This window comes from Shewanella halotolerans (genome assembly GCF_019457535.1).
GTDB classification, from domain to species: Bacteria; Pseudomonadota; Gammaproteobacteria; order Enterobacterales; family Shewanellaceae; genus Shewanella; species Shewanella halotolerans.
On sequence record NZ_CP080417.1, the window covers coordinates 2,708,146 to 2,938,831 of the forward strand.

Below are 230,686 nucleotides of genomic sequence, written 5' to 3' on the forward strand. Positions count from 1 at the left end.
GTGCGCTTCGGTGGCCAGAACGAAGAGATGGAACACTCCTTCCAGTCACTTCAGATCGCCCTGGTATTGGCCGTCTTCCTGGTATATCTGGTGATGGCCAGCCAGTTCGAGTCGCTGGTACATCCGCTGCTCATCCTGATCGCCGTGCCCATGGCAGTTGGCGGTAGCATCTTCGGTCTCTTCATCACCCAGACTCACCTGAGCGTGGTGGTGTTCATCGGCCTTATCATGCTGGCGGGTATCGTAGTGAACAACGCCATCGTCCTGGTGGATCGCATCAACCAGTTGCGTGAGCAGGGTATGGCTAAACTGACGGCCATCGAAGAAGCCGCCAAGTCTCGCCTGCGCCCCATCGTCATGACCACCATGACGACAGCACTGGGTCTGGCGCCTATGGCACTGGGTTTAGGCGATGGCAGCGAGGTACGTGCCCCCATGGCGATCACAGTGATCTTCGGCTTGTCACTTGCCACGCTACTGACGCTTGTAGTGATCCCAGCGCTCTACGCCCTGTTCGATCGCAAGGCCTTTGACACGCCAGCCGAAGTCGTCCAAGAGGGAGAATCAGTATGAATATCACTCGATTAGCCCTAACGAGACCCGTTACTACCAGCATGTTCTTCGTGGCCATACTCCTCTTTGGTCTGGCCTCGAGCCGCCTGCTGCCACTGGAGATGTTTCCCGGCATAGAGATGCCGCAAGTGATGATTGAAGTCCCCTACAAGGGCTCAACCCCTGCCGAGGTGGAGCGTGAGATCACCAATGTATTGGAAGAGTCTCTCGCCACCATGGGCGGGATTGAGGAGCTGAGATCGCGCTCATCGCAAAATGGCGCCGAAATTGAACTCAGGATGAAGTGGGGCGAGAACGTCTCCACCAAGAGCCTGGAAGCCAGGGAAAAGGTGGATGCGGTGCGCCATCTCTTGCCTAAGGATGTGGAGCGGGTCTTCATCCGCCAGTTCTCCACCGCCGACATGCCTGTGCTGACCATACGTATCTCGAGCGAGCGTGAGTTATCTGGCGCCTTCGACCTGCTGGACAAGCAGCTGAAGAAGCCGCTAGAGCGTGTCGAAGGGGTTTCTCAAGTGAGTCTCTATGGCGTCGAGCAGAAACAGATAGAGATCCGAATCGATGCCGACAAGCTCAGCGCCACCGGCATCAACAGCACCATGTTGCAACAGCGTCTTGGGCAGGAGAACTTTATCGTCAGCGCCGGAACCCTCAGGGCGAACACCCGTGTGTATCAAGTGTCGCCAAAGGGTGAGTTTCGCGATCTCGACGATATCGCCGCCCTGGTATTGATCCCAGGCGTCACCTTGGGCGATGTGGCCAGCATTCGCTACGCCCTGCCCGAGCGCCTCGATGGTCGTCATCTGGATCAGAAATATGCAGTCGGTCTGGATGTGTTCAAAGAATCCGGCGCCAACCTGGTGGACGTGTCTGAGCGCGTACTCAAGGTGATCGAGGCGGCTAAACAGGACCAGCAGTTCAACGGTATCAAGCTGTTTATCATGGAAGATCAGGCCTACGGGGTGAAATCCTCCCTGTCTGATCTACTCGCTGCCGGTCTGATAGGCGCCCTGCTCTCGTTTGCCGTGCTCTATCTCTTCCTGCGCAACCTAAAGATGACACTGGTGGTGGTCTCCTCTGTGCCCATTTCTCTGTGTATGACGCTGGCAGGCATGTATTTCTTAGGCTACAGCCTGAATATCCTCTCTATGATGGGACTATTGCTGGCAGTCGGCATGCTGATCGACAACGCCGTGGTGGTCAGTGAGAGCGTGCTGCAAGAGAAGCAGCATCAAGGCACGGCAACCACCTCCCAGGCGGTGCTTACGGGCGTCAACAAGGTTGCCCTGGCGGTACTGGCCGGCACCCTGACCACAGCCATTGTATTCTTGCCAAACATCTTCGGCGTCAAGGTAGAGCTGACTATCTTCCTGGAGCATGTGGCCATCGCCATCTGTATCTCGCTGGCGGCCTCGCTCTTGGTTGCTAAGACTTTGATCCCATTGATGTTAACTAAGCTGCATTTCGAGATTGAGACCAATCCCAAGCAGAGCAAGCTCGAGTCTTTCTACGAGCGTAGCCTGGCGTGGATCTTACACAGACCCAAGCGTTCAGGACTGATTGCCGTGATCATCCTAGCCTCAACGGCGCTGCCGCTGAGCATGGTGCAACAGGATCAAAACGACGGTGAAGGTAATAACCGCCTCTACATCAACTACCAGGTAGAGGGACGACACAGCCTGGATGTTACAGAGGCGATGATCAACCGCATGGAAGATTACCTCTACGCCAATAAAGAGGCGTTCTATATCGACTCTGTCTACAGCTACTTCTCGGCCGACAGAGGTCAGTCGACCCTGCTGCTACAGGAAGATGCCGACATAGATATCAAGGCGCTGAAGCGCAAGATCCGTGAAGGCTTCCCTAAGTTCTCCATCGCCAAGCCACAATTTGGCTGGGGTAACGACAACAATGGCATTCGCGTCACCCTTACCGGACGATCCACCAGCGAACTGATCACTATCAGTGAACAGGTGGTGCCTATGCTGGCCAAGATAGACGGGCTCATCGATGTGCGCTCAGAGCTTAACAGCACACAGCAAGAGGTGATCATCGAGCTGGACCGCACCATGGCAGCGAGACTGGACTTGAGCCTGAGCGAACTTGCCCGCAGCGTGTCTATGGCCCTTCGTGGTTCGCCGCTGCGCTCTTTCAGGCACGACCCAAGCGGTGAGCTGCGCATCGAGCTGGCTTACGACAAACAGTGGCGCGAGTCGCTCGAAAGGCTAAAAGAGCTACCTATCGTGCGTCAGGGAAATCGCGTATACACCTTGCAGAGTCTGGCCGAGATCTCAATTCGTCCACGATTCGATACTATCCGCCATTATGATCGTCAAACAGCACTCTCAATCGGCGCCAATCTAGATGAGATGACCACGGAAGAGGCACAAAAGGCAATCAAACAGGTGATGGATGCGGTGCAGTTTCCTGCGGGCTATGGCTATTCGCTGCGAGGCGGTTTCCAGCGTCAGGATGAAGATCAAGCCATCATGGCAACCAATATGATCTTGGCCATCGCCATGATCTATATCGTCATGGCCGCCCTGTTCGAATCGCTACTGCTGCCAACGGCTATCATCACCTCGATCCTCTTCTCCATCACAGGGGTGTTCTGGGCGCTACTGCTGACCGGCACCAGCATGTCCATCATGGCCATGATAGGGATATTGATCTTGATGGGGATTGTGGTGAATAACGGCATAGTACTTGTGGATCAGATCAACCAGAAGACGCCTGAACTGGATCGTCTATCTGCCACCATTGAATCTGTGTGTATCACCCGACTGCGCCCGGTGCTCATGACAGTCGGCACCACGGTACTAGGCCTGATACCACTGGCTATGGGCGACACCCAGATTGGTGGCGGCGGCCCCCCATATGCACCCATGGCGATCGCCATCATAGGCGGCTTGAGCTTCTCGACGCTGACCAGCCTCTATCTGGTACCGCTCTGCTATCAAGCCCTGTATCGCATGCGCCATCAGGCAGCCATCAAGCTGGGTAACGCCGACAGGTTTACGCGCCGCATCATGCCCTGGGCTCACTAAGGCCGACAGGAAAGGCGCACAATTCAGACAAACTAAAAAAGGCTGCTTCTTGCAGCCTTTTTATTATGCAACTATATAAATTGATTCGATAAGAGAGAAAAAGGTCTTCCAATGAACAACATCTTACGCTTTGCACTGACAAGCCTGCTCATCGGCAGTTATGGCATCAGCATCAATAGCTTGGCCGACGAAGATAAGTTTGCCAAAGTCGAAATAACGGCCACCAAACTTTCAGAACATGTCTATATGCTGACAGGCGCCGGCGGCAACATAGGAGTATCGGCTGGAGAAGATGGTCTGCTGATCATCGACGATCAGTTTGCCCCACTGGCAGACAAGATTAGCGCAGCGCTGGCCGACATCCAGGCGGGCAAGCCTAAATATATCGTCAACACCCACTACCATGGCGATCATACCGGCGGCAACGACATCTTTGGCCAAACCGGCACCATCTTCGCCCACGACAATGTACTCAAACGCTTGGCCAGTAACCAAGACTTCACTAAGCAGGCCTTGCCCAGCATCACCTATGACCAGGGGATCAATATCCACTTCAATGGCGACACGCTCTCACTCGTGCACCTGGGCGCTGGCCATACAGATGGTGATAGTGTGATCTTCTGGCGTGATGCGCCTGTGGTGCACATGGGCGATCTATTCTTTAAAGACAGATTTCCCTATATCGATCTTAAAGGGGGTGGCTCGGTACTCGGTTACCGCGACAGCGTCGCCACCATCTTGGCCAAGGTCAATGACAACACCAAAATCATTCCGGGACACGGCGAACTGGCCAACAAACAAGATCTGATCAAGTTCAAGCAGATGTTAGACACCTCTATCGACTGGATGAACACCCAGCTCAAATCGGGCAAGTCGCTCGAGGCCATCAAGCAGCACGGCTTACCGAACGATTTACAGGGCTGGGGATGGAAGTTTATCTCTCAGGAGACCTGGATAGAGACCCTCTATAACGGCCTTAAGAGTCAATAATCAACCCAAATATAGATGCGATTAACAGAGAACGAGTAGCAGCGATAAGGCTATCTACAAATATATTGACCTATAAATGAATAAGGCGCGGTTTAAGGACTGTGCCTTTTCCTTCCTAAGCCGTCTTCACCTACTGACCATTTTCAATCCTAATTTCACTTATCGCTATGGCTAGTGCCCAGCATAATCCTTCGACAAAACGGCGATAAGCCGAGACGAGCTGTCCCTAATTTTGTCAAAAAAGCACCTTAAAACAGCCACACATGAGAGCGATGACTAAACAGGCCAAAACACAGCTTGGCAACATAGATAAAACCTAGAATAGATGGGCAATTACAGTGATAATGACCGTACATAAAAAGAATCACAATTAGATACACTATCAGCTTGCGTTAATACCAAGCTTTCCTAAAATTTAAGCATCCTATCTAGCAATTGCATTGGCTGTCTTGGGGCCCCGGCTAAGGATCAAGTGTGAGTAACCGTAAGAGGAACTTAACACACAAGGAACGTAACATATTGGTATTAAACCTCACGGATGAAGTGTGCCTTACCGATAAACAAACCGATACTTTACAATGGCATTTTAATCATGCCGGCACCCTTAGTGCGGCCTATAAAGCGTTAGAAAATGCCCCCTGCCAAATCGCCATCGCCATCATAGATATCCCCCATCAGCAGGTCGTACAGCGCGCTATCGAACTACTGTCTGCGCGGCAACCTGGCCTACTCTGGTTAGCGATCTCCTTAGACAGCCCACAGAATATGGGGAACCTTTGTTTCTGTTTTACAGATTATTTTCTTGATTTTCATCACCTTCCATTAGATTGGCAGCGACTCGAACACACCTTAGGGCACCTCTGTGGCATGGCTCAATTAAATGAGCAATGGAGTAAGGAACAAACCACACATCAACCACAATGTTTCTTCTTTGGTGAATCGAAAGTGATGCAGACATTGCGGGATAATCTCTACAAGATCGCCAAGTCAGATGAAACGGTATTGATAGGCGGCGAAACCGGCACGGGTAAGGGTCTTTGCGCCAATTTAATCCACTCACTCTCAACTCGTAAAAATGGCCCCTTTATCACAGTTAATTGCGGCGCCCTGCCCCCAACCCTCATTCATTCTGAGTTGTTTGGCCATGAGAAAGGTGCCTTCACCGGAGCCGACAGACAATACATAGGTCGCATCGAGCGCGCTAACAAGGGCACCCTGTTTCTAGATGAGATAGGCGATCTGTCACTCGAGTTACAGATCAATCTGCTGCAGTTTCTTGAAGAGCATTATATCGAACGTATCGGCGGTCAAAAATCGACTGAGGTGGATTGTCGCATCATCTTCGCCACCCATGTCAATTTGGAAAACGCCGTCGAAGAGGGAAAATTCAGAGAAGATCTGTTCTATCGAATCAATATCATACAAATAGAGCTACCCAGCTTAAGAGAACATAAGCAAGACATAGCGCTCTTGGCTCAAGACTACTTAAGCAAACTTGCTCCAGCCAATCGTCAATTTCAGTTTCACAAGGACGCACTACTTGCCATGACCAACTACCAATGGCCAGGCAATGTACGCGAACTTAAAAACCGTATTCAACGTGCCATCATCATGAGCGAAAGTGACACCATTACCGAAGCCGACCTCGGCATTAAATTCGCTTGTTCGGCAAACGATGATCCCGATGTGGTCGATCTGGCGCAGCACAGAACCGAAATTGATACCGAACTACTATTGGCCGCCATTAAGCGCAATAACCACAACATCTCGGCGGCGGCCCGTGAACTCAACATCTCACGAACGACTTTCTATCGCCTCATCAAGAAGTGCAAGATAACGCTATAGACAAGGTCAGTGGCACCAAACGAGGATCGACTTATGCCATCTATTCATTCGACAGTGATAGTCTGCCTATCTTTGCTGTTTTTTACTGCTGCCTGTCAGCAAAAAAATGACGACAAGTTAGAAAAGGAACTCGCCTACCTGAAACAGGAGATGGGCCAATTAAAACAGCAAGTGGCCATCATGGGCAGCCAGGTGAAAGAGATACACACCATTGCCATGAAGAGTCAGGAGCCGCAACACAGAAGCCTACCAACGCAAATAAATCCGGGCGAAGATGGTAAGCTACCCGCCTTAGGCGAGGCGACGGCGCAGGTCGCCATCATAGAGTTTTCCGATTATCAATGTCCCTACTGCAAACGATACATGGACAACACCTTCATCAAGATCAAGAGCGACTATATCGACACCGGCAAGGTGAGATATATCGCCAGAGACTTCCCCTTAGGTTTTCACCCTAAGGCTAAAGGCGCTGCCATAGCCGCCAACTGTAGCCTGCAACAGGACGCTTATTGGCCCATGCGTGATGCCCTGTTTAAAAACATGAGACAGCTTGGGGACAAACTCTACCAAGATACCGCCACCCAACTCTCGCTAGACATGACAAAATTCACCGCCTGCCTGGAAGATCAAACCATCATGAGTAAGATAGAGCAGGATATTGGCTATGGCTCATCGATAGGTGTTCGTGGCACGCCAAGTTTCCTCATAGGTAAACTGGAAAACAATCGACTCATCGAGCCCAAGCTAGTGGTTGGTGCACAAAGCTATGACACTTTCAAAGCGGTGATTGACGCCTTAGAAAAACCGACCCAAACCAATTAACGGAACTAACTCGACTAACTTAACCCTTCATTATGCTAACTAACTCAAATCTGGCGCCGCAAAGCACTTTATAAAGGCACTTATCTAGTATCACTTGGCGGCGCTTTACCTTCCTCACCCCACACCATTTTTCACCGCCACCATAAGTTTGACCAATCATTAAAATCTCATCTTTAGCAAGCGTCATGTCCACTTCTCGTTTGGACAACGCATAGTGTTACACATATGTAACACCCCACCTTGTTCGACCGCCAGAAAATCAGAATAACCAACTACTTATCAACACCTTAACTTTCTGGCCCAATGCTTGCTCTTATTAGGCCATCGATTTGGACGCTGCACAATGAGGCACCGTTTTATTCGCCATCAATGCAGCCACTAAAAGCGGCATACGCCGAAATAGTAGTAATAACCGAGCAACAACGAATAGGCACTTTGTCGAAATTGAGCCCAATTTCACCGACATAAAGTGATGAACTAACAAGACGTTTTATCCATATTAACTTGATTATAAAGGTCAATATTATGAAACGATTTAAATGCAACCGGCTTGTCAGGGCGTTGGGCATCGTCCTCATAAGCGGCGCCAGCCTCTATGGCGCTACCATCACGACCGCAAACGCCTCCTTCTTCCCACAAAAGATGGATCAGGCCTGTATGGCTGAACAAGCGGGCTTTAACCTAAACTGTACCGCTAATGACGTTCGCGTCAGTAAAGTGGACAACATTCGAGATCCAAATGACCCTAATGCCAAAGTCGAATGTAATCTGGGCGACGAAGTCACCTTCATCGCCGATGTAACCATTACCACCACGGCAAACGAACGTTACGACTACTCTGTCTACCTGCCCGAAGGTAACTGGAGCGCTCAAGATGCTAACCCCAACAATGAATGTTCAATCTTACTCGGTCGAACAGATGGTCCAGGGGTGGATCTGGAAGAAGGCCTAGACGCCTGTGCCGATATCAGTAAGGCAGCAGGTTACAATCCAACCCACGTATATGCCGATGAAGAGATCACTCTCTTCTGTCGTGACGATGATAATTCCGGCAAGGCAGAGTTTAACTACTGTATGGCCTGGCATAACAAGACAGGCGAAGACTGTAGCGAAGATGATCCTGCAGCGCCCAGTACCCCATCTAAGTGTCGTTGTGACTCATTCGACATAGATGTATTTATTAAACCTAATGCACCAACCATTACTAAAGAGCTTATAGGAACCGACACCCACACCGAACCGGGTGGCGCCTATACCTTTAAACTCAGCTTCGATAACCCTAACGCCTATACTTCACTCTTTATTACCGATCTATACGATAAAGTCGACGAAGGCGCCGATGGTAGTTATGAAACCATGCTGGATCTTTGGAATGGTGTCGGTGCAGCTGGCGCAACAGATGGTGTATACCTCACCGCCAGCAACTGTAGTCAACCTGCCAACGGCGGCGAGATAGTACCTAGCGGCTCCTACAGCTGTCAGTTCACTGTCACTATCGTCGACAGAGATCTGCCTGACGACCAGAGTCCTGAACTGTATAACGACATCATCAAGCTAGCGTTGATAGATAAGAACGACGATCCCGTTGTGGATGGTGGCAGCTGCGCAGCCATAGGCGGCGTCGATGGCGATCACTGTTCTAACGTGCTTCAGGTGAACGTGACTAACCTACCACCTAGCATCACAGTCGATAAATCTGCAGTTCCTGATCAAGTCCCTGAATCAGGCGCTTGGGTAACCTACACAGTTAGAGTCGACAATACTGCTGCAGACTATGACTCACCGCTAACCCTGACCTATCTGAACGACGACAAGTTTGGCGATCTTAATGGTCAAGGTACTTGTGCGACCGGTGGAACCATTGCCTTCGGTGGCTACTATGAATGTAGTTTCGATAAATTCATCAGTGGCACAGGCGCAGGTTCTCATACCAACACCGCAACCGCCAAAGCGGTCGACGATGAAAATACTGAAGCCATGAATGCCGATTCGGCCACCGTGATCATCAATGATATTCCATCTATGATCACTCTGGAAAAAACTGCTAATCCAACCTCTGTGCTGGAAACCGGTGATAATCCAGATATCTACCGCGACGTCGACTTTACCTTCTGGTTCAGCGTTGACGATAAGGTAGGCGGTCAAAATACCGTTGACTCAGTGACCTTTGCCACACTAACAGATGACATATTTGGTGTTCTGACAGGTGACTGTATGGTCGATATGAAGAACGGAGCCCCAATTGCAGATACACCACTAGCTGGATTCATGCTTCTACCTGGTGAAAACGCCAGCTGTACTATCACGCTGCAAATTCAAGGCTACCGCACCGATGTCCACACCAACGTAGCCACCATAGATGGTACCGACGAAGATGGCCAAGCTGTGTCTGATTCCGATGATGCCACAGTGACCTTTACACCAGCCGCTCCTGCTGTGGATATGGACTTTGCTGCAACCATGTTAGTCGTCCTAGGCATGCATAATGCTGACGTGAACAACGCCAATCTGACTAAGCTTACTATAGGCATATTAGATGTCTTCGCCGAACCAGATACGGCAGGCTTCAAGATCATCAACGGAGGTGGTATGTACAATGGTACCTCATACGGTGCTTGTGGCTTTAATCACCTCTTCGGCTACACAGGTTCAGGCACTGAGGACTATGAATGTGCCTTTACAATAGAACTCAAACCAGGACTTGAAAATACAGATCCTATCGCCTTCTTAGAAGACGTAGTGGTTGAACTGACAAATAGCCAGAATGACAAGTCTACCGCCGATGTCAGCATCCAGGTAGGTGCAATTGAGTAATAGCGTGAGAGATACTTAACAGGTATTACCTCCGCACAACTAAAAAAGCCAAGGGCGATGCCCTTGGCTTTCTATTATTGGTATAGCTTACTTCTTACCATTACCTTTGCCGCCAGTACCGCCACCGGTATTGCCACCAGTGCTGTCGCTGCTCTGACCTATGGTCACTGTCGCCGTCGCCGTTAGCTCACCGTCGCTAATGGTATAGCTAAAGCTATCGCTACCCTTGAAACGCTTACCCGGTGTATATTTCACGCTACCATCGGCCAGCAAGGTTACGCTACCTTTGCTACCTTGAGTCACGCTAACCACAGTTAAGGTATCACCTTCAGGGTCACTGTCATTGCTCAGCACAGCGATGATGACTGATGAACCGCTAGATACCGATGCACTGTCGTTTACCGCAACCGGTGCTGTATTCGCTTGCTGAGCCACCTTGTACTGTGCCTGTGCGCTTGCTTGATATCGATTGTCGCTCTTGTCTGCCGCGCTAAAGCCCAGACCATAGGCACCTGCTGTCGCAGACTGCGCAGAGCTAACACTCACCACTACACTCGTACTTTGACCACTTGCTAGGCTAACGGTCGCCCCGTTGGCGTTCCAGCCCTGAGGTACGGTTGCGCTGATCGCAAACACGGCATCGGCACAGCTGTCAGCATTCTGGTTTGTCACTGTCACTGTATAGGGTACCAGGCTACCCGCATCATATTCACCTGCGCCACCACTCACGCTAACACCTGGTTGAGCCAGAGTGCATTGCTTGGCAGGATCAAGAACCGTATAGCTGGCATTCGCACTGCTTTGTAGTCCCGCATTCTGACCATTGCTAGCAATCAGATTGAAATCAAATTGTCCGTCGGCTGCGCTTAGGCTAGAAGTCACTGTTAGGCTGACGTTCTGGCTTTGACCAGGAGCAAGATTCACCTTAGTTGCAGTTGCCGACCAACCCGCAGGCACATTGGCTGCCAGATTAAAGTCGCTCGCATCGCAACTATCGCTGTCTAGGTTAGTCACTGTGCCTTGGTAAACCACGCCTGTACCAGGTGCAACCTCACCGCTGCTGTTGTTGGTCAGTACGAACTGAGGCGCTGCTAACACACACTGTGCAACTGGAGCCTGAACAACATAGCTAACCAGTCCGGTAGCTACTAAATTGCTATCTTGTGCATTTTGCGCAGTGACATCTAGGTCATAGAAACCGTCGTTGGCATCGACGCTCGAAACGACACTAAAGCTCACATTAGCTGTGGCGCCGGGAGCCAGGCTTAGACTTGCACTGCTAGCACTCCAATTAGCGGGTACCTGAACGTTAACACTAAACTGAGAATCACCGCACTCTAAGCTATCCTTGTTGGTTACAGTTGCGCTGTAAGTAACGGCTGTACCAGGTGCAACCCAATCACTGTTTTGAGAAAGCGCAAGTGTAGGATTAGCCTGTACACATGTGCCACCTGAATAGGCCACGGTAACGTCAACACCAGCATTATCTACCGACTCTGTGGTAATAGTTACACCAGCAGTGTCATCGCTATAGCTATAACCTGCCTGAAGCGCCGCATCATCCAGGTCATAGAGTGAACTCTTTGGTGTCATATCCAGTAGCTGGCTGCTTTCGATATCTTGTGCACTGCTATTTAGGTGTACCAATACGCCTTCAGTAACCGCTTTACCAGCCATAAAGCTGTCAAAACCTTGTGCTTGACGATACTCTAGGTAATACCATAATGGCTCACCAGTCAGGCTATCGGTACCACGACGTACCTTTAATCCCTTAGCACCACCTTGTGAATCACCCACTAACGGCTCAAGACGATAAGTACCATCGGCATCGGCTGTTGCGATTTCACCACGAGACTCACTCAGCCAACCTAAACGCGCCTTATTGAAGAGGTTAAAGTGCCCCTCAGACTTACCCATGATATCCAGAGTGTCGCCATAAGTGATCTCGACACAAGTATCGCTGAGATAACCGCTACCACAGTTAAGCTCTTTAGCGTGCTTGAGTCCCAGGTTATGACCCAGTTCGTGACCGATAGTCATCAAATTTAGCTCGCCGTTAATCCAGGCACGCGAAGGTGAACCACCCACTGTACCCTGGCCACGCCAGCCACAGCTGCTGTTTTGAGGCATCATATAGACTAGACGCTGATACTGGCTGACGTCGATACCGCTGTCGCGGGCCGCCTGCTGCGCGTAGCTGTCCATGCCGAAATAGTCGCAAGTGCTGTTGATTGGCAGCGTTACATAACCTTTTACATCGCCACTTAACCAAGTTTGACCGTATGAAGCCTCGCGATAGAAATCATTGACTTTGCCAAATACCATCTGCTGTACTTCGGCCAGTGTCCAAGGCTGTTGGGGATTGTCTTGGAAATTAACCAGCAGTACTAAGGTGCGTTGTTCACCTGTGGTATCGGTAAGAGAAAGCGCAGCGCCGGTGCCCGAAGAAGAAACTGTGTTGCCATCGGTTAGGGCAAGCACTTCCAGATCGCCAATTAAGGCATCGCCTGCCTCATCGCCGCCAAATAGCCAGCCTTCTGCACGAACCTTTGCACCGGGTTGTAATTGATTAGCCTGTGCCTTTGAACTGCCCGAAGCCAAGAAAAATTTAACCAGACCAGTTTCGGTACGCACCATGTACTGCAGACGATTTTCACCTGCGTCATCAAAATCTTCATAGACCATTTCCAGCTCACCGCTGATCGCCTTTTTTTGGGCTAGTTTGGCTTGAATCTCGGCGGGCAAGCCACGACGCTTTGCCATAGGCAATACAGAAGAAACGACGCTGAAAGGATCGAGTGCGATGAGCGATTGCTGTTTTACTTGTCTAGCCGCCACCAGCGCTTCAAGTTGCTGATAAAGCGCCGTGTTAGAGGCATGAGATGCACCATTAGACTTGGTGGCATCCAGGTATTGCGCGGTAACTGCTGAAAGTTGCAGCGTCTGAGTTTCAAGTTCAGCCTTGTGAGTGAGACGAGCCTGTTGCTTGGCATCACGTTTAGCCTGTGCCGCCGCAGAGGTTTGTTCACCATGAGTGCCGGCATCTGCAGGCATGATAGCCGACACCGACAACAGGCCTGCGCCCAATAGGCCCAAACCAAAGGTTTTCAGGAAAGTAGAATCGGTACGCGCAGCTGCGCAATGAACTGAACTCATAACTTGGACCTCTCAAAGTCAACATCACTTCGAAAGCTCCAAGTACAAGTACTAGGCTCTATCAACGCTCATTCGGTAACCCAGCCACCCTTTTGCTATGCAATTAGGGCCTGTGGCTTTGCGTACATTAATTACTTAATGCTTGCCGTTTCGAGAGTGCTTTCGAACTAAACCTCTAAGCTGCTACAGCCCAGAGAACACGGGCATTCTAGCAATTAATTTAAGCGAAGCCCAACCAAAAATTGATCATTTTTTAACCAATATTTAAAACCCTATGGAAATCAATACACAATGAGTGGATAAAATTTACCAAAACAGCGGTTGCTGGCGTAAAACTCGATGTCAGATCCGTAAAACAGTCAAATAAACTACCATCAAGGAAACCAATAGATAGAAATGCCGCGATGTAACATATGCAGCCATCAAGTGAAAGCGATAGCGTCGAAATGGCACAGAAATGACTGTATGAGATATGGCAAATAGGAGATAAATGGAAGATTAGAGGGTTTGTTTAAAGTGGCGCAGTAGCCAATAGACGGGGCGCAGATCTTTACCGCCGATAGATCTAAGCGGTGCGATTAGATAGTTTAGCCATTGCCATTTAGCCATCTCTTGCTTGGACGCCTGCCAGAGTGATTCTCCCCCCGCGGCGCGATAGGCTGCAATGACGGGCTCGGCGATCTCAGGATGGGGCCCTATGTAACGATACAGGCTGTGGATATAGACGAGGAGATCTCTGATCTGCTGCCTATGCATGTCACTGTCTTGCTGATTCGCCTCAAAATCGATAAAGGCAACATCTCCCTCTTCCCAGCAGATATCCCTAAGCGCAGGTCTGCCATGAGCCAAGCCTTTAAGATGCAGATGCGCTAACCCAGTGGCACTATCTTGCAATATCTTAAGCTTCTCGGCCTCTGAGATATCGGCATTTAACCAGCCATTGACGGGCATGCCCACGTCGGCCACCACCAGAAAACCATCGCCACTGGCAACCAGCTCGGGCACAGGTGCACCTCGCTTGGCGAGTTGAGTGAGGGTTGAGATCTCGAGTTGCAACGCCGCTTGGGGCTGCGACTTTAGCCAACGCATGGCGCCGGTAAGGCGTTCTGACTGTTTAAGCCAATACTTGCGGCCTTGATGCTCGAAACTGACTATTCGTTCGCCCTGATTTTCGACAAGCAGTTTATCAATCACATGTTGAAGGCTAGAAACAGTCACACAAGGTACTCCGGTAAAAGTGAAAAGGGATTATGTGTGCAAGCTAAGACAAATGCAATCTTCGAGGACCTGAGCGGGGAAACTATGAGCGACAGCAACTTGGCTTGAAGATAAAAAAGTGAAGATAAACCAGAAGACGTGCCGATCGGCACGTCTCTAGCTTGCCGCGCGATAAGCTACGACTAAAGCGAAGCGCGACAATTAATAGAAAAAAAACGAGCTACGCTTCTTCGTTCCAAGGGGTCGCCTTGTTTTCAAGCAGTACAGGGATCCCTTCGTTAATGGCATAGGCCAAACGGTCGGCCTTACAGATAAGCTGCTGATTAGCTTTGTCATATTCAAGCTTACCCTTACACACAGGGCAGGCAACTATCTCTAAAAGTTTCTTATCAAACGCCATGTTAATTTCCTTGTTGTACGTTTTCGCGCCGCTTTAGCAGCGTTAACAATTGCTGTTCAAATTCTGGTGCTATCTTGGCATCTACCGGCAAATACCACCAGTTAGACTTTGCAAATTCGCGACATTTAACCGCATCTTTCTCTGTCATTAGCACGCCCCGACCCGCCGCAACCGTCTCTATGGCTTCGAGGCTATAGGCTTGATGATCGTCAAAAGCATGTTGACCAATTGGATGAACCCCAATCTCGCTAAGGGTATCGAAGAATCGCTGCGGATTACCTATCCCGGCGATAGCCACACTCTCATGACTCTTGTCCACATTAGCTGTAACGACCTCGCCATCAGCCACGCTGCGCCAGTTGCCAGGCGCCAACGCCATCTCATACTCTTCAGGACCGCCACACTCGCCATTGACTAAGGTAAAGTCGACGCAGCCTTGACGCCAGCGCCCTTCTCTCAACGGTCCGGCAGGTAACAGCAGACCATTGCCGAAACGACGTTTGCCGTCGAGCACTAAGATCTCGATGTCCCGTTCGAGTCGATAATGTTGCAAGCCATCGTCGCTGATGATCACATCCACCGCCTGCCAATCCAGCAAGGCATTAGCCGCCGCCACGCGATCGCTACCTATCACCATAGGCACCTGGGTGCGGGCCACTATCATTGCCGGTTCATCGCCTACTTCATTGGCTGGCATGCCAGCGATAACCCGCTTACAGCCGGAAAACTCGACGCCATAGCCGCGGCTGATCACCCCAGGGCGATAGCCATTACGGCGAAGCAGTTCGATGAGATAGATAACCGTGGGGGTCTTGCCGCTGCCACCGACCGTGATGTTACCCACCACAATCACAGGCACATTGAGCCGCGCGCTTGACTTAAGCCCCAAACGAAACAGCTGTCGCCTGAGACTTGTCAGCAGATAAAACAAGCCACTTAGAGGCAGAAGCAACAGTACAAGCAGCCAGTGAACACCGGCCTGCCTGTCATACCAAAGACGATTAACCAACGCCTGCATTGTGCTTAGCTACCAAACTGCATCTGGTACAGGTTGTAATAGATCCCCTGCTTGGCAAGTAGCTCGCTATGGGTGCCGCGCTCGACCACCTTACCCTGATCCACCACCAAGATCTGATTGGCATTTTCGACGGTCGACAGACGGTGAGCGATCACGATCGAAGTGCGATTCTGTCTCAGGTTATCCAGACCCGTCTGAATAGCCTTCTCCGACTCGGTATCCAGCGCCGAGGTTGCCTCATCGAGGATCAAGATAGGCGCATCGCGCAGTATCGCCCTGGCAATGGCGATACGCTGGCGTTGACCACCCGAGAGCATGACGCCGTTTTCGCCGACCTGGGTATAGATCCCCTCGGGCATCTTGCTGATAAACTCCCAGGCATTAGCGAGCTTAGCCGCATCGATGATCTGCTCCTCGGTGACCTCGCCCGGATAGGCATAGGCGATGTTCGCTGCTATGGTATCGTTGATCAGCGTGACCTGCTGTGACACCAATGCCACCTGACGGCGTAGCGCCGCCAGCTTATAATCTCTCAGGCTGACATCATCCAAGCGAATATCACCGCTGTCGAGATCCGAATAGAAGCGGGTGATCAGGCTGGCAATGGTCGACTTACCCGAGCCACTGCGTCCCACCAGGGCCAGGGTTTCACCCGGATTAACCTGAAAATCCACCTCTTTTAACGCCAAGCCTTCCTGATTGTTGTAGCGGAAGTTGACCTTATCGAAGCTTAGGCGGCCCTCGACTCTTTTGGTCTCGAAGGTGCCGTCATCCACCTCGGCCGGGGTATCTAACACGGCAAAAATGGTGCTACAGGCGGCGATACCACGCTGAAACTCGGCGTTGACGCGGGTCAGACTCTTGATAGGCTGCAACATGGCGAGCATGGCCGCCAAGATAGTGGCGAAGGTACCTGCGGTAAGGTCGGCGCGCATACTCTCAAGGCTCGACGCATAAAGCACAAAGGCCAGCGCCAGTGAGCCGATGACCATCACCAAGGGCTGACTGATCGCCTGAGCCAGAGCCAGTTTCATGGTGCGCGAGCGGTTATCGTCGTTCACCTTAGCGAAACGTTGTGACTCAGCCTGTTGACCACCGAAGACCAACACGTTTTTATGGCCCTTGATCATCTGCTCGGTAACTGAGGTCACGCCGCCCATGGCGGTCTGGATCTGTTTAGAGACCTTGCGGAATTTACGGCTAACCACGGCAATTACCAAGCCGATAAGGGGCCCGACAATCAGAATACAGAGCGAGAGTTTCCAGGAGTTATAGAACATCACCCCCAGCATGCCGATCACTGTGATACCGTCACGCACTATGGTGATCAGCGCACTGCCAGATGCCCTGGCGATCTGCTCGGTATCAAAGGTAACCCGGGAGATCAAGTTGCCACTGCTTTCGGCGTCGATATAGCTCACCGGCAGTCTCAGGTAATGCTCAAACACCTGCTGACGCATATCCATGATCATGCGCGCGCTGATGTATGAGATCCCATAGGTGGAGAGAAAGTTAGCCAGGCCCCTCAGGGTAAACAGGCCAATCACCACGAAAGGCGCGGTCTTGAGCACGTCGCTGTCGGAGTTAAAGCCGCCGCCCATGCCAAGGTCGACCCCTTCAACCAAGCCAGGCGTGGTCGGCACATTGCTGGCAAAACCTTGATCAATAAAAGGTTTAATTGAATAAATAAAGGTTGCGTCCACCAAGCCGTAAAGCACTAGGCCGAACACAGACAAAAATAACACCCCTTTGAGCGGGACAAGATAAGTGAGCAGTCTGAGAAAAACGCTGCCAACTTCACTTTTCGAAGAATTTGTCATTCAGGATTCTATCGTAGGTGCAAAAAAGCGTATTCTACTCTGGATTGCCAAACTCACCAAATTCAAAGCGTTGATTGTACCAAAATGGCGCCAGATCCCGGCGATAGCCCAGTACGGTAATGCCCTGCTCATCCAGTTTTAAACTCAGCTGACCGTTATCCCCCGTGCTGTATTGAAGCACCTTTTGATCGCGTTGGTCGCGAAAACGTCTCACCACCTCAGCCTTGGGAAAGCCATAGCGATTATTGAATCCGGCGGCATAGAGCACGATATCGGGCGCGCTTGCCCGAATAAAGGCCCCGCTCGATGAGGTATTACTGCCGTGATGGGCCGCGATTAGCACTGTGCTGTCAACCTCGGCGCTCTGGGTCAGGAGTGACTGCTCACCCTCACTCTCGATATCTCCGGGGATGAGTACACTTCGCCCACCGTCACTTATCCGCACAACACAGGAACCGTTATTACCTTGCTGCGGCTCACGCGGGCCCAAGAGTTCAAGGCTTAACCCCTGCCAGTTGAGGCTTTTAGGACGGCAGTCGATAGCGCCAGGATAGCTGAGATCTGTCACCAGCTTCACCCTTGGGTAGTGCCTTAACAGATAATCGGCGCCGCCGGCATGATCGTTGTCCCCATGGCTGAGCACCAGATAGTCCAGCTCACCTATGCCGCGGTAGTACAAGAAGGGCACTATTGCCCTCTGTGCATAACTAAAATGCTCACCGAAGGCCGCGCCTGTGTCGTAGATCAATGCCCGCCCCTGTTTCTCAACCACCAGGCTGAGTCCCTGCCCGACATCAAGCAGGTGCACCTGCCAGCTTTTAGGGTCCGTCAATCTCTGTGGTAAAAACCAGAGACACAGGGGCATGAACAACACAGGGATCATCCAGCGCCAGGTGCCTGAGGCGAGTCGCCAAAGGATAAGCCCAAGCAGGCCAAACATTAAGGCTGAGACCAGCTGCATCGAGGCTGGCAGCCAGTGAAGCGGTAGCTCCCCCAGCCAATCGAACGAAAGAGTCATGGGTGAAATGGCAAGATCCAACAGATAAAGCGGCAGGCTAACGGGCACGCCGAGATAAGTGCCGATTATCCAGGTTATCAGCGCCATGAAACTTAGGGGGATCACCACCAGACTAAACCAAGGCACGAAGATAAGGTTAAATATCAACGCGTAGGGCGCAAAGCCGCCAAACAATAGCCCTTGCAGCAAGCCAAGCGATAGACTCAGGCGCCACTGGATCTGCCACATCTGCTTAAGACGCCATTTCAGCCGTTGCCAGCTTGATAAGCGCTCGTCAGGCGCAGGCCATGATTGCGTAAACCAGAGAATGATGGCGAGCGCACCAAAAGAGAGCCAAAGCCCGGCGCCGAGGATACTTAAAGGGTCCAACAGCAGTACGATGAAAAGTGCCCATAACAGCCGCTCGAAGGGCGATGCGTAACGGCGGATTAGACCAAGCAGGATCACCATCACCAACATGATCAGCGCCCGCTGGGTCGGCAGTCCTAGTCCGGCGAGAAAGGCATAAAAACCACAGCAAACCAGCGCCACCAGAGCGATGGCCTGACGATTACCGAGTCCCAGACGAGGAGTGAGCCGCCCTAACAGATAGCCACCCAGCCCCATCACCCAGAACGCTAGCACAGACAGATGCAGCCCTGAGATGGTTACCAGGTGTCCTGTGCCACTTTGCCTCAGCCCCTGCCAATGTGCATCGCTTATCTGCTGTTTATCGCCCAGCATGAGCGCCAGCATCAAATCGCCATTAGCCAGTGAGGCCAGATCCCGGCGCAACTTTGTCAGTAGTTTCGCCCGCATGCCCTGTGGTGGTGACAGGCGCTTGGCCGCAATGACTCTGCCCTTGCCTATGATGTGCTTCGAGAGCAGATAGGCCTGCTGATTAAATCCTCCTTGGTTAAGCACACTGGTGATGGGCTTTGGGGCAAGCGTGAATTGCCACACTTCACCTATGGCGACTTTTTGTTCGCTTTGCCAACGTAAGCGTAAATATTTGTCAGGAAAATGAAAAGGATGGTCCGTTAATATACGAATATCGGCATTTATCCAGTCGCCGTTTCGATAAACTAGTGATATGATTTCGCCCCTTACTGATGGCAGCTCGCTCGATTTATCAGGCGTAAAAACCAAAAGTTGGTGGCAAAATAGACTCATCCAAGCTATAGCCAGAAGGCTACCGGCCAATAATTTCGACCATTTCAGCATGACGACGGCAATAACCAAGACGGCCCATGCAAGGGGAAAGGTTGGCAAGGTAGGCCAAAGCAGCGCGGAGATGAGCGTGGCACAAAAGCCAAACATGAATCGATTCATAATGAATAATTTAAGACTGCAACACTAAGCTATGCCAAAAAAATTCATTCAACGATATATGCCCAAGCCTGAGACGCTGCAGAATCATAAGCACCTGCAGATGTTCGGTAAGCTGCTCCACAAGCCTAACCTTTGGGCCCTGAATCGACGCTCCGCTCCCCTCGCCTTTGCGGTCGGCCTGTTTGTCGCCTGGATCCCCATGCCATTTCAAATGGTATTAGCTGCAGCGCTGGCAATCCTGTTCAACTGTAACTTGCCTGTCGCCGTCGCCTTGGTATGGGTCACCAACCCTGTCACCATGCCCTTTATGTTCTATGCCGCCTACCTCTTTGGCGCCAAACTACTCAACCACCCTCCCCAAGAATTTGCCTTCGAAGCCAGCTGGCAATGGATCGAGGCCTCACTCTTCACTATAGGCCCGCCGTTTTTGCTCGGCTGTCTGGTGTTTGGGATCATCTTTTCCGCCGTGGGTTACTTTGTCGTCCACAACCTGTGGAAATACTCTATCCTGTTCAAGTGGAAGAATCGCACTAAGTAGCGAACTACTCTGCCCATCGCCTGCAGCCTGCCGCCTTTGATCTGATCATAAGCCCCCACAGGCTCTTACTATCGAGTATTGAGCTAAGTCTGGCATTGAAACTTAGCCAGGCTGTCACGGCGATAAGCTTTTGTTAACCAAATCATCGCGCTATTTTCGCCGATCACACCACGCATTGCGCCTACTGCAGCATGAGCTGCTGCAATTGCCACTTCGCATCTAAGAGAAACTTAAGATAGAATAAACAAGTTGATCACAAAGTTGACGCTTTGTATCTACAGAAAAGACATGCCTTGGATGAAGTCGCTCGTTAGAATAATCACAAAAAATGCAGGAAGGCCATGCACTTAAATTCAAATAGAAAACATGTTGCGATCTTCGCACTGCTCTCCTGCTTGTTTCTGCTCGCCTCAGTGATCACCATCAGTGCGCTAACAAAATACTTTGTCGACAATGAGATCCAGCAAGAAGAGGAAAACCTGCGCAAAAATCTGGCGCTGATCCGCTTTAACTTCGAGGCCACCATCTACAAAGACACCTATCTGGCCGATAGCCTGGCCACAGTGGTGACCATAGATCCCGAATTTGCCATGAAAAACTGGCATGTGATCGCCGCTAAATTACTCGACAAGGCGCAATACGTGCGCAATGTCGCCATCGCGCCGAACAACATTATCTCGCTAGTCTATCCCCTAGAGGGCAACGAAGCGGCCGTTGGCTTCGATTTTCGCACCCAGCCAAACCAGCTAAAGACAGTGTTACTGGCCAAGGAGCAGCAGTCGGTGTATATCGCCGGCCCGGTAAATCTAGTGCAAGGCGGATTGGGACTCATCGCACGCTACCCTATCTTCGCCGACTACCCCAAAAACACCCAATACTGGGGCGGGGTGAGCGTAGTGATGAACTATAACCTGTTACTCCATGACACAGGGATCACCCAGTTTCAGGGCGGCGATATCGCCATCAAGAAACAGATCACCGCCAACGAACCCGAACAGGTTTTCTACGGTGATGCCAGCATCTTCGACAATGCTGATGTGATCTACCCCATCAAGTTACCCAGCGCCACCTGGAATATGGCAGCAAGGTTTCATATCGAGAATCTCGAACGCATCGGCCAGCTGCGCCTGGGCATAGGCGGTATAGGTACGATTGCGGCCTTTACCTTATATATGCTGATGCTACTCCTGTTTCGCAACTATCAGCACACCCACAGGGCGGCGCTGCACGATGAATTGACCCACCTACCTAATCGGCGCTTCATCATCAACGAACTCGACCGTCTGATGAACAAACCAAATCAGCCCCCTTTTACCCTGCTCAACATAGATCTCAACGACTTTAAAGGGGTTAACGACGAGCTGGGGCATGAGGCGGGCGATGAGTTGCTAAAATATATCGCCAATCGTCTTGTGACAGTGGTTGGTATTAAGGGCTCCGTCGCCCGATTTGGCGGCGATGAGTTTCTGATCTTGCTCTATGAGCTTACCGACATGCAGGAAATCGAGGAGATCATGGCGCATATCACCCAGGCGATAGAATCCCAGCCCTTTAGCTGGCAGTCACAACAACTGACGCCCTCACTCAGCATAGGCTATGCGACCTATGAGGGTCAGAATGCCGACATCAAAGAGTTGCTCTCAGATGCCGACAAGCGGATGTATCAACAAAAACGCGCCTACCGGGAAAGTCGCTAAAGACTCATCTAAATTTACGACCTAGTCCTATCGCCCAGCCAATGCCTCGGCGGGATGGATACGACTCGCCTTCCAAGCGGGGTATAAAGTCGCCAATAGGCTCATCACCAGGGCCAGAGACACCACCAGCGCCACATCCAAAAGATGTAGCTGTGAGGGTAAGAAGTCGATGAAATAGACATCGGCCGATAAGAGCTGCACGCCAAACAGCTGCTCGATACCGCTGGCGATAGCACTGAGATTCAGCGCAAGGGTGATCCCCAGTCCCGCACCAATCAAGCAACCCAACAGGCCATTTAGCGCGCCCTGCACCACGAAAATCCCCATGATGGTGGCCTTGGCCATCCCCATGGTCAGCAAGATGGCGATCTCCGACTGCTTGTCACGTACCGCCATCACTAATGTCGAGACGATATTAAAACAGGCCACGGCGATCACCAGCGCCAGCACCAGATACATCACGGCGCGTACCAGCTGAATGTCCTGATAGAGATGGCCTTGGGTACGAGTCCAATCGGAAAGGTACATATATTGCGACTGGCTATAGCCCAAGGTGCGGATCAGCTGCGGCGCGGCAAAGACATCATCCACCTTGATGCGGATCCCACTCACGCCATCCCCCAGCCCCAACAGCTCGGCGCCATAATCCAGCGAGATGTAGGCTGTAGTCAGATCCAGCTCGCCGCCAAGCTCGAAAATTCCCGCCACCTTAAACTGATGACTCTTGGCCGAACCAAGGCCGCGTCCCGCAGACTGACTGGCAAGGTTTGGCGTGTAGAGGCTCAGAGTGTTACCCAGCGACAGCCCCAGCGCATTGGCCAGCCCCTTACCCAGGACGATACTGTTCTCTTTGCTGGCCAGTGCCTGCCAAGCCGTATCCGGCATGAAATCATCTATGTTTGAAACTTTTGCTTCTAATTCCGGCGTGATGCCGATAACCGTTAGCCCCTGAAAACCGCCGGGCTTCTGGATCAGGCCCTGAATACGCACAAATGGCGCGCTGGCGATAATACCGGGGATCTTCTTGGCGTCCTCGGCAATCTGCGGCCAGTCATGCAAAGGCTCATTTACCCCGGTCAGCTCACCATGGGGCACTACGCCCAGCAGGCGCTGCTCAAGCTCCTTCTCGAAGCCGTTCATGGCCGACAGCACAGTGATCAACACGGCGACCCCCAGGGCGATGCCTGCGGTAGAGGCAAAGGAGATGAAGCTGATGAAACGATTGGACTGACGCGCCATGTAGAAGCGCCAGCCTACCCAGAAGGCGAGTCTCTCTCTCATGCCATCTCCCAGGCGCTTAACTGCCCATCTTGCATCTTCAGCTGCCTGTCCATGCGCGCGGCAAGCTTAGGATCATGGGTGACCACCACAAAGGCCGTGCCCAGCTGGCTACCCAGCTCTCGGATAAGCTCATAGACGCTATCGCCGCTGGCAGCATCCAGGTTGCCCGTTGGCTCATCGGCCAATACCAACTTAGGACGATTGATCAGCGCCCTGGCTATCGCGGTGCGTTGGCGCTCGCCACCTGACATCTCCGCCGGGGTATGATGTAGTCGGTGGCTAAGACCCACACGACTAAGTAGCTCTTTAGCCTCCAGCTCGACTTCCTGACGCGGGCGCTTTTGAATGAGCCCTGGCATGGCCACATTCTCAAGGGCGGTAAACTCGGGCAACAGATGATGGAACTGATAGATAAATCCCAGCTCCTGGTTGCGGATCGCCGCCTGACGCGAGGGGGAAAGCTGGTAGAGATCTTCCCCGTTAAACATCACCTGACCACTGCTGGGTTTATCCAGCGTGCCCATGATGTGCAGCAAGGTACTCTTACCCGAGCCAGAACTGCCAATAATAGCCACCTGCTCACCCTTGGCGATACTGAGATTAACGCCGCTCAGCACCTGAGTATCTATGCTCCCCTCGTGGTAGCGTTTACTGACGTTACTGACTTGAAGTAACAAAGAGTTATCCTGTTGGGTCATAGATTATTCATACCTTAAAGCTGTGGCAGGTTGTACGCTAGCCGCCCGTAGTGCGGGATAAACGGTCGCTAAAAATGTGATAGCCAGGGTGCCAACGACGATCAGGGACAACTGTCCCCACTCGAGCTGTACCGGCAGGCGTTGACCCGCCCCGAGCACATGAATGCCAAGCATCGAGAAGAGTGTATTGATGTTTAATGTGGCCAGCACGCCGATAGCCAGGCCGCCCACCAAGCCTAAAACGGCATTGAGTGAGCCCTGGATCATGAAGATCCCCATGATGCTCCCCGTGGTCAGGCCTTGGGTCTTGAGCACGGCAACGTCTGTGGTCTTATCCACCACCATCATCACCAGCGCTGATACTATGTTAAAGGCGGCCACGGCGATGATAAGGCTGAGCATCAACGACATCATGTTCTTCTCCATCTTTACCGCAGAGAAGAGATGACCATAGTTTTCGCGCCAATCACTGGTGGTCACACTGTCACCGGCCGCCTCAAACGCGGCTTCAACCTTAGATGCCAACTTGCTCGCCTTGAAGGGATCGGCCAGATAGAGGCGCAGCGACTTGATCTCATTGGGGGACTTGCGCATCAGACGCAGTGCATCCTCGTGATGCACGTAAGCCAGGCTCGCATCCACCTGAGATCCCATCTCAAACACCCCGGCTACGATAAACTTACGCTGGCTCGGCACCGGCCCCAACGGCGAATAAACCACCCCATCGCCACTGAGTACACGTATCTTATCGCCGGGTTTCACATCCAGACGACGCGCCAACTCGGCGCCTATGATAATGCGGTATTTGCCCGCCTCGAGACTGTCGAGAGAGCCGTTGAAGTGACGGTTCAGACGGGCCAGATTGTCTTTTTCAAGCTCGGGATAGATACCATAAACCTGCACTGCGCTAATGTTGCTCGGCGCCTGTAACATGGCCTGGGTGGCCACGCTCGGACTCATAGCTAGGATCTGCTTACCATCGATTAAGGTATTGGCGACATCTTGCCAGTTACCAAGGTGTTGCTCGCTGTGCACCGTCAGCTGTGGCACTGCGCCAAGAATGCGCTGCTTGAGCTGTCCCTCCAGGCCATTCATCACAGAACTGACGATGATCAGGGCCGCCACCCCGAGCAAGATCCCCGACACGGCAAACAGGGTAATAAATGAGGCAAATGGATTGGCCTTACGTGCTCGCCAGTACCGATAACCTATGGTCCAAGATAACGCTAAATTCATGTTTGGCAGGGTCTCTTTACGTCAGAGCCTTGATAAATCATTAAGATGGGCACGATAATAGGGGGAATAGCACCTTAAAAACAAGAGGCAATCCGTTGAACAGCCAATCAAACTCCTATTTTAGCGTCGCGCATGGGTTCGCCGCTTACCTATCGCCCTGGCCTAAGGAGCAGCCGCTGCCCGACGACCATGAACTCAGAAGCATGCTGCCACTAGGCATGCAACTCATCAGCGAAGTCAAGGCGATGGAAGCCGACTGTCTACTCCAGCTCAGGCACCTTGATGATGAGGCCCGCACCGTGGTGGATTACCTCAAGCTACAGTCGCGCAAGATAGACCTGGTGCTGCAACATGTGCTCGAACAGCAGCCCCACGAGGGCGAGCGCTGCAACGGCCTGCATTTTGGCGGCAGTGGCATACATCTCCAAAGCCCCACAAAATTGGTGCCCGGGGAGCGCTATCGCATCACACTACATATCAGGGAGGCGCTTATCGCCATCCTCTGCATCGGTGAGTGCACCCGCTGTGACGATGAGGCCTCTGAAGGTGGTTTCAACTGCGAACTCAGCTTTATTCAAATTCTCGATGAGGATGTCGAGCAACTGGTCAAAGCCAGCCTGAATATTCAACAAAAACAATTACAACAACGCAAAAAACAGCAACAAGACCAGAGTTAGTTTTCACTGGCACTGACGGGGCTAAGTCTCTACAATGGCCGCATCATTGTCGATTGTTGGCCTTAGTCTGTTTTCATGAATGCTTTTTCCATCCTCACACCACCTAAAGTCAAAGGGGTTAAGTCGCCCCAAACCCTGAGCCAGTTAACCGGTGCCGCCCAGGCGATAAGCCTGGCTAAGCTGTGCGAGCAGTATAGCGGCATGACCTTAGTAGTGACGCCAGACACGCCAAGCGCGCTCAGGCTAGAGGCAGAGCTAGGCTACCTGATAGCGCCAAAATCGATCCCCGTGATGCTGTTCCCCGACCGGGAGACCTTGCCTTACGACAGCTTCTCGCCCCATCAGGATCTGGTATCTCAACGGCTTGAGACCCTATCGCGGATCCCAAGCGCCGGCCATAGCCTGGTGATCGTGCCCATGAGCACCCTGATGGTGAAGTTGCCGCCGCAATCATTCTTAACCGGCAACGTCTTGCTGCTCAGCAAGGGCGACAACTATCCCCTGGAAGCAGTGCGCAGCCAGCTGGTCAATACCGGCTATCATCACGTAGAGCAGGTGTATGAGCATGGCGAGTTTGCCGTGCGCGGTTCTATCATAGATCTCTTCCCCATGGGCGCCCAGAGCCCCTATCGCATCGAGCTGTTCGATGATGAGGTCGAGTCGATCCGCGAATTTGACCCGGAAACCCAACGCTCCAGCGGAGAGATCGAGTCGATTCGCCTGCTGCCGGCCAAGGAGTTCCCGACCAATGACGCCGCCATCGAAGGGTTTCGCCAACGTTACCGCCGCCAGTTTGAGGTAGTGGTCAAAGAGCCGGAGTCCATCTACCAGATGGTGAGCCGCAAGGTGATGCCCGCCGGGATCGAGAGCTACCTGCCCCTCTTCTTCGACGAGACAGCGAGCCTGTTCGACTATCTGCCCGGCGAGTGCCAGTTGGTGCAGGTGGGCGATCTTGAGAATGCTGCCAAACACCACCTGCAGGAGATAAACCAGCGCTATGAGAACCGCCGGGTCGATCCCCTGAGGCCACTGCTACCGCCAAAGGATCTCTACCTGCTGACCGAACAGGTCTTCGAGGCCTTTAAGCATCTGCCGCGCTTCCTGGTCAAGGGCGATGAGGCAACAGGCACCAGCGTTGCGGCGCAGATCGAGGCGCTGCCCAGTATCGCCGCTAACCATAAGTTGAAGCAGCCACTTATCAGCCTTAAAGAATTTGCCGATGGCGGCACGCCAATTTTATTCTGCGTTGAATCGGAAGGCCGCCGCGAGGCGCTGCTGGAACTGCTGGCCAAGATAGAGATTAAACCTGCGCTGCTGGACCATCTGGAGAGCTTCAGCCATAAGCCTCAGCCCTTTGGCTTAATCGTCGCGCCGCTATCTCAAGGCGCCATCTATCACCCCAAGAAGGGCCCTAGCTGGGCACTGGTGTGTGAAACCGAGCTGTTTGGCCAGCGCATCGCCCAGCAACGCCGTCGCGATAAACAGCGTCAGGTAAGCCAGGATGCGCTCATCAAGGATCTGGCCGAGCTCAAAGTCGGTCAACCTATAGTCCATCTGGATCACGGCGTCGCCCTCTACCAGGGACTGGAAACCCTGGACACTGGCGGCCTGGTCGCCGAGTACCTGAAACTGGAATACGCCGGTGGCGATAAACTCTATGTGCCCGTCGCCTCCCTCAACCTCATCAGCCAGTACAGTGTCGGCGCCGATGATGCACCGCAGCTCAACAAGCTGGGCAACGAGAGTTGGACCAAAGAAAAACGCAAGGCGATCGAGAAGATCCGCGACGTGGCCGCCGAACTCTTAGATGTCTACGCCCGCCGTCAGGCCCGCCCCGGTGAGGCCTGCCGATTAGATCGCGAAGAGTACGCTCAGTTTGCCGGCAGCTTCCCCTTCGAAGAGACGGTAGATCAGGAAACCGCCATCGATGCCGTGCTCACCGACATGTGTAGCCCCATATCGATGGATCGTCTGGTGTGTGGCGACGTCGGCTTCGGTAAGACTGAGGTGGCGATGCGCGCCGCCTTCGTTGCGGTCAACGACGGCAAACAGGTGGCCATCTTGGTACCTACCACGCTACTTGCTCAGCAGCACTATGAAAACTTCAAAGACAGGTTTGCCGACTGGCCCATCAAGATAGAGGTGATGTCACGCTTTAAGACCGCCAAGGAGCAACAGGCGGTGCTCAAGCAGCTGGAGCTTGGCCAGGTGGATATCGTTATCGGTACCCATAAACTGCTGCAGTCTGAGGCCAAGTTTGAAAACTTAGGCCTGCTTATCATCGACGAGGAGCACAGGTTCGGCGTGCGTCAGAAGGAGAAGATCAAGGCCCTGCGCGCCAATATTGATATTTTGACCCTGACGGCTACCCCTATCCCGCGTACCCTCAACATGGCGATGTCTGGCATGCGCGATCTCTCCATCATCGCCACGCCGCCAGCCAAGCGATTGGCGGTTAAGACCTTCGTGCGCGAATATGATGATGCCACGGTGCGCGAGGCACTGCTGCGTGAGATCTTAAGGGGCGGCCAGGTCTATTTTCTCCACAACAGTGTCGAGACCATAGAGAAGCGCGCCCGGGAGATAGAGGCGCTACTGCCCGAGGCGCGAGTTGTCACCGCCCATGGTCAAATGAGAGAACGCGACCTTGAAAAGGTGATGTCTGACTTCTATCACCAGAAATACAATGTGTTGGTGTGTACCACCATCATAGAGACGGGCATCGATGTGCCCAGCGCCAACACCATCATCATAGAGCGAGCCGATAACTTCGGCCTGGCGCAGCTGCACCAGCTCAGGGGGCGTGTGGGGCGCTCACATCATCAGGCCTACGCCTATCTGATGACGCCCCATCCAAAACGCATGACCAAGGATGCCATCAAGCGTCTGGAGGCCATTGGCGCGCTGGAAGATCTCGGCGCAGGCTTCATGCTGGCGACTCAAGATCTCGAGATCCGCGGCGCGGGTGAACTCCTGGGCGATGAGCAGAGCGGTCATATCTCCAAAATAGGCTTTACCCTCTACATGGAGATGCTGGAAGATGCGGTGAAGTCCCTCAAGGAGGGCAAGGAGCCTTCGCTGGATCAGATGCTCAGGGGACAGTGTGAGATTGACCTGCGGATCCCAGCGCTGCTGCCGGAAGATTATGTGGGCGATGTTAACATCCGCCTGTCGCTCTATAAGCGTATCGCCAACTGCGCCACCGCCCAGGCACTGGACGAATTAAAGGTCGAGCTGATCGATCGCTTCGGCCTCTTGCCTCAGGCCACCAAGAACCTGATGGAAGTCTCGCTGTTCAAACATCAGGCAACGGCGCTCGGCATCGCCAAGATAGAGATGCACCCCAAGGGCGGTAGCCTGGAATTTAATAACGATCACTGTGTAGATCCTGGCTTTATCATCGGACTATTACAGAGTCAGCCACAAAATTATCGTATGGACGGCCCAAGTAAGTTAAAATTCTTGATGCCGACAGAGACAGACAAGGATAGGTTAGCCCTGTTATCCCTGATCATCTCTCAACTCATGCAACATCGCCTTGGAGAACCGCGTGTTTAAAAAGAGTCTTTTATTGGTGACCACCCTTGCCTCACTATCCGGCGCCGTCTGGGCAGATAACGAGCGTTGGTTTGAGGTGGAAGTTTACCTGTTTGAGCGTCAGGGAGGTCAATTGGAAGAAACCTTGGCAAGCCCAGGCAATCGTCACACGCGTCAACCGATAGACATGATCTCGCCGCTGTTTGCCACGGATATTACCGGTGCCAGCCTCGGCCTCGAGGGCTGCAGCGCCCAGCAGTGGCTGGAAACGCCAGAAGATTGCGACAGACAGCTGCAACAGGCGCAGGTGACTCACCCCAGCCAGATCCCTAGCATCATAGGCGCGCCAACCCCGCAATATGCCACCTTAGGTGCCGGCACCGTCTTATTGGCCGATTCCCAGTCGCAGTTTGGGGAGATAATTACCACCTTAAAGCGCGAAGCCGGACACAAGAGCCTGCTGCATATGACCTGGCAACAATCTATGCTGCCCCGTCATCAGGCGAAACCCGTGCGTCTCTACGGCGGTGAAGATTTCTCAGATCGCTTCAATGAGGATGGCTACGCGGTGAACGCGGCGCCCCAAAGTGATACTAGCGGCATTCCGCAGTTTAACTTCGATCTGAATTTCGAGGAGAAGCAGGCGGCCCCTATCTGGGAACTGGATGGTACGCTCAACATCTATCTGAACCATTACCTCTATGTGGAAACGGCGCTAACCCTACACAGGGCTGGTAATAAAACGCAGCCACAACTTGAGGATGAGACGGTATTGAGCCAGGTGCCATATCTGTACAACATCTATATGACGCAGAATAAACGTGTGAAGAGTGACGAAATCCATTATTTCGATCACCCTAATATGGGGATGATCTTACAGATCAGAAAGATGGAACAGCCCGGCGAGCGCACCCTCGAGGTGAGCCAGCCAAACGTGGTCCCGCAGAATTAAGCTAAATAGCTATTTAGAAAACAGATAGCTAATAGACAGAAAAATCGAGGTAGATCTCATCTGCCTCGTCTTCCTCCACCAGCACATTATCCACTACAGCCTGAGGCGAACCCTGCTCACTCCAGGCGATGAAACGATCGACAGCTAAGCTGCCTCCCTGCAATAAAATCAGCACCCTGCCGTCTTCCAGGTTTTTGGCATACCCCGTCAGCCCCAATTCATTGGCTTTCAGCTGGCTGTATCGCCTGAAACACACGCCCTGAACCTTTCCCGATATTGTCAATAATACCCGCTTCATCTGCGCCTCGTTCTTCTTATCGATCTAACCCTTTGAAGATAACCTAAACTTGGGGGATGGGCAAAAAATAGACAAAAAAAACAGCTAACTAATAAAGTGGTTAGCTGCATCGGGCGACATACGCAAACTGGGAAAAGGTCTGTAAGACCATCATGTAGCAATATGTATCACTTTGTATCATAAAAGGGATAAGCTATGCTAGATTTGAATAACAAAAATTGTTAACCACTTACGCTCAGCTTCGACCTAAATTCAGGATATTCGACCACTTTTTATCGCTTACTCACCATAAGCCCCTGAAAAATGGCGATCAATACACTGCAGAAAAACGCCCTAATCGCCTCCTCTCGACCAGCGAGGCTTCTATCCAAAGCAGCAAGGCTTTTCGTTAACGTCGTTCCCGAGGCAAAGCCGTTCTTTTTTAGTACATATATAGGAGTCAGACGGCTTTATCAGACCACAGTATCGGGCCGCTTTGCCGTCACTAGTATCTGCACATCTAGCATCTGCACATAAAAAAAGGAGCCAGTTGGCTCCTTGATAGGTTCGAATCACCTTACTGCTGCTCTTTAAAGGCCTTTATCTCGGCGAGATGCGCGGCCAGCGAAGGAAACTTATGGCGCTGCTCCTCGTCCCAGACGATGGGATAGAAAGGCGCTAAGGTATTGGCCACCGCCTGGTTGTCATGCACCTCATCCTGGCGAGACAGGATACACATACCCCGGCCCTTGTGTTTCTCCCTAAACTGACTGACACACTTGCTGGCGATGTCGGCATACTCTTCCGGTCTGTCTATCTTGCCGAGCATATTGTCTTCCGGATGCAGATTAGGATTGATCATCACGGTCTTAAGGCCATTGAGAAAACCTATCCGCTCGGCCCAATAGCCGCCGAGGCCGACACCGATTGCCAGAGGCGCGGGATCGTCACTCTGGGTTAACTGACGACTCACCTCGTTAAGCAGATACTGCATATCGTACTTGGGGTGAAGCGTGCTGTAGCTGATCAGCCTTACGTCGGGGTCGACAAACTGCAGCTGGCGCATTTTTTCATGATTACCTGGACTGGTGGCGTCAAAACCGTGGAAATAGAGGATCATCCTGTTACCTGCTAACTGTATGTGAATATTAACTTTAGCTAACTCATCATAGGCTGTTGTTGCGCTACATCAAATTTAGCCCATACAGATCTGCTCTGCTATCCTTCTTGCCGCCAGATAACGAGATTCATCCTCCAGCGCCTTGGCAACTTGAGGTCTGTTGGCCAGCAGTTTACGCGCCGGCACCTGTGGACCTTGCTCAGGCCACTCAAACGAGATTAACAGCTCGCTGACGCCCTGACTGTCATTACACAGCAAGATCATGTCACAACCCGCCTTAATAGCGGCCCGGGCCCGCTCTGGGTAGCCACCTACCACGCCAGCCCCCTTCATGCCGAGATCGTCGGAGAAAATCACCCCATCAAACTTGAGCTCATCACGCAGCACCTGATTAAGCCAATAGGAGGAAAAACCCGCGGGATTGGGGTCGACCTTAGGATAGATCACGTGGGCCGGCATCACCCCTTGTAATCGCTTCGCCCCCATGAGATGCGCAAAGGGCACCATGTCCAGGGCGCGGATCTCAGCTTCGCTACGCTCATCCACCGGCTTGGCAATATGGGAGTCCGCCGCCACGCTGCCATGACCAGGGAAATGCTTACCCACGGCGGCCATGCCCGCATCCTGCATCCCTTGAATGAAGGCATCGGCCAGGGCTATCACCTCATCGGGCTTATCGCTAAAGGCGCGGGTGCCGATCACCTGACTGATGCCGTTCAGATCCAGCACAGGGGCAAAACTTAAGTCGATATCACAGGCCAGCAATTCAACGGCCATGAGAAAACCAAGCTCCCTCGCCCAGCCCTTGGCTAATTGAAGGTCTTGCTTGGCCGCTGGCAGTATGTCGCCCATGGCGGGAATCTTACTAAAGCCATCAATAAATCTTTGTACCCGCCCGCCTTCATGATCCACGGCGATAAGCAGATCGGGTCTAAGGGCACGCACCGAGGCCACCAAGGCGCAGAGCTGGTCACGATCTCGATAGTTGCGGGAAAACAATATCAGCCCGCCGACCATGGGATGCATCAACTGCACTTGCTCCTGTGCATTCATCTCGGTGGATAACAAATCCATCATTAAATAACTCACAACTCCCCCTAGAAAAACTGTTAAATCAGTTTTATCGACGCCGATGATTAACAAATACTTAGCAAGGTAAAATCGCCTAAGTTTTTGTATACAATTGATAAAACCACAAACCTTCGGGCAGCTTTCCTCAGCCCTCTGCGATTAGCAATAGTATGCCTAATGCGAAACTAATTCTTGAAAAAAACTAATGCGAAAGCTGCGACAAAAGTATGGGATACTTAATAATTGACAATCTTAATGTGCTCGCAAGGTTAGCACAACGGGGCGACATTAACGCCCCTTCAGGCATGAATAATTAAATTGGCCTAAAATCACTGAGATTGAATAACGAAAATAATGATTACAACAGGGTTTTATAATGATTAGCGTTTTTGACATGTTTAAAATTGGTATCGGGCCCTCAAGCTCCCATACCGTAGGCCCGATGAAAGCGGGTAATATCTTCATTCAAGATTTAGAAAAACATGGTCATCTAGCAGAAACAGATGAGCTGAGATCTGAGCTGTTTGGCTCACTCGGCCAAACCGGTAAGGGCCACGGCACGGGTAAGGCCGTGATCTTAGGCCTGATGGGCGAAGCCCCTGAAACCGTTGATACCGACAAGATCGATGCCACCCTGGCACAGGTGAACGACACGCAAACCTTAACCATGCCAAACAACAAGGTGGTTCGTTTCAGCCGTGAAGATGGCATTACCTACCACAGACGCAAGAGCCTGCCGGCCCATGCTAATGCCATGACCCTCTACGCCTATGCCAAGGGCAACTGCATCTACCAGCGCACCTATTACTCGGTCGGTGGCGGCTTCATCTTAGATGAAGATGAGATCCTGGCCCAGGATGCTTCGCCAGCCTCCCCTATCGAAGCCGCGCCCTATGACTTTAACAGCGCCGCCGAGCTGCTGGATATGTGTGTCGAGAACGGCCTGAGCATCTCTGCGCTGATGATGGAAAACGAACTCTCTATCGCCAGCGAGAAAGAGGTGAAAGAGCGCCTGTGGACTATATGGCAGACCATGAAGAGCTGCGTCGAGCGTGGCTATCAGAAGGAAGGCATACTCCCGGGCGGGTTGAAACTCAGACGCCGCGCCCCGGCGCTTTATCGTCGCCTCAAGGCCGAGAGCAAGACAGTGGTCGATCCGCTCACCGCCATGGACTGGGTCGATCTGTTTGCCCTGGCCGTGAACGAACAAAATGCCGCCGGCGATCGCGTGGTGACTGCGCCGACTAACGGCGCCGCCGGCATCATCCCAGCCGTACTCTGCTACTACGACACCTTCGTTCAAGAGGTGGATCTGGATATCTGCTGTCAGTACCTGCTGACCGCAGCCGCCATCGGCATTCTCTACAAGAAGAATGCCTCAATCTCAGGCGCCGAGGTGGGCTGTCAGGGTGAAGTCGGCGTGGCATGCTCTATGGCTGCCGCCGCGCTCACCGAGATCATGGGCGGCACAGTTGAACATGTGGAGAACGCCGCCGAGATCGGCATGGAGCACAACCTGGGACTGACCTGCGACCCAGTCGGCGGCCTGGTGCAGGTGCCCTGCATCGAGCGTAACGCCATGGGCGCGGTCAAGGCGATCAACGCCTCCCGCCTGGCGATGCGCGGCGACGGCAACCATAAGGTCTCTCTGGATAAGGTGATCAAGACCATGATGGATACCGGCAAGGATATGCGCAGCAAATACAAGGAAACCGCCAAGGGCGGCCTGGCGGTTAACATAGTCGAGTGTTAATCGGCAATGAGTAAAAATCCACCTACATAGCAGGTGGCTTTGCTTTTGAGGCATCCTATAAGGGTGCCTTTGGATGTTATGAAAGCTCAAGTTGTTGCTGACGTTCTGCATCTTCTTTAGCTTTTCTATCCTGATGCTTTACGTATCTTCTAATTATCTCTTCGTTGGCACCAACTGAATCTACAAAATATCCTCTCTGCCAGAAATGGTTACCCCATAACTTCTTCTTTCGTAAGTATGGAAATTTATTAAATAACCTTATCGCCGTACGACCTTTCAAAGTCCCCATTAGCTCTGAAACACTCAAGCTTGGAGGAGTTCTTACCACAAGATGTACGTGATCTACTTGAACATTCAATTCCACAACAGAACATTTCTTCATGCTACAAAACACATAAATACTTCGATAGAGCTCCTTGCCAACATTTCCTCTCAAAATCTTAAATCTATACTTCGGGGTCCACACAATGTGATACTGGCAACGATAGAAAACGTGAGAAGCGGATTCATATCTGCTCATGCTATTTACTCCTTTTATTTGCTGGTAACAAACAACTGTGAGTATCTAGCATGAGCACTCTACGGGCATAGCCCAGAAGGAACGATCACCACCTCCATAGGAGGTGGTTTCAGATTGCCAATGAAACATAAAAAAACTCGCCCCAGGGCGAGTTTTTTTATGGGCAAACATCAGCCTATTTTAAGCTAAGCTCAAACGCTCGCCTTAACGGATCGGCAGCTCCACATCCGCAAACAGGTTTTCAATCAGCTGAGGGTCTCTAAGGGCTACCGCCTTCTCGACAATATCTTTGGTCAGGTGCGGCGCAAAATGCTCAATAAACTCATACATATAATTGCGCAGGAAATTGCCCTTCCTAAAACCTATCTTAGTGGTGCTGTGGGCAAACAGATGGCTGGCATCTATGGCCACTAAATCTTTATCTATCACAGGGTCCACCGCCATTGAGGCGATCACCCCAACCCCTAGGCCCAATCTGACATAAGTCTTGAGCACATCGGCACTGGTCGCGGTAAACACCACCCTAGGGTCGATACCGGCGCGGTTGAAGGCCTTCTCAATTTCAGACTCCCTATCGAAACCAAACACATAGGTCACCAGCGGGAAACGACCTAAGTCTTCAATGCTGATCTGAGTCCGTGAAGCCAACGGATGATCTTTTGTCACCACAATGGAGCGATTCCAGTGGTAACAAGGCAGCATGATGAGGTCCGTATAAAGGTGCATCCCCTCGGTGGCGATGGCAAAATCTGCATCGCCTCTCGCCGCCAACTCGCTAATCTGCGAAGGCGTGCCCTGATGCATGTGTAGATTCACCTTAGGGTAGCGGTCGATAAAGGCACGGATGATCCCCGGCAAGGCATATCGTGCCTGGGTATCTGTAGTGGCAATATTCAGCTCACCCTGATCCGGCTTGGTATACTCCTCAGCAACCTTCTTGATGCTCTCGACCTTACCCAATATATCGTTGGCGATATTGATCACCTGCTGACCGGCTGGCGTCACATGAGTCAGATGCTTACCGCTACGGCCGAAGATCTGAATACCCAGTTCATCTTCGAGCATTCGTACCTGTTTACTGATCCCAGGCTGAGAGGTGTAGAGGTTCTCAGCGGTCGCCGACACGTTAAGGTTGTGATTTACCACTTCGGCAATGTATCTGAGTTGTTGCAGCTTCATCGTCTTTCCTTTGCAAAGGTCAGTGTCTCAAAGGGAGCCACGGCCTGAAATCGGTACCCTAACATAAGAGTTAGTATAAGAATTAGTTATAGTACAGGCGAAAAATTAAATCAAAGGGGAATATAGCATAGAGGTGAGATGAATCACACGACATAAAGAGAAAGCTAGTCTAAGATAACTATGCTAGCGTGTTGATTTATAGTAGCATTAATGGAATTGCATAAAAATTGGTAGATCTATGATATTTACTTTGGTTCTGATCCTCATCGGTGCATTGCTGCTATTGGTTATTGGCATCAATGTCATCCAACAACAAAAAGAACGTGCCGAGGCCGAGCGAAGAACAGAATTAGCCAGACAAAGAGCCATCATCGACGAAACCGAAAACGTGCTCTCTTGCACCGGAATGTTTCCCTGCTCGACTAATCTGGTATTGATCCTCTACAGAAGAGTGCAAGAAGCCTTAAGCCAATCTGTCAGCCTTGGTGGACCACAGACGGCGGATTATCAGCGCCGCCTCACCGACCTTACCGGCCAGGTCGAAAACCTACAAAACGCCCAGAAACAGACACCTGCCATCGAAAGCTTTCGCCTGCCCGATACCGACAAGCAGATCCTGGATCTGGTTAAGGTACTGAAAAAACTCAAGGCCATCCTGCGCGCCGAGCACAACAAAGGCAAAGTCGATCCCAATATCTTTGCTCAGGAAGAGGCTCGTGTAGACAGCCTGCAACTCAGAATCAATGTAGATTCTATGCTGTCGCGTGCCCGTAGCGCCTGCTTCATGAAGCAATACGGCTCCGCCAAGCAGATGGTCACTAAGGCATTGGCGACCCTACACACTATCAAGGCCCTAACCCCTAACGACCCATTCATCACCAAGAAGGTGGATGAAGCCAAGTTGCTACTCGATGAGATCATGGGCGCCCAGAAGATGGCACAGCCTAACGCGCCGCAGCAGAAGAGTGACGAGGATGATATCGACGTGCTATTCCAGCCGAAGAAGAAATGGTAACAGCCGTCGCTTAAGATACAAAAAACCACCGCGTTGCGGTGGTTTTTTTATCGCTCAAACTTTGATATTGAACTTAAGGCGCCAGACGGTCGATATCCCAACCGCCTTCTTTATTGCTTGGCTCTTTACGGGTATAGAGGAAACGATCGTGCAGACGATATTCACCGCCCTGCCAGAATTCTATGCTACTAGGACGCACACGGTAACCGCCCCAAAACTTAGGCAACGGCACCTCACCCTGACTGAACTTGGCCTTCATCTCGGCAAACTTACTCTCCAGCGCTTGGCGCGCCGAGATCTTGCTCGATTGCTTCGACACCCAGGCGGCGATCTGACTCTCTTTGGGCCGCGTCATGAAGTACTTCAGCACCTCAGTGGTCGAAAGCTGCTCCGCCACACCTGTCACCGCCACCTGACGCTCCAGGGCGTGCCAGGGAAACAGCAGACTTACCTTGTTGTTGTGGGCTATCTGCTCCGCCTTTCGACTAGCCAGGTTAGTGAAAAACACAAAGCCGTCGTCATCGAAACGTTTTAAGAGCACGATACGCTGAAAAGGCTGGCCCTCGGCATCGACGGTTGCCACCGACATGGCCGTGGGATCTGGCAGGATCTCCGAATCCCTAATCTGCTCAATCCACTTCTCAAACAGCACCATGGGGTTGTAGGGCAGCTCCTCTCGGTGCAGCCCGCCCAGGGTGTATTCTCGTCTAATATCACTTAAGTTCGACATCTGCTTCCTTACCCTGTCCCGTGTTGCCTACTTCTTATGGGCGCAGGCCCAAACGTGTAGCATCTCAAGGCCTAAGGTAGCCCCGGCCAGTGCGGTGATCTCGGCGCTGTCGTAGGCTGGCGCAACTTCGACCACATCCATACCCACAACATTCATGCCACGCAGGCCGCGAATGATCTTCATCGCCTTATCGCTGGTGAGACCGCCACATACCGGCGTCCCGGTGCCCGGCGCAAAGGCTGGATCCAGACAGTCGATATCGAAGGTGACATACAATGGCATATCACCGACACGATCTTTAATCTGAGCCACTATCTCATCGGCAGTCATCTCGTTAGCGGCGGCCGCATCGATCACCTTGAACAGATGGCTTGGCTTGTCATACTCGGTACGGATCCCCACCTGCACTGAGTGAGAAGCATCGATGATCCCCTCATTTGGTGCATGGAAGAACATGGTGCCGTGGTCATACTTGCTGCCCTGGCTATAGGTGTCTGTGTGCGCATCGAAATGCAGCAGCGCCATCTTGCCATGCTTCTTGTAATGCGCACGCAGCAGCGGCAGGGTCACGAAGTGGTCGCCGCCAAAGCTCATTAGCGCCTTGCCAGAGTCGAGCACGGCCGTCGCGAAGTCTTCGACACGTTGGGTGAAATCGGCGGCATCACCGCAATCGAACACCAGATCGCCCGCATCGACCATTTTTAGGTGATCGGACAACTTAAAATCCCATGGCCAGCGGCACTCTTCCCAGGCCAGATTGACCGACGCCTGACGGATAGCGCCAGGGCCCATACGGCCGCCAGAGCGGCCCGTAGTGGCCATATCGAATGGCAAACCTATTACCACCACATCGGCATCGCTCTCAAGCGGTTTAAAATCCAGTGGCTGTCTTAAATAACCAAATGCATTTGAGTAAAGCGAGTAATCAGGCTTATCTGCAATAGTGGTCATATTTGCTCCAAATCATAGAAGTAAAGATCACAACGCAACGGGCAGCAATTGCTCACAATCGCGCTGTTTATAGTGTTTTATATAAAGGCCTTGGCCATCCGCCAAGACAAGTTCACCCCGGGCCTCGAGGCTATACTGCTCGGCGCAGTATGCCGGCGCCTCGGCCTCATATCCTGCCAGGTCCCAGCTTACCGGATTTAAGCGGTTTAACAACTCACCTACTATACCGTTAAGCCCTGCGCCGAGCGACAAATTCGTTTCCAGGCTCACATAGGAGCTCGCCTCTTGCGGGGTGATGTGCACCGTGAAATAGTCTTCTCCCCTAAGGGCGTTGAGGGAATAACCAAGTGGCGAGAACAGGTGCGCATCAATATCAAAACCGCTCAGTAGCTGAGATAAATTAAGCCGACTGGCTATCCCCGCTATCGTTTGCCCATCGCTGAGCAGATAATCGGCCAGTTCACCTCGAATATGGTACATCTGCACCGTCTGCGCGGGTTTAAGCCCTACCTTACTGCCAGAGAAGAAAATCTGATGGTGATGACCATCTAAATGGCCTATGCGGTAGGCGGCGCCGCTTAGCATTGTACCAAGCCGGGCGATATCTTCTTCGAAGCGGCTGGTCTGTAAGGCGGGTAAGATCTCGCTCTTACGCTGATAGCTCAGGCTGGCTATCTGATCGCAACCCAGTGATTCCACCAAGGAAAGTACGGTCTCGATTAGCCGGGTGTTGCCACAAGTGATCAGCACCAGGCTATCGTGCCAGACAAACAGGCTGGATTCGCTGAGCAGATAAGCATCGCACTGCTCACTGCTCAGCTTGGAGAGGATCTCTGTATCACTCTTGGCCAGGGCTCGGCGCCAGTACTCATCGCCCAACGCCCTTAGCGACGCACAATCCGCCGCCAGCGTCAGCGATAAGCGCTTCTCCGCCCCTTCAAAATACATCGACCCGCTCCTCATCGTCTAATACCAATCCTCGTAAATAACTGGTCATGGTAAATAACTGATCATGCTAGCTTGTAAAAACGTCCGATAACGGCGTTACTATTTTTGATTGTAGAATAACTACTTATCGAAAAATTCCGCCTTGTTCTCGGCCGTTTTTCCTGTGCTATTTCTGATCACTTACTTGCCGTGATTGGTAGAACAGGATCCCGGCAGCCTTAGCCGAGATCCCAGGCGAAACAGGCTAGCCTGCCAATCAGGAGAAATCTTCCAGATAGGTGTAGCCCTTCAGTCCAATCTGCAGCTCTTCGAGAATATTGGCGCGCTCATCTTCCTGAATATGCAGGTTCACCAGCTCCTCATAGGTACGCATGAAAGAGACGGCGTCCAGGTTAACGTAACGCAATACATCGGCAACCGTATCACCGGCCAGAACCGACTCGATATTCACCAGGCCATCGTCGTCCAGACGCACCACGGCAGAATTAGTATCGCCGAACAGGTTATGCATATCCCCGAGGATCTCCTGATAGGCACCCACCAGGAAGAAACCGATAAGATATGGGCTCTCAGCGCTCCACGCAGGTACCGGCAGTGTGGTTTCGATACCCTGACCATCTACGTACTGATCCACAGTGCCGTCTGAGTCACAGGTGATGTCCAGCATCACGGCGCGGCGCTCAGGTTTCTTATCCAGACCACTTAACGGCATCACAGGGAACACCTGATCGATACCCCAGGCATCTGGCAGCGACTGGAACAGCGAGAAGTTCACGAAGAACTTGTCGGCCAGCTTCTCGTTAAGCTCATCGATCACCGGGCGGTGGAAACGATACTTACCGCTCATCACCCCCTTCAGCTCGTAACAGACACGCAGGTTCATCTGCTCTGCCCAGGCTCTGTCGGACAGGCTCATCTGTCCCAGGGCAAACAGCGAGTGCACCTCGGCCAGGTCGCTCTGTACATCATGGTAGATCTCGATAAGGGCGCGTTGATCGGCGCGGCCACTCACCTCGCCCCATGAATCCCACATGTTTTTGAGCTGCTGCGGCGCTTCTTCATCCGGCGCTTGCAGATCTTCAGGCTTATAAGCCTCGGTGCCAATCACATCGGTGATCAACACAGCGTGGTGAGCCGTCAGGTAACGACCAGACTCAGAGATCAGACGCGGCATTGGCTGATCGTGTTCGCGACACATGTCGTTCAGCACGCTGACGATGTTGTTGGCGTATTCGGTCAGGCCATAGTTCATCGAGTTACTACTCTGGCTGCGGGTACCGTCATAGTCCACCGCCAGGCCGCCACCCACGTCGAAACATTTAACGTTGGCGCCCATCTTCTGCAGTTCACAGTAGAAACGGCCCGCCTCGCTCACACCGCTGCGGATATCGCGGATGTTAGCGATTTGCGATCCCAGGTGGAAATGCAGCAACTGTAGGCTGTCGAGCATGTCTTCGTCTTTCAGTGAATTGATCACGTTCAGCACCTGCGCCGCAGACAGACCAAACTTAGACTTCTCGCCGCCGCTGGCTTGCCACTTGCCCTTGCCCTGGAAAGCCAGACGCACGCGCAGACCCAGACGCGGGGTCACGCCCAGTTTCTTGGCTTCTTCGAGGACGACTTTCAGCTCAGACAGCTTCTCGAGCACGATATAGACCTGATGGCCAAGCTTCTCGCCGATCAGCGCCAGGCGGATATACTCCACATCTTTGTAGCCGTTACAGATGATCACCGAGCTGGCCTTCTGCGCCATGGCGAGTACCGCCATCAGCTCAGGCTTACTGCCGGCCTCAAGACCCAACTGTGGCACCTCTTTAGACACCTGACTTGCCAGGATCTCTTCGACCACAGTTTGCTGTTGGTTCACCTTGATGGGGTAGACAAGCAGATAGTCTGACTGATAGTCATAACGGGTGATTGCCTGATTGAAGGCATTACACAGGCTGTTGACTCTGTGATGCAAGATCTGCGGGAAGCGCACCAACACAGGCAAGGCCACGCCGGATTTCACCATATCCTTAGCGAGTTCATTTAACCCTATAGTGTGCTCAGGATGATTAGGATCGGGGGACACCGTCACCTCACCGGCCTCGCTTATGCCGTAGAGCCCAGAGCTCCAGTAATTAACGTTATAACCAACATAAGCATCTTTAATAGACCAATTACTCATATTCTCTCAACCTGTCTATTTACATTCATATTCGGCAGCTGCTTTGTCTGCCAACACATTAATGTTACTTACTATCGCACCTATCAGGTAAATAAGCCGCAACATCAACACCGTTTTTGGGTGTCAGATATCGAAGTTATCCTTCGAGTCCCCGCCATATTAGTTAACTCAATTTATACTTGTCTAAAGTAAAAAAAGGCGCGCAATTAAACCCCTGAATTTAACTAAATGCAAGTATCATTATCACATTAATTTATTACAAGGTTTTTTGCACTCAAGCACGCGCCCAGACTGCCTTTTATCCCTTACGGGTGTTCAGCGTATTTTACAGTAAATTCGCTCAACAGCCGGGCATTAAACAGACAGTCGGCCCTATCGTTTACCGGGTTCCCACACTGCCAGCCGTTGGAGTCTATCTATCTGACTCACTCACCCCTGAGCCGAAATTAATGTCATTCACTTCAGAATAAACTGCTTAGGCTAAAGCATCTTGGCAAGATTTCCACTATAATCGCCACATTTAACATCTAAGCCATTATCCATAGAGAACCACATGATAGAGATAGGAAAGCGCTGCACCTTAGAGATCGTCAAACGCGTCGATTTTGGGGTGTACTTAAATGCCCATGAATTCGGCCAGGTATTACTGCCAAATAAGGTTGCCCCTCAAGGCTGCGAAGTAGGCGATAGCGTCGAGGTCTTCCTCTATCTGGACTCAGAAGATATGGTGATCGCCACCACCAAGCGTCCCAAGGCGCAGGTAGGCCAATTTGCCTACCTTAAGGCAGTCGCGACCGGTCCTTACGGCGCCTTCTTGGATTGGGGCCTGGATAAAGATCTCATGTTGCCCTTCGGTGAGCAGCACAGGGAGATCGAGGTGGGACGCTCTTATCTGGTCTATGTCTATGTTAACAGCGCCGACGATCGCATCGTGGCCTCATCGAAGATAGACAAGTTCCTCGACCGCACGCCACCACCCTATCGCAACGGCCAAGAGGTGAGCCTGATCATTGCCGGCACCACAGACCTTGGCTACAAGGCCATCGTCGACAATGGCCACTGGGGTGTGCTGTATAAGAATGAGGTGTATCAGCCCCTCAAGTTTGGCCAGCGCATCAAAGGTTTCATCAAGCGCGTCAGAAGTGACGACAAGATCGACCTGATCTTGCAGCGCGGCGCCAAAGAGGAGCTGGACAAGCACGCTACCGCCATCTTGATGAAACTCAACCAGGCCGGCGGCTTCCTGCCCCTCACCGACAAGACAGATGCCGAGGTGATCTACGCCGAGCTTGCCATGAGTAAGAAGGCCTTCAAGAAGAGCATCGGCGGCCTCTACAAGCAGCAGAAGATCGCCATCGAGGCAAACGGTATCCGCCTGACTGAATAGAAGTTAGGCAGCGAAAGCGCCAAGCCTCTGATTGTCTTTGCATAAAAGCATGGCTCTGTTATAACAGGGCTATGCTTTTTTTATCTGGGTACCAAAATCATGAAACTCACCTCCCATGAAGCGCGTGTGATAGGTTGTCTACTGGAAAAAGAGAAGACAACGCCAGAGCAATATCCCCTCTCCCTCAACGGCCTCACTTTGGCCTGTAACCAAAAATCGAGCCGTGAGCCTGTGATGAACCTGTCGGAAGCTGACACCCAGGCCGCACTGGACTCTCTGGCGAAGAAACGCCTGGTGGCCGAACAGAGTGGTTTCGGCTCGCGCGTCGTCAAATACAAGCACAGATTCTGCAACACCGAATTTAGCGATCTCCAGCTGAGCGAAGACAAGGTCGCCATCATCTGTCTCTTGCTGTTAAGAGGACCGCAGACCGCAGGTGAGCTGAGAACCCGCAGCAATCGCCTATATGGCTTTAACGATGTCGCCCAGGTCGAGCAAGCCCTCAACAGCCTAGCGCAGATGGAGCCGGCGTTGGTTCGTCAGCTACCTAGAGAGCCGGGTAAGCGCGAATCGCGTTTTATCGAACTCATCAGCGAGGCAGAGGCGCAGCTCGATACTCAACTGGCAACGCAGCTAGCGCCAGAACTAGGGCAAGCGAGTAGCCAGGCAAATGATGAGCTTGTGGAGCGCGTCGCACTGCTCGAGCAGCAAGTGGCCGAACTAAAACAGCAAGTTGCCGAACTCTTAGGCAAAATTTAACAACAATCTGAAACATTTAGACAAACAGATGAATGTTAGGCTGAGCCTTCATTAACATGATAAAGGAATCATCTTTGGATAATCTTACTCCTCGCAGTTCATGGAACGCAGCCTTGGTGTTGGCCAGGTTCGAACTGAAAAAAATCCTCTTTAGCACAAGAGGCATGATAGGCCTGGCCACCTTTGCGCTAACCTGGTGCCTCATCCTCTGGTACCCCATAAGACAGGCTTCTATCTACCTGTTTTCACCTGACTTTAAGAAACTACTCGAGGGCGTATTTGGCGCCGCCAATGTGGGAGAACTGCTCTCGTGGGACGTGGCCGAGATGGCCATTCTCTGGGTCGCCGCGCTATACCTCTTCCCCATCTTCAGCCTGTTTGTGGGCGCCGATCAATTTGCCTCTGACAAGGCCAGAGGTAGCTTTCGCTTCCTCACCCTGAGAGTCAGCCGCGACACCCTGTTCTTCGGTCGAGTCACTGGCTATCTGCTGATCCAGGCGATACTGCTGATACTCACTCTGTTGGCGACACTATTACTAGTGGCCTATCGCGACACGGCTTTGGTATGGGCAGCCATGGGATCAGGGGTATTGGTGTTTATCAATATCATGATCGTCCTGGCCCCCTTTACCGCCATGATGGCAATCTTATCACTGCACGCCAACTCGGCGAGACAGGCGAGCATCTATGCTGTGTTGTTCTTGGCGGGTAGCACCATAGCCAACGGCATTATCTCCTATTATCTACCTGGACTCAGTAACATACTGCAATGGCTGGTGCCCGGTGCCCAGCTCGATATGATGATCAATACCCAGGGCCTGAGCAGCCTTGCCATAGCAGCCATTCCCCTGCTTCAGGCCGGTGTACTCCTGCTATTAGGAAGAAGTTATATGGCGAGGATCGCACTATGAAGCTAATCACCTGTAAGGCGCTGAGCAAGCAGTTCGGCAGTAAACGCGCACTCAACGACATCAACCTGGAACTTAGCGCTGGCCAGCCAATCGCCTTGGTCGGCCCCAACGGTGCGGGCAAGACCACCCTGTTTTCGCTGCTGTGTGGCTATATTCGCCCTACAGAGGGAGCTGTGAAGATCTTAGGACACGCCCCTGGGAGCACGGCGCTCCTGGGTAAGGTTGCCGCCCTGCCCCAGGATGCGAGGCTCGACCCTAACCTCACCATAGCGGCGCAGCTGGAGCTGTTTGCCCAGTTACAAGGCTTTAATGCCGCCGCGGCGCGCCGGGAGTGCCAGCGGGTGTTGGCCTTGGTTGATCTGGCAGAGGTTGCTCCGCAAAAGCCCTCCTCTCTTAGCCATGGCATGAGCAAGCGGGTGTCGATTGCCCAGGCACTCATAGGTTCTCCCGAGTTGGTACTGCTCGATGAGCCGACCGCGGGGCTGGATCCCGCTAACGCCAAGGCGATACGTGAGTTAGTGCGCGCTCAGATAGGCAAGACCACCTTCGTCATCAGCTCACACAACCTGGCGGAGCTGGAGAAGCTGTGTGACAAGGTACTCTATCTGGATAAAGGCGTGCTGAATCAATCTATCTCGATTCAGGACGAGCAGGCCGACGAATATCTGACCCTCACCATGCAGAGCTGCGACGACGAGGCGCTGATGGCGGCGCTAGAGGCGCTGCCTCAGGTCATATCGGTGAAATCCAGTCAGAGCATGGAGTTTGTGATCCACTATCAGGTCACGGCAGGCTTCGCGTTGGAAACCGAGCTGTTCGCCCTCTTCAATCGCCAAGACTGGCGCTACCGGGCCATTCAACGAGGCCGCACCCTGGAAGACAAGCTGTTCTCACAGGCTTAAGCCAGAATGTCACTGAGATAAAGTGGCACTAATACGGAGTGTCACCCATATAAAGTGACACTTATGCAGAGTGTCACTTAGGGCACGGCGCCTATGCCGTGCCCGCTAACTAACTGCTGCGCTTAGGCTGACCGCCTCAACTCTTTAACTCTTTAACTCTCTAACTCTCAACTCTCTAATTCTTTATTCTCTTCGTCTCTCACTCACTCTTTTGCCCTAGCCTCCCAATGCTGGAGCCGGGGGCCGAAACTGGAAGCTGGCACCAGAGGCTGAAACCTGAGACTGAAACTTGAGGCTGGCAAAGAAAACTGGCAACGAATCTCGACTCGCATCGTAAATTCGCGGAAGCGAAAATCAAGCATGAAAGATAAGCCATGGATTAGGCTTCCAAAATGGGCTTTGCGGGAAATTGCAGACAAAAAAAAGAGCTGTGATACTAATCACAGCTCTTGGAATTCTGTTTTTAGGTAACCTTAGGTTACCCAAAGGTCAGCTTAGATAACAGTTACGTTCTCAGCTTGTGGACCTTTTTGACCTTGAGTCACAGTGAACTGCACTTTCTGACCTTCGTCTAGAGTTTTGAAACCGTCAGAGTTGATCGCACGGAAGTGTACGAAAACGTCTGGGCCAGACTCTTGCTCGATAAAACCAAAACCTTTGTCAGAGTTGAACCACTTAACAACGCCAGTAACTTGAGACATGATATAAATCCTGTAACTAAATAAAATAAAGCCTTAAACGGCAGTAGAGCTGGAAAATGCCGGTATTACTTATGTTAACAGGACGAACTGGTCGTATTGAACACATAAAGTTAAGCCCAACCTTCAAGCTGAGTTCACTATAAATCATTCTGACCGTATGTCAACAAACATTAAAAGGCGCAAATCCTATTTTTTACTTACATATCTGTCAGTTGTTACAAAAAAATCTTCTAAAACTTCGTGTAAAAACACTAAGTTTTTTTAAGCGAATAAAAAACACAAATTAAACAAGGATTAACCAGCTAGCTGGCCCGAAAGACCTCAAGCTTAAAATCCAGCTCACAGGTCAGGGGCTTGGATGTAAGCAAGGCGCGCTGCGCATCGGTAAATTTCCAATTGTAGGGGGTCATCGCCAGAAAATAGCCGATATCCGCACCGTCGCTGATGGTCATGGATTGCGCCAGTCGCTCGCTATGCAGACGCTCGAATCCCACTATCTGGCTATCCACCTCGGGATTTGGCCTTGGCTGGTCATAGATCACCTGCTTAAGGGCAAAATGATGCTGCGGGCCTGCCGAGACGGTGATCAGGATGGCGCCCGACTTAGCGACGCGTCTAAGCTCATCATCTTGCGACGGCGCGTAAATACGCAACATGAAGTCGAAACTCTGATCGGCAAAGGGCATCTCGAAACTGCTGGCCACACAAAACTGAATATCCGGATAGCGCTTAGCCGCATATTTAAGGGCCGACTTAGAGATATCCAGGCCACTGAGGCTAAACACCTCGGCGCTTCCCATGGCCTGCAGAAGTCTGTGGCTGTAATAACCCTCGCCACAACCTATGTCCAGCCCATGGCGAGCCTCACCGGCATATTCCTGCGCCAGGGCATTTACCCTATCGCTCATCGCCTCATAGTAGCCCTTGTTGAGAAACTCCCGCCGGGCGAACATCATCTCTTTGTTGTCGCCGGGATCTTTAGAGCGCTTCTTCTGCACCGGCAGCAGGTTGACGTAACCCTCTTTAGCACAGTCGAACCTATGATTTGCCTCACAGCACCAGGTGCGATCTATGAGTGACAGCGTGCGCTGACAGATAGGACAAAGGTAATTCATTACAATATTCCAATACTAGTCGGGTCATAAACCGACTAGTCGTCTAAAAACATCTGCTCAACCATTAGGTTAAGTTCGGGTGGTGCCAGCAGCTGATAGGACTCCAGCTTGCGCTGTAGCGCCTCGAGATCCTCATGCTGATTGGCGGCATGCTGCCAGTTAGGGCGCTGTACCTTCTGGTAATAATGATGGGACAATAACTGCTTCTTACGCAGCAACTGCTCATCCACCTTGGTCACCTCGCTTAAGATCACCCCGTGCTGCTTCACATCACCGTGGTTGGCAAAATGAGCCAGCTCCTGACGAACCAGCTCTATCTCACCTATCTCCAGCAGCAGCGCCTCGGCGTTTTGGCTGAGATCTTCCGCCCGGGCAAGTACCGCCTTGGCTCTTCGCAGCTCCAGGGGACCGCCAAAGAGTCTCAGGTCGCGCTCCAGGGTCACCAGCAACCATTTCTGATCAAACTGCGGCCGAAAGCACACGCTATCGCCCTGGGCCTCAACCGCTATCACCAGACCTTTACGTAACCTGTCGGCGCACATCACGGGTGAGATCCCAAGTGCGCTAAACAGACGCCAGCCCTGACCGTGGGAGCGGTGTAAGATCTCCTCTTGAGGCATTGCTGCATCAAGCGCAGGCGCCTCCCCGGACACTAGCTCGCAGATGAGGTAAGGATGGGATCTTAAGATCAAGCCCTTTTCACTGCAGGCCTGGGTCACCACGCATTCGAGCAGGTGTCCCCCCATGGTCTGCAGCAGGCTAAAATCGCTCACCGACTCACGCAAACGCAGATGCAACTGACGCCTCTGGGTCAGTTCGATAAATTGTGGCTGAGTCAGTAAGGGTTCAAACATCGGGTTATTCCTCGTTAGCCGACCATTGTAACTGGCCAACTGAGCCGCTGCCAACTTCAAAATGACGCGATTTCAATCAAATAGGGAAAATAAATCGTTAAATTAGTGCAGGCGCAAACTAGGGTGCTATGATAAGTGCCACTATTCACACGCTACCTTACGCTATGCCTGCAAATAACCTTCCCAGCATCTTCTGGCACGACTACGAGACCTTCGGCGCAAACCCGGCCAAAGACAGGCCGTCTCAGTTTGCCGGTATTCGAACCGATATGGATCTCAACATCATCTCTGAGCCGGTGACCTTCTACTGCAAGCTGGCCAGCGACTACCTGCCCTCGCCTGAGGCGATCCTTATTACCGGGATCACGCCCCAGCTCGCCAATCTCAAGGGGATGCCGGAAGCAGAGTTTATGGCCAGGATCAATAGCGAGTTTTCCCAACCCAACACCTGTGTGGCCGGCTATAACTCGCTGCGATTCGACGATGAGGTGACCCGTTACGGTTTTTACCGCAACTTTTTTGATCCCTATGCGCGGGAATGGCAGAACGGCAACAGCCGCTGGGACATCATAGATCTGGTACGCGCCTGTTATGCGCTAAGGCCCGAAGGCATCAATTGGCCCGAGAAGGAAGATGGCAGCCCGAGTTTTAAGCTTGAACACCTCACACAGGCCAACAGCTTAAGCCATGACAAGGCTCACGACGCCATGTCAGATGTGTACGCCACCATCGCCATGGCCAAACTGATTAAAGAGCGTCAGCCAAAGCTGTTCGACTACTACTTCAATCTGCGTAAGAAGAATGAAGTGAACAAGCAGATAGACGTGCTAAACATGCAGCCTCTGGTACATGTCAGCTCCAAGATCAGCGCCCTTCACGGCTGTACCACGCTGATCGCGCCCGTGGCTCACCATAGCACCAATAAGAATGCGATCATCTGCGTCAATCTGGCCATGGATGTCACGCCGCTGATTGAACTAAGCGCCGATGAGATCCGCGAGCGCATGTATACCCCAAGGGCCGATCTCGCCAGCGACGAGCTGCCAATCGGTCTGAAGCAGCTACACATCAACAAGTGTCCCTTTATCGCAACCGCCAAGACACTCACAGACGGCAACGCCCAGCGTTTAGAGATAGACAAAGAATTTGCCCGCGCCCAATACAAGCGCCTGCGTCAACATCCTGAGATCAGAGAGAAACTGGTGGCCGTCTTCGATACCGAGCATGGTAATGAGATAAGCGATCCGGATCTGCAGCTCTACAGCGGCGGCTTCTTCAGTCACGCCGACAAGAGCAAGATGGAGATCATACGTCATACGGCGCCGCAACACTTAGCCGCGCTGGAGCTCGACTTTGATGACGAGCGTCTGCCGGAGATGCTGTTTCGCTACCGCGCCCGCAACTATCCGGAAACCCTGGATGATACCGAGCAGCAACGTTGGCGCACCTTCTGTCAGTCACGCCTGAATGATCCTGACTATATGATTAAGCTGGAAACCTTGGTCAATCACACAGAGGCTGACGAAGAAAAACAGAAGTTATTGACGGCTTTGTGTCATTATCTTAGCAACCTGTAGCCGAAATTGCGGTGATTTGGGGGAAATGGCGATCAAAATGGGCGTCAGATCCCGTTTTCATGGTAACTTAGTTACTAAAATGATTTTCCAATAGCTTAACAATTAAGGATCAAGCTCATGCAAGATAGATTTGTTCACTGCATAGCTCAACTGCCTAAACCTTTGGCAGATCAATTAGTCCCTTTATTGAACCAGGACTTTGTGGGGCATATGGACGCCCAGCAGATAGCTGACTTAGCCGCGGCCACTGAGATGAGTCAGGATGAGTTGCTGTTAGCCCTGCTGCCCATCGCCGCCGCACTTGCCAAGCCGCCCATTAGCGAGTTTTATGTGGGCGCCATCGCCAAGGGCGCCAGCGGTGACATCTACATGGGGGCCAACCTGGAACTAGACGGCGAAGCCCTGTTCCATAGCGTCCATGCCGAGCAGAGCGCCATCAGCCACGCCTGGTTAAGCGGTGAGACAGGCATCGAAGATATCATAGTCAACGCCTCTCCCTGTGGTCATTGCCGCCAATTCATGAACGAGTTAGTCGAGGGGCAAGCCATCCGCATCCACCTGCCGGAGCAGGCGACTCAGCCCTTGTCTCACTATCTGCCCTACGCCTTTGGTCCGGCCGATCTGAATATCAAGACGCCACTGCTCTCCAAACAGCAACACGAGTTTGCCCTGGAAAGCGCCGATCCCATGATCATCGAGGCGCTGGATCATCTGAGCCTGAGCTACGCGCCCTATAGTGAAAGCTATGCCGCAGTGGTGTTAGAGACCCGAGATGGCGCGACCTTCTGCGGCCGCTATGCGGAAAATGCCGCCTTCAACCCTTCCATGCTGCCGATGCAGATGGCACTGTCGGCCATGGCCAGACATAACCGTGATTTCAGCGAGATCAACCGCGCCGTGTTGATCGAATCCAGTCAGGGCAAGATCTCCCTGGTAGGCGCCACCATGGATGCCCTGCACGCGGTTGCCGCCGTAGAGCTTGAACACATCATGGTCGATCCGGTTTAAGGCCTGGTTCAACGCCTTGAGGATCAAAAAAAAGGACTGCTTGGCAGTCCTTTTTATTATCTAATAAGCAGGTTATCGATACCTTGATGGTGGCATTAGCCGCGACTCTTCTCCAGACGCGCTAACAGGCTTGAGGTATCCCAGCGCTGTCCACCCTGAGCCTGAACCTCACTATAGAACTGATCCACCAGCGCGGTTAACGGCAGGTGTGAGCCGTTACGGCGCGCCTCGTCCAAGGCGATGCCTAAATCTTTGCGCATCCAGTCGACGGCGAAACCAAAGTCATATTGACCCTGCCACATGGTTTGATAGCGATTCTCCATCTGCCAAGATTGTGCGGCGCCTTTGCTGATCACCTCAACCACCTTCTCGCCGTCTAGGCCGGCGCTGCGAGCAAAATGCAAGCCTTCGGCCAGCCCCTGTACCACACCAGCGATACAGATCTGATTCACCATCTTAGTCAGCTGACCGCTGCCCACTTCACCCAGCAACTCGGCGCAGCGAGCGTAGGCCTGCATCACCGGCTTGGCAGCCTCGAAATTGGCCGCTTCTCCGCCCACCATGACGGTCAGCACGCCGTTCTCGGCGCCGGCCTGTCCGCCAGAAACTGGCGCATCGATAAAGCCAACCCCTTTGGCCTTAGCCGCGGCGCCAAGTTCGCGCGCGACATCTGCCGATGCCGTGGTATGGTCCACCAGTATGCTACCCGGTGCCATGGCCGCCAGTGCGCCGGTATCGCCCAGTACCACAGAGCGCAGATCGTCATCGTTACCGACACAGACAAACACAAAATCTTGTCCCTTGGCGGCCTCATTTGGGGTGGCACACCAGTTACCGCCATAGGTATCACACCAGGCCTGCGCCTTGGCTTGAGTACGGTTGTAGACAGTTACCTCATGACCATGCTTCACCAGATGCCCCGCCATAGGGTATCCCATCACGCCTAATCCTAAAAATGCTACCTTTGCCATCTTCTGTCCTATCTCTTTGTTGTTTAATACTGCCTGTTCACCTTTTTGAAGAAAGGTTTTATTTGGGGGTACAAGGCCTCGAAGGCTGTAAATACGCGGGCATATTGTGCCACATGCGCGGCCTTGGGTTCGAATTTTTCGCCAAGGCGGCGCATCTGACCTCTGGCACTGGCGAGATCTGGATAGATCCCCGCGCCCACGGCGCAGCACATGGCGGCGCCAAGGCCCGAAGCTTCATGCAACGATAAACGCTCCACGGGACGATTAAAAATATCGGCGCACATCTGCATCACCAAGTCGCTCTGGGCGCCGCCGCCCGTAATGCGAACCACCTTGAAGGGTGAGCCCTTGAGTCTTTCCAAGCGAAGCAGCCCCTGTTTGAGGGTCATCAGGATCCCTTCGATGGCGGCGCGGTACAGGTGCAGCCTGCCATGCTCTGGGGTAAAGCCGACTATACTGCCTCTCGCCTCAGGGCCTGGATAGATAACGCCCTGGGCCCAGAGCGGGCTCAGCAAAAGACCATCTGCGCCCACAGGCACCTTGGCAATAGCCTGGGTGATATACTGCTCAGGACTGATGCCAAGCCCGCTTGCCTCGTCCACATCCTGGGCGCCAAACTGCTCGATGAGCCAGCTCAGTAGCCAGAAGCCACGCTCTAGCTGGATCTCGGTAATATAGTCATTTGCTTCAATCGAGGGAAAGGCGGGAAGATAACGATAGGCCTCGCGGTAGCGCTCACCGCCCCAGGCAAGTATGGCCGCGCTACCAAGGCTAATACAGGCAATCTCCTCTTCACCACAACCCGCGGCGTAGACTTCGCAGGCCTTATCGGCACCTGCGCCATAGACGGTAAGGCCAGGTGCTAAGCCGGTATCCTTAGCGAAATGCTCACTCACCTGCCCCATGCTCTTTGTCGGGGCGATCAAGGGCACCATCTGCGATGGACGACAAGCCAGCGCCTGCCAACGCCAGCTGCGTGGATTAGCCCAGGCTTTGCGGCGATAATCGAAGGGCAGATAGGCGACCTGTGAGGCCTGACTATCAACCAGCCTCCCGGTGATCTGTCCGATGAGGTAGCCGCTTAGCAGGCCCACCTTATCCGCAGCAGCTAACCTGTCTTTTTGATGCTCTAGAAGATAGTTCACCTTAGCGGTGTGCCGCAGATAGGCGATACGCCGACCAAGACCGATACAGAAAAATCCCAGACGATAGTACCAGGCCATGGGGGGCAGATTATCACTCGCCAGGCGTCTGTCGGACCACATGTAGACGGGCGATATCGCCTGCCCCGCGTCATCGAGCAGCACAGTGCAGGCCCTCTGGGTGGTCAGCGCCATCCCCTTGATCTGACTAGGCAACACCTGAGTGTGCTCAAACAGGCCGCGGACCACATCCACCAGTTGGCGATAGCAATAATCGGCCGATTGTTCACTCTCGCCAGGCGCGCCTTCACGATAGGGCTGTACGACATGCTGCCGTTTAGCGACTAGCTGTCCCTGGCGGTCGAACACTAAGGCCCTAACGCTCTGGGTGCCATAATCCAGGGCGAGAAAATAGGGATTCTCGCCCGTGCTTGCAGTAGAAGCGGGAGTTGAAGTTAAGGTCATAGACAATAATAAAAGACCAAAGCCTAAGGCTTAAGGTGGGCCTCCATCTCGGCGCCGATCTTCTTGCGCATCTCCATCAGGCGGATGGCAGAGTCGCGCATCACCTTATCCGACTCGGTAACGGGGATCCATTCAGGCACTGGGGAGGGTTGACCAGAATCGTCCACCGCCACCATGATCACGATACAGTGGGTGGTAAGATGTCGCTCTGGATGTTTGGGGTCGCCTGCCTTCACGTCTATTCCCAGGTGCATCGAGGTGCGACCTGTATAGATCACCTTGGCTCCCACCTCGACGATATTGCCCACATGAATGGGTTTGACGAAACGTATTCCCCCGGCGTAGGCGGTGATACAGTACTTACCGCTCCACCCCGCCGCGCAGGCATAGGCGGCTAAATCGATCCATTTCATGACCGCGCCACCATGGACCTTGCCACCAAAGTTTACATCGGCCGGCTCGGCCAAAAATCGCAGGGTGATCTCTCTATCTTGTCCCGCCATCACAGCCACCTTATCTCATTGATTAAAACTAAAGTGTACTGCAAATACCTTGGCGATAGTAACTAAGAATCATGCGATTAGCGCAATTATCCCCAATTGATCACCGCAAGGCAGGCCGCAAGGATCAGCGGTAGACTCAGCCGAAACAGCCAAAGCAGGGCTTGCTCGCCAAAAATGCTTGAAACCTTGACGAAACGATACAGGCCGATCCCCAGCAGGAACAGCACAAGTACCTCGACGCCGGCGGCTAGGTTGGTCTCTCCGCCGCTATAGATGGCGGTGACCAGCAGCGCAAACCACACAGTGGCAAAGGCCGCAGAGGCAAGAATAAATGTCTTGAGGCCTACAGGCAGGCTAAAGGAATGCTCACCACGAATGAGTCCATTGAGGTTAGCGGTGAGTAGACCAACCAAGGGCATTAACGGAACAACGACAGGATTTAACACTTTGACACCATCAGAGTGAAGTTAACAGAGCCAGATTATCCGCCCAGATGTAGTCGCTGCCAAGAGAGATGAATTAAGCTTCATCCCGGCGCCATTTCGCCTTCATTCAAACATAAAAAAAGCACCATTAAGGTGCTTTTTTACTTAAAAACTGAGGCTTACTCGCCACGTTTAAACAGTAGTGAGCCGTTAGTGCCACCAAAGCCGAATGAGTTACACAGGGCGTAATCGAACGCATGACTACGTGCCGTGTGGGGCACGAAATCAAGATCGCACCCTTCGTCTGGATTATCCAGATTGATGGTCGGTGGGATCATCTGATCGCGCAGAGCAAGCAAGGTGATGATCGCCTCAACTGCACCGGCCGCGCCAAGCAGGTGGCCTGTCATCGACTTGGTCGAGCTGACCAGCAGGTTGTAGGCATGGTCGCCAAACACACTCTTCACCGCAGAGGCCTCGGCCTTGTCGCCTGCGGGCGTAGAGGTACCGTGAGCATTAATGTAACCCACGAGCTGCTTGTCGATAGCCGCATCTTTGATGGCGTTTTCCATCGCCAGGGCAGCGCCAGCTCCATCGGCCGGTGGTGAGGTCATATGGAAGGCGTCGCCGCTCATACCAAAACCAACCAGCTCACCATAGATGGTCGCGCCGCGCGCCTTAGCGTGCTCATACTCTTCCATCACCATGATGCCGGCGCCGTCACCTATGACGAAACCATCTCTGTCTTTATCCCAAGGACGACTTGCAGCAACAGGATCTTCGTTGCGGGTAGACAGCGCCTTGGCCGAACCAAAACCACCGACGGCCAGCGGACAGGTTACATCTTCTGCGCCACCGGCAATCATCACATCGGCATCGCCGTATGCGATAGTGCGTGCGGCAAAGCCGATATTATGTACGCCCGTGGTACAGGCGGTGGTAACCGCGAAATTAGGGCCTGTCATGCCGTACTTGATCGACAGGTGACCGGCGATCATGTTGATGATGGTGCTCGGCACGAAAAATGGCGAGATCTTGCGTGGACCGCCCTTTAACAAGGCTGAGTGGGCCGCCTCGATCAGCGGCATACCGCCCATACCGGCGCCGATAGCTGTACCCACACGGGTGGGATCTTCCACTTCCATATTCAAACCGGCATCTTCGATCGCCTGGATACCTGCCGCCATGCCGTATTGGATGAAGAGATCCATCTTGCGGGCTTCTTTCTTTGGCAGGTACTGCTCTACGTCAAAATCTTTGACCGAGCCGCTAAAACGAGTAGAGAACTCGCTGGCATCAAATTTGGTTATCGGTGCGATACCGCTCTGTCCCGCAAGCAGGGCTTTCCAGGACGCCTCTACGGTATTGCCCACAGGGGTCACGAGACCAATACCTGTGACGACTACACGACGTTTAGACACGTTTTCACCTTTCACTAGAATAAGATGGGAGGTCTCAAAAGAGACCGGAAAAACAAGGCTTATTAGGTTATAGCACAGGAAACTCAGGCGGGCATCCGCCCTCTCCTGCTGCTAGCCCTCAAACAAAAACAGGCGGCATAATTGCCGCCTGTTTTAGAGAATTCAGTATTACTGATTCTTAGAAACGTAATCGATCGCTGCTTGAACAGTAGTGATCTTTTCAGCTTCTTCATCAGGGATCTCAGTGTCAAACTCTTCTTCTAGAGCCATTACCAACTCAACGGTGTCCAGAGAATCTGCACCTAGGTCGTCAACGAAAGATGCTGCTGGTTTTACGTCTTCTTCTTTAACGCCCAGTTGCTCGATAATGATTTTCTTTACACGTTCTTCGATGTTGCTCATTAGTTTTCTTTCCTATTCAAATTACGCACTTGCGTAAGATTGCGAGTAGTTTATTCAATTTGGCACACAATGCAAGCTTAACTTTTGTGGTCTAACCACAAAACCTACGTAAGTCTACGCCAAAAATCAATCAAAATCAGTCAGTTGTTATAACCGACGTTTAAACCATGTACATGCCGCCGTTTACATGCAGAGTTTCCCCTGTGATGTAAGCCGCTGAATCCGATGCTAAAAACAGTACAGCATTTGCAATCTCTTGCGGCTGTCCCAGTCTTTCCATAGGAACTTGTGACATAATACCTTTTTGCTGCTCTTCCGTCAGCTCATCTGTCATATCGGTCTGGATAAACCCAGGAGCAATAGCATTCACTGTTATTTGACGAGATGCAACCTCTCTTGCAAGAGATTTTGTAAATCCAATCAAACCAGCCTTTGCTGCGCAATAGTTTGTCTGACCTGCATTGCCCATTGTGCCTACAACAGAGCCAATGTTAATAATACGGCCACTGCGCTTCTTCATCATTGCACGTAACACCTGCTTTGAGGTGCGATAGAGAGAGGTCAGGTTGGTATCTATGATATCCGTCCACTCATCTTCCTTCATACGCATCAAGAGATTGTCGCGCGTGATACCCGCATTGTTTACCAGAATATCAACTTCACCGACTTTTTCTTTGATCGAGGCAAATAAATGGTCAATTGACTCACCATCGGTGACATTTAATACTAATCCATGACCTTTATCACCCAGATATTCCTGGATAGCGGCTGCGCCACGCTCGCTGGTCGCGGTGCCGATAACCAGCGCACCGGCCTCGACCAACGTCTCTGCAACCGCACGGCCAATACCGCGGCTAGCACCAGTTACCAGGGCAACCTTGCCGGTTAAATCTAGATTGAAACTCATCTATTACTCCTTATTCACTCAGCGCGGCAACAGAGGCGGGATCGTTCGCCACTTTCGCACTCAGCGATTTATTAATTCTTTTCGCTAACCCGGTAAGTACCTTACCTGGGCCCACTTCAACCAGCTGGCTAACGCCCTCTGCCGCCATCTTCTCAACGGTCTCAGACCATCTGACCGGGCAGTATAGCTGACGCACTAGGGCATCTTTAATGGCTTCGACTGACTCAGGCGTGGCGACATCGACGTTGTTGACAACAGGAATGCTAGGCGCACTGAAGCTCAATGCGTCCAGCGCCTTGGCCAGTTCATCAGCTGCAGGCTTCATCAATTGACAGTGAGAAGGCACGCTCACAGGCAAGGCAACGGCCATCTTGGCACCGGCCGCCTTACAGGCATCCGCCGCGCGCTCAACCGCCGCTTTCTCACCTGCGATGACCACTTGACCAGGACTGTTAAAGTTAACCGGTGCAACCACCTCACCCTGGGCCGCCTCTTCACAGGCTTTAGCTATGCCGTCGTTATCCAGACCGATAATAGCAAACATGGCGCCGGTACCAGCAGGCACCGCCTGTTGCATCAGCTGACCACGAAGCTCAACCAGCTTCACCGCATCTTTAAAGTCGATCACGCCGGCGCATACCAGCGCAGAGTACTCACCTAGGCTGTGGCCGGCAAGCAAGGCTGGCTTAGACGCAGAAGTGGCTTGGATCGCGCGCCAGATGGCGACGCTTGCGGTAAGCAATGCAGGCTGGGTCTTATCGGTCTGATTCAGAGACTCGGCAGGTCCCTCCTGTACCAGTTGCCATAAATCATAGCCTAACACTTCGCTCGCTTCGGCGAAGGTTTGACCGACGACTTCATGTTCCGCCGCCATGTCGGCCAACATGCCTACGGCCTGAGAACCTTGCCCAGGGAAGACATAAGCAATCTTTTCCATTTTTATATACCTTTACTAAATCAATGTATTCTAGTACTAAAATCGACTAAAAACGAACGAGCGCGCTGCCCCAGGCAAATCCGGCACCGAAGGCCTCGAGAAGCAGAAGCTGACCACGTTGAATACGTCCGTCGCGCACCGCCTCATCCAGGGCAATAGGCACAGAGGCAGCCGAGGTATTACCATGTTTAGCCAGGGTCAATACTACCTTGTCCAGGCTCATGTCGAGCTTCTTAGCGGTCGCCTTGATGATGCGGAAATTCGCCTGATGGGGCACCAGCCAGTCGATCTCAGATTTATCAATCTGGTTGATACGTAGCGTCTCTGTGACCACATGAGAAAGCTGAGTCACGGCGACCTTGAAGACGTCATTGCCCTTCATCGTCATATAGCCGACGGCCTCTGAAGACTCACTGGCTCTTGGCGGGAAGGAACATTTCAGCAGATCGCCTTGACGGCCATCGGCGTAAATATGGGTCGAGATGATGCCCGGCTCTTCTGAGGCGCCCACAACGGCGGCGCCGGCGCCATCCCCGAACAAAATAATGGTGGTGCGATCTTCAGGCTCACACAAACGTGACAGAACATCGGCACCAATCACCAAGACTTTCTTGGCCGCCCCCGTCTTCACAAACTGATCGGCAACCGACAACGCGTAGACAAAGCCAGAGCAAGCGGCGGCGACATCGAAAGCCGGAATGGTATGCACGCCCAGCATAGCCTGAATTTCACAGGCCGCGGCAGGAAAGGCGTTATTGGCGCTCGTGGTGCCACATACGATCATATCCAGCTCGCTAGGGTCTACCCCTGCCATTTCCAGGGCGCGCACGGCTGCGGCGTAACCCATGGTTGATACTGATTCGTCTTCGGCGGCTATTCTGCGCTCTGAAATACCGGTACGTTCAACAATCCACTGGTCACTGGTATCCACCATCTTTTCCAGATCTTGATTGCTACGGACTTGCGCTGGCAAATAACTACCAGTTCCGAGAATTTTTGTATGCATAAGGAGATATCAGTTATTTATGTCTAAAAGGATCGACTCAAGACGCTCTTCGATCATCTTGGGGAGCCGACGTTGTGCTTCGGTCACTGCCAAACTAATTGCTTGTAAATAGGCAGATTCATCCGCACTTCCATGACTTTTTACTACAATTCCGCGCAATCCTATCAGACTTGCTCCGTTATAGTGGTCGGGGTTCATCTGATTTAAAACACTATTAATGCGCGGGGCGATTAACTTGGCCAGTAATCGTACAAAAAAGCCTTGAGTTAAGCCTTTCTTCAACTGATGGACGAGGAGCCTTGCGATCCCCTCTGAGGTTTTCAGGGTAATGTTGCCAACGAAACCGTCACAGACGATGACGTCGACATTACCCGAATAGATGTCATCGCCTTCAATAAATCCGGCGTAATTAAGCTGAGGACTTTGCTGCAGTAATTGTCCCGCCTGCTGCACCTGATCGTTACCCTTGATCTCTTCGATGCCCACGTTAAGCAGGGCCACCTTAGGGGCAGGATTCTTATCCACCGCCTCACACAGAACCGAACCCATCACCGCAAACTGAAACAGGGTTTCCGAGCAGCAGGAGACGTTGGCACCGAGATCCAGCAGATATACGGGTTTATGATTGACTGCAGGTAAGCAGCTTACCAGGGCCGGTCTATCTATGCCGGGAAGCGTCTTGAGTAACACCTTGGAGATGGCCATCAGGGCCCCGGTGTTACCCGCGCTTAAACAGGCCTGTGCCTTCTTGTCACGCACCAGCTCGATTGCCAGACGCATAGAGCTTTGCTTACAGTTGCGCAGCGCATGCACGGGGCGATCGCACATCTTCACCACTTCTGTGGTGTGCACAAGTTCAATACGCGAGAGTATGTCAGATTCAAGGTGGCTTAGCAGAGGTTCGATTTGCGACCTGTCCCCCACCATGATGACGTGTAAGAAGGGGTATAAGCGAAGTGCCTGCAGAGTTGCAGGCACTGTGATGCGGGGACCAAAGTCGCCCCCCATCGCATCTAACGCAAGCGTCAGATTAGTCATCGGCAATCAACAGATTACTTGTTGATAACCTTTTGACCACGGTAGTAACCGTCTGCAGTCACGTTGTGACGACGGTGTAGTTCACCACTCGTTGCATCAACTGACAGTTGAGCAGTGCTCAACGCGTCGTGTGAACGGCGCATACCGCGCTTTGAACGAGATTTTTTATTCTGTTGTACAGCCATTTGACCTGTCTCCTAGATTACTTGCTCTTCAGTTTTTCTAACACTGCAAACGGATTTGGACGCTCCTCTTGAGCGGGTTCAATCTCGCCTACTACTACATCTTGATCGCCTTTGCTGCAGCTTTCGTCAGCATGCATAGGGATCAAAGGCATAGCTACTATCAATTCATCTTCAATCAATTGATGCAGACGAATCTCACCTATCTCATTGCACTCAATAGGGTCATACGCATCCGGGAGCTCATCGATTTCTGCCTCAGACCCGCAAGGGCTAAAACAAAAGTCGACCGTAACCTCAGTGGTAAATAGCGTCATGCAACGTTGACATATCAGAGTGAGCTCCGTCACAGCCTTCCCTTTCAGGTAGACTATCCCCTGTATATCTACACCACATTCAAGCGACACTGCCACATCGGAACAGTCGCCGGCACATAACTCATTTAATCGCTTTAGCTGCACACCGGGTACAATGCCTTCATAAGAAAGCTTGCTGGCCGCTGCGCGTATAGGATCAATTGAAACCGGTATCTTTACTGTTTGCATAAGGCGCGCATATTATAGTTTGAATTACCTTGAGTCAAAGGAAAATTTATCTCCTTTATCGATCCCGTTAACGAAAGCGATAAAACCCATCAATAATTCAAAAATTGTTGGAGTGAAAATTTTACCCAAGGGCCGATGGATACTCAAGCCCCGCACGCTTAAAATAGAAGCATTCGCGCGGCCTTAGTCGCCTCTTTTTATTACCCTTGCCTAAATATAGTCCGCACCTTACATATCAGTTTCATCATGCATGTATTTTTGTGCCATTGCGTTCAAACCTTGCTCGCCCATCTCGTCTTCTACACGACTCTATTCTGCATTTTTACCCAAGATGGCTTATGATAGCCGCCACTCACATTAAGCTTTGCTCCGCGCAATAGATAACAGATAACAAGGTTAAACCATGACCCCGGCTATCATTCTCGCCTCTACCTCGGTATTTCGTCAGTCTTTGCTTAAGAAGCTGGCCATAGCATTCGACACCTGCGCACCAGAGGTCGACGAGACCCCGATTGCGGGCGAGTCGGCTCAGCAACTGGTAACACGCCTGGCATTAGCCAAAGCCAAGGCGGGTGCACAGGGCCGTCAGAGCGGGCTCATCATAGGCTCAGATCAAGTCGCCGTGGTCGATGGCGAGATCATAGGTAAGCCGCTGACTCGTGCCAACGCCATAGCACAACTCGAGCGCGTCTCAGGTAAATCCATCACCTTCTATACCGGCCTTGCGCTGTTTAACGTGGCCGATAAGACGAGCGAGGTGATCTGCGAGCCCTTCATCGTACACTTCAGGGCGCTAGCGGCCGAACAGATCAAATACTATGTCGACACCGAGCAGCCCCTCTACTGCGCAGGCAGCTTCAAATCTGAAGGCCTGGGCATCGCCCTGTTTAAGCGCCTCGAGGGACGGGACCCCAACACTCTGGTTGGCTTGCCTCTTATCGCCCTCACCCAGATGTTGCTTAAGCAAGGGGTGGACATCTTGGCGCCGGCGCAGAAATAAAGGTCATCCGCGAATCACTCATCACCATTAATTATCATTTCGTATTTGCCAACCTGTTTTACGGTATCCGGCGGACTCAAACTCAAGATAAAGTCCTTCATAGGGCTTTATTGCCGCCTGCCAGCAGGCATTCGTTCCAAACAACCCAACATGCTTAGCTTTATTCACTGAATCCAAGCTTCACAAACGGATAAAAACTAGCTACTTTGAAGTTTAAGATTTCATACGCCAATAACTTAGCGACAAGGAAGTCAATTGCATTTGGGTGGTTAGCTATTATGACCGATCTCGAAGAAGCGCTTGCCTTGCTCGCCGCCCCCTGTATCGACGAGCGATTTTTCCAGCGAGCCCTAAAAGCACTGGCGCTGGTGACTCAGTGTCGCTGGGCGGCTTTCGCGCGCCCCTCGATTCATCGCGGGAAAATTGAGGTGGTCGCCTTTTGCGACGTGAAACAAACCATTCCCGGGTTTGAATTCGATCTCATGGGCTCCCCCTGTGAAGCCATCTATCAGATGCGCTACCCCAATACCCATCTCTTGTATGCAAATGATCTGCAGCAGCGCTTTCCCGACTTTCAGCTCATCAAAGATCTCGGCGCCGTCAGCTACCAGGCCGAGTTGATCCTGGACGACGAGGGCGGCCCGATTGGGCATATCTTGGTGATGGATACTCTCCCCCAACGGGAAAACACTAAGTCGCGGGAGTTTTTCCGGCTACTCGCCCAGCGGATCGGTATCGAATACAAGCGCCTGCTGATGTCGAGGGAATTGTCGGTGCACAAGGAGATGATCGCATCGACCCACCACATGATGTCCTTCGTCGGCCTCGACTATCGCTATCATGTGGTGTCTAAAGGCTATGAGCACCTGCTTAACTGTGATGCGAGCCAGATCATCGGTAAACATGCCAGCGAGATCCACGGCAAGGCGATATTCGAGACCCACCTTAAGCCACTGCTAGACAGATCCTTCGCAGGCGAGTCGATAAATACACAAACCCGCATCCATCCCCCTTCGGTACCCGAACCACAATACCTCAACGTCCATCACAACCCGCACCAGGATGAAAATGGCCGAATAAGCGGGGTCATAGTCTCGGCCCACAACATTACCGAGCTGCATAAGGCAAAAGAGCAAAGCGAATATCTGGCCTTTCATGACTCGCTGACCCAGCTGCCTAATCGACTGGCGCTGTTTAATCACTTCGCCGACTTGTTGTCTCGCCTAAACCAAAGCCAAGCAGAACTCGCCGTGCTCTATCTGGATCTGGATGATTTCAAGCTGATCAACGACAACTACAACCATCTGGTTGGTGACAAGGTGCTGCAGAAGGTTGCCGAGATCTTAAGGAAGGTATGCCCAGAGGCTGAGATGGTGGCAAGGATCGGCGGCGACGAGTTCATCATATTGCATAGCTTCGATGCTCAGGATGAGAGCGACAAAAGCCGCGCACTCTCCGCGCTCTGCCAAAGCCTGAATCAGATGCTTGACGAAGGCATTAGCCATGAGGGAGATCATCTGAGGCTCGCCGCCAGTATCGGTTGTCACTGGGTCGAGCCGGATCAGAGAGATGTCTCGGCGCTTATCTGTCTGGCGGACAAATCAATGTACCGCAACAAGCGCCGTAAGCGGCTTAATGAGCCTCGCCAGTGATGAGTGCTAGCAGCGCCAGCGGATGCTCGGCGATGGCAACAGGGTTGGCTTCTTGCAGCTTCAACGCCGAATGAGCGCCATAACTCACCCCTATGCCATCTATGCCCGCATTGCTCGCCATATTGAGATCGTGCACCGAGTCACCGATCATCACCGCCTTCTCGGGAGCAACATCGAGCATTGAGAGCAACTCATGCAGCATCTGCGGGTGAGGCTTACTCTTGGCCTCATCGGCGCAGCGACTGGCCACAAAGTGCTGATGGAAACCTGTCTCATTGAGTACCCTATCTAACCCGGCGCGGGCCTTACCGGTAGCCACAGCCAGTTGATGCCCAGACGCCTTGAGAGACAAGAGCACCTGCTCGGCGCCGTCAAACACTGGGCTCGGCGTTTGATTGAGCTGCAGATACTGCTGGCGATACACACTAACCATATTCTGACGGGTCTGCTCGCAGGCACTGGGATGCAGAACATTTAACGCCTCGTCCATCGACAGGCCTATGATGTCTCGAATCGCTTGCTCGCTCGGCACCATCATGCTCAGCTCCCTGGCGGTCTGCTGCATGCAGGCCACTATCTTGCTGACCGAGTCCATCAGGGTACCATCCCAGTCGAATATCACTAGATCGTATCGTTTCATGCCTTATCCAATTTGTTCAATAAGTCTTGTAGTGCCTTATCCAGTGGCGCCTTCACCTGCATCACTTCTTCGGTCACTGGATGGGTGAATTTCAGTTGGGCAGCATGAAGAAAGAGACGATTGAGCCCTAACTCGCGCATGGCATCATCGAACTTCTGCTCGCTGTATTTCTCATCACAGGCGATGGGGTGACCGGCATACTGGCAATGCACCCGGATCTGATGGGTACGTCCGGTAACCGGACTGGCCTGTACCAAGGTGGCCCCCTGGTAGCGCTGCATCACCTTAAAACGGGTTTCCGAGGGTTTACCCTCTTGATTGACCCGCACGATACGCTCGCCCGACTTTAGGGTAAGTTTCAGCAGCGGCGCATTGATCACCTTGTCATGGTTTTGCCACTCACCGCGAACCAAGGCCATGTAATCCTTCTGCATCTTCTTGTAACGCAGCTGATCGTGCAGGTGTTTAAGCGCGCTGCGCTTCTTGGCGATCAACAAGACGCCCGAGGTTTCCTTATCCAAGCGGTGAACCAGTTCGAGAAACTTCTGCTGCGGTCTGAGCGAACGCATCGCCTCGATCACGCCAAAATCAACACCACTGCCACCATGCACAGCAATGCCTGCGGGCTTGTTTAGCACTATGATGGCCTTATCTTCAAACAGGATACGCCCCTCGAGTTGGGACACCTTGGTCAACTTAGCACTCGGTCCGGGCTTGTCATCGCTGCTGGATACGCGAACAGGCGGGATCCGTACCACATCGCCGTCTTGCAGCTTATATTCGGGCTTGATCCGCTTCTTGTTGACGCGCACCTCGCCCTTGCGCACGATACGATAGATCATGCTCTTGGGGACGCCCTTCAGTTTAGTGACCAGAAAGTTATCGATTCGCTGGCCCAAATGGTCCTCATCTATGGTGACCAACTCGACCTTATTTAACGCTTGTTGACTATTCATGCTACGCCTTGTCTCTTTCAAGCCGCATATTGTACATCAGTTCAGAAGTTTTGTGCCTTTCCATTTGCTGATTTTCTGGATTGTTGCTATATTTGCCACGCGAATGGGGATAAATAGTGAATAAAGTGTTCACAAATCGCCCAAAGCAAGCGCGAAGAGCCGAGACTAAAAGATATTTGTACTGAGTAGTAAGTGATTGACTTACAGGTTGTTATACAAAAATAAACCGAGAAAACGAGTTTAAACAACTAAACACAGTATCAATACCACATTTCAACGTGGTTTCTCTAAGAATAGCGCCCCAAATTCGAAGTTTAATTTTAACTTGTCGTCAGACGAGCACATATCGATTTTGGCATTACCGGAAAGCACATTAGAATTTATGGGGTTGGTTGACGTTTTACAACGAATTCCTTGTTTTTAGCGATTTTAAAAAATAAGCCATAAATAGGATGCGACACGCAGCGATTGCGTCTTACAAAGATTGCGCACCTTTGCCCAGACCCAAGCCGTGAGGCTCCGCTTACCATTCTGGGCCCGTAATGCATCGAAAAAGCTTCGTTTGATGACCTTATTTTAAGAAGAAATACGTCATCATGAAACGGATGTTAATTAATGCGACTCAATCTGAAGAGTTGCGCGTTGCCCTAGTTGATGGGCAACAACTGTACGATCTCGACATTGAGAGTCCTGGTCACGAGCAGAAGAAAGCCAACATCTACAAGGGTAAAATCACCCGCGTAGAACCCTCTCTTGAAGCGGCATTCGTCGACTATGGCGCCGAGCGTCATGGTTTCCTTCCCCTTAAAGAAATTGCACGCGAATACTTCCCTAAAGGTTACTCTTTCCAAGGCCGTCCTAACATCAAAGAGGTGGTGAAAGAGGGTCAGGAAGTCATAGTACAGATTGATAAAGAAGAACGTGGCAACAAGGGCGCGGCCCTGACCACCTTCATCAGTCTGGCGGGCTCATACCTGGTGCTGATGCCAAATAATCCTCGCGCCGGCGGTATTTCTCGCCGAATCGAAGGTGATGAGCGTACCGAGCTAAAAGCGGCTATGTCTGAGCTAGAAGTACCGCAAGGCATGGGGCTTATCGTGCGCACCGCAGGTGTAGGTAAAGATGCTGCCGAGCTGAAATGGGATCTTAAGGTTCTCCAGCACCACTGGGCTGCCATCGAAGAAGCGGCGCAAAACCGCCCTGCACCTTTCCTGATCCATCAGGAAAGCAACGTTATCGTTCGCGCCATCCGTGACTACCTGCGCCGCGACGTAGGCGAAGTCCTTATCGACCATCAGCGTATCTACGAACAGGCCAAACAACACGTTGCTTTGGTACGTCCTGACTTTGTCGATCGTATCAAGCGCTACGAAGCAGAAGTTCCGCTATTTACTCATTTCCAGATTGAAACTCAGATCGAATCGGCCTTCCAGCGTGAAGTTCGCCTTCCTTCTGGCGGTTCTATCGTTATCGATCCAACCGAAGCACTGACCTCAATCGATATCAACTCGGCCCGCGCAACTAAGGGCGGTGACATCGAAGAAACTGCGCTCAATACCAACCTTGAAGCGGCCGACGAGATTGCCCGTCAGCTGCGTCTGCGCGACTTGGGCGGCCTGGTGGTTATCGATTTCATCGACATGACGCCGGTCAGACACCAACGCGAAGTCGAAAACAGAATGCGCGACGCCGTGCATCATGACAGAGCCCGTGTGCAACTGGGACGCATCTCTCGCTTCGGTCTGATGGAGATGTCGCGTCAGCGTCTGCGTCCGTCACTGGAAGAGTCTGCCGCGCACCTGTGTCCACGCTGTCATGGCCAGGGCACCATCCGTGGTACCGAGTCACTGGCGCTCTCTATCCTGCGTCTGATGGAAGAGGAAGCGATCAAAGAGAACACCTCTCAGATTGAAGCGATCGTGCCTGTCGATGTCGCCGCCTTCCTGCTCAACGAGAAGCGTAAAGCCATTCGTATCACAGAACAGCGCCACGATGTCGAAGTCTATGTGATCCCAGATCCAAACATGACGACACCTGACTACCGTGTGACCCGTCACCGCAAAGACGATCAGATCAGCGAGTCAAGCTACAAGCTGCTCGAGCAGCCTGAATCTAAGCTCTACGAGCCGCGTAAACTAGAGCGCGCCGCCTCACCTGAGCCAGCACTGAAAGGCTTCTCAACGCCGGTTAAGGATGCCCCAACCCAGACGGCGCCCGCACCAGCCAAGCAGGTTGAAAAGCCTCAAGAACCAGGTTTGATCGCCAAGCTATTTGCCGCCATCGGCAAGCTGTTTGGTGGTGAGCCAGAGCAGCCAAAGGAAGAGGTTAAGAAAGAGCAGCCTCGTCGCAACGCGCAAAACCGTAACAGTCGTCGCAACAACCGTCGCAATGATCCACGTAAGAGCCGCGACGAAGGCAAAGAGACCGACAACAAGCGCAGCCGTGTTGCCAAGAGCGAAGATACCGACAACCGCGCCGCTAAGGGCCGTAACGAGAAACGCCAAAAGCGTGACCGTGACGACAAGCCACAGAGTCAGAGCAAAGACACTGAAAGCCAAGCGCAGCAGCCAAAGCAAGAAGCCGCTCGCGAGCGTCGTCAACGCCGAAACATGCGCCGTAAGGTCCGCGTGCAGTCAGAGCAGCAGCTCGCCGATGAGGCCGCACTCGCCGTCGAAGTTGCCGAGAAGGCCAACGACGAGCAGGTACAAGTGCCAGCCGCAGAAGCCTCTGCAGACGATAAGCCGCAGCGTCAGAAACGCCAGCCTCGTAAGAGCAAGCCTAAGCAGGAAAAAGTCGACAAGCTAGAAGACGAGACTCAAGCCGAGCAAGTCGCTGCTGAAGACACTGCCAGCGAGCAGCCAGCTGTCGAGACTCAGGCCGCAAGCGAGCCTCAAGCAGCAGTCGATGCCGAAGTGACGGCACAAGGCGAAGCTAATGCCAAAGAAACTCATGCGGACGAAGCTCAAGCAGAAGAGGCTAGTGCTCAACCGCAAGAGGGCGAGTCTGAAGGCAAACGCGAGCCAAGAGAAGGCCAACGTCGTAGTCGTCGTAGCCCACGTCATCTGCGCGCCGCCGGTCAACGTCGTCGCCGCGATGAAGAAGGCAATGGTGAAGTTAGCAATGGCGAGCCCGCCTTCATTCCAAACGAGGTGGAAACTGCGCCTCTGCTGGGTGAGCAGCTAGAACAAGAAGGCAGCGTTGTTGAAGCCGTTAGCGAAGTACAGGCTCCTGCGACTGAGCAAGAAGCGGTTAAACAAGAGGCTGACAAAGTAACTCCAGTCGCCGAAACGACTGTCGCCGAAACTACAGTCACCGAGGAAGCACCTGCTAAAGCGGCCGCCGAAGAAGCTTCTCAAGAAGAGAGCAAGCCTAAGCCAAGACGTCGTGCACCTAAGGCCAAAGTCGCCTCTGAAGAGGAAACCTCTGTAGAAGAAGCGCAGCAAAGCCTACCTCTGGCAGGCGAGGCGGAAGCTAGTCTGAAAGAGGAAGTTCAGGCAGAGCTGGATCTAACCAGCACACCTGAAGAGGTTAAGGCCAGCCAAGAAGCGGCGCCTCAAGTGGCAGAAGTTTCAGCACAGGCCGAAGAGCCAGTTGCGGCGCCTACAGCAGTAGAAGCCGCTCCAGTCGAGACGCCTGAAGTCGAAGCAGAAACCAAGGCTGACGCAGAAGCGCCTGTTACTGAAGCACCTGCTGCCAAAGAAAACAGCGCCGCCTCAGCCCCTATGGCAAAGCCTGCAGCCGTACAAGCCCCAACCGCTAAGGTGAAACCTGCGGCTAACGTTGAGGCTGCACCAGCAGAGGAAAAGCCAGAAGAGACGGCTAGCGACGAGGCTGAGAAACCTGCGCCTAAGGCCACCAGCCGCTTCGGTTCCATGGTGAGTTCTACCATGACCAAGCCTGAGGTAGAAGCCAGGGCACTCGTTGACACCCCATCGGGACGTCAATATGAAGCCACGGCAAAAGAAGCTTCTGCCGAGCCGGTGAAACGCGGTAACAGCGCAAACTCGGAAATGGCACGTCCCTAAGGTATACTAAGCCTTAAGTCGAAAAAGCCATGCACTATTGCATGGCTTTTTATTTTATTGGCGCCACTATTTTGCTAGTATGCGCGACCGAAAATCACTCAACTAACATATTAATAACAGAGGCTAAATGTTCGATCTTATTCGTCACAAAACCAGCAGCCACAGAGCCGACCTCTTGTCGGGACTCACGGTTGCCTTGGCATTGGTTCCCGAAGCCGTTGCTTTTGCTTTCGTCGCCGGTGTCGAGCCTATGGTCGGCCTATACGCCGCCTTCATCATGGGACTGGTCACCGCCCTTATCGGCGGACGTCCCGGCATGATCTCTGGCGCCACGGGTGCCATGGCGGTTGTCATGGTGGCACTGGTCAGCGAACATGGGGTGCAATACCTCTTTGCAGCGGTCGTGCTGGCTGGCCTGATACAGGTGGCTTGTGGCCTGTTTAAGCTGGGAAAATTTATCCGTATCGTGCCCTATCCTGTGATGATAGGCTTCGTGAACGGTCTGGCCATAGTGATCTTTCTGGCGCAACTTGGCCAGTTTAAGGTCCCCGACGCTAACGGTGTGTTAACCTGGCTACCACAAGATCAATTGCTCCTCATGCTGGGTCTAGTGGCCCTCACCATGGCGATCATCCACTTCCTACCTAAGCTCACCACGGCATTTCCGTCATCATTAGCGGCGATCCTGACGGTCACCGCCATCGTAGTCTTCATGGATCTCGATACCCGTAACGTACTGGACTTCTTGAAATCCATGTCAGGCGATGAAAGCGCGACCATAGCCGGCAATCTGCCTAGCTTCGCCATTCCCTCTGTACCCTTTAACCTGGAGACGCTGTCGATCATCCTGCCCTACTCCTTTATCTTGGCGGCTGTTGGTCTTATCGAGTCTCTACTGACCCTGACGGTGATCGATGAGATGACCAGCACCCGAGGCAAAGGTAACAAGGAATGTGTCGGCCAGGGCATAGGTAACATCACCAGTGGCTTCTTCGGCGCCATGGGTGGCTGCGCCATGATAGGTCAGTCAATGATCAACATTAACTCGGGCGGACGCGGCAGACTCTCGGGCATTACGGCGGCCATCGCCCTACTCACCTTTATCCTGTTCGGCTCGGCGCTGATCGAGATGATCCCACTGGCGGCGCTTGTGGGTGTGATGTTCATGGTGGTACTGGGCACATTCGAGTGGGCAAGCTTCAAGGTGATGCGTAAGGTGCCTAAGCATGATGCCTTCGTGATCCTGCTGGTGACTGTGGTGACTGTGTTTACCGATCTCGCCTTTGCGGTATTTGTCGGCGTTATCGTCTCAGCCCTGGTATTTGCCTGGGAGCACGCCAAACATATCAATGTCGATGTGAGCGAAGATGCCAACGGCTGGAAAGTCTATAAGCTAAACGGTCCGCTATTCTTCGGTTCAGTTGCCGAGTTCTTAGAGCTGTTCCACGCCAAGACAGATCCACAAGATGTGATTGTCGATTTCCAAAACTCTCGCGTGTGCGATCACTCGGCCCTCGAAGCCATTGACACCCTGGCAGAGCGTTATGTGAGCTCGGGTAAGCGATTGCATCTGCGTCACCTCAGCCATGACTGTAAACAGCTGTTGCATAAGGCAGGCGACTTGGTAGAGGTCAACCTGATAGAAGACCCCCACTATAAGGTGGCCGACGACAAACTCGATTCTTAAGGCGTCCAGCTCCAAATAAGCTGGCTAAACCTTGGCAACAAAAAAAGGCGCATCATGCGCCTTTTTTTATTATCCACCGCCCGACTTGAGCCGCTCCTTAAACAGGGCTTTTATCTTATCCACCTTGGGCTTGACCACCATCTGACAGTAAGGCTGCTGTCGGTTATGCTCGAAGTAAGCATCGTGATAAGGCTCGGCGGGATAGAAGTTATCCAGCGCCACCAGCTCTGTGACTATGGGCTTATCGAAGATGTTCGCCTCGGTCAGCCTGGCTATCATCTGACTTGCGGCCTGGATCTGCTCATCGTCATGGGCAAATATCACCGAGCGATACTGAGTGCCGACATCATTGCCTTGCCGATTAAGTGTGGTGGGATCATGGCTCTGCCAGAAAACCTCCAGCAGCTCATCAAAGCTGATGATATGACTGTCATACTCTATCTGCACCACCTCGGCATGGCCTGTATCACCGGCGCAGACGGCGCGGTAGTTAGCGCTGGAGGCTTCCCCACCCGCATAACCAGACTTCACCGCTATCACGCCTCTTAGCTGACTAAACACCGCCTCGAGACACCAGAAGCAGCCACCGCCTAAGGTCGCCCAGCGAATATGACTGTCATCGCTCTGCTGCGTCGCTTCACCTTTGAAGACCATGGAGACAGAGTTCACGCAGTGGCGCAAATTCTTGTCTGTCAGGTATTCGCCCTCAAACACATGGCCTAAATGCGCGTCGCACTGAGCGCATACTATCTCCACCCGATGCCCATCGGCATCGGGCAAGCGTTTTACCGCCCCCGGGATCTCATCATCGAACGCAGGCCAGCCGCAATGGGCGTTAAACTTATGCTCGGATAGATAGAGAGGCGCATCACATCGCTTACAATGATAGACACCAGGCGCATCGTGCTGGTTGTATTCACCACTAAAGGGCCGTTCGGTTCCCTTACTCTCAATCACATACCGCTCAAATTCCGTTAGTTCACGCATAGTTAAAGACTCTTACACTCCTGTACTGCTAATACAACCACTAGGATCAATAAGATCACACTACTCACAATAGCAGATAAAAGACCTAGTAAATAGGTAGGTTATTACATGGTTATATCAATTATCGGCTGTTTATTAGCTAACCTATGATTTTAATCGTGAAAATAATGGCTGTAATCTAGCCTCTTCTTGTGGTCAAACAATGAAAACGTGATTTTTATCACACCCAATTGCCCAAAGGCGATCCCAGGGGTACACTGCCTGCGGGGTTCAATAACAAGAAAACAAAATATGAAATTAGAAACAATAGATTACCGTGCTCAGGACAGCGACCAGCGCTTCGTTGAGTCCTTGCGTGAAACTGGATTTGGCGTACTCTCAAATCACCCAATCGACAAGGCCTTAGTAGATACCATCTATGAAGAGTGGCAAGCCTTCTTCAATAGCGATGAGAAACTTGACTACCTATTTAAGCCAGAAACCCACGACGGTTTCTTCCCGGCCGATGTTTCTGAAACCGCTAAGGGTCATACGGTTAAAGATATTAAAGAGTATTACCATGTTTACCCATGGGGCCGCATTCCCGACGCCCTCAGGGAAAACATTCTGCGCTATTACCAGGAAGCCAATGCCTTGGCAGAAGAGCTGCTAGGCTGGGTGGAAGCCCATACGCCGGCAGAAGTGGCGGTCAATTACTCTATCGCCCTGCCAAAAATGATCGAGAACAGCCACAAGACACTGCTGCGCATCCTTCATTATCCACCAATGTCGGGTGATGAAGAGCTAGGCGCCATTCGCGCCGCGGCTCACGAAGATATCAACCTGCTTACCGTATTGCCGGCCGCCAACGAACCAGGGTTGCAGGTAAAAGCCAAATCGGGCGAATGGTTAGACGTACCAAGCGATTTCGGTAACCTGATCATCAACATAGGTGACATGCTCCAGGAAGCATCGGGCGGCTACTTCCCATCCACGACCCATAGAGTGGTCAACCCGGAAGGCGCCGACAAGACACGCTCGCGCATCTCCCTGCCCCTCTTCCTACATCCTAAGCCAGAGGTGGTCCTGTCTGAGCGTTACACCGCCGACAGTTATCTGATGGAGCGTCTGAGAGAATTAGGCGTTATCTAGCGCCCTCTACTAAGATAAAAGCGCCCCAGGGCGCTTTTTATTTATGATTTTTAAGCCATATCAAGGTAAAATCCCTCCCCAAATTTGCACAGAGACAGAGTACAGAAATGGCAATTCAGTGGTTTCCAGGCCATATGCACAAGGCGCGCAAAGAGATAGCAGAGGTGATGCCTCAGGTCGATCTGGTTATCGAGGTGCTCGACGCCCGTATCCCTTACAGCAGTGAAAACCCTATGGTCGCCAGTTTGCGTGGCGATAGGCCCTGTATCAAGCTGCTCAACAAGTCAGATCTGGCCGATCCCGAGATCACCCAACGCTGGATTGACTATCTGGAGCAGGAGCAAGGGGTAAAGGCGATGGCCATCACCACCTTACAGGCAGCCCAGGTGCGTAAGGTCCCCGAACTCTGTCGTAAGCTGGTTCCCAACCGCGATAAGATAGAAAAAGATATCCGTACCATGATCATGGGGATCCCTAACGTAGGTAAATCAACCATTATCAATACCTTAGCGGGAAGAGTGATTGCCAAAACCGGTAATGAGCCTGCAGTCACCAAGACCCAGCAGCGTATCAATCTGAAAAATGGCATCGTACTGTCAGACACCCCAGGTATTCTCTGGCCCAAGGTGGACAACGAGGCCAGCAGCTATCGCCTGGCGGTAACCGGCGCCATCAAAGACACGGCAATGGAATATGAAGATGTGGCCATGTTTGCCGCCGAATACTTCCTAAAGGCCTATCCCGATGCCATGCTTGAGCGTTACAAGCTTAAAGAGTTGCCCGATGACGATATCGGTCTGCTCGAGGCTATCGGCCGTAAACGGGGCGCGTTGAGACCGGGTGGCAGAATCGACCTGCATAAGGCCTCTGAACTCCTGTTGCATGAATTCCGCTCGGGTAAGATAGGTCAGTTGTCACTGGAGACTCCAGAGATGGCCGAGGTCGAGAAGGCGGAAGTAGCTCGAATCCTGGCCGAGAAAGAGGCCGAGAAACAAGCCAAAATCGAGGCCGAGCGGCTGAAACGCTCCGGCGTTCGTCATAACGACTAGGCTGTCTGATTGAAATACTGACATTACACCGCTTGCAAGGTGATGCTCTTGATACTTCAATAAGCGTCAGTTGCAAGCGGTTTTGCCTTCTATAGCCTTACCTGATACAGCTTTGCACAACGTAGCCTTACTTTTAGCTCTACTTATCTAGCTCTACTTATCTAGCTCTACTTATCTAGCTCTACCTGTTAGCCCTGCTTACTTTAGCTACTTTGCGATTTGTAACAGCAACCTTTCACAGCTCTGTTGCAGAAGATCCAGCACCTGTTCGAAGCCCTCATCGCCGCCATAATAGGGATCTGGCACCTCCCGCTCCCCCTCCCCAAGAAAAGAGAGCATTAAGGCCAGCTTATACTGATGTTGAGCCGGGCAGCGCGCACGAAGATCGCGAAGATTTGCCTTATCAGCCGCCAAAATCAGATCGAAACGCTCAAAATCTTCATCTGTCACGCCTCTGGCGCGAATGCCGCTAAAATCCAAGCCTCTTCGCTCGCCAGCCTGACGAGCCCGTCTGTCCGGCCCCTCCCCCTCATGGTAGGCCGAGGTGCCCGCCGAATCACAGCTGATAGACAAGCCGCGCTTGCTGAGCAGGCTTCTAAATACAGCCTCGGCCGTCGGTGAGCGGCAGATATTCCCGAGACAGACAAATAGGACAGAGTTAACCTTCAACATAGCCTTCCTTACTTACTTATTTAACATGCTTCTTACAGCGGCTCTCGTACCCGTTTGAAGCTGGCAAACCTGGGTACACCATTATGAGTCAGGCCATAATACTTGTAGGTAACCGTGCTGCCAATGGCCGGCGGATGCCGGCGCTGCTCATCGCTAAAGCCAGTGCCTAACTTAAAACGGATCCCCCCACTCGTTTCTACTTCTAGCGCCCCCATCATTCCCAGATATTTCCCCTTCCCCGGCAGATAGGCGATAACCTTAGCCTCTGCATCCTGATAGCGCTTGAGTTTTACCAGGTCGCCGTTACGCCCGGCGTGATAGTGAGCATCCTGGTGATGCAGCATCAGTCCCTCGGCGCCTTGAGCCACCCACTCATCTAACGCGGCATTTAACGCCTGACTGTCTTGAATTCGCCACTGAGGAATAATTTGCAGAAAAGGCGACAGATTTGCGTAGCGTTTAATGGCTAGGGCATAGCGCTCACCAAAGGAGCTATCTATGGCAGGATAGTCGAAAACCATAAATTGAACGGCGCGCCAACGCTCAGGGTCGGCATCTTTATCACGTACCAGGGCTGAGATCGCCTCAAACTGCTGACGAGCAATCCACAGCTCACCGTCTAAGGGCTCCGTGGGAAAGCCCTTGGTAAACCAAGCCGGGAGCCTAATAACCTTTCCCGAGCGGGTTAGCATACGTTCTCCCGTCCAGCGGCCTCTGACGCCATCGAACTTTTCGCTCACCAGATACTCTGATATTGGTCGGCCGGCCTCGAGACTCCCGGCCAATTGGAGGCCCGAGAGTCGTTGGGCAGGCTCAAGCCGTTCTGGTTTTGGTTGTTTTGGTTTTGGTTGTTCTGGCGTCAGCTGATTAGCCTCAACAACTAATGCCTTGGGCGGCTCAGCTGGCTTATATGACTCGATTAACTCGGGCGACTCGGCGGCCATCGCTGTTAGCGACAGCCAATTTAGGAGCAAAGCAATACTCCCAATAACCATAGGGCGACTAGAACATAACATAGCTCCTCCTTGAGCAACTGAATGATAGCTAAGCGTTAAGTTTAGCCCAAAGCCACTCATGCAGATGTTATGGAGGTAACTAGAGTGTTATACTAGCGCCCAATTTGTAACTAGCCTGCCTGCACCCGATAAAGGCTGGCTGAGCCAGTAATACGATACAAACAAAATCAACACTAACGAAATCGAACAAACGAAATGGACACCTATGAAACCGGAAAATAACCACGGCATTAAACGTATCTTCAGAGCGACAGGTTTCTCTATGCAAGGCCTTAAGCTTGCTTGGCAATCTGAGGCAGCCTTTCGCCAAGAGTTGATCTTGGTTCTCTTCATGCTGCCTGTCGCACTACTGGTAGACGTGCCTATGGTTGAACGCATCCTGCTCATCATGACACTGATGATAGTCTTGATCGTCGAGTTGCTTAACTCGGCCATCGAGGCGGTGGTCGACCGTATCGGTCACGAAATCCATCCCCTAAGCGGACAGGCAAAAGATATCGCCTCGGCGGCTGTCTTTATCGCCCTGGCCCTGTGTGGTATCACCTGGCTACTGATCCTCTGGCCACTGGTTTTCTAACCCGCTGCCAGCTTGAATACCAGGCTCTCGATACACTATCGGGAGCCTTTTTATTTCTGTAATCCAGCTCCCAATATCAACAAAAACGCCGCAACCTTGACATTTTTTGATACAAATCATTCACAATTTTAAATATCCTGCTAGAATGATAACGTAGTAAAAAAGTCTTACTAAATAAATCAATAACTTATAATAATTATTAGTTGATAGAGGTTGTAGTTAGTGATTAAGTCGGTCGCCATATTTAGCTTGGGTCTCTTTAGCTCTTCGGTTTTCGCCGCTGGAGCTGCCAATTCCTATTCGGTGTCGGCACCGGTAGAACCCAGCGAGGTCATGTTAAAAATCGGCGGTTTCTACTCCAACTCTAACTCCAGCATGGATGTCACCAATCCGGTTCAGGGTAATAATTTCAGGCTTGATTTTGAAGAAGACTTGGCATTGGAAGAGTCGCAGTTTCTGCCATTTTTCGAGGCCAGCTACCATTTCAACTCGCGTCACAGCATCTATTTCGACTGGAAACAGCTGCACCGCAACGCCGAAGTACAGAAACTTACCATACCGTTTCAAGTCACCCTAGACGATCAGGTTTACGATATTCAATCCGGCGGTCGTCTGGAGACCACCCTCAATATCGACATCGCCCGCCTGGGTTATGGTTATAACTTCTATCAGGGGAATAACTTCAATCTTGGCCTGTCCCTGGGCGTACACACCATGTTTATCAAGACCGCGTTTGACGGTGACATAGGTGTCTGTGCCAAGGGTGAGACGCTACAACAATGCGCGCAGACTGCCACACCAAGATTTGTCGATGAAGAGGTCACGGCGCCACTGCCAGACGTCGGCCTGTATGGCGACTATGAGTTCAGCCCAGGTTTCAAGTTCAACGCCCACGCACAGTATTTCTACATCAAGCTCGATGATATCAAGGGCAGCCTGGTGGATATCCGCGCCGGTGTCGAAGCTGAGATCACCAAGAACTGGCACATGTCAGCCGCCTTTAACTACTACAAGGTCGATGTTGACTTTAAACACAGTGTCTCAGATCAGCTTAACGTGGCGGACTATAACCTGTATTACAGCTTTATCGGCCCTATGCTGTCGGTAAGCTATCGCTTCTAAGCTTCACAATATCTTCCATAGAAGGCCGTTAGGTGATCAACCCTAGCGGCCTACTTACGTCACTAATTCCCACTTGGCAGTTCGACTGACATATAGCTGCCTGCATACGCCGATTAACCATAAAACTGATAGCAAACCCAGATCGCGGCGCAGATCCCGGCAAAGTCCGCGCTTAAGCCGCACACCAGGGCATGACGACCATTACGTATCCCCACGGCGCCGAAGTAGACCGCCAGCACATAGAAGGTGGTCTCGGTACTTCCCTGCACCACGGCTGCTAAGCGACCGGCGAAGGAGTCAACCCCATAATGCTGCATAGTCTCCAGCATCATGGCGCGGGCACCCGAACCGCTAAAGGGTTTCATCAAGGCGGTTGGCAAGGCATCGACAAACCGGGTATCCCCGCCGACCAGATTCACCAGGGCGGCGATGACCCCTAGAAGATAGTCGAGCGCGCCCGAGGCGCGCAGCAAGGCGATAGCCAGCAACATGGCAAGCAGATAAGGGATCAGCTGCACCGCCTGAGTAAAGCCCTCCTTGGCGCCGCCGACAAACTCATCATACACAGCCACCTTACGCAGCCCTGCCACCAGAATGAAACTGAAGATCAGCAGCACTAAGATGCCGTTGCCAAGTGCCGTCGAAAAATCACCAATGGCAGACGCCGTCAAGGTGCCCAGATAAAACACCAGCGCAGATACCGCCGCCAGCATCAGGGCCCCATATCCCAGCAAAACACTATTGAGCAGTGAGATACGCTGATAGATGGCCACCACTAATACGCCCACCAGAGTCGAGGCCGTCGTCGCCAGCAAGATAGGCAAAAAGATATCCGCCGGCGACTCGGCGCCTTGCTGGGCGCGGTAGAGAAAGACGGTGACCGGCACTAAGGTGACAGAAGAGGTATTGAGTACCAAAAAAAGGATCTGCGCATTGGTAGCCACACTCTTCACCGGATTCAGGCTCTGCAGATCTTGCATCGCCTTGAGTCCCAGCGGCGTAGCGGCGTTATCTAACCCCAGCACATTGGCGGTCAGGTTCATGGTGACACTGCCAAAGGCGGGGTGTCCTCTGGGCACCTCTGGCATCAAACGGCTAAGCAAAGGCTCAAACAGACGCGCAAAGAGGCCCACCACACCCGCCTTCTCCCCCACCCGCATCAAGCCCATCCATAGGGAAAGCACGCCTATCAGCCCTAATGCTATTTCGGCGGCTAACTTGGCACTGGCAAACAGGGCATCGACCACGGCAGAGAGGATCTGCCACTGTCCCTGAAACAGACTGATGGCGATTGCGACTAAGGCGGCGACAAAAAAGGCAAACCAAACGCGATTTAACACCCGAGACTCCTTTCACCCCAAGCTTTGCTCAAGGCCCGATAATGGATGTGATATACTGGCGACTAACGATATCTCTATTCTGTTACCTATGGTTCAACTAAATCAAAATTTTATCAATAGCATAGCGAAAGATATGCCGGATCATCTCTCGATGGATGAATTTATCAGCTATTGCGCCAAGCCTTTACGCCCCTCCATCAGGGTCAACACCCTCAAGATAACGACCGCTGACTTTATCACCATGATGAGTGCCAAAGGCTGGCAGTTTGAACCTGTGCCCTGGTGCGAGGACGGCTTCTGGGTCAAGGTGGATGACTCGGTGCAACTGGGTAACACGGTAGAGCATATTCAGGGGCTGTTTTATATTCAGGAGGCCAGCTCCATGCTGCCGCCTAAGGCGCTGTTTCCCGAGCCGATAAAGGATGCGGCCTCCCTCACCCTGCTGGATATGGCCTCAGCGCCGGGTTCTAAGACCACTCAGCTGGCCGCCATGATGAACAATCAAGGCTTGTTGGTCGCCAACGAATACTCCTCCAGCCGAGTCAAGGTGCTACACGCCAACGTGCAGCGCATGGGCGCCAGCAATCTCGCCCTCACCCACTTCGATGCCAGAGTGTTTGGCGAGTATCTATTCGAGAGCTTCGATGCCATACTGCTCGACGCCCCCTGCGGCGGTGAAGGCACGGTGCGCAAAGACCCAGACGCCCTCAAACATTGGGACGAGGGTGAGATAGAGGCTATTGCAAGCGTGCAGCGCGATCTGATCGAATCGGCCTTTCTGGCGTTAAAGCCGGGCGGCAGCCTGGTCTATTCCACCTGCACCCTCAACCGCCGCGAAAATCAGGACGTCTGCCTGCACCTCAAGGCCACCTATGGCGATGCGGTGCAGTTTGAATCCCTTGCCGAACTCTTCCCCGGCGCCGAGAAGGCCTGTACCTGCGAAGGCTTCCTCCATGTCTGGCCACAAATCTTCGACAGCGAAGGCTTCTTCATCGCCAAGCTAACCAAGCTCGCCGCCGTGCCACGAAACAGCGAGGAGCCGCGCAAGCAGAAGAACTTTCCCTTTGCCCCAATCGACAAGAAGTCTCGCCAGGTCCTCTGCGACTACTTCGATACCAGCTTTGGCATCAAACTCGATGATCAGGGAATTTTGATGCAGAGAGACGATGAGTATTGGCTGTTCCCGACTAATGTCGAGCCGCTCATCGGCAAGATCCGTTTTCAGCGGATCGGCCTCAAGCTGGCCGACGCCCTGAAGAAAGGCTTTAAGCCTAGGCACGAGGCTGTGATGGCGCTGGCCGATAGCTCACGAGGGATCCCGCTTGACGAGGCTCAGGCGATTCAATACCTGATGGGACGTGATATCGCCTTAACCAGCAAAGAGAAGCCCCAAGGCGAGCAGCTGGTCAGCTACCAGGGCGCCCACTTAGGCCTGGTGAAACACCTGGGCAATAAGCTTAAGAACAGCCTGCCAAGAGACCTGGTGCGGGATAAAATCTGCTCTTCTTCGGCGATTGCAGTGGATCAGAAAGCGACTGACGCAGACTAAAGCAAAAGCCACTGAATTAACGTCAGTGACCACACATTAACATTTTGTTACATTTTAATCTGAGATTTGCCTAGACGAGCCCGGCAGTGAGGTGGAGTTTGACTACACTAAAAGCCTGAGATGAAATTCGAGGCAATCTCAAACAGTAGCGCACGGCTCTGCAAAGAGCCATTCCCCTAGACCCAGAACAATTGGAATAGTTTTGGGTCTTTTTTTATCAACTTCTCTTGGCTTGTTGGATAAGCCTATTCTTCGCAGCCTTTCTTAAACGCTTTGCTCAGCAACACTTCTCAATGCCGCCAAATATGCTAAATACGCTATAAATGCCAAGTACTGTGAACCTATATCACTCAACAACCACTAGGCTTTCACTAACTTAGCCGCGTCTTTGAACAGTCTGAAGAAGTTATCACCGGTATACTCTGCCAGTTCTTCATACTTCTCGCCGCGCAGCTCGGCCACAAACTCCGCCACATCCCGAACAAACGCAGGCTGGTTCTCTTCGCCGCGATGAGGCACAGGCGCAAGATACGGCGCATCGGTTTCCACCAGGAGTCTGTCCTTTGGCACCTTGCGGATCACAGAGCGCAGCTCACCGGCATTCTTAAAGGTCACTATGCCAGACACAGAGATATAGAAGCCCAAGTCGATGGCGGCCTTGGCCATCTCCCAATTCTCGGTGAAGCAGTGCAGCACACCGCCTACCTTGTCCGCGTTACCTGCTTTCAACATGGCGATAGTATCTTCACGGGCATCACGAGTGTGGACGATCAACGGCTTATCTACCTCGACCGCCAGGGCGATCTGCTGCTCGAAACATTGCTGTTGTAGCGCCTTGGTCTCGCCTGAGTAGTAATAATCTAGGCCTGTCTCACCGATGGCGACCACCTTAGGATCTTGCAGATAGCTGTGTAGCTTCGCCGTATCCAGTCCCTCCTGCACATCCAGCGGATGTACGCCCGCCGACAAGAACACCTGGTCGAAGGCTGCCATTTTCGCCTGCATAGAGGCAAAACCTTGCTGGCGCACATTGACGCACAGGAAATACTCCACGCCGCGCTCCTTGGCTTGAGTCAGCAAGGTCTTCAATGAATCTTGATCGGGCGCCGCCTTGAGGCGATCGAGGTGGCAATGGGAATCGATAAGCACGCAAAAATCCTAAGTCACTACAAAAGGAGCCAAAGGATAGCTATCTACATGGTACAGGTCAAATCGCCTGAGGCGAGTTCGCGGGAAAGTAGGTTTTCGATATGATGTTTGTGGGTTTGGGCGTCGGTGATGATCTTCACCCCAATCCCCGCCGGTCGGCCACCGGATGCGCCCAAAGGATTGATCCACACCACCAGGCCCTGAAACTCATGACGCACGGTCGAGCCCGGTAACTGGTAGGCGATGGTAAGTTCCTGCCCTAAATAGTGGCTTTCGGTAGTCGCCACAAACAGGCCCGCGGGCTGAATAAAGGGCATGTAGGCTCTATATAGCTGATGTAATGTATCAAAATTAACCACGAGATCGACCATATTATTTTAACTTGTTGTTAGCGACTGATACTCTAAGATAAACGCCTGAAAAACGGCCATAAAATTCACATTAGGCATCATACTCAGGCTATGATACGTCTCCATAACCTTGGCTGCAAATTTTGTTATCTTGATGTTAATTAATGCATCAGCATTTTTCTGCTTCACCAGTTTTTGTCGCAGGACAACATACAAAACCTTAAGTGCATCAGAAACTTGCTTTTCATCTATACTAGTTAAGTTAGCACACAGGTGCCCAGACGACAAACTTTGCACCCAGGCTTTTCTGAGGCCGATCAAGGCTTCATAGCGACCATCATTTAAGGCGGTGAGCAGATCGACAGGGCCGCCGACAACCGGCAGACACCAGGTCACATCACTGGTAAGTGTAAACTGCGCCGCCAGCCACTCCTGCACCGTCTCGCGGCTCGGCAGCTGACAATGCAGGCGCTGACAACGACTGCTTATGGTAGCCATCAAACGACTTGGGGTATCACTCTGCAGCAACAAGAGGGTCTCTCTGCCCGGCTCTTCCAAAGTCTTCAACAGGGCGTTGGCCGCCGCGGTGTTGAGTCGCTCACAGTTTTTAATCACAGCGACCCGTCTGCCCCCTTGCTGGGCGGTAGCGGTCAACTTCTGACAAAGCTCCCTGACTTGATCGACCTTGATCTGATTGCCGTCGGCCTCCAGCTGATAGCAATCAGGATGGTTACCGGCGATAAACAGCTGACAGCTCTTACACACCCCACAGGCACCACTTTGGGTCGGCGCCATACACAGGCTGGCCTGGGCCAAGGTATTCGCAAGTTGCATGCCGCCGTAGCCTTGGTGGATCCCCAAGAGATAGGCATGGCCCTGCTGGCCAGATATCAGCTGACTACAGAAAGCCTCACGAGCCGGGGTTAACCAAGGTAGATCCATCAAAGACTCCCCAACTGTCATGACCAGTCTTGTCGTTGCAACACGGCCAAGATCTCTTTATGCACCTGCGCCATCGTCTGGCTGGCATCGATCACCACGATAGACTCGTCGTGCGCGGCCAGCTGCAGATAAGTTGCCCTGGCACGCTCGAAGAAACTCAGCGCCTGCAGCTCGATTCTATCCAGGGCCCCCCTGTCTCTGGCACGCTGCAATCCAAGTTGAGGATCGATATCCAAGTATAGGGTCAGATCAGGTTTAAAATCTTTCAGGGTCGCCTGACTCACCGCCTCGACCAGCGGCATGAGTTGACGCCCGCCCCCTTGGTAGGCCAGAGATGAGAGATTGTGTCGATCGCCCAGCACCCAGTTACCCTGAGCCAAGGCTGGTTTTATCACGTTGGCCACCAGCTGCGCCCTGGCCGCATAGATGAGCAAACACTCTGACTCATCACACAAGGGATCGTTAGGGTCGGCAATCTTCACCAGATCCCTAATGCGCTCAGCCAGCGGCGTACCGCCCGGCTCACGGGTACACACGGGCGGTACACCGTTATGTTTCTCGATAAAATCTCTCACCAGGGCGATTGCGCTCGACTTGCCTGCCCCTTCCAATCCTTCGATAACGATAAATTTCGCGCTGTTTTGCTTCATCGATTTCTCTGATACTTATCTACAGCACGGTTGTGCTCGGTTAATGTTTTAGAAAAGATATGGCTGCCGTCATTCTTCGACACGAAGTAGAGGTAGTCGACATCGGCCGGACGCGCCGCCGCCATCAGGGATGCTCCGCTCGGTGCGGCTATAGGAGTCGGCGTCAGGCCATGAATACGATAGGTGTTATAGGGCGTCTGTTCACGCAGGTCCTTGCGGGTAATATTGCCCTGGTAACGCTCACCCATGCCATAGATCACAGTAGGATCTGTCTGCAGACGCATCCCCTTACGCAATCTATTGGTAAAGACCGCCGAGATCCAGGGGCGCTCGCTGGCCTTGCCCGTCTCTTTCTCGATAATCGACGCCATGGTCAGCAGCTCATAGGGACTCTTTAGCGGTATGCTCTGATCGCGCTCCTGCCAGGCCTTGTCTAGCTCCTGCTGCATCTTCTGATAGCTCTGCTGCAGAATCACCTTGACCGAATCGCCATTGCCATAATGGTAGGTGTCGGGATAAAACTTACCCTCTGGCAGCTTAGAATCATCGCCATTATCCTGAAGGACCTCCAGGAAGGCGCCCTCCTGCCACTTCAGGCGCGGCAATTGCTTGAGCTGCTCGCGCCACTCTTTGATGCTCTGCCCTTCAACCAAGGTTACGGTAAAGACCATCTCCTTGCCCTGACGTAGCTTTTCGAGCAGCTCGACCACAGTGTCATTGGGGGAGAGTTGATACAGACCGCTGCGGATCTTTGCAAGCTCGGGGCGCAGCTTAACCAGCAGCTTAAGCTTCCAAAGCTCATCCACGGCACCTGTTTGTGCCAAGGCATTCGCCATCTGTGAAAAGGAGGTACCACGCACCACTTCAAACTCGACGGGGGCTTCGAGCTTCAGCGGCATCTGCCCGTAACTCACCACACTCTGATAGACCCAATACAGGCCAATCGCGCTCAAGGTTAATAGGCTAAAGAGTGCGGTCAGCACGCCTTTGATCAGTTTTTTCATAGTATTATTTTTAGATCGTGTAGCAATTGGGTTAGCAGAGGGCTTTGGCCGAATGAGTGCTGGGCGATACTAGTCATTGCAATATTGGTCACGGGCACAGCGCCAAACAGGCTGTTGCTGGCCAGAACATGGCCAAAATGCTTGAGCTCTTCGGATGATACGCGGCGCACCTCGAGAGTAAACCCGGACTCGACAAACCAGAGCAGCAACTGCTCGCGCATCACACCAGCCACCCCAGCCTGATCCAGACTCGGCGTAACTATGGTGCGACCCTTTATAAAGAAGAGGTTGGCCATGGCGGCCTCTATGATGTTGCCGGCCGTGTCGCAGACCAGCCAATCATCGAAGCCGTCATCTAACTTGTGTGTGCGGATCAGCACCTGCTCGAGACGATTAAGGTGTTTCATACCCGCCAACAGTGGCTGCTGTCCGAGCGTCACCGGACTTAGTTGCAACTTGATGCCAGCTGCTTGCCACTGACGGTAATGCGCGGGGATATCATGCAGCGACAACACACAAGTCGGTGCGGGCGTTTGCGGCGGCATATAACCGCGTCCGCCACTGCCGCGGCTTACTAGTAACTTGAGGCAATAATCTTGGGAAAACTGTTTGGCGCCCTGCTCACAGGCCTTTGCTATTTGCTCTCGTAGCGCAGCGGAATCTGGCAGCGGGAATCCAAGACGATGAGCCCCTTGGGCCAAACGAAGCAGATGGCTATCCAGGAAGAGTACCTCAGCGCCTCGACAGCGCATGGTGGCAAACAGGCCATCGCCGTAGGTCAGTCCCCTGTCGAACGCCGAAACACTTACTGCTTGTTCACCATTTACCCAGATAGTCTGCGACATCATTTGTCCTGACTGATCCGACTGGCAACGGCTTCTTGCTGATCCCTGTACTTAGCACTCTTGCGCTTATTGTAGGGGCGCGCCACGGGCGAGCTTAGACGCTCGAAGTTGAGGGCGCCTATGGTCATCATGGGCTTCAAGGCCAGGGGAAGCTTGCCGCTGTTGAAGAACTCGAGCACTATCTTTCCCTGCCAACCGGGATCGATGCGATGGGCCGTGACATGCACCATGAGCCCTAACCTTGCCAGAGAAGAACGACCATCCAACCAGCCGACGATATCGGCCGGCAGGGTCAGACTCTCATGGGTAACAGCCAGTGCGAGCTCGCCGGGATGGAGGAAAAAGGCTTCCCCTTCGGGGATCACTATCTTATCGCTCATCACACGATCCAGAGCCGCCTGCACCTCGCTGCTGGGGCCACTGAGATCGATATAGGGGGCCGTATGATCTTGAAATACGCGGAACTGATTACCGAGTTTCACATCGACACTGACGCCACTGATGGCCTCAGCATCGGGACGGGGATCGATGACAATTGTCCCCTCCTCTAAACATGCTGCTATCTCTAAATCCGTTAAACGCATCCCAGCCTAACTCCCCATATCAAGCGATTATTTTGCTAAAAGGTGTTGAATTCTAGCCTTTAATATATCGGTTGCGATGCGGTTTTTACCACCACGCGGCACGATAATATCGGCATATTGCTTAGAAGGATCGATAAATTGCAGGAACATAGGACGCACTGTCTGAGTGTACTGCTGCATCACAGACTCCATGGTACGGCCACGCTCGGCCACATCGCGGGTCAGGCGGCGCATGAAGCAGATGTCCAGTGGCGTGTCCATAAAGACGCTGGCATCCATCTGCTCGCGCAGGTTCGGATCTGTCAGTAGCAAGATCCCCTCAAGGATGATCACCTTCTTGGGTGTCATGGTGACTGTCTCGGCCATACGGGTATGCTCGGTATAGCTGTATTGAGGGATCTCCACCGCCTCGCCATTTTTCAGGGCGCTGAGGTGTTCACACAGCAGCTGATGATCCAGCGCCTTTGGGTGGTCATAATTGGTCAATACTCGCTGATCCATCGACAGATGGCCCTGATCCTTATAGTAGGCATCCTCGGCAATAACCCCTATCTGATCTGTGCCCAGATCACGGCATAGCTCCTCGAAAATCGTCTTCGCGATTAGGCTCTTACCCGATGCCGATGCCCCTGCGATACCAATTATGACACATTGCGAATTCATGCTTTGTAAACCTTACTCATCATCTGAAATTGAAATAGATACGACACTCTGTGTCTGGCTTAGGGCAAGTTGTGCCCCCACCTTTCTGGCGATCTCCTTATACAACAAGGCCACCTGGCTCTCGCCATCCGCCACCACGGTCGGCGTGCCTTTATCCACATCCTCGCGGATATTCAGTTGCAGCGGTAGCTGCCCCAAAAGCGGTACATTGTAACGCGCAGCCATCTTAAGGCCGCCATCTTCACCGAAGAGATGCTCCTTATGACCACAGTCGCTACAGATATGGAAACTCATGTTCTCGACGATACCCAGCACAGGAATATTCACCTTCTGGAACATACTGATCCCCTTCTTAGCATCGGCCAAGGCGATATCTTGCGGGGTGGTGACCACCACGGCGCCGCTTACCGGCACCTTCTGCGACAGGGTCAGCTGAATGTCGCCGGTACCTGGTGGCATGTCGATCACCAGATAATCAAGCTCTGGCCACAGGGTCTCATTTAACAGCTGCGCCAGCGCGCCGGCCGCCATAGGGCCGCGCCATACGGCGGCCTCATCACCATTGACGATAAAGCCGATAGACTGGGCGGCGATACCATGAGCCTCGGCGGCGGTCATCATCTTGCCGTCGGGTGAGACGGGGTTAAAATTGGGTACGCCCAGCATGAGCGGAATGGAGGGGCCATAGATATCGGCATCGAGAATCCCCACCTTGGCGCCTTCGGCTGCTAATGCCAGCGCCAGGTTAACCGAGGTGGTCGACTTACCCACGCCACCTTTGCCCGAGGCAACGGCAATTACCTGCTTGACATTGGGTAACGGCTCGACGGCTCCCGATGAGATCACTGCTGGCTGGAAATCGATTTCGCACTCGACTTCATCTATGGCATCGAGCACCGCCAGCTTGTTGGTGATCGCCATGACGGTATCGCGATACTGGCTCTGGCAGGGATAGGGGTAACACAGCCCCAGCTGCAATCGCTTGCCTTCAATATCCAGCTTGGTGACACAACCTGCGCTCACCAGACCTTGCATTAAATAGGGGTCTTGATGGGCATCTAAAATAGCCAAAACCGGACCGAGCAGATCATCATGAAGATGATAATTCTGAGACGCTGAAGACAAAACGACTACCTCCAAAAATAAATTTGGCTAAGTGTATCAGAAAAACTCCTCATATTCGGATAGATTTAGTTCACTTAAAGCAGCTTTTGATGAAACTTTAGCGATGATCGGTTAGTATCTATGCCATTCTTTTTGGGCACTTACTGATTTAGAGACAAGATGGCAACTTCACAACGTAAAATTCTCGTGACCAGCGCACTTCCGTACGCCAATGGCCCCATTCATTTAGGTCACATGCTTGAATATATTCAAACCGATATCTGGGCGCGTTTTCAAAAGCTACGCGGCCACGAATGTCACTACATCTGTGCAGACGATGCCCACGGCACGCCCATCATGCTTAAGGCGCAGCAGCTCGGCATGGCGCCAGAAGAGATGATCGCTCAGGTACAGAAAGAGCATCAGCAGGATTTTGCCGACTTTAATATTCAGTTCGATAATTTCCACAGCACCCACAGCGACGAAAACCGTGAGCTGGCGAGCGAGATCTATCTCAAACTTCGCGATGGCGGCTATATCAAGTCAAAGACCATCTCTCAGCTGTTCGATCCTGAAAAGTCTATGTTCCTGCCGGACCGCTTCGTTAAGGGCACCTGCCCTAAGTGTAAGTCTGTGGATCAATATGGCGACAACTGTGACAGCTGCGGCGCGACCTACAGCCCAACGGATCTAATCGATCCTAAATCGGCAGTATCGGGTGCCACACCTGTGATGAAGGAGACAGAACACTTCTTCTTCGACCTACCCGCCTTCGAAGAGATGTTGAAAGAGTGGACCCGTTCAGGGTCCTTACAACAAGAGATGGCCAACAAGCTGGGCGAGTGGTTCGAACAAGGCCTGCAGCAGTGGGACATTACCCGTGATGCGCCTTACTTCGGCTTCGAGATCCCTGATGCACCGGGTAAATTCTTCTACGTCTGGCTAGATGCGCCTATCGGCTATATGGGCTCGTTCAAGAACCTGTGCAACAAGCGCGGCGACCTTAACTTCGACGAGTTCTGGGCCAAAGACTCTACCGCAGAGGTGTATCACTTCATCGGTAAGGATATCGTCTACTTCCACAGCCTGTTCTGGCCAGCCATGCTTGAAGGCGCGGGATTCCGTAAGCCAAACAGCGTCTATGCCCACGGCTATGTGACAGTGAACGGCGCCAAGATGTCAAAGTCTAAAGGCACCTTCATCAAGGCCAGAACCTATCTGGATAACTTAAATCCTGAGTACCTGCGTTACTACTACGCGGCTAAGCTCAGCAGCCGTATCGACGATCTCGACCTTAACCTGGAAGACTTCGCTCAACGCGTCAACTCAGATCTCGTGGGTAAGCTGGTTAACCTCGCCTCTCGCACCGCAGGCTTTATCAGCAAGCGTTTCGAGGGCAAGCTGGCCAAGGTCGCCGACACCAGCCTGACCGAGACCTTCCTCGCCAAGGCCGATGCCATCGCCGAATATTACGAGACCCGTGAATTTGGTAAGGCGATGCGTGAGATCATGGCCCTGGCCGATATCGCCAACGCATTTGTCGCCGATGCCGCCCCATGGCAGCTGGTGAAAGAGGAAGATAAGCAAGAGGAAGCCCATCAGGTATGTAGCAACGCGCTGAACCTGTTCCGCATCCTGGTGACCTACCTCAAGCCAGTGCTGCCTCAGCTGGCCAAAGATGTGGAAGCCTTCCTGCAACTTGAACTGACCTGGGATGACTTAGCAAGAGATCTCAGCGGTCACGAAATCGCACCGTTCAAGGCCTTGATGCAGCGCGTCGAGATGAAGAACATCGAAGCCATTATCGAAGCGTCTACCGAAAACCTACAGGTAGCCGAGGCGCCTAAGAGCCAGCTGGATCTCGACCCTATCAGCGAAGAGATCAGCTTCGACGACTTCGCCAAGTTAGATCTGCGTATCGCCCGTATCGCCAAGGCGGAACATGTGCCTGAAGCCAACAAGCTGCTTAAGCTGCAGCTGGACCTAGGCGGCGAGACCAAGCAGGTGTTTGCAGGCATCAAGTCTGCCTATGCCCCAGAAGATCTGGAAGGCAAGCTGACCGTGATGGTCGCTAACCTGGCGCCGCGTAAGATGCGTTTCGGCATGTCTGAAGGCATGGTGCTTGCGGCCGGTCCAGGTAAGAAAGATCTGTGGATCCTAGAGCCACATGAAGGTGCCCAACCTGGCATGCGCGTTAAATAAGTCGCTTGTTCGGAACTCAACCGAGAAGACACAAAAAAGGCCGCTAACTAGCGGCCTTTTCTTTTAGATACTCGACTTGAGTCAGCTTTAACAATCGATTCGCTACACCGGATTGTCGATATCCACGAAATGGTGAGTCAGGCCAAACTCGTTAGCCAAATGCTCACCCAATGCCTTGATGCCAAATCTTTCCGTGGCGTGATGACCCGCGGCAAAGTAGTGAATATCCTGCTCGACCGCGCTATGGAAGGTGCGCTCAGACACCTCACCACTGATAAAGGCATCGACGCCCAAATCTACGGCGATATCTATGTAGTCTTGCGCCCCGCCGCTACACCAGGCCAGGCGATGAATCGGCTTATCGCTCTCACCCAGGTGTAATGCCTGACGACCCAGAACGCCGGCCAGATGCTCGGCAAACGCACTCGGCGCCACAGGCTCATCGAGACGCCCCTGCCACACCAGGCCCTGGGCAACCCCCTCCACCGACTCGGCATCTATGATCCCAAGCTCTCTAGCCAACTCGGCGTTGTTCCCCAGCATAGGATGACCATCGAGCGGCAGATGATAACCATAGAGGTTGATATCATTATTGATCAATGACTTGATGCGACGATACTTCATCCCTGTGATGGTCTCAGGCTCACCCTTCCAGAAAAAACCATGGTGCACCAGCAAGGCATCGGCGTTTAGCTCAACCGCCTTGTCGATCAATGCCTGACAGGCGGTCACTCCGGTGACAATCGTCTTAATTCGCTCCTTGCCCTCGACCTGTAACCCGTTGGGGGCATAATCCTTGTAGCTGCCTACCTGCAGAAATTCCGTGAGGTATCGAGTCAATGCTGTGCGATTCATCTAAGCTCCTCATATGAATCAAATAACTTTGGCCGTTCCAGCGCTCAAAGGCTGAAAAAATGACCGTGACGATAGCGCCTAGTTTAGCCATATCTGGGCCTCAGTTCATAGAAATACGTTGAATTTCTGTGAAAATTGGACAATTCAGGCGTTTCAGCTATAAAATTAGGCCAAACCTTCAATTACACATTAAAAGAAATAGGTTAATACTATGTCAAAGTTGACCAAAGAAGAGGTGATCAGCACACTCGAGGCTGCATTGAGCAAGGCGCAGGGTAAGAGCGTTACCATCGAGCAAAAAGGAAGCTGGTACAAGATCGATGGTGGTAAGTCTCTTCGTTTTAGTGATTTAGAAGCTATGTTGGCTGAACAAGGTGAGCAAGCTCCTGCAGCTAAGGCTCCGGCAAAAGCGGAAAAACCTAAGGCCGCGCCTAAGAAAGCCGCACCTGCAAAAGCAGCAAAGCCTAAGGCAGAGGCGAAAGCCAGCAAATCAACCTCTGGTGGCATGACACCGAAAGAACTATGGCGTGCTAAGCTGGCGGGTAAAGGACAACTTCCCCGCGGCTTCTAAACAAGCTACTTGTCGTTATAAAAACGTATCGTCATAAAAAAGGAGCCTCTTGGCTCCTTTTTTATTGAATATAACCCTTCAATAGATACACGGCTGCTACATCGCCAGATCGACTCGCACGCCCCCCTGCAGGTAGACCACGCGCACCTCATCATCGACGTTGAAAATCATGCCGGGATCCAGGTCTTGAATCACCATTACCTCCCGACCATCTACATAACGTATCATCAGCTCCACCAGCTTCAACTGCTGATAGTAATCGCCGCCCGCATTATGGCCTATGCCGCCACCAATGAGGGCCCCCAATACTGTGGCAACATCCTGACCGCTACCGCCACCAAATTGATGCCCTATGACGCCACCGATCAAGGCGCCACCAAATGTACGCCAGCCCTGGTTACGATCTTCCACTAACTGAGTCTGGGTAATATTACGTACCGAGGTGACATAACCATACTCTACCTTCTCGACAGGGACGGCTTGATTGCGCTCATAGGCCGCACTGGCACTAGCACTCAGTCCCAGACTGGCAACCAAGATAAAAACTGACCAAATGAAGCGAAAGAGGCTGGGTGTAGGTTTCAACATAAGAGGTTTTCCGCTAACTTATAAAGAGGCCGATAACTAATTTTACTCAATTGTGAACTCACTGTCCTATTTAAATCATGAGCTGGCAAAGTTCCCTTCGCCGGAGTTTGCCCTAACCGATCCAAACGGACTCTTGGCCATCGGCGGCGATCTACACCCCAAGCGACTGCTTAACGCCTACTATGAGGGAATCTTCCCCTGGTTTAACGAAAACGACCCTATCCTCTGGTGGTCCCCCGACCCCCGTGCCGTATTTGTGCCCGGTTCACTCAAGGTCAGTCGTAGCCTGAAGCGCGATATCAAACGCCGTCAGTGGCGCTTCAGCGTCAATCGCGCCTTTAACAGCGTGATCGAGCACTGCGCCCTCACCCGCCAAGGCAAGGAAGGTACCTGGATCACCTTAGAGATACAGCAAGCCTATAAGGCGCTGCACCAGTACAACAAGGCCCATTCGATTGAGGTATGGGATGGCGATAAACTGATTGGTGGCCTGTATGGGGTTGCCATCGGCCAGGTATTTTGCGGCGAGTCCATGTTTCACCTGCAGAGCAATGCCTCCAAGGCAGCCATGGCCATGCTGCACCAACACCTGCTATCACACAGATACCGACTGATCGACGCCCAGGTCATGAACCCACATCTGGCATCCCTAGGCGCCAAGGCATTAAAGCGAGCGGATTTCATCAACCTATTGAAGCGTTTTCGCGATATTGAGGTCGCCAGCGACGCCTGGCATCCACAAGAGGTGCAGATTGAACTCTAGATCCGACACCATACAGGTGGGTATGACACATACCTTCGATTGCAGCTACCTGCCGGGCAAGCAGGAACAGCTGTTAGTGCTGCAGGAAGAATCTCTCGACCTCACCCTGTTTGAGAAGCTCTTGGCCTTGGGTTTTCGCCGCAGCGGTGAGACCATCTATAAGCCACATTGCCCTCACTGCCAGGCCTGCCTGCCGATACGTATTCCGGTGGAACTATTTATGCCGTCACGACGGCAGAAACGCACCCTGAAACAGAATCAAGACGTTAGCTGGAGCCTGGTCGATACCTGCACCGACGAGCATTACGCGCTCTATGACAGATACATCAAGGCGCGCCACCACGACGGTCCCATGTATCCCCCCTCACGCGAGCAGTATGACCATTTCGTGCAGTGCAGCTGGCATCAACCAAAGCTGCTTGAACTGCGGCTCGAGGGTGAGCTGATAGGCGTGGCGGTCACAGACGTGTTACCAAACAGCCTGTCGGCCATCTACAGCTTCTTTGCCCCCGAGCTGGGTAAACGCTCTCTGGGCTCCTTTATGATTCTATTGCAGTGCGATCTCGCCAGACAGATGCACAAGGCGCATGTCTACCTGGGTTATCAGATCCATGAGTCACGTAAGATGAATTACAAGACCGCCTACCATCCCCACGAGATATTGACCGCAAATGGTTGGCAACGCAGTGAATAAGCGCGCTTAATTAGAAAAAATAAAGCAAACAGATATTTGCCCAGATAACGAACACCTCTTTACAGAAGCGCTAATTTGCGGCATGATACGCCCGTTTTTAATATTTGAAGGCTAACAGGATAACTGATTAATGGCGAAAGAAGACAACATTGAGATGCAAGGCACTATTCTTGAAACCTTGCCAAATACAATGTTTCGAGTAGAGCTAGAGAATGGTCACGTAGTAATCGCCCATATCTCAGGCAAAATGCGTAAAAACTACATCCGTATTCTAACGGGTGATAAGGTCACAGTTCAGCTGACCCCTTATGATTTGAGCAAAGGGCGCATCGTCTTCCGTTCACGCTAATAGTTAGCTTACGAATAATAAAAACCGGCAGTGCCGGTTTTTTTGTTCCTAATCGATAGCGACAATGGCAGAGACTGGCGCCGACGCAGGATCTGACACATAAGACAAATCATGAAAAAAGGCTGCATCTGCAGCCTTTTTTATTACGTCTGTCTATTATGCCTTCGTCAGCCGCTCCGACTGCTCAATCTTGATGGTCAGCTTATCACCGTCGACATCCACATGGGCCACACCGCCCTTCTCCAGCTTACCGAAGAGGATCTCATCGGCAAGTGGTCGTTTGATCATCTCGGTGACCACTCGGGCCATAGGCCGTGCCCCCATCGCCTTATCATAGCCTTTCTCGGCCAGTAAGGTTCTGGCGTCATCGCTCACATCCAGCACCACAGACTTCTCGTCCAGTTGCGCCTGTAGCTCGACCAGGAACTTGTCGACCACCTTGGCGATGACCGTCATATCCAGATGGTTGAACCAGATGATCTCATCCAAGCGGTTTCTGAACTCGGGCGAGAAGACGCGGTTGATCTCAGACAGCGCATCCTGGCTGTGATCTTGCTGCTTAAAGCCGATGGACTTACGCACCGTCTCCTGCACCCCCGCGTTGGTGGTCATCACCAAGGTCACGTGTCTAAAGTCCGCCTTGCGACCGTTATTGTCGGTCAGGGTACCGTGGTCCATCACCTGCAGCAGCAGGTTATAGACATCAGGATGGGCTTTTTCGATCTCATCGAGCAACACCACACAATGTGGGTTCTTGATCACCGCATCGGTTAACAAGCCCCCCTGATCGTAGCCAACATAGCCTGGCGGCGCACCGATAAGGCGAGACACGGTATGACTCTCCATATACTCGGACATATCGAAACGCACCAGCTTGAGGCTGAGACAGGACGCTAGCTGACTGGTGACCTCTGTCTTACCCACACCGGTCGGACCGGCAAACAGGAAGCTACCCACAGGCTTGTGGGCGCCGCTGAGGCCAGAGCGTGAGAGGCGAATCGCCGAGCTTAAGGCTTCAATAGCCTTATCTTGGCCAAACACCACCATCTTGAGATTACGCTCAAGGTTCTTCAGCATATCCTTATCGGTGGCCGATACCGTCTTCTCAGGGATCCGCGCTATCTTAGCTATGATAGACTCGATCTCCGCCTGACCTATGGTCTTCTTGCGCTTGCTTGCCGGCTGCATCGCCATGCGCGCACCCGCCTCGTCGATCACATCTATCGCCTTGTCGGGAAGATGTCTGTCGTTGATATGCTTATCCGCCAGACGCGCCGCCACGGACAAGGCCGCCATGGTATAACGCACACCATGGTGCTCCTCATACTTGCTCTTGAGGCCTTGTAGGATCTTCGTGGTTTCCGCCACAGACGGCTCGTTGATATCCACCTTCTGGAAACGTCTGGCCAGGGCGCGATCTTTCTCGAAGATGCTCTGATACTCTTGGAAGGTGGTCGAGCCCATACAGCGCAGGTGCCCACTAGAGAGCAGCGGCTTTAGCAAGTTAGACGCGTCCATCACGCCACCGGATGCCGCTCCTGCGCCGATAATGGTGTGGATCTCATCGATAAACAGAATGGCGTGTTTATCTTGCGAAAGCTCCTTGAGCAGGCTCTTAAAGCGCTTCTCAAAGTCGCCACGATATTTGGTACCGGCCAGCAAGGCGCCGAGATCCAGCGAGTAGACTGTGGCATCGGCCATCACCTCGGGAACCTCGTCGTTGACGATGCGATAGGCAAGCCCCTCGGCAATCGCCGTCTTACCGACGCCCGCCTCACCCACCAATAGCGGGTTATTTTTACGGCGACGGCAGAGGATCTGAATCGAGCGCTCTATCTCATCGGAGCGGCCGATCAGAGGATCGATATTGCCCTTGCGGGCCTCTTCGTTGAGATTAGCGGTAAATTGCGACAGCTTGCTGCGCTCTTCCGATTCGCTGTGATCTTCAATCTGTTCGGGTTCTTGAGCATTATCCAGCTCATCACGCGCCACGCCGTGGGAGATGTAATTCACCACATCAAGGCGAGTGATCTCACCATTACGCAGCAGATAAACCGCCTGAGACTCCTGCTCGCTGAAGATGGCCACCAAGACGTTGGCACCTGTCACTTCGTTGCGACCCGAAGATTGCACATGAAAGACGGCGCGCTGCAGCACACGCTGAAAACCTAAGGTAGGCTGGGTTTCTCTGTCATCGTTGGGATCGCTGATGATAGGTGTGGTCTGCTCGATGAAACTCGACACCTCTTCTCTTAACTTATCTAGGTTTGCACCGCAGGCGAGCAGCGCCTCTTGAGCCGCAGGATTATCGATTAACGCCAATAGCAGATGCTCTACGGTCATGTATTCGTGTCGCGCGTCTCTGGCTTGTTGGAACGCCAGATTCAAAGTGACCTCTAAATCTTTATTTAACATAAGCACCCCCTAAAATAATCACAAAACTTCGATATTCAGGCTTTCTCTAATGAACACAGTAACGGATGTTGGTTTTGTCTTGCAAACTGATTTACTTGTGCGACCTTGGTTTCTGCAATGCCGAAAGGGAAAACGCCGCAAATTCCCTTACCCTGGTGATGAATCGCCAACATGATATCTGTGGCTTCTTGTTCATTTTTATTAAAAAAGAGTTGTAACACCTCGATGACGAAGTCCATCGGGGTATAGTCATCGTTGTTTAAGATCACTTTGTACATCGAAGGCGGCATGAGTTCAGTTTCCGCGCGCTCTTCGATATGCTCAATATTACCTACTTTACCCATATTTCAATATTAGCCTCTAGTTTTGGCTTCTTCCAAAAGTTGCTGACCACCCGGGATAAACCTGTTACTCATCCGACCATTAGAACCAATTGCTGACGAATTTAGCGCAAATGTTGCCTTTTTGTTAAATTGGTCTTGACATCCGCTTTTACTGGTTTCATTCTGTTCATCGAGCGGTGAATTTACCCCGCCTCATAAGTTTTACTATCTTACTGGTCAGTAAACAACAGAAGGAAGTGGAAGTATGGCAAACGGAACTGTGAAATGGTTCAACAACGCCAAAGGATTCGGGTTTATCTGCCCTGAAGCTGGTGGTGAAGACGTTTTCGCACACTATTCTACCATTGAAATGGAAGGCTATCGAACTCTAAAAGCAGGCCAATCAGTCCAATTCGAGGTGGAACAGGGGCCTAAAGGGATGCACGCGTCAGCGATATCACCCACTAAATAGTGGGGCAAAAAAACAAAAAAAGGCAGGGTTATCCCTGCCTTTTTTATTACTGATTTTTAATCGCTAACAGACACCATCGAAGCAATAAAAAAAGGGCGCCGTGGCGCCCTTTTTATTGTATGGCTTAGCCTATCAGCTGATTCAACGTCGCACTTGGACGCATCGCCGCTTCCGCCTTAGCGGCATCCAGGCGATAGTAACCGCCTAAATCAACCGCAGGGCCCTGCGCACCATTTAACTCGGTAACAATCTTAGCTTCGTTATTGGTTAGCGCTTCGGCAAGTGGCGCGAACTGGGCTTTTAGCTCTGCATCGCTATCCTGTGCGGCCAGAGCCTGTGCCCAGTACATCGCCAGGTAGAAGTGGCTACCACGGTTATCCAGCTCTCCCACACGACGTGAAGGCGAACGGTTTTCATCGAGGAACTTACCGATAGCATTGTCCAGCGCATCGGCCAATACCTGCGCCTTAGGGTTGCCATAGTTCTGGCTCAGATGCTCGAGTGAGGCGCCCAGTGCCAGGAACTCACCCAGAGAATCCCAACGTAGGTGACCCTCTTTCTCTACCTGTTGAACGTGCTTAGGCGCACTGCCGCCGGCACCAGTCTCGAACAATCCACCACCACTCATCAGCGGCACGATTGACAGCATCTTGGCGCTGGTCCCCAGCTCAAGAATTGGGAAGAGATCGGTGAGGTAGTCACGTAGCACGTTACCAGTTACCGAGATGGTATCCAGACCTTGCTTGATGCGCTCCAGTGAGAAGCGAGTCGCCGCCACAGGCGCCATGATGTGAATTTCTAATCCATCGGTATCATGCTCAGGCAGATACTGCTTCACCTTGGCAATCAGCTGTGCGTCGTGGGCACGGTTTTCGTCTAACCAGAACACGGCTGGCGTCGATGACAGACGCGCACGGTTAACGGCAAGCTTAACCCAGTCACGGATAGGCGCGTCTTTAACCTGACACATTCTCCAGATATCACCGGCTTCGACGTCGTGAGACATCAATAGGTTACCGGCGGCATCGACAACCTTCACCACACCGTCGGCGGCGATTTCGAAGGTCTTGTCATGGCTACCATATTCTTCGGCCTTCTGCGCCATCAGGCCCACGTTTGGCACGCTGCCCATGGTGGTTGGATCGAAGGCGCCATTTTCTTTACAGAATTGGATAGTTTCCTGGTATACACCTGCGTAGCAACGATCCGGGATCAGCGCCTTAGTGTCTTTCAACTTGCCATCAGGCCCCCACATCTGACCTGAAGAGCGAATCGCCGCAGGCATAGAGGCATCGATGATCACATCGCTTGGCACGTGTAGGTTGGTGATACCACGGTCTGAATCGACCATAGCCAGGGCTGGACGCTCGGCGTAGATAGCGGCGATATCGGCTTCGATCTCGGCTTTCTTGTCGGCTGGTAGGCTAGCTACCTTGGCATAGACGTCACCGAAGCCGTTATTAACATCGACGCCCAGCTCTTCAAACAGCTCGCCATGCTTTTCAAACAGTGACTTGTAGAACACCTTAACCGCGTGACCGAACATGATAGGGTCAGAGACCTTCATCATGGTCGCCTTAAGGTGCAGAGACAGCAATACATCTTCGGCCTTAGCCGCTTCGATTTCACGTTCCATGAAGGCAACCAGGGCTTTCTTGCTCATGGTCGAAGCGTCAATCACCTCACCGGCCAGTAACTTAAGGCCAGCTTTCAGTGTCTTGCTGCTACCGTCTTTACCTTCGAACAGGATATCTATGCTGGTTGGCTCGGCAACAGTCACCGACTGCTCGCTACCGTAGAAATCGCCGGCTTCCATGTGCGCAACATGAGACTTAGAATCGCTGCTCCAGGCACCCATTGAGTGTGGGTTCTTCTTGGCGTAGTTTTTAACAGAAGTCGGCGCGCGGCGGTCTGAGTTACCTTCACGCAGTACTGGGTTAACGGCACTACCTTTGATCTTGTCATAACGTGCCTTGATATCGGCTTCTGCATCATTTTGCGGCTCATCAGGGTAGTTAGGCAGTGCATAACCCTTATCTTGCAGCTCCTTGATACAGGCTTTTAGCTGTGGAATAGAGGCGCTGATGTTTGGCAGCTTGATGATATTTGCTTCTGGCTTAGTGGCCAGCTCACCCAGCTCGGCAAGTGCGTCGGAGATCTGCTGTTCTGGCTTTAAGAATTCAGGGAAATTGGCGATAACACGGCCAGATAAAGAGATGTCGCGTGTCTCAACGCCAACTCCGGCGGCTGCGGTAAAATGCTTGATAATAGGCAACAGAGATAGGGTCGCGAGAGCCGGAGCTTCATCAGTCTCCGTATAGATGATCGTTGGATTGTCGTTCATTATTACTTCCTACGTTTTTGTAAAATAAATCGTTTATGAATCAAACTACTATGACGTCATTATTATAATTTTACGATGGCGAATGCGAGGCATGAAAAGGATAAATAGTAAGGGGGAACGCCCTGGGGCTCTCCCCTGACACTTAAACCGATTTAATGCAAAACAAAGCGCGGTTAACATCTCAAAATCTGTTCACGTTTTGCTATCGATCACATTTAGTTGGCCGACATCATAAATCATTCACGCCAATATTCAAATTCCACTAATGGCGAATGCACAGTACAATGTCAGCATTAGCATACACTACCCCAGAAGTTTGCCACGTGAGTCTGACCAAACCCACAAAATCTAAGATCACTCGTCGCAGTCAAGGCCCAAAAGCCTCAAGCGCTGTCAATCCAAAAGGCAAGCCTCGCCTCAATAAGCCGGGGAAATTTACCTCGAAAAAGCCCAAGCCACGTCCGGAAAACCCCATCATAGTGCTGTTTAACAAGCCCTTCGATGTTTTGTGTCAATTCACCGATGAGCAGGGCCGCCAGACCTTGAAGGATTTCATCCCGATTCAAGATGTCTACGCCGCCGGCAGGCTCGACAGAGACAGCGAAGGCTTGCTACTACTGACCAACGATGGTCAGTTACAGTCGCGCATCACAGAGCCCAAGAAGAAAACCGATAAGACCTACTGGGTGCAGGTCGAAGGTAACCCCAGCGACGAGGCGATTCAGGCGCTAAGAGATGGCGTCCCTCTCAAAGATGGTCCGACCCTGCCCGCCAAGGTGGAGCGTATCGCCGAGCCGGATCTCTGGCCCCGCAACCCACCGGTGCGAGAGCGCAAGCAGATCCCCACCAGTTGGCTGGCGATCACCATCTGCGAGGGACGTAATCGTCAGGTCAGGCGCATGACCGCCCATGTGGGCTACCCAACGCTAAGACTGATTCGTTATAAAATAGGTCAATGGAGCCTGGATGGCATCGCAAATGGCGAATATAAGGTGCTCCCCCAATCCTAACGAGGTATTAGATGGAACGTTATAAACCCAATGTCACCGTCGCCTGCGTCATCAATTGTGACGACAAATACCTGATGGTCGAAGAGCTCATCGATGGCAAGCTCACCTACAACCAGCCCGCAGGTCATCTAGAAGCCTTTGAGAGCATTAACCAGGCTTGCGAGCGCGAGGTGTGGGAAGAAACAGGCCTTAGCATTAAGGCGCAGTCGCTGATTAACATCTATCAATTTCAAGCAAGAGACGATCTGGCCTTCCTGCGCTTCACCTATGCCTGCGTCCTAGATGAGCCGCTCACGCCAAAGCCCCAAGACAATGCTATTCGCCGCGCCCTGTGGATGACGCTCGATGAGATAACCCAGCTCAAGAGCCAGCTCAGAAGCCCCTTGGTACTACAATGTATTCACGACTTTCGTCAGGGAAAACTCTTTTCGACTGAGGTGGTCAATAGCCGCTTTCTCTAGTTAGCCCAAAGTCACAATGCATGATAGAATATGCCCCCGCATATTATGGTGATGATTTTCCCGGCAAGTGATGCGCGATCAACGCGCAATTAGACACAGGGCTAAGCAGGCAAACCGGCTTGCTCTACCGCCGAAAACAGCCACCATAGCTACACGAATTTAATGGTTTTTAGGATTTATGGCAGCAATCGAACCCAATCCAAACGGTAAAAAAGTGATCGTCGGTATGTCCGGCGGTGTCGACTCATCTGTTTCGGCGTATCTCCTCATGCAACAGGGCTATCAGGTCGAAGGCCTGTTCATGAAAAACTGGGAAGAGGACGATACCGACGAGTATTGTGCCGCCGCCGAAGATCTTAAAGATGCCCAAGCCGTTTGCGACAAACTGGGGATCAAGCTGCACACGGTCAACTTTGCTGCCGAATACTGGGACAATGTGTTCGAGTACTTCCTCGCCGAATATAAGGCGGGTCGTACCCCTAACCCAGACATCATGTGCAACAAAGAGATCAAGTTTAAAGCGTTTCTCGAGTTTGCCGACGACATCTTAGATGCCGACTATATCGCCATGGGCCACTATGTGCGCCGCAGCGATGCCTCGGGTCAAAGCCAGATGCTACGTGGCGTCGACGGCAACAAAGACCAGAGCTACTTCCTCTACACCTTGAGCCACGAGCAGATCGCCCGCTCCCTATTTCCCGTGGGTGAACTGGAGAAGAGCGAAGTACGTGAAATTGCCAAGGAGATGGGACTGGTTACCCATGACAAGAAGGACAGCACAGGCATCTGCTTTATCGGCGAGCGTAAGTTCACCGATTTTCTGCGCACCTTCCTGCCCGCACAGCCCGGCAAGATAGAGACCGCCGAAGGCGAAGTCATAGGTGAACACCAAGGCCTGATGTACCACACCCTGGGCCAGCGCAAGGGGCTGGGGATAGGCGGCATGAAGAACAGCAACGACGATCCTTGGTATGTGGTCGATAAAGATCTCGAGCGTAACGTGTTGGTTGTCGGTCAAGGTGGTAAGCACCCTCGCCTCATGTCGGTGGGTTTCTACGCCGATCAGCTACACTGGGTCGATAGAAAAGGGCCTGTCGATGGCGCTAAGATCACGGTCAAGACACGCTACCGTCAGCAGGATGTGGCCTGTACCCTCACCTATGAAGGGGACGATCGCATCAAGGTGATCTTCGACGAGCCAGTTGCCGCCGTAACCCCTGGTCAGTCGGCCGTCTTTTACGACGGTGAAGTCTGTCTGGGCGGCGGTATCATAGACAGTCTGATTAGAGAGTAAGCCGTGAGCGAGCCGATTTTCGACAGAACCATGGCCTTTGCCGGTATATTGCAGGCGATAGGTCAGGTACAAAAGGTTGCCAGACACGGCCAGGCAGACGATGAGATGCTTGGCGCCTGTTTGGGTACCATCATGGTGACCACCCCAGACAGCACTGCCGATGTATATCAAGACAAGGTCGCGCTGAATCGCGGCTACCAACTGGTGTTGAACCAGCTGGGCGATGACAAGCAGAAAGATGTCGAGGTGACCCGCTACCTTATCGGTATCCTGGCCCTGGAACGCAAGCTGTCACGCAGCTCAAACGCCATGGGCATGCTGGCCGAGCGCATCAATCAAGTACATCGCCAGCTGCACCACTTTGCCATTACCGACGAGCAGGTGGTTGCCAACTTCGCCGGCATCTACAGCGATATAATCAGCACCTTAGGCCCCAAGATACAGATCTCGGGCAATCCCGAGTACCTGAAACAACCTATGGTGCAACATAAGATACGCGCCCTGCTACTGGCTGCCATGCGCAGCGCAGTCTTGTGGCGCCAACTTGGAGGCAAGCGCAGGCACCTTGTCTTCTCGCGAAAAACAATAGTTGATACAGCTAAGAAAAGCCTCACCCTATAAATAATAAGTTAAGTTCATTAAAGGAGCTTCTAATGGAACTTTCCGCACTAACTGCTATCTCTCCGGTAGACGGTCGTTATGGTAGTAAAACCGCCTCATTAAGAGGGATTTTCAGCGAGTACGGCCTGACCAAATACCGTGTTCAAGTCGAAATCAACTGGCTAAAGCTGCTGTCTAGCTGCCCAGAAATTGAAGAAGTTCCTCCTTTTAGCGAAGCCGCACTGGCCTTGCTCGACCAGATCAAAGACAACTTCAGCGAAGAAGACGCGCTGCGCGTCAAGACCATCGAGGCCACCACTAACCACGATGTAAAGGCAGTGGAGTACTTCATCAAAGAGAAGATCGCTGACAACAGCGAACTAGTCGCCATCGGTGAGTTTGTTCACTTCGCTTGTACCTCGGAAGATATCAACAACCTGTCTCACGGCCTGATGCTTAGCGAAGCCCGCGAGCAGGTGTTGGTACCATACTGCCAGCAGATCGTCGATGGCGTGAAGAAACTGGCCAGCGAATATCGCTCTGTACCACTTATGTCACGTACCCATGGCCAACCAGCCTCGCCTTCTACCCTAGGTAAAGAAATGGCCAACGTTGCCGTACGTCTCGAGCGTCAGCTTAAGCAGATCCAAGCGGTTGAGATCATGGGTAAGATCAATGGCGCCGTGGGCAACTACAACGCTCACCTGTCAGCCTACCCTGAAGTTGACTGGCACACACTGTCAGAGCGTTTCGTGACCAGCCTGGGCCTTAACTGGAACCCTTACACCACTCAGATCGAGCCACACGATTACATCGCAGAATTGTTCGATGCCGTCGCCCGTTTCAATACCGTACTGATCGATTTTGACCGTGACATCTGGGGTTATATCGCCCTGGGTCACTTCAAGCAGAAGACGGTTGCCGGCGAGATCGGTTCATCGACCATGCCGCACAAGGTTAACCCTATCGATTTCGAAAACTCAGAGGGTAACCTGGGTATCGCTAACGCCCTGATGCAGCACCTGGCGGCTAAACTGCCTGTGTCTCGCTGGCAGCGCGACCTGACCGACTCGACGGTACTGCGTAACCTGGGTGTGGGCATGGCGCACTCGCTGATCGCTTATCAGGCAACTCTGAAAGGCATCAGCAAGCTCGAAGTGAACGAGGCTCACCTGCGTGAAGAGCTGGACCAAAACTGGGAAGTATTGGCCGAGCCAGTACAAACCGTTATGCGCCGCTACGGCATCGAGAAGCCATACGAGAAGCTTAAAGAGCTGACTCGCGGTAAGCGTATCGATGGCGAGCAACTGGCGCAGTTCATCGACACTCTTGAGCTACCAAGCGATGTGAAGCTTGAGCTGAAAAAGATGACGCCTGCCAACTACATTGGCCGCGCCGAAGCTTTTGTGGATGATCTCAAGTAATCATCCCTAACACCTTATGAAAGGCGGTAGGCAGCAGCTTACCGCCTTTTTATTTCTGGAATATCTAGTTTCCGCAATATCTAGTTTCAGAAATATGCGATTTCCTGACTATATGATTTCCGGATTATGTGATTTCCGGATTATGTTATTTTCGGCATATACTGCCCCCTATTACTCAGGCCTGATGACCGACGCCATGTATACTCCCAACTTCGATACCCAAGAGTTTTTAACCCATCACTGGCAGAAGCAGCCTCTGGTGATCAAAGGCGCCTTCGCGCACTTTCAAGATCCTATCGCACCCGATGAACTGGCGGGACTCGCCTGCGAAGAGGAAGTCGCCTCGCGCATCGTGCTGACCAAAAAAGATAACTGGGAGATCATCCAGGGCCCCATCGAAGACTACTCCCCCTTCGGCGATGCCAACTGGCAGCTACTGGTCCAGGCCGTCAACCACTGGTACCCGGATGTAGAGCCCTTGGTCAACGCCTTTCGTTTCATCCCCGACTGGCGCTTCGACGATCTCATGGTCTCCTACGCCACGCCCGGTGGTGGCGTCGGCCCTCATATAGACAACTATGATGTCTTCTTACTGCAGGGCGAAGGCAGACGCCGCTGGAAAGTCGGTGCCAAGGGGCAATACTCGCCCAGAGGTGGCGATACCCACACGGCGCTGATCGACGATTTTGAGCCCATCCTGGATGTGGTGCTCGAGGCTGGCGACATGCTCTATATCCCGCCAGGCTTCCCTCACCGAGGAGAGACATTGGAGACGGCGCTAAGCTACTCCATAGGGTTTCGAGCGCCCAGCCAGCAGGAGCTCTTTAGCAGCATCGCCGATCACTTGATCGACACCAACGGCGGCAATAAGCGCTTTACCTCGAACCAGGAACCCGCGAGTCCTGGCCTGCTGAGCGTCGAGCAGCAAGCAGGCATGTTGGCCCTGGTCTCTGAGATCTTATCCCAGCCTGACCACTCTCAAACCGTGCTGGGTCAGACCCTGAGTCAGAACCGCTTCGAGCTGGATCTGGCAGAGCAAGGGGAAAGTTACAGCCAGGAAGAGTTGTTGGAAGCACTGGAAGATGGCGCCTGTCTACAACGCATCGGCGGGCTTAAGGTGATTCGTCTCGAAGACGATAAACACAACAGGCTCTTTATCAATGGTGAGATCTACAACTTTAATGACGCCGATGAGCTAGATGACGAACTTATGCTGCTGGCTAATGCATTTAGCTTCGAGGGCGAGCAGGCGCTGGACCTGTGTCAGCATGAGGCCATAGGCCAATACTTTATCTGGCTGCTTAACTCTGGCTACGCCTACCTGGCATAAGCTGCCAGATGCTCGTCTCCAGTTAGCCGATGCCCTGTAGCTGATGCCAAATAGCTGATGACCTGTATCTAATAACCTGTATCTAATAACAAGAAAGTGTTGAAGCTAAGAACACGAAAAAGCCGCCTCAAATGGGCGGCTTTTTTATTAGGCTTTAGGCTCTCGTTTCAAGCGCTTTTTAAAGACACTCTTAACAGCAATGGCTGTTTAAAACGCTTAGCCTTCTTTCCACAATTTTTCGTCGTTGTGGATCTGATACAGGCTCTCGGCACGTGACACCAACAGCTGCGCAAACTGAGCCTGGGTCTTGTCCTTTACGGCACCAGATTTCACCAGGTTTTCCGCCTTAAGCTGCCACATCATAGAGAAATGGCGAATCGCGTCGCGCGCGGTGGCGGCGACCTTAACATCCACATAATCTGAAGGCAGATCGCCAGACATCACCCAGAAGGTCTGTGGCTTTGGCTGCTTAGACTCCATCTTCCATACCGCGAGGAAAGGCGCAAGGTAACGGCTCTCTTCGGCAATCACTTTACTTGGGATCACCCCTTTTTCCGCCAGAAAGCGGTTTGCCTTCTGAAAATGCTCTTTAACCCATTGTTGTGTCAGGGCTTCTTGTTCTTCTGGAGTGAGTGCTTTAGTGTTCTCGACTGCTTGTTCCGTCATACTGCTTCCTATTGTTATAGTTATGCTGTGAAGGGCGAAATGGAGCTGACAAACTGCATATTGCGTGAAAATTCACACACAACTTTACGTTAACGTAAAGTGGAAAGCAAAATTGCCACACCGATCACAATTAATCCCAATCTTTGCTTTGTTGAGAGTATCGCTAAATGCTATCGTTCTGCAATAAATATAACAAGCCGTCGAAGGCGCCTCTTTGGCATTCGGCGTTTTAATTCCCAAGCGGAGAACTCATAAAGTGGCAGTATTTAATCATATCTCATTTGATGACCACGAACAGGTCGTATTTTGTCATGATAAAGAAAGTGGCTTACGTGCAATCATAGCCATTCACAACACCAACCTGGGCCCAGCGGTCGGCGGTTGCAGAATGTGGAACTATGAGTCTGATGACGAAGCCCTGACCGACGTATTACGTCTGTCTCGTGGCATGACCTACAAGAACGCCCTCGCCGGTCTGGCCATGGGTGGCGGTAAGTCGGTGATCATCGCCGATCCTAAAGTGGAAAACCGCGAAGCCCTGTTCCGCGCCTTCGGTCGTTGTATTCATACTCTGGGTGGTAAGTACTACTCTGCGGAAGATGTGGGCGTGTCTACCAGCGACATCATGATTGCTCACCAAGAAACCCCATACATGGCGGGTCTTGAAGGTCAGAGCGGTGACCCATCACCATTTACTGCGCTTGGCACCTACTTGGGTATCAAGGCTGCCGTTAAGCATCAGCGTGGCCTAGACAGCCTCAAGGGCCTTAAGATTGCCGTTCAGGGCGTTGGCCACGTAGGTTACTACCTGTGTCGTCACCTGCACGAAGAAGGCGCCGAGCTGATCGTAACCGACATTCACCAGTCATCACTGGACAAGGTCGCTTCCGAGTTTGGTGCTACTGTGGTTGCGCCTCAAGATATCTACCATCAAGATGTCGATATCTATGCACCATGTGCCCTGGGTGCCACCATCAACGACACCACGATTCCACTGCTGAAGGCTAAGATTGTGGCAGGTTGTGCCAACAACCAGCTTGCCGAACTGCGCCATGGCGAGAAGCTTAAAGAACTGGGCATCCTATATGCTCCAGACTATGTGATCAACGCCGGCGGTATCATCAACGTATCGTTCGAGAAAGATTACGACGCGCAGAAGTCTACCGCCAAGGTAGAAGAGATCTACAACACACTGCTGAAGATCTTCGAACAGTCTGACGCGCAAAACCGCACCACAGCGGATGTTGCCGACGAACTGGCACGCGCCATCATCAACGGCGAAAAATAATTTCTGGCACTAATTTCTGGTGCTAGCTGGATTGAAAAACCACCGACTGGTTCGGTGGTTTTTTATTGCCTGCAACCCGAGTTTTTCACCAGGTCATAGCCTACTCAACCTATAGAAAACAGCACAAAAATTTTCTGATTCAATTTTTCTTTTAGCGCCAAAGAGATAATTTTCAGACACAGATTTTTCACAAAGGCGTACTGGAAAATGTCATATTCCTCTGCTTGACTTAGAGGCTCATCATCTTCGCTAGGATTGCATTATGATAAGTTTCAAGTACCACTTTAATCAGGATTTGGTGGAGTTACAGGCCAGTAACTGGATAGGTCTGGAGCAGGTATTTGTTAACGGCAAGCGGGTGTCGCGTAAGCTTAATTTCGGCCCCAAGAGCGAACATGAGGTGAAACTGAACAGTGGTGCTCCCTGTAAGTTTCAACTGTTAATCGATCCCAGCAGCGAGCAGATGATCTGCCGCATCTACAAGCAAAATCGCCTGATCACCAGCATCAAACAGGGAAAGGAAAACCTGATGCAGAGCCGCCTGCTGCTACAATCTGTCATCATAGTGATGGCCGTCTCTAGCCTGGGCATGTTATTAGTGGTGTAACCCAAAGTTACGACATCCCGAGCTTAACCGCTTATTCAAATAAAAGAACAGACCTAAACAGACAGACACGAGCGCACAGACAAACATTCAAGCTTCTGTCACCTCAAGCGCTCAATACACCAAGATAAAGCTCAGCTTATTGACAAAGCGTCAGGCTTTCCCCCAGCACACAGACGGCTTGAGTGCTCTGATAGTTACCGCTGCCCGCCGTCACCGTGGTAACCACTAGCTTCTGTTGCTTCTGAGAATTATCCACCAGCTCTGCCTTTAAGATGGTGCCGTCTCGCACGAATGCCAGACTAGCGGCAAAATCCCCTACATCCAGGTTACGATACAGACTCACCTGCACGCTGCCAATAGATCTTGGCTCCAGCGCCCCCTCGACGACCACCAGGCTGTAGCCGTTCGCCAGCGTAAAGGCTTTAGCGTAGCTGTCACTGCTCACACTCGATGCACCAACCGATTCTGGCTCGGAGGCAGCAGGTTGAGATGTGGAAGAGTGAGTTGAGGATTGAGTTGAGGATTGGTTTGAGGATTGAGTTGAAGACTTGGGCGATTTCTCGATATTGACCATACAGGCAGACAGGCTCATTACAAGCGCAGCAGTAAGCAGAGGTTTCAGCATTTTGATCATCCGTTGATTTAGGTGAGGTTTGATAATAGGTCAGATTGCCTAGGATAGGCCATTGATCTTATTGAGTAGATAGATAAATTGTTGTGATTCAAATTCAGACAGATTACCGAGAAACTGCTCGTTGACCCGCTCAGCCTCGCAAATAAGATCTTGTTCCAACGCCTTGGCACTGTCGGTTAGGAAAATTTTGAAGGCGCGGCGATTGTCCGCCTCCTGATGACGGGTGATATAACCCTGTACCTGCAGCTGATCTAACAGGCGGGTCATTGTGTAGTTAGCCACGTCGCAGCGCTTAGACAGCTCTGTCTGAGTAACGCCTTCCTCCTGCCACAGGGCAAACAGGACGGGCCAGAGTTTAATGTCTAGCTCATAGCGCTTTAGCCTCTCATCCAAAGCCTTCTGAAGCTCGATATTAAGATGAGACACTAAGTATCCCAAGCTTTCATAATGTTTCAATCAGCACCTCCAGATACAGCGGTCATGCATTAATACTAACATCTGGTCCTAAAGAAACTAGGGCTCGGCTAACGCTAATTCGTAACGAAAAACCAATTGTCTTATCTAAGAAAGGCTTAAGTCTTAGTTTGCGTCGCCGTCTTGATTTAGCAGGTATTGCTCGATAAAACGATAATAACAGGCTCTTCCAAGTTTAGCCGATAATCCTCTGGCTAAGGAGACGGATATTGCCGCCTCATCCACTACAAAAGCATCATACCCGACCACCTGGAACTGGGTACCTATGGAGCTGGTCAGGGTAAATTGTCCGTCTTGCGTATCTTCATAATCATTGATAATAAAGGGAAACTCGGCAACCTCTACCCTCACCGTCTCCACCGGCGTCATCAGTAAATATCCCTCAGATTTATGATGCAAAATGGTGGCAAATAGGCGGCAAAATTTATCGGGCAGAGGCTCGCCGCGATAAAACCAACGTCCTTGGTTATCGATATGAAACAGCGGCGCCTCATCGCATAGCGGCGCCCCTTGAGTGATTTGCCGCAGCTGAGCTGCGGGGTCGAGTTCAGGCATAGTCTCTCGTTAGCTCATTGGCCATGCGCTGATTTACCATGAACAGATTAGCCATGCAATGACTAACCATTATCAATAAGACTCAGCAGCGCCTGCACCGGGTGTTTGGGTTTGAAGCCACCGAAACGTTTCACCTGGCTACGACAAGAATAACCAGAGATCAATATCTGCTCATGTGGCAGCGATTCTATGGCCTTCTCCCAGGACATCTCATATAAGGCCTTGGAGCGCTTAAGGTTATCGCTCTCGTGACCATAGGTGCCCGCCATGCCGCAGCAGCCAAGGCTGACTGTGCTTAGCTCGGCACCAAATGCGCTAAATATTGCCTGCCACTCTTTGGCCGTATTGGGCTTGGCCGTGGATTCGGTGCAGTGACTGAACCAGGTAAACTGCCTACCAGCATTAGCCGAATCTGCTGACACATTTAACTTAGCTGACTTAGCTGTCGGCGCCACGGCGTCGATCACCTTGAGCAACCATTCGTTGGCCAGCAGCACGTTAAAGTCGCCACGATTTTCAGCCAGGATCTCTTTATATTCATCGCGATAGCATAGCACCATGGCAGGATCTACCCCCACCATAGGCATGCCTAGGGCGTGCACCTGATTCAAGAAATCGGCGCTGGACTGAGCCGTCTTGGCAAACTTATCCAAGAAGCCCTTGATATGAATCGGCTTACCGTTAGGCTTAAAGGGCAGTAGCACTGGCTTGAAGCCCAGCTTCTCAATCAGCTTAATAAAGTGGTAAACCGTCTCGGCCTCATAGAAACTATTGAACGGGTCTTGCACCACAAGCACATATTGATCACGCTCGCTTTGTGGGATCTGCTGCAAGGCATTCAGGTCATAGCCACGGCAGGCGTGGTTCTCCAGGCGCTGCTTAAGCGTCGGCACTGACAGCGCTGGCGCATCCACATAGCCGATAGATTGTTTAATCACCCACTGACTCAGCTTGTTTTGTGAGGCAAAGTTGGTGATTTGAGGCACCTTGGCCATCAATGGCAGACTCTCTTCAATTCCTGCCACCAGATAGTCTTTCACCGGACGCAGATAGCGCTGGTAATAGATATTGAAGAACTGCGCCCTGAACTTGGGCACATCCACCTTCACCGGGCACTGAGACGAACACGCCTTACAGGCGAGACAGCCCTTCAACGACTCCATCACCTCGTGGGAGTAGTCATATTCGCGCTCTTTCTTCAGGGTGTTCTGGGTGCGTTGCAGCCAACCCAGAGGCTTAGCCTTGGCTAAGGCCTCGACATCCACGCCTTCGGCTTCTAATAAGCGCAGCCATTCGCGCATCAGTCCCGCGCGCCCTTTCGGCGATTGTACCCTGTCCCCGGTCACCTTAAATGAGGGGCACATGGGCGAATAGACACTGTAGTTGAAACAGAGGCCATTGCCGTTACAGTTCATCACATCCGGGAAAGCTTCGCGGGTGTTGACCGGGATCTGGCGGTCAAAAGCGCCTCGTTTGGTGCTGTCGACGTTATAGAGTAGCGGTCCGCTGCCCTTAGGTGCCACCAGCTTGCCTGGATTGAGCTTGTTATTGGGGTCGAAATAGCCTTTGACCTCTTCGAGCAGACCAAACAGGGTTTCGCCGAAAACAGATGGGCCATACTCGCCACGTACCCCCTTACCATGCTCGCCCCACATCAGGCCGCCATACTTGAGGGTCAGGGCCGCCACCTGATCCGATACCGTCTTGAGCAGTCGCTCATCCTGCGGGTCGCACATATCCAGCGCCGGACGTACATGCAGCACGCCGGCATCTACGTGACCGAACATGCCATATTGCAGCTCATGGCTGTCCAGCAGCGCCCTAAACTCCATGATAAAGTCGGCCAGCTTCTCAGGCGGCACAGCGGTATCTTCGGCGAAGGCGATAGGCTTGCGGCTTCCCTTAGTAGCGCCAAGCAGCCCCACCGCCTTCTTACGCATAGCGTAGATGGTGTTGATGCTCGCCTTATCCGATGTGACCTGATATCCCAGCAGGCCAGCCTGCTTAGCGGCAAGCTGAGTATCGAGCATCGCCTCTAATTGTTTAACTTTGGCTTCCACCTCTTCTGGCTCACCGGCGAACTCCACCATGTTGAGGCCATCGATGGAGGCGCCCGGCACATCTTCAATCAGAGATGACACCGAATGCCAGATGATATCCTGCTTGGCCAGATTAAGGACCTTAGAATCCACGGTTTCCACCACGGTCGCCTTAGCCTTGACCAGATCCGGCGCGTGACGCAGCGCCGACTGGAAAGAGTCATACTTAATATTGACCATCATGCGGGTCTTGGGCAGCGGCGTAATATCCAGCTTGGCCTCGGTGATCACTGCCAGCGTGCCTTCGGAGCCGGTAAGAATGCGCGACAGGTTGAACTCATCGACAGCCTCGTTCCAGACATTTTTCAGATCATAACCTGTCAGGAAACGGTTGAGTTTGGGAAAGCGGCTCTCTACCTCGCCTCTGTGCTCCCGTGTCATGCGGGCGATATCACGCTGCAGCGCCTGCCCCAGGCTTGGGGACTTCAGCGCATCTAAGGCTTCGAGCGCTTTTAGATCCAGCGGCTTGGTCTCCAGCACACTACCGTCATAAAGCACGCTGGTCAGCTCGAGCACATGATCAGAGGTCTTGCCATAGACCAGCGAGCCGGCGCCCGAGGCGTCTGTGTTGATCATGCCGCCCATGGTTGCGCGGTTAGAGGTTGAGAGATCTGGGCTAAAGAAGAAACCATGGGGGCGCAGCGCGTCGTTGAGCGCATCTTTGACCACACCGGCCTGCACCCTCACCCAGCGCTCCTTCTCGTTGATCTCAATCACCTGATTGAAATAACGCGACAGATCCAGAATGAGGCCATGGGTCAGCGACTGACCGTTGGTGCCTGTGCCGCCCCCGCGCGCACTAAAGACTACCGGTTTAAACTCTGGCTTAGTCGCCAGGGTCATGATCAGCTTAACATCGGCCTGAGTCTTGGGATACAAGACGGCCTGAGGCAGAAACTGGTAGACAGAGTTATCCGTTGCCTGGGCGAGACGCGCGCTGTAACGCTTATCGATATCGCCACAATAATTGCTCTGGGCAAGGGCGTCGAGAAACGCCAAATAGACAGGCTCTAGGGTCTGTTGATGGGATAACTTAGGGAGCATGATGACTTCTTTTCAATTGGTGTTTATTAAAATAATGTTGCCATTATAAACAAAAAAAAGCCGCTAAAAAGCGGCTTTCGTCAATTAGCTTATTCTATCTAAAGAATAATTAAGCGTGAGCTTCACCCAGGTATAACCAGGTATCGATCACTGTATCTGGGTTAAGCGATACGGTGTCGATGCCTTGCTCTACCAACCAAGCCGCAAAGTCGGCGTGGTCAGAAGGACCTTGACCACAGATACCCACGTAAGCGCCTTTCGCCTTAGCGGCCTTGATAGCCATTGCCAGCAGGGCTTTAACGGCTTCGTTACGCTCGTCGAACAGGTGGCTGATGATGCCTGAGTCACGGTCCAGACCTAGGGTTAGCTGGGTCAAGTCGTTCGAACCGATTGAGAAACCGTCGAAGATCTCGAGGAACTGGTCGGCTAGCAGGGCGTTAGACGGCAGCTCACACATCATGATGACGCGTAGACCATCTTTACCACGCTCCAGGCCTTGCTCTTTCAGCAGTTCGATAACCTGACGGCCTTCTTCCAGCGTACGTACGAATGGGATCATGATCTCTACATTCGTCAGACCCATCTCGTTACGTACACGCTTGATAGCTTCACACTCTAGGGCGAAACAGTCGCGGAACGACTCAGAGATGTAACGGCTTGCACCGCGGAAGCCCAGCATTGGGTTCTCTTCTTCCGGCTCGTAACGGTCACCACCAACCAGGTTAGCGTACTCGTTAGACTTGAAGTCTGACATACGTACGATAACTTTCTTCGGATGGAAGGCCGATGCGATAGTCGCGATACCTTCAACCAGACGTGCCACGTAGTATTCTACTGGTGACTCGTAGCCGGCGATCATCTCGTGGATCTCTTGCTGCAGCTCGGCGCTTTGGTCGTTGAATTCAAGCAGCGCCTTAGGGTGAATACCGATCATACGGTTGATGATGAACTCGAGACGGGCCAGACCCACACCTTCGTTAGGCAGACGAGCGAAGTCGAACGCTCTGTCTGGGTTACCCACGTTCATCATGATCTTCATCGGTAGTTCAGGCATAGAATCGACGCGAGAAGACATAACGTCAAACTCTTGGATACCTTCGTAGATGTAACCTGTGTCACCTTCGGCACAAGAAACAGTCACCTGCTGACCATGCTTGATCTTGTCTGTGATGTCGCCACAACCTACTACCGCTGGTACGCCAAGTTCACGGGCAATAATCGCCGCGTGACAAGTACGGCCACCACGGTTAGTAACGATAGCGCTGGCGCGCTTCATGATTGGCTCCCAATCTGGGTCAGTCATGTCGGTAACCAGTACGTCACCTTCTTGGATCTGGTCCATATCTTCGATAGAAGCCAGAACCTTAGCGGTACCGTTACCAATCTTGTGACCGATGGCACGACCTTCGCCAATCACTTCGCTCTTAGTCTTGAGGTGGAAACGTTCGATCAGCTGTACATCTTCACGTGAACGTACGGTTTCTGGACGCGCCTGTACGATATACAGTTTGCCGTCGTTACCATCTTTAGCCCACTCGATGTCCATTGGACGACCGTAGTGCTTCTCGATGATCATGGCTTGCTTAGCCAGCTCCATCACCTCTTCATCGCTGATAGAGAACTGACGACGCATGTCGGCAGGTACATCTTCAATCTTCACCTGCTTACCGTGGCTCAGGTCGTCAGAGTAAACCATCTGAATCAACTTGCTACCGATATTGCGGCGAACAACGGCCTTGTGACCTGCGGTTAGGCTTGGCTTGTGAACATAGAACTCATCTGGGTTCACCGCGCCTTGTACTACCATCTCACCCAGGCCGAATGAAGAGGTCACGAAGACTACGTCGTTGTTACCTGACTCGGTATCCATGGTGAACATCACACCTGAAGCGGCGGTGTCTGAACGAACCATACGCTGTACGCCAGCTGAAAGCGCAACGCCTTTGTGGTCATAACCTTGGTGTACACGGTATGAGATAGCTCGGTCGTTAAAGAGAGAGGCGAATACGTGCTTGATGGCAACCAGTACTGCGTCGAAGCCTTTAACGTTCAGGAAAGTTTCCTGTTGGCCGGCAAATGATGCATCTGGCATATCTTCGGCAGTCGCTGAAGAGCGTACCGCGAACGATGCATCGCTAGTTTCTGAGGCAAGCTTGTCGTACGACTCACGTACAACCTGCTCAAATTCGCTATGGAATGGGGTATCGATAACCCACTGTCGGATCTGTGCACCTGCGGTGGCGAGTGCATTCACGTCGTCGACGTCTAGAGCTTCTAGCGTCTCGTATATCTTCTGGTTAAGTCCGCTTTGTTCAAGAAATTCATTGAACGCAAAGGAAGTGGTCGCAAAGCCACCAGGCACTTGAACACCTGCATTAGCTAGATTGCTGATCATCTCCCCAAGAGAGGCATTTTTACCGCCTACCTTGTTGACGTCACCCATGCCTAATTCTTGATACCAGAGTACATATTGCTGCACAGTTCTATCTCCGCAAGTTTATTTCAGTGTGGCCCCTTCACACGAGGGCAGCGGCATTTTACACTCCACAGCAAGACGCGTAAATCTATAATTTTATTTGTAATTTTATTACTACAAGAGGTCAAAATGTCACGTAAAGTCTTTTATATCTCAGATGGGACGGCGATCACGGCCGAGGTTTTTGGCCATGCGGTACTGTCTCAATTTCCAGTTGAGTTTGAAGCACTTACTATTCCATTTGTCGAGACAACTCAGAAAGCCGAGGCGGTAAAAGCACAAATTAATGATTGTTTTATTACAACAGGCGAACGACCTCTTGTGTTCCATTCTATCGTCAAAGCCGAGATCCGAGACATCATCTATAGCAGTGAGTGTATCGACTATGACTTCTTGAACACCTTCGTTGCCCCGCTGGAAGATCAGTTAGGCGTCAAGGCGGTTCCAGTCACCCACAGAACTCACGGCAAGGCGAATCACAGTTATGAGGCGCGAATCGACGCCATCAATTACGCCATGGAAAACGATGACGGCCAGACCCTGAAACATATCGATAAGGCCGACATAGTACTGCTGGGCGTCTCCCGTTGCGGCAAGACCCCCAGCAGCCTGTATCTGTCGATGCAGTTTGGCATCAAGGCGGCCAACTATCCCTTCATCGAAGATGACATGGACAACCTTAAGCTGCCCGAGGTGTTAAAGAAGAACAAACATAAGCTGTTTGGTCTGACTATCGATCCTGTGCGCCTGCATGAGATCCGTCAGAGCCGCATGGAGAACAGCCGTTACTCCTCGCTGAGACAGTGCCGTATCGAGGTAAAAGAGGTAGAGATGATGTATAAGCGCGAGCGCATTCCCTTCGTCAACACCACCAACCACTCGGTAGAAGAGATCGCCACCAAGATTCTGGATGTCACCGGCCTGGAACGTCATATGTTCTAAAACTGCGCTGACCTCTGCCTATATAGAGACAAGTTAAGCGCCCCAAATGGCAAGCTAACTGCACAGATGTAGACAAATACCGGAAATTTTCATCTGTTTACCCCTGTGCAGCTAGCAACTATTGGTTATAATCCGAGGCAATCAGGCGAAAGCCAAGACAAACGCTCGGTATATTGAATGACCATTAAAACAGACGAACTACGCACCACATTACTATGTAAGGCCATTTCACCTGCTAAACTCGCATCTGAATACCCGCTTACTCAAGACGCCGCCGACTACCTGGTTCAACAGAGACGTGAAGTTGAAGCCATTCTCACCGGTGAAGACAAACGTCTTCTGGTGATCATCGGCCCCTGCTCTATCCACGACACCCAGGCTGCCATCGACTACGCTAAGCGTCTGGCCGTGCTGCATAAAGAACTCAAAGACTCACTCTGCATCCTGATGCGCGTCTATTTCGAGAAACCTCGTACCACTGTTGGTTGGAAGGGGCTAATTTCCGATCCGGATCTCGACGGCAGCTTTAATGCCAACAAAGGCCTGCGCCTGGCGCGTCACCTGTTGCAAGAGATCACCGAGCTAAATCTGCCTATCGCCACCGAATTTTTGGATATGGTTAACGGTCAGTATATTGCCGACCTCATCACCTGGGGCGCGGTTGGCGCCCGTACCACAGAGAGTCAGATCCACCGCGAGATGGCCTCGGCGCTCTCCTGTCCGGTCGGCTTCAAGAACGGTACCGACGGCAACATCAATATCGCCATCGACGCGGTGCGCGCCGCCAAGGAACCGCACATCTTCTACTCGCCAGATAAAGATGGCGCCATGGCCGTTTACCGCACCAGCGGTAACCCTTATGGCCACATCATACTGCGCGGCGGCAAACAGCCGAACTACCATGAGGCCGACATTCAGGCTGCGGCGCAGAAGCTTAAAGATGTGGGCCTGTCTCACCGCATGGTGGTGGACTTTAGCCACGGCAACAGCCAGAAGCAGCATAAGCGTCAACTCGAGGTCGCCAAAGATATCATGGCGCAGGTCGCCTCAGGCTCGACCGCGATTGCCGGCATCATGGCCGAGAGCTTTATCGAAGAGGGCAACCAGAAGGTGGTAGCCGGTGAACCACTGGTTTACGGCAAGAGCATCACAGATGCCTGCCTCGACTGGGCCGACTCAGAAAAGCTACTGCGAGACCTTGCTGCAGCCTCCAAGGCGCGCATGGCAAAGCTTAGCTAATACCTAATGTGATTATTTTAAAAAGGCTTCCTCGTGAAGCCTTTTTTAATGTCATGAAACCCACCACATTACCGGGCTACAGCGCTGTCATTAAGCCGCGATTATCAGTATAATCCGCCGGTTTTTTTCAATGCATAACCTTAAGGTTGCCGTATGCCCCTAACCGATACAGAAACTCAGTATTCTGACGCCATTCGCGCGCGCATCGCGCAGTCAGAAGCCCGGGTGATCAAAGCGATTTTTCCCTCTATTACCAACCATCACAACACCCTCTTTGGTGGCGAGGCGCTGGCCTGGATGGATGAGACCGCCTTTATCGCCGCTACCCGCTTCTGCCGCAAGACACTTGTTACTGTCAGCTCAGATCGTATCGACTTCAATAAGTCGATTCCTGCCGGCACCCTGGCAGAGATCATTGCCAACGTGATCTATGTGGGTAACACCTCCCTCAAGGTTGAGGTCAACATCTTTGTCGAAGATATGTACCAAGATCATCGTGAGCATGCCATACGCGGCGTCTTTACCTTTGTGGCGCTGGATGAAGATCGTAAACCCACTAAGGTGTGGAGCGGCGACTGATTTTAAGAAGGTCTCCTGTCGGCGGGCGCACACCTGCCGACTTATTACCTCTCACCTCTAACCTTCCCTAACCTCGCACCTCGTATCTCCCGCTCTCAGCCAAAGACTCATTAGACTTAAGTCTAATAATTGTTTGTAAAAATGAAAAAATCCCATCACCCAGACACAAAAGCAATAGAATACTGAGTCATTTATCTGTTACATTGACTTTACCTTCAAGTGCAACAAAGATAATCAAAAAGCAATGAAGCTCGAAAACTTGCACATCATCATCGCAGATGATCATCCATTATTTAGGAATGCGCTGCGACAGGCATTGAGCGGCGCCTTTGCCGACACCCAGTGGTTTGAGGCCGATAGTGCCGAAGCCCTACAAGGCCTATTGGAACAGGGCAACACCGCCTATGACTTAGTGTTGCTGGATCTACAGATGCCCGGCTCCCATGGTTACTCCACCTTAATACACCTAAGAACCCATTTCCCCGAACTGCCTGTAGTGGTGATCTCCGCTCACGAAGATGCCATGACCATCAGCCGCGCCGTCCATTATGGTAGCGCCGGGTTTATTCCCAAGTCCGCCTCCATGGAGACCCTCTCGGAGGCCCTCACGGCTGTACTCTATGGCGATATCTGGCTACCGGACAACATAGAGCTGCAAGAGATCAACGAAGATGCCACGGATCAGATGGCAGCCAAGCTTGCCGATCTCACGCCGCAGCAATATAAGGTGCTGCAGATGTTTGCCGAGGGTCTGCTCAACAAGCAGATCGCCTATGACCTGGGCGTATCCGAGGCCACCATCAAGGCCCACGCCACCGCCATCTTTAGAAAACTCGGGGTGAGAAACCGCACTCAGGCAGTTATCGCCCTGCAGCAGCTGGAGATGGAAAAGGTCGAGCTATAGCAGAAAACAAGGATAAGCCAGCACAAAAAAGCCGAACTCTCGTTCGGCTTTTTTATTCCCGACTGTTTGTTTTCACAGCCCTTTTTGTTACTTACTTAATGCCTGAAGCTGTCATAAAAGATGACTGGCGTGGAATCTCAGGTGATCTTCGATAAAGGTGGCGATGAAATAATAGCTGTGATCGTACCCCTCCTGCATGCGCAGGATCAGCGGATACTCCTTCTCCTTAGCCACCGCTATCAAGGCCTCTGGCCTTAGCTGCTCCTCGAGGAAGTTGTCACTACTGCCCTGATCGATAAAAATCGGCAGATCGCAACTAGCCTGCTTCATCAGCTCACAGGCATCATAGGCCAGCCAAGCGTCACGGTTCTTACCCAGATACTCACTAAACGCCTTCTGCCCCCAAGGGCAGTTGATAGGATTGACGATAGGACTAAAGGCCGAGACAGAGCGATAACGATCTGGATGCTTAAGGCCTATGGTCACGGCGCCGTGGCCTCCCATGGAGTGACCGGCCAGAGAGCGCGCCTCGGTCACCGGAAAATGGGCCTCGATAAGCTCGGGGAGCTCCTCAACCACATAATCATACATCTGATAATGCGCCTGCCAAGGCGCCTGAGTCGCGTTGAGATAAAACCCCGCGCCTTGGCCCAGGTCGTAGGCAGCGTCATCGGCCACCTCCATCCCTCTTGGACTAGTATCGGGCGCTACGATGGCCACCCCCAGCTCTGCCGCAATACGCATGGCGCCAGCCTTTTGCATGAAGTTCTCATCCGTGCAGGTCAGCCCAGACAGCCAGTAAAGCACTGGCACCTTCTGCTCGCTGGCCTGTGGCGGCAGATAGATGGCGAAACGCATGGCGCAATTTAGCACCCGAGACTGATGCTGATACTGTTTATGCCAACCACCGAAGCACTTGTTGCTACTGATATTTTCTATGGTCATACTCTCATCCCTAAAGGGTGCAGACGCGGGCGTCTGCACCTAAACTAAGCCAAATGATGCCTATCGGTTAAAGTGCACCACAGAGCGGATACTCTTACCCTCATGCATGAGGTCGAAGGCTGTGTTGATCTCCTCCAGCGCCATGGTGTGAGTGATAAAGTCGCTAAGCTTAAACTCGCCGCGCAGGTACTTCTCAACTATCTCGGGCAGCTCTGAGCGTCCCTTCACGCCGCCGAAGGCACTGCCGCGCCAGACGCGTCCGGTCACCAGCTGGAAAGGACGGGTCGAGATCTCTTGGCCGGCGCCAGCGACACCGATGATCACTGACTCACCCCACCCCTTGTGGCAGCACTCCAGCGCCGAGCGCATCACATCCACGTTACCGATACACTCGAATGAGTAATCCACGCCGCCATCGGTTAGCTCGACAATCACTTCCTGGATGGGCTTGTCGTAATGCTTAGGGTTGATGCAGTCGGTAGCCCCTAGCTGGCGGGCCAGCTCAAACTTGCTCTCATTGATGTCGATGGCGATGATGCGGCTAGCACCCGCCATGGTCGCGCCTATGATGGCCGACAGGCCTATGCCGCCAATACCGAAGATGGCGACGCTCGCACCCGGCTCAACCTTAGCCGTGTTGAGTACAGCGCCCATGCCTGTGGTCACACCGCAGCCTAGCAGACACACCTCTTCCAGTGGCGCCTCTGGATTGACTTTAGCCAGTGAGATCTCTGGCAGTACGGTATATTCAGAGAAAGTTGAGCAACCCATATAGTGGAAGATAGGCTGACCATCTTTGAAGAAACGTGTGGTGCCATCTGGCATCAAGCCTTTACCTTGGGTCTCGCGGATCTTCTGACACAGGTTCGTCTTACCCGACTTACAAAACTTACACTCGCCACACTCAGGGGTATAAAGCGGGATCACGTGATCCCCTACCGCCACACTGGTCACGCCTTCACCGACCGCCTCGACGATACCACCGCCTTCGTGGCCCAGAATCGCCGGGAAGACACCTTCAGGATCGTCACCCGAGAGGGTAAAGGCATCGGTATGGCAGACGCCGGTTGCGACAATCTTCACCAAAACCTCACCAGCCTTGGGATACATCACATCCACCTCTTCTACCGATAATGGCTGGCCCGGTCCCCAGGCGATGGCGGCCTTAGATTTAATAAACTTGTCTGTCATCTCACTTGCTCCATTTAGTGTCTGTATCTGTGTATCTGTCTGCCCACTTCAATGTAGTCGCTGACCATTACCTTGTCTCGCCAGCAGGTGCATCACAGTGGATTTGATTACTTGTGTCTATTTTATTTATTTCACACGAGATGATAATCTACGTTTTGTACAAATCATTTTTACCAAATAGTAATAATAGGTTTATAGCCATGCAGGAATGGGAAGGGGTCAGCGAGTTTGTCGCGGTGGCGGAGACAGAGAGTTTTACTAAAGCGGGCAAACGCTTAGGGATCTCTACCGCCCAGGTGAGTCGCCAGGTAGGCGCGCTGGAACAGAGGCTGGATACCAAGCTGCTCTATCGCACCACCCGCAAGGTCTCCATGACGGAAGAGGGACAGCTCTACTACCGGCATTGCCGTCAGGTGCTCGATGGCCTGGAAGAGGCCGAACGTGCCCTCAGCAGCTTAAGAGGTCTGCCCCAGGGACTACTGAGGATGACGGCGCCGGTGGCCTATGGCGAGAAATATATCCTGCCTGTCGTCAACGACTTCCTACTCGCCTACCCTAACGTGGAGGTGGATATCGCCCTCACCAACCGTCAGGTGAGACTGGTAGATGTGGGCATAGACCTGGCCATTCGCATCGGCAAGTTGGCCGATTCTAGCCTGATCGCCAAGCGCATCAGTCAGCGGATCAACTATGTGTGCGCCTCACCGGACTATCTCAAGCGGTTCGGCGAGCCCCACAGCCTGTCTGAACTGAGCCGGCACAACTGCCTGATCGGCAACCATGACTACTGGCGTTTCCTCGAACAGGGCCGCGAGCGCCAGCTTAAGATAAAGGGCAATCTGAGGTGTAATACCGGCCACGGCCTGAGAGACGCGGCGCTTAAGGGGCTGGGACTGGTGCAGCTGCCCAACTATTATATAGGTCAGGACCTCAAGGCGGGTCGTTTGGTGTCTGTGCTCAACGCCTATCAGGAGCCAAACGAAGGGGTCTGGGCCCTCTATCCCCAAAACCGCCACCTCTCACCTAAGGTGAAGTTAATGGTAGAGTTTCTCGACCGCGCCCTGCCCTAAACCTTGCAAGGTTTTAAGACAATAAAAAACGCCCCTTCATCTAGTATGAAGGCGCGTTTCTCTTGTTTAATTTAACGCTTAACGTCAGATTAACGGCTGCTCGGCTGTCAGTTGCTGGCGTCGAGCAGACGTTGATAGAGGGCGTCTTTCAGCTCGGCTCTATCGTGCTTAAGCTGATGCATGGCACTATCGTCGATAGGCGCATCGTTAAGCTCTAGGGTTCGGATCTCTTTGTCTAACGCACTGTACTTCTTGTTGTCTTGCGCGAATCCATCATCGGATTCGGTGAGTTTGAGGATCAGGTCTTGATAATCAGGAAAGTCGTTAATGAGCGAGTGGTTTTCACCTAGCATAAGGCCCCCTTTACTTGAGCAGATAAATGGATAAATTTTATGCCTTGTTGATAAATGTAGCACGCCATCACGCCCCTGGTCAGCATCCACCTCACAAAATACTGCAAAGAGTTGATAAATTAAGTTTTAGTGCGCTGTTTAATCACCTTTACACCTGAGATTTGCCCAGACATTCCCTACCTAAAGTGCTCCATCATGCGGTAATAGAGCATGCCCAGCGCCATGCCCTGATTACCGAGCCAATCGCCCACCGGCAGTCTTACCTGTTTCATCTGGGCAAAGAGGTCGAATTCCTCCAGTTGCCCCTGCACCGCCTGACTCATGATCTCGCCCATGATGTGCGAGGTGGCCACCCCGTGACCCGAGTAGCCCTGACAATAAAACAGATGTTCAGACACCTTGCCAAGCTGGGGGATACGGTTAACCACTATGCCCGCCATGCCGGTCCAATCGAACTCTATCTCCACCCCCTTGAGGCGGGGGAAGGTGCGCTCTATCGCCGGGCGCAGCTCGGCGGCCACATCCTTAGAGTCCCGGCCCGAATAGTTGGTGCCACCACCAAACATCAATCGGTTATCGGCGGTCATGCGGTAATAGTCGAGCACGAATCGACTATCATATACGGCTAAATCATGGGGGTTGAGCTGTTTAGCGACTTGTGGGTCCAGTCTCACCGTGGCGCAGTTACCCAAGGATGCAGGAAACAGCATGCCCCTTAACTTATGACGCGCCAACCTATGATAGGCATTGCCCGCCAGTACGGCGCAGTTGGCGGTGATCCGCCCCTTATCGGTCGTGACGGTAACCCGCTTATCATCAGAAATATCCAAAACCTGTGAGCCTTCGAAGATCAAGGCGCCGTTGGCCTCGGCAGCCCTCACCTCGCCGATGCAGAGATTCACCGAGTGCAGGTGCATGTTGCGCCGATTCAATAAGCCACCGTGATACAGCGGCGTGTCCAGATAATCGGGAATGTCGGCCTTGCTAAGTAAGGTTAGCTCATCGCCCATGCCCCGCCTCAGCCCCTCTTCATAGGTAGTCTGCATCTCGGCGATGTGGGCCGGCTTATAGGCGGTGTGCAGATGACCGAATTTAAGGTCACAATCTATCTGATATTTTTCTACCCGCTTTTTAATGATCTCATGACCGCGCCAGCGCAGGTTCCAGACAAACTCCTCCGCCTCATGGCCGATACGATTACGCAGCTGTTTTACCATGGCGTTATCGCCAGATAGACTGCCGGTCACCTGACCACCGTTACGACCAGTTGCCCCCCAGCCCACCTTATTTGCCTCCACGACGGCCACCTTGACGCCTCGCTCGGCAAGTTCCAGGGCGGTCGCCACACCGGTAAAACCTGCGCCTATGACTACTACATCGACATCCAGCTCCCCCTCTAGGCTTGGATAATGGGTCTCCTGCTTGATAGTGGCATTGTAATAAGAATTACAGCGAGCGAGTGACATCCGGCTTTCCTTAATCGTTAGGTTGCGCCGCCATGATGCGGCTTTGTTTTATATTTTTTACAACACGTTTGATATTCGAGTATACCTAGGTGCAATGTCAGGTCAACTAGTTCACGAGATACTCGCTCGAAAAAACCAAGCTAAGAAAACAAAGAGTAAGAAAACAGGAGGTAAGAAAACAGGGCGTAAGAAAATAAGGAGTAAGAAAGTAGAAAGTAAGAAATGGGCGTTACAGCTAGAGAGTAAAAATGATTATTGATATGAATTTACAGGTAAATATAAAAGCAGAGACGCGCCGCAGGCTGCGGCGCGCTGCTGACGTTAACGAGTCTGCTGCCAATAGGCGTACAGGCCGGCAATATCCTTGCTACAGAGCAGATGCATCGCCGCACTCACCTTGTCATCACTCCAATGCCACCATTGCATCTCCATTAACATGGCTATCTCTTCATCCGAAAAACGATAGCGGATCAGTTTCGCTGGGTTGGCGCCTACTATGGCGTAGGCTGGCACATCTTTGGTCACCACGGCGCGACTAGCAACAACGGCGCCATCCCCTACCGTGACTCCAGGCATGATCATCGCTTCAGATCCTATCCAGACATCGTTGCCTATCAGGGTATCACCGGCGCGGACAAACCCATCCTGGGCGCCCGAAAAGCTATCACCCTGTTGATAGAAAAAGGGAAAGCTACTGACCCAGTCGCTTCTATGGCCTTGATTGCCCGCCATCATAAACACGGCGCCAGAGCCAATGGAACAGTAGTTGCCTATGATAAGCCGGTCGACATCGTCCCTATCGGGCGCCAGGTAGCGGGCGCAGTCATCGAAGCTATGTTGATGATAATAGCCCGAATAGTAGCTATGCTCGCCCACGATAATATTGGGATTAGTGACCTGCTCCTTTAGCGATTGGCCGGCAAAAGGGCTATCAAAATAATTTTTCATCTTAAAACCTATTGTTACTTGTCCTCAAACCTTCCCAAACTAGCGTGCATTCGAGTGTTCCAGGAGATGGCACTAGGGCATTCACACTTTACTGTGCCACCCAGCTTCGGCTGGCAAGCTGCTTTTCCCCTTGATAGAGCTCCAGGGTAAAGTGCTCACCCTTAACTATCTGCCCCACGCCCTTGGGTGTGCCTGTCATCAGGATGTCGCCATCTTCGAGAGTCATGAAACTGGCGATCTCGGCCAACATGGCCTCGGGGCGATTAAGCATCAAGGCTACATCCCCCTGCTGGCGCAGCTCACCGTCGACGATCAAGCGAAACGAGAGTGAGTCGAGATCGCCATCAAAAGGCACAAACTCGCTAAACAGCGCGGCGCCATCGAAAGACTTGGCCCGCTCCCAGGGTAGCCCCTTGGCCTTAAGACGGCTCTGTAGCTGACGTTTGGTGAGATCTAAGCCGACGCCCACAGCCTCAAAGCGGCCCGCCTTCACCAAAAAGCAGAGCTCTGCCTCATAGTGCAGTGGCTCCTGATGGGTACTGAGTAGGGTCTCGGATATTGCCGAATTAGGCTTAACGAACAGCACCATCTCTTCGGGCATCTCGTTGTTAAGCTCCTTGATGTGCTCGACATAATTTCGCCCGACGCAGACTATCTTACTCGGCGTCACTTGTTGCTCTAAATATTTAACCAAGCGCAAACTTCACTCCTTCGCTGTTGATGTATTCTTACTTTACTAAACTGGATATCAGCGCTCGCAGCGCCGCGGGTTTAACCATCTTGGCCATATAGTGATAGCCGCGCTGCTGCACATCTTCCACCAAGTCTTTACGGGTATTGGCGGTGATCAAGATCCCCGGCAGATGAGCGCCATAGAGGGCACGGATCCCGTCCATGGCATCGACGCCATTTTGGCCATGATCCAGATGGTAGTCCGCCAGCACGATATCGGGTGCCACCCCCTTGAGCCCAAGCTTGATGCGGGCATCGGCGAGATCGCTGGCGCAGATCACCTCACACTGCCAGCGACTGAGCAGGCTCTCAAGCCCTGCCAGGATCGCCTCTTCGTTATCGATACAGAGTACCTTCACCCCGGCCAGCGGCTGCATAACAGGATTGGCCTTCTTGGGCAGAGCCACCTTGGCCTTCTCCCCAAGCGGCACTGTGATAGAAAACATGGAGCCTAACCCTAGCTTGGAAACCACCTTAATGTCATGGCCCAGCACCCGGGCGATGCGATCGGCGATGGCTAGCCCTAAGCCTAAACCGCTGACGCTCTTACTCTCAGGGTTTTCCAAACGCTTGAACTCCTTAAAGATCTCTCCCAGCTCCTGCTCGTCGATGCCGCAGCCGGTGTCGATCACCTGGATCTCCAGCGCCCCGGCGCGGTGACGACAGCCCAGCAGTACCCGGTTGCCCTTGGCATAACGATAGGCGTTGGTGAGAAAGTTCTGCAGCACCCGCCTGAGCAGGCTGAGATCTGAGCTGATGATGCTGGAGCTGGCCACCATGGAAAACTTGATGCCGTAATCCTTGGCCATGGCATCGAACTCCACCGCTAAGCCTTCCAGCAACTCGGCCACCGAGAAGTCGCGGCGGTTTACTTCCACCATGCCGGAATCTAGCTTAGAGATATCCAGTAGATCCGTCAGCAGCTCGCCGGCTATTTTGAGTGAGCTATTGACATGAGAGAGCGTGGTGCGCCCCTCCTGATCCAGATTCGGGTATTGCGCCAGAGACGCCGTAAACAGACGGGCGGCGTTAAGCGGCTGCATCAGGTCGTGCCCGACGGCGGCCAGGAAACGGCTCTTGGAGGCGTTAGCATTCTCCTCCTGAGCCTTGGCCTCAAGTAGCTGGCTGTTGAGCAGCGCCAGCTCATAGGTACGCTCCTTCACCCTGGCCTCCAAGGTCTCATTGACCTCCTGCAGTGCTCTGGCCTGCTCGCGGTACTGAGTAATATCAGTAAAGGTCATCACAAAACCACCACTGGGCATAGGATTACCCTGGATCTTGATCACCTTGCCATCCTGACGCTCACGCTCTGACACATGTGGGGTGCCGTTACGCATATGCTGCACCCGCTTGGCCACCTGCTCCTCCACATCCCCGGGGCCGCAGTAGCCGCGCTCGGCATTGAAACGCACCACATCGGCGATGGGCATGCCCGCCTGCAGGAAATCTTCCGGGTAATCGTAGAGCTCCACATACTTGTAGTTCCAGGCCACCAGATTCAGTTCCTTGTCCACCACGCTCATCCCCTCATAGGCGTGCTCTATGGCGCCCCTGAGCATATCCTGGCTGAGGATGATCTTTGATGAGGCCTCATCCACCAAGCTGAACACCTCATCCAGAGCGAGGTCACGCCCCTGCAGCACAGAGTCCATCACCAAGGAGGCGCTGGAGCCCCCCAGGACGCCGGCCAACATATGTTCGGTGTGAGCAATCAATTCCGGCGAGGCCACCTTGTGCCAGCTGTCGCTGCGCACCGCCTCATCGGAGAAGCGGGAGAAACTCTCGTAGGCCCGGGTGGGACTGACGAAGCGGCTGGCCAAGATCAAGAGATCCTGCTGAGAGATGGGCGATGCCTTGCGGTTACTGGTGTTTTTCAGCTCCCCCGGCGTCACGAAGGCGCTGGCCTGGATACGCTCAGCCACCCCGGCGCGAAACCAGATAGAGCCCAGCACATAACAGGCAAGGTTTGCCAGCAGCGCGGTGAGAATGTCACGAATGTTGGGGTTGATACTGTCGAGCAGCGCCAGCTCGCCGCCAAACACCCCCTGACTGTCGCTCATCCCCTGCACCAGTATGTAACACCAGAGGCCGAAGCCGACGATAAGCCCCAAATACACCCCGCCGCGATTGCCGTGCTTCCAGTACATGCCACCGATCAGCGCGGGCGCGAGCTGGGCAAAGGCGCCGAAGGAGAGCATGCCCAGCGCCGAGAGCGAATCGCTGTTCATGAAGGAGAGGTAACTGAAATAACCTAGCCCCAAGATAAGGACTATGGCGATGCGACGGGCATTGAGCAGGAACTGAGAGAACTGGCTGAAGTTTTTCTGACGGATCTTGCCCGAGTGCAACATCAGAGGCACCAGCCACTCGTTACTCACCATGACGCTGATGGTCACCACGGCAACGATCACCATGCCAGTCGCCGCCGACAGCGTCCCAAGCAGGGCAATCACCGCCAGCATGGGCTGATCCAGCGCCAAAGGTAGATTGATCACATAGGTATCGGCCGACACGCTATCCCCCAGCATCAACTTACCCGCCAGAGCGAGCGGTGCCACAAACATGCCGAAGAGGAGCAGGTAGATAGGAAACAGATACTTGGCCTTAACTAGGGTGGGTTCATCCTTACACTCCACCATCATCACGTGAAACTGGCGCGGCATGCAGAGAAACGCCGCCATGCCCACCAACAGCTGGGGCATCAGGTTTTCAAGTCGCAGCTCGGGATTATTGATCAACTGACGCTCGGTGGCCTGGGCCCAGATATCGCCGAAGCCATCGAAGAAGCCAAAGCTGATCACGCCGCCCACCAAGAGGAAGGCCGCCAGTTTCACTAGGGACTCGAAGGCGATCGCCAGCATCATGCCCGGGTTGTGTTCGGTCGCATCCAGCTTACGAGTACCAAACAGGATGGCAAACATCGCTAGTATGCCGGTGACGATCAGCGAGACCCAGGCGCCATCGTATTGGGCGTCTTCGGGCTGAAACAGGTTGAGGCTGAACACCATGGCTTTAAGCTGCAGGGCGATATAGGGCATGATGCCGAACAGGGCGATCAGGGTGACGATGGCGGCGATGGTCTGTGACTTACCGTAACGGGCGGCAATAAAATCGGCCACCGAGGTGATGTTTTGCGCCTTGGAGACGATCACCATCTTGCGCAGCAAACCGAAGCCGAAGGTAAAGATGAGTATGGGACCGACGAAGATAGGCAGGAAGGACCAGAGATCCTGAGCCGACTGACCAACTGTACCGAGAAAGCTCCAAGAGGAGCAGTAAACCGCTAAACTTAAACCATAAATCCAGGTCTGTATCTTCTTGGTGATCCGCCCAAACCAGCGCTCCGCTCCCCAGGCCAACAGGAAGAGTAGCGACACGTATAACAGGGCGATCACGCCGACAACCAGAGTCAGATTCATAGCAATTCCAATTCTTTTAATTATTCTGCGCTAAATACTAGCTTAAATCTCGTGCAAATATAATCACAACAGACTAAAAATAAAGGATATTTTTTTACTAGACCAAGGTCTAATAGAGGTAAATAGCCTAAGCATTCCATACTTTATCTACGCACAATTAGAAATAAAAGGAAGTCAGATGAGCACCCAGTCTCTCTACAAAGTTCCAAGCGAAATCGCGGCAAACGCCCATATTAATGACGAGAAATATAAGAAGATGTATCAGGAATCTGTGGTTAACCCCGAAGGTTTCTGGAGAGAGCATGGCCAGCGCATCGATTGGATGAAGCCTTTTACTAAGGTCAAGAAAACCTCCTTCGACGATCACAACCTGTCGATCAACTGGTTCTATGACGGCACCCTTAACGCCTCGGTCAACTGTCTCGATAGACACCTGGCCGACAACGCCGATAAGCTGGCCATCATCTGGGAAGGTGATGACGCGGCCGATCAACGCACTCTCACCTATGGCGAGCTCCATACAGAGGTGTGTAAGTTTGCCAACGCCCTGCGCAGCCAAGGGGTGCGTCGTGGTGACGTGGTCACCGTATACATGCCAATGGTGCCCGAGGCTGCCGTGGTCATGCTGGCCTGTGCCCGCATCGGCGCCATCCACTCTGTGGTGTTCGGTGGCTTCTCGCCGGACTCTATCGCCTCACGGGTGATCGACGGCAAGTCAAAAGTTGTGATCACCGCCGACGAAGGCGTGCGCGGTGGCCGCACTATCCCACTAAAAGCCAATATAGATGAGGCCCTCTCTCACCCAGACGTAACCTGTGTCGAGAAGGTGATCGTGCTTGAGCGTACCGGCAATCCCGTCAACTGGGTTGAAGGACGCGACATCAAGTGGGCGTCACTAATGGAGACCGCCTCAGAGCACTGCGTGGCCGAAGAGATGGGCGCCGAAGACCCCCTCTTCCTGCTCTATACCTCTGGCTCTACCGGTAACCCTAAGGGCGTGCTGCACACCACAGGTGGTTACCTGGTCTATGCCTCGATGACCCACGAATATGTGTTTGACTACAAAGAGGGTGAGATCTACTGGTGTACCGCCGACGTGGGTTGGATCACCGGTCACTCCTACATGGTCTATGGCCCGCTGGCTAACGGCGCGACCATATTGATCCACGAAGGTATCCCTAACTACCCAAGCCCGGCTCGTCTGGGTGAGATGATCGACCGCCACAAGGTCAACATTCTCTACACGGCGCCGACACTGATCCGTGCTCTGATGGCAGAAGGCAAGGAGCAGTTCGATAGTTTCGATGGCAGCTCGCTGCGCATCATGGGCTCTGTGGGTGAACCTATTAACCCAGAGGCCTGGCGCTGGTACCACGAGGTGATTGGCCATGAGAACTGCCCTATCGTCGATACCTGGTGGCAAACCGAAACCGGCGGCATCCTGATCTCGCCACTACCGGGCGCCACAGATACCAAGCCAGGTTCAGCCACTCGCCCCTTCTTCGGCGTGCAGCCAGCCTTGGTGGACAACATGGGTAACATCATAGATGGCGCGGCCGAGGGTAACCTGGTGATCCTCGACTCCTGGCCTGGACAGATGCGCACAGTATACGGCGACCATGACAGATTTGCGCTGACCTACTTCAAGACCTTCCGTGGCATGTACTTTACCGGTGACGGTGCTCGCCGCGATGAAGATGGCTACTACTGGATCACAGGCCGTGTCGATGACGTGATTAACGTATCTGGCCATCGTCTGGGTACCGCCGAGGTCGAGAGTGCCCTGGTGGCTCACGAGCATGTCGCCGAGGCCGCCGTAGTGGGTTATCCTCACGACATCAAGGGTCAAGGCATCTATGCCTATGTCACTCTGACCAAGGGCACTCAGGAAAGCGAAGAGCTGCGTCAGGAGCTGCGTCAGTGGGTCAGAAAAGAGATTGGCGCCCTGGCGACGCCGGATCTGATCCAGTGGGCAGGCGGTTTGCCTAAGACACGTTCAGGCAAGATCATGCGCCGTTTCCTGCGTAAGATCGCCGCCAACGAAGTGACCAACTTAGGTGATGCATCGACACTCGCCGATCCAGCGGTGATCGACACCCTGATTGAGACACGTCTCAACCGCAGCGAATAACCTTTTTGCTGAATTTGATTCTCTCTTCTAGCCCCTCTTCGAGGGGCTTTTTTTATATCTCCCCTAGCCGCTACCAAGCTGCACTGCTATCCTGACAGCCCCAATCACAGACCATCAATCGCCTTGCAACTCAGAGATTATCAACGCCAAGCCGTGGATGCGGCCGTCGACCACTTTAAGCGCAGCGATGACTCCGCCCTGCTCGTCCTCCCGACCGGAGCAGGCAAGAGTATCGTCATCGCAGAGCTTGCCCGCATCGCCAAGGGGCGCACCTTGGTGCTCACCCACGTAAAAGAGCTGGTAGCGCAAAACGCCGAGAAGGTTGGATTACTGACCGATGAGGCCAGTATCTTTTCCGCCGGCCTGAAACAAAAATCGACGCGCAACAAGACGGTGGTGGCCAGCATTCAATCGGCGGTGCGTAACCCCAAGCAATTTGATGAGCCCTGTTCCCTAGTGATCATCGATGAGTGCCACCGGGTCTCCAATGAGAAAGAGAGCCAGTATCAGCAGCTACTCAGCCATCTCAGGACCCAGAATCCGAAACTCAGGTTGCTGGGCCTGACGGCAACCCCCTATCGTCTGGGCAGCGGTTGGATCTATCGCTATCACTACCATGGCAAGATTGGCAATATCGAGCAGCCGGTGTTCGAGCACTGTATCTTCGAGTTGCCGATGCGCCCGCTGATCAAACAAGGCTTTCTGACACCGCCCAAGGTGCTCGACGGTCTGTCGGCCCAATATGATTTCAGCGAGCTCTCACCCAATGCAAGTGGCGAATACAGTGAGGCCGAAGTCGACTCACTGCTGCATCACGCGGGCCGCGCCACCAAGGCAATTGTGGAGCAGATTAAACAGCTCACCAACACCCGCGCCGGCACCATCATCTTCGCGGCGACCGTACGTCATGCACAAGAGATCATGACGCTGCTGGACAGCCCCGAGGCGGGGCTAATCACCGCAGATACACCTAGCCAGGAGCGCGATGCCATTATCGATGCCTTCAAACACCGCGAGCTCAGCTACCTGGTCAATGTTGCGGTACTCACCACAGGTTTCGACGCCCCCCATGTGGATCTCATCGCCATCTTGAGGCCCACGGCTTCGGTGAGTCTGTTCCAGCAGATGGTCGGCCGGGGGCTGAGGATCAGCGAAGGCAAGCGGGATTGCTTAGTGATCGACTACGCCGCTAACGGCTTCGACCTCTTCTTTCCCGAGGTCGGTCGTCCCAAACCCGACAGCAAGAGCGTGCCTGTGCAGGTCCCCTGCCCCGAGTGTGGCTTTGCCAACATCTTCTGGGGGCTGGTCGATGATGATGGCGATATTATCGAACACTTCGGACGACGCTGTCAGGCCGTGATCGATAACGGCGACAGCAAGCACCAATGCGACTTTCGATTCCGCTCCAAGGCCTGCCCAAATTGCGGTGAAGAGAATGATATTGCCGCCAAGGTGTGCCAGCATTGTCAGTCAACGCTTATAGACCCGGACAAGCGTCTTAAAGAGGTGCTACAACAGAAACATCATCACCTGTTCCGCTGCCAGGAGATGCTGTTTGAGGCCGACAACGACAGGCTCAGGGTGCGTTACCTGGATATCGAGGGCAACGATTTCTGCTGCTACTTCAATTTTGCCACCAAGGCGCAGATCCGCGCCTTCTATGGCGCCTTTGTGTATCAACACACGCGCACACCAGGCCAGAAACAACCCACCTTTAACAAGGTCGACCAGGTGATCGCTGCGCGGGACCATTTTCGCATGCCGGATCTGTTGCTCCTCAAGAAGGGCAAACGCGGCTGGGAACTTGTCGAGCGTTTCTTCGACTATCGGGGTCGATTCGACAGCCAGCATAAGTTTGTATGATCTGTCATATGCAAACCCAGCCGGCCTATGGTATAAAGTCACCAACATTTACTTCTGGAGCGAATATGTTTGTTGTAATTTTCGGCCGTCCAGGCTGCCCTTACTGCGTTAGAGCCGTTCAACTGTCAGAGCAACTGGTTGAATCTCGCGATGATTTTAAATTCAAGTATGTCGATATTCATGCAGAGGGTATCACCAAGGCCGATCTGGAAAAGACGGTAGGCAAGCCAGTTGAAACCGTGCCACAGATCTTCATCGATCAAGAGCATATCGGTGGCTGCACCGAATTTGAACAATATGTTCGCGACAACAATTTGCTGTAATTGAGGCAAAGAAAAAGGAGGCTAAGCCTCCTTTTTTATACTCTCTTCACGCCCTAGAGCACATATTTCACCGAGAACATCACACGATTCAACTCGCCCTTGTCCCCATTTTGTTTGGTGTTCTCAGCATACATATATTCCACCCCAACCGTCATAGGTTTCACAGGTGAATAGAGCAGGTTAATGTAGCCTGAGTAAGACTCTTCGTTCACCGCGCCACCGGTTAAGGCCACATCGTTATCGGCCTTGAAGCCTGACAGGGTAAAGCTTGAACGCCATTTATCGTTCCACCAATGACGGTATGAGGCAAAGCCGCCGTAAGAACTGATGGTCTTGATGTCACCATCGGCGTCCAGCACACCGGCATTGGCATAGTTAAGCGCCATGTAACGCCCTAAACCATCACCGGCGGTCGCCGATAGTTTAAGATCATCGTCACCGACAGGGATCACCCCAGTAAAGTTTACGCCATAGCCCATGGTCTGAGAATCTATACCGTTCTTCTCAAGGTTAAGTTGACGCGCAATACCAGCCAGCGTGAACTTTGCACCACCTTGGGTCTTGAAGTTATAACGCGCCACGAAATCTGGCACTATGCCACTACCGCTAGTGATGCGCGCTCCACCTGTATTAGGCGTCACTGTGGTTTCAGGGTTCTCGAGTGCAAACTGGAAGCCACCATTGGTGTATCTAACCTGCGTCTGGCGCACAAAAGGCGTACCTTCTGCCGCCCCCACGAAATCGAGGTTCTCGGGCAAAGAGCCTGGATTCATGAAGGTACTCCAGGTCTGACCCACGGTCCAATTATCGTAACTCACGAATGCATGACGAATACGAGGAGAGTAGCTGTTCGATACCCTCTCGTTGCCGTCTGTATGGGTCATGAAGTCCAGCTCGATGAAACCAGTCAGCTTGTGACCGTCGAGATCTGTCGTTGTCTTAAAATTAAAGCGAGACTCTCTCGCTTGGAAATCTACAACTTGTTTGCCATTGCCCGGCGTACCGTAAATGGTGCCTGGAACATAAAACTGGCGAGAAAGATTGCCTGAGTCCGGTGCGCCATTGCTGTAGTCACTGAACATGACATCGGCCTTCACATAGCCACCAAACTTGAACTCTGTCTCAGCCATAGCGGCACTGGAACCTAGCGCCAGTAAGGTCGCCGCAGCCAGCAAAGACACTTTTGCGTTTTTCATCTGTCCTCTCCCTTTTTCATTATTATCGCAATGAATATGACGGAGTTAACAAACAAGTAACATTAGCAAAACGTCTATAAGACCAAGGTCGAACAGGCATAGCTAATATGCGTGAAGTAGCTAGTGAATTAGTCTAGGTCTGGGCAAATGCAATCTGAACAGCAAACTCAACTCAAAGTTACGAGGAAAAATCAGGCGGTTAATGCATAGGGACTTAGCACTAAATCAGAAATGAGAGATAATAGATCAATATTTAAATAGCTTAGGAATTTAATAACTTATTAATTGAACCACTTAGGATTGAATAGCAAGAGGAATACTAGGTAGTGAAGGAATTAAATATCAAGAGAAGTGGTGGGTCGTGAAGGATTCGAACCTTCGACCAATTGGTTAAAAGCCAACTGCTCTACCGACTGAGCTAACGACCCATCTTGGATGTCTAACTGTTTAGCCACTGTCAGAGAAGTGGTGGGTCGTGAAGGATTCGAACCTTCGACCAATGTGGAGTTAAAAAGTAAAGCCAACAGCCTCTTTGCTTTAAAAGCATCGACTGAGCCAACAACTTTCCAAATCCTTCTCTTGATTTAACCACCTAGAGAAAGTGGTGGGTCGTGAAGGATTCGAACCTTCGACCAATTGGTTAAAAGCCAACTGCTCTACCGACTGAGCTAACGACCCATCTTGGATGTCTAACTGTTTAACCACTGTCAGGAAAGTGGTGGGTCGTGAAGGATTCGAACCTTCGACCAATGTGGAGTTAAAAAGTAAAGCCAACTGTCTCTTTGCTTTAAAAGCATCGACTGAGCTAACAACTTTTCAAGCCCTTCTCTTGATTTAACCACCTAGATAAAGTGGTGGGTCGTGAAGGATTCGAACCTTCGACCAATTGGTTAAAAGCCAACTGCTCTACCGACTGAGCTAACGACCCATCTTGGAATGCCTAACTGTTTAACCACTGCTAGAAAAGTGGTGGGTCGTGAAGGATTCGAACCTTCGACCAATGTGGAGTTAAAAAGTAAAGCCAACTGCCTCTTTGCTTTAAAAGCATCGACTAAGCTAACAACTTTCCAAGCCCTTCTCTTGATTTAACCACCTAGATAAAGTGGTGGGTCGTGAAGGATTCGAACCTTCGACCAATTGGTTAAAAGCCAACTGCTCTACCGACTGAGCTAACGACCCATCTTGGAATGCCTAACTGTTTAACCACTGCTAGAAAAGTGGTGGGTCGTGAAGGATTCGAACCTTCGACCAATTGGTTAAAAGCCAACTGCTCTACCGACTGAGCTAACGACCCATGTTATTGATACTGATGAAGCTTAACCGTGTATCAGAGGTTAAAAGCCAACTGCCCTTTCTCTAAAAATAGCGACTGAGCTAACGACCCATCTTAGGTGCCTAACTGTTTAACCACTGTCAGAGAAGTGGTGGGTTGTGAAGAATTGGAACCTTCGACCAATGTGGAGTTAAAAAGTAAAGCCAACTGTCTCTTTGCTTTAAAAGCAAAGACTGAGCCAACAACTTTCCAAATCCTTCTCTTGATTTAACCACCTAGAGAAAGTGGTGGGTCGTGAAGGATTCGAACCTTCGACCAATTGGTTAAAAGCCAACTGCTCTACCGACTGAGCTAACGACCCATCTTAGGTGCCTAACTGTTTAGCCACTGCTAGGAAAGTGGTGGGTCGTGAAGGATTCGAACCTTCGACCAATTGGTTAAAAGCCAACTGCTCTACCGACTGAGCTAACGACCCATTTTCAACTAAATCTCTTTGATTTAGCGCCCAAACGACTACGTCGCTTCGAGGGCGCCTATAATACCTTTTTCATCTTCTCATGCAAGTGCAAATTCCCCATTTTTTTTTGTTTGCATGAAAAACAGACTAAGAGTATGTTTTTTGGTTAAATAGAGATTAAAGCCCCACCATCTGCTGTTTGGCGATACGCGCCGCAGCGCTATTGGCATATTCGCTAACGACTTGCTGATAGTAACGTTTCGCGGCGGCGTTATCGTTACGCTTCTGTGCGATCATGCCAAGTTTAACCAAACTATCACCACGCTTATTCGACTCTTTAAACTGGTTCACTACAGTATTAAAGGCCTTGCCCGCCTCGGCAAGCTCACCCTTGTTATAGAGTAACTGACCTAACCAATAGTTAGCATTCGCCGCATAGGTCGAATTGGGGTATTGCGCGATAAACTCACGAAACGCCGGGATCGCCTCGTCGTACTGACGCTCTTTCAGCACCAGATTAACCGCGCGCTCATAGCTGGCGGTTTCTCCCAGAGAGGAGGTCTCTGAACTGGTCGCCGCAGGGGTTGCGGCCACAGGTGTCGACTTAGCCTTACTCAGGTTAGCGATATCGTCATAGAGCTGGCGCTGACGCTGCAGCATCTGATTGATCTGATAGCTTTGCTGCTCAGTCAGGCCTCGCAGGTCAAGTACCTCCTGTTGGAGGGTGTCAAGGCGCTGCTGCATCTCAAACTCGGCCGCTTGTTTGGCCTTTATGATACGCTCAAGGCGCGCAACTCTATCTTCGGAGGAACCACCGGCAACATCCTCAACGGGCGCAGGCGCCGCTACTGCGACGCCAACACTCATCAGAATTGCCGCGGTAACAACGGCAGTCTTCATAGTTAACCCTATCTAACGCTTAGTAAACCAATACCGCACGACGGTTCTTAGCAAAGCCATCATCGGTGCGAGAGAAATCTTGTGGCTTCTCTTCACCATAGCTCACTATGCTCATCTGGCTCGGTAGCACGCCCATGCTTTGCAGGTACTTGGCAACGGCCTTAGCACGGCGCTCACCCAGCGCGATGTTGTACTCTGGCGTACCACGCTCATCGGCATGGCCTTCGATCATCACGCGAACATTTGGATGCTCGAGCAGATATTCACCGTGGGCATTAAGCACTTCTGAGAAATCAGAGGATACCGAGCTGCGGTCGAAATCGAAGTAGATGATATGTTCCTTACGCAGTTCCTGGTACTTAATGCGTTGCTGCTCTTCTGGTGTCAGGATAGGTGCTACACCGCCCGTCTCAACGCCACCGCCGGCATTCATCTCGCTGCTTTCACTGCCGCTCATAGAGCTTGTCGCATCGGTTTGTGACTCAGAGGTTGAGCTACACGCGCTGATCGCCATAATCGGCAGGGCAACAACCATAGCTTTAAACAGCTTATTCAGATCCATTTTGTAATCCTTAATCTTGTTCTCAGTAGTAAATTTATAAGAAAGGTGACCAAGCAGGAGACTTCACTTCCCCTTGACCCACTGGCAATCTTGCCTTAAATCGTCCATCCATAGAGACAGCCGCCAACACCTGTTGGCCCTGATAGGTGGTGCCATAGATAACCATAGTACCGTTAGGCGCTATGCTTGGTGACTCATCCAAACGTGTGGTCGTCAGCACCTGCATAAAACGCGTCTCGAGATCCATACGGGCAATATTGAACTTGCCGTTGGTGCGATTCACAAACACCATGCTGCGGCCATCTGGCGAAATAGAGCCGCCAAGATTCCATTCGCCCTCGAAGGTCAAGCGTGTAACCTTACCCGATGCCAATGCCACCTGATATATCTGCGGACGACCACCTCGCTCGGAGGTGAAGATCAGCGACTTACCATCAGGTGTCCAAGAAGCCTCGGTGTCGATGGCATAATGATTGGTAACACGTTTTATCGCCTTGGTGGCGATATCCACCACATAGATCTCTGGCTGGCCATCTTTCGACAGGGTTAGCGCTAACTTCTTGCCGTCGGGCGAAAAGGTAGGCGCACCATTGATTCCAGGAAAGCTAGTAACCTTAGTTCTTTGCTGAGTATAGATATCCTGAACAAAAACCTCGGCCTTCTTATTTTCAAAACTTACATAGGCCAAGCGGCGACCGTCGGGTGACCAGGCTGGCGACATCAGCGGCTCGGGCGAGCGCAGCAGCATCTGCTCGTTATAGCCATCATAATCGGCAATCATCAACTTATAGGGTGATTTCGCCTTGTGATCCACCACCACGTATGCGATACGCGTCAGGAAGGCACCGCGAATACCGGTAAGTTTCTCATAGACGATATCGCTGATTCTGTGCCCATACTGCCTGAACTGGGCGCTGCTGATCACTGTCTCGCGACTATCGAGCAGGTATTCACTGGTCGATTGAGGACCGCCAGACTGCATCTGCGCCTTAACCAGATCGATAAGCTCGAAATTAACTAGGTACTGGTCTGGGCCATAGGGCTTAACCGTGCCCATGACCACAGCCTCGGCGGCCACATTCGACCAGGCTTTTAAATCCATCTGCGCCAGCGAACCTAAATTGCGCTGCGGTAGACCCAGTTCGTCCATCGGCTTAAAGGTGCCGCTGCGGGTCAGATCCGACATCACCACATCAGAGATCTGTTGTGGCATAGGCGTGCTCCCCTGCCACACAAAAGGCACCACGGCGATAGGACGCGCCGCATCGACCCCTTCGGTGATCACTATATCCAACGCCGCCTTGGCCGGAATGGTTAAAAATGCCAGCCCCAAGATGAGCCATCTTCCCAAGTTTTTCATGGAACTCCTTTAATTAAACTCCGGTTGTACGGTGAGATTAATCTCTTTTAGCTTGTTATAGACATCGGCCTCGGGCGAAACAGGCAGACGTCCCGCCTTGTTGATCGCCGCCTTAGTGGCACGGCACACCACAGGATCACCAGACACTATCTCGTTGCCGGTCACAAAGCCATCTTTAGCCAGACGAATAAAGACGCGGCAACTCTTGCCTCGCATCGACTCATCCACCACCAGGTGGCGCTGAATCGTGGCGCGGATCATCGAGGTATAACGCTGCACCTCACTCATCACCTGCTTATTGCGAGTCTGCGACAGCGCGGCCTGCTCGGCGGCTAAGGCCTCTTGCATCATACGTTCCTGCTCGCGGCGCGCGGCCTCTTCGGCCTTACGTTTTGCCTCGGCTTCTGCCTTGCGCTTACGCTCTTCCGCGGCCTTCTTGGCAGCAGCCTCTTCAGCCTTACGCTTGGCTTCGGCTTTAGCTGCAGCTTCTTCAGCGGCCTTGCGCTCGGCCTCTTTCTGTTTACGCTGAGCCTCGGCCTTGGCGGCCTTCTCCTTCTCCTGCTGCTCTTTGAGTTTGGCAGCCTTTGCAGCCTTGGCCGCATTTTGCGTCTCTAGCTCTTTCTGCTTGCGCTCCTGCTCAAGCTTTTTAATGCGCTCCTGCTCACGCTCGCGGGCTTGGCGAGCCTCTTTGGCCTTACGGTCCAGCTCCTCCTGACGCGCCTTCTCCTTGCGCTCGGCGGCTAGCTTCTCAGCTTTTAACTTCTCAACCTGTTCGTTGACCCGTTTCTGATCCACCACCACAGCCTGCACCGCCGGCGCACTGGCCTGAGGCACCACCTTGGGCTTCTCACTAAAATCGACACCCATGGCCAAAACAACTATCACGCCAACATGAATGCTGGCTGAAATAATGAGTGGAACGGTAAATTCTGATTTCCCTGCCACCTGCTACTCCTCAGGCGAATCTGTCATCAGGCCTACCGAAGGTACGCCTGCTTTTTGTAACGTCACCATCAACTGGATCACCCGCTCATAGGGAATGCTTCTGTCGGCCTTAACCACCACAGGCCGCTCAGGCTCCAGCTGAATGATGGCGCTGACTCTGACGGCGATCTCCTCGAGGTCCAGCACCTCTTTGCTGCTGGCGCCGCCAATATCCAGATAATAATCGCCGTCGGCATCGATAGAGGCCACCACGGGCGGCTTACTGTCGGCGGGCAGGCTTTCGGCTTCCCCTTGGGGCAGATCCACCTTTACCCCCTGGGTCACGATAGGCGCGGTCACCATGAAGATGATGAGCAGTACCAACATCACGTCGATATAAGGGACAACGTTGATCTCGGCAACCGGACGACGCCTCTTGCGTTGATAACCCTGTTGCATTAGCCGACTTCCTTCTCGCTGTATGCCTGACGATGCAGGATGCTAGAGAACTCTTCCATGAAGTTGGCGTATGACATCTCTATCTTCTCCACCTGAGTCGAGAAGCGGTTGTAGGCGATAACGGCCGGAATCGCCGCAAACAGACCCATGGCCGTAGCGATAAGTGCCTCGGCGATACCCGGGGCGACCATGGCAAGTGTCGCGTTTTCAACGGCGCCCAGGGCGATGAAGGAGTTCATGATTCCCCACACGGTACCAAACAGACCGATATAAGGGCTGGTCGAACCGATAGTCGCCAGCAATGGCAGATGGGTTTCCAGCTTCTCAAGCTCACGGGAGAGCGAGACGCGCATGGCACGATAACAGCCGTCCATCACGGCGGCAGGCACCTTGCCGTTAAGGTTACTCAGGCGGGCATACTCTTTAAAGCCGGCGTAAAACATCGCCTCTAAGCCGGTATTACTCTCCTGTCTGGCTGAGAGTTCCTTATAGAGTTTATTGAGATCGACACCGGACCAAAACTTGTCTTCAAACTTGAGCGAACGCTGGCGAGCCGAGGTCAGTAGGCGTCTACGTTGAATAATCACCGCCCAGGACACCACGGACAATGTCAGCAGGGTCAACATGACGAATTTAACTAATAGACTGGCCTGTAAAAACAGCCCGATAAAAGAGATATCAGCTTCCACCCTTTAACTCCTGAACAATATGATGGGGAATGGCTTTTGGCCGCATGCGCGATAACGCCACGCAGGCCACCTGAATGTGTGCTTCACAATAGAGGGTTCCGTCTTGATCCAATAGACGCTGGCGAAACACCATAGAGGCCTTCTTCATCTCTATGACCTCAGACTCGACCAAAAGGTCCTGCTCGAAGCGTGCAGCCACCTTAAAATCGATATCGGCGTGTTTGACCACGAAGGCAATATCGTCGGCCAGCAGCTGCGTCTGTTTAACCCCTATCTGTTTTAACCACTCGGTGCGGGCGCGCTCGAAGAAATTGAGGTAGTTAGAGTGATACACCACTCCACCGGCATCGGTATCTTCGTAGTAAACGGATATAGGCCAACGAAACATAGCTAAAAACGGCTCAACATTCAGATTAAATAGAGGCCTACTATACCGAGTGCCCAGGCAATTGTGAATGCTTGACGCCCCAGTTGCCGGGACTAACTGCATAAAATTTTGTTAATAAAAAAGGGAAGTTATTCACTTCCCTTTTTAGGTTTGTTTACTTAGCCGCCTATCTTGCTCGGCACTGCAAGGCCGAAGCTATGCATTAAGAAACTGTAAATGTCGGCAAATTCATCTATCTTCATCGCCGTCGGCTTACCGGCGCCATGACCTGCCTTAGACTCGATACGCATGATGATAGGTGCATCACCTGTCTGTCTGTCCTGCAGCAGGGCACCGAACTTGAAGCTGTGCAGCGGTACCACGCGATCGTCATGATCCGCCGTCATCACCATAGTCGCCGGGTAATCTCGCTCTGCGATGTTGTGATAAGGCGAATAGGCCAATAGCGCAGGGAACTGCTCGGCATTATCGGCGCTGCCATATTCACTGGTCCAAGCCCAGCCTATGGTGAACTTATGAAAACGCAACATATCCAATACGCCTACCGCAGGCAAAATGGCGGCGAAAAGGTCTGGACGCTGAGTCACGGCCGCGCCCATCAGCAGACCACCGTTACTGCGGCCATAGGCACCGAGTTTGCTGCGATTAGTGTACTTGTTGTCAATCAAATACTCGGCCGCGGCAAAATAGTCATCGAACACATTCTGCTTCTTGTCGAACATGCCCGCCTGGTGCCAGCTCTCGCCATATTCTGCACCGCCACGCAGGTTTGGCACTGCGTATACGCCGCCCATATCCATCCAGGCGATGTTAGCCGGGCTGAATCTTGGCGTCAGCGAGATAGAGAATCCGCCGTAGGCATACAAGAGGGTTGGATTTTCACCGTTAAGGGTCAATCCCTTCTTGTAGGAGATCATCATAGGCACACGGGTGCCATCCTTACTGGTGTAGAACACCTGCTCGGAAACATAGTTATCTGGATTAAAGGCGATCTTTGGCTTAGCGTACAGGCTCGACTGGCCCGTCTTAAAGTCGAACTTATAGGTAGTCTGTGGCTGCACATAGCTGTTGAAGGTGTAGTAGAAATAATCCTTGCTGCGCTTACCATATGGTCCGGCAATCTTACCCTTACCCGGTAGCTCTACATCCTGACGCTTCACGCCGTTCATGCTGAAGATAGTGAGCTTGCCCAGCACGTCGTGCAGGTAGCTGACCACCAGGTGATCGTTGATGATGGCTACGCTGGCGATAGGATCGCTCGACTCAGGGACAACCGTCTTCCAGTTTGCCTTAGCTGGACGATTCACATCCACCGCCACTATCTTACCGTTTGGCGCATCAAGATCTGTCTTGAAGTAGAAGACAGACTTGTCGTTACCCAGGAAGCTATACTCGGCCTCCAGCTCGCTGATTAGCTCAACCACGGGCGCGTTGGCGTCGGTCAATGATTTATAGAAGAAACGGTTACGGCTATCTGTGCCCTGTGAGATGGAGATCAACAGGTAATCCCCCGCTTCCGACACCTCGGCGCCGAAGCCCCAATCTTTATTCTGTGGACGCTCGTAGATCAGTTTGTCTTGAGACTGATCTGTGCCCAGCTGGTGATAGTAAACCTTCTGGTTAAAGTTAACGTCGGCCAGCAGGTTACCGCCTTCGGGCGCGTCATAACGAGAATAGTAGACACCTTTATTGTCTTTGCTCCACTCGGCGCTGGAGAACTTAATCCAGTTGAGCTCGTCGCCTAGCTTAGCCCCGCTCGCCACATCGACAAACTGCCACTGCTGCCAGTCTGAGCCCGACTTAGAGACGCCATAGGCGATGATCTTACCGTCGCCGCTGACAGAGACGCCGCTCAGAGCAACTGTGCCGTCGGTTGAGAAGCTGTTAGGGTCGAGAGCGACCTTCTCTTCACCGGCCTTATTCTTCACATACAGGACAGATTGCGCCTGCAGACCGTCGTTGCGGTAATAGAAGGTGTTGTCACCACGCTCGGTTGGGGCAGTGACCTTCTCGAAGTTCCACAACTCGGTGATGCGATCGACAATTGCCTGCTTGTTTTCCAGCTGCGCCAGAAAATCGTGCCCCGCTTCTTGTTGCTGCTTCACCCAGGTATGGGTCGCCTCACTCTCTTCCTCAAGATAACGGTAAGGGTCGGCAACCTGTACGCCGTGAATTGTTTCGACCACGCCCTGGGGTTGAACAGTTGCCTGCGCCGCTGCTGTTTCACTGGCATGGTACTGGCAACCCATGAGTGTTAAACCTAATCCGGCAAGCAAAAGGGTTTGCTTGGATAAAATCGTCTTAAGAGCCATCTGTAGCCGTCCTGGATATCTCGTTATTATTAATGGTAAACCTGTGAGCTAGCGCCCAATAACCTCGTACTATACAAGTAAAAAAAAACCGTGCAATGGCTACAAATAAACGAATCCGGCATTTGCGAAATTGACTTGTTAATAAAAAAACAACATGGATGAATTATATAAATCGTGAAATTATGCAGCAATTTTGCGTAATCAAGCGCAAATACCCAAAATGTGTGAATTCGGCCCTTTAAACACCCCCTTTTGACATTAGAAATACTAATCCAAGGTGGGAATTTTTCTAGTTTGTAGGACAAATGGTCTGACCCTATAATTCACCTCGTTTTCCGGAAGTGTCTACCCTCTGGTAGATGGGAAACAAGAACTCCGAGTTCCCGTGCCAGTCACGTGAATTCATCCCTGGTTCTTATGCTTGACTTCCTTCCTTCAATTTGTTGATTGCAATGATTTATTTGCGGCCCACTTAAGATTAAGTGGGCTTTTTTTTGCCTATTTATTACCTCTCTCCCGCAACCGCTCACTTTTTATCCCGGGCCAGAAACAAAAAACCGGCCATGTTAGCCGGTTTCCATAAGTATTATTAACACACTAAATCTTCTCTAATCCAGCGGCTTGCTAAGGCGGATCACTACGCGTCTGTTACGAGCCCGCTCATCTATGGTGTCATTGGACGCCACATGGCGACGCTCGCCGTGACCTAAGGTATGGATACGATCATTGGGGATACCCGCCGACAGGAAGAGCTGTTTGACCGAATTGGCGCGCTTCTCAGACACCTTCTTGTTTACCGAGCGGCCACCGAAGCTGTCGGTATAGGCATCGATCAACACCAGCTCGACTTCGGGATCATAAGAGAGATACTCCTGCACCTTGGCGATCTGCGCCTTGGAGTAACGGGTCAGCTCAGAGCCACCAAACTCATAGGTCAGCACGGTAAAGGCGATATCATCGAAACTATAGGGCAAGAGATTAGCCAGACAGGATTTAAACTCGGCGTAGCGACGACCGAAGTTCGCCGCCGACAGCCCCACGGCAACCTTGCTGGAGCGGTTATACCAATCGGCATAATAGAAGGTCGGCTGCATGCCGCGTTCTAGCTCATTGAGCATGGACCAGGCCGCCTTCTTAGGCACCTCGCCACTGAAATATTTCTGATAGGTCAGATCGGTTATGGGACGGGATACCACACCAGGGCGCCAGGCGGGCGCCATACTCATCAGCTTGGCGCTGGTCACCTCGTCGGGCTTCACCCACATATCCAGGCTAAAGTTCAAATCATGGTCTTTACCGGCGCGGCTGGTAAACACCGCCTTACCGTAAGATGGGATCTCATGCTCCAGGCGACAAACAATGGGGGTATTGTCACTCAGACGCCAGGATGACTGTTCCAGGGAGGCAACATAGTGACGCAACTCGGCCTGCGCCGTCGTCGCCAGACTCAAGCCAATCCCGAATGTCATCGCACATAGCACCCTAACCCACATAGACAGTCACTCTTGTTAATTACGTTACTTATCCCTATCGGCCTAATTTAGCATTCCTTTAGCCCATATATTGAGCAATCAAACATGACAAGCTCCCATCGGATACTTCATAATAGCCCCCCACTCTTCACTTTGGATATTTTAATGAGCGATATTTGCGACGCACACAAACTTAAGCATAGATTTCGTGGCTACTTTCCCGTCGTCATAGATGTTGAAACCGCGGGTTTTAATGCTCAAACCGATGCGTTGCTGGAGATCGCCGTCACCCTGCTGAAGATGGATGATAATGGCGACTTGATGCTGGACAAGACACTACATTATCATATCGAGCCCTTCGAAGGCGCCAACCTAGAGCCAGAAGCCCTGGCCTTCAATGGCATAGACCCAAGCAATCCACTGCGCGGCGCCGTCAGCGAGAAGGAAGCCTTCTTAGAGATCTTTAAAGAGGTCAAGAAGCACCAGAAGGCATCAAATTGTCACCGCAGCATCATAGTGGCCCACAACGCCGCCTTCGACCACGGCTTCGTCACCCAGGCGATTGAGCGCAACGCCCTCAAGCGCACGCCATTTCACCCCTTTGCTACCTTCGACACCGCCGCCCTCTCGGGGCTGGCGCTGGGTCATACGGTTTTGGCCAAGGCCTGTGAGATTGCCGGTATCCCCTTCGACAACAAAGAGGCTCACTCCGCCCTGTATGATACCGAGCGCACCGCCGAGCTGTTTTGTCATATCGTCAACAAGTGGAAGGCCTTAGGCGGCTGGCCGGTGGCCACGCCTAGCGAAGAAACAGGTAGCGATGAAGCAGCCGGCGAGTCGGCTAGCGGGCAAGACACGGATACAAGTGCTAACGGCTAACAAATAGCGAGTATCGATCTTTACTTATATGAGAGCTTGATAATGAGAGCTTGATAGCTCGTAGCGGATGCGGCGAGCTATCAATAATTAAACCGATATTTACAGCCCTGTACGACTATCCAGATTCAGGGCTTTAATTAAATCAAACACCTCGTAGATCTCCTTAAACACCTGCTCTATGTCATCGACAAAATCCAGTGGCTTTAACAGATCCAGTTTAGGTTCAAAATAGTTATGCTTGCAGGCGATCTTAATCAGCAGTCGTCCATCTTTAAAACTCGCCTCTAGTTCGCCACGGTAGAAACGAGACAGTGAGAGCATACGCTCCATGGTCGCCGTATTTAGCAAATATCTCGCCTCGACTTGATCGTCGCTATACACCTGAAACTCTCGCTCAAAGGTTGGGTCTTCCAGCTTTACCCGTGTCAGCTTCTGTTTAAACTGCACTAAGCTGTTGCCAATAACCCCTTTATCCTGACGCACCAGGGTATTACCAGAGAATTTCTTTAATAGCGTAAACTCAATCAAAACCCCTTCGAACAGGGTCTTGTATTGGGGTTTATTGTCTTTAGTCCCTTTATACTCGAGTAGCGTCAGCTCTCTCATCAGGAAAGGCACATTGTGGTATTTGCCCTTAACCGAATCGTCAAAGTAGCCCTTGTCATATTTTGGAAAGAGACCATAGTCCTTATAAGCATCCAGGTCGGGTAAGTTCGACGGATTCAACTCAAAGCTCTTGCCAAAATAGCCGAGCAGCAGTGGATAGATCTCATCGACTATTTTAGTGCGCAATTGATTTATCTCGCTACTCGCCCAGATGTTAACGCTTGCCACCGCGACGATAGATAAAAAGGCGCCGGCAAAGCCGATATAAAATACGCCATCTTCAAAATCGAGCACTAGTGCGCCATAAAAACTCAGGGCAAAAAATGCCAAAAAGACAGGTAATCCTATCAGGGTGACGGGAGCGCTTATTTTTCTGCGGGCCAGATACTTAGCGGCCGCCGCCTGACGAGCCGACTCATAACGCCGACACCTAGGGGCTATCTGTTTCGCGTAATATTGACTAAAGGCCTGCTTGTCCTCGGCCGGAATCGCAAACTCCATTGGATTCATACATCTATCCTTGCTAATGTCCTTGAGCGACAATTAGCGGATATCTTGCGGCGCACGTCAAGAGATGATGATTCGATCGATTGAAAAACAATCGTTTAGCTTACTCGGTTTGAATTACTTGGATGTAAACGGCTTCGATTTAAAATACTTTGATATAACTCGCTTCGAAATCGGGCGAAAGGCTATTTACTCAATCGGCTGGCCACTGACTGCCCCGAGGTATATTTAGCCAGAAGCGCATCTATGACGCCCTGGGATCTTAGCTGGATGATCGCATCGTTAATCTGTCCAAGTAAGGCCTGATGCTCCTTGCGCAGGCGGATCACCAACACGCCATCGGAATGCACGGCCGCCAGGGCGATGGGCACCTCCAGCTCCTTGGCCCAATATAGCGCGGTAAGCTCACCTGCGATGGCCGCCTGAATTCGCCCCTTCTGCAAGGCGATGATCAGCTCACGTTCGGACTTGAAATCGATACGCGTATATTCACTGTCATCATGGTAGAGGTAGCCACGCACCGTGCCTATCTCCTGACCGCGGATCTTCTTGATATCCATCCACTGCTCCTGATTGTCGGCCAGAACTACCACATGCTCCTTTATGGCAAAAATCGGCTGCGACTGCACGAAGGCATCGCCAAGATCCCCTCCCTCGAACCAGCTGGGGCTGACCACATCGAAATCCAATCCGCCGGTTGCCAATGCCTGATTGGTCCGCTTAGGGGGATAATGTTTTGCATCTAATCTCACAGGGGTTAAGGCGAAGATCTGCGGCACCAACTCGGCCAGGATCCCTGGGTCTTTTGTGGTCTCGGGAATAAAGTAAGGATACCAACTGCTAGAGCCGTTGACGTCATAGGAGAGTACAGTCTCGGCGCGAAGCGGCGCCGCTAACATCAGGCAACAGAGAAAGGCTAGAGAGATTCGCATCGAGTTATACCGCACGTCTAATACCCTATGTTTGGTAGCTGACTTCTTGCTCCCTGGATAAGCCACTTGGGCGATAATTCACAGGGAGTTGCTCTAGGTATATCAGTGGTAAACAAAATGATCAATTCATTAACATTTTTCCTATAAAACTATCCGGATTAATTGGCCTAGATCAAATAGCCAAGAGTAAAAGTGCCAAAACCCGCCGCTCGCCTCACTCCGATGAGAAGGAAAGATGATATAGTCGGCCCAGCTTTTTAACCTAGGTTACGACAATTTCCATGAGCGAATCCCCCATGAGCCAATCCCATTTTGACGGCAAGTATGAAGTCGAGCATAAATACAGGCTTCAAGATCGAGACGCCTTCTTAAGCAGGCTAGAAAGCCTTCCTCACGAGACTATGCTAAAGGACAATGTCGAATTTGATCGCTACTACGACACCCCTTCGGGGCAGTTGGCTCAGCAGAGTAAACACTTGTGTATCAGGGAGATGCGCCCTTCAAACATCAAGCTGTGGATAGTTAAAGGTCCGGGCGATAAGCAGTGTCAGGCGACGCGCATCGACAATATCGACAGCGCCGCCGATATGCTACAAACCTTAGGCTATGAGGTGGTGCTGCAGCTTACCAAGACACGCAGCATCTACTTTATCGACCAGTACCATGTGACGGTCGACAATCTCGAAGGCCTGGGGGATTTTGCCGAGCTGGCGATCATGACGGACGATGAGACCCTGCTGGCATATCACGAACAAGGCCTGCTCGAGCTTGCCCAGCAGCTTGGTCTTACGCAGGATGACAGGGAAACCCGCTCCTATCGCGAGCTGATGCAGACACGCCAATCTGTACCCTCGCCCGCTTAGAGGCAGACAGCAAGTGAGCCCTCATGACATGAGGCTCATGAAAACCAGCCATAAAAAAAAGCTGCCCTAGGGCAGCTTTTTGCTAACATTTTTACTAACGCTTTTACTAACGATATTAATCGCTTATAGTGAGTCAGCGTTGTCAGTCAGGTAAGAAGCAACGCCTTCTGGGCTTGCGTCCATACCCTTGTCACCTTTTTCCCAACCTGCTGGGCAAACGTCACCGTGCTCTTCGTGGAACTGAAGTGCGTCGATCATACGTAGCATCTCGTCAACGTTACGGCCTAGTGGCAGATCGTTAACAACTTGGTGACGAACCTGACCTTCTTTGTCGATCAGGAAAGAACCACGGAAAGCCACACCGGCTTCTGGATGCTCAACATCGTAGGCTTTACAGATATCGTGCTTCACGTCAGCCACTAGCGTGTATTGCACCTGGCCGATACCGCCCTTGTCTACTGGGGTGTTACGCCATGCGTTGTGAGTGAACTGAGAATCGATAGAAACACCGATAACTTCTACGCCACGCTTCTTGAACTCTTCCATGCGGTGGTCGAAAGCAATCAACTCAGATGGGCATACGAATGTGAAATCAAGTGGGTAGAAGAATACTACAGCTGGCTTTCCTTTAATCGCTTCGCTTAGGGTAAAGCTATCAACGATTTCGCCATTACCTAGCACTGCTGCAGCTGTAAAATCAGGAGCCGGACGGCCTACTAATACGCTCATTTTTTATCTCCATCTATGGATTGAAAAAGCTTTTAATTCTGAACTCAAAAGCATTATAGGCAGTCACCAGCGGGACACAAGTAATTTGGGATCATTGTCACTTTTTTTAATAAATATTCATCGAGTTGCCCAAGTTATCACCGTCTTCTTTCCGGCCGGTTAGGCTTATTTACACTTACGCAGTAAACTTGAATACAGTTCGGTTACATCTCTTGCTAAATTCTTAGATAAAACGCCATGGCGCTGGACAACACGGGCTATTGCTGGCAAAAATAGCTTCCCATTACAGATTAAAAAATCAGATTGAATCAATATGAATGCAGTTGTTATTGCCGTTTGCTTGATGTTGGGCCTTAGCCTTGCCCGGGTAAACGTCGTTATCGCACTCACAGTGAGTGCATTGGTCGCCGGACTCGTCGGCGGCATGAACCTAGACCAGACGGTCGATGCCTTTAATACCGGCCTTGGCGGCGGCGCACAGATCGCCCTGAGTTATGCCCTGTTGGGCGCCTTTGCCGTGGCCCTGTCGCACTCGGGACTCACCACGCTTATCTCCCGCAAGGTGATCGCCCGGTTAGGACAGGAAGAAAGCCCTGGTAACATCAACAAGGTGCGCTGGTTCCTCTTGCTGGCTATCCTGGCCATGGCGGTATCGTCACAAAACATTCTGCCAATTCATATTGCCTTTATTCCGATCTTAATTCCGCCGCTCTTGCATGTGATGTCTAAGCTCAAGCTCGACCGACGTCTGGTGGCCTGTGTGCTCACCTTCGGCCTGGTGACCACCTATATGATCCTGCCCGTGGGCTTTGGTGGTATCTTCCTCAACGACATCTTGCTCTCAAACCTCACCAGCAATAACTTAGATGCAGTGCGCGAGCAGATCCCATCGGCCATGTTAATCCCGGCCCTGGGCATGGTGGTGGGGCTATTCATCGCCGTGTTCATCAGCTATCGCAAACCAAGAGAGTATAAGGAGGAGTTGATCCTCGCCGCCGAGCCGGAGGAGACCCTCAATCGCCGTAACATCATCATCGCCCTGGTCGCTATCGCCTCTACCCTGGCGGTGCAGCGCTATACTGGCTCGATGATCTTCGGCGCCCTCATCGGCTTTATCATCTTTAGCTTCTCAGGCGCCCTCAAGCATGTGGCCGATCAGGATATCTTTAACCAAGGCGTGCGCATGATGGCCAACATCGGCTTTATCATGATCTCGGCCGCCGGTTTCGCCGCCGTGGTCAAGGCCACAGGCGATGTGGGCACCCTGGTTGATTCTCTCAGTCATCTTATCGGTGACAACCGCGCCTTGGCGGCCTTCCTGATGTTAGTGGTCGGACTGCTGATCACCATGGGAATCGGCTCATCGTTTTCCACTATCCCCATCATAGCCACCGTCTATGTGCCGCTGGCCATCAGCTTCGGTTTCTCGGTACCGGCCACCATAGCGCTTGTCGGCACGGCGGCGGCGCTGGGGGATGCGGGCTCACCGGCATCGGATTCGACCCTGGGCCCAACGGCCGGTCTTAACGCAGACGGTCAGCATGATCACATTCGTGACAGCGTGATCCCAACCTTTATCCACTACAACATCCCCTTGTTGATCTCGGGTTGGATAGCGGCCATGGTGCTCTAGCCAACACTGATAAAGATCCATAAAAAAAGGAGCCTTAAGGCTCCTTTTTTACTGCTCACCATTTTTCAGTGGCCTCTTACAATCTTCGCTCGTGTTACTTAGTCCCGAAGATCTTATCGCCAGCATCACCCAGACCAGGCAGGATGTAACCGTTCTCGTTAAGGCACTTGTCGATAGAGGCGGTGTAAAGCTCGATATCAGGATGGGCCTTCTCAAGTGCCGCGATGCCTTCTGGCGCCGCGACTAATACCAAGGCCTTGATTGAGGTGCAGCCACGCTCTTTAAGCAGATCGATAGTTGAGATCATAGAGCCGCCGGTTGCCAACATAGGATCGACCACTAATGCGATACGCTCATGCATATTGCTGGCAAGCTTCTCAAAGTAAGGCACAGGTTCCAGCGTCTCTTCGTCGCGGTAGATACCCACAACAGAGATACGTGCACTCGGAACGTGCTCAAGTACGCCATCCATCATGCCAAGACCGGCACGCAGGATAGGCACTACGGTAACCTTCTTACCCTTGATCTGCTCAACTTCTACTGGACCGTTCCATCCTTCGATAGTGACCTTCTCGGTTTCAAAGTCAGCGGTCGCTTCATAGGTCAACAGGCTACCCACTTCAGCTGCTAACTCACGGAAACGCTTAGTACTAATATCTCCTTCACGCATCAAGCCAATCTTATGACGTACCAGAGGATGCTTAACTTCGACCACTTTCATCGTTTTCTCCTGATCTATTCCAGTTTTTCCAGCAAATTGTACCGATTCTAGTAGATTTGTTCACAATCGAAAACATAAAGTTTTACAAACACGGTAAATCGTGACCTAAGTCCGTTTGAATATTCAAAATCATCCCTTTCGAGTGCCTACACAAGCTGATAGAATAGCGCCGCATAAAAATCCAATAACGATGTACCCGAGAGGATCCTCCGTGAGCACTCCTACCCAGCTAAGCTATAAAGATGCAGGTGTTGATATCGACGCAGGCAATGCCCTTGTAGACAATATCAAATCTGCCGTTAAACGTACCCACCGCCCGGAAGTCATGGGCAACCTAGGTGGTTTTGGCGCACTTTGCGAGCTGCCAACTAAGTACAAACATCCAGTTCTTGTGTCTGGCACCGATGGTGTTGGTACCAAGCTTAGACTGGCTATCGATTATCAGAAACATGACAGCGTAGGTATCGACCTGGTTGCCATGTGTGTCAACGATCTGATTGTTGCCGGTGCAGAGCCCCTGTTTTTCCTCGACTATTACGCCACAGGCAAGCTAGATGTTGCGACCGCGACCTCTGTGGTTAACGGCATTGCCGAAGGTTGTGCTCAATCAGGTTGCGCCCTGATCGGTGGTGAAACCGCCGAGATGCCTGGCATGTACGAAGGCGAAGACTACGACTTAGCTGGCTTCTGCGTCGGCGTTGTCGAGAAAGAAGATGTACTCGACGGTTCTAAAGTGGTTGCCGGTGACGCGCTGATCGCCCTGGGCTCAAGCGGTCCACACTCAAACGGTTACTCACTGATCCGCAAGGTACTGGAAGTGAGCAAGGCCGATCCTCAGCAAGACCTCGAAGGCAAGCCGCTGATCGACCACCTACTGGAACCGACCAAGATTTATGTTAAGCCGCTGCTTAAGCTGCTTGAGAAGCATGACATCCACGCCATGGCGCATATCACTGGCGGTGGCTTCTGGGAAAACATCCCACGCGTGCTACCTGATGATGCTAAAGCTGTGGTAAAAGGCGACTCATGGCAATGGCCTACCGTTTTCAACTGGTTGATGGAAAACGGTAATATCGCCGAGTTTGAAATGTACCGTACCTTCAACTGTGGTGTCGGCATGATCATCGCCCTGCCACAGGATCAGGTCGATGCGGCGCTAACCCTGCTTAAGGCCGAAGGTGAAAACGCTTGGCTCATCGGTGACATTGCCAGCCGCAATGGCGACGAAGAGCAAGTGGAGATTTGCTAATGTCCAACTGCTGTCGCGTTATCGTCCTGGTCTCTGGTAATGGCAGCAATCTGCAAGCCATCATCGACGGTTGTGACGATAACCTGGACGCCGAAGTCGTTGGCGTGATCAGCAATAAGCCCGATGCCTATGGCCTGGTGCGTGCGCATCAGAGTGAGATCGATACCAGCTGCGTGATCCCCCATGAGGGCGAGTCTCGCAGCGACTATGATCTGCGTCTCAAGGCGGCCATCGACAAGTATCAGCCAGATCTTATCGTGCTGGCGGGCTTTATGCGTATCCTGAGCGACGATTTCGTCAAGCAGTTCGAGGGACGAATGATCAACATTCATCCTTCGCTGCTACCAAAATACACAGGTCTGCATACCCATCAGCGAGCGATCGACGCCGGTGACAGCGAGCATGGCGCCAGCGTACACTTCGTGACCCCAGAGCTGGATGCCGGCCCTGTGATCCTGCAGGCCAAGGTGCCCGTCTATCCCGAGGATGATGCCAGCGTGCTGGCAGAAAGAGTGCATGAGCAGGAACACGCCATCTATCCCCTAGTGGTGAAATGGTTCAGCCAGCAGCGCCTGCGCATGACTGACGGCAAAGCTTATCTTGACGATCAACCGCTTGGTCCTATGGGCTACGCCGCTGACTAATCCTTTAAGGCATTAGCTTATAGCAGACAAAAAAGAGACCCTAGGGTCTCTTTTTTATTGGCGTAAGCGCATTCTTAAACAGCTTGTATGTTATGCCTTACCTCTTTGGCGACATACCTTGCTCCACAGCAGAAACACCCGCCCATCTTAACCGCTAAGCTCAAAGCGTCCCTTTATTGCTGGCCAGACTAAATAATTCACCAAATTACGTTGTTTTTAAAACACAATTGGTTTTAGATGAAGGCAGTTGACTTTCTGCTAGCAAGATGAGACCTAAGATGAAAAACGTAATTTGTGATATTGATGGTGTACTGCTACATGACAATAAGTTGATCCCTGGCAGCGATAAGTTTATCCATCGCATTCTCGAGCAGGGAAACCCGCTGGTCATACTGACCAACTACCCGGTACAGACGGGTAAAGATCTCCAAAACCGCCTCGGCGCCGCCGGGATCCAGGTACCAGAGGAGTGTTTCTACACCTCGGCCATGGCTACGGCAGACTTCCTCAAGCATCAGACGGGTGACAAGGCCTTTGTGATCGGTGAAGGCGCCCTCACTCACGAGCTCTACAAGGCCGGCTTTACCATTACCGACATCAACCCAGATTTTGTCATCGTCGGTGAGACCCGCTCCTACAACTGGGACATGATCCACAAGGCCGCCCAGTTTGTCGCCGCCGGCGCCCGCTTCATCGCCACCAACCCGGATACTCACGGCCCGGCCCACAGCCCTGCCTGTGGTGCCCTGTGCGCGCCTATCGAGCGCATCTCGGGTCGCATGCCCTTCTACGTGGGTAAGCCCAGCTCCTGGATCATCCGCAGCGCCCTGAACCATATCGGCGGCCACTCGGAAAATACCGTCATCATCGGCGACAACATGCGCACCGATATCCTGGCAGGATTCCAGGCGGGTCTGGAAACCATCTTAGTCACCAGCGGCGTCAGTCAGATAAAAGATATCGACAAGGAGCCTTTCAGGCCCAACCATGTGTTTGACTGCGCAGGTGATATCGACGTCATCTAGCTTGTTTAGCCAACGAATTCACTAGCCAAGACGCGCGGTCCAGACCGCGCGTTTTTTATCCTCTGTCTGCACAAGATTTATCCCTATCAGCCCAGCTGCCATCGGCCTTTCATCAAACATAAAGCGTAACATTTAATCGCCCCACCTCCCTTGATAATGCCGGTCATCTTATTCATCATGTGGTCGCGATTAATAAATAACAAAAACAAATAGGAAGTCCCATGCGTTTTGCCCTACCCACCTGTGCTCTGGTGTTCCTCAGCGCCTGTAGCCAGCATGCTCCCCAGCTAAGTAGCGAAGAGCAAGTTCCCGCCTTTAACGAAGCCAGATTCAGGCTGGATATTCAGACCCTCTCCTCGGATAAATTTGAGGGCCGCGCCCCCACAACCCAAGGTGAGGCGCTGACGCTGGATTATCTCAGCAAGGCCTTTGCCGCTGCCGGACTGGTCGGTGCCAACGATGGCAGCTTCCTACAACCTGTGCCTATGGTCAGCTATACCGCCAGCGAGTCGCAAACAGTGACCCTTGGCGATCTGCCGATGCACTACCGTCAGGATATCGTCCTGGGCAGTCGCCACGACAATCAAGGGGTGGAGATTAAAGATGCGCCGCTGGTCTTTGTCGGCTACGGCATCAAGGCGCCGGAATATCATTGGGACGACTATCAAGGCCTGGATATGAAGGGCAAGATCGCTCTGATCCTGGTGAACGACCCCGGCTTTGCCCTGCCAGAGTCAGGCAAGTTTAACGGCAAGGCGATGACCTACTACGGCCGCTGGAGCTATAAGTTTGAAGAAGCTAGCCGCCAGGGTGCGCTCGGCGCCATCATCATCCACGATACCAAGCCGGCTTCCTATCCTTGGTCAGTGGTAGAAAACAGCTGGACAGGCGCTCAGCAAGATCTGGTACTGGATAAGGCCACGCAGGACAGCCGTGTACAGGTCGAAGGCTGGATCACCAAGGAAAAAGCCAGCGAGTTGTTCGACAGCGCAGGCTTGTCGCTGGCGACCTTAAGCGATCGCGCCGCCAGCAGCCCGGTTAATGTCGCACTGCAAAAATCTGCCAACATCGCCTTCGCCAACAAGGCGGAATATGCCGATAGCTACAACGTGGTGGCCACCCTCCCCGGTCAAGGCGCAAGTGATGAGCAGATCCTCTTTACCGCCCACTGGGACCATATCGGCCTGGACAGCAGCAAGCAGGGCGATCAGATCTATAACGGCGCCCTGGACAATGCCTCTGGCACAGCAGGGATCCTGGAGATCGCCCGCCAGTTTGCCACCCAGGCCAAGCAAGGTAAGCCGCTCAAACGCTCGCTCACCTTCGTCGCCACCACAGGCGAAGAGCAGGGATTGTTAGGTTCGCGCTATTACGCCGCCAACCCTGTCTATCCGCTGGACAAGACAGTAGCCGTCTTCAACCTGGACAGCACCAATATCTATGGGCGTACATCGGATTACACTATCGTGGGCAAAGGCAAGTCACAGCTGGAAACCTATCTGGTCGAGGCGGCCAGCGGCCAGCAGCGCACTGCGGTGAGTGAGACGCGCCCAGAGTCTGGCGGCTTCTTCCGCTCAGACCACTTCAGCTTCGCCAAGTATGGCGTGCCAGCGGTATTTGCCGGTGGCGGCAACAATCCGGTCGATGATGCCACGGCTAAGTACAAGGCCGAGATGAAAGCGCAGATGAAGGGCTGTTACCACAATGTCTGCGACGAATATCGCGCCGACTGGGATCTCTCCGGCGCCCTGGAAGATCTTGGGGTCTACTATCAGGCCGCTCAACGCCTGGGTAACAACGGCGACTGGCCCGGCTATTATGCCGGCACCGAGTTCCACCAGCTGCGCCCGGCAACCACAAATGAGACTGCAACCGCCGAGTAACTAAGGTTTTCGGCAACACATGAATAAAAGGCTTCCATCGGAAGCCTTTTTGTTTATTTATCCGCCAGTCACGCCATTTTTTACCTGCTCGACTAAAATCCAGACTGAGATTAAGAATGCACAAATCCCACCTCAGATAAGGGACTATAAATAGAGATTCCATAATTAAAACCGTAAACAATAAAACAAAACTCAAAATCACCACCATCAAAACCACGAAAACAACACCAAAAAAGCGAATTTTATGATGTTTTGATAATTTTCAGGCTTGGCAGATGAAGAAAATGCTGTCAAAGTGATTGGCAATTGAGATTTATACCGTTTTCTGGAGCTTTCATTATGTGTTCAATATTTGCGATTCTCGACATCCAAACCGATGCCACGCCGCTACGCCAGGTTGCCCTGGAGATGTCAAAGTTGCTGCGCCATCGCGGCCCCGACTGGTCAGGGATCTATGCCAGCGACAAGGCGATCCTCGCCCATGAGCGTCTGGCCATCGTCGATATCGAGCATGGCGCCCAGCCACTGCTGTCAGAAGATGGAAGCCTGATCCTGGCTGTCAACGGTGAGATCTACAACCACAAGGAACTCAAGGCCGAACTGGGTGACAAGTACAGCTATCAGACCAACTCAGACTGCGAGGTGATCCTGGCCCTGTATCAGGAATACGGCACCGAGTTTCTGGACAAGCTCAACGGTATCTTCGCCTTCGTACTCTACGACAAGCGCAGCGACAGCTACCTGATTGGCCGGGATCACATGGGGATCATCCCCCTCTACACAGGCCATGATGCCGAAGGCAACTTCTATGTCGCCTCGGAGATGAAGGCGCTGATGCCCGTCTGTAAGACGGTCGAGACCTTCAAACCAGGTCACTACCTGACCAAAAGCGGTGAGACCCACTACTACCAGCGAGACTGGCAGTCTTTCGAGGCGGTACAGGACAACGCGGCCAGCGTGGAAGAACTGCGCGAGGCACTAGAAGCCGCGGTCAAGCGTCAGCTGATGTCAGATGTGCCCTATGGCGTGCTGCTCTCCGGCGGACTGGATTCTTCGGTGGTATCGGCCATCACCCAGACCTTCGCCAAGCGCCGCATCGAAGATGACGGTGCCAGCGATGCCTGGTGGCCGCAGCTGCACTCCTTCGCCGTTGGTCTGACCGGCGCGCCGGATCTGGCGGCGGCGCAGAAGGTGGCCGATGCCATAGGCACAATCCACCATGAGATCACCTTCAGCTTCCAGGAAGGCCTAGATGCGCTTAAGGATGTGATCTATCACCTGGAGACTTACGATGTCACCACCATACGTGCGGCAACCCCCATGTATCTGATGGCGCGTAAGATCAAGGCGATGGGGATCAAGATGGTATTGTCTGGCGAAGGCGCCGACGAGCTGTTTGGCGGCTACCTCTATTTCCACAAGGCGCCAAACGCCCAGGCCTTCCACGAGGAGCTGGTGCGTAAACTAGACAAGTTGCACCTGTTCGACTGCCTGCGCGCCAACAAGGCGATGGCGGCCTGGGGCTTAGAGGCGCGCGTGCCCTTCCTCGACAAGGCGTTTATCGACACGGCGATGCGTATCAACCCTGAGGCCAAGATGTCCAAAGATGGCCGCATCGAGAAGCATATCCTGCGTCAGGCCTTCGAACACAAGCTGCCGCAAGAGGTGGCATGGCGTCAGAAGGAGCAGTTTAGCGATGGCGTCGGCTACTCCTGGATCGATGGCCTGAAGGAACATGCCGCGGCCCAGGTGGACGATCTGCAACTGGCCAACGCCAAGTTCAGGTTCCCTTACAACACGCCTGAGACCAAGGAAGCCTACTTCTACCGTTGCTTCTTCGAAGAGCACTTCCCGCTGCCATCGGCCGCCGAGACAGTGCCGGGTGGCAAGTCGGTCGCCTGCTCTACCCCCGAGGCGCTGGCCTGGGATGAGAGCCTGCAAGGGATCATCGACCCCTCGGGCCGTGCGGTACAATCGGTGCACGAGAGTGCCTACTAGTCACTACATTTGAAAACCATAAAAAAAGAGACCACTTGGTCTCTTTTTTATGCACTTTTTAACGCTCTGTGAATCAATAATGCTCGAGATGATGCGTGGCAAATTCCTCGACCACTTGCATGAAGCGCCCCTCTTCATAGGCCTGGCCAATAATCGCCTGCATCTGACCCAAAGGGATCGCCATCTGATGTCGTTTACTCACGCCGAAATAGACCAGGCGCTGCTCCTCGTGGGTATAGGGGTGCACCTTAAGCTTGTCGTCGAAATCACTGAAACGGGCCCTCAGGCTAGGCAGTACCACCTCAGAGACGATAAGCAGATCGAAGCGTCCCTTGAGTAGCATGTTGGTCGCCGAGATCACATCATTGGTCTGCACCTTATTCAGCCCGGCATCGCTGTCGAAACGGTCGAAATACTCTGTCTCCCGCGACACGCCGATAGAAAGCGCGCTGAGATCCTCATAGTCATTCACGTTCGCCAGCGTCTGCTGGCTGATGAAGACGAAGCGACCGTCATTGCGATAGGGCAGAAAATAGCTAAAGGCGGCCCGCTCAGGCTTGGCGTATATTCCGGCCAACACATCGACGCTACCCTGCTCTAGCATATGCAGGCAACGGGCGAAGTTAGGGCTGGCAATATAGGTTAACTGGCGCTGTAACAGGCTGGCAAACAGCTCGAGCGCGGCGATATTCTCGCCTATGGGTGGCTGCTCAGGCTGTAGGATCTGAAACGGCGGATAGTGGTCGATACAGACCCGCATTACTCGCTCGTCTTCGACCTCACCGGCATAAATGGGCTGCGCGGCGAGCAAGCCCGCCGCTAACATCAAGGCCCTAGTAAGCTGCATTCAAGAATGACTCCTGGGACTCCATCTCCCGTTGACCATACTGCTCCTGAAAAAAAACCGGCTCATCAGCCGTTTAATCATTTAGCCGTTTAATCGTTTAGCCGTTTAAAATAATGCTCTCGTTCGATATCCAACACCTCCATGGTGATGCTGGATACAGAAGCGCACAGCGGCGCGATCAGGCGATCGACACACTGCATCAGGTGCAGTTTCTGTTCACTGCTGCGCCCCGGCATGATCTTAAAGCTGATATGAATAAAGCTAGCAGCTTTTGCCTCGCCAACACAGTAATGCTCGGCGCTATAGGCGCGAGACTTGATACTGGCGGGCTCAAACAGATCGCTCTCGATGGCGCCGCGATGCACCTGCTCAACCAGGTTGTCGATGGCAATCTGCTGCGCCAGCGGCGCGCTATATTCGATGATACAATGAGGCATTCTTACTCAGACCATACCGCAAACTCGTTACCGTTTGGGTCCTTAAAATGAAAACGACGACCGCCTGGAAAGGAGAAGATCTCCTGGGTGATCACGGCGCCTGCATCGGCAACCGAGGTTAGGCATACCTCTAGCGCCTTGGCATAGAGTACGATTAGCGGCGAACCAGAGGCGATATCGAATCCTTTGTCCGACAGAAAAAATCCACCGGCAATACCGGCATTGGTAAAGCAGCTGTACTCGGGACCATAATCTTCAAACTGCCAGCCGAACACCTTGCCAAAGAAGGCCTTGGTCGCGGCAATATCCTTAACCGGGATCTCGATATAGTTAATGGTCTGGTCTTGATTCATTGCATTTCCTTGCAGGGATGATCGTTATTAGGTTTTGGCCCATAAACGTGAGCCAAGTATCAGTTTTCAATCTACCCTCGTTCTAAAAGTAAAGCGAGTGTTAAATCTCCCCTGCCACCGACATAGCCTAGGTTTTAGCCAACAAAAAAGGGACCAAAGGTCCCTTCTGAATCATTGAGCTTATGAAATACAGCTTATGAAATACAGCTTTTGAAATACTGCTTATGAAAAGTAAGTCTTGAGAACTTAGTCCAGTAAGGCCGCCAGCAGACCTATGAGGCCACCGAATACGCCGCCCCAGACCACCAGCCAACCAAGGTGCTGCTTGATCATCTCCTGCACTATCTCTTTCACCAACTGCGGCGTGAGTTCTGCCAGGCGCTGGTCCACTATGCTCTTTACCTTTGCCCTGAGATCGGCTAACACGTCCGGCTGCTCTATCTCATTTTTCAGCAGCTCATAGAAATCATCGCTCTGGGACAGCTCCACCAAGGAGGCCTTCATTTTATTGATAAATGGCTCTTTCAGCGGGGCTATCGCCTCTGTGCCACCAAACATGGCCAGCATGCCACCAAATGAAGACTGCTCGACCGTGGTCACCAGGGCATCGAAGGCCGGGGACATATCCACCTTCTCGATAACGGGCTCCAGGTTGATGTGCGCCACGCTGCCACCCTGCTGTGACAGGAACTTATCGATATTTTCGTTGGTGAAAAACTGCTCCATCATGAGATGGGCGATCCCCGCCTTAAACTCCTCGAAGCGGGCCGGCACCACGCCGCTGCCGTAGAGGCCCGGTACCTTCTCAAATAACATGTGGATCGCCAGCCAGTTGGTCACCGCTCCCGACAGGGCAAACAGGCCGATGCTAAAGAGGATAGCGTGCTGAAAAAGATAGCCACAGACCACCAACAGGGCGGCCAGTAAATTAGTGATAAGACTCTTATTCACCGATTTATCTCCAAGGATAAGACAAAAAAACCGCGCTATCTTACCACAAGCAAAATCCCTGAAGACAGCCTATCAGTTTTGATTAACCGCCTGCTCGGCAAACAGGGTACGGGTGTCGCATTCATCGACGAAGATAAAGCCATCACCGCCGAGGTGCTCGCGGCGCACCGCCATCACATTGGTCTCATCTGCCAGTTCCCTGGCCTTCTCAACCAGACGAGTGGCGATGCCTTGATGACGAAAGGCCTCTTCGACATAGAGGTCATCAAAGTACCAGACGGGTTTGAGTAGACGCGAGGAGAAAGAGGGATAGAGCTGAATGAAACCGACAATCGCCTGGTCTAGCTGAGCAATGAAGATCACCGAATCGTTTTCATGCAGGCGGGCCTGCAGAAACTCGCCACTGTCGGCCAGTGCGGAGGTTTGTCCCAGGCTCTGACGGTAACGGTCAAACAGAGGCGCCAGCAGGGTCAAGTCATCTTCAATTGCAATTCGTATCAGCATATTCCGTCCTTGAAATCTGTATTGCCCTGGGAATGAGGGCGACAAATACAGTTACATCCTTATGATTTAGTTGATGTTATCACACTAAGATTAAAATAACAGTCCATTGTGAATACTACATAAGTCTAGGCTAGCCCCTTGGACGTTTACGCAGATCTTTATACTCGAACGACAGGCTGTGGATCCGCTCGATGGGGAAACCGTTGAGAAAGGCGATCTCCCGGCTCTCGTTAACCAGGCCAGGTTCGCCGCAGAGAAACAGGTGCTGTTGACGGTCGAACTGATGACACTTGAGCGCCTCGCTAAACGGGTTGGCATGGATCACCCGCCGCCCCTTGCTCTCACTCTGCCCCGTGATACAGGCCTGATAGTGAAACTGGCGATGCTCCAGCATCATCTTAAGTAATTTAGGGTGCAGATAGAGGTCGTTATCGTCCCGTGCGCCGACATAGAGGAAGATCTCTCCCTGATGGCCCTGGGCCAACGCCTGCATCAACATGCCGTGAGCCACTCCCAGGCCGCTGCCGAAGGCGACGATGATCAGCTTGGCATCACGATAGGCGGTGCGATAATAGCGACTGCCCAGCGGCCCCTGCACCAGCAGGCTCTCGCCTATCCCCGCGTGGTGATACAGCCAGTCACTGAACTGACCGTTGTATTTACGCCGCACATGCAGCTCTAAAAAGGGCTCCCCCGGCAAGCTGGTAGGTGAATAACTGCGGGTCAGGCCGTCGAAGCGCCGTAAATTAATATACTGCCCCGGATGGTGCGCCAAAGGCTCATCCAGTGCCAAGCGAACGCGCACCACGGCCTCATTGATAAACTGCTTCTCCTGGATCTTGGCGCCGATGAAGAGGTCCTGGGGCAGGATAGACTTGAGGCGCAGGGCGGGCGTGGGCTTACACTGACAGGAGCAGAGATAGTGACGCTGCTTGAGCCCCAAGGTCAGGCCGCGCTGGGCGCCAATCGCCATCTCGCCATCGACATGTTGTAGCAGACAGGTTTTGCACACCCCCTTCTTACAGGAGTAATTGACCCGCTGACCATGGCGTATCAGGGTGTCCAATACCGACTCACCGGCCTTGGCCTCAAATGCCTGACCGTCGAGGTAAAATGTTGTCATATATGTCGATTTATCTCGTAAAAATTTAAATAAATTTAATCTTTAGCCGTTCATTATCGATAATAAACCTACTAAAATTATAGCGACTGGTTCACAAACGTGCGGATTGGACTCGCCGTCCCCCCTTCCTTGAATCTTTTCAGTTCGTCTACAACGTCATTAAGGTCATTATGTCTTCCGTCCCATCATTTTTCGCAAAACTCGGACAAAAATACAAACAGCTGCCCAAATATCAAAGATATATTGGTATCTCAATTACCCTGTATTTAACATGGACCCTGTTACTGGGTCTACTGCTTCCTTATCTGCTGACCCAGCAAATCCCTAAGCAGCTGTCGAACCAGATCCAAAGACCCGTCTCCCTCACCCAGGTGAAGATCAATCCCTTTACCCTCGAGGTCGAACTCACCGACTTTGCCATCAAGGAAAAAGACGACCAGCCCTTTGTCGGCTTTAAACGCCTCGGCCTGAATATCCAATTTTGGGACTCCCTGTTTCAGCAAGGGCTGAGTCTCACGGATATCACACTCGAAAATCCCCACGCCGAGGTAAAGCGCTTAGATAGCGAAGAGGCGCTAAGGTTTAACTTCTCCGACATCCTGGAGACCCTGGCGAAAAACAGCGAGGCGCAACCAGAGACGGAACCCGAGCCAGAGGGCGCTAAGACTATTCCCCACTTTATCCTCAAGAATCTGGCGATCGTCGATGCTAATCTGCATCTACTCGATGAGATCACTCAAGGGGAAGTCAGCTATCCCAAGGTTAACCTCAATGTCGCCAGCTTCGACTCCCATAACCCCATAGTTGCCACTAAGATGAGCAGCGATGCCGCAAAGCCGCAACCTATTGAGGGCCAGAGTGTTGATGCCAAAAATGAGGCGGCGCAGAAGGCCAACCGCTATCACATGGAGTTTCACAGCGATCGCGGCGGCAAGATAGCCCTCAAGGGCCAGGTACAGCTCACCCCCTTCGAGCTTGTCGGCGATGTCCGCCTGAGCCGTATCGATCTGCCGCAGCTGTGGGCCTTTGTCGATAAGGCCTTCCATGTGTCACTGGACAAGGGCTATGTGGATTTCGCCACCGAGTACCGCGTCGCCATGGATGACGACCAGCTTGAGGCCAGCACCAGCGCCGGCGAGCTGAGTTTCAGTGAGCTACTGATCACCCATGAGCAGCGAGAGCTTATCTCCCTGGGACGTTTTGCCCTCTCAGGCATCGCAGCGGATCTTGGCCAGCAGCAGATCGATGTGGCCGCCCTGACCTCGAGCGACCTCCTGGTTAACGCACGCCTAGATGATAAAGGGGTAGATCTCGCCGCCCTGCTGGCACCAAAGGCCAGTGGTGACAAGTCTCCGACCGAAGTAAAGACTGATAACGCAACATCACCAGATGCAGTTGCCAATCAAAACTCAAATGAGCAAACGTCACGCGAACAAGCCTCGAGCGAGCAAGCCTCAAGTGAGCCAGCCGCTGGTGAACAGGTGGCCAAGACAGATACTAGCACCGAGACTAATACCGGCTCTAAACCAGACACTGAGACCGGCTCTAATACCGACACAAAGACAGACAGTCAGGCACCAAGCTGGCACGCTAAGCTTGAGAAGATCAGCCTGAGCAACTATCAGCTAAACCTGACCGAGCAGCTGTTTAAAGAGGAGAACCTCTGGCAGATAGGCCAGCTGCAACTCACCACAGGCGCGGTAGATGAGAGCCTGAGTCAGCCCATAGACTATCAGCTGGCATTAGCCATCAACCAAAGTGCCAAGGTGCAGAGTCAGGGGCAGATCGACGCCCTGGCCAAGCAGGTCAGCGCCGAGCTATCACTCGATGGGCTTAGCCTTAACTGGTTCCAGAACTACATTGCGCCTATTGTGAACATCAAGATTGACGATGGCCGCCTGGCGACATCTGGACAACTGCTTGCCGATGCCAACGGAAAACTAAATTATCAGGGCACGCTTCAAGTAGACGATCTTCAGGTCAAAGACCTTAAGGCCAACAAGACACTGGTAAAATGGCAGCAGCTGGATCTCAACCAGCTCGACTTCGATAAAGAGGCCAATAAACTGGCAATCGATCAAGTCACGTTAAACAAGCCTTACGGACGCATTCTGATCAACGAAGATCGCACCACTAACTTCCAGGATCTACTTGTCGCTGCGGACGATAATGCTTCGGCGGATGATTCGGCGGCCGATGCCGACCCATCCGGCGCAGCTAAGCCTGCCACCCGGAAAAATGACAAACAGGAAAATGACAAACAGGAAAAACAAGCTGCCAAGAAAAAGGCCGTAGCGCAAACCGCCGATGCGGCCAAGCCGATGGCCCTTAGCATCAACAAGATAGTGTTTAAAGATGGCTCGACCTTCTTTGCCGATAATTCTCTCACCCCTAACTTTGCCGCCAGCATAGAGCAGCTCGAAGGCAATATCGCCAACCTCTCATCAAGTAGCGACAAGGCCGCCAAGGTCGATATCAAGGGCAAGATAGACAGATACGCCCCGGTCGTCCTCAAGGGTGAAGTCAACCCCCTGCTAGAGCAGCCTTACCTGGACCTCGACCTCAGCTTCAAGCATGTGGAGCTCACCTCGGTGAACCCCTATTCGGGCACCTACGCTGGTTACTACATAGACAAAGGCCTGATGTCGCTGGATCTTAAATATCAGCTGGAGAACAATCAGTTGGTGGGCGACAACCATCTGGTGGTCGATCAGCTGCAACTGGGTAAGAAGAGTAACTCCAGCCTGGCGACCTCTCTGCCTGTCACCCTAGCCATCGCCCTGTTACAAGACAGACACGGGGTGATCGACCTAGGCCTGCAGGTCTCTGGCGATCTCAACGAGCCAAGCTTTAGCTTCGGCAGCATTATCGCCACCGCCTTCACCAATGTGATCACTAAGGCGGTGACCGCGCCCTTCAGCCTGTTAGCCGGCCTCTTGGGCTCAGACGATGAGCTGGATAAGGTGGCCTTTACCCCAGGTCTGGCGACGCTGCCAGAGGAGAGCCAGTCGCTACTGAGCAAGCTGGCCAAGGGTTTGGCCGACAGGCCTAAACTCACCGTCAGCGCCAAGGGCGCGGTGGATCCCGTGAGCGACAGTCAGGCCCTGATGACGGCCAAGCTACACCAGGCGCTGATTGCCCAGGCGCAGCTTGATGATGCCAAGTTCACCGAGGCGCAGATGCCCGCAGAGCTCACCGCCAGCACCTTCCCAACCACAGGGATACTCTCTGATGCGCTTAAGTCCCTCTATGAGAAGACGCTGCAAAAAGATCCCGGCGAAGTGCTCAAGGAGATCAAACAGCAGCTGGCCCAGCAGGACAATAGTGCCGGGAAGAATAGTGCCGAGAAGCTGAGTGACGAGGAACTGCAGACCCGCTGGCATATCGCCTTGTACAACTATCTGGTCTCGGCCCAGCAGCTCGACGATAACGCCCTGGGTCAGCTGGCTCAGAGCCGGGCCCTGGCCGTTAAACAATACCTGATTGAAGAGGCCAAGATTGAACCGGGCCGGGTATTCGTGCTCGACAGTCAGGCCGCGCTCGACACCAGCGCCCCACAGGCCCTGCTGACCCTAAGCGCCGAATAACAGAGGCGTTAACCTTCTCAAGCGGCCAGGCTCCAGTTTATGGACAGCTTGGCCGCTTTTTTATTTGCCGCTAGAGGCCATAGTGTCTTTACAACATACTTGGCGCCAAACAGGGCGAAATGCCGCTCACTGGCTCTCAGTTTGCACCGAGGCTTTGATCTCCATCACGCTTGCGTTAGAATCCGCCCCATCAAAATTATCTAGGAGTCGTTAATGTTTATTGTTCGCTGGGTATTAGGCCGCATTATCCTGTTTTTGAATTTTGTTTTTACCCCTAAGAAGCGCCAGCGTCCCCTGGCCGAACAGGCAAAGGTCGACGAGCAGACACAAGGGCTTCAGCTTTATCAATACGCCGCCTGCCCCTTCTGCGTTAAGGTACGCCGCGCCATTCGTCGCCAAGGGCTAAATATCGTCACTGTCGACGCCAAACAAGCCGAGCATCAACAGATGCTGGTAGAAGAGGGTGGACTGGCCAAGGTGCCTTGCCTGCGTATCGACGAGGCGGGAGAGACTCAGTGGATGTATGAATCCTCGGATATCATAGATTATCTCAACAAGCGTTTCGCCTAAGGTTTAACCTAGGCACCTTAGCTATCGCTTAAGCGCAGTGGGCACCCTAGGGTGCCCTTTTTATTGCCTGGCTCAAGGCGCTACAGATGGGGCAACATCCCTTTAAGCACTATGTCGTGATAGGTCACCACCCCTAAGATCTTACCCGCCTCGATCACCGGCGCCTTGTTGATGCCGAAGCGTTCAAACAGCCTGGCGGTATAACGAATGTCCATGTCGGCGTGTACCGACAACACAGGTTTAATCATGATCTCATAGACATTGACCCGCTCTGGCGACTTATCTTTGGCCAACACCTTGCGGGCGATATCGCTCATCAGCACCATGCCGTATTCGTCTTGTTCATGACGCTTGTTCACCAGCAACATGCTGACATCGTTGCCCACCGCCAGCTTGATCGCCTCGGCCACGGTATGCAGACCATCGACCATCACATAGCTGTCTTTCATGACGTCGCTGTTCTTAATTAGCCTGCTTGGTTTCATAGTTGATCCTCAATCTCTTTGCTGAGTTTTTCCACCTGATGGGCGACGCCCACGGCGTCCTCCACATCTATCTGTATGGCAATCCCCTGCCCCGGATTAGTGTCAAACTCCCCTACCCGGCAAATGACTTCCAAAATACTGCGACTCATGTGCTCCTCCACCAACCAGAGGATCACGTCGCGCTGTATATCCAGGCCCAGGCCCATGAAGGTCTTCTTCTTTTCGAGTCCTTCACCGCGGGCATGATTAATCACTGTCGCTCCCGTGGCGCCCGCCTCTCGCGCCGCATCGAGCACGGTATCGGTACAGGTGTCATCGACAAAGGCGACGATAAGTTTAAAGCGCATGGTCTCGCTCCTTAGCGGATTTTCGCTGACTTAAGAATTCCACTAGCTGGGCATAGCCCATTACTGTGATCATAGGAAACAGGCTGGCAAAGGCAATCAAGCCAAAGCCATCGATAAGTGGGTCACGCCCCGCCACATTGGTGGCAAGACCCAAGCCCAGCGCCGCCACCAGCGGCACTGTCACGGTCGAGGTGGTCACTCCACCCGAGTCATAGGCCAGTGGCACTATCATCTTAGGGGCATAATAAGTCTGGATCACCACCAGCACATAGCCGGCCATGATGTAGTAATGAATGGGGTCACCCACCACGATACGAAAACAGCCCAGGGCTATCCCCATAGCCACCCCGATCGCTACCGAGATCCTCAGCCCCTGAATGCCGATGGCACCGCCCGATACCTCGTTGGCCTTGATTGCCACGGCGATAAGCGAGGGTTCGGCAATTGTGGTACTAAAACCAATAGCGGCGGCAAACAGATAGACCCAAAGATAATCTTGCCAGATAAAGGGGGTATCACCGCCCTCAGGATGGAGAAAATCGGGTGAGGTCAGCTGACTGGCCATGCTTTGCCCTATGGGAAACAGCGCCAGTTCCAGCCCCACCAGAAACAGGCTAAGGCCGATGATCACATAGACAAAGCCCAGCAGCACCCGGCGCCAATTGGCGATGGCACGCTTAAGTACCCCGAGCTGAAAGCCAAACAAGATAACGGCTATCGGCACCACATCCCGGGCGGTCAATAATAGGGTGTCGAGCATAGTACTGAGATAGTTCATCACAACACCCACATGCCATAGAGTAATACGAAGATCATCGGCGTCAGGCTGGCAAAGGCGATTAAGCCAAAGCCATCCAACATGGGATTACGCCCCTTGATCACACTGGCCAAGCCCACCCCCAAGGCGGTCACTAAAGGCACGGTAATGGTGGAGGTGGTCACGCCGCCAGAGTCATAGGCGATCCCTATGATGTTCTCTGGCGCAAAGGCCGTCAGCACCATAACACACAGGTAACCGCCGATGATCAGATAATGAATGGGCCAGCCCTTGAGGATGCGGATCACCCCGAGGAGAATCGCCAGCCCCACCGAGATGGCCACCGTCAGCCTGAGCCCCATGGCATAGCTATCCATGGCCTCCTGACTTGCCGCAATGGCCCCTGAATTTGCAGCGACCTCGGCCGCCTCGTTGGCCACCGCCGTCAGCGCGGGCTCCGCCAAAGTAGTACCAAAGCCCAGGGAGAAGGAGAACACCACCAACCAGAAGACGCTGCCCTTACGCGCCAGCGCCTGGGCCAGAGACTCACCTATGGGAAACAGGCCCATCTCGAGCCCAAAGACGAAGAAGGTCAAACCGAAGACGATAAACACCAGCCCGAGCAGGATCTCGGCCAGATTGGCCGGGGCCTGATGCAGCACGAAGATCTCGAAGAAGGCGACCACACAGATGATGGGTACCAGATCCCGAAAACTGCCGAGTAATGAACGAAATAGGCTGATCAAGGCCGACATGCAGACTCCTTAGCACTGGGGAGTTCCTAACACATTTCCCCTTACCTTGAGTGTGCCAAGACGCTAACAAATAACAACAATTTTCTCACATCTCACCCCATTTACGTGAGCCAGTTCAAGTTACTCGGCTTGAGTCAATTTAGGTAAAGTCAGGTCACCTGGGGTGATCTCCCCCGGCGATTGGGTTATGCTGACCCTGCAACGAAAGTTAACCTCGACGAAAAATAAAGATAACAACAAGATGCCGATACCTTCCCCACTGCTTACCACCACACTAGTGCTCGCAGCAATCCTTGGCCTTGGCGGCTGCGCCAGCAAACGCGATGTCGATGATTTTAAGGTGCGCGTTGAAGATACCTTCCAGACCTCGATCAAGGGCAACGGCATCAAGCTGTTTACCTACAGGGTGAAGTACGCCGAGCTACCAACGCTTGAGCAGCCCCACATGCAGCGGGTACGCCAGATAGAAAAGATGAAACGCTCGGGCAGCAAGAAACGCTCTGTCTATGAGCCGGATCTGACCCGCTGGACACAGCAGATAGAATTAGGTTTAGAGAAGACCATCGCCATGACTGGCTATTGCCGCGAAGGCTATCTGGAGCTGAGCCGCATCATAGAGGTGGGGCGCGGTGAGATCCGCGGCGAGTGTAACGACGGCGCCACCGACGCCGACATCAGCAAGTTTGCCAACAAATAAGCGCCGAGTCACTCCTCAGCGCTTAAAGTGTCCATACGCCAGGAAATGCGCCGTCAGGGCGATAACTCTGGGGTTATTCATCATGAAGGGATGGGTGACTGCCAGGCAGATGTGATCCCGCATCCCCTCCAGGCGGGTGCGGGCCACAGAGACCTTACCATCGTTAGGCCCTGGCAATAGGGTCGAGAGCAGCAAATTCACGCTGCGACTGCCGGCAATCACCCCCACTTCAAAGTGGGCCTTGCCCAGGCGATTGGGCACGCTCTCTTCCTCCGTGCCCAACTGCAGACCTGCCGGGCCGTTTATCCACTTGAATCCAGGAAAATCCTTGAGCCTGTCCACCACTTCGCTGCCGTGATTGGGCGGCCCAAGCATGACCACACGGCCAAGTGCAGGCAAAGTATGTTGGCTCAGATACTGACGCACCAGTATGCCGCCCATGGAATGGGTCACGAAGTGCACTCTCTCACCCCGACATTGCGACAGTGCCCTGTCGATATGCTCGCCGGCTAGGGTCTCGATATCGAACTGAGTCGAAGGGTACCCCTGATTCACGCACTGATAGCCCTTAGCCGACAGGGCATGTTCCATCTTCACCATCGAGCCTCGAGTGCGCGCCAAACCATGGAGTAAGATCACTGACTCATTGCGGGGTTTCATCGCTGGCTGGCTCCTTGTCATTCCGGCTTGTCCTTATTCATCCTGGGTCAAACAAGCTAGAGTAGGCGATACTCGATAAGATATAGGGTCTGAATCTCGCCATATATCTCGGTGATCACCGCCTTTAACTGCTCAAGCGTCATGTTCTCCTGCGCGGCGTGTCGGGAGTTTAATGCCTCGAAGGCAAGCTCTTCGACCCGCACCACCTGAATATCGCAAAAGTGTCGCCCGGTTTCAAAGGTGGATACCGACAAGCGGTCACCGACGCGAAAGTGCGATTCGCTCTCATCCCTGAGGGTGATGGTTTTCGCTCCGCTGAGGATATCGGCTTCGAATCGCTCGAAGAAGGTGATCTTGCCATCATAGGTTAACGGGGTCATATTTCCTCTATCTGCTATTTTTGCCTATAGCCGCTTGGCACAGATTAGGTTAAAATCCGCCCCCGGTTTAAGCTAACTAGGTTTAAGCCCTTATTTTATCTGAATCAAAGACCCTGGTGGAAGTATGAACAAGAAACAAAAGATGCTGAAGAAGACGGCAAAGCGCGCCAAGGCCCGTCACAACAAACATACGCCGCCGACCGTAAAGAAATATATCTCTAAGGGCGATCGCGCCAAGATGCTGGCTCAGGAGCAGGCCGAGATGGCTGCCAAGGCTAATGCCGCCGAGAAGGCCGGTAAGGTCGAGGGCGAGCAGGAAGTCTCAGTTGAGGCTGTTGAAACAGCTGAGCAGGAAGAAGCTTCTCAAGCCGCAGAGTCAAAAGCTTCTGACTAACAAGCCTCAGAGTAATAGGCTCAGAGTAACAAAGCTCAGAGCAACAAGGCTCTCGGCTATTGAACTAGGACTAGTGCTCAGTCCTTCCCCCAAGCGGCGCCATCACGGGCGCCGTTTTTGTACCTCTCACTTTCAGCGTCGTTCTCATCAATTCTTATTGTAAAACCAAGAATGACTAGTCGCGACCCGGGCCAGTGACCAGCTCACTCACTCTATTGCTCTCCTCGCAATCTTGCTCTTCGCTGAGCTGCGCCATCTGAGCGCAGGAGGACGAGAGTGGATTGGGGCTGCTGGGGCTAAGCTCCTCGTCCAGCACCTCCTGACTGACCACAGGTACGGCGCTCGCCTGCACCTTATCTACCAATCGATAAGCGGTTAACACTCCGAGTACGCCGAAGAGGATCGCCCCCAGCACCTGGCCAATCAACACGCCTTCGACGCCCCCGAGCTGGCCGCCATAGTAGACGAAGGGAATGGTGCCCAGGGTTGCCTTACCCACGTTAAACAGGGTCGAGTACTTGGCCTTACCCAGGTTATTGAAGGAGGCGTTCGCCACAAACAGAGCGCCGGAGAAGACGAAGAAGACGGCGATGTAGCGACAGAAGAAGCGGATCAACTCGGCACTCTCCCCCTGCATGGCAAACAGGGCCACTATCTGCTCCTGCAGCAGCATCAGCAGCAAGGACACAGTCACCACATACAGGGCGCAGAATTGCAGCGCCTTGGTCAGACTCTGGCGCACTCGGGCAAACTCCCGCGCGCCGAAGTTCTGCCCGACTATCGGGCCTATGGCGCCGCTCAGCGCGAAGATCATGCCAAAGGCCACGGGCGTCAACCTGCCCAGCACGGCCCAGGCGGCCACATAACTGTCACCAAACTCGGCGATGGCGCGGGTCACCACGGCGTTGCCTATGGGGGTGGCGATGTTGGTCATCATCGCGGGGCCCGCGATGGCAAAAATTGGCTTGATATCTTCCTTGAAAGCGGTCAAATCGAAACGGCCAAACAGCTTATGCTTGACCACCACGCCCCTTGCGGCCACCAGCAGCACTGCCAGTCGCGCCAGCACAGAGGCGAGCGCCGCCCCTTCTATGCCCATGGCCAGCAGGAAGATGAAGATAGGGTCAAACACCAAATTAACCCCGCCCCCTGTCAGGGTCGATACCATGGAGAGTTTGGCATCACCCACCGCCCTGAGCGCGGCTCCAAGGGCCATCGCCAGACAGATGATGGGCATGGAGGGCACCAGAATATAAAGGTAGCCGGCGGCCAGCTCACCGGTGCGGCCCGTAGCCCCCACCAGGGTGAGTAGCTCGGGGATAAAACAGGTGACTATGATGGCGACAACAGAGGCCACCAGCACTGTCACCACGGCGCTGTTGAGCAGCAAGCGCTTGGCCAGCTCAAACTCTTTGGCGCCCACGGCACGGGACACCAGAGCGCCGAGGGCGATAGAGAGGCCGATACCAATTGAGGTAGTAAAGAAGGAGATGGTGCCCGCGTAGCCCACGGCCGCGGCCAACTCCTGCTCCCCCAGCAGACTGAGGAAGAAGATGTCGATCAGATCCACCACAAACAACGCCGAGATGCCGATGGCGGCGGTGGAGCTCATCACCAGTATGTGGCGCATGATGGAGCCCTGGACAAACTTAGCCGTGGTCATAACGCTCCCTCATAACCAATCACGCTTACTGCCGAATAGATTGCAAACATAAGGCTCCCTAGAGGTCGGTTTCCAGCTCGTTACCGCATTTATCACAGTAGAGCGCCGAGACTTCGTGGCCCATCTTGAGACAGTTGCTGCAGCGGCGCAGATCTTTCTTGCGCACCATCTCTTGGGAGATCTCCGAGGTCAGGATGCCGGTCGGAATGGCGATGATGGAGTAACCGATCAGCATGGTCAGCGCGGCAATCCCCTGTCCTAATGTCGTCTGCGGGGTGATATCGCCATAACCAACCGTGGTGATGGTCACGATTGTCCAGTAGATAGATTTCGGCATGGAGGTGAAACCATGCTCGGGCCCTTCCACCACATACATGATGGCGCTGAGCACCATGACGATCAGGCTGACGGAGAAGAAGAACAGAAATACCTTACGGCTCGACTGCATCATGGCCCGCAGCAGTATGTTGCCCTCGCTGAGATAACGCAGCAACTTAAGCACCCTGAAGATACGGAACAGTCGCAGCACACGTATCACCAGCGTGAAGTTGGCGCCAGGGAAGATGAGCGCCAGGTAACTGGGTAGAATGGAGAGCAGGTCCACCACACCATAGAAGCTGCGGGCGTATTGCACCGGATGGGCCGAGCAGTAGAGCCTAAGCAGATACTCCAGGGTAAATATGCCGGTAAAGCCCCACTCGGCGATGCGGATCCAGTCGCCGTAGCGGTTATGCACGCTGTCTATGGTGTCGACAAATACCAGGGCGACACTCAACACGATACAGACGATCAGGCTAAGGTCGAAATAGCGGCCGGCCGGCGTGTCTGTGCCGAAGATAATCTCTCTGAGTTTCTGTTTACGTGCCTCTTGCGGGGTCTCATCCATCTAAATCAACAATCCTTATTGCTTGCTATATCTTTTGCCATCTCTCATACCATAAAAACGTGCCAACCCCATGCGCTTTGATGCAACATGGAATTAACCGATCCAGCTTAATCTAAAATAAGGTATGATGAACACCCAAGTAGTGGCTTTATTTTACCGAACCAAGACGATGCAGACATTTTTTAAACAACTCCTGCTGCTCTGCCTGCTCGCCCCGTTAGGGGTTACCTGGGCGCAATCGAGCGGCCTCAGCTCGCCCCACAGTGCCAGTAAGAGCCAGATTGGCAAGGTAGATCTCGTGGTGGTTAATAAGTCTGAAGCCAGCATGTTGTTGATGCGTCAAGGTAAAGTGTTGAGACGCTACAAGATTGCCCTGGGGGATCGCCCGGTTGGCCACAAGCTGCAAGAGGGAGATCAACGCACCCCAGAGGGGCGCTACATCCTGGATTATAAGAAGGCCGACAGCGCCTACTACCGCGCTATCCATATCTCCTACCCCAACGACGAAGATAAACTCAGGGCCGCCGCGCTAGGGATCAACCCTGGCGGGCAGATCATGATCCACGGCCAGAACCCTAACTCATCGCTCACCCCGGATGAAGCCCAGCGTCTCAACTGGACCGACGGCTGCATCGCCATCAAGAACGAAGAGATAGACGAGTTGTGGCGCGCCGTCGATACCGGCACCCCCATAGAGATCTGGCCATAAGACCAGTGCCGCCACCAGTGCCGAATTCGGTGCCTGCGCCGCTAGCACGGCACTAATACCCAATTTTGAGTCCACACAAGATAATTAAGATGATGACTGAACCTCAAGTTTCCGATGAGCTGACTTTTGACGCGCTCAAGCTGCAGTGGCCCACCTTCAGCCAAGCGATTTTAGATTTCATGAAGGAGCTAGGGCTGGATCGCTTAGGTCTCGAGTGCGACCATGCCGCCCTCAGAGTCAACACCAGCCAAGGCGCCGACAGCCTAAGAGAGGCCTTCTGCCGTCAGGGTGAGATCATCTCAGATAATATGATCAACGGCCGCCCCATTCTCATCATCGCCCTCGACACCCCTATGATGCTAGGCGAGCTGACGATAGAATGTATCGAGCTACCCTACCCCGGCGATAAGCGTTATCCGGTCGAGGGCTGGGAACATATCGAGTTGGTGCTGCCGAGCGGCGCGACCACCACAGAGACACTGAGTGAGCAGCTACTCGAGCGGGTACCGACACTGACCAAAGTGCTGGCTCAGGAAACGGATGTTAAGGTGAAGATGAGTTCGCCTCAGGGGGAACATGAGCGCCTGGCTAACCCCACCATCGCCTTCAAGCGGGGCAACCTCTGCATCAAGATCCATCCCCACGGCATAAAGGCGGTTATCGCCTCCGAAGCGACTTAGCTAAGTAGCAAACTAATCCAGTAATCAAGTAGCCAAGTAGCCCAGTAGCCTGACCCTTGTCAGGCTACTGCCAAGTGACAGTTATTTAAAAGTCACTTGGTTACTGCTTCAAAGCAAAGCCCCAATTTAAGCGGGCTTGATGTTCTGATTCACCCTAAACAGATTATTCGGATCGTACTGCTTCTTCAGCTGACGTAATCGCCCGTAGGTTTCCCCATAGGCCGACTCGGTGCGCTCGGATTCATCATCGGTCAGGAAGTTGATATAGGCGCCGCCGCTGGCAAAAGGTTTTGTCTTATCGAAGAACTCCCGCGCCCAGGCGATGCAGCGTTTATCATCGTCGGCAGACTCCCAGCGCACATGCACGTTCAATACGTACTGAGCATCCCGGGCCGAATAAGCCATGGCATCGGCGGCCGGCTGACAGGTGGCGCAACCGATTGAGGCGATAAAGATCTCACACTGCTCCGTGGGCAGGGTACCAGCATATTCGATGGCCGTATCGATAGCCGCTTCATTAAGCTGGGTAAAATTGTGGGATTTCCAATAGTTACGTGAACCTGGCGTCAACAGAGGATCGAAGGCCTGCTGCCATGCAGCAAAGGGTTGTACGCCCACATGCTCACCCACAGGCGTGCCAAATTGACGAAGCGGCGCGATCAGTTTCTCACCTTCGGCGGGATCGCCGGCATAACAGATCGCCAGCACTATCACCTCTTTGCCGTGAACCGACTCGGGGAGAAATGGCAGTGGCGGCGCCTTACGAGCCACCATCCAGACACTCAGATCCTCGGGGGCATTGGCGGTAAAGTTAACAAACTGGCTGATAACAGACTTTGCCTGCTCGAAGGGGAACACGATGAGGCCGCTAAGGACGTCGGGCCCAAGGGTGTGCAGCTTAAACTCAAATTGAGTGACTATACCGAAGTTACCACCGCCGCCGCGCAGTCCCCAGAAGAGCTCTGGTTCGCTGGCCTGACTGGCAACAAGCTGTTTGCCTTCGGCGGTCACGACATTGGCCGACACCAGATTATCGATTGTCATGCCCAATTTGCGGCTTAACCAGCCAAAGCCACCACCTAAGGTTAATCCTGCGATCCCTGTGGTAGAGTTGATCCCAACAGGTACCGCCAGGCCATGTTTTTGGGTGGCGGCGTCTACATCCTCGAGCGTACAACCCGGCTCAACCAGCGCCAGCTGTTTGTCGGGGTCGACCCTGACCTGTTTCATCAAGGACAGATCTATCATCAAACCATCGTCGCAAAGGGCCTTACCCGCGATATTGTGGCCACCACCGCGAACCGAGATAAGTAAATCATGTTCCCGACCAAAGTTGACGGCTTTGACCACATCATCCGCCGAGGTGCAACGGGCAATCATCCCCGGTTTTCGATCTATCATGGCATTCCAGATCTGTCGCACTTCATCATAGTTGCTGTCTTCGGGCAAAATAACATCGCCACCAAATTCAGCCTTAAAACTGTCCACCTGAGATTGTTGTAAACCTTTCATATAAGCTGCCTCTTAAGCGTCACATCGTCGCGCAAACAATGTATGTGCCAATAAGTGCTATGCTCATTCCCTCAAGTGCAACGTCAATACAGCTTGGTTCTAGTTGGAGTAATGAAATTCAATCACGGATTTAAATACGGCGTGCAAAAAGAGCATCAGTCTTTATGTTAGTAGAAACCATGGGGTTTGGATAACCAGACGCATGCTCAAACGCGATTTTATATGACGACAGCAAACGGGTCGGCGGTTTAACCCGATATTTTCTCGATGTAGAGGATAACTTCCCCCACCTTGATGCCAAACTTGCTCATCTCTGTCTTGTTGAACAGGCGCTTATCATCGAGCAGAAACATCCAATCATCTAAGGTCACCTGATAGATCTCGCCATCAATTGGGATCTCGAGTTCATACTGCCAGAACAGCGCCGCCCCTCGGGTTTGGCCAAGGGCTGTGCCCACCACGTCTTGGGCGCGGCCTTGGTAGGAATCATCATCAAGCTTGGTAAGCTGCCAGGTGCGCTCGCTCTTCTCGCCGTCATCGAACACAAACCACTCCTGGATCTCGCCCTTATCGCCCTGCCAGCTAGCCAGCATATCCACCTCGAAGCGCCTTATCAGGGTGCCGGAGCGATCCAGCACTATGCCGTAGGCCTTTAGCTTACCGTCAAAAAAGCTGTCCAGATGCAGCTCTGGAGTGGTGTCGCTATAGTCCTCCAGAGAGGCGCTGCCACAGGCACTAAGCAGCAAGATAAGTAAGGAGGTCACAAATGCCAAAACGATATTTTTCATTGTCTTAATCCCAATAGGCCCTGTCTTAACTCAGGCTCTGAGGTGCGCTCAGATAACCAGATGGCCAGAAACGCCTCGCCGAAGGTGCGATCCTGGATCTGCCCAAGCGGCTTGTCACCGAAGTAGAAATAGCTGTCGCCTTGGCTGTTCACCCATAGGGTCAGGCTGTCGCCCTCGCGCACATCGGGCCAGAGCCCCTGGATATGCCGCTGCCAAGAGGTTATCTGCTGGTCTGAGTACCCCAGGTGACGCCATTGTTCTAGCGTGGCCTCGATAAGCTGATCGCTTTCGATATCTCGGTAGTAATTTATCTTCAGCGCCTTATCGGCACTCGCCTCATAGTCAGGCTGAGCGCTATACAGCTCGGCGCGATACAAGGTCCAAAACAGATACTGCATCTCGGCGCTACCTATCTTATGTAGCCTGTCGAGATCCGCGGCCTGAGCACTCAGGCTTAAGAGTAATAGCAATAGAACTTTGCCCATGACTCACCTCGCTTTCTAACCAAATAGCTTCTTACCGAATGAGCTTGCTAGCTTGCGGCGCTGAAACCTTCCCCTGCCCCCAAACCAGCAAGGGCAAGAGCACTGCCCAGACAGGCGCCGCGATCAACCAAAAACTGATAGCCGAGACTTGGGTCGTTAAGGCACCCAGGCTCACGCCGGCCCAATAGCTACCCGCCCCACCAAGGGCGCCGATAAGCATCAGCCAGGGCAGACTGAGCCCGGATAACAGACGCAAGCTGTGATTGAGGCTCATCAGGAAGATCACCCACAGCAGGGCTAGCCAGAGGGGAAATGCAGACTCGACACCACGAAAGGCGCCGAGGGCGATGAGCGCCCCATCCACCAGCAGCCCGAGCGGCAATAGCGCCATCAGCCTGAGATCCGCCTTCACTGAGGGGGACAGCAGACAGTGCAGCACGATCAGCCCAGAGATGATGTAGCTGGCCGAGTTTGTTAACCAGGCCGCCGACCACCAGGCCAGCTGAAACAGGCCAAGATTAATAAGCCAGAACGCTTTCATCTTGACCACCAAAGTACCTGGGCTTACGGGCGACCAGATGATGGGTAGCGATCAGTCGCTCCTTAAATGCCCCTTCGCAATAGCAGAAGTAGAACAGCCAGAGACGCTTAAATTGCTCGTCATAGCCCATCGCCTCCAGTTCCGGCCAGGTCTGCTCGAACGCCTGACGCCAATCGTACAGGGTTCTGGCATAGTGCAGGCCGATATCCTCCAGATCGCAGATCACCATGTCGGTACGCTTGGCCAGCTGCTCACTCATCACGGCCACCGACGGCAGACAGCCACCGGGGAAAATATATTTCTGAATAAAATCGACGCCTTTACGGTACTTATCGTAGCGGCCATCGCTGATGGTGATCGCCTGCAGCAGCATCTTGCCATCATCTTTTAGCAGGCCCGAGCAGGTCTCGAAAAATGTTCCTAAATACTCGTGGCCAACCGCCTCTATCATCTCTATCGACACCAGCTTGTCGTACTGGCCTGTCAGGCGACGATAATCCTGCTTGAGCAGGGTTATCTGGTCACTAAGGCCCGCCTGCTCAATCCGCGTCTTGGCATATTGATACTGGGCATCGGATATGGTGGTTGTGGTGACGCGGCAGCCATAGTGCTGCGCCATATAGATGGCTAGTGCCCCCCAGCCAGTGCCTATCTCGACCACATGCTCGCCAGATTTTAGTTCAAGCTTTTCACAGATGGTTTGCAGCTTATTCTGCTGCGCCTGCGCTAGCGTCTGAGCACAGTCGCCGTAGAGGGCGCAGGAGTAGAGCATAGAATCATCGAGAAAGCGCTCGTAGAGCTCGTTACCTATGTCGTAGTGGGCCAGGATGTTACGCTTGGCGCCCTGCTCTGTATTGCGCTGACTTAGCCTTAGCAGCAGATGCTTGATGCGGGTGAGCCAGGCCATCTTCTGCTCCAGCGCGTCCAGCCGGGTTTGATTGCGGGCCATCACCTGAATCAGGCGGGTGAGATCCGGGCTGGTCCACTTGCCATCGAGAAAGGCTTCTGCGGCGCCTATGCTGCCGCCTTGGATAATGTCGCGATAGAAGCTGGGATCCAACACATTTATCTGGGCGCTGAGGCTTGCACTTCGCTCACCAAACTGTTGCTGTGTATCACCTTCGATGAGGGTGATAAAACCGCCTTTGAGCTGGCTCAAGAGGCGAATGACCAGGGCGCGATACTTCTGCATTGCGCCCAGTTCCACTGCCACAGCGCGAGGCCTTACACCATTTACTTGTTTGATTGTCTGTTCCATCTCTACCTCGCTAAATGAAATACCATCTGCATCTGGGTTATCGCCATACTCTGCAGCTGTCCGCCTGCGCTAACTGCCCCTCTAGCGTGACTGGCTACTGGTTTAACTCGCGCTATCGACATCTGGGTGCGCGATAAAGGGCACCCGCTTGATAAACAGCTTAAACGCCTGCCAGTAGATCCCCACCAGCATCTTCACCGTCATGGCGGGGATCCTGACCCAGGTACTCAGCAGATTACCCGGAGTGATCCCCTGCCTGTCGAGTACCAGGGTGGCATCGAATACCTTAGCCTCCTGATGGTTCTCGATATGCACCAACGCCTTGGCCGCCGGCGGCGAAACTCGCCAATGATAGGTCATCTCCATCGCCATAAAGGGCGACACATGAAATGCCTTCTTGAGCTTCATTTCGCCCTCCAGGCTCAGCAGGTAGTAATGCCTCTGGTTCCAGGGCGTGTTACTCACCTCGGCCAACATATAGCGGCAAACCTGCTGCTCGTCGTAACAGAAGTAGAAGTTGATGGGGCTAAAATAGACCCCTAAGCAGCGGCACTGAGCCAGCATCACTACCCTGTTTTCTGTCTGCCAACTTCCACCGAGTGAGGCGACTTTCTGGGCAATACGCTGCTTAAGGCTGCCGGGTTCATTTTTTAGGTAATCTTTTTCATTAAAACGTATGGGGTTGAACCAACGCTGTCCAAACAGCCAGCTACGGGAGGTCACTGCTGATAGTTCGTCGAGGTCCAGCCCCATCATGTAGAGGCGATAGCCAAAGGCGTGTGGGATCTCGCCAAACCTGCGATGGCGTACCTGTCCGGTATAGATACCGCTATGCTCCACAGGCACTTTAGGCTCCTGCTGCGCTCTGCTCGCTTGAGAGACAGCAGATGTTTGGCGGTTACTGCTCATAGGCTCATCCCGAAGCGCTTGGTCACATCCAGGGCGCTGCGCACCCCATCTTCATGGAAGCCGTTGTACCAGTAGGCACCGACAAAGTGAGTGTGGGACTTACCGCAGATCTCCAGGCGTCGCAGCTGGGCGCGGCAGCTGGCCTCGTTCAGCACCGGATGGTGATAGACGAAGCGGCGCAGTACCTTATCTTCGGCTATCTCCTCACTCTGATTCAGGGTGACGCAGAAGGTAGTATCGCTGTCGATCCCTTGGAGGATATTCATGTTGTAGGTGACACAGGCGGCGCGCTCGAGATTATCATCCAGCATATAGTTCCAGCTCGCCCAGGCCAGTGGCCGCTTAGGCAGCAGACTGATGTCTGTGTGCAGCACCACCTCGTTACGGCTATAGGGAATGCCGCCCAGCACGGCTTGTTCATCGACCGTGGCGTCTCCTAACAGGGCGAGGGCCTGGTCCGAGTGACAGGCGAATATCACCTCATCGAATACCTGGGTCTCGCCCCCTTGCAACACCAGCCTCACCTCACCCTCCTGGCGATAAACCCCCTCAATCTGGCTACCTAAATGTACCGGACAAGAGAGGCCGGCGAGGATCGCCTCAACATACTGACGGGAGCCGCCTGGCACCACATACCACTGGGGCCTGTCGCTGATGTTGAGCAGGCCATGGTTGTAGAAGAAACGGATGAAGAACCTTAGCTCGAAGGCCTGCATCTCTTTCAGGCTGGTCGACCAGATGGCCGCCCCCATGGGCAGAATGTAGTGTTCGCTGAAAAAGCGAGAAAAACCGTGTTGCTGCAGAAATTCCCCCAGGGTCATCCCTTCCGGCACAGTATCCTGGCCGTAACACTCCTTGCAGAGACGATTGAAGCTTAAGATCTCACTCAGCAGACGCCAAAAACGGGGACGAAACAGATTACGCCGCTGGGCAAACAGGCTATTGAGACCGTGGCCGTTGTACTCGAAACCCGTCTGGCGGTTGTGCACGCTAAAACTCATCTCGGTAGCCTGCCCCTCGATGCCGAGCAAGGCCAGCAGACGATTGAAATTAGGATAGGTCCGGTCGTTGAACACGATAAAGCCGGTATCTATGGCATAGTCGCGCCCCTCATGGTGCACATCGACCGTGGCCGTGTGTCCACCCACATAATCGTTTTGCTCAAACAGGGTCACCTCATAATGCTTGTCCAGCAGATAGGCGCAGGTCAGGCCCGAGATGCCCGAGCCAATAATGGCAATTTTTTTCATGGAGACACCATCCTCATGGCGAGGCGGCGCCAGAGCGAAAAAGGTAACAGTGAGAGGCTCTGCATCAACCAGATAAACAGGCGTGGGAAGCGAATGTCGCGCTTGCCCTTGGCGATGCCGCGCATTATGGTCGAGGCGGCCTCCTCGGCGCCGATCATCATGGGCATGGCAAAGGTGTTTCTATCCGTTAGCGGCGTCTGCACGAAGCCTGGATGCACCAAGGTCACCTCTATCTGATGCTTAGCCAGATCGATCGCCAGCACCTTGGCCAGGTAACTCAGTCCCGCCTTGGAGGCGCCGTAAGCCTCGGCTCGTGGCAGCGCCAAAAGCTGGGCGCTGGAACTGACCAACACCAGGCGCCCGCCAGTTTTTAGCTTGGGTAACCAGGCCTGCAGGGCGTAGCCGATGGCGATAAGGTTGATATTGATAATTTTGTCGAAACGCTTGGCATCAAAATTAAGCGCATCGTCGATATATTCGCAGTCGCCGGCGTTAAGAATAAGCAGATCCAGTGGCCCATGGTCGGCAGCGAGCGCAGGATAGCTATCGTACTGCATCAGATCGAAACATAGGGTGCTGATGTTAGGCAGCGCCTCTGTCAAATCATCTAGCTTTGTCTGGCTGCGACCGCAGGCCACTACCTGATGCCCGGCCTTGGCATAGCTAAGGGCGAGCTGCTTGCCTATTCCTGAGGTGGCACCCGTTATCATTAGTTTCATCCCTGCCTCCTAGTTCACGGCGCGGCGTTTGACCGCGCGGATAAGGCCACCGAGCAGCGGCAGCTGTTCATACAACATGGCGCCGACATCGAAATAATCCCTGTGATAGACAACCTTGTTGTCTTTGGCCTTCAGTCGAGAATGTCCCTCGACCACGATGGGCTGGCTGCCGTTAAGCTGCTTGTGCCTGAAGGTCATGGTCCAGTACACGGCGGCTTCACCTTGAAGCTCAAACACATGCTCGATAGTGAATTCACAGCTGATCACCTGGCGGTAGAGGCCCTGAAAGTAGCCCAGCAGGTTATCCAGCCCCTCGACGCGATGCAGAGGGTCGCAGAACACCACCTCGGGATGATAGATCTTGCGCAGCGCCTCCAGATTATCGGTACCCAGCTCGCGGTACACGGCAGTAAAGTTTTGTAACCACAGGGCGCTAGCCATCATCTTCGTCATCCTATTCCACCTTATAAAATGCCAGGGCCCTTTGGCGCGCCGCCTTATGGTCCACTATCGGCGCAGGGTAGATCTCAGCTTTGCCCTGACTCGCTAAATAGTCATGGGGAAAGTGGATCTGCTTGTCGGGCACCTCGCTCAACTCTGGTAGATATTTACGGATGAAGTCACCCCGAGGATCAAACTTTTGACTCTGGGTGATGGGGTTAAAGATCCTAAAATAGGGCTGGGCATCGCAGCCCGTGCTGGCGGCCCACTGCCAGCCGCCGTTGTTGGCACTGAAATCGCCATCGATCAGCTGTTGCATGAAGAAGCGCTCCCCCTTATGCCAGTCCACCAGCAAATGCTTGGTGAGAAAACTCGCCACTATCATGCGCAGGCGATTGTGCATCCAGCCGGTACGGCGCAGCTGTTTCATAGCCGCATCGACTATGGGATAACCGGTTCGCCCCTCGCACCAGGCCTGAAAGTGGTCCTCGTTATTGGGCCAGGGCAGCGACTCGTACTTGGGCTGAAAGCTTCTGCCCTTGATAAGCTCTGGATAGTGAAACAATAGATGTTTGTAAAAATCCCGCCAGATCAGCTCGTTGAGCCAGGTGAAGGCGCCGTGCTGTATGTCGTAGATCACCTCGGGATGACGCTGCACCAGTTGCAGCGCTAGCCAGCGCGAGCTAATCGCCCCTATGGCCAGATAAGGCGACAAGCCTGATGTCCCCTTGATGGCCGGAAAGTCGCGCCGCTCGCCATAATTGAGCAGCTTGTCTTGCCAGAAATGGGGCAGCAGCTGACTCATCACCTGCTCGCTGTCGGGCCAGCGGCTGGAGTCCACCAGGGGATAATCTAGGTTGATGCTTGATGATTGTAGTGTTGGCTGTTGGGGAAGCTGAGACGCTGCTTGAGCATCACCGATCGATTTTGCCGGCGTCGATTTGGCCGGCGTCGGCACACACTCTATGCCCTTCGCCGCCACACACTTGAGCCAGGCCTTCTTGAAAGGGGTAAAGACCTTAAACATCTCCCCCTGCTGGTTGAGCACGCTACCCGGCGGCAAGATGGTATCGTTTTGCCACAGGCGCAGATCTATCCCCGCCGTCATTACCTGTTTATCGCGCTCCTGCTCATCGAGCTCAGGCTCGCTGTTGGCCAGCAGCAGGTTGACACTATGCTCGCGGCAGTAGTCGCATAGGGCCCTCACCTGATCGCTAAAATCTGTGGCAGACAAGATGACCAGCTCGATTCCGTACTGGGATAACTCACCGGCCATCAGTTCGAGGTGACGACGAATGAGATCGGCTTTTATCGGCGCCATATCATGTTGCTGCCACTGGGTCGGGGTGGCGATAAAGATCGCCTGTTTCACCCCGAGCCGCACCGCCTCACTCAAGGCGGGATTATCATGGAGACGGAAATCCCGTCTCAGCCACAAGAGTGCGCTCAATAGCCGTACCTCAATCTCAGCTCCTTGGGATGGGGGTTCAGATAGGCCTGCTGGAGCAGGTATTCGTTTGGAAACTCAATAAGGTAATGTTTTATCAGGGTCAGCGGCACCAGGAGCGGCGACAGCCCCTCGCGATAGGCGGCGATCTCCTGGGTCAGCTCGCGGCGCTTATGCTCGTCAAGCTGTCGCTTAAAGTAGCCCTGCAGATGTTGCAGCGTGTTGGTGTGACTGCGACGGGACGCCTTATGTTTAAGCGCCTGCATCAGCCCCGAGATATAACGCTCACTCTGCTCCTCTAGGCCAATGTCGGCGCGGCCCAACAGACGGCCCAGCTCGCGATAGCTCTCGACATGGTGGCTCATCACCAGATACTTGTGGGCGCTATGGAACTGGATCAACTTGTGCCGGGTCAGCCCCTCGGCCTTAAGATCAAGCCACTTCTGATAGGTGAAGATGCGGGTGGTGAAGTTTTCGCGAATGATGGGGTCATTCAACCTACCATTCTCCTCACAGGGCAAGAGCGGATTAGCCTTCATCACCTGCTCGGCGAAGATGCCGACGCCAGTGGACTCAGAGCCCTTGCCGTGGTGATGATACACCTTGACCCGCTCCATGCCACAGCTTGGACTCTTGGCGCAAAACACGAACCCCGCCAGGTCCTGATAGTTCTGGGCGGCCTTGGCGCCGAAGTCTTTAAGGGCCTGGGTCACATCGCCGCTGCCGTCGGGGCGCGACACGGTAATGATGTTATCCCGCACTATCTGCCTGATGGTGGGGCGTGGCACCGGCAGGCCGATGGCCATCTCGGGACACACAGGTTTAAATTCGGCAAACTCCGCCAGCTGCTCCATACAGAAGCCCGATTTCTTGTGACCTCTGTCGAAACGCACCGGCTCGCCCATCACACAGGCACTGATGCCAATCTTTAATTTCTTCTTCATGGCGCCTCCAGTTGGCAGACTCGGATTAGTACTCGAATTAGTACTCGGACTAATAGATGAATCGTCCGATTGGGTTAAGCAGCTGGCTCATCCCTTGGGTGAAACGAATGGCGTCGCTCGATACCGTGAGACAGACACAGCCCTCCTCGGTCACCGGCTGATGGGTATGCTGACCATCGAGCCAGACGAAATCGCCCTTGCGATACTCGCCCATCTCGTCGGTGAAGCTGCCCTGCAGCAGCAAGGTGATCTCGAACCCTTTGTGGGTGTGACAAGGCACGCTGCCACCCTTATCTATGTGCAGCAGGCTCATCCTGAGATCGCCATCGTCCAGCGCCAGGCGCGAGCGGGATAGCTTGCCCATGCCCTGCCACTCCTTGAGGGCAATAGACTTAAGCGCCGTCGGTAGCGGGATGCGCTCACCGCCCACGGCAATCTCGGTGACGATTTGCGGCAACTGCTGCGCATCGTCACGCTCCAGGGCCGTGATGGCGTTAATGCAATCAGCAAACTCGTCTGAGTCGCCGAACTGGTCGCAAGTATCAAAATCGTCTAAACCAGAGAAATCCTCTAAGCCAGCGGCCTGAGGCTCAACGCCAAAATGAGCTTCATCCTGGCTAGACTCGCCGAAGGCGTCGATGGCGGCCTGCTCGGTGAGAGCCTGTACGGCCAGTGCACACTGGTCGCAAAGCTCCACATGGCTGGCCACCACGACGGAAACGGATGCTGGCAAGGTACCTGCGACAAACTGCGCCAGTACGTCAGAGTTGGGATGGTGATTAATCATGCTGCTGGTCTCCCATCTGCTGCTTGAGTTTTGCCAGGGCGAGCCTGAGTCTGGATTTAATGGTGCCGATTGGTACGCCAAATTGCTGGGCCAGCTGCTCCTGGGAGAGCTCCTGATAATAGACGCCCTTAACCACGGCCCGCTGAACCTCCGGCAGACTGTCGACATAGGCCAGCATCTGCTTTTCCATCAGGTGGTCGGCGAAATGCAGCGTCTCCTCCTCACTCTGGGCCTGCGCCTGTTCCAACGGCCAGATGTCGTCGCCCAGGTTCATCTCGGCCTTGGCCTTGACGCGTCTGAGCATATCGAAGGCGGCGTTGCGCATCACGGTATAGACCCAAGTGGTGGCCGCGCCTTTGTCGCCGTCATAGAGATGCGCCTTGCGCCAGACGTTACTCATGGTCTCCTGCACCAACTCGTGTGCCTGAGCCTCGTTGCCTAGCTGCTTGACGCCGAAGCGTTTTATCTTGGGCGCAAAGAATTTAAACAGCAGGGTAAATGCCTGCTTGTCCCTTGCATCGGCAACCCGCACCAGCCAGGTCGACAGCTCGGCGGGCACCTGCGTCTCTGGATGACTCTTGATATTCGCACTCCCTTTATCCGGGGCGCCTGCGCTAACAAATGTCTGCATCTGTACTCACGAATGACCCTTACATAAAGGCCTATACGCGGGTGAGCGCGGCGAGGATCAATTAATTTTGTCCTGACCCAAAATGAATGTATCGAGAAATGATTTTGCCTGAGGAAAACTGCCAGGCAAGATGAATTTCTCCTTCTCATTCAAAGATAAAGGCAATATCTCTAAAAAGCGAGCACAGACCCAATCCAGGCGATTAAATTCTGGTTGCGGGTAAAGTTCGGCCAATTGTGGATGCTTGGCAAACAGGGCGCTCAGGGCGAGTCCCAGATCGCCGCGCTTGGTACTGGCGGCAAGAGTCGGCCAGTGGTCGCGGTGATGACTGCGGGCCATCAAGAGCCCATCGCCACGCACATCGAAACTGTCCAGGCTCACCAGATGGCTAGCTCTGACATCGATCACCAGCAGGCCATCTTCACCGTGGTGAAAATCGATTATCTGCACCTTAGTACCCCAGTCGGGCACATTGAAGTCAAACGCCTTATCGTAGCGGGCGATCACAAAGCCCTTGCCTGTAGACTCGGCCACTAAGGATTCTGAAACCAAGGATTCTGAAACCAAAGATTCTGAAACCATAGCAAGATAGCGCTGCTCAAAGATCCTCAGGCGCTGCACGCCCCCCGGCAGCACAAACAGCGGCAGGGGAAAAACCGCCAGGGTCTGCTCCGCTAGCTTGGTGGGCTGCTGTTGCCGCGACTCTGTGTGACCCGCTTGCTGTGCCCCGGTAGCAGGGCTGGTTTCATGGGTGATCTTCATACTGACTTATACGACTCTTCTGCTTAAATGCTTTCCAACGCAGAAATCAAAGCGCAGTAATTTTGCTGCTTACGATATCTGCTTGACCTATAACTTGCATACGCAGCGCCGATGAGAATCGATCACCTAAGTACCAGATGGGATACGCAAGCGAAGGATTAATAAGGAGAGGAACTAATAAAGAGCGGAGTTAATAACAGGAGGCATGAAAAAGGCGACCCTTGGCCGCCTTCACTAATATTTCGTTCCACTCTCCTTTTTCAGAGAGCACTTTTCCCTACTCGCCCTACTTCCCTACTTGGCCTGTTTGGCCTGGTTTTGACGCTCAAGCACACTCGCCATAGACGGCACCACAGTCACGGGATCCAGTCGCATCTGGAACCAGTTGAGGCGCCAGTCAAGGTGCGGCCCGGTGGCGCGTCCGGTAGCGCCCACCTCGGCAACCGGCTGGCCCTGTTTGATGGTCTCGCCCGGCTTCACATACAGCTTGCTCAGATGCAGGAAGCTGGAACTCACCCCATAGCCGTGATCGATAATCATAGTGCCGCCAGAATAAAACATGTCGGGTACCGAGAGGGTCACCACGCCATCGGCGGGCGCCACCACCACAGTGCCCGTCTTGGCGGCAACATCCACTCCATAGTGAGGATTGCCCGGCTTGCCGTTATAGACCCGCTGGCTGCCATACACGCCCGAGATGCGCCCCGTCAGCGGCCAGATAAAGTCTTGAGCAAAGGCGGTCTGCCCCGAAAAGGTGGCTCTGGCCGCCTTGACCTGCTTGCTGTCTTTAGCCGCACGCTCTAGGGCCTTAGGATCTGGCTTCATGATCTTCTTGGCGATGCCGTTGACCTTGTCTATCTTGTACTGCTTCTCGCTTATCTTGAGGGGCATAAGCTGGGTCAGGCCATCTGGGTAAACAAGTTTAAGCTCTTGATTGAGCGCGGCTTCCCGCTCGAAACCGAAGGCAAACAATCCCTCAGGGCTGACCTTGACCGGCTCGCCGTTGAGCCATACCTGGGTTCCCGCCTGAGCCTGGCCGCGGATCAGCGCGCCCTGCTCCATCTTGCCACTCAAGTTAACCTCGCTTAAGTTAACCTCGGCCTGAGCGCCCACGGCGCCACCAAGACAGAGTACAGCCACAACTAAGCGCAACAAGTTCAAATTCAACTCCTATCGATTCAGGCTAATAAAGGACTAAGGCTAACTAAAACGTCTGACAAGCTGCTAGACGTGGCGCTCGCCTTTAGAGGCGATGGCACCCTTACCCACGCCTTCATAGGCGATCACCTTAAATTCGCTCTCTGGGTTTTCGCTCGCCAGGGTGGTGGCGATAAAGTCGGCCAGCAGCTCTACCGTAGTGTCATGGGGGATGATCTCGCAGCGCTTCTTAGGCATGGCCAGCTGAAAATCCCCCTGTGGCGCCACATAGTGGAAACCATAGTGGGTCTCATCGCTCACGCTTGTCTGCGGTGACAGGTCCAGCTCGTCCACCTCGACCAGGTCATCTTCGCTGCCGAGATAGATATCTTTCCAGCGGCGGGCCCAATACTCGTCCCACTTAGGCGCGGCGATACCATTTTCAAACACGTTGATCGGGCTGCGATGACCGTGAGCGATGCGCTGGCAGTTACCATCGTGCTTCTTCAGGCCATGTGAATAGTGATAATAAGGCGTTTCATGCAGCTCGTTACGTAACGTCAGAGCAATGCCCTGCACGTTGTCAGGTAGCACCTCTTTCAAGGCTTTTTGTAAGAAGGCGTTAACACTGTCGAAATCGATAATTTCCGTCGGGATCAGGGCAAATGCCTGAGCGGGACAGGCAAGATGGATATCCCCCTGTAGGCTGTTGAAGTCCATCCAGACACGATCGCCCTGCTGCTGCCATCTCACCTCGGCGCAGGCGGTGGGGATCAGCAGGCGGTGATCGGCCACATCGTCAATGGTGTTCTTGATGGTGCGCTTCACCTTGGCAAAATCCAGCACCATGTTCTGATCGTCCAGGCCGCCATCGAGCAGCACATCGACGATCCAGCTCTCTCCCACCATGCCACGGATAGGACACAGGTAAGAAAAATCGATTACAGTTAAATCTCTAACAAAAAGTTGCATTTACGCTCCGTCGGCAGAAAAACAGTCCACCTTAATTGATCCCATCGGCAAACGGCCGGAGGACACTCTAGTTTCAACAGATAATTTCAACTCATCTGCGATATTTTAGCAAGTCGCACAGGGCCTAAGCGTTCGCCGCCTGACCATTACAGCTTATTTAAAGCATCATAAACGAAAAAAGCGTCTAACACAGACGCTTTTTTCTGGCGCTGAATAACCCGTTTATGGGGTTATTGACCGCCCTTGAGGCGACGATCCAGCTGATCTTTCAGGTTAGCCGGCACCCCTTTGATCAAGATAGAATCTGAGATGGGGTCGTAGATCACCCGCTCGCCCAGATGCTGACCGTCGAAGCTGATGGTCACGCCACCGCCGGTACCGGAGAACTTTTTCAGCTGACGCAGAGTCGGCTTGTCGCCGGGAAACTCCTCTTCCAGATCATAGTCGCCGCCCTGGGCGAAATCGTAGAAGGAGTCCATACCCGCATCGGCCAGTTCATCGGCCAAGTCTTTTAGCTGAATGTCGGCGCCGCTATCGACCCGCTCGGTGCAATACTCGAACACCTTCTCGCGGCACTGCTGGCGCTCATCCTTGGTCAGCTCGCTGCTGGCCACGAAATCTTCTACCGCGTTCATCAGCGACTTGTTCTGCGCCTTGGTGTTTACCCCTTCGACACAGCCCATGAAATCGAGGAAGAAATCGGCCACCTTACGTCCGGCGCGGCCGCGCACGAAGGAGATATACTTGAGCGAGTCCGGATCGGCCTGCCACTCGGTCAGATCGATACGGGCTGCCAGCTGCACATTGTTGAGATCCAGGTGCGTGTTTTGCGACAGCTCCATATCGTCCAGAACCGTCATCGACGACTTGGCGTTGAGCAGAGAGACAAACAGGTAGTCGCTGGTCATATAGGTATAACAGGCCAGCAGTAGGAAGCCACCCTGGCTGAAGTCATACTTGGCGAGCTCTTCCTGCAGCAGCTTACCCGCCATGCCGGAAAACTCGACGAACCCAAGCTCGCCACCCAGATACTGGCTCAGGGCCTCTTTAAACTTAGGGTTAGCTTCACCATCTTCGCCGTGGGTACCAAAATGACCAAACCCCTTACCCGACTTACTGGTGTAGGTTTGATGCAGCTCTTCGAGCATGGCTTCGACGGCTTGACTATTTAGTAGCGGTTGTGGACGCAATCTACAGCTGAGCTGGCCTTCGCCATCTTGGGATATCGCGTGAATAATTGCTTGTTCGACGTTAATACTCATAAGCCTCGATAGTGATGTTGGTAGAAATCCGTTATTATATGCCGCTATTTCAAATTAAAGTGAAAAAATTTTTAAATATGGCTATCCAATCTAAATATTCAAACGCCCAGGTCGAAGCCGTTATCGCCGAGATCCTGGCAGTACTCGACAAGCACCAGGCGCCGACCGACCTCAGCCTCATGGTACTGGGCAACTGTGTCACAGATCTGCTGCTGCGTAAGGTGCCTGAGGAAGCGCGCGCCCAAGTGGCCGAGCAGTTTGCTAAGGCGTTGACCCAGTCGGTAAAAAGCTAACACTAACGGCTAAAAAAGCGGTTTTTGTGCGCAAAAAACTGGCCAATCCGCCTTAAAAAAAATTAAGATAGACAAGTATTTCAACAAATAACGGATCCCTATGATCGAGCGTAAAAAAGAGATGGGCCGTGATCGTGTGTCACGCTTAGTCAGTTGGGGGCATTGGTTTGCCTTCTTCAACGGCTTCTTGGCGATGATAGTCGGCGTCCGTTATATTGAAACCGTGGGCGCGCCCGAGTCTTGGATTGGCTGGGGCTATCTGGCCATCAGCACCCTGGGCCACTTTAGCTTCCTCGCCTTCATCGTCTATCTGGTGGTGCTGTTTCCCATCACCCTCTTACTGCCCTACTCCAAGATATTGCGCGGGCTCGCGGCCTTTGCCGCCACCCTTGGCCTGTGTATCTTGTTGTATGACACCCTGATTTACGACGATTATGGTCTGCACCTTAGTCCATTTGTGTTCGACATCGCCTGGGCCGATCTCAATGCCCTGCTACAAGGCACCTCTTATATCGTCACGCCGCTGGGGATCATCATCCTGGAGCTGACCGCCGCCAACTACCTGTGGAAACGCATAGAAAAGATCCGCAAGTCTAACTACGGCCCTAAGGTGGTGTTGGTTATCGGCCTCTGTTTCGTCAGCAGCCACCTGATTCATATCTGGGCCGACGCCGCCGATATCACAGAGATCACCCGCCTGGATGACGCCTATCCGCTCTCCTATCCTGCCACCGCGCGCTCCTTCATGGAGAGCCACGGCATAGAGAAGAGCAGCAAGGCACAAGACCCAAGCAAACTACAACCGAGTCTCAACTACCCAATATCGCCGCTGCAGTGTAGCGCCGACCCAGAGCTTAACATCTTGATGATCGCCATCGATGGCTTCAGGGCCGATCTGGTAGACAAAGAGACCATGCCGTTTCTCTACGAATACGGCAAACACAACCATGAATTTAAGCAGCACCTGAGTGGCGGCAATATGCACAACAGCGGCATGTTCTCCCTGCTCTATGGCCTGCAGGGCAGCTACATCGCCGCCAGCGATCTCAGCTATCGCTCGCCTGTGTTCACCCAGGAGCTGGCTAAACAGGGCTACACCCTAGCGCGTTTCGCCCCTGAAACCAGCAATATCGAGCCACAGGCCATCTATCAAGATATGACCTCGCACATTCAGCCCCTCACCAACGGCGTGGCCGATGCCGATATTCAATCCATCGACAGCTTTAACCAGTGGCGCATGCAGCAAGACAAGCCTTGGTTTGCCCTGCTCAACCTGCAGAGCCCTGACAGCTACGACACGCCGATCGGCTTTCTGGGTATCGAGACGGTGAAGCCGAGCACGCCGCTCAAGCCGGCGCAGAAGGTACTGTTCAACCAATACCGTCAGTCGCTCAACTTTATCGACAAGCAGCTGCAAAAGCTTATCGAGCGCCTACCGGCCAGCACCTTCGTGATGGTCACAGGCGTGTCGGGCAAGGTGTTTACCGGCGACAACGACAACCAGCGCGGCAACCTGTCACCGGCCAACGTGCATGTGCCTTTGATCATCCACTGGCCCGGCATGGAGTATGACAAGACGGTCGCCTACCCCAGCAGCCACTACGGCGTGGTGCCGACCCTGATGACTCAGCTGCTCGACTGCACCAACAAGCCGAGCGACTACAGCGCAGGGCGCAACATACTGCAACCCCAAAGCGAGAACTGGACCTATATCGGTGACAACCTGGTGTTTGGCATCTATCAGGAAGATGAGATCACAGTGATCGACAGACACGGCAAGTATCGTATCTATAACCGTGACTATAGCCAGCGTCTGCGCAACAAGAAGATCAGCGCGCCCGAACTGATCCAGGTGATGCGCGAAGGACGACGCTTCTACAATCACTAGAAACTTGAGTCACTGAACATTAGATCGCTATGCGCCAACTACTTAGGTTGAGCCGCCAGCGACTATAAACTAGCCAGTCGATCGGGCTCAACCGCCGAAACACTTGCACAGGGGCAAACGACTTGATAAAGTTCAGCCTGTTCGAAGCAGACCCCAAGTCTTTGCTGCTTTGGATAAAATCGGTATGTAGCGCAGCCCGGTAGCGCACTGTCATGGGGTGTCAGGGGTCGGAGGTTCGAATCCTCTCATACCGACCAAATACTAGAAAAGCCAGCTGACAAGCTGGCTTTTTGCTGTCTGAGATTTGTTTTTAAAGCCCCCTTAGTGCCTCGCGCCGCATGCTCCCCCCTCACCTTAGAGATATTGCAGAACCAACCCGAAGTAGGCATTGGCTGACCATTCTTCTCTTTGTTGAGGGTTTGGTGTTCGTAGTCAATAACCAGATCACCGGCTTTGTGAGGGGTGTTAGCCTGCATAGCCGCGAAGGCGATGTCATCCATCAGCCATTTACCAATGGTAAAGTCTTCAGGTCGGCCGTCCACAGCAGCAAACAAACCATCAGGCAACGCCTGAATATAGCCATGCTCTGCAACCTCAAAGGTTGCAGTGACGATACTGTTTAGTTGGCTACTAAGGGCGGCGCCCCCTAAAGCGGTGGATATTGCAGGCATAAAAAAGGCACCCTCAATTGCATTAGAGTGCCCATTTTTGCTTAAGTGTCTTACCTAGTGGATTGGGAAGGATTCGGGATTAGCTTAAAAATTTTAAATCTTTTGTTCTCTATATTTTTGCATTGTCACTAAGTTAACAAAAGGACAAAAAATGACAGGCTTATTGTTCTTACCGGTATAATGCAACTTACCAACCAACAATATATGGACACCCTGTAAGTCATCCAGCTCGGTGATTTTAAATGCACTGAGAAAATCATCGCGTATATTAGCAAAGACTTTAACACTTAGCCCTGATTTAGAATCACTTGCATTCAACCAAATTCCACCATAAGTCTCATCAAAAGAATCAACTATCAACCCCCAAAACAGATAACTCCGATCATCATCAACCGCTGGCGAGATATCATCAAAATGTACTGCAACATCCTTTATTGCTCCCTTAACTTTTAACTGACCACTTTCAGAGTAGATTTCAACTTGCTTATCTGAGTGCTTAAAATCAGGAAAACGCTTTAAGTATGATAAAATCTGTCTTAGCGTTCGAGAAACATTCGCCTCATAAGAAGAGCCTCTTCCTTTCCCCACAGCACCGCCTCGTGGAGTGATAAAACCTTCATTTGGAATAGGTGCTAATTCAACATCTGCAATTGCTCCACCAGACTTATCGCCCAGATTTACAATATAATCGGTCGCTGTTGGAACAGGATAATCAACAGACCTTCCTGATTCACTGCCGTCATCAATGACTAAATAAGATGTTCTATGTTCGCACTCACCTTGATGATGATGAGAATTAAAATGTGCAGTTCTAATTACCTTTGCTGTAGGCTTCGTTCCCGAACGAAACCACGCCGCATCATTACACCCTGTACATAACAAACTGGTTTTGTATGCCTGTTGCACTTCCTTTGCTAATCCTTCAAATTCTGTGGCAGAAAAAACTCTGCCATCCTTAGAACTAACTGCATATTCCATAGACACATATCCTTATAATTTATATTGACCAAATATACACTATTACAAAATGTTCCTAATAGCGCTGCCTTCAATCAACAAATGATTGAAAAGATATCGGATTTAATCTGAAATCTTCATCTACTTTTTGGATGGCGGAGATGGTGGTCTAGGTGTTGATGGCCTTGGCACATCTGTTGGCCTAGTGATCGGTACATCCCCTCTGACATTACGGGTACCTGGTGGTGTAGGTGGTGGCTTCTGTTCTGACATTTTAAGCTCCTTTCTTGGATAATTGGTTTCATATTATCTGCAATATAAAATGGAATTAATGAAAGTAGAATAGCGACAATCGCAACAACTATAGATACTGGAGGATCCCCTCATAATTCGGGCCTCCCAGAGGTGTTAACCAGTTTAAGAAATTCACCCCAAGCCCAGCGAAAATGCGATTCTTTGATTGAGTATTCCGGACGTCGTCTCACTTCTTTGCCGAGCCGGAGCACAGATAGCACGTTTCTGTCACGTATCGTATTGGCTTGAAACCTCCGCTGCCATCCCAGATGCCTGGCTGCCAGACCGATGCACCAAAGCAGGATTTCTGCCAACAAAGCTATCAGCAACAACACATCATAACGGCGTGGACAACGACTGCGGCTTTGTCTGAGTCCCATGCCGTATTGGGGACTTTTGAGGTCGCGAAAGGTTTCTTCTATCTGCATCCGTCTGGCATAAAGTTTGACCACCTGCGTTGACGAGAACGCCTCCGTAGGCAAGTTGGTTGCCAGTAACCAAGGCTCTTTACTGCCAAGACGGTAACTTTGTTGTGCCGTATGATTGCGTCCTGCTTTGGATGACCGCTTGTCGGCTCGATATTTCGGCGCAGCCTTGTACAGATGTAAATGACAGCGCATAGGCGATTTTCGTCCCAGTTTTACGTAACCAATATGCCGGGCTTTCGCCGTGGCGGAGGGATAAAGCGACTTATTCGACTGCCATTGGGCATGATTGGCCTGGAGAAAGCCGACATCCCCACGGACACGGCCAAGCCAAAACCAACCATATCGTTCCACCTCCCGAAACCAGGTATTGCGGTAACCCGCATCGGTGACAATCAGTGGACACACATGGGACGGCAGCACCTGTGCCAACTCCGCCAAGAAGGCGTTATGACTGCGTGGAGCATTGTAGTCGGCAAGCTTGAAAGTACGCTCATACAGGGTAACCGAGCGCCCTTGCACACTGACAGAGGCTCGCAATGTCATCATCCGCAATTGTTCACGGACATCAGACCAATCAATGAGGATTACCGGCATGGGATTAGCAACACAGAGTAACTTGGCATGCCATTGATAAATAGCGAATTTATCAGAGTGTAGATGCGGGTTGCCGAGTAGCCTGTCTATCCGTTTGATGTTGTGCTTTGGCGCCACCGCACCAGAGATATTGCGACCAAGCTGAGTGAGTGACAACTGATTGCCATCAAGTAACGCTTCTGTAGCAACCATCAGAGAATTAAGCCGTTTTTGATGTATTTGCGGGCATTGCTTTTTGAGTAAATCGTGTAAGATATGGACATCACGCATGGTGTTGGATCTGGTAGTTTTTTGGCGAAATCAATTAGATCAATCAACACCATGCGTGTCTACTGAATTGAATAAAAAGGGAATTATCTGGGGATTCCCTAGCTATAGATATATTAGCTCTATATATGTTCTCGCTACGTTGATCATTACTCTTACCAGTCTTTGTTCCAGCCTCTTTGAAAGTGTCTAATCTATATTGAGCAAACGCCTTATCAACTAGCTCATTAGATTCTCCATGATGTTTCTCTAATTCAACATAGTAGTCATCCATCTCTTCAGGACTTGCGACTAAACAATCGGAATACTTAAACAAATACAAACATAGAAAAACAAATGAAATTAATATAGCTATCATTGCTATTGCAAAAAGTTCCCAAAAAACTACAGCTAACCCGCTACTAAAGACAGGGATGTTCTGAACAATGTATGCAACTAATCCGGATAATGCTAACAAAATAGCGAATGGAAAGTTTAATCTTGCATGAATTCTATCTCTACGCTCGATTTCTTGAGTATAAAGATTTTGATAAAGTTCTATTCTTGATTCCACGTCCATATGCTTTCCATCAGATAAATAAACTTAAGTATCGATTGTAGCCTAGTTTAAACCCCGTTTAAATCTTCGTTAAAGCGTTTAACCCCTCTCACTGTGAGCCAAGATAGTCAGTAGCACAAAGCAAGGCCACTGAGACGTTTTTAGGTTTTGATATGCTTTAGCTAAAGACTTAGAATCATTGTCATCCATTTTGTCCCCCATGGAAGGCACATGACAACCAATCCTACAAAGCCAGATCTAAAAACTATCCAGCAGACCACACCCGATGTGAACAAAGACTTCTCATTTAAGTGGTTAATCATTCTGCTTGCCCTACTAGGTGCATGTATTCTTGCGCTCTACTTCATGAACTTCAGCGGTAGCTGGGGTAACCAAGCAGACTTTGGCGCTTTCGGTGACTATGTGGGTGGGGTGCTTAATCCAGTGCTCGGGTTCGCTACCGTTGGCCTACTGATCTGGTCACTTAAAATGCAACGCGATGAGCTATCCCTGTCACGGCAAGAGCTAGCTTTAACCCGTCAAGAACTGGCTGAGACTAAAGAAGAAACCGCGCTCAGTCGTCAGGCTATGGAAGCGCAAGTAAATCATGTAAAAGTCGAAGCAGAGTTAAATGAACTTACAAGACTGTTAGATCGCTCTCAAACAAAATATGAAACCTTGATAGGTATGCGATTTCCCTTAACAAGCTTCCGTACTTCCCCATCAAGCCAGACGATGCTCGATGACACCTACAAATCACTATTAGAACGTAAAATAAAAAATATGTCCGCGAATACAGCTAACAGCTTAGTTAACGCCTCAACTAAGAACAGCGATATAGTTTTACATTTAAACCTGATTCGACGAGAAGCCATTTTATTTGCCGACTTAGCGCTCAAATATTACTCCATCAATAATAGCGCTGAATTTGCAAGGGCATACCTATTCGACGCTTTAGATATTCTCAACTTAGTAAACCGCATTTATCCTGATGACATTACAAAAAATCGCGTCGAAGGAATAAATTATGTCTTAGTAAACATCTCAAATATTTTAGCAGAAATGCCCCAATCAAAATCGACTCAATAGATGCTTTTAACCAAACTTCCCAAATTAAGCTTCAATTGTTATCACGCACTCACTTAGAATATTTCCGAACGAAAGTAAGGTAGTACTGGCCGCACGATTTGAAGCGTTCCCTAACGCGAACAAGCAACATCGCAACCACAAAAGAGTGATAAGAAACATTTAGTTAGCATTTAACTTGGGATTCCCTTACACTCCTATTTAAGCGTGTCAGTATCGATACAGGCCTTGAAAAAGGGTCAGAAGCGGCCGACGAAAGCCTATTAAGGGCGCCGGCAGAGAGCATCCGCTGTGGCAGTTCTGTCAGCATTTTCTGCGTCATCTGCGTTATCTGCATCGTCAATGAAAGATTAGGGAAGAAAGTAATTGATCAATAAGAATCATCTTGGGTTTGCCTTGCTACTGGGTCTACTGGGCTTGCTGGTCAACCTGGCACCTATTCCCCTGTTTGGTAACCAACAGCTGATCATTGGTAACCTCTTCTTCGTGATCGTGGCCATCTTCCTCGGCCCCTGGTATGCCCTGTTAACCTCGCTGCTTTGTGCCACCGGCCTCTATATCGCCTGGGACAGCTGGCACATGTTCCTGCTGTTCCCGTTAGAGGCGCTGTGGCTGGGCTATGCGCGGCGCAAAGAGTTCTACACCCTGTATGCGGATATCACCTTCTGGCTCTTGCTGGGCATGCCGCTCTTCTATCTGTACGCCAACCTGGTGTTTCAGATGCCCAACAGTTACATGACCTTTATCACCCTCAAGCAGGGAATTAACGGCATGCTCTATACGGCGCTCGGCGCCATCTGCGTCACCATGCTGCCCAGCCAGCTACATATCGACGGCAAGCTGATAAATAAGAAGCGCAAGAGCTTCAACGCCCAACTCACCTACACCTTTACCCAGGTGTTGACCCTAGCCCTGTTGGTATCGGCACTGATCTTCAACAACAACTCCATCGATCAACAGCAGCGGGATGTAAAACTTAACCTGGAAGACTCGGCCGCCCACCTTGGCAAGGCCACAGAGAGCTTTATCGAGGGGCACATCAGCGCCATAGACAACGCGGCGCGCTGGCTGAGCCTGTCTAACTATGATGCGGCCCAGTGGCAGAGCCTGTTGTCTAAGCTGCACCAGAGTTACCCGTTTTTTATCTCTATGCTGATAGCCGACGACAAGGGGTTTATCTCGGCGGCCAGCCCCATCTCACGCCTGGGCAAGGAGACAGTTAAAAACAAAGATCTCAGCATCAGCGACAGGCACTATTTTCAGGAGGCCTTCTACAATCAGCTGACCTTTATCTCTCCGGCCTTCCTGGGGAGGGGTTTTGGTACAGATCCCATAGTCGCCATCAGTGCGCCGCTCTATTCCAAGGACAACCCGGTCAGCCCCATAGGGATCATCGAAGGCTCGCTGAACCTTACCAAGTTCGCCAGTATCGATGAACGCAACCGTGAGTTTAACGAGCAGGCCATGGTGCTCACCGACGAGAACGGCCTGGTGATCTATGCCTCGGAGATGCTCGACCTGGCGCCCTTGACCCCGCTTAAGGTTTCCACCTCGGGGCAGCGCTATCGCACCAGCCTGAACATGATCAACTTTCGCAATCTCGACAGCTTTAACCCTGAGTTCGCCTACGCCAAATATGTGCTGAAAAATGGCTGGTCACTCTATGTGGTGATGCCCTTCTCGCCGCTGGTGAAGCAGGTGGAGCAGCAGTACCTGACCACCTTCAGCCTGCTGTTTATTGCCTTCATCATCACCATCTTGCTGATCAAGGTGATCAGTAATCGCCTGACCCAGCCGCTTGAGACCATCGCCAAGAAATTTAGCCAGTGGGGCATGGCCGAACATCAGGATGAGGCGATGACAGACACCACGCCCCAGGAGATCTATGCCCTCTCCAGCAGCATTCAGAAGAGTAAGCAGGAGCTGATCAGCTACCAGCTGGAGCTGGAGGAAAAGGTGGCAATGCGTACGGTTGAGCTGGAAGATGCCAACCTCAAGTTGCAGGCGCTGGCAGAGCGCGATGAGCTGACTCAACTGTACAACCGCCGCTATGTGGAAAATCATTTCGGCAATATTCACGATATGTGCAAGCGCAGCTATGCGGCGCTGGCGTTCTGCATCATAGATATCGACCACTTTAAGAAGATCAACGACACCTATGGCCACCAGATAGGCGATAGCGCCCTCATCGCCCTGGCCGAACTGATGAAGCAGTTCTTTAAGCGGGACACGGATATTGTCTCTCGCTATGGTGGTGAAGAGTTTTTGGTGGTGTTGCCCCAGTGCAACGCCCTGCTGGTAGAGCAGCATCTGAATCAGTTTAAGGAACTGGTCGCGGAGCATCAGATTGAGGTGCCGGGCCAGGAAGCGATCAGCCTGACCGTGAGTATCGGCGCGGTGATCAGCAATGCCGGCTACATGAACGACATAGATCACTGGTTTAAGATGGCCGATCTTAACCTCTACGAGGCCAAGGAAAATGGTCGCAACCGGGTGATCTGCTCCCTGCTGTCGGCCGAAGATCAGCTAAGCTAACCTTGGCTTTTTAACCTAGTCTCTCTTACCGAGCCAGGCCTTCTGTTAACGAGCCAGGCTTTGCCGCAAAGGCCGCTGGCTCATTTGAAGGCGTGGCATTAGCCCCTTGGCGCGCCTGGATAAAGCTATCCACCCGCGCTAACAGATAAGGGAAGAAAGGATTCCATTTCTGCCTGAGCACCTCCGCTGCCGACACGCCCAGCACGCCGCGCTCCCCGCGGGTAGCTGCCGCGCCAATCTGCACCCTGTGACTCCCCTTGACGAACGCCGTGCCGTACAGGTTATCGCTCGCGGGATAAGGCAGGGCCACATGGGAGAGCGAATAGATGCCCGCCGGCCAATTGAGCCCTAAGGGCTGATGAACAACCACTTTCCCAGGCCTATACCTGCTGGCCTCGACCTCGTCGAGACTCTTTAGCGGCTCGTTTTGTGACGGCTTATGATGTGACGGTTCGCTTTGCGCAATCAACTCCTGCTCTCTCTCCTGATTCCGCTCCGGAACAGCTTGGCGATTCTGCACCAGAGTCAGATCGAACCTGGGGGCATCGAGACTGAGGGAAGGCAACAAGGCGGTCAGCGGATCGCTCACCACCAGGGCCAGGCTCAGGGGTTGGCGATTGATATCAAACAGCACCAGCTGATGCTGTTTCGAAGGCAGACGCCCATAGAGATTACTCACCACAGCCGGCGTCGAGACAGTAGCGTCGGCCACCGACTGAAAGGTTAAGATATCCGCAAGCTCGGCCAATTGCTCCTGGGGCATCGCCTGCATCAGCTGTTGATTGCGCTCTGCCAGCTGATAGACCACATCGCCGGCATTGACGGCGAACGAGTTGTATTTAAAGGGATCGTACTCGGTCTGAATCGAGTTCCAGCTCAGCTTCTCCAGCCCCAACAGCCGCCCTAACCTGTCCTGCCACTTGGCACCGGCCGCCACCGGCGACAGGCCTATGGCCGGCGAGAGGAAGATCATGCCGCGGTAACTCAGCGTCGAATTATGCGCGAGTCGCTCGAGCTCATGGTTTAACGCCAGCGCCGCACCGGTCGAGAAGGCCACCACATAGAGCGGCTTATCACCCAGTTGCTGCTTGAGATGCTGGGTCGCCAGCTCCACCGCCCTGGCCATCTCCTGCCACTTAAGCTCCACCAAGCCAGAGGGTATGGTGCCGTGGCCCGGCAATCTTAGCCCCAGCAGGTGAGCGCGCCCCTTAAAATGCTCGGCAAAGTGCGACAAGGCATAGGGAGAGTCTGACATGCCGTGCAGCAACAGGACCCCAAATTCGGCATCTGGCTTGGCCCACTCATAACTACGATTCCAGGCCTTAGGCCAGTTGTCTGGGTCGGCAAAGCTGCCATGCCAATAGCGATTGAGGGGCTGATCCAGGTGTTGGGTGCGGCTATAGATCTTACTCTCCACCTCCTCGAACAGCTTGGCCTCCAGCGTCTGATAGGCAGGGAAATCGTCTACCTCGCTATCGAGGCGAAACTGATGCTCGAGCATGGTCGAATGCCAGATGGACAGGTCGGGACGGGCATTTAGAAACCAGACCCCAAAGGCGAGCGCGGCCGCGATAATGCCGAGACAGGCATAGGTGACGGCGATGGAAAGATGTTTTGTCGAGTGAATCAGCAATGTTTTCATGAGAAATGACCGCTAGGCTCCATGTGCGCGCTCACGCGCTGCAAGTCCGTTAACCATTAACATACACGGCTTTATTGCGTAAACTCCAGTCCCAAAGCCCAAGGAATAAAGATTATGTCTAAGAATGTGAAGCCCTTAGGGCAGGATGGCGCCAAACGCTGCTTTTATCTGCCAACGCCTCCCCTTCTGCCTGCCGACTGGCAACTTGCCCAGCCAGCCGACTTAAATAAAGCTGATATAGAAAGCGCTAGCTTAAATATAGGCAGTTTAGAGAGTCTGATCGCCCTCAACGGCAATAACTGGCGCAAGATCTTAGTGATCATGGCAAAATTGAGTGCGCCGGACGACGACTGGCGCGGCTACATGGGCAGTCTATTAAGAAATGACGAGCAGATACGTTTCGGCGCCGATGCCCTGTCACCCATGGCCAAGGAACATTATGTCTGTGGCCAGCAGAGCGCCATCGCCCTGGGCTTGACGCCTTTGAATGAGCCAAAGACCTTTACACACCAGCAAGAAAACGATAATCAAATCTACCTGCTGCCCTATCTGGATTATCGCCAGTGTCCCAACGCCCTGATAGCGGATTTACGTAAGCTTCGCAAATCGCTCACCGACTAGCCGATTAGTCCTCAACCCAACAGGCCTCACCAAAGAAAAAGGCGCCCGAGGCGCCTTTATCGATTCTGTTTGCCGTGACTCATTCAGCTAGATGAGTCATGGCGGCGCTAGTCGTATAGCGTCGGAATAGGCTTACGCTTGTGCTGGGTCGCGTTGTAGATGGCGATCAGGCGCGCCTCGACCGCGGCATCTACCGGCTTACCTTCGAGGAAATCATCTATCTGATCATAGGTCAGGCCCAGGGCGACTTCATCTTCGAGCTGTGGCTTATCACACTCGAGATCCGCCGTCGGCGCCTTATCGACCAGCACGCTAGGTGCGCCCAGTGCCGCTGCCAGCTGACGCACCTGACGCTTGCTCAGACCAAACAGCGGCGCCAGATCGCAGGCACCGTCACCCCACTTGGTGTAGAAGCCGGTGATATTCTCGGCGCTGTGGTCGGTGCCAACTACCAGGCCACCAGTCAGGCCGGCGATCTCATATTGGGCGATCATACGCATTCTGGCCTTCACGTTACCCTTTACGAAATCGACATTGCTGTGGGGATGAGAGATGACGCCGGCCACTTCGAGGCCCGCCAGCGTCTGATGATGGATTCCTTCGACCCCTTCACCTATGTTGACCGTCACCAGCTTACTGGGCTGAATGAACTGACAGGCCATCTGCGCCTCATCTTCATCCTTCTGCACCTTGAAGGGCAGACGCACCGCGATAAACTGATAACTGCCTTCATATTCGCCTTCACTGTTCAGCTCATCCACCGCTAGCTGGCACAGACGGCCCGCCAGTGAGGAGTCTACCCCACCGCTGATCCCCAGCACGAGACTGGTGGCGCGCGCCTCTTTGAGTTTCGCTTTGATAAAGGCGATACGTCTTTGCACCTCATATTCCACCTCGATATGCGGCTGCACCTTCATTTCACGTATGATCTGTCCTTTCACTGGTCCGACTCCACTTAGGTTAACTGTCAGCATGATTCTAAGCTGACCATTATGAGCCAAATCCTCGGGAAATTCACGACCTAAGCTCGCCCCAATCCAATAAATGGGTCGAGAGGCTGCAATTATTTACTAGTCAGGGGAAAACGCCCTGATCTACACTGGCTAATCAGACGATCGGAGGGGCCGGTCAGGAGTCAAGCGAAGCGGGATGATGGCAACAAGCGCGGTAGAGAAGATAGATTATTGGCAGGCGAGCATCTTGAAAGAGATGGAGCTTAGCCGCGCGCAATTTACCCATTTCGCCTTCGAGAAACATGTGCATCTGGACTACCACATAGGCGTGGTCTGCCATGGCGGCCAACGCTATCACCACAGGGGCAGCGAGTATCGACTGACGCCGGGCAACATATCCACCCTCAACCCAGACGAGAGCCACAACGGCCAGAGTATCGCCGATGGCGGCTATGAGGCGCTGGTGATGTCTCTGCCCACCAGCTATGTGCAGCAGGTGGGCGAGGCGCTCAACCAGGGCGAGCTCTATTTCAGCACGCCTATCCTAGACGACCCTAAGCTGAGGGCCTATTTCATCCGCCTGCACAGGCAACTGACCCTGCATCAGGCAAACATCACGCCGCTGGAGGCGGAGACCTTGCTGCTAGGTTTTATCAGCGAGCTGTTTTATCACCATGGCAAGCTACGTAACCTGCCGAGCAGTCAGGCCAGGTTAAGCGGTGCCCAGCTGGACAACATCAAGCAGCAGTTCCATCAAGGGCTGGATCAGGAGTTCGAGCTGGAGCCGCTGGCGCTCTCCATCGGTTTGAGTAAGTTTCAATTCTTACGTCAATTCAAGGCGGCCACCGGCATGACGCCCCACGCCTACCTGAAACGCCTGCGGCTGGAATACGCCAAGAAGGCGCTGATGCGAGGCGACAGCGCCATCAGCACCGCCTATGACTTAGGGTTCTTCGATCAGAGCCATTTCAACAAGGCGTTCAAGCGGGCATTTTTGATCACCCCGGCCCATTTTCAGAAACGGGTCACGCCCTGATAGGTTAGTGATAGGTTAGTGATAGGTTAGCCCACAGACAAAAAACATCTGGCCTAACAGCAAACGCGCAATATTTTACAATCCCGGCGCCGCGGATAGGCTTACTATGGCAACATCGATTTAAATTTAACGCGTGAGAGCTCAACACAGATGGAACTACAGCTGCAACTGCTTTTCTCTTTGGCCGTCATACACACGGTCGCCCTGGCCAGTCCAGGCCCGGATTTCGCCCTGGTGGTCAGGCTGGCCGCTCAAGAGCACAGACGCACGGCGGTCGCCGCCGCGCTGGGCCTGGCGGTAGCCATCACGCTACACACGCTGCTGAGCCTCACCGGGGTAAGCCTTATCATCAAGGGCTCCCCTAACCTCTTCATGGCGGTGCAGCTGATTGGTGCCAGCTACCTGGGCTGGATGGGCATAGGCGCGATACGCGCCGCCATCGCCCACTGGCGCGATGAGGCGCATCTGAATGCGGCAAGTAAGGCCGGTCGTGGACTCGGTGCGGCTCAGGGATTCATGCAGGGAGTCTCCACCAACCTGCTCAACCCCAAGGCGCTGGTATTTTTCATCACACTATTCTCGACCCTGATCACCCCTGAGGTGACCCTGAGCACTAAGGTGGCCGCCACCGCCATGATGTTCGCCCTCTCTTTGGGGTGGTTTAGCCTGATCGCCCTGGTGCTCTCTCATCCCAAGATGCAGCTCAAAATGAAAAGAGCAACCCCACTGATCAACCTGTTGACCGGATTGCTCTTTATCTTCGTCGCCGGAGTCATTCTCAGCGGCGCCCTCGGCCGTTAAGCTCTCGCCCGTGAAGACCTTGGCCGTGAAGACCTTGACCGTGAAGCCCTCGGCCGTAAATACAGCGGCGCCCGGGCTTACTCGGGCGAGGGTCTAGCTCAGCCCTGGCTGCGGATATAATCCAGCGCCGAGCTTACCGCCATTACCTGGGCCTGGATACAGTTTTCATCGTCCACCAACGGACTGTCTGGATAGACCTCGGTAGTGGTGTTGTATCTGGCATCGCTAAAGCCGCTGCACAGGCCCAGCGCCTTGGTCGCGTAATTGATCACCCCAAACTGAGTGATGGGCTCGCCTATCAATCGTCCCTGCTCATCGGCGGGGGCGATATGGGTCACCTTAGCCACGGCCGCTATGATGGCCGCCTGCATCTCATCGTTAGGGTTCTCGCTATCACCCACCAGATAGAAGCCGTCGGGAATATTCCAGTTAGTCTGCACCTTGGCATCTCTTGCAGCTAAAGCTGGGCGAAACTCGCTATTATCTGTGTCTGTGGTCTCATGCAGGTCGATATGTGCCATCAAGGGCAGGTTAAAGCTCGCCACCCATTGCATCAGGGCGCGGGACTCCTGAGCCGGGCTGTCGGCATAGAAGGAACGGTTTGGGTCAATCGCCTCGGGGTTCCAGCGATTGATGGTCTCATAGCCCCAAGGGCTGACACAGGGGGCCACCAGAATATTGAAGTCGTGGCTGTACTCGGCGGCCTTGGCGATCAAGAAACGCAGCGCGCCCTGCACGCCACTGGTCTCGTAGCCATGGACGCCGCCGGTAACTAAGATAGTGGGCTTAGCCTGATCCCAGTCGCGGGATTTAAAGCCATAGAGCGGATACAGACCCTCGGCATAGTCAAGCTCGCCATATTGCTGCGCCTCAAAGCTCTCGCTCACCTGGCTGAACTTGCTCAGCACTTCCTGCTCATAGGAGCGCTTCTTCTGCTGCGCGGCGCGCCACTTTGCTTTTTCCGCATCGCCCCAGGGCTTACCCACCTCACCAATCCAATAACCTTGTTGCTCTGTCATCTTATCTTCCATCTTGTTGTCTGCCTCGGCCAAGCCGCCCGCTGTTGGCGGGGCCACATTCCCCCATGATACCTAAACTCGGCGCGCCTGTGAGCAAGCTTAAGAAAATTCAACTCGCCAGGCTTTGTAAACCCAGCCGTAAAATCGCAGCCAAGGTGAAATGAAAGACGCCAAGAGGGTCGCAAACAGATGCCCTTAGGATAGGCAGGGCCCGGATTCTTTGTTAGGATCGCCGCCGAGGAGAGACGATGAAAATTTTTAGTTACCAGCCCCCGGCTATTCCCTGGCTCGATATACGCTACCAAGATCGCGACATCATCATAATCAACAAGCCATCTGGCCTGTTGTCTAATCCAGGCCGCGCCGCACAGACCCATGACTGCGCCATCAACCGCCTGTTGCAGCGTTTTCCTGAAGCCATCCTGGTGCACAGGCTCGACTGCGCCACCTCTGGCATCATGGTGTTCGCCCTCAACAAGAAGGCCGAGTCTCACCTCAAGACCCAGTTTCAAAACCGCACCACAGAAAAATATTATGTGGCCGAGGTTGCGGGCCTGATGAGCCAGGACAGTGGCAAGATAGAGTTGGCGATGAAACCCGATAGCGAGCAACCGCCGCTACAGAAGATTGCCGAGGATGGCAAACCGGCGACCACCTATTTTGAGGTGCTGGAACGGCGCAGCAACAGCACTCTGGTGAAGCTCAAGCCGATCACGGGGCGAACCCACCAGCTCAGGCTACACATGAAGGCGCTGGGCCACACCATACTGGGTGACGATTTCTATGGCGACGAAGCCATTATTGCCGCCGCGCCGCGTCTGCACCTGCATGCCGAGCACCTGAGTATCACTCATCCCTACAAGCAGAGCAGACTGAGCTTCTCGAGTCTGCATCCCTTCTAAAGCCTTTGCTTTTCAGGAGGCGACTCTCAGGAGTAGTAAAGCTAGACACAAAAAAGGCGCCTATCTGGCGCCTTTCTTCTTAGCTTATGCCGCGCGTTTGGCGGTATAGAAGCATTCACTGCTGTTGCAGAATTGCAGGTTGTTGTCGTCGGAGAGCAGGAAGTATTCGCCGAACAGGTTACCACCGAGATCTTCGAGCTTGAGACCGTTATCAAGTCTAGTTGCCTGCATCTCATCAAAACTATGGCAACCATCGTTATACCAGGTCTCTAGAAACAGCTTATCGCCTTGACGATAAAGGGTGATCTTGTCGCCCAGAGAGGGGCGCTCATCTATCCACTGGCCAATAATTTCGCGTGTTTCCATATCTTGCTCCTGCCAACGTAAACGTTTGCGCTTTTCAACAACCGACATTTCGATAACTTGAAGTAATGACTGTGAACCGTTAGCACTGGCATTGCCTAACATTACCCTAAGCTCAGAACTCATATTTATTTAACCTCTAAATTACCGCAAATGTTACAACATTGTGAAAAAGCAACCATAAACCAACAAGTTAAACCGACTTGTCGTCTCCTTTGTGTGAAATTGTAACCTAGAGCGGAAATAAAAACGCGATCTAAATCACTTTTAATGCATTATTTAAGTAAAGTGTAATACAAATTTTTTTCAACACGCCAAAGCCGTCACTCTCTAAACCTTATCGGCCGCATCGGCTCATGCCATGAGGGCTAAATAGGTCCAAACACAAATCCAGACATACGATTCAGGCACAAAACCAGTTAAAAAAGCCAGACACAAAAAAGGAGCCAAGCGGCTCCTTTTCAATTCGAAAACTTATTACTCAGGCTAACACTGGCTTATATCTCCGCCTGACGCTCGGCCGCCTCACAGGCCGCCGCGGTAAAGAGCACGTCGGTGGAGCTGTTAAGGGCGGTCTCCGCCGAGTCTTGAATCACGCCAATGATGAAGCCCACGGCGACCACCTGCATGGCGACATCGTTAGAGATGCCAAACAGGCTACAGGCCAGCGGGATAAGCAGTAGCGAGCCACCGGCCACCCCAGAGGCGCCACAGGCCGAAACCGCCGCTACGACGCTCAGCAGAATCGCGGTCAGAATATCGACCTGGATCCCTTCTGTGTGCACCGCCGCCAGGGTCAATACGGTAATAGTGATCGCCGCGCCCGCCATGTTGATGGTCGCGCCCAGTGGGATAGATACCGAGAAAGTATCTTCATGCAGATCCAGTTTCTCGCACAGGGCCATGTTCACCGGGATGTTGGCCGCGCTAGAGCGAGTAAAGAAGGCGGTCACGCCGCTCTCTCTCAGGCAGGTAAATACCAGCGGATAAGGGTTACGGCGGATCTTAAACCAGACGATAAGCGGGTTGATGACAAGCGCGATAATCAACATAGAACCCAGCAGCACGGCAAGCAGTTGAGCATAGCCGGCAATCGCCTCGAAACCGGTTGCGGCGAAGGTGTTAGCCACCAGGCCGAAGATACCGATAGGCGCCAGACGGATCACGAAGCGCACCATCTGAGAGACGCCGTGGCTCACATCGGCAAATACCGTCTTAGTGTTCTCAGAGGCGTGATGCAGGGCGATGCCCAGGCCCACACCCCAGGCCAGGATGCCAATATAGTTACCCGTCATCAGGGCGTTAACCGGATTATCGACCACCTTGAAGAGCAATGTATTGAGGACTTCGCCAATCCCTTCCGGCGGCGTCGCACCTTGGGCGCCGCTTACCAGCACCAGAGAGGTGGGGAAGAGGAAGCTCATGGTTACTGCGGTGATCGCCGCGGCAAAGGTACCAAACAGATAGAGGACTATGATAGGTCGCATATTGGTCTTGGTGTTTTTCTTCTGATTGGCAATCGAGGCCGCCACCAGAATAAACACTAAGATCGGCGCAATCGCCTTTAGCGCGCCGACAAACAGATCACCTAGAAAGGCGACACTCTCTGCCGAGGAAGGTGAAAAACTCGCCAGGGCAACCCCGGCAATGATCCCCAAGATAATTTGCAGCACTAAACTGCCATCTGCCAACTTGGCAAATAAGGAACGATTTTGATTCATTGATTGACCTATCATTATAATTAATTGAATTTAACCTTTGCTCATCGCCGTCAACGTTCGCTGAGCAGAACAGCTTTCTTTATGTTATTTATCGTCTCTCACCTTGGTCACGCATGGCCGCTATGACCGAAACGTACTAAGGATGAGAGTAAAAGCTGGTGTCAAACACAGGATCTGGCCCAAGGTTAAACTTCCTTCATCCTGTGTTTTATAGAAACTCCCCCGTCTTGTCTAGCAAAGCGCTCGATTTCGCTTTAGATATTACCCACTAGCATCATAAAGATAACAAAAATCTAATCTTTAACTGGCCTGATGCCGCTTGGCCCCCCTGAGCATGGCGTCGATCAGCTCATGGGCGTCAAACTTGGTCAGCGCCTCATTGGCGCCCACCTGATGGGCCTGACTCACGCTGATCTCACTCGAGAGCGAGGTGTGCAAGATGATATAGGCGTCGGCCAAGGCAGGCGTGTTCTTCACCTCGAACGCCAACTCGTAGCCGTCGAGCCCAGGCATCTCGATGTCGCTCACCAGCAGATCCACCGGCCTTCCCTCCTTGGCGGCCTCCTCCATGATAGAGAGCGCGTCTCTGCCATCTGAGGTCACCAGATAGGGAATATTGATGCTGTCCAGCGCGTCGCTAAGCTGCTTGCGCGCCACCTTGGAATCGTCCACCAGCAGAATATTGAGCGGCTTTAGGATCTCCCGCTGCACATCCGTCAGTATCGCCCGGGTGGTTTCCGGGCTGGCAGGGAAGATCTTGGACAATAACAGCTCCACATCCAGCAGCTGCACTAACTTGTCATCGACCCGGGTCACCCCGGTGAGAAAAGCGTTCTTGCCCAGGTTATCCGGCGGCGACTCGATATCCCGCCAGTTACACTCAATGATCTTATCTATGCTGCGCACCAAAAACCCCATCACCATGCGCTGACAATCTGTGATGATGATATAGGCGTTGGCGCACTCTTCGGGCGTGATGGGCGCGTAGCCCACCGCCGCGGCCATGTCTATGATGGGAATGGTGTGGCCCCTGACGGTCGCGGCGCCCAAAATAGCAGGATGAGATTGAGGGATGGCGCTGAGTTTAGAGAAGGGAACCAGTTCACGGATCTTGAGCGTGCCGAGGGCAAACAACTGAGTATGGGATAAGCGGAACAATAATAGGCCTTGAGATTGGCTAGCCTTACTTTTCATATTCTTACCGACACGTAAATGCTTAATTAGCGATAAGTTTAACCCTAGCATAGCCAGATTAAATTGACGATGCTCAAGCCTTGATAAATTGGCCTTACAACTGTGACTCTATCGGCAGCAGACCGATAAAATCGGCCATGAAACGACGCCAGAAGCTGGCATCGGGGTCGGCATAATAGACTTGGCCCTTAAGATCGTCATGCCAGATCAGCTCGCCATCTTTAAGATCCAAGCGATAGCTGCTGCGTTTGAGGGACTTTTGAATCTCATCCACCATCTCGCCAGCAAACTCACTCTGGTCGACAATCAGCCCCATCTCAGTGTTGATCCAGGCCGATCTGGGATCGAAATTGAAAGAGCCGACAAACACAGATGCCCTATCCAGCACAAAGGTCTTAGCATGCAAGCTGGTACGTGAGCTGCCCTTCCAGGCGCTGGGGCGGTTGTTGATGTCCACCTTCACCTCATACAGGGCGATGCCGTTTTCCAGCAACCGCTCGCGATAAGCCTTATAGCCCGCATGCACAGCCAACACGTCGGTGGCCGCCAGACTGTTGGTGATGATGGTGATCTTGATCCCCTGCTTAGCCGCGTCTATCAGGGCCTGACAGCCGCCGTCGGTAGGCACAAAGTACGGCGAGACAATTAAAGCCTCTTGGCGTGCCTTCCCCAGGAATTGGCTAAGGTCAGTTAGCAACCACTCCTGATGGCCCTGCCTGCTCGCCTTCTGGGGCGGATCGTACAGCAGCTGCGCATCGCCCCAATACCAGGCGAGTCCCTTGGAGGTGATCTGTGTCAGCAGCTCGCTCAGTTCGAGACGATTAAGGTACTCATCGTGGAGGAAGTTCTGCTTGTTTCTGGCCATGATCTTGGCCGCTTCTTTATACATCTCACTGGTCGGTGGCGGCACCAGGTTGACCACACTCTCGACCTGCTCGCTGTTCCAGTAGCGATCGAATTGATCCGACACCTCATCGACCACATCGCCTATGGTCAGGAGATCGAAGTCGCCAAAATCCACATCGTCATTCTTGGAGAAATACTCATTGCCTATGTTGCGCCCGCCCACAATGGTTATCTGGTTGTCCACGGTTAGGGATTTATTGTGCATCCTATGGTTGAGGCGGGAAAAGCCGGTCAACATGGCTAAGCTGCGAAAGGTGCGCTCATAGGAGGGATTAAAGAGGCGTATCTCGATGTTGGGATGACTGGCGAGCAGCACCAAGCCATCATCCAGAGTCTTGGTGGTGAGGTCGTCGAGCAACACCCTCACCCGCACGCCACGATCGGCGGCGTCGATCAGGTGCCAGATCAGCAGGCGGCCGGTTTCATCGTCGTGGTAGATATAATATTGCAGATCTATGCTTTGGCTGGCCGCATCCACTATCGCCAAACGCGCCACGAAGGCATCGACACCGGAGGAAAGCGGCAGTATGCCCGTCTTGTTTGGATGCGCCTTGAGGTCGCCTTCCAGGTAACGATACAGGCCGGAATCAGTCGGCGCCACCAGCTTATGGCTGGGGGTAAGTTGCTGGGACGGCGGCAAACTGCTGCAGGCCGACACTAGGCTCAGGGTCAAGGCGAGAGTCATCAACTTCGAGGGAAAAGTCATTGCCTTCAAGGTCAAAGCCATCAATTTCAAGGCCAATCGCATCATGCTTTTGCTTACCACAGAGAGGTTCATCACTTGCCCTAACACCATGAATTTATACGCCTAGTCACTAACATAGGCGTTAGCCTTACTCCTGTAAAGCGTATAAGACGTCGTAGACGAATTGATCCCAGCCCTCGGCGCTAAAGGCGATATCCCGCACCGCCCTCACCTGGCTCACCGCATGTAGCGGCGCGGCGCCATTCTCCATCAGGTAGTAGGCCATCAAGAGCCCGGTCCTGTCTTTGCCTGAGCGGCAATGGATCATCACTGGCAGGCCATCGGCCTCACACTGACGGATAAAGGCCAGCGCCTTGGGCAGCTGAGCCACACAGTGCGCCTCGTCGCCATCCACGGGGGGAATATTGCCCGACAGAGGAATGCAGGCGTAGCGCAACGCTAACCGCGCCATCTCATCAGGATCACAGAGATCGCCGCCATTGACCGAGAGTATGGCACCGACCCCCTGCGCCTTGAGTTCACTCAGATCCCAAGGCACCAGATTGGGGCCACAACGACCGGCAAGTTCGCCTTCGACTAACCAAAAAAGCTGCTGCATCTCTGTTTCACTCTGTTAGATAAACGCGCCCTACTATGAGGGACGCTTCCAGATCGCGTCATTGATCTTGGGTAACTTTTTACGTTTTTTCTTGCCCGTGCCTTCGGGTTTCGCCATAGGCTTCTCCTGGCGCGAAGGACAATCCAGCGGCGCCTCGGCGTCGGCCTCTAAGCCAGGATACTGCTCCCTTGGCAGGCGCAGCTTGTTCTTCTTCTCGATCACCTTGAAATGATGATATTCGTCGTGGCTGATGAGAGAGATAGCCTCACCTGTCTCGCCCGCGCGGCCACTACGACCGATACGGTGCAGGTAATCTGCGGGACTTCTTGGCAGTTCGAAGTTAATCACCACGGGAAGCTTGTCGATGTCGATGCCGCGGGCCGCGATGTCGGTAGCGATAAGCACGGTAATTTCACCGTTCTTGAAGCCATCGAGCACACGACTACGGGTGCCCTGGGCCTTGTCACCATGGAAGACCTGGGCGCTGATGCCGCGCTTCTCCAGCTTCTGCGCCAGGTGATCGCAGCTGCGCTTGGCGCTGGCAAATACCAGTACCTGACGCCACTGACGCACCTTGATAAGCTCGGCAAGCAATGCCGTCTTGTTGCTACGGTTAACTGTGTAGACGCGCTGCTCGATATCCGCGCTCTGCGACTCCTGCAGCTGGATCTCGACAGGGTCGGTCAGCAGCTTGGCAGTGAGGCTAAGCACCTCTTCGGGGAAAGTTGCCGAGAACAGCAGGGTCTGTTTCTGGTCGGGCAGTTGTTTGAGGATCTCACCGAGCTCCTCGGTGAAGCCCAAATTCAACATGCGATCGGCTTCGTCGAGCACTAAGGCCTTTAGCTGAGAAAGCTTAACGGCATTGCTGCCGAGCAGGTCCAGCAGGCGGCCAGGGGTCGCCACCAGAATATCGGCGCCGCCACGCAGGGCCAACATCTGGCTGTTCGCCGAGACGCCACCGAATACGGCGACCACCTTGGCTCTTGGCGCCAGCTCGGCGCCATAGCTGATGAAGCTATCGGCTACCTGCTGGGCAAGCTCACGGGTCGGCACCAACACCAGGGCGCCAACATGATTGCCGCCACCGGCTCTCTGTCCCACCAGCTTCTGCAGCAAGGGCAGCGCGAAGGCGGCGGTCTTCCCCGAGCCCGTCTTGGCACCGGCCAGCAGATCGCGACCGGCCAAGATGGCGGGGATCGCTCTTGCCTGAATCGGCGTGGCCTGCTGATAACCGAGATGATGCAGTCTGGCCTGCAGCGCCTTGACCAGATTTAACTGACTAAAGTCGGTCGTTGTCAGCGACAGGTCCGATGGCGCAGAGGGCTCAAGAGCAGATGGGTCGAGCGCATTAGTTGTCATGATAAGATTTAGCTAACCGTACAAAATAGAGCCGCGCATTGTACCTAAATTTACGACCAAACACCTAATTTTTACGGCATCTCGTCTTTACTGCCTAATCGATTTAGGCGCCAATCTCACTTCTGATCGCTTATTGGCTTTCGCCCACGGCCTCAGCTTCCAGGGCCAGTAGTTGCCGCTTAATCCCCAGGCCATAGGCGTAACCCGTCAGTGCCCCGCCCTTGCCAATGATACGATGACAGGGAATGATAATCGCGATTCGGTTGGCGCCGTTGGCGCTGCCCACCGCCCGCACCGCCTTGGGGTTATCAATCGCGCTGGCGATATCGGAATAGCTCGCCGCATCACCGAAGGGGTGAGCTAGCAGCGCCTGCCACACCCGATGCTGAAACGGCGTGCCTACCGGCGCCAAGGCCAGGCTAAAGGCGGTCAGCTTACCGGCAAAATAGGCGGATAACTCACGCTCAGCCTGGTCGAGATGTGCCTCGGCCTGCTCCAGCGCCAGCTGTTCGCGCGCGACCAGGGTGACTTCACGCGCAGCAAAGTCGTCATCCTGCCCGGGCAGAAAGCTCAGGTGCGACAAACCAAACTGATTGGCCGCCAGACTCACCTTTCCCAGCGGCGTGTCTATGACTCGCTCGGCAAGCGCCTGATAGCCGCTTAGTCCGGCGTCCCGGCTGAGGGGAATGTACTCAAGCACTGAGGTCTGTTGATTCATTTTATATTCCCTAGTTTACTTCTAGATTCATTAGGTTATTTCTTGGCACCCTGCCTACTGCTGATTCCAGAGCTGCAGGGTGAGATAACTGCCCCAGGGGGCGACCTGCCGTAGCACCTCTTGGCTGAGCGCCTGATACTGTGCCTGCGCCCGCTTCTTCGCCGCCTTGGGATCTTCGTCTTCAGCAGGCTCACCATCACAACTGGACGGCTCGGGTCGCAGGTTCGCCAGCAGTTGCTGTTTGACCACAAGATCCCCAACCAGCAGCACATCCGGCAGACTCTGCCCGCGCAGGCGCACATAATCCAGAGTCCAGGGGCCTATCCCCTTGATCTGCAGCCAGTCGTCTATCTCCGCCTCGGGGTTAGCCATCGCAAAGGCTGCCAGGGCGCGAATCGCCTCTTTTCTGATCCCCGGCATCTTAAGCCCATCCAGGCTGGCATCCACGAGCACCTCTGGGCTTGGGAACAGGAGCACCTGACTATCATTCAGGCTAATCGTCTCGCCATAATCGGCCACCAGTTGCCCCAAGAGCTTTATCGCCTGGGTCACGCTCACCTGCTGGCCTAAGATGGCGCGGCAGGCCGCCTCGAAAGGTGACCAGACGCCGGGCAAACGCAGGCCTGCCGAGACTTGGGGCAATGCCTGCCCAAGCGCTTGCAGCTTATCGCCTATGGTGAGCATGTCGGCGTCGAGATCCAGAATGCGACGAATATGGCTGATGATCCCCTTGAGCTGACTGAGTGAGTCCGTCTCGGCGAGATGAATGGTGACATGAAAGCAGGCCTCTTGCTCGTGATGAACAGCGCAGAAATAACCCTTGGCGGCGCCGAGCACGAAGCTGCGGCCATAGCTCTGTTCATCTAGCCACTCCATCTCGGGCACGGCGCGCTGGGCGAAGAAGCTGCGCAGATGTTGCCAATCATAGGGCGGACGATAGGCAAGCTTGAGCGTCAACCCCTGTAGAGGCATCGATGGCTGGCCTGTGGCCTTGCGGATCTCACTCGGGGTCAACTGCAGCTGCTCACGAAAAATCTCGTTAAAGCGTCTCACGCTGTTAAACCCGGCGGCAAAGGCCACCTGAGTGATCGGCATCTTGGTCTGATGCAGCAGCTGTTTGGCAAACATCAACTGTTGATACAGGGCATATTGCTTGGGCGAAGTGCCCAGGCTGTCGTGAAACAGTTGCCTGAGATAACGCTCGCTGATCCCTAATCGCTCGGCGAGCCCCGTCATAGGGATCGCCTGGGGGCCGCACAAGATGCCGGCGTCGATGAGACTCATGGCGCGATTCAGGCTGGTCTGTTTACCAAGCCAGGGATTTGAGCCCGGCGCGCTGTCCGGACGACAACGCAGACAGGGTCTTAGGCCAGCCTGAGCAGCCGACAGGGCATCGTCGAAATACCTGACATTGGCCTCCTTTGCAGGCACTGCCGGGCAGATAGGACGACAATAGATGCCGGTGGAGAAGACGCCGACGAAGAACAGGCCATCGAATCTGGCATCCCGTGACAGACGCGCGATGCGATACTGCTCCGCCTTGGGATGCTGCACCTCGGCCTGCATGGCTTTGCACGCTTTTGCACTAGACTCTTGTGTTTGCTGGCTCACTTGAAGAAGACTCATTTTGCTTTGATAAGGCCACTCTAATGCAGCCTGGGATTGGATACTAGCGGAAAACGGCACTCATGGTGAGAATAACTATCTAAGCAACAATTCGTCGCACTCGGATGACGCCTGCTATATGATGAGTGATAGCAATCAGATCGACTATCATCCTAATAAGCCTAAATTTTATAAGGACTTAAATGTTTAAGCGTTTCGAATCATGGGTTTCCGCCCTACCCGACCAAGAAGCGGTACAGCCGCCCCGTGGGATCTATCAGTTTTGCAGGCATTACACGCGCGGCTTCGAGTTGCCGCTCGCATTAATGTCGATACTGACTGCGCTGCTGGCGATTCTCGAGGTCTCACTGTTTGCGTTTATGGGCGACCTGGTGGATCTGCTCGCCAGCCACAGCCCAGAGACCTTGTTTGCCGAGCAAGGTGACAAGTTACTGCTGATGGCCGTCTTGGTGCTCGTGGTGATCCCTGTGCTGGTGTTGCTGCACGCCCTGGTGATCTACCAGGGGCTTTTGGGTAACTACCCCATGTCGATCCGCTGGCTCGCCCACAGGTATCTGCTTAAACAGAGCATCGCCTTCTATCAGAACGATTTTGCCGGGCGCATCGCCACCAAGGTGATGCAGACCTCTCTGGCTGTGCGCGAGACGGTCACTAAACTGCTAGATGTCTTGGTCTATATTCTGGTCTATTTCCTTTCCATGCTGGTGATCATCGCCGATGCCGACCTGCGCCTCATGCTGCCTATGCTGGTCTGGCTGATGATCTATGTGGGGCTGCAATTTTACTACCTGCCTAAGCTGAAACAGGTCTCGACCGAACAGGCCGACGCCCGCTCCACCATGACGGGACGCATCGTCGACAGCTACACTAACATCGCCACTGTGAAGCTGTTTTCTCACACCCAGAAAGAGGCTCAATATGCCAAGGAGAGCATGACAGGCTTCCTCAATACGGTTTATCGCCAGATGCGTCTGGTAACCGGCATCAATGTCAGCGTGCAGGTGATTAATTACTTACTCGCCTTCAGCGTTGCCGCCGTCTCCATCTGGCTGTGGCGCGACAACGCCATCACCATTGGCGCCATAGCCGTGGCGGTCAGTCTCTCTCTCAGGCTCAACGGTATGTCCCAATGGATCATGTGGGAGATCAGCTCACTGTTTGAAAATATCGGCACGGTCGCCGACGGCATGAATACCCTGTCGCGCCCCACCAGCGTTCAGGACAGCGACAATGCCAGCCAACTCACCGTCTCTCACGGTGAGATCGCCTTCAACCGGGTCAGCTTCCACTACGGCGAGGCCAGCGGCGTCATAGAAGATCTCGATCTCAAGATCAAACCCGGCGAGAAGGTCGGCCTGGTGGGCCGCTCGGGCGCCGGCAAATCCACCCTTGTGAACCTGCTGATGCGTTTTCACGACGTGGAGCAAGGCAGCATCACCATAGATGGACAGAACATTCGCGAGGTGGAGCAAGACTCGCTGCGGGCCAACATAGGTATGGTGACTCAGGATACCTCCCTGCTGCATCGTTCCATCCGCGACAACATACGCTACGGCAAGCCGGATGCAAGTGAGGAAGAGCTGGAAAATGCGATCCGCCAGGCCCAGGCCTACGAATTTATTCAAGGACTTAGCGATCCCGAGGGTAATCACGGGCTCGATGCTCAGGTGGGTGAGCGCGGTGTGAAACTGTCAGGCGGTCAGCGCCAGCGTATCGCTATCGCACGAGTACTGCTAAAGAACGCCCCTATCCTCTTGCTGGATGAGGCAACCTCGGCGCTGGACTCTGAGATCGAGGCCGCCATTCAGGAGAGTCTCTATCAGCTGATGGAGGGCAAGACGGTGATCGCCATCGCCCACCGCCTGTCGACCATTGCCGCCATGGACAGGTTGATCGTGTTAGATCAGGGCAAAATTGTCGAGCAAGGCACACACCAGGAACTGATCAAACAGGGTGGGATCTACGCCCAGCTCTGGGCCCATCAGACAGGTGGCTTCCTCGGCATAGAGTAAATAACTCTACCAAGACACCAATCCATCGACTGGCATAGCCGCTATTTCTGCACGCTGTGTCAGTCGATACGCTATATTAGGCTTGCCGCCTGATGCTTTTCATCCCATTATCAGCCTATAAAACGGCTACCTTTATCACTTATTCGGAAACCAAGCCGGCTCGGTAAAGACCCAGTCATTGTCTTTAACCGGTGTATGGCAGCTAATACAGACCTGCATGCCGCCCTCGAAGGGGGTCTGCTCCTCCCCTACCCAGCGCGCCCAGCCCCAGCCATAGGTGTCGGCGTACTTTACCGAGTCTTTAAACATAAACTCGGCATGGACGAAAGCCTTGGGGCCTATCGCCTGCGGCCAATGGGTTAATTCGCCAGCTTTCCAAACTACCTTGCCCAGAATGGCACCGTCAGGCCAGGGAGAATGTTTACCGCTACGAGCTGCCTTGATAGCCACATCATTACCCAGAATAGCCCTCACCGTATTATTGTCAGTTCTATGGGACACGGCGATACTTGACCAGGTCTGCCAACCTAGTGGATAGTCAATGCCATGGGAAGGTAAAGGCGTTTTGTCAGCTCCATAACCATTTGATGAAAATAATGAAACGGCTGATAACAGTATTAAAAGAATTGTCTTCATTGTCTGACTCACTCTGTTGCGAAAAGCACAAATTACTGGCTTAACTATTAGTGTGTCAGTGTAGTCTCAATAGGAAAGCTTTGCCGAAGGTAATCTAGGAAAGGAATTATGTAACGAGTTCAAGCTTGGATGAAAAGGCCGTAGCTTTGATATCAAAAAATTTATCATTTCGCTTCTGTTTCATCGCACGATAAAAGAACAAATCAACTAACTTACTTGCGTTAAGCTCCTTTGTCGTAAAGTGGATCTCAACTTGATTCGGTAAAAGGCTAAAACTAAAATCAAGAGTCATATTCAATAGCTTACGTGCAATGGCCTTCCCCCTTGCTTCTTTATCAACATAGATTTGACCGATGTAAGTGACTGATTTTTTAATATGGTGCCTGAAATAACAATAACCAATAGGACTCTCATCTTCGACCGCAACCATTACCCAACGAAGATACTCAACATCATTAATCTTGCACTGTGTGATATCAGCTAACACTAAATTCTCAAAGTCTCGTGCTAATTCACTTGAAACCTCAGACAGGTCGAATTCTGATTGGAAAACATCGAGATCTCTAGATATGAACATCAACATAATTGCCCTAATTCATCAGGTTAACGATTTTCCTGAAGTGTGGCACATAATGCCCCGCTCGGCGAAGGCAGATTAGTTTGGCGAAAATAGGCGAGACACAAGCAATTGGATAGGCTCCTGCTCTGTAGGTATTTGACGGCCTCATTTTGAGGCATCAAGGTGCCAATCAAATTCGTGCCACTGAAGCTGAGTAGATCTAAGGAACGATAAGGTAAATGACAGACGAAAAAAAACCACCCTGTTGGGTGGTTTTTTCCGCGTAACTAAACGCTTATTTGGTGGAGCCTAGCGGGATCGAACCGCTGACCTCAACACTGCCAGTGTTGCGCTCTCCCAGCTGAGCTAAGGCCCCGAAACTGATTGTGACTATACAGTAAAACCTGAACAAACACAACATCTTATTTCAAAATTTATCAAAATAAGTTGTGGTATCCCATAGGGGATTCGAACCCCTGTTACCGCCGTGAAAGGGCGGTGTCCTAGGCCTCTAGACGAATGGGACGCCGGTCTTACATTTAGACTCCGTAAGGGAGTGAATACTCGTCGAAACCAGTAGGCCATCTCGTAAGAGAAATGCTTCAACGCTATCGAATCGTTAACTTTGCAGTCAACCACTCAAGAAAGTGGTATCCCATAGGGGATTCGAACCCCTGTTACCGCCGTGAAAGGGCGGTGTCCTAGGCCTCTAGACGAATGGGACACTGTTGATACGTTATACTCTGTATCGAGTGAATACTCGTCGAAGCCAGTAGGCTATTGCTTCAACGCTATCGAATCGTCAACTTTGCAGTCAACCACTCAAGAAAGTGGTATCCCATAGGGGATTCGAACCCCTGTTACCGCCGTGAAAGGGCGGTGTCCTAGGCCTCTAGACGAATGGGACACTGTTGATACGTTATACTCTGTATCGAGTGAATACTCGTTAAAGCCAGTAGGCTATTGCTTCAACGCTATCGAATCGTCAACTTTGCAGTCAACCACTCAAGAAAGTGGTATCCCATAGGGGATTCGAACCCCTGTTACCGCCGTGAAAGGGCGGTGTCCTAGGCCTCTAGACGAATGGGACACTGTTGATACGTTATACTCTGTATCGAGTGAATACTCGTTAAAGCCAGTAGGCTATTGCTTCAACGCTATCGAATCGTCAACTTTGCAGTCAACCACTCAAGAAAGTGGTATCCCCATAGGAGCTTCGCTCCCCTGCTGCCGCCGACTCTTTATAAACCAAAGTGGGCGGTGTCCTAGGCCTCTAGACGAATGGGACACTGTTGGTACGTTATACTCTGTACCGAGTGAATACTCATTGAAGCCAGTAGGCTATTGCTTCAACGCTATCGAATCGTCAACTTCGCAGTCAACCACTCAAGAAAGTGGTATCCCATAGGGGATTCGAACCCCTGTTACCGCCGTGAAAGGGCGGTGTCCTAGGCCTCTAGACGAATGGGACACTGTTGGTACCTTATACTCTGTACCGAGTGAATACTCGTTAAAGCCAGTAGGCTATTGCTTCAACGCTATCGAATCGTCAACTTTGCAGTCAACCACTCAAGAAAGTGGTATCCCATAGGGGATTCGAACCCCTGTTACCGCCGTGAAAGGGCGGTGTCCTAGGCCTCTAGACGAATGGGACACTGTTGATACGTTATACTCTGTATCGAGTGAATACTCGTCAAAGCCAGTAGGCTATTGCTTCAACGCTATCGAATCGTCAACTTTGCAGTCAACCACTCAAGAAAGTGGTATCCCATAGGGGATTCGAACCCCTGTTACCGCCGTGAAAGGGCGGTGTCCTAGGCCTCTAGACGAATGGGACACTGTTGATACGTTATACTCTGTATCGAGTGAATACTCATCGAAGCCAGTAGGCTATTGCTTCAATGCTTTCAAATTAGATGGTGGAGCCTAGCGGGATCGAACCGCTGACCTCAACACTGCCAGTGTTGCGCTCTCCCAGCTGAGCTAAGGCCCCTTACCTAACTTGTCACCTTTGAGTGCACTGCGAGCATCTGCCGGCTGTGTCTCAACTGCGAGGCGCATTCTATGCAGCACACCCAAAAGTGTCAACTCGTTTTTTAGGAATTTATTCTATTTGCTACAAATTCAATCGCTTTGGAGATTCTTTGCTCACAACGAGCCTTTCCGACGAGGAAAGCGGTTAAATCTACAGCAGGCGACATACCCGCACCGGTAACCGCAACACGCAGTGGCATACCGACCTTACCCATGCCCAGCTCTAATTCGGCAGCCGTCGCTTCGATAGCCTGGTGAATCGCTTCTACGTTCCACTCGCTCAGCTCGGCAAATTTCTTTTGCAACAGTTGTAGCGGCTCTAAGGCAACACCACGCAGATGTTTCTTAGCGGCGGTTTCATCGAACTCGGCAAAGTCTTCATAGAAGTAGCGGCTAGAAGCAGCTAGCTCTTTTAGAGTCTTGGCGCGTTCGGCCAGTGCAGAGACCACTTCTGCCAGTGCAGGACCGTTTGCTGTATCTATGTTTTGATCTTGCATGTGCCACTCGAGGTGCTTGGCCACATATTCAGGCGCCAGCTCCTTCATATAGTGCTGATTTAACCAGATCAGTTTCTCGGTATTAAAGGCAGACGCCGCCTTATTGATGTCGTCTAACTTAAAGTACTGCTTCATCTCCTCGATAGAGAAGACCTCCTGATCGCCATGTGACCAGCCTAGACGCACCAGGTAGTTAAGTAGCGCTTCTGGCAGGTAACCGTCATCACGATACTGCATAACGCCTACAGCGCCGTGACGCTTAGACAGCTTGGCACCATCGTCACCTAAGATCATCGCCACGTGGGCATACTCAGGTACAGGCGCATTGAGTGCCTTAAGGATATTGATTTGGCGTGGAGTGTTGTTGATATGGTCTTCACCACGTACCACACAGGTGATGCCCATATCCCAATCGTCAACCACAACGCAGAAGTTATAGGTAGGCGTACCGTCGGTGCGGGCGATGATTAGGTCGTCCAGCAACTCGTTTGAGATCTCGATACGGCCGCGTACGTGATCGTCGAACACTACGCTACCTTCGGTTGGATTTTTAAAACGCACCACGAAAGGCTCGTCGGTATCGCGCGGCGCCTTGTCACGGCAGCAACCATCATACTTTTGTTGTTCGCCTTTGGCGGCCTGCTCTTCACGCATCGCCTCGATACGTTCGCGGCTGCAGTAACACTTATAGGCGGTGCCCTGCTCTAGCATCTGCGCGATGATCTCGTTGTAGCGATCGAAACGCTTAGTCTGGTAGTACGGACCCTCATCCCAGTTCAGTCCAAGCCACTCCATACCTTCTAAGATAGCTGCGCAGGCTTCGGGAGTTGAACGTTCGAGATCCGTATCTTCGATACGCAAGACAAACTCACCTTGGTTAGCGCGGGCATAGAGCCATGAATAGAGTGCAGTACGTGCACCACCTACGTGAAGAAAACCGGTAGGACTTGGAGCAAAACGCGTCTTAATCGTCATAATGGGACAGTAACCTGTTATCGAATGGTCTAAATATAGACTGAGCTATTTAATGTGACCGCTATTCTAACAGCCAAATGGGATAAGAGAAAATAGCCTGGACAACCGCAGCTTGCCCGGCGGCCCGAAAAGGTGATCGCCTCATCATAGGATACGCGGCTTACCTCGGCAGATACTCAACAGATGAAGCTACGCTAGGAATGTGCCGCCGCGAGATTGTCACCCGAACCACCTACCCGCTTTTCTATCGAGATGACCTCTTCCTGCATGACTGTCTTACTCTATATAGCTAAAGCCAATAAAGATAAAAGTGGGAATGCTAGAAATAGAGAAGGCACAGATAAAAGAAGCGGTGATCTGAAAAGATGATCAGATAGGGTACATAAATGCTGCGAGCTTCAGGCTACTGTTGCACCGCTCTATATAAGCCCCCTTATATAAACACCCAAAGGAGAATAGATAGAAAGCAAAAAGCGGCTTTTAGTCAGCCGCTATTGATGAGCCCAAGCGATAAGCGCCTAAATCGCAAAGGCCTAAATAAGAAAATGCCTAAACCACCTACCCTGCGTCTTTTTTATTTGCAGCGACTATATATGGTGTAAAAAAAGATGGTGCTAACAGTTAAGCCGCCTCACTCAAGCAAGTGCTGCATTATTTTACCCGCCTAGTGATAGAGAAAGGTGAATAACGACGCGTTAAAAACGAGCAAGCTCGCTCCTTTTCGCCGGATGTTTTTATCAAACAGCCCAGTTATGCATTGCTTGTCTCTACCAAGCCCTTGCCCTGACCGACAAGCTGGAGCCCCCTTCTGCTCAGGCTTTCGCCTGGGCGGCACCGGAAATCATCCTGATTTGTTTAACATTAAGACGATCCGAACAAATTTGAACCGGACTCATTATTTTCTCGAAAAAAGCGTTGACAGTAGATCGTTCCCCCCTATAATACGGCCCCACACAGCGAGGTCGATTAGCTCAGCTGGGAGAGCACCTCCCTTACAAGGAGGGGGTCACTGGTTCGAGCCCAGTATCGACCACCATACTCTGTATGGTAATAAAATTTGATGTGTCCCAGGTCGATTAGCTCAGCTGGGAGAGCACCTCCCTTACAAGGAGGGGGTCACTGGTTCGAGCCCAGTATCGACCACCATATTTTGTCCTAGATTCAAATATGTGGTGCATCGAGTTTAATGTTGTGAGATATTCCCAGGTCGATTAGCTCAGCTGGGAGAGCACCTCCCTTACAAGGAGGGGGTCACTGGTTCGAGCCCAGTATCGACCACCATCTCTTCACGAGAGAATATCGAATATAATAATGTCCCAGGTCGATTAGCTCAGCTGGGAGAGCACCTCCCTTACAAGGAGGGGGTCACTGGTTCGAGCCCAGTATCGACCACCATTGTTATCAAAATATGTAATATGCTGTATTTATCCCAGGTCGATTAGCTCAGCTGGGAGAGCACCTCCCTTACAAGGAGGGGGTCACTGGTTCGAGCCCAGTATCGACCACCATAGCATGGCTATGAAACGATAAATCACAGACAGTCCCAGGTCGATTAGCTCAGCTGGGAGAGCACCTCCCTTACAAGGAGGGGGTCACTGGTTCGAGCCCAGTATCGACCACCATATTTCCTCTTTAATGCTTCACCTCCCTATTTATAATCAAACAGCCTAGCAGCAAGCCATCGCGCCCGGTTCTCGCTATTGCGAATCCCTTAGCCTCAACTATTCTTCATTAAGACTTCGCTCAAACCAAGTAAGACTCAAGGTGGTTGAACATGGCTGATGTTACTCAATCTGCGTCGCTGGCAAGTATTGCCGCGTACCTAAAACTCACCCATGAATGCGATGAGCAGGAAGCGATGCTCGAAGCCAAGGAGGTGATGCAAAACCTGGTCGCCATGCGACAAAAAGGTTTCATCACGGGTTGGTATTTTGATGCCCAAGGCCACCTGGAGCTGCTACCCAGCGAGGCAATTCTAAAACGCATCAACCCACCCAAATAATAAATGCTGATATTATTACCAATAAAATAAATAACTTACTTCTAACCTTCATTCACCCGCCCTAATTAAATAAACAAAATACTTTACTTAATTAGTCACTGAGGTAGAGTTGTCCTACCTATTGATTCTTTTGAAGGCTGTCATGAAGGCCACCGACTCCCAACAAGCCGCTCCCAGCCAGACGGCTCAGCGCATTCTCGGCGTCACCTTAATCGTTACTCTGATCAGTGTGGCGGGCATTGCACTGCCATATCCTGTACTCGCACCGCTATTTCACGACAACAGCTCTCCCCTAACCCACTTCATGGGCCTGCCCAGCGAATTTTTAATGGGCATCGTCTTAGGCATCTATCCACTGGGGATCATCATTGGCGGCAGCTTCATCGGCAGCCTGTCTGACACCTATGGGCGCAAGCGTCTGCTCAGCCTCACCCTGATGGGCAGCGCGCTGGGTTATGGGCTCACGGCCTTCGCAGCGCACTCGGAGCAGTTTGTCCTTTTCTGTCTCGCGCGTTTACTGACGGGGATCTGCGAGGGCAACATCGCCATCGCAAGGGCGATAGCAGCCGATCTCCATCCGCAGATCGATAAGACCCGCAGTTTCTCGCTGATCAGCGCCATGGGCTATGGCGGCTATCTGCTAGGGCCGTTAGCTGGCGGCTACCTCATAGATCGGGGGATGGAGACAGTGTTTGGCGCGGCGGCGGTTGCCTGTATTCTGTGTGCCCTGCTGAGTCACAGGCTTCTGCCCCATCAGCTCGATGAGACCCAGGCTAACGCCGAGAAAGGCTCCAGCCTGGTGCTGCTCAGAGAGCCGGCCCTGAGACGCTTCTTTCTGCTCTACCTGCTGCTGACCATGGGGGTTAACTTCTACTATGAGTTCTATCCGCTACACCTGGTGCAACAGGCGGACTTCACCCCGGCGCAGATCAGCTGGGTAACCGTGCTGCTCACCGGCTGCATGATCGCCACCAGCATCTGGTTTACCCCTGTGCTACAGCGCAGGCTCAACCACGCCAGCGCGAGCCTGGTGGGGATCTTGCTGTTTGGCGCGTCCCTGGCCTGCTTTCCCTATCTCACTAATGACAGCTATCTGCTCACCTTCATGACCATAGGCGCGGGCATCGCCATCTACAACAGCTTCCTGCCGACCTACCTGTCCCATGCCTATCAAGACAGGCCCCAGGGACAGCTCATGGGCATGCTGGTGACCATCTTCTGCGTCGGCAACCTGCTCGCCGCCCTATTCGGCGGCCTGCTGGCCGTATTCGATGTCAAGATTGTGCTGTTGATCGGAGCCCTGTGCGCGGCGGCTTCCGGCGCCATCCTATATCACGGTCACTTCAAACGTGAATATTGGCCAGCGCACAATTAACCCGATAACGGGACTCAGTTCAAACTTTGCCCACACAAAATGGGTGGATTCCCACCCATTGAAATAAGACTAATGGGCGACATCCTCCCCAAGCACAGCTGTTTACTAATTAACCAATATGCCGCAACATATTGATATAGGGTAATTTACATAATTTAAACATCTTTGGCCTGGTCCTTGCCTATAATTTCTATGAGTTAAGCACACTGTGAACCTGCAGTCGCCCTAAGGCACTGAAGGATTAACAATAATAGGGATAACAAAATGACCAGACTCAACACCTGTACCTTTATCAAACAGATCGTCAAGATGACCTCAATTGCGGCCCTTCTGGGGGCCAGCTTAAACAGTTGGGCGGCGCCAACGGAAATTAAGTTTTCCCATGTGGTGGCCGAAAACACCCCTAAAGGCCAAATGGCACTGAAATTCAAACAATTAGTAGAAGAGCGTCTACCCGGTGAATACCAGGTAAACGTGTTCCCAAACTCTCAACTGTTTGGTGACAACAACGAGCTCTCCGCCCTGCTACTGAACGATGTGCAGTTTGTGGCGCCATCGCTCTCCAAGTTCGAACGCTACACCAAGAAGCTGCAGCTATTCGATCTACCTTTCCTCTTCAAAGACATGGACGCCGTTAACCGTTTCCAACAGAGCGACGCCGGCCAGCAACTGCTGAACTCGATGAAGCGCAAGGGTGTCGTCGGCCTGGGTTACCTGCACAATGGTATGAAGCAGTTCTCGGCCAGTAGCCCGCTTGTCCTGCCAGAAGATGCTCAGGGTAAGAAGTTCCGTATCATGGCCTCAGACGTGTTAGCTGCCCAGTTCCAGGCGGTCGATGCCATTCCGGTGAAGAAACCCTTCTCTGAGGTCTTCACCCTGCTGCAAACCCGCGCCATCGATGGTCAGGAAAACACCTGGTCTAACATCTACTCGAAGAAGTTCTACGAAGTACAGAGCAACATCACAGAGAGTAACCACGGTGTGCTCGACTACATGGTGGTCACCTCAAACACCTTCTGGAAGTCCCTACCCGCCGACAAGCGCAAGGTGATCAAGGCATCACTGGATGAAGCCATTGCCTATGGTAACGAAATAGCCGCGGCTAAGGTTAACAAGGACAAGCAGGCCATCATCGACTCTAAGCGTTCAGAGGTCACCTACCTGACGCCAGACCAGCGCGCCGCCTGGGTCAACGCCATGAAACCTGTATGGGCACAGTTCGAAGATAAGATAGGTAAAGATCTTATCGATGCCGCCGTTGCCTCAAACGAATAATAAGCGCTAACCCACTAAACTTAATAGGAAAGCATTGAGGCCGTTTCCATGGCATTCGGCCTCTTTCCTATCTAAGGAGTCTTAGAGATGATGTCTCGCTTTTTTTCTCATATCGAAGAGGTGGTACTTAACGCCTTGATCACCGCCATGACCCTATTGGTCTTTGTCGAAGTGATCGCCCGTTTCTTCTTTAACACAGGTTTCCTGTGGATCCAGGAGCTAACGCTCACCATCTGCGGCTGGTTCGTACTGTTTGGCATGTCCTATGGCGTCAAGGTCGGCGCTCACATAGGCGTCGATGCCTTCGTGAAAAAACTCCCCGCCCAGGGACGTAAGTACACCGCCATATTGGCCGTAGCCATCTGCCTCATCTACTGCGGCATGTTCCTGGTCGGCAGCTGGGAATACCTGGCCAAGATGTATCAAATTGGCGTGCCCATGGAAGATATCGACCTGCCCCATTTTCTGATTGGCGGACTGGACGGCGACTTTGCCTGGGAATATCTGCGCATCGACGTCGAGGAGCCAGCTGTGCCGCTGTGGATCTCTCAAAGCATACTGCTCATCGGCTTTATTCTGCTTACCTGGCGCTTCTTGCAGCTGGCTCTGGCCATCATCACCAATAAAACCGACGGCTTTGCCTTTGCCGATGAGGCCAAGGAGAGCATGCACCTTATCGATCAAGAGGCCCAGGCCGACGACAAGCAGTCGGGAGATAAAAAATAATGACTATAGCAACCCTCTTTATCAGCCTGTTTCTCTGTATGCTGCTGGGCATGCCGATCGCCATCGCCCTCGGCTTCTCCAGCATGTTGACCATATTGCTCTTCTCCGATGACTCACTGGCCTCGGTCGCATTGAAGCTCTATGAGTCCACCTCGGAGCACTACACACTACTGGCGATCCCTTTCTTTATTCTGTCGTCGGCGTTTCTCTCCACCGGCGGCGTCGCTAGGCGCATTATCGACTTTGCCATGGACAGCGTAGGTCATATCCGCGGTGGTCTCGCCATGGCCTCAGTGATGGCCTGTATGTTGTTTGCCGCGGTATCTGGCTCATCCCCCGCCACGGTTGCCGCCATCGGCTCTATCGTTATCGTCGGCATGGTTCGTGCTGGTTATCCTGAGAAGTTTGCCGCTGGGGTGATCACCACCTCGGGCACCCTGGGGATTTTGATCCCGCCTTCTATCGTCATGCTGGTCTACGCGGCGGCGACGGAAGTTTCGGCCGCGCGCATGTTCATGGCGGGGCTTATCCCTGGCCTGATGATGGGACTCTTGTTGATGCTCGCCATCTATATTGTGGCCCGCATCAAGAAGCTGCCTTCCCGTCCCTTCCCTGGTTTTCGCCCCCTGATGATATCGAGCGCCAAGGCGATGGGCGGCCTGGCACTGATCTTTATCGTGCTCGGCTCCATCTATGGCGGTGTCGCCAGCCCCA

The 230,686-nt window shown here is 52.7% G+C and carries 207 protein-coding genes, 23 tRNA genes and 1 riboswitch (2 of these 231 running past the window's edge); of the genes, 85 read left to right on the plus strand and 145 right to left on the minus strand.

All coding sequences use genetic code 11. The features are described from left to right. From K0H81_RS11605 to K0H81_RS11630, 6 genes are all read left to right on the plus strand, one after another. A protein-coding gene (locus K0H81_RS11605; protein WP_144198812.1) for an efflux RND transporter permease subunit crosses the window boundary here: on the plus strand, positions 1-573 show its 3' end. The gene continues 2,676 nt to the left of window position 1, outside the view; the window shows 573 of its 3,249 coding nt (coding positions 2,677-3,249); the start codon falls outside the window, past its left edge; its stop codon occupies positions 571-573. Continuing rightward, positions 570-3,617, plus strand: a complete 3,048-nt coding sequence (locus K0H81_RS11610; protein ID WP_144198810.1) for an efflux RND transporter permease subunit — start codon at positions 570-572, stop codon at positions 3,615-3,617. Before K0H81_RS11605 ends, K0H81_RS11610 begins: the two co-directional genes overlap by 4 nt. Positions 3,618-3,728: 111 nt before the next feature. Continuing rightward, positions 3,729-4,607 carry an MBL fold metallo-hydrolase gene (locus K0H81_RS11615; RefSeq protein ID WP_220058429.1) on the plus strand — a complete coding sequence of 293 codons (879 nt, stop codon included), beginning with the start codon at positions 3,729-3,731 and terminating at the stop codon, positions 4,605-4,607. Between the two features lie 474 nt (positions 4,608-5,081). Then, positions 5,082-6,452 carry a sigma-54 dependent transcriptional regulator gene (locus K0H81_RS11620; RefSeq protein WP_220058430.1) on the plus strand — a complete coding sequence of 457 codons (1,371 nt, stop codon included), beginning with the start codon at positions 5,082-5,084 and terminating at the stop codon, positions 6,450-6,452. 33 nt (positions 6,453-6,485) lie between these two features. Continuing rightward, the gene (locus K0H81_RS11625) at positions 6,486-7,274 is read left to right on the plus strand and encodes a DsbA family protein (RefSeq protein ID WP_220058431.1); all 789 of its coding nucleotides are present in this window, start codon (positions 6,486-6,488) and stop codon (positions 7,272-7,274) included. 525 nt (positions 7,275-7,799) lie between these two features. Beyond that, positions 7,800-10,088 carry a hypothetical protein gene (locus tag K0H81_RS11630; protein WP_220058432.1) on the plus strand — a complete coding sequence of 763 codons (2,289 nt, stop codon included), beginning with the start codon at positions 7,800-7,802 and terminating at the stop codon, positions 10,086-10,088. 87 nt (positions 10,089-10,175) lie between these two features. On the opposite strand, the gene K0H81_RS11635 is transcribed toward K0H81_RS11630, so the two are convergent. The 6 genes from K0H81_RS11635 to K0H81_RS11660 all read right to left on the minus strand — a co-directional run bounded on the left by K0H81_RS11635 (position 10,176) and on the right by K0H81_RS11660 (position 20,029). Next, positions 10,176-13,244 carry an Ig-like domain-containing protein gene (locus K0H81_RS11635; protein WP_220058433.1) on the minus strand — a complete coding sequence of 1,023 codons (3,069 nt, stop codon included), beginning with the start codon at positions 13,242-13,244 and terminating at the stop codon, positions 10,176-10,178. Between the two features lie 71 nt (positions 13,245-13,315). Next, a riboswitch (cyclic di-GMP riboswitch) is annotated at positions 13,316-13,401 on the minus strand. Positions 13,402-13,742: 341 nt separating this feature from the next. Beyond that, positions 13,743-14,462 carry a BUD32 family EKC/KEOPS complex subunit gene (locus K0H81_RS11640; protein WP_220058434.1) on the minus strand — a complete coding sequence of 240 codons (720 nt, stop codon included), beginning with the start codon at positions 14,460-14,462 and terminating at the stop codon, positions 13,743-13,745. A 220-nt stretch (positions 14,463-14,682) separates the two neighbouring features. Next, a complete protein-coding gene (locus tag K0H81_RS11645) occupies positions 14,683-14,862 on the minus strand; it encodes a Trm112 family protein (protein WP_011865439.1) in 180 nt (59 codons plus the stop codon). 1 nt (position 14,863) lies between these two features. Beyond that, positions 14,864-15,880, minus strand: coding sequence for a tetraacyldisaccharide 4'-kinase (gene lpxK / locus K0H81_RS11650; RefSeq protein WP_220058435.1), 1,017 nt, complete (start codon positions 15,878-15,880; stop codon positions 14,864-14,866). 5 nt (positions 15,881-15,885) lie between these two features. Continuing rightward, entirely contained in the window at positions 15,886-17,700 is a 1,815-nt protein-coding gene (gene msbA, locus K0H81_RS11655; protein ID WP_220058436.1) for a lipid A export permease/ATP-binding protein MsbA, read from the minus strand. 34 nt (positions 17,701-17,734) lie between these two features. Further along, positions 17,735-20,029 carry a DNA internalization-related competence protein ComEC/Rec2 gene (locus tag K0H81_RS11660; protein WP_220058437.1) on the minus strand — a complete coding sequence of 765 codons (2,295 nt, stop codon included), beginning with the start codon at positions 20,027-20,029 and terminating at the stop codon, positions 17,735-17,737. 31 nt (positions 20,030-20,060) lie between these two features. Between K0H81_RS11660 and K0H81_RS11665 the strand changes: the two genes are divergently transcribed. Continuing rightward, a complete protein-coding gene (locus K0H81_RS11665) occupies positions 20,061-20,567 on the plus strand; it encodes a DUF2062 domain-containing protein (protein ID WP_011865435.1) in 507 nt (168 codons plus the stop codon). Between the two features lie 341 nt (positions 20,568-20,908). Further along, the gene (locus K0H81_RS11670; protein WP_220058438.1) at positions 20,909-22,264 is read left to right on the plus strand and encodes a diguanylate cyclase domain-containing protein; all 1,356 of its coding nucleotides are present in this window, start codon (positions 20,909-20,911) and stop codon (positions 22,262-22,264) included. Positions 22,265-22,291: 27 nt separating this feature from the next. On the opposite strand, the gene lolE is transcribed toward K0H81_RS11670, so the two are convergent. Genes lolE through K0H81_RS11685 form a run of 3 tightly spaced genes read right to left on the minus strand, consistent with a single transcriptional unit; the run spans position 22,292 to position 25,479 of the window. Beyond that, complete coding sequence (gene lolE, locus K0H81_RS11675; RefSeq protein WP_220058439.1) at positions 22,292-23,545, minus strand: lipoprotein-releasing ABC transporter permease subunit LolE; 1,254 nt, start codon at positions 23,543-23,545, stop codon at positions 22,292-22,294. Further along, positions 23,542-24,243, minus strand: coding sequence for a lipoprotein-releasing ABC transporter ATP-binding protein LolD (lolD, locus tag K0H81_RS11680; RefSeq protein WP_220058440.1), 702 nt, complete (start codon positions 24,241-24,243; stop codon positions 23,542-23,544). Before lolD ends, lolE begins: the two co-directional genes overlap by 4 nt. A 3-nt stretch (positions 24,244-24,246) precedes the next feature. Then, the gene (locus K0H81_RS11685) at positions 24,247-25,479 is read right to left on the minus strand and encodes a lipoprotein-releasing ABC transporter permease subunit (RefSeq protein ID WP_220058441.1); all 1,233 of its coding nucleotides are present in this window, start codon (positions 25,477-25,479) and stop codon (positions 24,247-24,249) included. Positions 25,480-25,574: 95 nt separating this feature from the next. Here K0H81_RS11685 and K0H81_RS11690 point away from each other — a divergent pair, with 95 nt between their 5' ends. The 3 genes from K0H81_RS11690 to K0H81_RS11700 all read left to right on the plus strand — a co-directional run bounded on the left by K0H81_RS11690 (position 25,575) and on the right by K0H81_RS11700 (position 30,645). Continuing rightward, complete coding sequence (locus K0H81_RS11690) at positions 25,575-26,156, plus strand: hypothetical protein (protein WP_220058442.1); 582 nt, start codon at positions 25,575-25,577, stop codon at positions 26,154-26,156. 75 nt (positions 26,157-26,231) lie between these two features. Then, the gene (mfd, locus tag K0H81_RS11695) at positions 26,232-29,714 is read left to right on the plus strand and encodes a transcription-repair coupling factor (RefSeq protein WP_220058443.1); all 3,483 of its coding nucleotides are present in this window, start codon (positions 26,232-26,234) and stop codon (positions 29,712-29,714) included. Further along, complete coding sequence (locus K0H81_RS11700; RefSeq protein WP_220058444.1) at positions 29,707-30,645, plus strand: peptidoglycan binding protein CsiV; 939 nt, start codon at positions 29,707-29,709, stop codon at positions 30,643-30,645. The genes mfd and K0H81_RS11700 overlap by 8 nt, the downstream gene beginning before the upstream one ends. Positions 30,646-30,673: 28 nt before the next feature. Here K0H81_RS11700 and K0H81_RS11705 read toward each other — a convergent pair whose 3' ends face one another. The 3 genes from K0H81_RS11705 to nagZ all read right to left on the minus strand — a co-directional run bounded on the left by K0H81_RS11705 (position 30,674) and on the right by nagZ (position 33,131). Further along, positions 30,674-30,943 carry an acylphosphatase gene (locus tag K0H81_RS11705; protein WP_144198777.1) on the minus strand — a complete coding sequence of 90 codons (270 nt, stop codon included), beginning with the start codon at positions 30,941-30,943 and terminating at the stop codon, positions 30,674-30,676. 556 nt (positions 30,944-31,499) lie between these two features. Next, on the minus strand, positions 31,500-32,042 hold the full coding sequence (gene ycfP, locus K0H81_RS11710; protein WP_220058445.1) for an alpha/beta hydrolase YcfP: 543 nt from the start codon (positions 32,040-32,042) through the stop codon (positions 31,500-31,502). 75 nt (positions 32,043-32,117) lie between these two features. Next, positions 32,118-33,131: a beta-N-acetylhexosaminidase gene (nagZ, locus tag K0H81_RS11715; protein ID WP_220058446.1), complete on the minus strand. Its 1,014-nt coding sequence runs from the start codon at positions 33,129-33,131 to the stop codon at positions 32,118-32,120. A gap of 358 nt (positions 33,132-33,489) precedes the next feature. Between nagZ and K0H81_RS11720 the strand changes: the two genes are divergently transcribed. Further along, entirely contained in the window at positions 33,490-34,866 is a 1,377-nt protein-coding gene (locus K0H81_RS11720; protein ID WP_220058447.1) for an L-serine ammonia-lyase, read from the plus strand. 76 nt (positions 34,867-34,942) lie between these two features. Here the strand turns inward: K0H81_RS11720 and tnpA are convergent, their stop codons facing one another. Both tnpA and cysB read right to left on the minus strand, forming a co-directional pair. Continuing rightward, positions 34,943-35,386, minus strand: coding sequence for an IS200/IS605 family transposase (gene tnpA / locus K0H81_RS11725; RefSeq protein ID WP_220058448.1), 444 nt, complete (start codon positions 35,384-35,386; stop codon positions 34,943-34,945). A gap of 204 nt (positions 35,387-35,590) precedes the next feature. Continuing rightward, a complete protein-coding gene (cysB, locus tag K0H81_RS11730) occupies positions 35,591-36,565 on the minus strand; it encodes an HTH-type transcriptional regulator CysB (RefSeq protein WP_011865423.1) in 975 nt (324 codons plus the stop codon). Positions 36,566-36,803: 238 nt separating this feature from the next. Here cysB and K0H81_RS11735 point away from each other — a divergent pair, with 238 nt between their 5' ends. Beyond that, a complete protein-coding gene (locus K0H81_RS11735) occupies positions 36,804-37,580 on the plus strand; it encodes a hypothetical protein (RefSeq protein ID WP_144198769.1) in 777 nt (258 codons plus the stop codon). Between the two features lie 73 nt (positions 37,581-37,653). Here K0H81_RS11735 and pdxH read toward each other — a convergent pair whose 3' ends face one another. The 4 genes from pdxH to speA all read right to left on the minus strand — a co-directional run bounded on the left by pdxH (position 37,654) and on the right by speA (position 42,379). Then, entirely contained in the window at positions 37,654-38,310 is a 657-nt protein-coding gene (gene pdxH, locus K0H81_RS11740; protein WP_220058449.1) for a pyridoxamine 5'-phosphate oxidase, read from the minus strand. Positions 38,311-38,337: 27 nt separating this feature from the next. Further along, positions 38,338-39,261, minus strand: coding sequence for an agmatinase (gene speB, locus K0H81_RS11745; protein ID WP_011865420.1), 924 nt, complete (start codon positions 39,259-39,261; stop codon positions 38,338-38,340). A 27-nt stretch (positions 39,262-39,288) separates the two neighbouring features. Then, positions 39,289-40,209: an adenosylmethionine decarboxylase gene (locus K0H81_RS11750; protein ID WP_220058450.1), complete on the minus strand. Its 921-nt coding sequence runs from the start codon at positions 40,207-40,209 to the stop codon at positions 39,289-39,291. 256 nt (positions 40,210-40,465) lie between these two features. Then, positions 40,466-42,379: a biosynthetic arginine decarboxylase gene (gene speA, locus K0H81_RS11755; protein WP_011865418.1), complete on the minus strand. Its 1,914-nt coding sequence runs from the start codon at positions 42,377-42,379 to the stop codon at positions 40,466-40,468. A 553-nt stretch (positions 42,380-42,932) separates the two neighbouring features. Between speA and K0H81_RS11760 the strand changes: the two genes are divergently transcribed. From K0H81_RS11760 to K0H81_RS11775, 4 genes are all read left to right on the plus strand, one after another. Next, entirely contained in the window at positions 42,933-43,766 is an 834-nt protein-coding gene (locus K0H81_RS11760) for a CvfB family protein (protein ID WP_220058451.1), read from the plus strand. 99 nt (positions 43,767-43,865) lie between these two features. Beyond that, entirely contained in the window at positions 43,866-44,525 is a 660-nt protein-coding gene (locus K0H81_RS11765) for a YceH family protein (protein ID WP_220058452.1), read from the plus strand. Between the two features lie 74 nt (positions 44,526-44,599). Continuing rightward, a complete protein-coding gene (locus K0H81_RS11770; protein ID WP_434086863.1) occupies positions 44,600-45,436 on the plus strand; it encodes an ABC transporter permease subunit in 837 nt (278 codons plus the stop codon). Further along, positions 45,433-46,338: an ABC transporter ATP-binding protein gene (locus K0H81_RS11775; RefSeq protein ID WP_220058454.1), complete on the plus strand. Its 906-nt coding sequence runs from the start codon at positions 45,433-45,435 to the stop codon at positions 46,336-46,338. The genes K0H81_RS11770 and K0H81_RS11775 overlap by 4 nt, the downstream gene beginning before the upstream one ends. A 494-nt stretch (positions 46,339-46,832) precedes the next feature. Here K0H81_RS11775 and K0H81_RS11780 read toward each other — a convergent pair whose 3' ends face one another. From K0H81_RS11780 to K0H81_RS11790, 3 genes are all read right to left on the minus strand, one after another. Continuing rightward, entirely contained in the window at positions 46,833-47,039 is a 207-nt protein-coding gene (locus tag K0H81_RS11780) for a cold-shock protein (protein ID WP_011865413.1), read from the minus strand. A 302-nt stretch (positions 47,040-47,341) separates the two neighbouring features. Next, the gene (rlmA, locus tag K0H81_RS11785) at positions 47,342-48,154 is read right to left on the minus strand and encodes a 23S rRNA (guanine(745)-N(1))-methyltransferase (protein ID WP_220058455.1); all 813 of its coding nucleotides are present in this window, start codon (positions 48,152-48,154) and stop codon (positions 47,342-47,344) included. A gap of 35 nt (positions 48,155-48,189) precedes the next feature. Beyond that, entirely contained in the window at positions 48,190-49,008 is an 819-nt protein-coding gene (locus K0H81_RS11790) for a hypothetical protein (protein ID WP_220058456.1), read from the minus strand. A 164-nt stretch (positions 49,009-49,172) separates the two neighbouring features. Here K0H81_RS11790 and sbcB point away from each other — a divergent pair, with 164 nt between their 5' ends. Both sbcB and cdd read left to right on the plus strand, forming a co-directional pair. Continuing rightward, positions 49,173-50,585 carry an exodeoxyribonuclease I gene (gene sbcB, locus K0H81_RS11795; protein WP_220058457.1) on the plus strand — a complete coding sequence of 471 codons (1,413 nt, stop codon included), beginning with the start codon at positions 49,173-49,175 and terminating at the stop codon, positions 50,583-50,585. A gap of 117 nt (positions 50,586-50,702) precedes the next feature. After that, positions 50,703-51,593: a cytidine deaminase gene (gene cdd, locus K0H81_RS11800; RefSeq protein ID WP_220058458.1), complete on the plus strand. Its 891-nt coding sequence runs from the start codon at positions 50,703-50,705 to the stop codon at positions 51,591-51,593. 95 nt (positions 51,594-51,688) lie between these two features. On the opposite strand, the gene K0H81_RS11805 is transcribed toward cdd, so the two are convergent. The 12 genes from K0H81_RS11805 to yceD form a co-directional block, all read right to left on the minus strand. Continuing rightward, positions 51,689-52,564 carry an NAD(P)-dependent oxidoreductase gene (locus K0H81_RS11805; RefSeq protein WP_220058459.1) on the minus strand — a complete coding sequence of 292 codons (876 nt, stop codon included), beginning with the start codon at positions 52,562-52,564 and terminating at the stop codon, positions 51,689-51,691. Between the two features lie 23 nt (positions 52,565-52,587). Beyond that, positions 52,588-54,171, minus strand: coding sequence for an FGGY-family carbohydrate kinase (locus K0H81_RS11810; RefSeq protein WP_220058460.1), 1,584 nt, complete (start codon positions 54,169-54,171; stop codon positions 52,588-52,590). Positions 54,172-54,194: 23 nt separating this feature from the next. Then, entirely contained in the window at positions 54,195-54,674 is a 480-nt protein-coding gene (locus K0H81_RS11815; RefSeq protein WP_041406598.1) for an acyl-CoA thioesterase, read from the minus strand. Between the two features lie 86 nt (positions 54,675-54,760). Then, positions 54,761-55,120, minus strand: a complete 360-nt coding sequence (locus K0H81_RS11820) for a hypothetical protein (RefSeq protein WP_220058461.1) — start codon at positions 55,118-55,120, stop codon at positions 54,761-54,763. A 158-nt stretch (positions 55,121-55,278) separates the two neighbouring features. After that, entirely contained in the window at positions 55,279-56,520 is a 1,242-nt protein-coding gene (gene fabF / locus K0H81_RS11825) for a beta-ketoacyl-ACP synthase II (RefSeq protein WP_220044917.1), read from the minus strand. A 168-nt stretch (positions 56,521-56,688) separates the two neighbouring features. Beyond that, entirely contained in the window at positions 56,689-56,922 is a 234-nt protein-coding gene (gene acpP / locus K0H81_RS11830) for an acyl carrier protein (RefSeq protein ID WP_011865403.1), read from the minus strand. A gap of 160 nt (positions 56,923-57,082) precedes the next feature. Then, on the minus strand, positions 57,083-57,829 hold the full coding sequence (gene fabG / locus K0H81_RS11835) for a 3-oxoacyl-ACP reductase FabG (protein WP_144198741.1): 747 nt from the start codon (positions 57,827-57,829) through the stop codon (positions 57,083-57,085). A gap of 10 nt (positions 57,830-57,839) precedes the next feature. Further along, entirely contained in the window at positions 57,840-58,766 is a 927-nt protein-coding gene (gene fabD, locus K0H81_RS11840; protein WP_220058462.1) for an ACP S-malonyltransferase, read from the minus strand. A gap of 46 nt (positions 58,767-58,812) precedes the next feature. Continuing rightward, entirely contained in the window at positions 58,813-59,772 is a 960-nt protein-coding gene (locus K0H81_RS11845) for a beta-ketoacyl-ACP synthase III (protein WP_011865400.1), read from the minus strand. A 9-nt stretch (positions 59,773-59,781) separates the two neighbouring features. Beyond that, positions 59,782-60,810 carry a phosphate acyltransferase PlsX gene (plsX, locus tag K0H81_RS11850; protein ID WP_220058463.1) on the minus strand — a complete coding sequence of 343 codons (1,029 nt, stop codon included), beginning with the start codon at positions 60,808-60,810 and terminating at the stop codon, positions 59,782-59,784. Positions 60,811-60,824: 14 nt separating this feature from the next. After that, on the minus strand, positions 60,825-60,995 hold the full coding sequence (gene rpmF, locus K0H81_RS11855) for a 50S ribosomal protein L32 (protein ID WP_011865398.1): 171 nt from the start codon (positions 60,993-60,995) through the stop codon (positions 60,825-60,827). A 17-nt stretch (positions 60,996-61,012) separates the two neighbouring features. Continuing rightward, positions 61,013-61,537, minus strand: a complete 525-nt coding sequence (gene yceD, locus K0H81_RS11860) for a 23S rRNA accumulation protein YceD (protein WP_144198735.1) — start codon at positions 61,535-61,537, stop codon at positions 61,013-61,015. 403 nt (positions 61,538-61,940) lie between these two features. On the opposite strand from yceD, the gene K0H81_RS11865 reads away from it, so the two are divergent. Next, positions 61,941-62,537: a Maf family protein gene (locus tag K0H81_RS11865; protein WP_220058464.1), complete on the plus strand. Its 597-nt coding sequence runs from the start codon at positions 61,941-61,943 to the stop codon at positions 62,535-62,537. Positions 62,538-62,815: 278 nt separating this feature from the next. Then, positions 62,816-64,189, plus strand: coding sequence for a sensor domain-containing diguanylate cyclase (locus tag K0H81_RS11870; RefSeq protein ID WP_220058465.1), 1,374 nt, complete (start codon positions 62,816-62,818; stop codon positions 64,187-64,189). Here the strand turns inward: K0H81_RS11870 and K0H81_RS11875 are convergent. Together K0H81_RS11875 and rluC are read right to left on the minus strand one after the other, a co-directional pair. After that, positions 64,170-64,829: an HAD-IA family hydrolase gene (locus tag K0H81_RS11875; RefSeq protein WP_220058466.1), complete on the minus strand. Its 660-nt coding sequence runs from the start codon at positions 64,827-64,829 to the stop codon at positions 64,170-64,172. The genes K0H81_RS11870 and K0H81_RS11875 overlap by 20 nt on opposite strands. Continuing rightward, on the minus strand, positions 64,826-65,785 hold the full coding sequence (gene rluC / locus K0H81_RS11880) for a 23S rRNA pseudouridine(955/2504/2580) synthase RluC (protein ID WP_220058467.1): 960 nt from the start codon (positions 65,783-65,785) through the stop codon (positions 64,826-64,828). Before rluC ends, K0H81_RS11875 begins: the two co-directional genes overlap by 4 nt. 596 nt (positions 65,786-66,381) lie before the next feature. Between rluC and rne the strand changes: the two genes are divergently transcribed. Continuing rightward, positions 66,382-69,810 (plus strand): ribonuclease E, encoded by a 3,429-nt coding sequence (gene rne, locus K0H81_RS11885; protein ID WP_220058468.1) that lies wholly within the window; start codon positions 66,382-66,384, stop codon positions 69,808-69,810. 127 nt (positions 69,811-69,937) lie between these two features. Beyond that, complete coding sequence (locus tag K0H81_RS11890) at positions 69,938-71,497, plus strand: SulP family inorganic anion transporter (protein WP_220058469.1); 1,560 nt, start codon at positions 69,938-69,940, stop codon at positions 71,495-71,497. A 69-nt stretch (positions 71,498-71,566) separates the two neighbouring features. Here the strand turns inward: K0H81_RS11890 and K0H81_RS11895 are convergent, their stop codons facing one another. Next, the gene (locus K0H81_RS11895) at positions 71,567-72,484 is read right to left on the minus strand and encodes a bifunctional methionine sulfoxide reductase B/A protein (protein ID WP_220058470.1); all 918 of its coding nucleotides are present in this window, start codon (positions 72,482-72,484) and stop codon (positions 71,567-71,569) included. Between the two features lie 291 nt (positions 72,485-72,775). On the opposite strand from K0H81_RS11895, the gene K0H81_RS11900 reads away from it, so the two are divergent. Together K0H81_RS11900 and ylqF are read left to right on the plus strand one after the other, a co-directional pair. Next, positions 72,776-73,615 carry an isopenicillin N synthase family dioxygenase gene (locus tag K0H81_RS11900; protein WP_220058471.1) on the plus strand — a complete coding sequence of 280 codons (840 nt, stop codon included), beginning with the start codon at positions 72,776-72,778 and terminating at the stop codon, positions 73,613-73,615. Positions 73,616-73,722: 107 nt separating this feature from the next. Further along, entirely contained in the window at positions 73,723-74,664 is a 942-nt protein-coding gene (gene ylqF / locus K0H81_RS11905; protein ID WP_144198717.1) for a ribosome biogenesis GTPase YlqF, read from the plus strand. A 207-nt stretch (positions 74,665-74,871) separates the two neighbouring features. Here ylqF and K0H81_RS11910 read toward each other — a convergent pair whose 3' ends face one another. Together K0H81_RS11910 and K0H81_RS11915 are read right to left on the minus strand one after the other, a co-directional pair. Next, a complete protein-coding gene (locus K0H81_RS11910) occupies positions 74,872-75,336 on the minus strand; it encodes a low molecular weight protein-tyrosine-phosphatase (RefSeq protein WP_220058472.1) in 465 nt (154 codons plus the stop codon). A gap of 32 nt (positions 75,337-75,368) precedes the next feature. Next, a complete protein-coding gene (locus K0H81_RS11915; protein ID WP_220060845.1) occupies positions 75,369-76,199 on the minus strand; it encodes a DNA ligase in 831 nt (276 codons plus the stop codon). Positions 76,200-76,557: 358 nt separating this feature from the next. On the opposite strand from K0H81_RS11915, the gene K0H81_RS11920 reads away from it, so the two are divergent. Beyond that, positions 76,558-76,929, plus strand: a complete 372-nt coding sequence (locus K0H81_RS11920) for a diacylglycerol kinase (protein ID WP_144198713.1) — start codon at positions 76,558-76,560, stop codon at positions 76,927-76,929. Positions 76,930-77,178: 249 nt separating this feature from the next. Continuing rightward, positions 77,179-78,051: a DUF481 domain-containing protein gene (locus K0H81_RS11925; protein WP_144199389.1), complete on the plus strand. Its 873-nt coding sequence runs from the start codon at positions 77,179-77,181 to the stop codon at positions 78,049-78,051. Between the two features lie 113 nt (positions 78,052-78,164). Here the strand turns inward: K0H81_RS11925 and K0H81_RS11930 are convergent, their stop codons facing one another. Next, positions 78,165-79,391, minus strand: coding sequence for a nucleoside recognition domain-containing protein (locus tag K0H81_RS11930; protein WP_220058473.1), 1,227 nt, complete (start codon positions 79,389-79,391; stop codon positions 78,165-78,167). An 88-nt stretch (positions 79,392-79,479) separates the two neighbouring features. Between K0H81_RS11930 and rsmF the strand changes: the two genes are divergently transcribed. After that, entirely contained in the window at positions 79,480-80,940 is a 1,461-nt protein-coding gene (gene rsmF / locus K0H81_RS11935; protein WP_220058474.1) for a 16S rRNA (cytosine(1407)-C(5))-methyltransferase RsmF, read from the plus strand. A 360-nt stretch (positions 80,941-81,300) separates the two neighbouring features. Here rsmF and K0H81_RS11940 read toward each other — a convergent pair whose 3' ends face one another. The 9 genes from K0H81_RS11940 to apbC are packed head-to-tail and all read right to left on the minus strand — an operon-like array spanning position 81,301 to position 88,252. Then, complete coding sequence (locus K0H81_RS11940) at positions 81,301-82,089, minus strand: TatD family hydrolase (protein ID WP_220058475.1); 789 nt, start codon at positions 82,087-82,089, stop codon at positions 81,301-81,303. Positions 82,090-82,133: 44 nt separating this feature from the next. Beyond that, positions 82,134-82,460, minus strand: a complete 327-nt coding sequence (locus tag K0H81_RS11945) for a PilZ domain-containing protein (protein WP_011865380.1) — start codon at positions 82,458-82,460, stop codon at positions 82,134-82,136. A 6-nt stretch (positions 82,461-82,466) separates the two neighbouring features. Next, on the minus strand, positions 82,467-83,381 hold the full coding sequence (gene holB / locus K0H81_RS11950) for a DNA polymerase III subunit delta' (RefSeq protein ID WP_144198701.1): 915 nt from the start codon (positions 83,379-83,381) through the stop codon (positions 82,467-82,469). A 17-nt stretch (positions 83,382-83,398) separates the two neighbouring features. Next, positions 83,399-84,031, minus strand: a complete 633-nt coding sequence (gene tmk / locus K0H81_RS11955; RefSeq protein WP_220058476.1) for a dTMP kinase — start codon at positions 84,029-84,031, stop codon at positions 83,399-83,401. After that, the gene (gene mltG / locus K0H81_RS11960) at positions 84,028-85,035 is read right to left on the minus strand and encodes an endolytic transglycosylase MltG (protein ID WP_220058477.1); all 1,008 of its coding nucleotides are present in this window, start codon (positions 85,033-85,035) and stop codon (positions 84,028-84,030) included. The genes tmk and mltG overlap by 4 nt, the downstream gene beginning before the upstream one ends. Beyond that, positions 85,032-85,880 carry an aminodeoxychorismate lyase gene (gene pabC / locus K0H81_RS11965; protein ID WP_220058478.1) on the minus strand — a complete coding sequence of 283 codons (849 nt, stop codon included), beginning with the start codon at positions 85,878-85,880 and terminating at the stop codon, positions 85,032-85,034. The genes mltG and pabC overlap by 4 nt, the downstream gene beginning before the upstream one ends. Beyond that, on the minus strand, positions 85,880-86,464 hold the full coding sequence (gene dcd / locus K0H81_RS11970; protein WP_144198689.1) for a dCTP deaminase: 585 nt from the start codon (positions 86,462-86,464) through the stop codon (positions 85,880-85,882). The genes pabC and dcd overlap by 1 nt, the downstream gene beginning before the upstream one ends. A 27-nt stretch (positions 86,465-86,491) precedes the next feature. After that, entirely contained in the window at positions 86,492-87,127 is a 636-nt protein-coding gene (gene udk / locus K0H81_RS11975; RefSeq protein WP_011865374.1) for a uridine kinase, read from the minus strand. Positions 87,128-87,139: 12 nt separating this feature from the next. Next, positions 87,140-88,252: an iron-sulfur cluster carrier protein ApbC gene (gene apbC / locus K0H81_RS11980; RefSeq protein WP_220058479.1), complete on the minus strand. Its 1,113-nt coding sequence runs from the start codon at positions 88,250-88,252 to the stop codon at positions 87,140-87,142. A gap of 159 nt (positions 88,253-88,411) precedes the next feature. Between apbC and metG the strand changes: the two genes are divergently transcribed. After that, on the plus strand, positions 88,412-90,433 hold the full coding sequence (gene metG / locus K0H81_RS11985) for a methionine--tRNA ligase (RefSeq protein WP_220058480.1): 2,022 nt from the start codon (positions 88,412-88,414) through the stop codon (positions 90,431-90,433). Between the two features lie 102 nt (positions 90,434-90,535). Here the strand turns inward: metG and K0H81_RS11990 are convergent, their stop codons facing one another. Then, positions 90,536-91,288 (minus strand): Nif3-like dinuclear metal center hexameric protein, encoded by a 753-nt coding sequence (locus K0H81_RS11990; RefSeq protein ID WP_220058481.1) that lies wholly within the window; start codon positions 91,286-91,288, stop codon positions 90,536-90,538. A gap of 211 nt (positions 91,289-91,499) precedes the next feature. Between K0H81_RS11990 and K0H81_RS11995 the strand changes: the two genes are divergently transcribed. After that, on the plus strand, positions 91,500-91,859 hold the full coding sequence (locus K0H81_RS11995; RefSeq protein WP_144198677.1) for a hypothetical protein: 360 nt from the start codon (positions 91,500-91,502) through the stop codon (positions 91,857-91,859). Between the two features lie 96 nt (positions 91,860-91,955). Here the strand turns inward: K0H81_RS11995 and K0H81_RS12000 are convergent, their stop codons facing one another. Next, on the minus strand, positions 91,956-92,447 hold the full coding sequence (locus K0H81_RS12000) for an outer membrane lipoprotein (protein ID WP_220058482.1): 492 nt from the start codon (positions 92,445-92,447) through the stop codon (positions 91,956-91,958). A 52-nt stretch (positions 92,448-92,499) separates the two neighbouring features. Between K0H81_RS12000 and aat the strand changes: the two genes are divergently transcribed. The 3 genes from aat (at position 92,500) to infA (ending at position 94,253) form a co-directional block, all read left to right on the plus strand. Continuing rightward, a complete protein-coding gene (gene aat, locus K0H81_RS12005; protein WP_144198674.1) occupies positions 92,500-93,210 on the plus strand; it encodes a leucyl/phenylalanyl-tRNA--protein transferase in 711 nt (236 codons plus the stop codon). Next, positions 93,200-93,904, plus strand: a complete 705-nt coding sequence (locus K0H81_RS12010) for an arginyltransferase (protein WP_220058483.1) — start codon at positions 93,200-93,202, stop codon at positions 93,902-93,904. Before aat ends, K0H81_RS12010 begins: the two co-directional genes overlap by 11 nt. 130 nt (positions 93,905-94,034) lie before the next feature. Continuing rightward, positions 94,035-94,253 (plus strand): translation initiation factor IF-1, encoded by a 219-nt coding sequence (gene infA, locus K0H81_RS12015; protein ID WP_011865366.1) that lies wholly within the window; start codon positions 94,035-94,037, stop codon positions 94,251-94,253. A gap of 156 nt (positions 94,254-94,409) precedes the next feature. Here infA and clpA read toward each other — a convergent pair whose 3' ends face one another. Together clpA and clpS are read right to left on the minus strand one after the other, a co-directional pair. Further along, the gene (clpA, locus tag K0H81_RS12020) at positions 94,410-96,668 is read right to left on the minus strand and encodes an ATP-dependent Clp protease ATP-binding subunit ClpA (protein ID WP_144198668.1); all 2,259 of its coding nucleotides are present in this window, start codon (positions 96,666-96,668) and stop codon (positions 94,410-94,412) included. Positions 96,669-96,703: 35 nt separating this feature from the next. After that, complete coding sequence (gene clpS, locus K0H81_RS12025) at positions 96,704-97,012, minus strand: ATP-dependent Clp protease adapter ClpS (RefSeq protein WP_011865364.1); 309 nt, start codon at positions 97,010-97,012, stop codon at positions 96,704-96,706. Positions 97,013-97,256: 244 nt separating this feature from the next. On the opposite strand from clpS, the gene cspD reads away from it, so the two are divergent. Beyond that, a complete protein-coding gene (gene cspD / locus K0H81_RS12030) occupies positions 97,257-97,463 on the plus strand; it encodes a cold shock domain-containing protein CspD (protein WP_011865363.1) in 207 nt (68 codons plus the stop codon). Positions 97,464-97,587: 124 nt separating this feature from the next. Here cspD and K0H81_RS12035 read toward each other — a convergent pair whose 3' ends face one another. Further along, positions 97,588-99,807, minus strand: a complete 2,220-nt coding sequence (locus K0H81_RS12035) for an NADP-dependent isocitrate dehydrogenase (RefSeq protein WP_220058484.1) — start codon at positions 99,805-99,807, stop codon at positions 97,588-97,590. 284 nt (positions 99,808-100,091) lie between these two features. Between K0H81_RS12035 and rluE the strand changes: the two genes are divergently transcribed. The 6 genes from rluE (at position 100,092) to K0H81_RS12065 (ending at position 105,926) form a co-directional block, all read left to right on the plus strand. Continuing rightward, positions 100,092-100,817, plus strand: coding sequence for a 23S rRNA pseudouridine(2457) synthase RluE (rluE, locus tag K0H81_RS12040; protein ID WP_258406277.1), 726 nt, complete (start codon positions 100,092-100,094; stop codon positions 100,815-100,817). A gap of 11 nt (positions 100,818-100,828) precedes the next feature. Beyond that, positions 100,829-101,278 (plus strand): NUDIX hydrolase, encoded by a 450-nt coding sequence (locus K0H81_RS12045; RefSeq protein WP_220058486.1) that lies wholly within the window; start codon positions 100,829-100,831, stop codon positions 101,276-101,278. Between the two features lie 178 nt (positions 101,279-101,456). After that, positions 101,457-102,572, plus strand: a complete 1,116-nt coding sequence (mnmA, locus tag K0H81_RS12050) for a tRNA 2-thiouridine(34) synthase MnmA (RefSeq protein ID WP_144198656.1) — start codon at positions 101,457-101,459, stop codon at positions 102,570-102,572. A 3-nt stretch (positions 102,573-102,575) separates the two neighbouring features. Further along, positions 102,576-103,193: a high frequency lysogenization protein HflD gene (gene hflD / locus K0H81_RS12055; protein ID WP_220058487.1), complete on the plus strand. Its 618-nt coding sequence runs from the start codon at positions 102,576-102,578 to the stop codon at positions 103,191-103,193. A 32-nt stretch (positions 103,194-103,225) separates the two neighbouring features. Further along, the gene (purB, locus tag K0H81_RS12060; protein WP_144198653.1) at positions 103,226-104,596 is read left to right on the plus strand and encodes an adenylosuccinate lyase; all 1,371 of its coding nucleotides are present in this window, start codon (positions 103,226-103,228) and stop codon (positions 104,594-104,596) included. A 196-nt stretch (positions 104,597-104,792) separates the two neighbouring features. Further along, positions 104,793-105,926: a ribosomal protein uL16 3-hydroxylase gene (locus K0H81_RS12065; protein ID WP_220060846.1), complete on the plus strand. Its 1,134-nt coding sequence runs from the start codon at positions 104,793-104,795 to the stop codon at positions 105,924-105,926. A gap of 216 nt (positions 105,927-106,142) precedes the next feature. Here K0H81_RS12065 and K0H81_RS12070 read toward each other — a convergent pair whose 3' ends face one another. After that, entirely contained in the window at positions 106,143-106,592 is a 450-nt protein-coding gene (locus K0H81_RS12070; protein ID WP_011865355.1) for a DUF4826 family protein, read from the minus strand. Between the two features lie 256 nt (positions 106,593-106,848). Between K0H81_RS12070 and K0H81_RS12075 the strand changes: the two genes are divergently transcribed. Together K0H81_RS12075 and K0H81_RS12080 are read left to right on the plus strand one after the other, a co-directional pair. Next, positions 106,849-107,880 carry a Glu/Leu/Phe/Val dehydrogenase dimerization domain-containing protein gene (locus K0H81_RS12075; RefSeq protein ID WP_220058488.1) on the plus strand — a complete coding sequence of 344 codons (1,032 nt, stop codon included), beginning with the start codon at positions 106,849-106,851 and terminating at the stop codon, positions 107,878-107,880. A gap of 262 nt (positions 107,881-108,142) precedes the next feature. Continuing rightward, complete coding sequence (locus K0H81_RS12080; RefSeq protein ID WP_220058489.1) at positions 108,143-108,487, plus strand: hypothetical protein; 345 nt, start codon at positions 108,143-108,145, stop codon at positions 108,485-108,487. Between the two features lie 136 nt (positions 108,488-108,623). On the opposite strand, the gene K0H81_RS20255 is transcribed toward K0H81_RS12080, so the two are convergent. From K0H81_RS20255 to ppsA, 5 genes are all read right to left on the minus strand, one after another. Beyond that, positions 108,624-108,932, minus strand: coding sequence for a PliI family lysozyme inhibitor of I-type lysozyme (locus tag K0H81_RS20255; RefSeq protein WP_258406278.1), 309 nt, complete (start codon positions 108,930-108,932; stop codon positions 108,624-108,626). Between the two features lie 228 nt (positions 108,933-109,160). Continuing rightward, complete coding sequence (locus K0H81_RS12090; RefSeq protein WP_011865351.1) at positions 109,161-109,577, minus strand: MarR family winged helix-turn-helix transcriptional regulator; 417 nt, start codon at positions 109,575-109,577, stop codon at positions 109,161-109,163. Positions 109,578-109,700: 123 nt separating this feature from the next. Next, positions 109,701-110,150, minus strand: a complete 450-nt coding sequence (locus K0H81_RS12095; RefSeq protein WP_220058491.1) for a DUF1285 domain-containing protein — start codon at positions 110,148-110,150, stop codon at positions 109,701-109,703. 62 nt (positions 110,151-110,212) lie between these two features. Continuing rightward, complete coding sequence (gene ydiJ, locus K0H81_RS12100) at positions 110,213-113,293, minus strand: D-2-hydroxyglutarate dehydrogenase YdiJ (protein ID WP_220058492.1); 3,081 nt, start codon at positions 113,291-113,293, stop codon at positions 110,213-110,215. 109 nt (positions 113,294-113,402) lie between these two features. Next, the gene (gene ppsA / locus K0H81_RS12105) at positions 113,403-115,772 is read right to left on the minus strand and encodes a phosphoenolpyruvate synthase (RefSeq protein WP_144198636.1); all 2,370 of its coding nucleotides are present in this window, start codon (positions 115,770-115,772) and stop codon (positions 113,403-113,405) included. A gap of 126 nt (positions 115,773-115,898) precedes the next feature. Between ppsA and ppsR the strand changes: the two genes are divergently transcribed. The 4 genes from ppsR (at position 115,899) to K0H81_RS12125 (ending at position 119,433) form a co-directional block, all read left to right on the plus strand. Next, positions 115,899-116,711 (plus strand): posphoenolpyruvate synthetase regulatory kinase/phosphorylase PpsR, encoded by an 813-nt coding sequence (ppsR, locus tag K0H81_RS12110; protein WP_011865347.1) that lies wholly within the window; start codon positions 115,899-115,901, stop codon positions 116,709-116,711. 177 nt (positions 116,712-116,888) lie between these two features. Continuing rightward, positions 116,889-117,950, plus strand: a complete 1,062-nt coding sequence (locus K0H81_RS12115) for a 3-deoxy-7-phosphoheptulonate synthase (protein WP_144198633.1) — start codon at positions 116,889-116,891, stop codon at positions 117,948-117,950. A 153-nt stretch (positions 117,951-118,103) separates the two neighbouring features. Continuing rightward, positions 118,104-118,529, plus strand: a complete 426-nt coding sequence (locus K0H81_RS12120) for an acyl-CoA thioesterase (RefSeq protein WP_144198630.1) — start codon at positions 118,104-118,106, stop codon at positions 118,527-118,529. A gap of 244 nt (positions 118,530-118,773) precedes the next feature. Continuing rightward, positions 118,774-119,433 carry a response regulator transcription factor gene (locus K0H81_RS12125; RefSeq protein WP_011865344.1) on the plus strand — a complete coding sequence of 220 codons (660 nt, stop codon included), beginning with the start codon at positions 118,774-118,776 and terminating at the stop codon, positions 119,431-119,433. 111 nt (positions 119,434-119,544) lie between these two features. On the opposite strand, the gene fghA is transcribed toward K0H81_RS12125, so the two are convergent. Then, positions 119,545-120,378, minus strand: a complete 834-nt coding sequence (fghA, locus tag K0H81_RS12130; RefSeq protein ID WP_220058493.1) for an S-formylglutathione hydrolase — start codon at positions 120,376-120,378, stop codon at positions 119,545-119,547. A 60-nt stretch (positions 120,379-120,438) separates the two neighbouring features. Next, positions 120,439-121,569 (minus strand): S-(hydroxymethyl)glutathione dehydrogenase/class III alcohol dehydrogenase, encoded by a 1,131-nt coding sequence (locus K0H81_RS12135; RefSeq protein ID WP_286670433.1) that lies wholly within the window; start codon positions 121,567-121,569, stop codon positions 120,439-120,441. Positions 121,570-121,769: 200 nt separating this feature from the next. Here K0H81_RS12135 and K0H81_RS12140 point away from each other — a divergent pair, with 200 nt between their 5' ends. Continuing rightward, positions 121,770-122,639 carry a LysR substrate-binding domain-containing protein gene (locus tag K0H81_RS12140; protein WP_220058494.1) on the plus strand — a complete coding sequence of 290 codons (870 nt, stop codon included), beginning with the start codon at positions 121,770-121,772 and terminating at the stop codon, positions 122,637-122,639. A gap of 107 nt (positions 122,640-122,746) precedes the next feature. Here the strand turns inward: K0H81_RS12140 and K0H81_RS12145 are convergent, their stop codons facing one another. The 5 genes from K0H81_RS12145 to K0H81_RS12165 all read right to left on the minus strand — a co-directional run bounded on the left by K0H81_RS12145 (position 122,747) and on the right by K0H81_RS12165 (position 129,557). Continuing rightward, positions 122,747-122,992, minus strand: a complete 246-nt coding sequence (locus K0H81_RS12145) for an HP1242/YdcH family protein (protein WP_144198618.1) — start codon at positions 122,990-122,992, stop codon at positions 122,747-122,749. Positions 122,993-123,168: 176 nt separating this feature from the next. Next, complete coding sequence (locus K0H81_RS12150) at positions 123,169-124,458, minus strand: NAD(P)/FAD-dependent oxidoreductase (RefSeq protein ID WP_220058495.1); 1,290 nt, start codon at positions 124,456-124,458, stop codon at positions 123,169-123,171. Between the two features lie 321 nt (positions 124,459-124,779). After that, positions 124,780-125,406, minus strand: a complete 627-nt coding sequence (gene catB, locus K0H81_RS12155; RefSeq protein WP_220058496.1) for a type B chloramphenicol O-acetyltransferase — start codon at positions 125,404-125,406, stop codon at positions 124,780-124,782. 88 nt (positions 125,407-125,494) lie between these two features. Then, positions 125,495-126,106, minus strand: a complete 612-nt coding sequence (locus K0H81_RS12160; protein WP_220058497.1) for a fumarylacetoacetate hydrolase family protein — start codon at positions 126,104-126,106, stop codon at positions 125,495-125,497. A gap of 28 nt (positions 126,107-126,134) precedes the next feature. After that, positions 126,135-129,557, minus strand: coding sequence for a hybrid sensor histidine kinase/response regulator (locus K0H81_RS12165; RefSeq protein ID WP_220058498.1), 3,423 nt, complete (start codon positions 129,555-129,557; stop codon positions 126,135-126,137). Between the two features lie 178 nt (positions 129,558-129,735). Between K0H81_RS12165 and acs the strand changes: the two genes are divergently transcribed. From acs to K0H81_RS12180, 3 genes are all read left to right on the plus strand, one after another. Further along, positions 129,736-131,688, plus strand: coding sequence for an acetate--CoA ligase (acs, locus tag K0H81_RS12170; RefSeq protein WP_220058499.1), 1,953 nt, complete (start codon positions 129,736-129,738; stop codon positions 131,686-131,688). A 117-nt stretch (positions 131,689-131,805) separates the two neighbouring features. Beyond that, complete coding sequence (gene radD / locus K0H81_RS12175; RefSeq protein ID WP_491573770.1) at positions 131,806-133,551, plus strand: DNA repair helicase RadD; 1,746 nt, start codon at positions 131,806-131,808, stop codon at positions 133,549-133,551. A gap of 65 nt (positions 133,552-133,616) precedes the next feature. Then, positions 133,617-133,874 carry a GrxA family glutaredoxin gene (locus K0H81_RS12180; protein WP_011865330.1) on the plus strand — a complete coding sequence of 86 codons (258 nt, stop codon included), beginning with the start codon at positions 133,617-133,619 and terminating at the stop codon, positions 133,872-133,874. Between the two features lie 53 nt (positions 133,875-133,927). On the opposite strand, the gene K0H81_RS12185 is transcribed toward K0H81_RS12180, so the two are convergent. The 17 genes from K0H81_RS12185 to K0H81_RS12265 all read right to left on the minus strand — a co-directional run bounded on the left by K0H81_RS12185 (position 133,928) and on the right by K0H81_RS12265 (position 145,863). After that, positions 133,928-135,070 carry a DcaP family trimeric outer membrane transporter gene (locus K0H81_RS12185; RefSeq protein ID WP_220058501.1) on the minus strand — a complete coding sequence of 381 codons (1,143 nt, stop codon included), beginning with the start codon at positions 135,068-135,070 and terminating at the stop codon, positions 133,928-133,930. Positions 135,071-135,422: 352 nt separating this feature from the next. Continuing rightward, positions 135,423-135,498 (minus strand) — tRNA-Lys (locus K0H81_RS12190). Positions 135,499-135,672: 174 nt separating this feature from the next. Next, a tRNA-Lys gene (locus tag K0H81_RS12195) sits at positions 135,673-135,748 on the minus strand. A 174-nt stretch (positions 135,749-135,922) separates the two neighbouring features. Continuing rightward, positions 135,923-135,998 (minus strand) — tRNA-Lys (locus K0H81_RS12200). Between the two features lie 175 nt (positions 135,999-136,173). After that, positions 136,174-136,249: transfer RNA gene (locus K0H81_RS12205), tRNA-Lys, on the minus strand. A gap of 39 nt (positions 136,250-136,288) precedes the next feature. Further along, positions 136,289-136,364 (minus strand) — tRNA-Lys (locus K0H81_RS12210). Positions 136,365-136,628: 264 nt separating this feature from the next. Continuing rightward, a tRNA-Lys gene (locus K0H81_RS12215) sits at positions 136,629-136,704 on the minus strand. A 38-nt stretch (positions 136,705-136,742) separates the two neighbouring features. Continuing rightward, positions 136,743-136,818, minus strand: a tRNA-Lys gene (locus K0H81_RS12220). Positions 136,819-136,977: 159 nt separating this feature from the next. Continuing rightward, positions 136,978-137,700 (minus strand): tol-pal system protein YbgF, encoded by a 723-nt coding sequence (ybgF, locus tag K0H81_RS12225; RefSeq protein WP_220044874.1) that lies wholly within the window; start codon positions 137,698-137,700, stop codon positions 136,978-136,980. Between the two features lie 19 nt (positions 137,701-137,719). Continuing rightward, positions 137,720-138,262 (minus strand): peptidoglycan-associated lipoprotein Pal, encoded by a 543-nt coding sequence (pal, locus tag K0H81_RS12230; protein WP_011865327.1) that lies wholly within the window; start codon positions 138,260-138,262, stop codon positions 137,720-137,722. A gap of 34 nt (positions 138,263-138,296) precedes the next feature. Further along, the gene (gene tolB / locus K0H81_RS12235) at positions 138,297-139,622 is read right to left on the minus strand and encodes a Tol-Pal system beta propeller repeat protein TolB (protein ID WP_220058502.1); all 1,326 of its coding nucleotides are present in this window, start codon (positions 139,620-139,622) and stop codon (positions 138,297-138,299) included. Positions 139,623-139,631: 9 nt separating this feature from the next. Next, complete coding sequence (gene tolA, locus K0H81_RS12240; protein ID WP_144198589.1) at positions 139,632-140,567, minus strand: cell envelope integrity protein TolA; 936 nt, start codon at positions 140,565-140,567, stop codon at positions 139,632-139,634. 3 nt (positions 140,568-140,570) lie between these two features. Continuing rightward, positions 140,571-141,005 (minus strand): protein TolR, encoded by a 435-nt coding sequence (tolR, locus tag K0H81_RS12245; protein ID WP_220058503.1) that lies wholly within the window; start codon positions 141,003-141,005, stop codon positions 140,571-140,573. Beyond that, positions 141,005-141,694 carry a protein TolQ gene (gene tolQ, locus K0H81_RS12250; protein WP_144198586.1) on the minus strand — a complete coding sequence of 230 codons (690 nt, stop codon included), beginning with the start codon at positions 141,692-141,694 and terminating at the stop codon, positions 141,005-141,007. Before tolQ ends, tolR begins: the two co-directional genes overlap by 1 nt. Beyond that, positions 141,684-142,082: a tol-pal system-associated acyl-CoA thioesterase gene (gene ybgC, locus K0H81_RS12255; protein ID WP_011865322.1), complete on the minus strand. Its 399-nt coding sequence runs from the start codon at positions 142,080-142,082 to the stop codon at positions 141,684-141,686. The genes tolQ and ybgC overlap by 11 nt, the downstream gene beginning before the upstream one ends. A 158-nt stretch (positions 142,083-142,240) precedes the next feature. After that, positions 142,241-144,394, minus strand: a complete 2,154-nt coding sequence (locus K0H81_RS12260) for a prolyl oligopeptidase family serine peptidase (protein WP_220058504.1) — start codon at positions 144,392-144,394, stop codon at positions 142,241-142,243. Positions 144,395-145,002: 608 nt separating this feature from the next. Continuing rightward, positions 145,003-145,863 carry a flagellar protein MotY gene (locus K0H81_RS12265; RefSeq protein ID WP_144198581.1) on the minus strand — a complete coding sequence of 287 codons (861 nt, stop codon included), beginning with the start codon at positions 145,861-145,863 and terminating at the stop codon, positions 145,003-145,005. A 168-nt stretch (positions 145,864-146,031) separates the two neighbouring features. On the opposite strand from K0H81_RS12265, the gene rnt reads away from it, so the two are divergent. Then, positions 146,032-146,745, plus strand: a complete 714-nt coding sequence (gene rnt / locus K0H81_RS12270) for a ribonuclease T (RefSeq protein ID WP_220058505.1) — start codon at positions 146,032-146,034, stop codon at positions 146,743-146,745. A gap of 99 nt (positions 146,746-146,844) precedes the next feature. On the opposite strand, the gene K0H81_RS12275 is transcribed toward rnt, so the two are convergent. Continuing rightward, positions 146,845-147,861, minus strand: a complete 1,017-nt coding sequence (locus tag K0H81_RS12275) for a DUF3137 domain-containing protein (protein ID WP_220058506.1) — start codon at positions 147,859-147,861, stop codon at positions 146,845-146,847. Positions 147,862-148,043: 182 nt separating this feature from the next. Beyond that, on the minus strand, positions 148,044-148,790 hold the full coding sequence (locus K0H81_RS12280; protein ID WP_220058507.1) for a substrate-binding periplasmic protein: 747 nt from the start codon (positions 148,788-148,790) through the stop codon (positions 148,044-148,046). Positions 148,791-149,086: 296 nt separating this feature from the next. Here K0H81_RS12280 and cyaB point away from each other — a divergent pair, with 296 nt between their 5' ends. Beyond that, entirely contained in the window at positions 149,087-149,653 is a 567-nt protein-coding gene (cyaB, locus tag K0H81_RS12285) for a class IV adenylate cyclase (RefSeq protein ID WP_258406279.1), read from the plus strand. A 123-nt stretch (positions 149,654-149,776) separates the two neighbouring features. On the opposite strand, the gene K0H81_RS12290 is transcribed toward cyaB, so the two are convergent. Beyond that, entirely contained in the window at positions 149,777-150,382 is a 606-nt protein-coding gene (locus tag K0H81_RS12290; protein ID WP_011865315.1) for a peroxiredoxin, read from the minus strand. 313 nt (positions 150,383-150,695) lie between these two features. On the opposite strand from K0H81_RS12290, the gene K0H81_RS12295 reads away from it, so the two are divergent. Next, complete coding sequence (locus K0H81_RS12295) at positions 150,696-152,015, plus strand: Na+/H+ antiporter family protein (protein WP_220058509.1); 1,320 nt, start codon at positions 150,696-150,698, stop codon at positions 152,013-152,015. A 94-nt stretch (positions 152,016-152,109) separates the two neighbouring features. On the opposite strand, the gene upp is transcribed toward K0H81_RS12295, so the two are convergent. Continuing rightward, positions 152,110-152,736 carry a uracil phosphoribosyltransferase gene (upp, locus tag K0H81_RS12300; RefSeq protein WP_011865313.1) on the minus strand — a complete coding sequence of 209 codons (627 nt, stop codon included), beginning with the start codon at positions 152,734-152,736 and terminating at the stop codon, positions 152,110-152,112. Between the two features lie 211 nt (positions 152,737-152,947). On the opposite strand from upp, the gene purM reads away from it, so the two are divergent. The 5 genes from purM to asnB all read left to right on the plus strand — a co-directional run bounded on the left by purM (position 152,948) and on the right by asnB (position 159,535). Beyond that, positions 152,948-153,985: a phosphoribosylformylglycinamidine cyclo-ligase gene (purM, locus tag K0H81_RS12305; RefSeq protein ID WP_144198564.1), complete on the plus strand. Its 1,038-nt coding sequence runs from the start codon at positions 152,948-152,950 to the stop codon at positions 153,983-153,985. After that, positions 153,985-154,629, plus strand: coding sequence for a phosphoribosylglycinamide formyltransferase (purN, locus tag K0H81_RS12310; RefSeq protein ID WP_220058510.1), 645 nt, complete (start codon positions 153,985-153,987; stop codon positions 154,627-154,629). The genes purM and purN overlap by 1 nt, the downstream gene beginning before the upstream one ends. Positions 154,630-154,907: 278 nt before the next feature. Continuing rightward, on the plus strand, positions 154,908-155,654 hold the full coding sequence (locus K0H81_RS12315) for an HAD-IIA family hydrolase (RefSeq protein WP_041406575.1): 747 nt from the start codon (positions 154,908-154,910) through the stop codon (positions 155,652-155,654). A 221-nt stretch (positions 155,655-155,875) separates the two neighbouring features. Next, entirely contained in the window at positions 155,876-157,537 is a 1,662-nt protein-coding gene (locus K0H81_RS12320; RefSeq protein ID WP_220058511.1) for a M28 family metallopeptidase, read from the plus strand. A gap of 339 nt (positions 157,538-157,876) precedes the next feature. Continuing rightward, positions 157,877-159,535: an asparagine synthase B gene (asnB, locus tag K0H81_RS12325; RefSeq protein ID WP_220058512.1), complete on the plus strand. Its 1,659-nt coding sequence runs from the start codon at positions 157,877-157,879 to the stop codon at positions 159,533-159,535. 73 nt (positions 159,536-159,608) lie between these two features. Here asnB and K0H81_RS12330 read toward each other — a convergent pair whose 3' ends face one another. The 6 genes from K0H81_RS12330 to K0H81_RS12355 all read right to left on the minus strand — a co-directional run bounded on the left by K0H81_RS12330 (position 159,609) and on the right by K0H81_RS12355 (position 163,750). Then, positions 159,609-160,382, minus strand: a complete 774-nt coding sequence (locus K0H81_RS12330) for a substrate-binding periplasmic protein (protein ID WP_220058513.1) — start codon at positions 160,380-160,382, stop codon at positions 159,609-159,611. A gap of 89 nt (positions 160,383-160,471) precedes the next feature. Beyond that, a complete protein-coding gene (locus K0H81_RS12335; protein WP_220058514.1) occupies positions 160,472-160,819 on the minus strand; it encodes a 5-carboxymethyl-2-hydroxymuconate Delta-isomerase in 348 nt (115 codons plus the stop codon). A gap of 2 nt (positions 160,820-160,821) precedes the next feature. Then, positions 160,822-161,172: a VOC family protein gene (locus K0H81_RS12340; RefSeq protein ID WP_144198548.1), complete on the minus strand. Its 351-nt coding sequence runs from the start codon at positions 161,170-161,172 to the stop codon at positions 160,822-160,824. A gap of 246 nt (positions 161,173-161,418) precedes the next feature. Then, positions 161,419-162,123 carry a DUF445 domain-containing protein gene (locus K0H81_RS12345; RefSeq protein ID WP_220058515.1) on the minus strand — a complete coding sequence of 235 codons (705 nt, stop codon included), beginning with the start codon at positions 162,121-162,123 and terminating at the stop codon, positions 161,419-161,421. A 72-nt stretch (positions 162,124-162,195) separates the two neighbouring features. Then, complete coding sequence (locus K0H81_RS12350; RefSeq protein ID WP_220058516.1) at positions 162,196-162,627, minus strand: GNAT family N-acetyltransferase; 432 nt, start codon at positions 162,625-162,627, stop codon at positions 162,196-162,198. A gap of 130 nt (positions 162,628-162,757) precedes the next feature. Then, the gene (locus tag K0H81_RS12355; RefSeq protein WP_220044855.1) at positions 162,758-163,750 is read right to left on the minus strand and encodes a 2Fe-2S iron-sulfur cluster-binding protein; all 993 of its coding nucleotides are present in this window, start codon (positions 163,748-163,750) and stop codon (positions 162,758-162,760) included. Positions 163,751-163,920: 170 nt separating this feature from the next. Here K0H81_RS12355 and K0H81_RS12360 point away from each other — a divergent pair, with 170 nt between their 5' ends. Together K0H81_RS12360 and K0H81_RS12365 are read left to right on the plus strand one after the other, a co-directional pair. After that, positions 163,921-167,337 (plus strand): DUF748 domain-containing protein, encoded by a 3,417-nt coding sequence (locus K0H81_RS12360; RefSeq protein WP_220058517.1) that lies wholly within the window; start codon positions 163,921-163,923, stop codon positions 167,335-167,337. Positions 167,338-167,550: 213 nt separating this feature from the next. Continuing rightward, complete coding sequence (locus K0H81_RS12365; protein ID WP_220058518.1) at positions 167,551-167,907, plus strand: glutathione S-transferase N-terminal domain-containing protein; 357 nt, start codon at positions 167,551-167,553, stop codon at positions 167,905-167,907. A gap of 80 nt (positions 167,908-167,987) precedes the next feature. On the opposite strand, the gene K0H81_RS12370 is transcribed toward K0H81_RS12365, so the two are convergent. From K0H81_RS12370 to K0H81_RS12385, 4 genes are read right to left on the minus strand one after another with little or no spacing between them, the layout of a single operon-like run. After that, the gene (locus K0H81_RS12370) at positions 167,988-168,392 is read right to left on the minus strand and encodes a CBS domain-containing protein (protein WP_220058519.1); all 405 of its coding nucleotides are present in this window, start codon (positions 168,390-168,392) and stop codon (positions 167,988-167,990) included. Beyond that, positions 168,389-168,739, minus strand: a complete 351-nt coding sequence (locus K0H81_RS12375; RefSeq protein WP_144198536.1) for a P-II family nitrogen regulator — start codon at positions 168,737-168,739, stop codon at positions 168,389-168,391. The genes K0H81_RS12370 and K0H81_RS12375 overlap by 4 nt, the downstream gene beginning before the upstream one ends. Then, positions 168,729-169,517, minus strand: coding sequence for a DUF1538 domain-containing protein (locus tag K0H81_RS12380; RefSeq protein WP_220058520.1), 789 nt, complete (start codon positions 169,515-169,517; stop codon positions 168,729-168,731). Before K0H81_RS12380 ends, K0H81_RS12375 begins: the two co-directional genes overlap by 11 nt. Then, positions 169,517-170,251, minus strand: a complete 735-nt coding sequence (locus K0H81_RS12385; protein WP_220058521.1) for a DUF1538 domain-containing protein — start codon at positions 170,249-170,251, stop codon at positions 169,517-169,519. Before K0H81_RS12385 ends, K0H81_RS12380 begins: the two co-directional genes overlap by 1 nt. 241 nt (positions 170,252-170,492) lie before the next feature. On the opposite strand from K0H81_RS12385, the gene K0H81_RS12390 reads away from it, so the two are divergent. Beyond that, the gene (locus tag K0H81_RS12390) at positions 170,493-170,948 is read left to right on the plus strand and encodes a hypothetical protein (protein ID WP_258406280.1); all 456 of its coding nucleotides are present in this window, start codon (positions 170,493-170,495) and stop codon (positions 170,946-170,948) included. 15 nt (positions 170,949-170,963) lie between these two features. Here the strand turns inward: K0H81_RS12390 and K0H81_RS12395 are convergent, their stop codons facing one another. Beyond that, a complete protein-coding gene (locus tag K0H81_RS12395; RefSeq protein WP_258406281.1) occupies positions 170,964-171,608 on the minus strand; it encodes an esterase/lipase family protein in 645 nt (214 codons plus the stop codon). Between the two features lie 56 nt (positions 171,609-171,664). Then, the gene (gene yqfB, locus K0H81_RS12400; RefSeq protein WP_220058523.1) at positions 171,665-171,988 is read right to left on the minus strand and encodes a N(4)-acetylcytidine aminohydrolase; all 324 of its coding nucleotides are present in this window, start codon (positions 171,986-171,988) and stop codon (positions 171,665-171,667) included. 124 nt (positions 171,989-172,112) lie between these two features. Between yqfB and K0H81_RS12405 the strand changes: the two genes are divergently transcribed. Then, the gene (locus K0H81_RS12405; protein WP_220058524.1) at positions 172,113-172,382 is read left to right on the plus strand and encodes a DUF2986 domain-containing protein; all 270 of its coding nucleotides are present in this window, start codon (positions 172,113-172,115) and stop codon (positions 172,380-172,382) included. Between the two features lie 175 nt (positions 172,383-172,557). Here the strand turns inward: K0H81_RS12405 and K0H81_RS12410 are convergent, their stop codons facing one another. Further along, positions 172,558-174,045, minus strand: a complete 1,488-nt coding sequence (locus tag K0H81_RS12410) for an MATE family efflux transporter (RefSeq protein ID WP_011865291.1) — start codon at positions 174,043-174,045, stop codon at positions 172,558-172,560. Positions 174,046-174,103: 58 nt separating this feature from the next. Continuing rightward, entirely contained in the window at positions 174,104-174,931 is an 828-nt protein-coding gene (locus K0H81_RS12415) for an ion transporter (protein WP_011865290.1), read from the minus strand. A 169-nt stretch (positions 174,932-175,100) separates the two neighbouring features. Between K0H81_RS12415 and K0H81_RS12420 the strand changes: the two genes are divergently transcribed. Further along, positions 175,101-175,640 (plus strand): L,D-transpeptidase family protein, encoded by a 540-nt coding sequence (locus tag K0H81_RS12420; protein ID WP_041511743.1) that lies wholly within the window; start codon positions 175,101-175,103, stop codon positions 175,638-175,640. 89 nt (positions 175,641-175,729) lie between these two features. Beyond that, the gene (locus K0H81_RS12425) at positions 175,730-176,320 is read left to right on the plus strand and encodes a VOC family protein (RefSeq protein WP_220058525.1); all 591 of its coding nucleotides are present in this window, start codon (positions 175,730-175,732) and stop codon (positions 176,318-176,320) included. Between the two features lie 126 nt (positions 176,321-176,446). Here K0H81_RS12425 and K0H81_RS12430 read toward each other — a convergent pair whose 3' ends face one another. The 17 genes from K0H81_RS12430 to yejK all read right to left on the minus strand — a co-directional run bounded on the left by K0H81_RS12430 (position 176,447) and on the right by yejK (position 192,165). After that, a complete protein-coding gene (locus K0H81_RS12430; protein WP_220058526.1) occupies positions 176,447-177,832 on the minus strand; it encodes an FAD-binding oxidoreductase in 1,386 nt (461 codons plus the stop codon). A gap of 248 nt (positions 177,833-178,080) precedes the next feature. Then, entirely contained in the window at positions 178,081-178,620 is a 540-nt protein-coding gene (locus K0H81_RS12435; protein WP_220058527.1) for a DUF3833 domain-containing protein, read from the minus strand. Next, positions 178,617-179,105, minus strand: coding sequence for a chalcone isomerase family protein (locus K0H81_RS12440; RefSeq protein ID WP_220058528.1), 489 nt, complete (start codon positions 179,103-179,105; stop codon positions 178,617-178,619). The genes K0H81_RS12435 and K0H81_RS12440 overlap by 4 nt, the downstream gene beginning before the upstream one ends. A 31-nt stretch (positions 179,106-179,136) precedes the next feature. Then, positions 179,137-179,646, minus strand: coding sequence for a DUF2878 domain-containing protein (locus K0H81_RS12445; RefSeq protein ID WP_220058529.1), 510 nt, complete (start codon positions 179,644-179,646; stop codon positions 179,137-179,139). Next, positions 179,624-180,904, minus strand: a complete 1,281-nt coding sequence (locus K0H81_RS12450; RefSeq protein ID WP_434086864.1) for a class I SAM-dependent methyltransferase — start codon at positions 180,902-180,904, stop codon at positions 179,624-179,626. Before K0H81_RS12450 ends, K0H81_RS12445 begins: the two co-directional genes overlap by 23 nt. A 102-nt stretch (positions 180,905-181,006) precedes the next feature. After that, the gene (locus tag K0H81_RS12455) at positions 181,007-181,813 is read right to left on the minus strand and encodes a DUF1365 domain-containing protein (protein WP_220058530.1); all 807 of its coding nucleotides are present in this window, start codon (positions 181,811-181,813) and stop codon (positions 181,007-181,009) included. Beyond that, positions 181,810-183,063 (minus strand): NAD(P)/FAD-dependent oxidoreductase, encoded by a 1,254-nt coding sequence (locus K0H81_RS12460; protein ID WP_220058531.1) that lies wholly within the window; start codon positions 183,061-183,063, stop codon positions 181,810-181,812. Before K0H81_RS12460 ends, K0H81_RS12455 begins: the two co-directional genes overlap by 4 nt. After that, on the minus strand, positions 183,060-183,782 hold the full coding sequence (locus tag K0H81_RS12465) for an SDR family NAD(P)-dependent oxidoreductase (RefSeq protein WP_220058532.1): 723 nt from the start codon (positions 183,780-183,782) through the stop codon (positions 183,060-183,062). Before K0H81_RS12465 ends, K0H81_RS12460 begins: the two co-directional genes overlap by 4 nt. Positions 183,783-183,791: 9 nt before the next feature. After that, complete coding sequence (locus K0H81_RS12470) at positions 183,792-184,235, minus strand: nuclear transport factor 2 family protein (protein ID WP_220058533.1); 444 nt, start codon at positions 184,233-184,235, stop codon at positions 183,792-183,794. A gap of 1 nt (position 184,236) precedes the next feature. Continuing rightward, positions 184,237-185,673 carry a deoxyribodipyrimidine photo-lyase gene (gene phrB / locus K0H81_RS12475; RefSeq protein ID WP_220058534.1) on the minus strand — a complete coding sequence of 479 codons (1,437 nt, stop codon included), beginning with the start codon at positions 185,671-185,673 and terminating at the stop codon, positions 184,237-184,239. Then, positions 185,670-186,614 (minus strand): YbgA family protein, encoded by a 945-nt coding sequence (locus K0H81_RS12480; RefSeq protein WP_144198483.1) that lies wholly within the window; start codon positions 186,612-186,614, stop codon positions 185,670-185,672. The genes phrB and K0H81_RS12480 overlap by 4 nt, the downstream gene beginning before the upstream one ends. Positions 186,615-186,663: 49 nt before the next feature. Continuing rightward, on the minus strand, positions 186,664-187,401 hold the full coding sequence (locus K0H81_RS12485; protein WP_220058535.1) for a ChrR family anti-sigma-E factor: 738 nt from the start codon (positions 187,399-187,401) through the stop codon (positions 186,664-186,666). Further along, positions 187,394-188,032, minus strand: a complete 639-nt coding sequence (locus K0H81_RS12490) for a sigma-70 family RNA polymerase sigma factor (RefSeq protein ID WP_220058536.1) — start codon at positions 188,030-188,032, stop codon at positions 187,394-187,396. Before K0H81_RS12490 ends, K0H81_RS12485 begins: the two co-directional genes overlap by 8 nt. Positions 188,033-188,089: 57 nt before the next feature. Continuing rightward, positions 188,090-188,794, minus strand: coding sequence for an LON peptidase substrate-binding domain-containing protein (locus K0H81_RS12495; protein WP_220058537.1), 705 nt, complete (start codon positions 188,792-188,794; stop codon positions 188,090-188,092). A gap of 294 nt (positions 188,795-189,088) precedes the next feature. Continuing rightward, positions 189,089-189,907 (minus strand): M23 family metallopeptidase, encoded by an 819-nt coding sequence (locus tag K0H81_RS12500; RefSeq protein ID WP_434086887.1) that lies wholly within the window; start codon positions 189,905-189,907, stop codon positions 189,089-189,091. 111 nt (positions 189,908-190,018) lie between these two features. Next, positions 190,019-190,903 carry a 6-carboxytetrahydropterin synthase gene (locus K0H81_RS12505; protein ID WP_144198469.1) on the minus strand — a complete coding sequence of 295 codons (885 nt, stop codon included), beginning with the start codon at positions 190,901-190,903 and terminating at the stop codon, positions 190,019-190,021. A 230-nt stretch (positions 190,904-191,133) separates the two neighbouring features. Continuing rightward, positions 191,134-192,165 (minus strand): nucleoid-associated protein YejK, encoded by a 1,032-nt coding sequence (gene yejK, locus K0H81_RS12510; protein WP_220058538.1) that lies wholly within the window; start codon positions 192,163-192,165, stop codon positions 191,134-191,136. Positions 192,166-192,242: 77 nt separating this feature from the next. Between yejK and K0H81_RS12515 the strand changes: the two genes are divergently transcribed. The 3 genes from K0H81_RS12515 to K0H81_RS12525 all read left to right on the plus strand — a co-directional run bounded on the left by K0H81_RS12515 (position 192,243) and on the right by K0H81_RS12525 (position 194,603). After that, positions 192,243-192,458, plus strand: a complete 216-nt coding sequence (locus K0H81_RS12515) for a YejL family protein (protein ID WP_011865270.1) — start codon at positions 192,243-192,245, stop codon at positions 192,456-192,458. A gap of 100 nt (positions 192,459-192,558) precedes the next feature. Then, the gene (locus K0H81_RS12520; protein ID WP_220058539.1) at positions 192,559-194,346 is read left to right on the plus strand and encodes a DUF3413 domain-containing protein; all 1,788 of its coding nucleotides are present in this window, start codon (positions 192,559-192,561) and stop codon (positions 194,344-194,346) included. A gap of 180 nt (positions 194,347-194,526) precedes the next feature. Further along, positions 194,527-194,603, plus strand: a tRNA-Pro gene (locus K0H81_RS12525). Here K0H81_RS12525 and K0H81_RS12530 read toward each other — a convergent pair. From K0H81_RS12530 to K0H81_RS12545, 4 genes are all read right to left on the minus strand, one after another. Further along, complete coding sequence (locus tag K0H81_RS12530; protein ID WP_258406282.1) at positions 194,592-195,017, minus strand: phage protease; 426 nt, start codon at positions 195,015-195,017, stop codon at positions 194,592-194,594. The genes K0H81_RS12525 and K0H81_RS12530 overlap by 12 nt on opposite strands. A gap of 93 nt (positions 195,018-195,110) precedes the next feature. Further along, positions 195,111-195,995, minus strand: coding sequence for a hypothetical protein (locus K0H81_RS12535; RefSeq protein ID WP_220058540.1), 885 nt, complete (start codon positions 195,993-195,995; stop codon positions 195,111-195,113). A 362-nt stretch (positions 195,996-196,357) separates the two neighbouring features. After that, positions 196,358-197,560: an IS4 family transposase gene (locus tag K0H81_RS12540; RefSeq protein ID WP_220058389.1), complete on the minus strand. Its 1,203-nt coding sequence runs from the start codon at positions 197,558-197,560 to the stop codon at positions 196,358-196,360. A 43-nt stretch (positions 197,561-197,603) separates the two neighbouring features. Beyond that, complete coding sequence (locus tag K0H81_RS12545) at positions 197,604-198,116, minus strand: hypothetical protein (protein ID WP_220058541.1); 513 nt, start codon at positions 198,114-198,116, stop codon at positions 197,604-197,606. 210 nt (positions 198,117-198,326) lie between these two features. Here K0H81_RS12545 and K0H81_RS12550 point away from each other — a divergent pair, with 210 nt between their 5' ends. Together K0H81_RS12550 and K0H81_RS12555 are read left to right on the plus strand one after the other, a co-directional pair. Further along, positions 198,327-199,184, plus strand: a complete 858-nt coding sequence (locus K0H81_RS12550; RefSeq protein ID WP_258406283.1) for a hypothetical protein — start codon at positions 198,327-198,329, stop codon at positions 199,182-199,184. 363 nt (positions 199,185-199,547) lie between these two features. Continuing rightward, entirely contained in the window at positions 199,548-201,716 is a 2,169-nt protein-coding gene (locus K0H81_RS12555) for a sensor domain-containing diguanylate cyclase (RefSeq protein ID WP_220058542.1), read from the plus strand. Positions 201,717-201,741: 25 nt separating this feature from the next. Here K0H81_RS12555 and K0H81_RS12560 read toward each other — a convergent pair whose 3' ends face one another. After that, the gene (locus K0H81_RS12560) at positions 201,742-203,358 is read right to left on the minus strand and encodes an alpha/beta hydrolase (protein WP_220058543.1); all 1,617 of its coding nucleotides are present in this window, start codon (positions 203,356-203,358) and stop codon (positions 201,742-201,744) included. A 114-nt stretch (positions 203,359-203,472) separates the two neighbouring features. On the opposite strand from K0H81_RS12560, the gene K0H81_RS12565 reads away from it, so the two are divergent. Continuing rightward, positions 203,473-203,979: a DUF6942 family protein gene (locus K0H81_RS12565; RefSeq protein WP_220058544.1), complete on the plus strand. Its 507-nt coding sequence runs from the start codon at positions 203,473-203,475 to the stop codon at positions 203,977-203,979. A gap of 107 nt (positions 203,980-204,086) precedes the next feature. On the opposite strand, the gene nadE is transcribed toward K0H81_RS12565, so the two are convergent. Beyond that, on the minus strand, positions 204,087-204,920 hold the full coding sequence (gene nadE, locus K0H81_RS12570) for an NAD(+) synthase (protein WP_086023616.1): 834 nt from the start codon (positions 204,918-204,920) through the stop codon (positions 204,087-204,089). Positions 204,921-205,128: 208 nt separating this feature from the next. On the opposite strand from nadE, the gene K0H81_RS12575 reads away from it, so the two are divergent. After that, positions 205,129-205,968 carry an AraC family transcriptional regulator gene (locus K0H81_RS12575; protein ID WP_220058545.1) on the plus strand — a complete coding sequence of 280 codons (840 nt, stop codon included), beginning with the start codon at positions 205,129-205,131 and terminating at the stop codon, positions 205,966-205,968. 150 nt (positions 205,969-206,118) lie between these two features. Further along, a complete protein-coding gene (locus K0H81_RS12580; protein WP_220058546.1) occupies positions 206,119-206,769 on the plus strand; it encodes a LysE family translocator in 651 nt (216 codons plus the stop codon). A gap of 98 nt (positions 206,770-206,867) precedes the next feature. Here the strand turns inward: K0H81_RS12580 and K0H81_RS12585 are convergent, their stop codons facing one another. Then, the gene (locus K0H81_RS12585) at positions 206,868-207,788 is read right to left on the minus strand and encodes a M14 family metallopeptidase (RefSeq protein ID WP_220060851.1); all 921 of its coding nucleotides are present in this window, start codon (positions 207,786-207,788) and stop codon (positions 206,868-206,870) included. Between the two features lie 248 nt (positions 207,789-208,036). Between K0H81_RS12585 and K0H81_RS12590 the strand changes: the two genes are divergently transcribed. Further along, positions 208,037-208,690 (plus strand): RluA family pseudouridine synthase, encoded by a 654-nt coding sequence (locus tag K0H81_RS12590; protein WP_220058547.1) that lies wholly within the window; start codon positions 208,037-208,039, stop codon positions 208,688-208,690. An 84-nt stretch (positions 208,691-208,774) separates the two neighbouring features. On the opposite strand, the gene K0H81_RS12595 is transcribed toward K0H81_RS12590, so the two are convergent. From K0H81_RS12595 to K0H81_RS12630, 8 genes are all read right to left on the minus strand, one after another. Further along, the gene (locus tag K0H81_RS12595; RefSeq protein ID WP_011865258.1) at positions 208,775-209,179 is read right to left on the minus strand and encodes a hypothetical protein; all 405 of its coding nucleotides are present in this window, start codon (positions 209,177-209,179) and stop codon (positions 208,775-208,777) included. A gap of 371 nt (positions 209,180-209,550) precedes the next feature. Continuing rightward, a complete protein-coding gene (sstT, locus tag K0H81_RS12600; RefSeq protein WP_144204456.1) occupies positions 209,551-210,774 on the minus strand; it encodes a serine/threonine transporter SstT in 1,224 nt (407 codons plus the stop codon). 300 nt (positions 210,775-211,074) lie between these two features. Continuing rightward, positions 211,075-211,968 carry a chemotaxis protein CheV gene (locus K0H81_RS12605; RefSeq protein ID WP_144204455.1) on the minus strand — a complete coding sequence of 298 codons (894 nt, stop codon included), beginning with the start codon at positions 211,966-211,968 and terminating at the stop codon, positions 211,075-211,077. A 94-nt stretch (positions 211,969-212,062) separates the two neighbouring features. Beyond that, entirely contained in the window at positions 212,063-213,559 is a 1,497-nt protein-coding gene (locus K0H81_RS12610; RefSeq protein ID WP_258406284.1) for a phospholipase D family protein, read from the minus strand. 148 nt (positions 213,560-213,707) lie between these two features. After that, positions 213,708-214,178, minus strand: a complete 471-nt coding sequence (locus tag K0H81_RS12615; protein WP_220058548.1) for a dual specificity protein phosphatase family protein — start codon at positions 214,176-214,178, stop codon at positions 213,708-213,710. Positions 214,179-214,211: 33 nt separating this feature from the next. Continuing rightward, positions 214,212-215,537, minus strand: coding sequence for a DEAD/DEAH box helicase (locus K0H81_RS12620; protein WP_258406285.1), 1,326 nt, complete (start codon positions 215,535-215,537; stop codon positions 214,212-214,214). Positions 215,538-215,667: 130 nt separating this feature from the next. Continuing rightward, the gene (locus K0H81_RS12625; RefSeq protein WP_220058549.1) at positions 215,668-216,255 is read right to left on the minus strand and encodes a methylated-DNA--[protein]-cysteine S-methyltransferase; all 588 of its coding nucleotides are present in this window, start codon (positions 216,253-216,255) and stop codon (positions 215,668-215,670) included. Positions 216,256-216,309: 54 nt separating this feature from the next. After that, positions 216,310-217,821 carry a DNA-3-methyladenine glycosylase 2 family protein gene (locus K0H81_RS12630; protein WP_220060854.1) on the minus strand — a complete coding sequence of 504 codons (1,512 nt, stop codon included), beginning with the start codon at positions 217,819-217,821 and terminating at the stop codon, positions 216,310-216,312. A 242-nt stretch (positions 217,822-218,063) separates the two neighbouring features. Here K0H81_RS12630 and K0H81_RS12635 point away from each other — a divergent pair, with 242 nt between their 5' ends. Next, positions 218,064-219,893, plus strand: a complete 1,830-nt coding sequence (locus tag K0H81_RS12635; protein ID WP_220058550.1) for an ABC transporter ATP-binding protein — start codon at positions 218,064-218,066, stop codon at positions 219,891-219,893. A 135-nt stretch (positions 219,894-220,028) separates the two neighbouring features. On the opposite strand, the gene K0H81_RS12640 is transcribed toward K0H81_RS12635, so the two are convergent. The 12 genes from K0H81_RS12640 to gltX form a co-directional block, all read right to left on the minus strand. Then, on the minus strand, positions 220,029-220,529 hold the full coding sequence (locus K0H81_RS12640; RefSeq protein WP_220058551.1) for a cytochrome P460 family protein: 501 nt from the start codon (positions 220,527-220,529) through the stop codon (positions 220,029-220,031). A gap of 106 nt (positions 220,530-220,635) precedes the next feature. Further along, positions 220,636-221,106, minus strand: a complete 471-nt coding sequence (locus K0H81_RS12645; RefSeq protein ID WP_220058552.1) for a GNAT family N-acetyltransferase — start codon at positions 221,104-221,106, stop codon at positions 220,636-220,638. A 282-nt stretch (positions 221,107-221,388) separates the two neighbouring features. Beyond that, positions 221,389-221,464: transfer RNA gene (locus K0H81_RS12650), tRNA-Ala, on the minus strand. A 74-nt stretch (positions 221,465-221,538) separates the two neighbouring features. Beyond that, positions 221,539-221,614 (minus strand) — tRNA-Glu (locus tag K0H81_RS12655). A 122-nt stretch (positions 221,615-221,736) separates the two neighbouring features. Further along, positions 221,737-221,812: transfer RNA gene (locus K0H81_RS12660), tRNA-Glu, on the minus strand. A 107-nt stretch (positions 221,813-221,919) separates the two neighbouring features. Continuing rightward, positions 221,920-221,995: transfer RNA gene (locus K0H81_RS12665), tRNA-Glu, on the minus strand. A 107-nt stretch (positions 221,996-222,102) separates the two neighbouring features. After that, positions 222,103-222,178: transfer RNA gene (locus K0H81_RS12670), tRNA-Glu, on the minus strand. A gap of 305 nt (positions 222,179-222,483) precedes the next feature. Beyond that, a tRNA-Glu gene (locus tag K0H81_RS12675) sits at positions 222,484-222,559 on the minus strand. A 107-nt stretch (positions 222,560-222,666) separates the two neighbouring features. After that, positions 222,667-222,742: transfer RNA gene (locus tag K0H81_RS12680), tRNA-Glu, on the minus strand. 107 nt (positions 222,743-222,849) lie between these two features. Continuing rightward, positions 222,850-222,925: transfer RNA gene (locus tag K0H81_RS12685), tRNA-Glu, on the minus strand. 80 nt (positions 222,926-223,005) lie between these two features. Then, a tRNA-Ala gene (locus tag K0H81_RS12690) sits at positions 223,006-223,081 on the minus strand. Between the two features lie 103 nt (positions 223,082-223,184). Beyond that, positions 223,185-224,594: a glutamate--tRNA ligase gene (gene gltX / locus K0H81_RS12695; RefSeq protein WP_011865248.1), complete on the minus strand. Its 1,410-nt coding sequence runs from the start codon at positions 224,592-224,594 to the stop codon at positions 223,185-223,187. Between the two features lie 960 nt (positions 224,595-225,554). On the opposite strand from gltX, the gene K0H81_RS12700 reads away from it, so the two are divergent. From K0H81_RS12700 to K0H81_RS12750, 11 genes are all read left to right on the plus strand, one after another. Next, positions 225,555-225,630, plus strand: a tRNA-Val gene (locus tag K0H81_RS12700). Between the two features lie 34 nt (positions 225,631-225,664). Further along, positions 225,665-225,740, plus strand: a tRNA-Val gene (locus K0H81_RS12705). A 59-nt stretch (positions 225,741-225,799) separates the two neighbouring features. Beyond that, positions 225,800-225,875, plus strand: a tRNA-Val gene (locus K0H81_RS12710). A 38-nt stretch (positions 225,876-225,913) separates the two neighbouring features. Next, positions 225,914-225,989: transfer RNA gene (locus tag K0H81_RS12715), tRNA-Val, on the plus strand. 37 nt (positions 225,990-226,026) lie between these two features. Continuing rightward, a tRNA-Val gene (locus tag K0H81_RS12720) sits at positions 226,027-226,102 on the plus strand. 38 nt (positions 226,103-226,140) lie between these two features. Beyond that, positions 226,141-226,216, plus strand: a tRNA-Val gene (locus tag K0H81_RS12725). 152 nt (positions 226,217-226,368) lie between these two features. Further along, positions 226,369-226,596 (plus strand): hypothetical protein, encoded by a 228-nt coding sequence (locus K0H81_RS12730; RefSeq protein ID WP_144204076.1) that lies wholly within the window; start codon positions 226,369-226,371, stop codon positions 226,594-226,596. 142 nt (positions 226,597-226,738) lie between these two features. After that, positions 226,739-227,971, plus strand: a complete 1,233-nt coding sequence (locus K0H81_RS12735; protein ID WP_258406286.1) for an MFS transporter — start codon at positions 226,739-226,741, stop codon at positions 227,969-227,971. Between the two features lie 309 nt (positions 227,972-228,280). Further along, positions 228,281-229,246 carry a TRAP transporter substrate-binding protein gene (locus tag K0H81_RS12740; RefSeq protein ID WP_258406460.1) on the plus strand — a complete coding sequence of 322 codons (966 nt, stop codon included), beginning with the start codon at positions 228,281-228,283 and terminating at the stop codon, positions 229,244-229,246. An 87-nt stretch (positions 229,247-229,333) separates the two neighbouring features. Continuing rightward, positions 229,334-229,972, plus strand: a complete 639-nt coding sequence (locus K0H81_RS12745) for a TRAP transporter small permease (RefSeq protein WP_220058555.1) — start codon at positions 229,334-229,336, stop codon at positions 229,970-229,972. Beyond that, on the plus strand, positions 229,972-230,686 hold the 5' portion of the coding sequence (locus K0H81_RS12750; protein ID WP_220058556.1) for a TRAP transporter large permease. It continues 683 nt past the right edge of the window; 715 of the gene's 1,398 nt are visible here — the first part of the coding sequence; it begins with the start codon at positions 229,972-229,974; its stop codon lies beyond the right edge, outside the window. The genes K0H81_RS12745 and K0H81_RS12750 overlap by 1 nt, the downstream gene beginning before the upstream one ends.

Coding starts and splice junctions, on each gene's coding strand:
- speA (WP_011865418.1), bottom strand. CDS start 42,379: ATGAGTAATTGGTCTATTAAAGATGCTTATGTTGGTTATAACGTTAAT.
- K0H81_RS11610 (WP_144198810.1), top strand. CDS start 570: ATGAATATCACTCGATTAGCCCTAACGAGACCCGTTACTACCAGCATG.
- K0H81_RS12115 (WP_144198633.1), top strand. CDS start 116,889: ATGACCATTAAAACAGACGAACTACGCACCACATTACTATGTAAGGCC.
- K0H81_RS12740 (WP_258406460.1), top strand. CDS start 228,281: ATGACCTCAATTGCGGCCCTTCTGGGGGCCAGCTTAAACAGTTGGGCG.
- K0H81_RS12455 (WP_220058530.1), bottom strand. CDS start 181,813: ATGAGCAGTAACCGCCAAACATCTGCTGTCTCTCAAGCGAGCAGAGCG.
- K0H81_RS12280 (WP_220058507.1), bottom strand. CDS start 148,790: ATGCGAATCTCTCTAGCCTTTCTCTGTTGCCTGATGTTAGCGGCGCCG.
- K0H81_RS12165 (WP_220058498.1), bottom strand. CDS start 129,557: ATGAATCTGACTCTGGTTGTCGGCGTGATCGCCCTGTTATACGTGTCG.
- cyaB (WP_258406279.1), top strand. CDS start 149,087: ATGAGCCAATCCCATTTTGACGGCAAGTATGAAGTCGAGCATAAATAC.
- K0H81_RS12415 (WP_011865290.1), bottom strand. CDS start 174,931: ATGGATGAGACCCCGCAAGAGGCACGTAAACAGAAACTCAGAGAGATT.
- K0H81_RS12070 (WP_011865355.1), bottom strand. CDS start 106,592: ATGACGGAACAAGCAGTCGAGAACACTAAAGCACTCACTCCAGAAGAA.
- K0H81_RS12480 (WP_144198483.1), bottom strand. CDS start 186,614: ATGAAGAAGAAATTAAAGATTGGCATCAGTGCCTGTGTGATGGGCGAG.
- K0H81_RS12365 (WP_220058518.1), top strand. CDS start 167,551: ATGTTTATTGTTCGCTGGGTATTAGGCCGCATTATCCTGTTTTTGAAT.
- K0H81_RS12615 (WP_220058548.1), bottom strand. CDS start 214,178: ATGCAGCAGCTTTTTTGGTTAGTCGAAGGCGAACTTGCCGGTCGTTGT.
- K0H81_RS12540 (WP_220058389.1), bottom strand. CDS start 197,560: ATGCGTGATGTCCATATCTTACACGATTTACTCAAAAAGCAATGCCCG.
- K0H81_RS12035 (WP_220058484.1), bottom strand. CDS start 99,807: ATGAACGACAATCCAACGATCATCTATACGGAGACTGATGAAGCTCCG.
- K0H81_RS11660 (WP_220058437.1), bottom strand. CDS start 20,029: ATGAATCGATTCATGTTTGGCTTTTGTGCCACGCTCATCTCCGCGCTG.
- purB (WP_144198653.1), top strand. CDS start 103,226: ATGGAACTTTCCGCACTAACTGCTATCTCTCCGGTAGACGGTCGTTAT.
- mltG (WP_220058477.1), bottom strand. CDS start 85,035: ATGAAAAAACTGATCAAAGGCGTGCTGACCGCACTCTTTAGCCTATTA.
- K0H81_RS11720 (WP_220058447.1), top strand. CDS start 33,490: ATGATTAGCGTTTTTGACATGTTTAAAATTGGTATCGGGCCCTCAAGC.
- K0H81_RS12465 (WP_220058532.1), bottom strand. CDS start 183,782: ATGAAACTAATGATAACGGGTGCCACCTCAGGAATAGGCAAGCAGCTC.
- K0H81_RS12265 (WP_144198581.1), bottom strand. CDS start 145,863: ATGACATTCGGGATTGGCTTGAGTCTGGCGACGACGGCGCAGGCCGAG.
- K0H81_RS11735 (WP_144198769.1), top strand. CDS start 36,804: ATGATATTTACTTTGGTTCTGATCCTCATCGGTGCATTGCTGCTATTG.
- K0H81_RS12645 (WP_220058552.1), bottom strand. CDS start 221,106: ATGTTCATATCTAGAGATCTCGATGTTTTCCAATCAGAATTCGACCTG.
- rsmF (WP_220058474.1), top strand. CDS start 79,480: ATGGTTCAACTAAATCAAAATTTTATCAATAGCATAGCGAAAGATATG.
- K0H81_RS11645 (WP_011865439.1), bottom strand. CDS start 14,862: ATGGCGTTTGATAAGAAACTTTTAGAGATAGTTGCCTGCCCTGTGTGT.
- K0H81_RS12120 (WP_144198630.1), top strand. CDS start 118,104: ATGCCCCTAACCGATACAGAAACTCAGTATTCTGACGCCATTCGCGCG.
- K0H81_RS12640 (WP_220058551.1), bottom strand. CDS start 220,529: ATGAAGACAATTCTTTTAATACTGTTATCAGCCGTTTCATTATTTTCA.
- msbA (WP_220058436.1), bottom strand. CDS start 17,700: ATGACAAATTCTTCGAAAAGTGAAGTTGGCAGCGTTTTTCTCAGACTG.
- rne (WP_220058468.1), top strand. CDS start 66,382: ATGAAACGGATGTTAATTAATGCGACTCAATCTGAAGAGTTGCGCGTT.
- K0H81_RS12565 (WP_220058544.1), top strand. CDS start 203,473: ATGTCTAAGAATGTGAAGCCCTTAGGGCAGGATGGCGCCAAACGCTGC.
- K0H81_RS12485 (WP_220058535.1), bottom strand. CDS start 187,401: ATGATTAATCACCATCCCAACTCTGACGTACTGGCGCAGTTTGTCGCA.
- K0H81_RS12000 (WP_220058482.1), bottom strand. CDS start 92,447: ATGTTGAAACCTACACCCAGCCTCTTTCGCTTCATTTGGTCAGTTTTT.
- rluC (WP_220058467.1), bottom strand. CDS start 65,785: ATGAATAGTCAACAAGCGTTAAATAAGGTCGAGTTGGTCACCATAGAT.
- pabC (WP_220058478.1), bottom strand. CDS start 85,880: ATGTCGCAGACTATCTGGGTAAATGGTGAACAAGCAGTAAGTGTTTCG.
- K0H81_RS12275 (WP_220058506.1), bottom strand. CDS start 147,861: ATGAATCCAATGGAGTTTGCGATTCCGGCCGAGGACAAGCAGGCCTTT.
- K0H81_RS12470 (WP_220058533.1), bottom strand. CDS start 184,235: ATGACGAAGATGATGGCTAGCGCCCTGTGGTTACAAAACTTTACTGCC.
- K0H81_RS12575 (WP_220058545.1), top strand. CDS start 205,129: ATGATGGCAACAAGCGCGGTAGAGAAGATAGATTATTGGCAGGCGAGC.
- gltX (WP_011865248.1), bottom strand. CDS start 224,594: ATGACGATTAAGACGCGTTTTGCTCCAAGTCCTACCGGTTTTCTTCAC.
- acs (WP_220058499.1), top strand. CDS start 129,736: ATGAGCACCCAGTCTCTCTACAAAGTTCCAAGCGAAATCGCGGCAAAC.
- K0H81_RS12135 (WP_286670433.1), bottom strand. CDS start 121,569: ATGACAGACAAGTTTATTAAATCTAAGGCCGCCATCGCCTGGGGACCG.
- infA (WP_011865366.1), top strand. CDS start 94,035: ATGGCGAAAGAAGACAACATTGAGATGCAAGGCACTATTCTTGAAACC.
- acpP (WP_011865403.1), bottom strand. CDS start 56,922: ATGAGCAACATCGAAGAACGTGTAAAGAAAATCATTATCGAGCAACTG.
- K0H81_RS11870 (WP_220058465.1), top strand. CDS start 62,816: ATGACCGATCTCGAAGAAGCGCTTGCCTTGCTCGCCGCCCCCTGTATC.
- K0H81_RS12520 (WP_220058539.1), top strand. CDS start 192,559: ATGATCGAGCGTAAAAAAGAGATGGGCCGTGATCGTGTGTCACGCTTA.
- fghA (WP_220058493.1), bottom strand. CDS start 120,378: ATGACCATAGAAAATATCAGTAGCAACAAGTGCTTCGGTGGTTGGCAT.
- K0H81_RS12380 (WP_220058520.1), bottom strand. CDS start 169,517: ATGAACTATCTCAGTACTATGCTCGACACCCTATTATTGACCGCCCGG.
- K0H81_RS12350 (WP_220058516.1), bottom strand. CDS start 162,627: ATGCTGATACGAATTGCAATTGAAGATGACTTGACCCTGCTGGCGCCT.
- K0H81_RS12535 (WP_220058540.1), bottom strand. CDS start 195,995: ATGGAATATGCAGTTAGTTCTAAGGATGGCAGAGTTTTTTCTGCCACA.
- lolD (WP_220058440.1), bottom strand. CDS start 24,243: ATGACCCAACAGGATAACTCTTTGTTACTTCAAGTCAGTAACGTCAGT.
- K0H81_RS12585 (WP_220060851.1), bottom strand. CDS start 207,788: ATGACAGAGCAACAAGGTTATTGGATTGGTGAGGTGGGTAAGCCCTGG.
- K0H81_RS12295 (WP_220058509.1), top strand. CDS start 150,696: ATGAATGCAGTTGTTATTGCCGTTTGCTTGATGTTGGGCCTTAGCCTT.
- K0H81_RS12435 (WP_220058527.1), bottom strand. CDS start 178,620: ATGAAAAATATCGTTTTGGCATTTGTGACCTCCTTACTTATCTTGCTG.
- yqfB (WP_220058523.1), bottom strand. CDS start 171,988: ATGACCCCGTTAACCTATGATGGCAAGATCACCTTCTTCGAGCGATTC.
- rluE (WP_258406277.1), top strand. CDS start 100,092: ATGTCAGCATTAGCATACACTACCCCAGAAGTTTGCCACGTGAGTCTG.
- K0H81_RS12590 (WP_220058547.1), top strand. CDS start 208,037: ATGAAAATTTTTAGTTACCAGCCCCCGGCTATTCCCTGGCTCGATATA.
- fabG (WP_144198741.1), bottom strand. CDS start 57,829: ATGAGTTTCAATCTAGATTTAACCGGCAAGGTTGCCCTGGTAACTGGT.
- K0H81_RS11760 (WP_220058451.1), top strand. CDS start 42,933: ATGATAGAGATAGGAAAGCGCTGCACCTTAGAGATCGTCAAACGCGTC.
- K0H81_RS12610 (WP_258406284.1), bottom strand. CDS start 213,559: ATGACTCTCGCCTTGACCCTGAGCCTAGTGTCGGCCTGCAGCAGTTTG.
- tmk (WP_220058476.1), bottom strand. CDS start 84,031: ATGAAGCAAAACAGCGCGAAATTTATCGTTATCGAAGGATTGGAAGGG.
- K0H81_RS12730 (WP_144204076.1), top strand. CDS start 226,369: ATGGCTGATGTTACTCAATCTGCGTCGCTGGCAAGTATTGCCGCGTAC.
- clpA (WP_144198668.1), bottom strand. CDS start 96,668: ATGTTAAATAAAGATTTAGAGGTCACTTTGAATCTGGCGTTCCAACAA.
- K0H81_RS12395 (WP_258406281.1), bottom strand. CDS start 171,608: ATGAAACCCCGCAATGAGTCAGTGATCTTACTCCATGGTTTGGCGCGC.
- ydiJ (WP_220058492.1), bottom strand. CDS start 113,293: ATGCTCCCTAAGTTATCCCATCAACAGACCCTAGAGCCTGTCTATTTG.
- K0H81_RS12360 (WP_220058517.1), top strand. CDS start 163,921: ATGTCTTCCGTCCCATCATTTTTCGCAAAACTCGGACAAAAATACAAA.
- fabD (WP_220058462.1), bottom strand. CDS start 58,766: ATGGAAAAGATTGCTTATGTCTTCCCTGGGCAAGGTTCTCAGGCCGTA.
- rnt (WP_220058505.1), top strand. CDS start 146,032: ATGAGCGATATTTGCGACGCACACAAACTTAAGCATAGATTTCGTGGC.
- K0H81_RS12315 (WP_041406575.1), top strand. CDS start 154,908: ATGAAAAACGTAATTTGTGATATTGATGGTGTACTGCTACATGACAAT.
- cdd (WP_220058458.1), top strand. CDS start 50,703: ATGCAAGATAGATTTGTTCACTGCATAGCTCAACTGCCTAAACCTTTG.
- asnB (WP_220058512.1), top strand. CDS start 157,877: ATGTGTTCAATATTTGCGATTCTCGACATCCAAACCGATGCCACGCCG.
- K0H81_RS12505 (WP_144198469.1), bottom strand. CDS start 190,903: ATGCAACTTTTTGTTAGAGATTTAACTGTAATCGATTTTTCTTACCTG.
- K0H81_RS12390 (WP_258406280.1), top strand. CDS start 170,493: ATGCCGATACCTTCCCCACTGCTTACCACCACACTAGTGCTCGCAGCA.
- K0H81_RS12630 (WP_220060854.1), bottom strand. CDS start 217,821: ATGCAGGCCGAGGTGCAGCATCCCAAGGCGGAGCAGTATCGCATCGCG.
- cspD (WP_011865363.1), top strand. CDS start 97,257: ATGGCAAACGGAACTGTGAAATGGTTCAACAACGCCAAAGGATTCGGG.
- K0H81_RS11630 (WP_220058432.1), top strand. CDS start 7,800: ATGAAACGATTTAAATGCAACCGGCTTGTCAGGGCGTTGGGCATCGTC.
- K0H81_RS12735 (WP_258406286.1), top strand. CDS start 226,739: ATGAAGGCCACCGACTCCCAACAAGCCGCTCCCAGCCAGACGGCTCAG.
- K0H81_RS12495 (WP_220058537.1), bottom strand. CDS start 188,794: ATGAAGATCACCCATGAAACCAGCCCTGCTACCGGGGCACAGCAAGCG.
- K0H81_RS11810 (WP_220058460.1), bottom strand. CDS start 54,171: ATGACCTTAACTTCAACTCCCGCTTCTACTGCAAGCACGGGCGAGAAT.
- clpS (WP_011865364.1), bottom strand. CDS start 97,012: ATGGGTAAAGTAGGTAATATTGAGCATATCGAAGAGCGCGCGGAAACT.
- K0H81_RS11995 (WP_144198677.1), top strand. CDS start 91,500: ATGTCAAAGTTGACCAAAGAAGAGGTGATCAGCACACTCGAGGCTGCA.
- K0H81_RS12625 (WP_220058549.1), bottom strand. CDS start 216,255: ATGAATCAACAGACCTCAGTGCTTGAGTACATTCCCCTCAGCCGGGAC.
- K0H81_RS12370 (WP_220058519.1), bottom strand. CDS start 168,392: ATGAAACCAAGCAGGCTAATTAAGAACAGCGACGTCATGAAAGACAGC.
- udk (WP_011865374.1), bottom strand. CDS start 87,127: ATGAATTCGCAATGTGTCATAATTGGTATCGCAGGGGCATCGGCATCG.
- K0H81_RS11900 (WP_220058471.1), top strand. CDS start 72,776: ATGAAATTAGAAACAATAGATTACCGTGCTCAGGACAGCGACCAGCGC.
- yceD (WP_144198735.1), bottom strand. CDS start 61,537: ATGCAAACAGTAAAGATACCGGTTTCAATTGATCCTATACGCGCAGCG.
- K0H81_RS11635 (WP_220058433.1), bottom strand. CDS start 13,244: ATGAGTTCAGTTCATTGCGCAGCTGCGCGTACCGATTCTACTTTCCTG.
- plsX (WP_220058463.1), bottom strand. CDS start 60,810: ATGACTAATCTGACGCTTGCGTTAGATGCGATGGGGGGCGACTTTGGT.
- K0H81_RS11670 (WP_220058438.1), top strand. CDS start 20,909: ATGCACTTAAATTCAAATAGAAAACATGTTGCGATCTTCGCACTGCTC.
- sbcB (WP_220058457.1), top strand. CDS start 49,173: ATGCCTGCAAATAACCTTCCCAGCATCTTCTGGCACGACTACGAGACC.
- catB (WP_220058496.1), bottom strand. CDS start 125,406: ATGAAAAATTATTTTGATAGCCCTTTTGCCGGCCAATCGCTAAAGGAG.
- K0H81_RS12420 (WP_041511743.1), top strand. CDS start 175,101: ATGCAGACATTTTTTAAACAACTCCTGCTGCTCTGCCTGCTCGCCCCG.
- lolE (WP_220058439.1), bottom strand. CDS start 23,545: ATGAGAGAGAGACTCGCCTTCTGGGTAGGCTGGCGCTTCTACATGGCG.
- K0H81_RS12410 (WP_011865291.1), bottom strand. CDS start 174,045: ATGACCACGGCTAAGTTTGTCCAGGGCTCCATCATGCGCCACATACTG.
- K0H81_RS11765 (WP_220058452.1), top strand. CDS start 43,866: ATGAAACTCACCTCCCATGAAGCGCGTGTGATAGGTTGTCTACTGGAA.
- K0H81_RS11815 (WP_041406598.1), bottom strand. CDS start 54,674: ATGGCGGGACAAGATAGAGAGATCACCCTGCGATTTTTGGCCGAGCCG.
- tolR (WP_220058503.1), bottom strand. CDS start 141,005: ATGCAACAGGGTTATCAACGCAAGAGGCGTCGTCCGGTTGCCGAGATC.
- K0H81_RS12150 (WP_220058495.1), bottom strand. CDS start 124,458: ATGTCACTCGCTCGCTGTAATTCTTATTACAATGCCACTATCAAGCAG.
- K0H81_RS12185 (WP_220058501.1), bottom strand. CDS start 135,070: ATGAAAAACGCAAAAGTGTCTTTGCTGGCTGCGGCGACCTTACTGGCG.
- dcd (WP_144198689.1), bottom strand. CDS start 86,464: ATGCGTTTAACGGATTTAGAGATAGCAGCATGTTTAGAGGAGGGGACA.
- speB (WP_011865420.1), bottom strand. CDS start 39,261: ATGACCACTATTGCAGATAAGCCTGATTACTCGCTTTACTCAAATGCA.
- K0H81_RS12145 (WP_144198618.1), bottom strand. CDS start 122,992: ATGCTAGGTGAAAACCACTCGCTCATTAACGACTTTCCTGATTATCAA.
- K0H81_RS11625 (WP_220058431.1), top strand. CDS start 6,486: ATGCCATCTATTCATTCGACAGTGATAGTCTGCCTATCTTTGCTGTTT.
- K0H81_RS11845 (WP_011865400.1), bottom strand. CDS start 59,772: ATGCATACAAAAATTCTCGGAACTGGTAGTTATTTGCCAGCGCAAGTC.
- K0H81_RS12140 (WP_220058494.1), top strand. CDS start 121,770: ATGCAGGAATGGGAAGGGGTCAGCGAGTTTGTCGCGGTGGCGGAGACA.
- K0H81_RS12045 (WP_220058486.1), top strand. CDS start 100,829: ATGGAACGTTATAAACCCAATGTCACCGTCGCCTGCGTCATCAATTGT.
- K0H81_RS12095 (WP_220058491.1), bottom strand. CDS start 110,150: ATGCCTGAACTCGACCCCGCAGCTCAGCTGCGGCAAATCACTCAAGGG.
- K0H81_RS11780 (WP_011865413.1), bottom strand. CDS start 47,039: ATGTCTCAAGTTACTGGCGTTGTTAAGTGGTTCAACTCTGACAAAGGT.
- K0H81_RS12605 (WP_144204455.1), bottom strand. CDS start 211,968: ATGAAAAGTAAGGCTAGCCAATCTCAAGGCCTATTATTGTTCCGCTTA.
- metG (WP_220058480.1), top strand. CDS start 88,412: ATGGCAACTTCACAACGTAAAATTCTCGTGACCAGCGCACTTCCGTAC.
- pal (WP_011865327.1), bottom strand. CDS start 138,262: ATGGATCTGAATAAGCTGTTTAAAGCTATGGTTGTTGCCCTGCCGATT.
- K0H81_RS11805 (WP_220058459.1), bottom strand. CDS start 52,564: ATGGCAAAGGTAGCATTTTTAGGATTAGGCGTGATGGGATACCCTATG.
- K0H81_RS12460 (WP_220058531.1), bottom strand. CDS start 183,063: ATGAAAAAAATTGCCATTATTGGCTCGGGCATCTCGGGCCTGACCTGC.
- K0H81_RS12530 (WP_258406282.1), bottom strand. CDS start 195,017: ATGCCTGCAATATCCACCGCTTTAGGGGGCGCCGCCCTTAGTAGCCAA.
- K0H81_RS12385 (WP_220058521.1), bottom strand. CDS start 170,251: ATGTCGGCCTTGATCAGCCTATTTCGTTCATTACTCGGCAGTTTTCGG.
- K0H81_RS12320 (WP_220058511.1), top strand. CDS start 155,876: ATGCGTTTTGCCCTACCCACCTGTGCTCTGGTGTTCCTCAGCGCCTGT.
- K0H81_RS12550 (WP_258406283.1), top strand. CDS start 198,327: ATGACAACCAATCCTACAAAGCCAGATCTAAAAACTATCCAGCAGACC.
- K0H81_RS11790 (WP_220058456.1), bottom strand. CDS start 49,008: ATGTTTGAACCCTTACTGACTCAGCCACAATTTATCGAACTGACCCAG.
- rlmA (WP_220058455.1), bottom strand. CDS start 48,154: ATGAATTACCTTTGTCCTATCTGTCAGCGCACGCTGTCACTCATAGAT.
- ybgC (WP_011865322.1), bottom strand. CDS start 142,082: ATGTTTCGTTGGCCTATATCCGTTTACTACGAAGATACCGATGCCGGT.
- K0H81_RS11875 (WP_220058466.1), bottom strand. CDS start 64,829: ATGAAACGATACGATCTAGTGATATTCGACTGGGATGGTACCCTGATG.
- K0H81_RS12180 (WP_011865330.1), top strand. CDS start 133,617: ATGTTTGTTGTAATTTTCGGCCGTCCAGGCTGCCCTTACTGCGTTAGA.
- K0H81_RS12425 (WP_220058525.1), top strand. CDS start 175,730: ATGATGACTGAACCTCAAGTTTCCGATGAGCTGACTTTTGACGCGCTC.
- ycfP (WP_220058445.1), bottom strand. CDS start 32,042: ATGATCCTCTATTTCCACGGTTTTGACGCCACCAGTCCAGGTAATCAT.
- K0H81_RS11750 (WP_220058450.1), bottom strand. CDS start 40,209: ATGTATTTTGAAGGGGCGGAGAAGCGCTTATCGCTGACGCTGGCGGCG.
- K0H81_RS11910 (WP_220058472.1), bottom strand. CDS start 75,336: ATGTTGAAGGTTAACTCTGTCCTATTTGTCTGTCTCGGGAATATCTGC.
- K0H81_RS12515 (WP_011865270.1), top strand. CDS start 192,243: ATGGCTATCCAATCTAAATATTCAAACGCCCAGGTCGAAGCCGTTATC.
- holB (WP_144198701.1), bottom strand. CDS start 83,381: ATGGATCTACCTTGGTTAACCCCGGCTCGTGAGGCTTTCTGTAGTCAG.
- ybgF (WP_220044874.1), bottom strand. CDS start 137,700: ATGAAGACTGCCGTTGTTACCGCGGCAATTCTGATGAGTGTTGGCGTC.
- K0H81_RS12340 (WP_144198548.1), bottom strand. CDS start 161,172: ATGAATCAAGACCAGACCATTAACTATATCGAGATCCCGGTTAAGGAT.
- K0H81_RS11895 (WP_220058470.1), bottom strand. CDS start 72,484: ATGCGTGAACTAACGGAATTTGAGCGGTATGTGATTGAGAGTAAGGGA.
- K0H81_RS11615 (WP_220058429.1), top strand. CDS start 3,729: ATGAACAACATCTTACGCTTTGCACTGACAAGCCTGCTCATCGGCAGT.
- K0H81_RS12560 (WP_220058543.1), bottom strand. CDS start 203,358: ATGAAAACATTGCTGATTCACTCGACAAAACATCTTTCCATCGCCGTC.
- K0H81_RS12440 (WP_220058528.1), bottom strand. CDS start 179,105: ATGGGCAAAGTTCTATTGCTATTACTCTTAAGCCTGAGTGCTCAGGCC.
- K0H81_RS12125 (WP_011865344.1), top strand. CDS start 118,774: ATGAAGCTCGAAAACTTGCACATCATCATCGCAGATGATCATCCATTA.
- K0H81_RS11945 (WP_011865380.1), bottom strand. CDS start 82,460: ATGGTCGATCTCGTGGTTAATTTTGATACATTACATCAGCTATATAGA.
- K0H81_RS11890 (WP_220058469.1), top strand. CDS start 69,938: ATGTTCGATCTTATTCGTCACAAAACCAGCAGCCACAGAGCCGACCTC.
- K0H81_RS11920 (WP_144198713.1), top strand. CDS start 76,558: ATGAAACCGGAAAATAACCACGGCATTAAACGTATCTTCAGAGCGACA.
- yejK (WP_220058538.1), bottom strand. CDS start 192,165: ATGAGTATTAACGTCGAACAAGCAATTATTCACGCGATATCCCAAGAT.
- K0H81_RS12595 (WP_011865258.1), bottom strand. CDS start 209,179: ATGAGTTCTGAGCTTAGGGTAATGTTAGGCAATGCCAGTGCTAACGGT.
- K0H81_RS12545 (WP_220058541.1), bottom strand. CDS start 198,116: ATGGACGTGGAATCAAGAATAGAACTTTATCAAAATCTTTATACTCAA.
- K0H81_RS11990 (WP_220058481.1), bottom strand. CDS start 91,288: ATGAATCGCACAGCATTGACTCGATACCTCACGGAATTTCTGCAGGTA.
- cysB (WP_011865423.1), bottom strand. CDS start 36,565: ATGAAGCTGCAACAACTCAGATACATTGCCGAAGTGGTAAATCACAAC.
- lpxK (WP_220058435.1), bottom strand. CDS start 15,880: ATGCAGGCGTTGGTTAATCGTCTTTGGTATGACAGGCAGGCCGGTGTT.
- K0H81_RS12290 (WP_011865315.1), bottom strand. CDS start 150,382: ATGAGCGTATTAGTAGGCCGTCCGGCTCCTGATTTTACAGCTGCAGCA.
- purN (WP_220058510.1), top strand. CDS start 153,985: ATGTCCAACTGCTGTCGCGTTATCGTCCTGGTCTCTGGTAATGGCAGC.
- K0H81_RS12635 (WP_220058550.1), top strand. CDS start 218,064: ATGTTTAAGCGTTTCGAATCATGGGTTTCCGCCCTACCCGACCAAGAA.
- K0H81_RS12065 (WP_220060846.1), top strand. CDS start 104,793: ATGTATACTCCCAACTTCGATACCCAAGAGTTTTTAACCCATCACTGG.
- K0H81_RS12260 (WP_220058504.1), bottom strand. CDS start 144,394: ATGGCTCTTAAGACGATTTTATCCAAGCAAACCCTTTTGCTTGCCGGA.
- upp (WP_011865313.1), bottom strand. CDS start 152,736: ATGAAAGTGGTCGAAGTTAAGCATCCTCTGGTACGTCATAAGATTGGC.
- K0H81_RS12745 (WP_220058555.1), top strand. CDS start 229,334: ATGATGTCTCGCTTTTTTTCTCATATCGAAGAGGTGGTACTTAACGCC.
- K0H81_RS11685 (WP_220058441.1), bottom strand. CDS start 25,479: ATGAATTTAGCGTTATCTTGGACCATAGGTTATCGGTACTGGCGAGCA.
- K0H81_RS12620 (WP_258406285.1), bottom strand. CDS start 215,537: ATGACAACTAATGCGCTCGACCCATCTGCTCTTGAGCCCTCTGCGCCA.
- K0H81_RS11865 (WP_220058464.1), top strand. CDS start 61,941: ATGACCCCGGCTATCATTCTCGCCTCTACCTCGGTATTTCGTCAGTCT.
- tnpA (WP_220058448.1), bottom strand. CDS start 35,386: ATGAGCAGATATGAATCCGCTTCTCACGTTTTCTATCGTTGCCAGTAT.
- K0H81_RS12375 (WP_144198536.1), bottom strand. CDS start 168,739: ATGCGCTTTAAACTTATCGTCGCCTTTGTCGATGACACCTGTACCGAT.
- K0H81_RS12580 (WP_220058546.1), top strand. CDS start 206,119: ATGGAACTACAGCTGCAACTGCTTTTCTCTTTGGCCGTCATACACACG.
- K0H81_RS12355 (WP_220044855.1), bottom strand. CDS start 163,750: ATGACAACATTTTACCTCGACGGTCAGGCATTTGAGGCCAAGGCCGGT.
- ylqF (WP_144198717.1), top strand. CDS start 73,723: ATGGCAATTCAGTGGTTTCCAGGCCATATGCACAAGGCGCGCAAAGAG.
- mfd (WP_220058443.1), top strand. CDS start 26,232: ATGAATGCTTTTTCCATCCTCACACCACCTAAAGTCAAAGGGGTTAAG.
- K0H81_RS12405 (WP_220058524.1), top strand. CDS start 172,113: ATGAACAAGAAACAAAAGATGCTGAAGAAGACGGCAAAGCGCGCCAAG.
- K0H81_RS11775 (WP_220058454.1), top strand. CDS start 45,433: ATGAAGCTAATCACCTGTAAGGCGCTGAGCAAGCAGTTCGGCAGTAAA.
- K0H81_RS12445 (WP_220058529.1), bottom strand. CDS start 179,646: ATGAAAGCGTTCTGGCTTATTAATCTTGGCCTGTTTCAGCTGGCCTGG.
- K0H81_RS12450 (WP_434086864.1), bottom strand. CDS start 180,904: ATGGAACAGACAATCAAACAAGTAAATGGTGTAAGGCCTCGCGCTGTG.
- K0H81_RS12335 (WP_220058514.1), bottom strand. CDS start 160,819: ATGCCTCATTGTATCATCGAATATAGCGCGCCGCTGGCGCAGCAGATT.
- K0H81_RS12330 (WP_220058513.1), bottom strand. CDS start 160,382: ATGCAGCTTACTAGGGCCTTGATGTTAGCGGCGGGCTTGCTCGCCGCG.
- K0H81_RS12080 (WP_220058489.1), top strand. CDS start 108,143: ATGATAAGTTTCAAGTACCACTTTAATCAGGATTTGGTGGAGTTACAG.
- ppsR (WP_011865347.1), top strand. CDS start 115,899: ATGTCACGTAAAGTCTTTTATATCTCAGATGGGACGGCGATCACGGCC.
- K0H81_RS12430 (WP_220058526.1), bottom strand. CDS start 177,832: ATGAAAGGTTTACAACAATCTCAGGTGGACAGTTTTAAGGCTGAATTT.
- K0H81_RS11665 (WP_011865435.1), top strand. CDS start 20,061: ATGCCAAAAAAATTCATTCAACGATATATGCCCAAGCCTGAGACGCTG.
- tolB (WP_220058502.1), bottom strand. CDS start 139,622: ATGAAAAACTTGGGAAGATGGCTCATCTTGGGGCTGGCATTTTTAACC.
- K0H81_RS11705 (WP_144198777.1), bottom strand. CDS start 30,943: ATGAAGCGGGTATTATTGACAATATCGGGAAAGGTTCAGGGCGTGTGT.
- mnmA (WP_144198656.1), top strand. CDS start 101,457: ATGGCAGCAATCGAACCCAATCCAAACGGTAAAAAAGTGATCGTCGGT.
- rpmF (WP_011865398.1), bottom strand. CDS start 60,995: ATGGCTGTACAACAGAATAAAAAATCTCGTTCAAAGCGCGGTATGCGC.
- pdxH (WP_220058449.1), bottom strand. CDS start 38,310: ATGTCGAACTTAAGTGATATTAGACGAGAATACACCCTGGGCGGGCTG.
- K0H81_RS12490 (WP_220058536.1), bottom strand. CDS start 188,032: ATGCAGACATTTGTTAGCGCAGGCGCCCCGGATAAAGGGAGTGCGAAT.
- sstT (WP_144204456.1), bottom strand. CDS start 210,774: ATGAATCAAAATCGTTCCTTATTTGCCAAGTTGGCAGATGGCAGTTTA.